This window comes from Sphingopyxis sp. MC1 (genome assembly GCF_000371385.1).
GTDB classification, from domain to species: Bacteria; Pseudomonadota; Alphaproteobacteria; order Sphingomonadales; family Sphingomonadaceae; genus Sphingopyxis; species Sphingopyxis terrae.
Map to the genome: position 1 here is coordinate 112,921 of NZ_AOUN01000004.1, position 192,133 is coordinate 305,053.

The window sequence follows — 192,133 nt, forward strand, 5'->3', positions numbered from 1 at the left end:
CGCCGACCGGCAATGGAAAGCCGAATGTCGCGCCCGTACGACAGGAATTTCTTGTGACCGACACATTGTGGCTGGAAGTGGACGGGCTGACCGTCGATGTGCTGACCGGCATTTATTCCGAAGAAACCCACCTGCCGCAGCCGCTGCGCATTTCGGTGCGTGCGCGCTTGGTGATGGCCGATCATTATGACCCGGCAACCCCGCTCAGCGCCTCCAAAAACTATATGAACCTGAAATTCGCGGCGACCGAGGGACTGCCCAAGGACGTGCATTTCGTGCTGATCGAAAGCGTCGCCGACCATATCATCGACACGCTGTTCCTGCAGGACGACAAGGTCGAAGAGGTCGAGGTGAAGATCGTCAAGCTCGCGATCGCCGAGGATGGCGAAGAGATCGGCATCACGATGCGCCGGGCGCGCAAATGACGGCGGCGCCGATCGCACTCGTCACCGGTGGTCTGCACCGGATCGGCGCGGCGATCGCGGCGCGGCTTGCGCGCGAGGGCTATGCACTCGCAATCCACAAGCGTAGCCCCGGCGCGGCCGATGCCGTGTTGGCGGACGCGCTGGCCGACACGGGCGCCGAATGTCACCGCTTCGCCGCCGACCTCGCCGATCCGGCCGCCGTCGATGCGCTGGTGCCCGCGGTGATCGCAAGGTTCGGCCGTGCGCCAGTGCTGCTCGTCAACAACGCCTCGCTGTTTCCCGAGGGCGAATGGGACACGCTGACCGGCGCCGCGCTGGCCGAAACGATGCAGATCAATCATCACGCGCCGGTGATGCTCGCGCGCGCCATGGTTGCCGCGAACGAAGGCGGCCGGCGCCCCGCGATCGTCAACATCCTGGACCAGCGCATCGCCAACCCGGTGCCCGACCAGCTTGCCTACAGCCTGTCGAAGCAGGCGCTGTGGCAGGCGACGGCGACGCTGGCGGTCGCCTTCGGCGCGCGCGCGCGCGTCAATGCGGTGGCGCCGGGGCTTACCCTCCCCACCGACGATTACAGCGCGGGACAGATGACGCGGCTCGCGGCACGCATGCCGCTCGGCGCGCTGCCGACCCCGGACGATATTGCCGGCGCGGTCGCCTGGCTCGCCCGCGCCGAGGCGGTGACGGGGCAGACGATCTTCGTCGACGGCGGCGCGCATCTGGCGCCGCTCGGTCGCGATTTCGTGGCGCTGGAGCGCGATTGACGACCCGCTTGTCCCCGCGAAAGCGGGGACCCGGAGCCAGATCAGGCGAGCTTCGCTTTAGGACGCTCTGTGCTCCCGCCTGTGCGGGAGCACACGCAAAGCAGTTGGCCGCTCAGTAAATATGCACCGCCTTGGCGACGAGATAACCGTCGAGGCCTTCCGGTCCGCTCTCGCTGCCGAAGCCCGATTCCTTGATCCCGCCGAAAGGCATGTCATTGGCCGAGATGACGAAGCTGTTGATCCCGACCATGCCGCTTTCGATGCCGTCGGCGACGCGGTTGATGCGGCGGCCGTTTTCGGTGAAGGCGAAGGCGGCAAGGCCATAGGGTAGCCGGTTCGCCTGTTCGAGCGCGTCTTCTTCTGTCGCGAACGGCCGGATCAGCGCCATCGGGCCAAAGGGTTCGTTGTTCATCGCATCGGCGTCGAGCGGCACGTCGGCCAGTGCCGTCGGCTGGAAGAAATAGCCTTCGCCCGTCGCGGCTCCGCCCGCGATCACCCGCGCGCCCTTTGCGGTCGCATCGGCAATCATCGCTTCCAGCGCGGGGGCGCGGCGCGCGTTGGCGAGCGGTCCCATCTGGGTGCCGGCATCGAGCCCGCTGCCGATCTTCACGCGCGCGGTGCGTTCGGCAAAGCCCTTCACGAAGGCGTCGTAGATGCCGTCCTGCACATAGAAGCGCGTCGGCGAGACGCAGACCTGGCCGGCGTTGCGAAACTTCTGCGTCACGACGCGGTCGAGCGTCGTTTCAAGGTCGCAATCGTCGAACACCAGCACCGGGGCGTGTCCGCCGAGCTCCATCGTGATGCGCTGCACCCGGTCGGCGGCGAGCTTCATCAGATGCTTGCCGACCGCGGTCGACCCGGTGAAGCTGACCTTCCGGATCACCTCGCTGCCGAGCAGGTGGCGGCTGATCATGTCGGGATTGCCATAGACGAGCTGCACCACGTCGCCGGGGATGCCCGCATCGGCAAGGCAGCGCATGATCGCGCTGGTGCAGCCCGGCGTTTCCTCGGGCGCCTTGGCGATCACGACACAGCCCGCGGCGAGCGCCGGCGCGACCTTCTTGATCATCAGATTGACGGGGAAATTCCACGGGCTGAACGCCGCGACCGGGCCGACGGGCTGTTTCAGCACCATCGCGCGCTGACCCGCCGGGCGCTGCACGACGCGGCCCTCGATCCGCTTGCCCTGTTCGGCAAAATATTCGAGCAACGACGAGGCCGAAAGCACTTCGCCGCGCGCCTCGGCGATCGGCTTGCCCTGCTCGAGCGTGAGCAATGTCGCGATATGGTCGGCGCGTTCGCGGATCAGTCCGGCGGCCTTGCGCATCAGCGCGGCGCGCTCGTCAGGGGTCTTGGCGCGCCAGACCGGCCAGCCGCGCGCCGCGGCGGCAAGCGCTTCGTCGAGGTCGGCCGCGGTTGCGACGGGAAGCTCGGCGATCGTCGCCGCGGTTGCGGGGTTATAGACCGGCCGCGCCTCGCGCCCCTCGCCGCTCCGCCAGGCACCGTTGATGAAGAGCTGAAGGTCGGCGTCGTAGGTCGCGGTCATCGGGCAATTTCCTGTCTGATCCGTTCGCATCGAACGGGAAATGGAGGGTCATCAGATGGCGACCATATAGGACCGATCAGCGATAGTTAAAGCTGATGCTGATCCGTTCGTCCTTGCCGGCGTTCGGCATCACTTCGTGCCGCAGCCAGCTTTCCCACAGAAAAATGCGCCCCGCCGCGGGCTCGGCATAGATGAAGGGCTGCAGGCTCTCGGGCGCATCCTCGCTCCGCCCCGGCGCCGCCATCAGCATCGCGAGCCGCGGATCTTCGAGCTTCAGCGCGCCCGATCCGGAGGGCACGGCGACATAGAAGGTGCCCGATACGATGCTGTGCGGGTGGATATGCCCGCTGTGCGTACCGCCGGGTTTGAGGACATTGACCCACAGGCTGTCGAGCTTGAGCGGCTTGGCGAGATCGAAGTGACACGCCTTGGCAAAGGCCTTCACATGCTTGTCGAGCAGGCGCTTGAGGTCGTGAAAGGCGGGGTCGCGGTCGGGCAGGTCGTCAAGGCTGGCATAGCTGGTATAGCCGCGATAACCGTGCGCGCGGCTCCACGCCTTGCCCGCGCCATCCTCGCGCGCGAACAGCCGGCAGCTTTCCTCCAGCTCTTGCAGCAGGTCGGGCGCGGCAATGTCGGCCTCGTAAAAATTTGTGGCGAAGAGCGTGCGAACGGGCATGATGCGCGCAAAGCATAGGATAAGCGCAAGAGCAAGCGGGAGAGCGACGCGCGCGCACCGCCATCTCTTCGTCACCCCGGACTTGATCCGGGGTCCATTATCCGCTGCGTTGGAAGGAATGGATGCCGGATCAGGTCCGGCATGACGAATAGCAAAAGCAAGGGAGACGAGAATGGCCGAGTTTGAACTGATCGCTGACGGATTGCGCTTTCCCGAGGCGCCGGTGGTGATGGACGACGGCAGCGTCATCGTGACCGAGATCGAGGCCGGCCGCATCACGCGCTGCTGGCCCGGCGGCCGCAAGGCGGTGGTCGCGACCCCCGGCGGCGGTCCCAACGGCCTGGCGATCGGTCCCGACGGCAAGCTTTACTGCTGCAACAACGGCGGCTTCGAATATACCGAATCGAACGGCTATCTGGCACCGCACGGCATCGCGAAGGATTATTCGGGCGGCCGCATCGAACGCATCGATATCGAAACGGGCGCGGTCGAAATCCTCTATAAATCGGGCGACAACGGCGTCGTGCTGCGCGGCCCCAACGACATCATGTTCGACAGCCACGGGGGCTTCTGGTTCACCGATCATGGCAAGGTCGATTATGAAAAGCGCTGCCACGACATCGTCGGCATCTTCTATGCCAAGGCCGACGGCAGCTTTATCGAGGAAGTGATCTTTCCGTCGAACAATCCGAACGGCGTCGGCCTCTCACCCGACGGCAAGGCGCTCTACGCCGCCGAAACCTACACCTGCCGCCTGATGAAGTTCAACATCACGGCGCCCGGCAAGGTCGCCCCCGACGCCGGTCCCGGCGGCCCCGGCATCCCGCTCTATCGCCCCGCCGGCTATAAATTCTTCGACAGCCTGGCGATGGAGGCGAACGGCAATATCTGCGTCGCGACCATCGGCGAATGCGGGATCAGCGTCGTGTCGCCGTCGGGAGAGTTGGTGGAGTTCGTCGCGACCGACGATATTTTCACCACCAACATCGCCTTTGGCGGCGCCGACATGCAGGATGCCTATATCACCTTGTCGGGCACCGGGCGGCTGGTAAAGACGCGCTGGAACCGGCCGGGACTGACGCTGCAATATTGATCGGTCGCCGGTCGGAAAAGGGGAAGATATGCGCCGCGATACTCACCGCGAAACTCACTCTGTCGCGCGGATCGGATGGCTGCGCGCCGCGATTCTGGGCGCCAACGACGGCATCGTCTCGACCGCGAGCCTGATCGCGGGGGTCGCGGCGGCGGGCGCGGCGCAACCCGCCATCCTCCTTACCGGCATCGCGGGTCTGGTCGCCGGTGCGATGTCGATGGCGGCGGGCGAATATGTCTCGGTCAGTTCGCAAGGCGACGCCGAAAAGGCCGACATTGCAAAGGAACGGCACGAACTCGCCACCGACCCCGAATTCGAGCTGGAGGAGCTGACCCAAATCTATCAGGAACGCGGGCTCGACCGTCCGCTTGCCGAACAGGTCGCCGCGCAGCTTACCGCGCACAATGCGCTCGACAGCCATTTGCGCGACGAACTGGGGCTGACCCACCATATGAAGGCGCGTCCGGTGCAGGCCGCCGTCGCATCGGCCGCCAGCTTTACTGCGGGCGCGGCGCTGCCGCTGCTGGTGGTTTTCCTCGATACGGGATCGTCGCTGCCGTGGACGGTGTCGGGCGCGTCGATCGCTTTCCTTGCGATCCTCGGCGCGCTCGGTGCGTGGGCGGGCAATGCGCCGATGCTGCGCCCCGTGCTGCGCGTCACCTTCTGGGGCGCCTTCGCCATGGCGCTGACCATCGCGATCGGATCGCTGTTCGAAGCACCGCTGGGCTGACGGGAGAGAGAAGCATGAACGATATGGCCTGGACCATCGACATCGATCGGGACACGATTTCGAAGGCGGCGCTCGCACGGGCGGATCATGCGCCGCTGCGCGCCGGCGAGGTTCGTGTGCGCGTCGACAGCTATGCGATGACGGCGAACAACATCACCTACGCCGTCTTCGGCAAGCCTGCGGGGCTGTTTGGCAACGATCAGGGCTATTGGGACTTTTTCGCCGAGCGTGACGCGCCCGCCCGCCTGCCTGTCTGGGGGTTCGCCACCGTGATCGAGAGCGCCGCCGAGGGCATCGCGCCCGGCGATCGCTTTTACGGCTATTATCCGATGGCAAGCCATGCGGTGCTCAGCGCGGGCAAGGTCGGCGCCGGCGGCTTCACCGACATCACGCCGCGGCGCACTTCCCTGCCTCCTATCTACAACCAATATCAACGGATCGAGGCCCTGCCTGACTATCGCGCCGATCATCATGATTATTGGCCGATCTTCCGTCCGCTCTTCCTCACCGGCTGGCTGATCGCCGACCAGTTCGAGGATAAAGGCGATTATGGCGCCGACCAGATCCTGATCGCCAGCGCGTCGAGCAAGACGGCGATCGGCCTCGGCTTCGCGCTCGCCCAGCGTGCGGGGGCCCGCCCCGTCAGCATCGGACTGACGAGCAAGGCCAATGTCGCGGCGCTGGCCGCGCAGGGCATCTACGACCGTGTGATCGCCTATGACGACATCGCCTCGCTCGACGCTGCGGTGCCGTCGGCCTTTGTCGACATGGCGGGCAATGGCGCGGTCACCCGCGCGGTGCACGGCCATTTCGGCGATGCGCTGAAAGTATCGATCATCGTCGGCAAATCGCACTGGGACGCCGAGGCCGACGCCGCGGCGCTGGCCGGCCCCGAACGGCAGGGCTTCTTTGCCCCCGGCCGCAGCCAGAAACGCGTCGGCGACTGGGGCGCCGCGGGCTTCGGGCAGCGGATCGCCGAGGCATGGTTGGGCTTCATGGCGGTTGCGCCGCGCATCGCGCGCATCGACCGGCGCGAAGGTAGCGCCGCGGCGCTCGATGCCTATCGCGAAATGCTGTCGGGACGCGCCGATCCCGCGGCGGGGATATTGGTCATCCCCTGACGCAGCGCCCGCGCGGTCAGAGCTTGACCGCGGCGTTGCCGCCTTCGGCCCATAGCGCCGATCCCGAAACGAAGCTCGCCATGTCGCTCGCCAGAAACAGCGCCGCCTGCGCGATCTCGTCGGGGTCGGCGATACGCTTCATCGCGTGCAGGCTGGCGGCCCATGCCTTCGATTCGGCATCGCCCGCCATCGCCGTATCGGTCCCGCCCGGGATCAGCGCGTTGGCGCGAATACCCGCCGCGCCATAATCGGCGGTGATCCCGCGCACGAGTCCGAGCAGCCCCGCCTTGGCGGCGCCGTAGCAGGCCATGCCCGGCAGCCCGACGCTGTTGCCGACAAAGCTGGAGGTAAAGATCAGGGCGCCCTTGCCGCGCGCCAGCATCGACGGAATCTGCGCGCGGGCGCCCAGAAAGGCGGCGGTCAGATTCGCCGCGATCACCGCGTCCCAATTGCCCGGCACCTGATCGGCGAGCGGGGCGAGCGCGCCGACCGTACCGGCGTTGTTGAAAGCGATGTCGAGCCCGCCCCACGGTGCGCAGGCGGCAACCAGTGCCTCGTGCGTCGCTGCATCGACAACATCGCCCGCGACCGCACGCGCCGTTCCGTTATCGGCGACAATTTCGGCGACCACGGCATCGAGCCGCGCCCGGTCGCGTCCGCCGAGCACGAGCCGCGCGCCATGGCGCGCAAACAGCCGCGCGGCGGCGCGCCCGATTCCCGAACTCGCGCCGGTGATGATGACGGTCTTTCCTTCGAGCAGCATAAATCCTCCGGTGAATGAACAGCGCCGCGCCTTGCCGTAGCGGCAGGGGTGTGGCGTCCCGAAAGATGCGGTCAAATTCGCTTGATCTTGGACGATAGCGCGCGGCATGGCCGTCGGCATGGCTCAATACACGCATGTGATCTTCGACTTCGGCGGCGTCATCACCGCCTCGCCCTTCGAGGCGTTCAACCGGCTGGAAGCCGAACGCGGGCTACCCCGCGATTTCGTGCGCGGGGTGAATGCGCGCAACCCCGACACCAATGCCTGGGCGCTGTTCGAGCGCGCCGAGATCGACGCCGCGACCTTCGACACATTGTTTGCCGAAGAAGCGCGCGCGCTGGGCCACGACCTTGAAGGTGAAGCGGTTCTGGCGGTCCTCGCCGGCGCGGTGCGCCCCCAAATGGTCACGGCGCTCGACACGCTGAAAGCCGGCGGCTTCACGATCGGCTGCATCACCAACAATGTGCCGTCGGGCAAGGGCGCCGGCATGGCGCGCAGCGAGGCGATGGCGGCCGAGGTCGCGGCGATCATGGCGCGCTTTGACCATGTCATCGAATCGTCGAAGGTCGGCGTACGCAAACCCGACCCGCGCATCTATCAGATGATGTGCGCGGCGCTGGGCGTCGAACCCTCCGCGTGCATCTATCTCGACGACCTTGGCATCAACTGCAAACCCGCCGCGGGGCTCGGCATGCACGCGATCAAGGTGACGAGCGGCGAACAGGCGCTGGCGGACCTGTCCGCCGCGCTGGGCATGCCGCTGCCCTGAGTGGCCAGAGCGGTGCATTGCCCCGCGCGAAGTTTTGGGGTGGTTGGCGGACGCTACTGATAACCGCTTTGCGTTCCCCGGCGAAGGCCGGGGTCCAGAGTGTCGAACGCCACCGTTGGTGCTGTAAAGCCCTGGACCCCGGCCTTCGCCGGGGAACGCAATATCGACGCGGGGCTTTCATCCCTTCGTCATCCCGGACTTGATCCGGGATCCATTATTCCGGCGCTGCGTGAATGGATCCCGGATCAAGTCCGGGATGACGAGGGTGGATGTGGCAGGCTTCGATCGTTCGCCGACTTCCAAGCCAGTCTTTCGGGCCTAGTGCGCGAGCAGCAGCGGATAGCGGCCGCCCGTCACGAGATATTGCGTCGCGCCGCCGAAGATCGTCTCGCGCAGCCGGCTGCGACCGAAGGCGCCCATCACGATCAGGCCGGCGCCCAGCGCGTCGGCTTCCTTTTCGATCCGTTCCTCGGGGGTTTCGACGCCGCGCTCGATCGCGCGCAGTTCGGCGTGGATGCCGTGCCGTGACAGATAGCGCGCCGCATCTTCGGCCGCGAAATCGCCCTCGTCGCCGCCGATCGTGACGATCACGACCGGGCGGCCCTTCAGAAAGGGAACCGCGGCGCGCACCGCATGGGCCGCCTCAGGGCTGCCGTTCCACGCGATCAGCGCCGGCTTGTCGAAATCGAGCGCCTTGCTGTCCTGCGGCAGCGCCAGAACCGGGACCGACGCAGTCAGCGCCAGATCGCCCGCGAGCATCGGCGGGCCGCTGCGGAAATCGCCCTTCGCCTTGGGCAGGCTGACGATCGCCAGATCGGCGAGCGTCGCGGCGCCCGACAAGGCGCTCACGATTTCGCCATCGGCCATTTCGATGTCCCACGGCACATCTTCCTTCGCCAGCCGGTCGGCAAGCCGGCTTTCGAGCGCCAGATCGTCGGCCTGCGCCTTCGCCAGCGCCTCGGCGGCGAAATAGGTGCCGCCGAACGGATCGAAGCTGACGAATTCGCGCAGCGGCGTCGCGATGAGCAGGCTGACATGGCCTTCGAAACGGCGGGCGCAATCGAGCGCGACCTGCAAGCGTCCTTCGGACGCGGCGTCGCTGTCGGCATGAACCAGAATTGAGCGCATTGGGGGCCTCCTTTATCCAGTGAACATCAGAATAATGCGCCGCGCGATCCTATCGTTCATTGACCGGGGTCAAAAGGGACGAATCTTCGCGCGCCGCGCTATCCCGCGGTCAGGCTGAGGCCCGCGGCCTGATCGAAGATGCGCGTCAGCACGGGTTCGGTGTCCGACACGCGCATCGCGACGCGGAATTCGACCGGCGCGAGCGCGGGCAGCCCCGCCAGTTCGACGAGCGCGCCCGCGGCAACCTCGGCGCGCACCATCGGTTCGGGAAAGATGCCGACACCGCCGCCGGCGCGTGCGATGTCGATCATCATCCGGGCATTGTTGCACAGGTTCAGCGATTTCTGCGCGATCCGCGACGCCGCGATCGCCTCGCGCATCCGGCCGTGGATCGGCGAGGGGCTGGCGAGCGACCAGACGGGCACCTGCTGTTCGCCCGTTCCGCGCTCGAACAGCGCGGCGACCGCCGGGTTGGCGAGCCAGAGCAGTGCAACCTCGCCGATCGGGCTGGTCCGAAGCGCCGGGTGCGCGATCGGTCCCGCCGCAAACGCCAGATCGGTGCGGCCGGTCAGCAGTTGCTGGATCAGATTCGCGGTCAGGTCGATCTCGATCTCGAGCGCGACATTGGGCATTTCGGCTTTCAGCGCCGCAACGAAGGGCGGCAGGCAGCTCGCGGCGGCGATCTCGCCCGCGCCGATCCGCACCACGCCGCTCGCCTCATTGAAGCCGCCGCTGCCGAGCAGCGCGAGTTGCATGTCGCGCAGCAGCGGGGTGCAATCATTGACCAGTTTGCGCCCCGCCGGGGTCAGCGACATGGTGCGCCCGTCGCGGCGAAACAGCGTCGACCCCAATCGCTGCTCCAGTTCGCGCATCCGCGCCGACACCGCGGGCTGCGTCGTGTTGAGCCGTTCGGCAGCGGCCGAGAATGTGCCGAGCCGATCGATCCACAGCAAGGTTTCGAGATGATAGATGGAGATGCGATTGATCGACATCGGTTATGGATAATCGAAAAATAGAACAATTAGAATTGATGATTTATTTGCGCCAAGGTCGCCGCCGATCAGTGGGCCGATCCGCGAGCCGATCAGAGGAAGGGAGTCCCGTCATGGCGAACAAGCAATACCCCGATGCAGCATCCGCGCTCGAAGGGCTGCTCTTCGACGGCATGCATATCTGCGCGGGCGGCTTCGGCCTGTGCGGTATTCCCGAACGGCTGATCGACGCGATCCGCGACGCCGGGACGAAGGACCTCACCATAGCCAGCAACAATGCCGGCATCGACGGCGAAGGGCTCGGCAAGCTGCTGCGTACGCGGCAGGTCAGGAAGATGATCTCCTCTTATGTCGGCGAGAACAAGGAGTTCGAGCGGCAGTATCTGGCCGGCGAGCTCGAGGTCGAATTCTGTCCGCAGGGCACGCTCGCCGAACGCTGCCGCGCGGGCGGCGCGGGCATCCCCGGCTTCTATACCAAGACCGGCGTCGGCACCGCGGTGGCCGAGGGCAAGGAGGTCAAGAATTTCGATGGACAGGATTATATCCTCGAACGCGGCATCTTTGCCGACCTCGCGATCGTCAAGGGGTGGAAGGCTGACGAAAGCGGCAATCTGATCTTCCGCAAGACCGCGCGCAACTTCAACCAGCCGATGGCGACCGCGGCCAAGATCTGCGTTGCCGAGGTCGAGGAGATCGTCCCCGTCGGCAGCCTCGATCCCGACTGCATCCATTTGCCCGGCATCTATGTGAAGCGGCTGATCGTCGGTGCGCCCTATGACAAGAAGATCGAGTTCCGCACCGTGCGCCAGCGGGAAGCCGCATGATGCGCGCGCTTGCCCTGTCGGCCGGCCTGCTGCTCGCCGGCTGCGCCCAGACCGCCGCGACGACGGCGCCCGCGGCGCCCAGCGCCGAAGTGATCGCCTCGCAGGTCGGTGAAAAGCCGACGCCGACCTCGCCGCCGACAGGGCAGCAGTGGCTCTATGGTTCGGCGGAGGGCGCGATCGCCTCGGCACAGGTCTATCGCACCATGGCCGATTATGTCCGCATGGCCGCGATTTCGGCGGCGCCGCGCCGCCAAGTCGTGCTCGCCGAAGGATCGACGCCCGCCGCGCCGAAGTTCGACGATTGCGGGGACAAACCGCTCGCGGCGGTGTTCGACGCCGACGAAACGCTGATCTGGAATCTCGGCGCGATGCGCTACTTTGCCGAGCAGGGGAAGGATTTCGATCCCGCAGTCTGGGACCAGTGGGAAAAGACCGGTGCCGGCAAGGCGGTCGCGATGCCCGGCGTCATCGATGCGCTGGCGATCATGCGCGGTGCAGGGGTGACGATCATCGTCAACACCAACCGCAGCGCCGCCAATCCCAAGGGCAGCGAGGATACGCTGCGCGCCGCCGGCCTTGGGGATTTCAAGCATGGCGAGACACTGTTCCTGATGGGCGACACGCCCGACGGAGCGAGCAAGGACGGCCGCCGGGCGCTGATCGCTTCGCGCTGGTGCGTGATCGCGATGGGCGGCGACCAGCTCGGCGATTTCGCGCAGGCGTTCAACGCACGCGGGCTGTCGGTCGCCGACCGCAAGGCGATGGCCACGAGCGGACCGGTTGCGGGCCTGTGGGGCCATGGCTGGTTCCTGCTTTCCAACCCCGTCTATGGCCCGTCGATCCGCGGCGGCTTTGCCGACATCTTCCCCTCCGACAAGCAATGGGAGCCGAACTGACATGGCCTGGACGCGTGATGATATGGCGGCGCGCGCCGCGAAGGAATTGCAGGACGGCTTCTACGTCAATCTGGGCATCGGCATCCCGACGCTGGTCGCCAACCACATCCCCGACGGGATGGACGTGACGCTGCAGTCGGAAAACGGCATGCTCGGCATCGGCCCCTTCCCGATCGAGGGCGAGGAGGACGCCGACCTCATCAATGCGGGCAAGCAGACGATCAGCGAACTGCCGCAGTCGGTCTATTTCAGCTCGGCGGAAAGCTTCGCGATGATCCGCGGCGGGCATATCGACCTTACCGTGCTGGGCGCGATGGAAGTCGCCGAAAATGGCGACATCGCCAACTGGATGATCCCCGGCAAGATGATCAAGGGCATGGGCGGCGCGATGGATCTGGTCGCCGGCGTCAAGAAGATCATCGTCGTCATGGAACATAATGCCAAGGACGGCAGCCCCAAATTCATCCCCGCCTGCACCCTGCCGCTGACCGGCAAGAATGTCGTCGACATGATCATCACCGACCTCGCGGTGTTCAAACGCGACGATCATGACAGCCCGTTCCGGCTGATCGAGCTCGCACCGGGGGTGACGGCGGACGAAGTCGCAGCTAAGACGACGGCCAAATATGAGGTCGCCGTCTGATCGAGAGTCCATGCTGCGTGCTTTGATGATATTGGTTGCGGCCGGCGCGCTCGTTTTCGCCGGCTGGTTCGGAGTTCAGGCGCTGGGCGGCAGCCAGCCGCTGGCAAGCGTTCCGATTCCCTTCGCCGCTCCCGAAGATCTGCCCGACACGCCCGACAAATGGCACGGGCGGATCGATTATCGCGCGCTCGACCGGCAATTGACCGATCTCGCCGCCCGCCCCGAAATGGCGGGGCTGGCGGTGGCGGTCGTCGAGGATGGCAAGCTGAGCTTCGTGCGCACCTACGGCGTTGCCGACGCCGATAGCGGCGCGCCGGTCACGCCGCATACGCTGTTCCGCTGGGCGTCGGTGTCCAAGACCGCAACCGGCGCGCTGGCCGCGGCGCTGAGCAAGGATGGCGCGGTGAACCTCGACCGGCCGGTCGCAAGCTGGCACAGCTCGCTGCGCCTTCCCGGCGGCGCCGAATCGCATGTGACGCTGGCCGAACTGCTCGCCCAGCGCACCGGCCTCACCAAAAATGCCTATGACGAAAAGCTGGAGGAAGGTCAGAGCCCGGCGCTCCTGCGCACCAGCCTCGCCGGTGCGCCGCTGCAATGCGAGCCCGGCACCTGCCACACCTATCAAAATGTCGCCTTCGACACCGCGAGCGAGATTCTGGGCGCCGCGGCGCACAAATCTTTTGCCGATGCCGTCGAGGACCGCTTTTTCCTGCCGCTCGGCATGGTCAGCGCCGGCTATGGCGCCGAGCGGCTGACGGGCGCGAAGGATTGGGCACGGCCGCATCGCGGGCGCCACGTCCAGCCGGTCAAGGAAGCCTATTGGCGCGTCCCCGCCGCCGCCGGCGTCGAAAGCGATATCGTCGATTTCGCGACCTGGATGCAGGCGATGATGGGCAATCGTCCCGACGTGCTGCCGAAGGATGTGCTGCAAATCGCTCATCAGCCGCGCGTCGGCACCGCGCGACTCTATGGCGGCGCGTTGCGGCAGGCGATCGGCGATGCCTCCTACGGCCTCGGCTGGCGTAACTTCACCTATGCCGGGCTCCGCCTTCAAGGTCATTCGGGCGCCGTGTCGGGCTATCGCGCGACGATGATCTTCGAACCCGCAACGCGCACCGGCGTCGTCGCGCTGTGGAACAGCGACTGGGGCTTCCCCTTCCGCATCCCCTTTGCCGCGCTCGACAGCTATCACAAGCGCGCCGACGCGGCCTGGCTCGACCTCAGCGAACTGCCGCCGCAGAAGGGCGGGGCGACCGCGCCACAATCGACTGCCGAGGCGCCGGAAGGGTAAAGCCCTTGTTCCCCTGTCGGCGGCCTGTGTATCAGGCGCGCATTCAGACCGAGAGGAGAGTCACCGATGCGCGTACTGCTGACCGGATCGTCGGGATGGCTCGGGCGTTATCTGGCCCCGTTGCTCGCCAAAAGCGGCCATGACGTTACCGGGCTCGATGTCGTTCCCGGCGCGCATACTGCCGTGATCGGTACCGTCGCCGACCGCGCGTTGGTTGACCGCACGATGAGCGAGCAAGGCATCGAGGCCGTCATTCACAGCGGCGCGCTGCACAAGCCCGATATCATCCGTTATCCGCGGCAAGCCTTCATCGACGTCAATGTGACCGGCACGCTGAACCTGATCGAGGCTGCCGTGGCGGCGGGGAACGACCGCTTCCTCTTCACCTCGACCACTTCGCTGATGGTCCGCGCCGATGTGCGCGCAGGCGCGGGCGAACAGGGTGCCTGGTGGATGGACGAGGATTTTTCACCCGTCGAGCCGCGCAACATCTATGGCATCACCAAGCTGGCCGCCGAGCAGGCGTGCCGGTTGGTCCACCGCGCGCACGGCATCAACGTCGCGATCCTACGTACCGGGCGCTTCTTTCCCGAGGATGACGATACGCATGATGCGCCGAGCGGCGAAAATCTGAAGGCCAACGAGCTGCTCAACCGCCGCCTGACGGTCGAGGATGCCGCCGCGGCGCATCTCGCCGCGCTGGAAGCGGCGCCGCAGATCGGCTGCGACACGTTCATCCTGTCGGCGCCGCCGCCTTTCGTACGCGAAGAGGCCGGAGAACTTGCCCGAGATGCTCGCGCCGTGATCGCACGCCATCACCCCGACGCCGCTGATCTTTACGCCGCCGAAGGCTGGGTGCTACCCGAGACCATCGACCGCGTTTATGACCCGTCGCGCGCCGAGCGCCGATTTGGCTGGCGGGCCGCAACCGACTTCGGCAGCGTGCTGGCGGCGCTGAGAAACCACACGCCGCTGCCCTTCACGCACGACCCCGATTACACCTCCCCCATCGTCCGACAGGAGCGCGAAGCATGTATGTGCTGATCACCGCCAACCGCAATTATTCGAGCTGGTCGCTAAGGCCCTGGATGCTGATGAAGGGGCTCGACATCGACTTCGAGGATCGCGTCGAGCCTTTCGCAAAGCCCGTCAATTACGACGCCTTCCGCAGCTTTTCGCCGACCGGTCAGGTTCCGGCACTGCTCCACGAGGGGCGCACCATCTACGACTCGCTTGGCATCACGCTCTATCTCGCCGACCGGCACGATGGCGTCTGGCCGGCCGATCCCGACGCCCGCGCCTGGGCGCAGTGCACCGTGGCGGAAATGCACAGCGGCTTTGCGGCACTCCGCAACGATTGCACAATGAACGTCGGCGTCCGCGTGACGCCCAAGCCGATGTCGGACGCCCTCGCCGCCAATGTCGCGCGCATCCGCGAACTGTTCGAGGAAGGCTTGGCGCAATTCGGCGGCCCCTGGCTCGCCGGCGCCGACATCTCGGCCGCCGACGCCTTTTTCGCGCCGGTCGCCTTTCGCATCCGCACTTACGGCCTCGACGTCGGCGCCGGGCAGGCGTGGGTCGACCACATGCTGGCGCACCCCGCCATGCGCGAATGGGAGCGGCAGGCGCTCGCCGAAGAGTGGCGCGAAGAAAGCCACGAAGCCGAGCTGGCAGCAGCCGGGGTAATTACGGCGGACTACCGGACGGCCTGAGCCCTCCTTCGTCATTGCGACACCGGCGAAAGCCGGGGGAAGCAATCCGGCGCGGTTTACGCAGACTCTGGATTGCCGCGTCGCCTTCGGCTCATCGCAATGAGGGGAATTAGTCCGCCAGCGCCTCGCGCACCACGGCGATGCCCGCTTCGCGCTGCGCCTTCAATTCGGCCTTCAGCCTAGCCGGGTCGCGCGCGAAGACGAAGCCGAAGCTGACCCCGCCTTCCTTGCCGATCGTCGCATGGTGCAGCTTGTGCGCCTGCACCAGCCGCTTGGCATAGCCGCGCCGCGGTACCCAGCGGAAATAGCGCTGATGGACCAGCCCGTCATGCACCAGCGTATAGATGATGCCATAGCAAAGGATACCGAGGCCGATCCACGTTCCTGGTTCCCACGCCGCCGCACCGAAGATCATCGGACTGCCGATCGCGAACATCGAAATGCTCATCGCGGCACCGACGATGGCGAACAGGTCGTTCTTCTCCAGCCGACGCCCGTGCGGTTCGTGATGGTCGCGGTGCCAACCCCAGCCGAAGCCGTGCATGATATATTTGTGGCTCGCCCAGGCGACACCTTCCATCGCGATGACGGTGGCAAGGACAAGGGCGATGATGGCGAGGGTCGACATGGGGGAGAGTATAGGCCGGTTAAGGCAACCGCGCCATCATCTCCTCGTTCCCGGCTATAGGTATCGGCGACCGAAAATTGCGTTTTTGATCGCCACTCGCTTGCAAAGTTGTGTGGGCAGCGTAAGTGAACCCGCATGACTCGGCCCCGCACGCTTTATGAGAAAATCTGGGACGCGCATGTCGTCGAACAGCGCCCCGACGGTACCTGCCTGATCTTCATCGACCGCCACCTCGTCCATGAAGTCACCAGTCCGCAAGCCTTCGCCGGGCTTCGCGCGAGCGGCCGCACGGTGCGCCGTCCCGACCTGACGCTGGCGGTTCCTGATCATAATCTGCCGACGACGGCGCGGCGCGATGCGGCGGGCAACCGGCTGCCGATCGCCGACCCCGAAAGCGCAGCACAGCTCGCTGCGCTCGAAAAGAATGCGCCCGAATATGGCATCCGCTACATCGACGCGGTGGCGCCCGAACAGGGCATCGTCCATGTCGTCGGCCCCGAACAGGGCTTCTCGCTGCCCGGCACGACGATCGTCTGCGGCGACAGCCACACCGCCTGCCACGGCGGCATCGGCGCGCTCGCCTTCGGCATCGGGACGAGCGAGGTCGAACATGTGCTGGCGACGCAGACGCTGTTGCTCCAGCCTGCAAAGACGATGGAAGTGCGCGTCGAGGGTGATGTCGGGCCCGGCGTCAGCGCGAAGGACATCATCCTTCACATCACCGGTGTGATCGGCGCTGCCGGCGGTACCGGCCATGTCATCGAATATACGGGCAGCGCAATTCGCGGCCTGAGCATCGAGGGCCGTCTGACGGTCAGTAACATGGCAATCGAGGGCGGCGCCCGCGCCGGGCTGATCGCCCCCGACGATGTTACCTTCGCTTATCTGAAGGGCCGCCCCTACGCGCCGAAGGGGGCCGACTGGGAGGCTGCGGTCGCCTATTGGCGCAGCCTCGCGACCGATCCGGGCGCCACCTACGACAAGACCGTCGTCATCGACGCCGCCGACATCGCACCAAGCGTCACCTGGGGAACCAGCCCCGAGGATGTGGTGCCGATCACCGGCATCGTTCCCGATCCTGCGAGCTTTGCCGACCCGTCGAAACAGGCCGCCGCCGCCAAATCGCTCGCCTATATGGGCCTCGAACCCGGCACGCGGATGCAGGACGTCGCGATCGAGAACATCTTCATCGGCAGTTGCACCAACAGCCGGATCGAGGACATGCGCGCTGCCGCCGCGGTCATCAAGGGCCGGAAGAAGGCCGACAATGTCCGCTGGGCAATCGTCGTTCCGGGATCGGGCCTCGTAAAAGCGCAGGCCGAAGCCGAAGGGCTCGACCGCATCTTCATCGACGCAGGGCTCGAATGGCGCGAGCCGGGCTGTTCGGCGTGCCTTGCGATGAATCCCGACAAGGTGCCCGCAGGCGAACGCTGCGCATCGACGAGTAACCGCAATTTCGTCGGCCGTCAGGGTCCGGGCAGCCGCACGCATCTTGTCAGCCCCGCCATGGCCGCGGCGGCAGCGGTGACCGGCAAGCTCACCGACGTGCGGGAGTTAATGGCATGACCCCGCTGGAAAAGGTCGAAGGCCGCGCGATTCCGCTCGGGCTCAAGAATGTCGATACCGACGTCATCATTCCCGCGCACTGGCTCAAGACCACGAGCCGCGAAGGCATGGGGCGCGGCGCGTTCGAAAGCCTGCGCGCCGATCCCGACAATCTGTTCGACCGGCCCGAGAACAAGGGCGCACCCATCCTGATCGCGGGTGACAATTTCGGCTGCGGGTCGAGCCGCGAACATGCCGCCTGGGCGCTCGGCGACCTTGGTATCCGCGTCGTCATCGCGCCCAGCTATTCCGACATCTTCTCGGGCAATGCCGTCAAGAACGGCATCTTGCCCGTCGTGCTGCCGCAGGCGGCGGTCGACCGGCTGATCGAGGTCGCGGCAACCGATCCGATTCACGTCGACCTCGACACGCAGACGGTGACGACGCCCTTTCAGGATCGCTTCACCTTCGAAATCGACCCGTTCCGCAAGATGTGCCTGCTCGGCGGTCTCGACGAGATCTCGCTCACCGAAAAAAGCGGCGGGGCGATCGACGCTTATGAGGCAAAACTGGCGGCCGAGCGTCCCTGGTTACAGCCCGCGCTTACCGAATAACCGACGAAAAAAGGAAAAGGAGACGATGATGAAGGCTCTTCTGTCGACCGCGACCGGCGGCCCCGAAACGCTCGAACTGGGCGAGGTCGCGCGCCCCACCCCCGGCAAGGGGCAGATGGTCGTCGATGTGAAGGCCTGCGCGGTCAACTTCCCTGACGTGCTCATCATCGAGGATAAATATCAGTTCAAGCCGCAGCGCCCCTTCGCCCCCGGGGGCGAGGTCGCGGGCATCGTGGCCGAGGTCGGCGAAGGTGTGACCGATTTCAAGACCGGCGACCGGGTGATCGCGGCGTGCGGCAATGGCGGCATGGCCGAGGCGGCGCTGGTCAATGTCGCCAACGCCTATCCGCTGCCCGAAGGGCGCGACTTTGCCGAAGGCGCGGCGCTGTTGATGACCTATGGCACCAGCATCCACGCACTGGTCGATCGCGGCCATATCGAGGAAGGCGACACGCTGCTCGTCCTCGGCGCTTCGGGCGGAGTCGGCATCGCCGCGGTCGAACTGGGCAAGGCGTTCGGCGCGCGTGTCGTTGCAGGCGTATCGAGCGAGGCAAAAGCCGACATCGCACGTCAGGCCGGTGCCGACGAGGTCGTCGTCTATGGCTATCAGCCGTTCGACAAGGAAGCCTCGAAGGCGCTTGCCAACACGTTCAAGGCGGCGGTCGGCGGCGACGGCGCCAATGTGATCTACGATGCGGTCGGGGGCGATTATTGCGAACCGGCGCTGCGCTCGATCGCGTGGGAAGGACGCTACCTCGTTGTCGGCTTCCCCGCGGGCATCCCGCGCCTGCCGCTCAACCTGACCCTGCTCAAGAGCTGCGACGTCGCCGGTGTCTTCTGGGGGGCTTTCGCCGCCCGCGAGCCGCAGCGCAACCGCGCCAATATCGCGCGCCTGTTCCAGCTTTGGGAACAGGGCAAGATCAGTCCGCGCGTCACCGAACGCTTCGCGCTGGCCGATGGCGGCAAGGCGATCGCCAAGCTGGGCGACCGCAGCGCGGTCGGCAAGCTGGTCGTGACGATCTGAAATATCGCCCCGACCCCGCGCTGACCGAGGCGCTCGTCGCACTGGCGCGGCCGACCGGCCGGATCGAGGTGCGCGTGACGCCCGGCGCGGGGCGCGACGAGGTGCGGATCGATGCTGGCGCCGTTTTGCTGCGCGTCACCGCCCCGCCCGCCGACGGCGCCGCCAACGAGGCAGTGCTGCGCCTGCTTGCGGCCGCGCTCGGCCGGCCACGCCGCGATCTGACGCTGCTGCGCGGCGCCACGGCGCGCATAAAGCTGGTCGCGGTCGCGCTCGACTGATCGCAAAGCGACGCCCCGCTTAACCATTTATCAGGGGCTCCCCCCTATCGTTCAATGCAGGACTATTGGGATTCAGGGATCGACGATGGCGGACCCCCGTTCGGCCAGTGATGGGCAGGCGATGAGCCTTGCGAATATCTCGCGGACTCGCCGTGCGCAGTTGATTGCCGAGTTCGAGGGCGAACTCGGCATCGATCACAAGGCGCGCGCGCGCGCCGCCTATGAAGAAAAGCGCTGGCGCATCATCAAGACGATCATTGTGTGGACGATCGCGCTGATGTTCTTCGCGGTTGCCTGCTACAAATTGTGGCTGATGGGCCAGCAGGTCGACAGGCCCTTTTCCGACCTCAATCCGATCGACAATATCCTGGGCAAATAGGCCGAGCGGCCGATCCGGGCACCCGAAGGCGCCCGGTCGCAAACGCATCCTCAGTAAACGCGCGCCTTCGGCTTGATATATTCGGCATCGTCGGTCAGCGTATATTCGTGGACCGGGCGGTAATCGAGCGTCACCTTGCCGTCCTTGCCGCCCCAGCCGTCGAACCAGCTGATCGTGTGCTTCATCCAGTTCGCATCGTCGCGGTTCGGGAAATCCTCGTGCGCGTGCGCGCCGCGGCTTTCCTTGCGGTTGAACGCCGAATGCATCGTCACCGTCGCCTGCGCGATCAGATTGTCGAGCTCGAGCGTTTCGACGAGATCGGTGTTCCAGATCAGGCTGCGGTCGGCGACATGGACGTCGTTCATGCGCTCATAGGTCTTGGCAAGCTTGTCCTTGCCCTCGGCCATCAACTCGTCGGTGCGGAAAACCGCCGCGTGCTGCGACATCGCGCGCTGCATCTCGGTGCGGATTTCGGCGGTCGGCGAACCGCCGCTCGCGTTGCGGAAATGGTCGAGGCGGCCGAGCGCGAGGTCGGCGCTGTCCTTCGGCAGCGCGGGCTGCGCGGCGCCGGGCGCGACGATTTCCTTGAGCCGGTGACCCGTCGCGCGTCCGAAGACGACCAGGTCGATCAGGCTGTTCGAGCCGAGGCGGTTCGCGCCGTGGACCGAAACGCACGCCGCCTCGCCGACCGCGAACAGGCCGGGGACGACCGCATCGGGGTTGCCGTCCTTCAGCGTCACGACTTCGCCGTGATAGTTACAGGGGATGCCGCCCATATTGTAATGGACCGTCGGGACGACCGGCAGCGGCTGGCGCGTCAGGTCGACGCCCGCGAAAATCTTGCCGCTTTCGGTGATGCCGGGCAGACGCTCCGCCAGCACCGCGGGATCGATATGATCGAGGTGCAGGAAGATATGGTCCTTGTGCGGACCGACGCCGCGGCCTTCGCGGATTTCGAGCGCCATCGAACGCGACGCAACGTCGCGCGACGCCAGATCCTTCGCCGACGGGGCATAGCGTTCCATGAAGCGCTCGCCTTCGGAATTGGTCAGATACCCGCCCTCGCCGCGCGCGCCCTCGGTGATGAGGACGCCCGCACCGTAGATGCCGGTCGGGTGGAACTGGACGAACTCCATGTCCTGGAGCGGCAGGCCCGCGCGCAGCACCATCCCGCCGCCGTCGCCGGTGCAAGTATGTGCCGAGGTCGCGGTGAAATAGCAGCGGCCATAGCCGCCGGTCGCGAGCACGACCGCTTGGCTGCGGAAGCGGTGGATGCTGCCATCCTCCATGCACAGCGCGATCACGCCGCGGCACACGCCGTCTTCCATGATCAGGTCGAGCGCGAAATATTCGATGAAGAAGTCCGCGTCATACTTCAGGCTCTGCTGATAGAGCGCGTGGAGCATCGCGTGGCCGGTGCGGTCGGCGGCGGCGCAGGTGCGCTGCACCGGCGGGCCTTCGCCCATATTCTGCATATGGCCGCCGAACGGGCGCTGATAGATGGTGCCATTGGCGTTGCGCGAAAAAGGCACGCCGGCATGTTCGAGTTCGTAGACCGCGGCGGGCGCCTCGCGCACCATATATTCGATCGCGTCCTGATCGCCCAGCCAGTCGGAGCCCTTGACGGTGTCGTACATATGCCACTGCCAATGGTCGGGGCTGTTGTTGCCGAGGCTGGCGGCGATGCCGCCCTGCGCCGCGACGGTGTGGCTGCGCGTCGGGAACACCTTGGTAATGCAGGCGGTACGCAGGCCGGCTTCGGCGCTGCCCATCGTGGCGCGCAGGCCCGAACCGCCGGCGCCGACGACGACGGTGTCATAGGTGTGGTCGATGATCTTGTAGGCTTCGGTCATATCACATGCCCCCCGGGCCGAGCGCGGCGGGCGCCAGCGCGATGCGCACGATCGCGAAAATCCCGTAGGCCGCGCCGCCGAACGCATAGAAATTCAACAGGACGATCGACAGCAGACGCGTCGCTTCGCCATGGACATAATCCTCGATCAGCACCTGCAGACCGAGGCGCAGGTGCCAGAAGACACTGACCACGAGCAGGATCAGCGCAAAGGCGACCATCGGCTTCGACGCCCACTGCATCAGCGCGGCATGGTCGCCGAGCGGCAAGCGGAGCAGCGAGACGACGAACCAGGTGACGAGCAGCACATTGCCGAGCGCGGTCAGCCGTTGCTGCAGCCAGTGGCCAGTGCCGTGGTGCGAGGCGCCAAGTCCGCGGACCCGGCCGAGAGGCGTTCCGTTACCCATTGAGCGCCTCCTTGGCGATATAGAGCCAGGTCGCGGCGGTCGCGAGGATCGCGCCCACGATCACGACGGTCGACCAGAGCTTGTTGGCCTTGAGCTCGTAACCCGCGCCGGTATCGAGGACGAAGTGGCGCAGGCCCGAAAACAGATGCTGGAAGAAGGCCCAGGTCAGACCGACGAGCACGATCTTGCCCAGAATATTGGTGACCTGATGCACGCTGCCGCCCGCCGGGTCGTGCCAGACGCAGGCGACGAAGGCCGCATAGGCCTCGGGGCCCGCCGCGATCGCGCCGAGCCAGCCGAGGAACATCAGCGCACCGACGATGGCCAACCCGTCGCCGCTGACGCGGTGGAAGATCGAGACCGCCATGTGCGGCCCCCATTTATACACCTGGAGGTGCGGCGAGAGCGGACGTCCGCTCGGTTCTTTGCCAGCCATATCAGCCCCATTCCGTGACTCTAGTCGGTCGATGGGCGCCGGTTTAGCGCCGCGCGCACGATATGCAATTGCTTAGGGGGCGATGGAGGCAAGAAATCGCAGGCACCCGGCCCCGGGATCGAAGGATCGTCCGGGACCGGGGCGCCTTATTTGATCTTGTCGCGGTTCGCGTAGAGCAGCGCCGCAAGCACCGCGGCCGAACCGACACCGATCCCCGCCGCCGTCTTCCAGCCGATCTTCCGGCCGCCTTTCGCCGCCTCGCGGTCGGCCGCCTCGGTTGCCTCGGCGGCTTCCTTCTGGGCCTGCTGCTCGCGCGCGGCGCGCAGCACTTCATTTTCGTCTTCGTCTTGCGGGGGAGGCGGCACTTGGTCGGTCATCGTCTCTCTTGATCCTATGGTCTGGCGTCAGGCGAGTGCCTGCTCGACAGGCACATAGTCCGCTCCCACCGCTTCGGCTACGGCTTCGAACGTCACCTTACCATTCCATACGTTCAGGCCCTGCGAAAGATGCATATCGCGGCGCAGCGCTGCCTTCCAGCCAAGGTCGGCGATGCGCAGCGCGTGCGGCAGGGTGACATTGTTGAGCGCATAGGTGCTCGTCCGCGCGACGGCCCCGGGCATGTTGGCGACCGCATAATGGACGATGCCGTCGACGACATAGGTCGGGTCGGCATGCGTCGTCGCATGGCTCGTCTCGAAACAGCCGCCCTGATCGATTGCGACGTCGACCAGCACCGATCCGGGGCGCATCGTTTTCAGCATGTCGCGGGTGACGAGCTTCGGCGCTTCGGCACCGGGGATCAGCACCGCGCCGATGACCAGATCGGCCTCGGCGACGCATTCGGCAAGGTTGGCGCGGTTCGAAAAGCGGGTCTTGGCGCGCGCTTCGAAAAAGGTGCCGACGCGTTCGAGCACTTCGGGATCGCGATCGAGGATCGTGACGTCGGCGCCCAGCCCCGCCGCCATCTGCGCCGCGTTGAAGCCGACGACGCCGCCGCCGATCACGCAGATTTTGCCCGGCGCCACGCCCGGCACGCCGCCGAGCAGCACGCCGCGGCCGCCATGCGCCTTTTCGAGCGCGGTCGCGCCGGCCTGGATCGACATGCGCCCCGCGACCTGGCTCATCGGCTTGAGGAGCGGCAGGCCGCCGTGCGGGGAGGTCACGGTTTCATAGGCGATGCACACCGCGCCCGATTTCATCAGATCGCGCGTTTGCTCGGGATCGGGCGCGAGGTGGAGATAGGTATAGAGAATCTGGCCGGGGCGCAGCATCGCGCGCTCGACCGCCTGCGGCTCCTTGACCTTCACGACCATTTCGCAGGTCGCGAAAATTTCTTCGGCGCTGTCGACGATCTCGGCGCCCGCCTCGACATAGAAGCGGTCGTGAGCGCCGATGCCTTCGCCCGCGCCGGTCTGGACCAGCACGCGGTGACCGTGCGCCACCAGTTCGCGGGCGCTCTCGGGCGTCAGGCCGACGCGATATTCGTGATTCTTGATTTCCTTGGGGGTGCCGATGATCATCCTGTCTCTCCGATTTGCGGGGCCGGACGCGCATTATTTCGCCTATCCGAAGCCTTCGGGCAAACATAACAGCGGATCGCCGGGATTTGCTTGCAAACTATCGTTCGCATGACGATAAATACGCAATATTTTTGCGTCATTCTGGATGAACACGCGACATGATCGATCGAATCGATGCAAAGCTGCTCAACCTGTTGCAGCGCGAGGGGCCAAAACCCGTCGCCGAACTCGGCGAACGGGTCGGACTTTCGGCCTCCGCCTGCCATCGCCGCATCCGCGCGATGGAGGCGGCAGGGATCATCACCGGCTATGCCGCGCGCATCGCCCCCGACACCATCGGCCTGGGGCTCGACGTGTTCGTCGACATCAGCCTGACCTCGCAGAGCGAAGAGGCGCTCACCGCCTTCGAAAGCGCGGTCAAAAGTTTCGACGAAATCCTCGAATGCCAATTGCTGTCAGGCGCGTCCGACTATCGGCTGCGTGTCGCCGCGCGCAATGTCGCCGATTTCGACCGGCTGCACCGCCACTGCCTGTCGCGCCTTCCCGGTGTCGCCGCGATGCACAGCGCCTTTGCCTTGCGCACGATCAAGGGCTTCGAAGGCTATCCCGTCCAACCCACCGAGCGGCGCTGACCCCGCGAAACCGGCCGCGCTGGTTAACGGTGAATTTACCAATTTCCTTCCATATCCGGCAGACGCAGTTTGGGATGATGGCGGGCGGCAGACCTGCGCGTCCTGGGGTCGGCAAGGGAACAGGATCATGGTGAAGGAAAATCCGATTCATAAGCAGCAAATCGAGCCCGTTTTGATGGCCGATCGCTTCCCGACCTATGACCTCGACGGCCGGCTCGCTGCCGACGGCGCCGAGGTGCACATGATCCTGTCGGGGCTGGAGACGCAGCTTGCGAACGCCTATTGGGATGCCTTCAACGCGCTCCCCATCGTCACCCGCAAGATCGAGGGCGATCTGCTCGAATCCTATATTCGCGGCAGCGCGCGGCACATGCAGACCAAATATGCCGACGCCGGGGGGCAGGAGGCCGCAACCATCGCGTGCCAGAACACCCATATGGCGCTGCGCGTCGGCCTGCCGATCGCGACCGTGCTGTCGTGCATCGGCGAAAGCCACAAGCTCGCCATCCATTATGTGATCGAGGCGTGCGCCGGCGACACGGCGCGCCAGACGCGCCTGACCGCGGCGATCAACCGTCTCGCGCTGCTCGAAATGGACATCATGCTCGCCTATGCCGAAAAGCTCGACCGGGCGGCGATCTCGCAGGAGCGACAGGCGCTGGCGAGCGATTTCGACCGCTCGATCGCCTCGCTGGTCCAGGACAGCGACGGGGTGCGCCAGCAGCTCGCCAAACAGGCCACATCGGCCGATCACGCCGCGCGCGGCATGATCGCCAAGACGAGCGAAGTCGCCGCGGCGTCCGAACAATCGGCGATGGCGATGCGCGAAGCCGCCTCGACCGCCGCCGGACTGATCCGTGCGATCGAGGATGCGCGCACCGAAGTCGAAGCATCGGCCAGCGTCGCGACGCGTGCCTCCGAACAGGCGGGCGAAGCGGTGGCCATGTCCGACGCGCTGTCGCGTCACGCCGAATCGATCGAATCCATTCTGGGCCTGATCCGCGAAATTGCGGGCCAGACCAACCTCCTCGCGCTCAACGCGACGATCGAGGCGGCGCGCGCCGGCGAATCGGGCCGCGGCTTCGCGGTCGTGGCGCAGGAAGTGAAGAGCCTCGCCAACGAAACCGCGCGCGCGACCGACGATATTGCGGGCAAGATCACCGCGATCCAGCAGGCAACGCGCGGTTCGGTCGCCGCCAACCAGTCGATCCAGCAGACGATCATCGAGGTGCAGCAGTCGGCGCAGCGGATTCGCGATGCGATGGACGCGCAGGCGCAGACGGTCACCTCGATCACCGCCGCCGTCGATGAAACCGCGCTCGCCGCCGACAGCATGTCGTCGACCATCGCCAGCATCCGCAACGATTCGGGCACCGTCGCCAGCGAAATCAGCGTGCTCAGCCAGGAATTTTCCAAGATGGGCGAGCGGCTGCAGGCGCTGGAAACCGCCGCGAGCGAATTCAGCCGCCGCGTCGCCTGATCCGTCGCGCCCTGCTTGGCAAGCGGCCCGCCGCTCGCCTAAGGCGGGGGGATGAAAACCCACATTCTGATTACCGGGGCCAGCCGCGGCATCGGTGCGGCCATCGCCGACGCGCTTGCGACCGACGCGGCGAAGGTCGTCGCGCTGTCGAGCGCCGACGGCGACCTTGGCGACCCTGCGATTCCGGACCAATTATGGGCCAAAAGCCTCGACCGGCTCGACGGCCGGATCGACGTGCTCGTCAATAATGCCGGCGTTTTCGAAGCGAATCCGGTCGGTGCCAGCGATGCCGACTGGCTCGAAAGCTGGAACCGGACCCTTCAGATCAACCTGACCGCCGCCGCGCTACTGTGCCGCCGTGCGGTGCAGCACTGGCAGGCGCGCCGGGCCGCAGGCGACACGGTCGATGGCCGGATCGTCAATATCGCCAGCCGCGCCGCCTATCGCGGCGACAGTCCCGCGCATTGGCATTATGCGGCATCGAAGGCGGGCATGGTCGCGATGACCAAGACGATTGCGCGCGGCTATGCCCATGACGGCATCCTCGCCTTCGCCATTTGCCCGGGCTTCACGATGACCGGCATGGCCGAGGACTATCTCGCCAGCCGGGGCGGCGACACATTGCTCGCCGACATCCCGCTGGGCCGCGTGGCGAGCCCGGAGGAAATCGCCGAAATGGCGCGCTGGTGCGCGCTCGAAGCGCCGCCGTCGATGACCGGCGCGATCCTCGATGCCAATGGAGCCAGCTATGTCCGCTAAAAGTCTTGCCCTTGCCGCCCTGATGCTTGCTGCCCCGATGCTTGCCGGATGCGCGCCGCAGACGAGCGCTCCGGCCGCGGCGCCGGCCGCGCCGACGGGCAAGGGGCTCGCCGCCGCCTGCGCCGATCGCGACGGCTGGAGCGATCCCGCGCCGCCGGCGAAGCTGTTCGGCAACACCTATTATGTCGGCACCTGCGGCATCACCGCGCTGCTCATCGACGCGCCGGCCGGACCGATCCTGATCGATGCCGCAACCGCCGAAGCGGCGCCCGCGATCCTTGCCAATATCCGCGCGCTGGGCTTCGATCCCAAGCGCATCCGCGCGATCCTGACCAGCCATGAACATTTCGATCATGTCGGCGGCCTCGCGGCGCTGCATGCCGCGACCGGCGCGCCGGTGATTGCGCTTGCCGACGCCGCGCCGCAGCTCGAAAGCGGAACGCCCGACCCGCGCGATCCGCAACGCGGCGCCGTCGACAGCTTCACCGGCGTGCCGGTCGCACAGCGCCTGCGCGACGGACAGCCGCTCGCCTTTGCCGACATCCGGATCACCGCCTACGCAACCCCCGGCCACACGCCGGGCAGCACGAGCTGGACGTGGCAATCGTGCGAAGGGTCCGCCTGCCGTACCATCGCCTATGTCGACAGCCTGACCGCCATTTCGGCCGACGGCTACCGCTTCAGCGACCATCCCGACTATGTCGCGATGCTGCGCGCGACCTTTGCCAAGGTGCCCACGCTGCCGTGCGATATTCTGGTCACCCCGCATCCGGGCGCGAGCAATTTGTTCGCGCGGTTGGCGGGCGAGGCACCGCTTGCCGCCGCCGATGGCTGCGCCGCTTATGCCGCGGCGGCAGGCAAGCGACTCGACGATCGGCTGGCGAAAGAAGCGGCAACGCGATGAGCTGGATCGTCTCGCTGCCCTGCACGCGTGCGGAGGCCGAAGCACTGTCGGGTGAAATCCCCGCGCTGGATGCGGCCCCCGAAGCGCCGGTCGTCGTAACGCGCGAGATCGACGAAGATGCCGGAACGTGGCAGCTCGACGCCTATATGGACGACGCGCCAGGCGATGACCTGCTGCGACTGATCCAATCGCTCGCCCCGAGCGCGAAGGGCATCGCGCCGACCGTCGCCGAATTGCCCGAAGAAGATTGGGTCACGCTGTCGCAGCAGGGTCTCGAACCGGTGCGCGCCGGACGCTTTTTCGTCCATACCAGCAGCTATGCCGACCGCGTCCCGCCGGGCGCGACATCTTTTCTGATCGATGCGAGCCAGGCCTTCGGCACTGGCGGGCACGACACCACCGCGGGCTGCCTCGCGATGCTCGACCGCCTCGCCCGCGCGGGCGCCGCGCCGCGCAACATCGCCGACATCGGGACGGGCACCGGCCTGCTCGCCTTCGCCGCCATGGCACTTTGGCCGCGCGCGCGTGTCATTGCGTCGGACATCGACCCGGCGAGCATATTCGTCACGCGTGACAATGCCGCGATCAACGATGTGCCACTGGGCCGCGGCGGCGGCCGGCTCGCTCTGGCGGTCGCGCCGGGGACCGACCATCCGGCCATAAGGCACCGGGCGCCCTATGACCTCGTCATCGCCAATATTCTCGCCGGGCCGCTCATCACTCTTGCTCCCGACATTGCCGCTGCGACCGCACCCGGCGGCCGCGCCATTCTTGCCGGCCTGATCGCGCGCCAGATGGATCCCGTACTCGCCGCCTATCGCGCGCACGGCTTTCGCCTGTCCGCGCGCGGCGGCAGCGCGGAATGGCCCTGTCTGCTGCTCACCAAGCGGCGGCGCTACGGCTACCGCCGCAAGGAACGCGCCCTGCACCGCGCCAGCCCCTCCGACGCGAGCTTCGGGAGCTGGTGAAATTCAGGCTTTCGCCGCCGCATAGTCCTGCGTGCCGCGGGTGATGACGGAATCGTCTGGCAGGATGTCGGCGATCGGGATCGGCGGCAGCGCGGCGTTCGCGGCATAGAGCGGTGCGAAGTCGGTGTTGACCGTCGTGTCCAGAAGCTGGTCCAGACTATCGATCACGAAATAATTCTGCTGGAAATCGTCGATCCGGTAATCGGTGCGCATCACGCGCGCGAGGTCGAAACCGATGCGATTGGGACTGTCCGAATCGAGCGCAAAGACGCTCTCGGCGTAGGACGAGACGATCCCCGCGCCATAGATGCGCAGGCCGCCGCTCTCGCGGATCAGCCCGAATTCGACCGTGTACCAATAGAGCCGCGCGAGCTGCTTCAGCGCGTCGAACTGCAGGCTCCGAAGCCCGCCTTCGCCATAAGCGACCATATAATCGGCGAATATCGGGTCGGCGAGCATCGGGACATGGCCGAACACGTCGTGAAAGACGTCGGGTTCCTGCAGATAGTCGAGCTGCTGCGGCGTGCGGATGAAATTGCCCGCCGGGAAGCGCCGGTTCGCCAGATGGTCGAAAAACACGTCGTCGGGGACAAGCCCCGGCACCGCCACGACCTGCCACCCCGTCGCCGCCATCAGCCGCGCATTGAGCTCGCGATAATCGGGGATTCCCGGCTTTTCGAGCTTGAGCACGTCGATCCCGCGCAGAAAGGCGTCGGCGGCGCGTCCCGGCAGCATCTCGGACTGGCGCGCGAACAGCCGATCCCACATCGCATGCTCGTCGGCGGTAAAAGCGTCCCAATCCTGCGATATCGTCCAATCCGCCGCAGCGCCCGGCGGCGGCGTGTCGTGGACGTGCGTAAACTGGCTTTCCATGCGTGCAATCTACCATCAATATGGTTTCAAGTGAAACTTTATTTGCCGAGCTCGACGATTTGCGTTGCCAGCCGGTCGACCTCGGCCCGATCGTGACTGACATAGAGGATCGGCACTTTCAGCTCGTCGCGTATCCGTTCGATCACCGTCATGATGTCACCGCGCCGCGCCGCGTCGAGCGACGACAGCGGTTCGTCCATCAACAGGATTTGCGGCGCCGCGAGCAAGGCCCGGCCGATCGCGACCCGCTGCGCCTCGCCGCCCGACAGGCTTTGCGGCCAGCGACCGAGCAAATGGCCGATGCCCAGGAAATCGGCGGCCTCGTCCAGCGTCATCCAGCGATTAGCCGGATCGGCGAGACGCCAGCCATAGAGGAGATTGGCCTTCACGCGCCGATGCGGAAAGAGGCGCCCGTCCTGAAAGACATAGCCGACGCGCCGCGCCTCGGGCGGCAGGTCGGTGGCGCCGTCGAACAATGTCCGTCCGCCGATACGGATATGCCCGCGATCGGGGCGCAGCAGCCCGGCGACCATGTTGAGCAGGCTGGTCTTGCCGACCCCCGACGGCCCGAACAGCGCGGTCAGTCCGGCTTCGGCCGTGAACTGCGCCCCGATGACGCTCGCGCCGAAGCGCCTTTCGACGTCGATATCAATCGCCATGCCGCGCCCTTTCGGCATGGGTGCGCCGCACCAGCCATTCGGACAGGATCAGCGCACCGAGCGACAGCGCGACCGACAGCAGCGCGAGCCGGGTTACCATCGCCTCCGCCCCCGGCACCTGCAGCGCCGAATAGATGGCGAGCGGCAGCGTCTGCGTTTCGCCGGGAATGTTGGAAACGAAGGTGATCGTTGCGCCGAACTCGCCGATCGAGCGGGCGAAGCCGAGCACGAGCGCGGCCAGCACGCCGGGCAGCGCGAGCGGCAGGCTGACCGTCCGGAAGGCGTGCCAGCGCCCGGCCCCCAGCGTCCGCGCCGCGCCTTCCAGCCGCCGGTCGATCCCCTCGATCGACAGGCGCATCGCGCGTACCATCAGCGGCAGCGCCATGATCGCCGCGGCCAGCGCGGCGCCGGTCCAACGGAACATCAGCGTGACGCCCAGCCAGTCCTGCAACCGGCTGCCGATCGGGCCGAGCGGCCCGAAGGCGACAAGCAGCAGCCAGCCGGTGACGACGGGCGGCAGGACGAGCGGGAGATGGACCAGCGCATCGAGCAGCAGCCGCCCCGGAAAACGATAGCGCGCGAGTACCCAGGCGAGCGCGAAGGCAAGCGGCAGCGTCGCAAGCACCGCGACCCCGCCGACCTTGAGCGACAGCGCGACAATCCCCCACTCCTCGGCCGACAGCATCAGGGCGCCGTAAAGCCGTGGCGCGCGAAGATCGCACGCGCCTGCCGCGCCAACAGGAACGCGCGGAACGCCGCCGCGTCGCGGCTGCGCGACGTCTTGAGCAGCGCCAGTGGATAACGGATCGGCGGATGGCTGGCGGCGGGAAAGGTGCCGACGACGCGCGCCGCCTGCGACGCCTGCGCATCGGTGGCATAGACGATGCCGAGCGGCGCGGCGCCGCGTTCGACGAGCGCCAGCGCGGCGCGGACATTCTCGGCCGGGGCGAGCTTGTTCGCCACATCGCCCCACACGCCGAGCGCGGTCAGCGCCGCCTTGGCATATTTGCCCGCGGGCACCGCGTTCGGATCGGCCACCGCGAGCCGCCCGCCGCCGAGCGCGCGCGCCAACGCAAAGCCGCGCGCCGGGGCAAGCCGCAATCTGCTCGCCCGGGGGGCGATCAGCACGAGCCGGTTGCCGACCAGATTGGCGCGCGTGCCGGGACGCAGCAGCCCTGCCTTGGCGACGGCATCCATCCAGGGCTCGTCGGCGGAGATGAACAGGTCGGCCGGCGCCCCCGCCATGATCTGCCGCGCGAGCGCCGACGATCCCGCAAAGGACAGGACGGGGCGCGCATGCCCCTGCGCCGCCCACGCATCGGCCGCGTCGGTCAGCGACTCCTGAAGGCTGGCCGCCGCAAGAATCAACGGCCCGCGCTCGGCCGCTACGGCCATGGGCGCCCAGATGGTCAGGACAAGGAGCAGCAGCAGGCGCCGGAGGATCGTCATGGCGGCGACCATAGCCATGCTAGGCGGGGCGCGAAAGCGGCGGCAGGACGCGAACATGGCGATAGCCGCGCTCGATCGTCCCGCGCACCGCCAGATCGCGCAGCGCGGCGCCGAGGGTGACGCGCGACACGCCGAGCAGGTCGGCGAGTTGTTGCTGCGTCGCGCGCACCGTCATCCCGTCGGCGGCGTCGGCGGCCATCGCCGCGAGCAGCCGCGCCAGCCGTTCGGCGACGGGCAGCCGCCGTTCGGCATCGATGATGTCGAGCGACACGGCAAGCTGGCGGCCGAGACTGCGCAGCAGCAGCTCGGCCCAGCCGATGTCGGCGGTCATCAGCGCGCGAAGCACCGGGCGGTCGATAGCGACGAGCCGCGCCGGACCGCTGGCAATCGCATCGACCTGGCGTTCCAGCCCGGTGAAGAAGGCCAGCTCGCCGAAGATATCGCCCGGCCCCAGCACGGCAAAGGCGGTGAATGCGCCATCCTCCGCATAGCGTCCGACGAGTACATGCCCCTCGATCACCGCCCAGAAGGCATCGCCCGGATCACCTTGATGCTGGACGAACTGACCGTCCGCAACGGATCGTGGCGACGTCATCGCGAGCAGCCGGTCGCGTTCGACGCCCGACAGGCGCGTTCGCTCGGCAAGGGCCAATTGATAACTTCTTTGCATTGTCGAGTCGGTTTCTGTGCCACCACGCCGCGAAAGACAAGTGGCACAAGGCCATAGCGGGAGAATCGGGATGCAGCTTACCTCGGCCCAATCGAGCCTGATCGTCGTTGCGATCTATGTCGGCTTCGGCCTGCTCGAGCTGATCCGCACGCGCCTGTTCGCCAAATCCGAACAGTCGCGCCACGACGGCATCATCGAAATCGTCAGCACCTTCACGCTGCTGATCGCGACCCAGCCTGCAATCCTGCTGATCGTCGGCGCGCTCGGCCACGCCTGGTTTCCGCAATATGAAGGCGCGCTGGCGCACGCCCCCTGGTACGCCGCGCTCGCGCTGTTCCTCGTCTTCGAAGACATGATGCAATATTGGTGGCACCGCGCGTCGCACAGCACCGCGTGGCTCTACAACCTGCACCGCGCGCACCATAATGCCCGCTATATGAGCGTCCGGCTCGTCTACCGGAACAACATCATCTATTATGCGATGATGCCGAGCATCTGGTTCGCCGGGGTGCTCGTCTACCTCGGGCTCGGCTGGTTCTACGCCTTCTACCTCATCGTGAAGATGGCGGTGATCATCGGCGCACACAGCGATGTCGCCTGGGATGCGCCGCTCTATCGCATCCGGGCGCTCGCCCCGGTGATGTGGGTCGTCGAACGTACGATCAGCACCCCCGCGACGCATCATGCGCATCACGGCCGCCACGCCGACGACCCGGCGGTCAACTACAAGGGCAATTTCGGCAATCTACTCTTCTTCTGGGATGTGCTGTTCGGCACCGCAAAGATCACGCGCGCCTATCCGCAAAGCTATGGCGTCGAAAATCTGCCGCCGGCCACGCTGGGCCAGCAGCTTTTGTGGCCGATCTTTCCCGAGAACAAGGACATGCATGCGGTCATCCCCGGCGCCGTGCCGGGGGACAAGGAACCGCGTGCGATCGCGGCGGGCTGAACGGGTCGCAGCACGCCCCGCCAGCGCGCGGCCCGGCACCTGTGGGGGGATGCCGGGCCGTTTGCCGGCCGGCGGATCAGCGCACCGCGGGAACCATCCCCAGCCAGCGTGCGACCCGTGGCAGACGCGGCAGGATCAGCCGGTCGACGAGCCACAACAGGATCAGCGACGCCGCAAGCAACGGCAGCAGCGCCGCGAGGAACAGCACGATCGCCGCCACCCCCTTCAGCCGCGCTGGATCGCGCGGCATCGGCGGCGCGCCGATCGCATCATCGGGCTTGCGGCGGCGCCACATCAGGAAACCCGACACCGCAAGCGTGACCATCGCAAGCGCCGTTGCGACGCCGATGAGTTGATTGACGATGCCGAATAGCTGCCCTTCGTGCCAGGCGATGCCGTAGCCGACGGCGCGGTCGATCACATGCTTGTCGGCAAAACCGCTGCGCGCCACCTCGATCCCGGTCACCGGGTCATAGCTGACCTTGCGCACGAGCGGGCGGTTCTGCGTCTGCGTCGTCAGCGTCCAGACATTGCCGTTGGGCGGCCCGAACATATTGGGCGCCCCCGGCGGCTGGATGATCGCCGGCGCGGGCATATGTTCGGCCTGCGCGCGCAGCACGATCCGGTCGAGCTTGACCCGCGGCGCATCGCCCGCGTTCGCCATCCGATGCGCCGGCGTCGCCCCGTTCATTGCCTTGGCCATCGCGCCATGGTCGTGCGCGGCGTGCGGATCGAGCCCGCCCTTCCAGTCCTGCACCCCCGACACCCAGCCCATCTCGGCGCGCACGGCGCGAAAGCCCGTCGCCCAGATGTCGGTCCACGGCAGCGCGGTGGTGAGGAGGACGAGCGCGAGGCCCGATACCCAGAATCCCGTGACGGCGTGCAGATCGCGCAGCACCGCGCGGCCGCCAAGGCTCAGTCGCGGCCAGACGACCCCGGCCAGTCCCCGGCCGCGCGGCCACCAGAGATAGAGGCCGGTCAGGATCATCACGATTGCCCAGCTCGCGGCAAGTTCGACCAGAATGCCGCCACCCAGCCCCAGCAGCAGCTTGCCGTGCAACCGCGCGAGCCATGCCGTCCAGCGCTGGTCGGGATCGGCCGACCCGATAACGCGTCCCTGCGGAGACACCGCCACATCGCGCATTGCGCCGCCGGACAGACCGAGATGGATCACCGCGGCGTCGCCCGGTGCTTCCGGGATGCGATAAGAATGAAAGGCCGCGCCGGGAAAGGCGGCGAGCGCCGCCGCGACCTGCGCGTCGGCATCGACGCGCTGCGCGGCGGCCAGCCCGCGCCAGTCGCGTTCCTCCCACCGGTCGATCTGCGGCTTGAACAGATAGGCCGCGCCGGTCAGCGACAGGATCAGGATGAAGGGGATGACGAACAGCCCGGCATAGAAATGCCAGCGCCATATCGTGCGATAGAGCGGCATGCGGCTGATGTCGGCCATCCCCCTCCTCCCCGTCAGAACCGCGCGCGAAGGCCGGCCGAAATGGCACGGCGTTCGACGGGGTAATAGATTGCCGGATTGGCGGTCGGCGTCACCGACGCGTTGATCGTCGCGCTGATGTCGCCGATGGCCTTTTTGCCGGTGATGTTGCGCACGTCGACGAACGCGTCGATGCCGTCGGTTATCCGCGCACCGCCGGTGATACCGATCAGCGCATAGCCCGGCGTCCGCACCAGATTGCGATAATCGGCATAGGGACCCTCGGGCACCCATTCGACATTCGGCGCAACGTGCAGCGCCTCGCTCCCCAGCCGCAATTCGGCGCGATAGACATGCTTCGGCACCACCGGCAGGCGGTTGTTGCCGAACTGGCTGTCGCCGCGGAAGCGGAAGTCGCTGTAGGTATAGATCTGGCGCAGCCGCACCCATGGCGCAAAATTCAGCTCGAGCGCCGCCTCGATCCCCTGATGCAGCGTCCGGTCGGCGTTGAAGGTCGCGGCCGGAATGCTGCTGTTCGTCGAGAATTGCAGCATCTCGCCGGTCAGCGTCGAACGGTAGAGCGCCAGATCCCAATGCGCGGTGCCCGCGCTGCCGCGCGTACCGATCTCGGCCGTCCACGCGCGCTGCGGGCGGATGGCGGAGACGACGGCGCTGGTCGGCGGGGTGCCGATCGTCTGGAACACCTCGCCGAAACCGGGGAATTCGGCCGACCGGCTATAGTTGGCGAAAATCTGCATGCGGCTCGACGGTTCGAACAGCAATCCGAATTTCGGCGAAAAGGCGTCGAGATCGACACGCCCGTCGGTCGCCGGACTGGTGGAAAAATTGACGTGGCGCTTGCGCCAGCCATCGGCATAGACGCCGCCCGCAATCAGCGAAAGCTGCGGCACCGGGCGCACGCGGACCTCGCCATAGAGGCTCGCCGTCTGCGCCTTCTGGTCGGCATCGAAGGTCAGCGCGCCGCGCGACCCGCTGATGTTGACGAACTGCTTCGCCTTGGTGCTGCCGTGGCGAAGCTCGCCACCCAGCGTCAGTTCGACCGGCCCCGCCGCATAGTCGAGGCGCGCGAAGCTGCCGACATCGGTCGATTTCTGGTCGATCACCTGAAAGATCGGGTGGAACAGCGATTTGGCGTTGACGAAGCCGCCAACCTCCAGCGTCGCCGATCCGAAATCGAAGGTCGTGCGGTTCTGCAGGCGCAGCGAATCGATGTCGCGCTGCTGATCGCCCGCCGCGCTGCCGGGGTTCGCCATCTTTGGCGTCGTCAGCGCCTGGTCATAGGTCAGGGCGCCGGGAAGCTGCTGGTTGATATTGTTGAAGCTGGCGTAGAAGCGCGTCGAGACGGCATCGCTGAGCCGCAAGCCAACATTGGAATGAAAGCGAAAGCTCCGCCGCCCCGCATGATCCCGATCCCCGTCGGACGTGTCGGCGCTGACCGCGCCCCACGCATCGACCGCATCGCTCGCCACCCCGGCTGAGACGAGTCCACGCAGCATCGAAAAGCTGCCCGCGTCGGCGCGCAGATAGACGCCCTCGGCGGTGCGGCCGGTCGGCGTCACGCCATTGATCGCGCCGCCCAGCGTGCCCGACCCGAAGCGCAGCGCATTGGCGCCGCGATAGACTTCGAGATGGTCGAAGAAGATCGGTTCGAGTTCCTGGAAATCGCCATTGTCGTCGGCGAGGTTGATCGGCACCCCGTCCTGGAGCAGCGTGATGCCGCGCATGTGGAAACCGCGCGACAGGCCCGAACCGCGGATCGACAGGCGCACTTCCTGCCCATAGCGCGGCTGGAGATAGACTCCGGGCGAAAAGGCCAGCGTGTCGCGCAGGCTGACGATCGATTTGTCGGCATAATCTTCATAGGAAACGACATCGGTGCCGCCGGGCGTTTTGGCGGCGCGCGCTTCGGCCGCATCGGTAAGCTGCGGCGCGGTGACGATGATCGTCGACTGGTCTTCGGCGTCCGCGGCATGGGCAGCGGACGACAGGGAAATGGCGAGCGCCAGCAATGGCGCCGCACGGGTCACGTGACTCTTCATGGAAAATCCTTCGCTTGAACACAGGCAGAACCGCGCCGCGCGAGGTGCGCGGACGGTCATCAAACCGGGTCAGGCGAAGGCGGGTGGTCCGGTGCTCGGCGGCAGCGGCGACGCGATCCCGGGCGCATAGCCAAGCGCGGGAATCGCGACCGGCTCGGGATCGGCCGCGGCTAGCGCGACGGGGAGCACGGGCGTATCGGGAACGATCGGGGCCACCGCGAGGGCGCCCCACGGGCAATGCTGCTGCCCCTTGCCGCCGTCGTGGTCGCCCGCCCTTTCAAGCGGGATGGTCAATGTCGCGCCGGGATTGGCGGGGTCCGAACAGACGCGCACGGTGATCGCGCCCTTCGCGTCGCTTTCGATCATCCAGCCGGGCGCGACGAAGACGCGCGCCGCCAGCGCCAGCAGCACGGGCAGCAGCAACAGGATGCCGGGACGGCGCAAGACGGCAAGAACCCCCACGCGCCGCGCCTTATGCCCGTCCACGCGCGCTGGCAAGCGGGCATGAGCCCTATTCGGCCGGCGCCTCGTCGATCTTCTTGCCCGTCCGCGTCCACGGATAGAGGAACTGGCCGCCATAGCTGCGCGGTACATCTTCGGGGATGCCGTAATTTTCGGGCCAGCGATCCTTCGGCAGATGAAAGGTGCCAAACAGCTTGTCGAGGAAAGGAAGGTGGATCGCGAAATTGACGTCGAACGCCTCGCGCTCCAGCCCGTGGTGCCAATGGTGAAAGCGCGGCGTCGCGACCCAATGCCCCAGCCGGTTGAAATCGCCGCCGACATTGGCGTGGAGAAGCGACGACCAGACATAGACGAAGCCGATATAGGCCTGCATCACCGACGGGCTGAACCCGAGCGTGAACAGTGGCAGCGAGGTGATCGAACGGAGGAGGATGATCTCGACGAAATGCATCCGCGATCCCGCGAGCCAGTCCATCGATTTCGCGCTGTGATGGATCGCGTGGAATCCCCACAGAAAGGGAATTTTGTGGAACAGCCGGTGATACCAATATTGCGCGAGGTCGGAGACGAAGAGGACGATGACGAACTGCGCGATCCACGGCAGCGCCGCGACCCCGGCGCGGAATGCCGCCCAGCTGCTCGTATGGTCATTGACGAACGCTTGCGGGGCGAGCGCAAGAAAGCCCAATATCTGCACGAACATCGTGCTGACGAGATAATAGAACAGATCCTCGCGCCATTCGGTGCGGAACAATCGCTGCGCGCGACGGTGCGGAAAGGCGCGCTCAAGCGGCGCGAACATGAAGCCGGTGACGAGCAGGTTGACGACGAAAAAGTCGAGCCCGAAGAAAATGCCCCAGTCGCGCGTCTCGGCGGGCTGGACATTGGCGCCGCCCATCAACGCCGCCGCCAGCCCGATCATCAGCGCGGTCAGCCCCAGCGCCTTGCGCGGCCGCAGCAGCAGGCTGAGCAGCGACAGGCCATAGCTCGCGAGCAAAGTCAGGTGGACGATCCCGCGAAATCCGGTCCAGCCCTTGACGATCTCGAGCTCGGGCGTCGCGAACCAGTCGGGAAAGCGCAGCGCGACAACCATGAAAAAGCCGCTGATCGCAAACAGCAATCCGAAGAAGCCCGAAAGCCACCCGCTCCCGAACCGCCGCACCTCGGTATGCGATTCCAGATCGCGCATGAGGCTCTTCAGATAGTCGCTCTTAGCCATTTTGCCCCCTCGCCCCCTCCGCATGACCAACCATATGTCCCGCGGTGCTATCCCGCCGCCGCCACAATTTCCGCCCACTGCGCCTCGTCGATCACCCTGATGCCGAGTGCGGCCGCCTGCTTGAGCTTCGACCCCGCGCCCGGCCCGGCGACCACCAGGTCGGTCTTGGCACTCACCGACCCCGCCGCCTTGGCGCCGAGCGCCTCGGCCTGCGCCTTCGCTTCGTCGCGGCTCATCGTCTCGAGTTTGCCGGTAAATACGACCGTCTTGCCCGACACCTCGCTCTCGCGGGTTTCGACGACGTAGAGCGGCGGCGACACTTCGCTGAACAGATCGTCCCAGAGCGCGCGGTTGTGCGGCTCATGGAAGAAATCGCTCAGCGCCTCGGCGACCGCGGGGCCGATGCCGTCGGCGCGCACTTCGAGGATGGCCTTGATTGCGTCGAGTTTGCGGCTTGCATATTTGCCGTCGGATTCGTCCGGATCTTGCGGGTTCGCCTCGGTCCAGGCCCGCAATTGCTCGGCCTTTTCGGGCAATCGCCGGATGTCGCCGATCCCCTTGAGCAGATCGCGCGCGGTCACCGCGCCGATATGCCGGATGCCGAGCCCGAACAGCAGCCGCGCGGCGTCGGGCTGCCGCTTTGCCTCGATTGCGGCAATCATCTTGTCGACCGATGTTTCCTTCCACCCTTCCCGTCCGAGCAGTTCGTCCCGGTGCGCCTTCAAGCGGAAGATGTCGGCCGGTCCCTTGTCGAGCCAGCAGAGATCCATGAATTCCTGAATACTCTTCTCGCCCAGCCCCTCGATGTCGAGCGCACCGCGGCTGACGAAGTGGCGCAGCCGCTCGAACTTCTGCGCCGCGCAGATCAGCCCGCCGGTGCAGCGGACATCGACCTCGCCCTCCTCGGCAACCGCTTCGCTGCCGCAGACGGGGCAATGGTCGGGGAAGATATAGGGGTCGCGCGGCGTGTCGCGGGTGAGATTGTCGACCACTTGCGGAATCACGTCGCCCGCGCGCTGGACGACGATGCGGTCCCCCGGCCGGACACCGAGCCGTGCGATCTCGTCGCGATTGTGCAATGTCACGTTCGAGACGACGACGCCGCCGACGGTAACGGGGGTGAGGCGCCCGACGGGGGTGAGCTTACCCGTCCGGCCGACCTGGATGTCGATCGCCTCGAGCGTCGTCTGCGCGCGCTCGGCGGGGAATTTATGCGCGATGGCCCAGCGCGGCGCCTTGGCGACGAAGCCGAGCCGTGCCTGCCAGTCGAGCCGGTCGACCTTGTAGACGACGCCGTCGATATCATAGGGCATGTCGGCGCGCCGCCGCTCGATCTCGGCATAATGGGCGAGCAGATCGGCGACGCTGTCGCAGCGCGCGAGCAGCGGCGACACCGGAACGCCCCAGCCCGCGAGCGCATGCATGACGCCGAACTGGGTATCGGCGGTAAGCGCGCTTACCTCGCCCCAGCCATGCGCAAGGAAACGCAGCGGGCGCGCCGCAGTGACGCTCGCGTCCTTCTGGCGCAGCGATCCCGCCGCGGCGTTGCGCGGGTTGGCGAACTGGCGGACGGTGGCGGGATCGAATATCTGTTCGCGCTGTTCGGCGAGCGCCCGCCCCTCCTCCATCAACCGTTCGTTGAGCGCCGAAAAATCCGATTTCGACATATAGACTTCGCCGCGAATCTCGAAAACGTCGGGGGCGTCCCCCGGCAACTCCTGCGGAATATCCGCGATATGCCGCACATTGGCGGTGACATCCTCGCCCACCGTCCCGTCGCCGCGCGTTGCGGCCTGCACCAGCCTGCCCTTTTCGTAGCGCAGCGAGCAGGACAGGCCGTCGATCTTGTCCTCGGCGGTCATCGCCACCACGGCATCGCCCGGAAGGTTCAGGAAACGCCGCACGCGCGCGGCGAATTCCTCGACATCCTCGGCCGCGAAAGCATTGTCGAGGCTCATCATCCGCACCGCATGGGCGACCTTGGCGAGCGGCGATGCCTCGACCGCCGCACCGATCAGTCGGTTCGGGCTGTCGGCACGGATCAGGTGCGGAAAGGCGGCTTCAAGCTCGTTATTGCGACGGACGAGCGCGTCGTATTCGGCGTCCGAAATCTCCGGCGCATCCTCGGCATGGTAACGATTGTTGTGATGGGCGATCGTCCTGGCGAGACGCATCAGTTCGTTGGCGGCGTCGGCTTCAGTGGTCACGGCGATTTCAAAGCTTCCAACAGGGCGGGGTCGGCGAAGACCTGCCGCACGAGCAAGGGATAGAGCGCATTATACTGCCGGAACGCCTCGGGGATAGCGATGGCGCCGATAAAATCACCCTTCCAGCGCGTCTCGACTCGATAGTCCTTCGAAAAGCCCGGCCCTTCGCCGCGTAGCACCGTGATGCGCACACCCAGCGACGCATGAGACTCGCCGGCCCGGCTTTCGATCAGCCGCCCCGCGATCGCGACCGGCGCGCTTGCATCGAAGCGCCCCGCCGCTCGCAGTTCCTTTTCGAAGCTCATGCCCAGAAATTCGGCGAAGCTGGCCCCCTTCGGCGGGCTGAGCGTCGAGCCGCGAATGATAACGGCGCGCGCAATGGGTGCCTGCCCGCCCGCATCGACGAAAGGACCGAGCGCGATCGGCGGAACCTTTGCCGCACGCAGCGACTTCAGCGTCTCGATCGACGGCGCCGTGTCGTCGATCTGCGCATGGACGCAGCCCGCCAGCGCAAGAAGGGCTGTCGTCGCGGCGAAAAAGGCGAGCCGCCGCCAGGCCATCTATTGCGGGAAAGCGGGATCGGAGACGAGATTGTTGACGCCGCGATCCGTCGCCTGACGCACCACCGTCTTCACCGCCTCGGTCACATTCTTGACCTGCGTCCCCGGAATTTCGACGTCCTTCTTGCCATATTTCATGTGCAATGCGTGCTGAACCAGCGTCTTGATCGACGCGGCGCCCTCGCCCGGCAGATATTCGAAGGTCACGTCATAGCGGTCGGTCGCGACGACGCCACCGAACAGCCCGAAGCCGAGCCCGGCGCGAAAGCCGTCTTTCTTCGCCTTGTCGACATCTTCCTTCTTGACGATATTGTTGAAAGTGACGCTGAGCACGGCGCCGCCGGCGACGGGAGTCTCGAGCACCTCGCTGAACGCGCCGCTCTTTTGCAGCGCTTCGATGATCCAGGGTTTGACTTCCTTGGTCGCGCGCGGGTTGGGCGCGCCATCGCGCTGAAACTCAAAGATCAGTTGGACCGGCCGCGGCGTCGCGGGCGCCTTCTTTTCCTCGGGCTTCACTTCGCCCAGTGTGTTGTCGACATACCATTTTGCCGCCTGTGCCGCCGTCGGCACGGCAAACAGCAGCAGGGCCGCGAGCGCCATCAAGCCCTTGGTGCGCGCGGATAAAATCGATTTCAGCATGATAGCCCCCTCCCCAATGGAAATTGGATATCACCGCGAGCGAAATCGGCAAGCCGCTTTGCATCGCCCCGCTCGCCATCGCTCAGCGCAGAGGGGATGCAATCGGCCTGAACTCGGCGCGAGCGCCAAATCCCGCAATCAGCGGTCGCCCTTTCGCGATCGCCGCCTGCACCGACGGCAATTGCAGCGACGCGGCATGGGCATCCTTGTCAGCCCAAAGCTCGACGATCCACAGCGCGTCCGGATTGGCGCTGTCTTCGCCGACCAGATAGGTGAAATTGCCGGGCATCGCGTCTGTATCCTCGGTCAGGATCGCGGCAAGCGCAGCGCGCTGGCCGGGCTGCGCGATCATCTGGCCGATCAGGCCATAATGGGGCTGTTCTTCGTCCATGATCGTCTCCAAGGCCAGCAGGTCGCGCGGTGCCAGAACTGCTGCTGCGAAAGTCGCGAGCGCGGCAAGATGGGTGCGTCTGTCCATCACCGTGCAATCACCAGCACGTGCACCTGTCGCCGCTCCCGAAAGCCAAGCGATTCATACAGTGCGATCGCGCCTTCATTGTCGGCATAGCTGTGCAGAAAGGGCGTCTCGCCGCGCTGCGCCATCGCGCGCATGACATGGCCGATCAACGCACGCGCCAGTCCGCGTCCGCGGCAATCGGCCCAGGTCGCGACGCCGCTGACCTCCGCCATGCCGGGAACAAGCATCCGTTGCCCCGCCATCGCAAGCAGGCGCCCCTCTTCGCGTACGCCGAAGAAGGGGCCATATAGATGCGTCTTCGGCCCCCACGGCCCCGGCTTCGCATGCTCGGCAAGCGTGGTCATTTCAGCCGCATCGGCCTCGCCCAGCGGCACGATGAGGGGATCGTCCGCGCGCGGTTCGGGCGGCGGTCCTTCCGCAACCATCTGCGTCAGAATGGCGCGCTTTACCTCGCGAGTTCCCGGCGGCAGAGGCCAAGCCTCGCCTTCGACCAGCCACAGTTCGCCACCCTCAGGAACAAGCGCCGCGAGTGCGGCTTGCGCCGCCGCGCCGGTGTCGGAAGCGGCACCGAACGGGCCGTAATCCCGATCGATCCGCACCGCCCGCGCATCGCCCTGTGCCAGATGCGCCTGTCGGCCGGTCAGGATGCTTCGGATCGGCCGGTCGAGGGGGTGCGCGCTCACCCCGCGACCTCCAGCAGCCGGTCTGCCTGCGCCCGCGCCTCCGCGGTCACTTCGGCCCCCGACAGCATCCGGGCGATTTCTTCGCGGCGCCCCGCTTCGTCGAGCGCGCGGACGCCGGTGCGCGTCACCGTTCCTTCGCTCGACTTGGCGATCATGAAATGCGTCGCGCCCTTGGCGGCGACCTGCGGGCTGTGCGTCACCGCGAGCAATTGCTTGCCCGCGCCCTGTCCGCTTCCGCTGGCAAGCCGTGCCAGCCGCTCGCCGATCGCGCTCGCCACCGCGCCCCCGACGCCGCGGTCGATCTCGTCAAAGATGATCGTGTCGGCCCCGCCCTCTTCGGCAAGTGCAACCTTCAGCGCGAGGATGAAGCGCGACAATTCGCCGCCCGAGGCAATTTTGGCGAGCGGAGCAAAGGGTGCGCCGGGATTGGTCGCGATCAGAAATTCGACGCGGTCGATACCGTCCGCACCCCAACGCTCGGCAGGCAGGCGTTCGACGAGCGTCCGGAAGCGCGCGGCATCGAGCTTGAGCGGCGCCAGTTCGCCGGCCACCGCCGCATCGAGCCGCGCCGCGGCCTTCGTCCGCTGATCCGACAGCGCGGTCGCGGCATGGGTGTAGGCGGCGGCACTTTCGGCGACCGCCGCTTCGAGCCGGGCAAGCCCCGCGCTGCCGCCTTCGATCGCGTCGAGCCGCGCGGCGAGATCGTCCGTCAGCGCGGCCAGTTCGTCGGGCTGGACGCCATGCTTGCGCGCCATTGCGCGCAGTTCGAACAGCCGCGTCTCGGTCGCTTCGAGCCGGTCGGGATCATATTCAAGGGCGCGTGCCGCCTCATGCAGCTTGGCTTCGGCATCGTCGGCATCGATGATCGCGCGATCGAGACTGGCGAGCGCTTCGGCAAGCAGCGGATGGTCGCCCGCCAGCCTATCGAGCCGCCGCGCGGCACCGCGCAGCAGGGCGGGACCGCCGGCGCTGCCGTCGAATGCCTCCATGATCGTGGAAAGGTCGCCCGCAATCCGCTCGCCCTTCTGCATCGCGGCGCGCGCCTCGGCGAGTTCGGCCTCTTCGCCCGGCTGCGGCGCCAGCGTTCGCAACTCGGCAACACAATGCTCCAGCCATTCGCGGTCGCGTTCGGCCTCGGCAATCGCGGCGCGCGCGGCTGCCAGCCGCTCCTCGGCGCTGCGCCAGCTGGCATGCGCCGCCGCCACCGCGCCTGCATCGGCGCGCGCATAGGCATCGAGCAGTGCGCGATGCCCCGCGGGCGCGAGCAGGCCGCGATCGTCATGCTGCCCGTGAATTTCGACCAGATAGCTGCCGACTTCGCGCAGCAGCGCCGCCGAACAGGGCTGATCGTTCAGAAAGGCGCGGCTGCCGCCGTCGGCCTTGACGGTGCGGCGGATGAGCAGCGGTTCGCCATCTTCCAGTACGACATCATTGTCGGCGAGCAGCGCGGCGAGCGGCGTGCCTGCTGCCGGCGGCGCAAAGCTGGCGGTGATCTGCGCCCGGTCGCTGCCCTGCCGCACCAACGCCGTGTCGGCGCGCGCGCCCAGCGCAAGCCCCAGCGCGTCAAGCAGGATCGACTTGCCGGCGCCGGTTTCGCCCGTGAGCACGCCCAGCCCGCCCTCGAAATCGAGGTCGAGCCGTTCGATCAGAACGATATTCGATATGGACAGCGCGGTCAGCATCCGGCCCCGCCTTACAATAGAACAAAGCGCGAATCTATCGCGCGATGCATCAGGCGCTGGGCGCGTGCTTTTCCATCAGCTTGTACGCGCGCTCGTACCATTTGCTGCCGGGATAATTGGCGCCGAGGACGGCCGCCGACTTCTTCGCCTCTTCGGGAACGCCGAGCGCGAGATAGCATTCGGTCAGTCGGAACAGCGCCTCGGGCGCGTGGCTGGTCGTCTGATATTTGTCGACGACTTCGCGGAAGCGGATCGAGGCCGCGAGCCAGTTCGAGCTGCGCTCGTAAAAGCGGCCGATTTCCATCTCCTTGCCGGCCAGATGGTCGCGAACAAGATCGAGCTTCAGCCGCGCATCGGCGGCGTAGCGGCTATCGGGATAGCGACGCACAATCTCGCCCAGCGCGGCCTGCGCCTGCTGCGTGATCTTCTGGTCGCGGGTCACGTCGCTGATCTGCTCATAATAGCTGAGCGCGATCAGATAATAGGCGTAAGGCGCATCCTTGTTGCCGGGGTGGATCGACAGGAAACGCTGCGCCGATTCGATCGACGGAGTATATTCGCGGTCCATATAATAGGAAAAGGCGCTCATCAGCTGCGCCCGGCGCGCCCAAGGCGAATAGGGGTGCTGGCGCTCGACCTCGTCGAACAGCGCCGCGGCAATCTTGTACTGGCCGCGGTCGAGACGATCCTGCGCGGCGCGATAGAGCGTATTCACGTCACGCGCGACGTAGCGCGTGTCCTTCTTGACCCCACCCCCGCCGGCGCAGGCCGCGAGCAGCGGCGAAATCACGAGGGCGGCGGCGATCAGGCGCACGGCGGCGCGAGAGGAAGGGCGCTGAGTCATGGGCGCGGTATAGCCACAGCGCAGATGAACGCAAAATAAATGATCATGTCTTTCGTCGGCTTCGCGAACCAAATCGTCCGGCGGCACTCTGGGGCGTCACGGCGCCGGAACCGCGGGCGCCTTCACCACGCAGCCCTTCGGCGCATCGGCAGGCGCCGGAACGCGGCGCGCCGACAGGATGGTCACGGCGGGATCGAGGATCTGGCCGCGCATCACCCCCTCGCCCGCGGTCTCGGAAACCGGCATCGCGAAGATTTTTTCCGCCACGTCGCGCCCCGAAGCAATCTCGCCGAATACCGCGAAACCCGCTCCATCGCCGCCGGGCGCGTCGGCGTCGAAGCCCTTGATGTCGGACAACAGCAAAAAGAAATCGGTCGTCGCATCGCCCGGGCGCAAATGCGCCATCACCAGCGCGCCGTCGCAATTGGTAAGGCCGGTTTTCGTCGTCGGCTCATGCGCGATCGGCGGAAAGTTGGTTCGCGGGTCGCCGCGGTTGCCCGCCTGGATCAGCTTGTTTCCTTCACCCCAGCTGCGCGTCGTGCGATAGAATTTGAACCCGTCCATCCGCTTGCTGTCGACATAGCGGAGGAAATTGGCGCTGGTGATCGGCGCCCGCTTGTCCTCCAGCCGAACGACGATCGTGCCTGCGTCGGTCTTGAGCGCGACATAAGGCCGCGTGTCGGGCGCCGCGACCTCGACCGGGGGCGTCACGGCCGCCGGAACGGGCGGCGGCGGCGGGGGCAGTTGCGTGGTCTGTGCCGGAACGGACTGCACCGCAAGGACGAGCGACAGGATCAGGGGAGCGAACATGGACCTTTCTGCGGACCTCTCTCTGGTTGGCGGGCGGTCAGGCTAGACGCCCCGGCAGCGAACGCCAAGCCCTTGCGCCGACGCCTATTCGACGAAGGCCGCCGCTACGGTCACGCCCTCAGCGTTCCAGGCAGGAACCGCCTGCGCGGTCATCGGCACCATGAAGCGCTTCGGCCTTTGCCCCGCTTCGGCCGGACGTTCGATTTCCAATATGTCGCCGGCGCCGAAATTCTCGACCGCCACGACATGACCGACGGCCTCGCCGTCGGTCGAAACGCAGGGCAGGCCGATCAGGTCGTGATGATAATATTCCCCCGGCGCGAGCGACGGCAGCGCCGAGCGCGGGACGGTCAGCACCGCACCGCGCAGCGCTTCGGCGGCGCTGCGATCGGCGATTTCGGCAAAGCTTGCCACCGCCCCCTGATTGGCGGGGCGTACCGATTTCAGCGTCAGCTTGCGGGCGCCGGCGTCGAAAACGGAAAAGGCGCGGAGAGCCTCCGCGCCTTCACCGAACAATTTGAGCCGCACCTCACCCCGGACCCCGTGCGCGCCGGCAATGGCGGCCAGGGTGACGGGACGATCGGCGGCGGCCAAGGGTTTAGCCTTCGGCCTTTTCTTCGCCGGCTTCGGCGACGGGGCCGCCTTCGGCAACTTCTTCGGCGATCGCAGCCGCGTCATCGGCGCTCGCGTCGGCCGGAACTTCCTCGGCAACCGCGTCGGCGACCGCTTCGGCGGTTTCTTCGCTCTTCACCGAGCCGGTCGCATCCGATTCAGCGGCTTCGGGAGCAGCTTCTTCGGCCGGAGCCGGAGCCGCAGCGGCGGCCGCCGCAGCTTCTTCGGCCTCGGCCAGCTTCGCGGCCTTTTCTTCGGCGCGTTCCTTGGCCTTCTCGCCCGGGACAGCCTTGTTCGGGTTGTTGCGGGCCGAACGTTCCTTCACGCCTGCGGCGTCGAGGAAGCGGGCGACGCGGTCGGTCGGCTGCGCGCCAACCGAAACCCAATGCTTCGCGCGTTCGGCGTCGAGCTTGACGCGGTCCGGATTATCCTTGCCGAGCAGCGGGTTGTAGCTGCCGATGCGTTCGATGAAACGGCCGTCGCGCGGGCTGCGCGAATCGGCAACGACGATCTTGTAATAGGGGCGCTTTTTCGAACCGCCGCGCGAAAGGCGAATGGTGGTAGCCATGATATTTTCCTTCTGACTTTCTAACTTTGACTTTGATTTTCCGGGTTATTTCTTCTTGTTCAGCAGATTGGCGAGATCGGGCGGAAGTCCGGCACCGCCAAGGCCGGGCAGTCCGCCGGCACCGCCGCCGCCGCCCATTCCGGGGATACCGCCGCCGCGGCCGAGGAGGGCGCCAAGGCCCTTGAGGCCGCCCATCTTGCGAATCTTCTTCATCGCGGTGGACATTTCCTGATGCATTTTCAGCACCTTGTTCACCTGTTGCACCGTGGTACCCGACCCGTTGGCAATGCGGATCTTGCGCTTCGCATTGATAATTTCGGGCTTCGCGCGTTCCTTTGGCGTCATCGAGCCCATGATCGCGTCGAAATGGACCAGCACCTTGTCGTCGGTGCCGCTCTGCGCCATCGCCGCCTGTGCTTTTTTCAGGCCGGGGATCATGCCCGCCAGCGCACCCAGTCCGCCCATGCGGCGCATCTGGTTCAATTGCGTGCGAAGATCGTCGAGGTCGAACTGACCCTTCGCCATCTTCTTCGCCATCGCCTCGGCCTCTTCGGCCTGAATCGTCTCGGCGGCGCGTTCGACGAGGCTGACGACGTCGCCCATGCCGAGGATGCGGCCCGCGATGCGCGAGGGCTGGAAGACTTCAAGACCGTCAAGCTTTTCGCCGGTGCCGGCGAATTTGATCGGCTTGCCGGTGACGGCGCGCATCGACAGCGCGGCGCCGCCGCGCGCATCGCCGTCCATACGGGTGAGCACGACGCCGGTCAGCGGCACCTGTTCGGTGAAGCGCTGCGCGACCTGCACCGCGTCCTGACCGGTCAGGCTGTCGACGACGAGCAGCGTTTCGGCCGGATTCGCCGTGCGCGACACCGCCTGCATCTCGTCCATCAATTGCTGATCGACGTGGAGGCGGCCCGCGGTATCGAGCATCAACACGTCGAAGCCCTGAAGCTTCGCCGCCTGCATGGCGCGCTGCGCAATCTCGACCGGCTGCTGCCCGGCGATGATCGGCAAGGTCGCGACGTCGATCTGGCTACCGAGGACGGCGAGCTGTTCCTGCGCGGCGGGACGATTGACGTCGAGCGACGCCATCAGCACCTTCTTGCGCTCCTTGTCCTTCAGCCGCTTCGCGATCTTCGCGGTCGTCGTCGTTTTGCCCGACCCCTGAAGGCCGACCATCATCACAACGGCGGGCGGCGTGACGGCAAGGTCGAGTTCGGCAGCTTCGGAGCCGAGCATTTCGGTCAGCGCGTCGCTGACGATCTTGACGACCTGCTGCCCCGGCGTGACCGAGCGCAGGACATTCTGACCGACCGCAAGTTCGGTGACCTGGTCGACGAAGCTGCGCACCACGGGCAGCGCGACGTCGGCTTCGAGCAGTGCGATGCGCACTTCGCGCATCGCCGCGCGCACGTCAGCCTCGGTCAGCGCACCGCGGCCGCGGAGCTTCCCGAAAACATCGCCAAGCCGATTGCTCAGACTGTCGAACATGCGCTTCCAAACCCTTCTCTCGATCCGCAACGCAAAACACGCCGGTGAGCGAAACCTCGCCAACCAGCGGCTATCCGTGGACAGAAATTCCGTCGCGGATGTCGATATGCCCACCCGAATCCAATGGGCGAACGGCGGCTCCTTAGGCGAGATCGCCCACAAAGGCAAGTCGGACCGCCCGCTGGCTTCGCGATCGCAACCAAGCGCCACTTAACGCAAATTTCACCGCTTTGCCGGCATATGCGGCGAATGGTGGGGACTATAGCATGAATTCGACGATGAAGCCGCGAAACCGTAGCGAGGACGCCCGACGCGACATGATCGCAGGGGGAATCGTCGTCGCCGCGATCGTGATGTTCGTCGGCACCGGCGGCAATGTGATGCAGGCGGTGGTGCAGACGCTGATCGGCATCGGCGGCGGGCCGGACAAGGTCTTGTCGGCGGCGCTGATCCTGAATGTTGCGCTGATCCTGTTCGGCTGGCGCCGTTACGAAGACCTCAACCGCGAGATTCGCGAGCGCACCGAGGCCGAACAGCGCGCGCGCTATCTGGCCGACACCGATCCGCTGACGGGCTTTCTGAACCGCCGCGCGCTGATCGTTGCGGGGCAGCAGCTCATCGCCAGCGCCGTGGCCGAAAAGCGCAACGTTGCCCTGTTCCTGCTCGACCTCGACCATTTCAAGACGGTCAACGACATCCACGGCCACGCCGCGGGCGACCGCGTGTTGCAGGTCGCGGCCGAGCGAATCACCGCCATCCTGCCGCCCAATGCGACCAAGGCGCGGCTCGGTGGCGACGAATTCGTAGCGATGATCCCGTTCGAGCCCGCCGCGCGCGCCAACATCGACGCGCTCGCCGCGGCACTGGTTTCGTCGCTCGAGGATTCGGTCGCCCACGATGCGCAGCATATCCGCATCGGCGCCTCGCTCGGCATCGCGCTTGCCAGCGACGCGAGCATGACGATGGAAACCATGATCCGCCAGGCCGACATCGCGATGTATCACTGCAAGGACGAGGGTCGGAACCGCTATTGCTGGTTCGAGCAGGGCATGGAAATGGCCGTCCAGGTCCGCAACCAGATCGAAAACGGCATCCGCGAAGGCATGCCGCGCGGCGAGTTCATTCCCTTTTTCGAACCGCAGGTCGACATCGCGACCGGCCGCCTTGTCGGCTTCGAAATGCTGATGCGCTGGGATTCGCCCGAATATGGTATGATCCCGCCCGAACGCTTCATCCCGATCGCCGAGGAAAGCGGGCTGATCGGCGAATTGTCCCTGCTGGTCATCCGCCGCGCGATGGAAATCGCCAAAGGCTGGGATCCGTCGATCATTCTCGCGGTCAATATTTCTCCGCAACAGCTCAAGGACCCCTGGTTCAGCCAGAAGCTCACCAAGCTGCTGGTCGAAACGGGCTACCCCGCCAGCCAGCTCGAGGTCGAGATTACCGAAAGCTCGCTGTTCGAAAATCTGCCGCTCGTCCGCTCGATCGTCACCAGCCTCAAGAATCAGGGCGTGTCGCTCAGCCTCGACGATTTCGGCACCGGCTATAGTTCCTTGTCGCACCTGCGTGCGCTGCCCTTCGACCGCATCAAGATCGACCGCAGCTTCGTCGCCGCGATGCGCGGCAGCCCCGATGCGCAGGCGATTGTGGTGGCAATTGTGCGCCTCGGCGAAAGCCTCGCCATGCCGATCACTGCCGAAGGCGTCGAAGACGAAGTAACCGCCATCGAACTGACGCGGCTCGGCTGCGCGAAGGGCCAAGGCTGGTTCTTCGGTCGCGCCGCGTCCGCCGACGACACGGCGCGCCTGCTTGCCGACCGCGGCCTGCTCCGCGCGCCCGCGCTGCCGCAAACGCCGCCGCCCGCCGGCGACGAGGAAGTGCTGCGCAAGACGGCCTGACGCCGCCACATCGCTAGACTTCGCCCGTCGGCGCCCTTACATGCGCGGACTATGGCGGACCGCTTCACCAAGATGCATGGCCTCGGCAACGACTTCGTCGTGATCGATGCGCGCGCGAACAGCGTCGAGATGACGCCGGCGCGGGCGCATGCGATTGCCGATCGCCGCCACGGCATCGGCTGCGACCAGCTTATCCTGCTCGAACCGTCGTCGAAGGCCGACGTCAAAATGCGTATCTTCAACGCCGATGGCAGCGAGGTCGAGGCGTGCGGCAATGCGACGCGCTGCGTCGCCACGCTGATCGGCAAGCCCGCAGTCATCGAAACGCTGGGCGGAATGCTGCGCGTGACCCCCGCCGACGGCGGCGCCGAAGTCGTGCTGGGTGAACCCGTCTTCGACTGGGAGCATATTCCGCTCGCCATGCCGATGGACACCCGCGACATGCCCGTCGCTTGGGACGAACTGGAACATGGCGCGGCGGTCAATGTCGGCAATCCGCACATCATTTTCTTCGTCCCCGAAGCCGATGCGGTCGCACTGGGCGACCTGGGCCCGCGGATCGAGACCGACCCCCTGTTTCCCGAGCGGGTCAACGTCAATGTCGCCAGCCTCGACGGCGAAAATCAGCTTCAGCTTCGCGTCTGGGAACGCGGCGTCGGGCTGACGCAGGCGTGCGGCACGGGCGCGTGCGCGACCGCGGTCGCCGCCATCCGCGCCGGCATCGTCAAATCGCCCGTCACCGTGTCGCTGCCCGGCGGCGATCTGGTGATCCGCTGGTCCCCCGGCGAGCCGATCGTGATGAGCGGCGCGGCGACCCGCGTGTTCGAGGGCGAGACCGACTGGGCGCAATTCGGATGAGCGTTGCCGAAGCCGACCGGGTCGAGGTCGTCAATTTCGGGTGCCGGCTGAACCTGGCCGAAGGCGAAGCGATCCGCGCCGCCGCGACGCGCGCCACAGCGCGCGACACGATCGTGTTCAACAGCTGCGCGGTGACCGACGAAGCGGTGCGCCAGACCCGCCAGGCCGTGCGGCGCGCGCTACGCGAGCGCCCCGACACTGCGGTGGTCGTTACCGGCTGCGCCGCCGAACTGGAGGCCGAGCGCTTTGCCGCAATGGGTGCGCGGGTGGTCGCCAACGATGCGAAGGGACTAACGGCAAGCTACCAAGTCGAAAACGGTGCTTCGACAAGCTCGGCACGAGCGGAGATGGATGACGGAGCTCCTCCGTCACCGTTCGCCCTGAGCCTGTCGAAGGGCCGTTCTTCCGTTCCCTACACCCCCGCCCTCTCCGGCGCCGACCACGCCCGCGCCTTTCTGGGCGTCCAGACCGGTTGTTCGCATAGCTGCACTTTCTGCGCGACGGTGCTGGCACGCGGAGCCGCCCGCTCGGCAACGGTCGAATCGATCCTGACAGCGGCCCGGACGGCGATAGACCGCGGCCAGCGCGAGATCGTGCTGACCGGGGTCGATCTTGCCAGCTATGGCGACGACAGCGGCACCAGCCTTGCTGCGCTGGTCGAAGCCTTGCTGCGCCTGCCCCTCGAACGGCTCCGCCTGTCGTCGCTCGATCCGCACCGCATCGACGCGGCGTTGTTCGCGCTGCTGACGCAGGAGGCGCGGATCATGCCGCACGTTCATCTCTCGCTGCAGGCGGGCGATGACATGGTGCTGACGCGGATGAAACGCCGCCACCGCCGCGCCGATGCCGTGCGGCTGGTCGAACGGCTGAAGACCGCGCGCCCGGCCATCGCGATCGGCGCCGACCTGATCGCGGGCTTTCCGACCGAGGACGCCGCCATGTTCGCGAACAGTCTGGCGCTGATCGACGATTGCGACATCGTTTTCGGTCACATCTTTCCCTACAGCGCGCGCAGCGGGACGCCCGCGGCTCGAATGCCGCAAGTCGGACGCGGCATGGCGCGCGAGCGGGCGGCGCGGCTGCGCGAGGCCAATGCGCGGCGGCGTCATGCCTGGCTGGACAGGCTGACGGGGTCGGCAACGACCATGTTGGTCGAGCGCGACGGCCGAACCGGCCATGCCGAAAACTTCGCCGCGCTGACATTGACCGCGCCCGCCGAACCGGGCGCCATCGTGCCGGTCCGGGCGGGCGCACGCGACGGCGACAGAATGATTGCGGAAAGGATATCGGGATGAGCGGACCGAGCTGGAGCGAGCGGCTGCTCGGCGGCTTTCGGCGCACGTCGGAACGGCTTGGCGAAAATCTCGCGGGACTGACGGGCAAGTCGCGCCTCGACGAAGACGACCTCGACCGGATCGAGGAAGCGCTGATTACCGCCGACCTTGGCCCCGGCATGGCGGCGCGTATCCGCGATCGCCTGTCCGAACGCCGCGACGTCGCAGCGAACGGCACCGACGAATTGCGCCGGGTCGTGGCCGAGGAGATTGCGGCGGTGCTGCGTCCGGTCGCCGAGCCGCTTGAAATCGATGCCTTCCCCCGCCCCCAGGTCATTTTGGTGATCGGGGTCAACGGATCGGGCAAGACCACGACCATCGCGAAGCTCGCGCATTTGTTCCAGGAACAGGATTATGGCGTGATGCTGGTCGCCGGCGATACCTTCCGTGCCGCCGCGATCGGCCAGCTCAAGGTCTGGGCCGAACGGCTGGGCGTGCCGATCGTCACCGGACCCGAGGGCGGCGACGCGGCGGGCATCGTGTTCGATGCGGTCAAGCAGGCGACCGCGACAGGCATCGACGTGCTGATCGTCGACACCGCCGGGCGGCTTCAGAACAAGCGCGAGCTGATGGACGAGCTTGCCAAGATCAAGCGCGTGCTCGGCCGCCTCAACCCCGCAGCACCGCACGACGTCGTGCTCGTTCTCGACGCAACCACCGGACAGAATGCGCTGTCGCAGATCGACGTGTTCCGTGACGTGGCGGGCGTGACCGGGCTCGTGATGACCAAGCTCGACGGCACCGCGCGCGGCGGCGTCCTCGTCGCTGCGGCCGAACGCCACGGCCTTCCCATCCACGCGATCGGCATCGGCGAAACGATCGACGATCTGCGCCCCTTCGACCCCGACGAGATCGCGGGCATCATTGCAGGAAATATCCGATGAGCGAACCGCTCGACCAGCTTCCCGGCGGCCCCGAACCCGTCCCCGCCGCGCCGCCCGCCAAGCATGGCTGGCTGAACTTCGCGATCGACTTCGGTCCGCTGCTCGTCTTTTTCCTGACCTACAAGTTCACCGCCGGCGGCCAGGGTGCCTTCGCCGCGACTACGGGCGCGATCAAGGGCACGATCGCCTTCATGGTCGCGATCCTCGTTGCGATGGGCATCTCGAAATGGAAGCTCGGGCGGATTTCGCCGATGCTGTGGATGTCGGGTATCCTCGTCATCGGGTTCGGCGCGCTGACGGTCTATCTTCACGATCCCAAATTCATCGTGATGAAGCCGACGATCATCTATGCGGTCTTTGCGCTGATGCTGCTCGGCGGCTGGTGGTTCAAGAAGCCGATGCTCAAATATCTGCTCCAGTCGGCGCTCGACGGGATGACCGAACGCGGCTGGCTGCTTCTGTCGCGCAACTGGGGCCTGTTCTTCGCCGCGCTCGGCATCGCGAACCATGTGATGTACGTGCTGATCGAAGCCGGGCGGATGAGTTTCGATACTTGGCTGACGATCAAGGTCTGGGGCGTGACCGCGCTGTCCTTCCTCTTCACGCTGACGCAGGTGCCGGTGATGCTGAAGAACGGGCTGGCGGTTCCGGACGGCGAAGCGAAATAGGCGTCGGCTTTGAGGCCAGAGGCGGTAATCAGCCGTCGATCGCCGCCTTGTGCATCCGTCCGTTGAGGACATAGTGGGCAACGCCCATCTGCATTCCCGCCGCCTGCGCGTCGCCGATCTCGCGCACCCGGCGCGCCGGCGACCCGGCCCATAGTTCGCGGTCGGGAATCTCCTTGTTCTCGGTCAGCAGCGCGCCTGCGGCGAGCATCGCGTCGCTGCCGATGCGGCAACCGTTCATCACCGTCGCCTTCAGTCCGACGAAGGCGCGGTCGGCGAGTGTGCAACCATGCACCATCGCCATATGGCCGATCAGCACATCGTCGCCGATGATCGTCGGATACCCTTCGGGACGGCCCGGCATCGGGCCGTCGCAATGCACGACGCTGCCGTCCTGGATGTTCGACCGCGCGCCAACGACGATGCGGCTGACGTCGGCACGCAGCACGCAATTATACCAGATGCTGACGTCGGGGCCGATCGTCACGTCGCCGATGATCCGGCAACCCGGCGCAATGAAGGCGCTCGGATCGATTTGCGGCGACTTGCCGTTGACGCTGATGATGCTGACGTCGGTGTAGGTCATTCATGTTTCCCGATCAGATTGCCCCAGAGAAGTATCGGCAGCGTGGACGCATAATCATCAGTCCAGCGCTGAAACCTCGCCTCGCCACGCAGCGCGACCCAGGCGTCGTTCGCGGCGGCATTCTGACGGGGGCGGAGGCCATGCGTCAACTGGGCCAGGCGGGCAGGCGTCGCCGTCAGCGCCACCCAGTTCGATCCGGTGAGATCACCGAACTCGCTGTCCTCCGGTCCCGGGTCGAGCCGGATCGCCGCGCTCCACCCGCGCCCTCGCGCCTCGGCGGCAAGCACGGGTTCCAGATCGAAGAAACGGTTCGAGATATGGACGAGCAGGATACCGCCGGGGCGCAGCGCGCGCGTATAGGCGTCGAACGCTTCACGCGTCAGCAGATGCAGCGGGATCGCGTCCGACGAAAAGGCATCGATGACCAGCACATCGAAGCGCGCCGGCGGCAGCTTCGCGATCTGCAAGCGCGCGTCGCCGATCACGATCGGCGTATCGGCGGCGCAGCGCGACAGGAAGGTGAATTTGGTGGGGTCGCGCGCGATATCGGCCATGACCGGGTCGATTTCGAAGATCGTCCAGTGCTGCCCGGCTTTGCGATAGCAGGACAAGGTGCCCGTCCCCAGGCCGACAATGCCGACGGCGGCATCCGGCCCGGCGAGTTCGGGCAGCCTGTCGAGCGTCAGGCCGACCCCCGACTGATGGCCATAATAGGTAGTCGGATCGAGTTCGTGGCCGGGCGTCGTGCGCTGGAGCCCGTGCAGCGTCGTGCCATGCGCAAGCCGCCGCTGCTGATGATAGCGATCGTCGGTGACGGTATAGATACCGAAATAGCTGCGCACCCGCATCCCGTCGCGCCCCTTTTCGAGCGTCTGGACGCCCCCGAATCCGAGCATCAAGAGGAAGAGCACGGCAACATAGGCCCAGCGCCAGCGAATGACGAGCAGACCGACCGCCACGATGATCGCCGCCCAGACGACATGCGCGCCGTGCAGCGTCCCGTCCCAGGTCGCCACAAGCTTCCACGATGCGAAGGCCGCAATCGCGACCAGTGCGGCGACGACGGGTAGCGGGCGGCGCAGTCCCAGCCATTTTTCCCACGGCAGCAGCGCAGGCAACGGCAAAAGCATCGCCGCGGCAAGCACCAGCACCGGATGCTCATAGACCCAGTTGAAGACGAGCGGCGCCACCAGCGCCGCGAAGGCGCCGCCAAGGACGCCCCCCGCCGACATGATGAGATAGAACAGGGTCAGATACCGCGGTCCCGGCCGCAGGAAATAGAGATAGCCGTGGAGCGCGGTCGCGACGACGAACAGCATGACGAGGCTCGCCAGCGCGACGAGCATCGTTCCGCCGCCCGTCCCGAGCAGCGCTTGCCCGCCGACGAGCAGCAGCAGCGCCGGGGCGATTGTCACGATGACGTTGGTCAGCGACGTCCAGCTGGAAAAGGCGAGCACGAAGCTGAGCAGATAGAGCCCGAGCGGCAACACCCAGAGCAAAGGCATCGCGACGATATCGGTCGTAAGATGCGTGGTCGTCGACAGCATCAGGCCCGACGGAACGGCGGCGATCAACAGCCAATGGAGCTGTCGCCGCCAGTCCGGCCTGGCTTCGTCGCCGACCGTGTCCGGCGATTGGGCGTTTTCCGGGCCGCGCCCCCAGCGCGCCGCGGCGGCGGCCGCAACCAGCATGAACAGCAGAACATAGCCCAGCGTCCAGCCGATGCTCTGTTTCGCGAGCGGCAACAGCGGTTCGACGAGCGCGGGATAGCTGATCAGCCCGGCGAAGCTGCCCAGATTCGAGGCCGCATAGAGGAAATAGGGATCGCCGGCGCGCGGATCGGCGGCGAACCAGCGCTGCATCAACGGCGCCTGCGCCGAAACCGCGAAGAAGACCGGTCCGATCGAGGCAAAGAGCAGGAGCGGTACCCACAACGCCTCCTGCCCCGGTGCCGGCGGTGCGATCCGCGCAAGACCGACCGGCAGCCACAGCGCCGCAACCAGCAGCAGACCGAGATGGATCATCGCCTGCCGCCGCACCGCGAAACGCCCGAGCCAATGCGCATAGGCATAGCCGCCAAGGAGCAGCGCCTGATAGACGAGCATCGCGCTGTTCCACACCGCCGGCGCCCCGCCGAGCCGCGGCAACACCATGCGTGCGACCATCGGCTGAACGAGGAAGAGCAGGAAACTGCCGACCAATATGGTCAGAACGAACAGGGGCCGACGCGGCGAAGCGGAAGCGATCATGCAGTGAGCAGCCTCGCCGCGTGCAGCGCGTGATAGCTCAGAACCCCCGACGCGCCGGCGCGGCGGAAGGCAAGCAGGGTTTCAAGGACGAGCGCGTCGCGGTCGCCCGCACCTGCCGCGGCGGCCGCCTCGATCATCGCATATTCGCCCGACACCTGATAGGCATAGACCGGCACCGCGAAAGCGTCCTTCACCGCGCGCACCACGTCGAGATAGGGCAGGCCCGGCTTGACCATCACGCTGTCGGCACCCTCAGCCAGATCCTGTTCGACCTCGCGCAGCGCCTCTTCGACGTTGGCGGGGTCCATCTGATAGGTTTTCTTGTCGCCCTTCAGCAACCCGCGCGAGCCGACCGCATCGCGGAAGGGCCCATAGAAGGCCGACGCATATTTGGCGGCATAGCTCATGATCTGGACATGGCCGAAGCCCTCGATCTCCAGCGCTTCGCGGATCGCACCGATGCGTCCGTCCATCATGTCGCTGGGCGCGATGATGTCCGCGCCCGCGCGCGCCTGGTTGAGCGCCTGGCCGACCAGCACCTCGACCGTTTCCTCGTTGAGGACATAGCCTGCCGCGTCGATCAGCCCGTCCTGCCCGTGGCTGGTGTAGGGATCGAGCGCGACGTCGGTCAGCACGCCGATCGCATCGCCGAGCGCGTCCTTGATCGCCGCGGTCGCGCGGCACATCAGATTATCGGGATTGAGCGCTTCGGCGCCGTCCTCGCTGCGCCGGTCGGGCTGCGTATAGGGAAAGAGGGCAAGACAGGGGATACCCGCGTCGACCGCATCGCGCGCGCGCGCGACGAGCAGGTCGACCGACCATCGCGACACGCCGGGCAGGCTGGCGATCGGTTCTTCGACGCCGTCGCCCGGACAGACGAATAGCGGCCAGATCAGATTGGCGGGGGTCAGCTGCGTCTCGCGCACCATCGCGCGGCTCCAGGCGGTTCGGCGGGTGCGGCGCAGGCGCAGGTCGGGGAAAGCGGCGTGAGTCATGCCCGTGTGCATAGCGGCGCTTGGCCGCCGGGCAAATGGATATTGGCCGCCGTCAGATTCCTTCGCCGGCCCGCTTCGATGCGGTGTCGGCGAGCGAACCGAGCTTGGGCCCTTCGGCGGGCCGGGTGGCGACCGGCGTCAGCGCGGCGCCGACCGAGACCGAGGTGAGTTGGCGGATGCGGGCACGGAAGTCGGCGAGCGCCTTGCCTTCAAGTTGAGCGCGCGTCACGAAGCTGACCGACAGCGGGTTCACGGCGACGCCGTTGCGATAGACTTCATAGTGAAGATGCGGGCCGGTCGACAGGCCGCTCGACCCGATATAGCCGATCACCTGGCCGCGATTGACATGTTGACCGGGGCGCACCGCGATGCGGCTCATATGGCCGTAACCGGTGCCGAGACCGGCGCCATGGTTCAGTTTCACATAATTGCCGAAACCGCCGGTCCGCCCCGCGATCGTCACCACGCCGTCGCTGACCGCATAGATGGGCGCGCCGTAGCCGCCGCCGAAATCGACGCCGCTGTGCATGCGCGTATAGCCGAGGATCGGGTGGCGGCGCATGCCGAAGGTCGATGTGATGCGGCCGTTCGTTGGACGGACCATGCCGCCGCGCTGCTGCCCGATGCCCGACGCTTCATACCATTGGGTGCGGCCGTCGACCGTCCATTCGATCATCGACAGTTTCGGCTTTCCGCCGCGCACCAGCCCGGCATAGAGCAGCTTGCCCGTCTCGCTCTCGCCCGTTTCGGCGCGGCGATGGTCGAGGATGATGTCGAATTCGTCCGACGCGCGAATATCGCTGCCGACCGAAATCTGGCGGCTGATCACGCGCAGATAGGATTGGATCGCCTCGGGCGGTGCGCCGGCGGCGCGCGCCGAGCGATAGAGGCTGTCGCCGACCCGGCCGCGGATGCGCAGCGGCGTATTGTCGACCGCGATCGGGATGCGGCGCATCACCAGTCGGCCGTCGATGCGTTCCATCTCGATCCGCAGGTCGAAGCGCGCCCGCATCGCGAGTGCATCGACCGGGCGCGGCATCGTGCGCGCGGCGCGGCGGCCGAGGATCAGGTCGATCCGCGTTCCCGCGGCAATATCGGACAGCGGCACGGCGCCCGCGACCTGGCTGGCGATCGCCTGCGCATCGGGGCTGCCGACGCCCGAGCGTTCGAGCACGCGGGCGAAGCTGTCGCCCTGCCCCAGCGTCGCGGTGAGTTCGATCTGCGGCCGTTCGGGCGTCTGGGCCAGCGGGCGTACCGCGTCGGTCGCCGCCATATGGCGCCCGGTGTCGCCGCCATAGGCGATCGGCACGATCATCTGCGCGCGCGCTTCGTTGAAGTCCGATGCGTCGAGCGCCGGAGCGCCGCCGATCTCGAGCGGTTTCAGCCCCGGAAAGGTCGATATGGCCGTGCCGCACAGCAAGGTGAGCGTGGCCAGCCCGCGCCACCATTCCGCCGATCCGATATTGTCGCCAAGGTCGGGGACAAGATCGATATGCGCGAAACGGTCGCGCAGCGCGTCGATCCAGGACAGCGCGCGGGGTGATTCGTCGGCGGCACGGCGCAGCGAAATCGCCTGCGACATCGACAGGGTCGCGGCATTGCCCGACATACCCGCGATGGGTTCGTGACGCTGAAACAAATCGCAACCCCCGCTCGACGGGCCCCCAAAGCCCGGCCGTCGATGATGTTTTCGACCCGAGGTCTGTAAACAAAGGCCGTTAAAGTCAATTTAACGGCCACGCGAACGCGCGGGCTTGCGGCCAGTCGTGGCACGTGCGGGTTATGATGTGCCGCGATCGGGAAATCGCCCGGATCGCTCCGCCTTCGTCGATCCGCTGTTGCGCCGCCGCGCCGCCCGTGCCAGCGTTGCATCCAAGAAAATGCCGTCCCACTCCTCCCACCCGGTCAAGGCTGTCCTTGGCCCCACCAACACCGGCAAAACCCATTTGGCGGTCGAGCGCCTGACGGCGCATGCCAGCGGGATGATCGGCTTTCCGCTGCGCCTGCTGGCGCGCGAGGTCTATGACCGGGTCGTCGCCATCAAAGGGCCCGCGCAGGTCGCCCTCGTCACCGGCGAGGAACGCATCTGGCCTGCCGAAGCGCGCTATGTGCTGGGAACGATGGAGGCGCTGCCGGTCGACCGCGACGTCGCCTTCGTCGGCATCGACGAGGCGCAGCTCGGCGCCGACCCCGAGCGCGGCCATGTCTTTACCGACCGCGTGCTGCGCGCGCGCGGCCGCGAAGAGACGATGATCCTTGGTTCGGCGAGCATCAAGGGGCTGGTGCGCGATCTGGTTCCCGAAATCGACGTCATCAGCCGGCCGCGCTTTTCGACGCTGAGCTATGCCGGCGCAGCAAAGCTGTCGCGCCTGCCGAAACGATCGGCGATCGTCGCCTTCTCGGCCGAGGAGGTTTATGCGATCGCCGAGATGTTGCGCCGCTTTTCAGGCGGCGCGGCGGTGGTCATGGGGGCGCTCAGCCCCAAGACGCGCAACGCGCAGGTCGCAATGTTCGAAGCGGGCGAGGTCGATTATCTCGTCGCTACCGACGCGATCGGCATGGGGCTGAACCTCGACGTCCAGCATGTCGCTTTCGCGAGCCTGCAGAAATTCGACGGCCGCCGGGTCCGCCGCCTGACCATATCGGAAATGGCGCAGATCGCCGGACGCGCAGGGCGGCACCAGCAGGACGGCAGTTTCGGTACCGTCGGCCAGCCGCAGGGCGGCTTCACGCCAGAGGAAATCGCCGCGATCGAAGGCCATCATTTCCCGCCGCTGACCAGCCTGTTCTGGCGCAATCCGGCGCCGCGTTTCGATACGCTCGACACGCTGATCGCCGACCTTGCGCGGCCGCCCGAGCACAAGGCGCTGCGCCCGGCCCCCGAAGCCGTCGATATTGCGGTGCTCAAGCATCTGGCGGGCGACATGGAGGTGCGCGCACGCGCCGACGAAGCCGCCGCGGTGCAGCGCCTGTGGGACGTGTGCGGCCTCCCCGATTTCGAACAGCTCGGCCCCGAACATCATAGCCGCACCGTCCTCAAGCTGTGGCAATGGCGCACAAGCGGCAACGGGATGATCGACCCCGACTGGTTCGCGCGCCGCCTCGCCCGGCTCGACCAGGTCGACGGCGATATCGACCAGCTCGCAAGCCGCATCGCCGCGGTCCGCACATTATGCTTTATCGCCCAGCGCGGCGACTGGATCGAAGGCGGCGCCGGATGGACCGAGCGCACGCAGGACCTCGAATCGCGATTGTCCGACGCGCTGCATGCGGCGCTCGCACAGCGTTTCGTCGATCGCCGCCTGGCGCTGCTGATCCGCGATGCGGGGCAGCGCCACGCCGCGCTGCCGGTCGCGGTCGGCCCCGACGGCACCGTCGCCGTCGACGGCGAAGCGATCGGGACGCTCAAAGGCTTTCAGTTCAAGGTCGATCCCGGCGCGCGCGCCAGCGATCACCGCCTGTTACTCGCCGCCGCCGAGAAGCATCTGCGCGCCGAACTCGCCCGCCGCGCCGCGCTGCTTGCGAGCGGCGAAGACAAGGCGATCGAACTGGTCAGCGAAGCCGGCGCGCCGCCGCGGCTCGCCTGGCACGGCCAGACGATCGCGACACTCGCGCGCGGCCCGACGCTTGTACAGCCGGCAATCCAGACCGACCCGTCGCTTCGGCGGCTCGAACCGCAGCAGGTGCAAGCGATCGCCGAGCGGTTGCAGATTTTCGTCGCCGAACAGCTCGCGCGCCATGCCGCGCCGCTGGCCGCGATGGGCGAAGCGGCGGGCGACCTGTTCACCCCGCCGCACGTCCGCGCGCTGCTCGCCGCGCTCGTCGATGGCGGCGGCATGGCGCCGCGCGCGCAGGTCGAGGCGCAATTGGGCGCGATGAGCGCCGACGAACGCCCCTATCTGCGCAAGCTCGGCCTGACTGTCGGGTCGCTCGACCTTTTTCACCACCAGCTTCTCAAGCCCGAAGCCGTGCGCTGGCGCGCCGCGCTGCTTGCGGCGCAACAAGGAAGCGCGCCGATCCCGGCGCTGCCGCCGCAGGGCGCGGTGCTGCAAAAGAGCGGCCATCACGGCGGGCTGCGCATCGCAGGTTTCCGCCGCTGCGCCTCGGGATGGCTGCGCATCGACATGGCCGAAAAACTGGCGCGCCAGGCCCATGCCGCGCGCCTGAAGGCCGCACATCCGCCGACCGAGCCCGTCGCGGGTGCGGCCGAACATCATGCCGACCATCCTGACGGCGCCGACGAGGGTCAGGGGGTTTCGGCCGCGCCGCCGCCCGGCTTCATCATCGATCCGGCGCTCGCCACCTCGCTCGGGCTTGACGAGGAAACGCGCCGCGCGCTGCTGCAGGCGTTCGGTTTTCGCAGCGTCGGCGACCCCGCGCTCCAGCGCTGGCGCTGGTCGGGGCTGAAGGCCGCCGACAAGCGCAAACGCCGCAAGCACAAGGCGGGCGACAAACGGCCTGAAACAAAGGCCACAACCTCGACCGATGGACACCCGGCACGGCACCGAGCCAAGCCGGGCAAGACCGGCAAGCCGAACACGGCAAAGGGTCAGCGGCCGCAGGGGCAGCAGCAGAGCAAAGGCGAGGCGCGGCCACCGCGAACCGACCGTCCCGACCGCCCGGTCCGGCGCGGCCCGTCGCCGAACAGCCCCTTCGCCGGGTTGGCCGCGTTGATGGCAGAGGCGCGCAAGGACTGATGGCAAGCCCCGGCGCAGCAGGCAGCATCCGGCTCGACAAGCTGCTCTGGTATCTGCGCTTTGCGCGTTCGCGCAGCATCGCGCAGGCGATGGTCGCGGCGGGGCATATCCGCCTCGACGGCCGCCGCGTCAGCCGCGCGTCGGTCGCGGTCCATCCCGGCGCGACGATCGTGCTGCCGGTCGGCGAACGCATCGAAGTGATCCGCCTCCTGACCCTGCCGCCACGCCGCGGTCCCGCGCCCGAAGCGCAGGCCTGTTACGAACGACTGACCTCTGCGCCGGCCTCTCCGGGAAATGAGAGTGATTCGCAACTGGCGGCGGACCATTGACGCATCGCCGCCACGCGGCATAGGAGGCGGGGAATCGCAACAAGGGGCGGCAGCAATCCGCCACGAAGGGAGCCCTTACCCATGACCTATGTCGTCACCGACGCCTGCATCCGCTGCAAATATATGGATTGCGTCGAGGTTTGCCCCGTGGACTGCTTCTATGAGGGCGAGAATATGCTCGTCATCAACCCCAATGAATGCATCGATTGCGGCGTGTGCGAACCCGAATGCCCCGCCGAGGCGATTCTGCCCGATACCGAGAGCGGCCTTGAAAAATGGCTGGAAGTGAACAGCAAGTTCAGCGCCGAATGGCCGAACATCACGACCAAGAAGGACAGCCCCGCCGACGCCGACGAATATAAGGGCGTCGACGACAAATATGAAAAATTCTTCTCGCCCGAACCGGGCGAAGGCGACTGAGACCAGGGACAGGGCGGGATTTTCCCGCCCTTTTCTTTTGCAGTTGCCGCCGCTGAAACGCGGAGCGCTGCAAGGCACCGCGCCACGCCTGCCGGTGCGGCGCCGGGCGCGGCGATACCGAACGGGCTTTGCGCGATGGCGATGCGCGCCTATATTATGCGCATGACAAGCCCCACCGATCCCCGCCGCTTCCTCTACCGCGCCGATGCGCTCGACCCCGATCTGGCGCAGAAACTCGCGCGCGAGGCACTGGCGAAGGCCGACGATGGCGAGCTTTATCTGCAATATCGCGCGACCGAGAGCTTCGGCTTCGACGACGGGCGTCTGAAGACCGCCGATTATTCGACCGACGCCGGCTTCGGGCTGCGCGCCGTGGCGGGCGAGATGACGGGCTTTGCGCATGCCAGCGACGTCAGCGCCGGCGCGATCCGTCGCGCCGCCGAAACGCTGGCGTTGCTCGATCCCGCGAAACAGGCACCCGCCGGCCCGCCGCCGCGCACCAACCGCCACCTCTATGACGAGGCGAACCCCCTCGACCTCGTCCCCTTCGCGAAGAAGGTCGAGCTCTGCCAGAAGATCGACGCCGCTGCGCGCGCGCGCGATCCGCGCATCGTGCAGGTGTCGGTCGCGCTCGCAGGTAGCTGGTCGGTGGTCGAAATCGTCCGCGCCGACGGCTTCCTCGCAACCGACATCCGCCCGCTCGTCCGCCTCAACGTCTCGATCGTCGTCGAAGAAAATGGACGGCGCGAGAGCGGCTATTTCGGCCTCGGCGGCCGTTATATGTACGATCACCTCTTCGAAGAGGCGCAGTGGAACCGCGCGATCGACGAGGCGCTGAATCAGGCGCTCGTCAATCTGCGCGCGGTCGATGCCCCCGCCGGCGAATTTACCGTGCTGCTCGGCCCCGGCTGGCCGGGCGTGCTGCTCCATGAAGCGGTCGGGCATGGGCTCGAGGGCGATTTCAACCGCAAGGGCACCAGCGCCTTTTCGGGCCGGATCGGGGAACGCGTCGCGGCGGCGGGCGTCACCGTGGTCGACGACGGCGCGATGGAAAGCCCGGTCGGCGGCGGTCGCCGCGGTTCGCTCAGCATCGACGACGAGGGTACGCCTACGGGCGAGACCGTGCTAATCGAGGACGGCATCCTCAAGGGCTATATGCAGGACCGCCTCAATGCGCGGCTGATGGGGGTCGAACCGACCGGTAATGGTCGCCGCGAAAGCTTTGCGCACGCGCCGATGCCGCGGATGACCAACACCTTCATGCGGGGTGGTAACGACGATCCCGCCGAGTTGCTGAGCCGCGTCAAGAACGGCATCTTCGCCAAGAGCTTCGGCGGCGGACAGGTGGACATCGTGTCGGGCAAGTTCGTGTTCAGCTGCACCGAAGCCTACAAGATCGAGAACGGCAAGATCGGGGACTCGATCAAGGGCGCGACCCTGATCGGCGACGGGCCGAGCGTGCTGACCAAAGTCAGCGGCATCGGCAACGACATGGCGATCGACGAAGGCATCGGCATCTGCGGCAAGGGGGGGCAGAGCGTCCCCGCGGGCGTCGGCCAGCCGACGCTGCTGGTGAACGGTCTGACGGTCGGCGGGACAGCCTGACAATCGCGTCATCGCGAAGGGCGAAGTGACGAAGCAATCTCAAGCGCCCGGCCTTGCGCTACGGCGATGACTCGAGATTGCTTTGCTTCGCTCGCAATGACGAAGACTGTGACAGCCCTCACTTGGCGTTCGCCCGATCCGCGCATATAGAGGACCAAACAAGAATAGATTTCGGTCGCATCATCCGTGGGGCACCCCACAACAGGGAGGTTTGCATGCGTTCGAGTCTGCGTTTCGTGTCCGTCGCCGCCGTTGCCGCGATGCTCGCCGCCGTTCCGGGATCGGCGCAAAAGACCACCGGCCCCAAGGAACGCTATGAAATGGACGTCGCGACGATGTCGGGTTTCGCCGCGATGGCGGGGGGCGGTCGCGGCGGCCTGGGCGGCGCGATGAGCATGATGTTCGGCGGCGACCCGTCGAGCCGCGTCGCCTACACGCTCAACCTCCGTCTCGGCTCCGACCAGTCGCCGACCGCGCCGCCGCCCAAGGGCGATCATTATTTCGAACCGCAGGCCAAGCTCGGCAAATCGGTGCCGCTGATCGCGCCGCCGCGCGCCGAAGGCAGCTACACCCCCGAATTCGAACGGCCCAAGGGGCGCCTGCTGCTCTATTGGGGCTGCGGCGCCAAGGCCGGTCCCGGCCAGCCCGTCATCATCGATTTCGCCAAGGTCGCGGCCGGACAGGTTCCGCCCGGCCTCTTCTCGAGCGCGGTGCCGATCATTCGCGAGGTCAGCCAGGCGAACAGCAAATCCTATGTCGACTGGCCGAACAGCAAGGGCGGCAAACAGCCGCAAGCGGGGTCGTCGCTGATCGGGGCGCACCGGATCAACAGCAATGTCGGGTCGGACATCAATTTCAATCTCGCGCAGGATTATATGCCGGGTCTCCAGGCCTCGACCGCGCAACAGGCCGACGGATCGGTGATGATCCGCTGGGGCGCGCTCCAGCCCGCGACCGGCTATGTCGCATGGACGATCGGCGGCATGGACCGCGGCGGCGGCAATGGCGACATGGTCTGGTGGACGAGCAGCGCATCGAAGGAATTCGGCGGCGGCCTGTGGGATTGGCTCCCCCCGTCGGTCGTCGCCAACCTGATCACGAAAAAGATCGTGATGCCGCCATCGCAGACAAGCTGCCAGATCCCGGCCGAGGTCAAGAAAGCGTCTGGCGAAATGATGATCGGCAATCTTAACGCCTTCGGTCCCGAAGCCAATTTCTCCTATCCGCCCAAGCCCGCGGGCAATGCGGTGTGGAATATCGACTGGACCGCCAAGGTGCGCTTCCGGTCGCACACCATGCTGCTCGTCGGCGCCGATATGGGCGGCATGGGCGCGATGGGCGGCAGCAGCGGCAGCGCCAGCACCCCCGCCGAACCGCCCAAGAAAAAGAAGTGCAAGGGACCGCTCGGCATCCCGCTGCCCGACGGCGCCTGCTGATTTCCGCCGGCGCTTTCAGGCTCGGTTCACGCGTCTCCGTCTATGGAGTGGGGAGGGGTAGGACATTTCGAACCGCAGGAGCCCTGTCATGCGTCCGCTGATTACCGCCATCATCGCCGCCGCCGCTGTCGCGGCGGTTCCCGCTGCCGCCACCGCGCGCGAAAAGCTCGCACCCGAGGCGCAGCTTGCCAAGCTGCTCGAAGGCCGCGTCGCCGGCAAGGCGCGCGACTGCATCTCGCTCTCGGCCGTCACGAGCAGCCAGGTCATCGACAAGACCGCTATCGTCTATCGCATCGGGGACACCCTGTGGGTCAACCGGCCGAAAAATGCCGACAGCCTCGACGGCGACGATGTGCTTGTTACCAAGACCACCACGTCGCAGCTCTGTTCGATCGACACGGTCGAACTGCACGACCGTAGCAGCCACATGTATAACGGCTTCGTCTCGCTCGGCGAATTTACCCCCTATCGGCGCGCGGGATCGAACTGATAGATAAGGGGAATGTTCGACGACGACCTCCCCTCTCCCCCGCCGCCGCCCGCCGATTGGCCGCACAGGCTGCTCACCTTCTGGTTCGACAGCCACGGAATGGACGACTGGTATGGCGGCGGGGCTGATTTCGATGTCGCGGTGCGCGATCTGGCAGCCGACTGGCTGGCGGCGCTGCGTAGCCAGCCTGCCGAGACCTTTCTGACCGACCCCGACACCGCGCTCGCCGCGACCATCCTGTTCGACCAGGTGCCGCGCAACATCTTTCGCGGCAGCGCAGAGGCCTTTGCAACCGACGATCTGGCGCGCCAGATCGCGCGCGGCATCGTCGCGCAGGGCTGGGACCAGCACTGGCCCGACGCACGGCGCCAGTTCGCCTATCTGCCCTTCGAACATAGCGAGGATATCGCCGATCAGCGCGAATCGCTGCGCCTGATGTCCGAACTCGCCGATCCGGTCTTCCACGACTATGCGAAGAAGCATTTCGACATCATCGACCGTTTCGGACGTTTCCCGCACCGCAATGCCGCCCTCGGCCGCGCAACGCGTACCGATGAGCAGGCGGCGATAGAAGAGGGCAAGAATTGGTGATAGACCGGCCGCTGAACGGAGCTTTGCCATGGCCGAATTTTTCGACGCGCTGACCGAAAAGCACGTCGCTTTCATCGAAAAGCAACCCATCTTTTTCGTTGCGACCGCGGCCGCCGACGGGCGCGTGAATCTGTCGCCAAAGGGCTATGCCGACAGCTTCCGCATCCTGTCGGGCAGTCGGGTCGCCTATCTCGACCTCGGCGGATCGGGGAATGAAACCCATGCGCATCTTGCGGCCGAACAAGCCGACCGCGGGCGCATCACGATCATGTTCTGCGCCTTCGACCGCAGCGCGCTGATCCTGCGTCTCTACGGCCGCGGCCGTGCGGTGCTGCCGCAGGACGATGAATGGAATGCGCTCGCGGCGCAGTTCAGTCTGCTCCCCGGCACCCGCCAGATCTTCGTCATCGATATTGACAGCGTGCAGACGAGTTGCGGCTGGGGCGTGCCGATGATGGAATTGCAGCACGAACGTGACACGCTGCAGAAATATCATCGTCAGGCCGATCCGGTCGAATGGACCGAAAAGTTCAAGGGCCGCACGCGCAGCATCGACGGACTGCCGACCCGGCCGACCGACCGCTATATCGCGGGCGACGCCTGAATGGCGCTGGTCGAACTGGTGCGGATGCCGAACGGCGCCGAGGCCGAATTGCTGCGCGGTCGCCTCGAAAGCGCCGGAGTTCCTGCGGTCTGCTTCGACGCCGGGATGAATATCGCCGAAAGCGTCGGGCTCGCGATTCCCGTCCGCGTCATGGTGCTCGACGAGGATCTCGCCGACGCGCGCGCCTTGATGGCGGAGTTCGGGATCGCCTAGGATGCGGATGACGGCTGCAACCCGGACCCGCCGCCGTTCGTCTTTACCGCAATGAAAGCAGCCCGCCCTCTCCCATGATCCCGCCCGCCCCCATGATCAAGGTCGCCAGCTACAATATGCGCAAGGGCATCGGCCTCGACCGTCGTCGCGATCCGGGCCGGGTGCTGTCGGTGCTCGGCGAACTCGATGCCGACATCGTCGCCTTGCAGGAGGCCGACCGCCGCTTCGGCACGCGCGCGAGTGCGATCCCGCCGCACATGTTCGAAGATCATAGCGACTATGTTCCCGTCGACCTGCTGGACGGCCGCCCCTATGCGATCGGCTGGCACGGCAATGCGCTGCTCGTGCGCAAGGGCATCGTGGTCGAGGAGAGTCACGCGCTCCATCTGCCAACACTCGAACCGCGCGGCGCGGTCGCCGCGACGGTGCGCGTCGGCGATACGCGGCTCCGCGTCGTGGGCATGCATCTCGACATTTCGGGGCTGCGCCGGCGCCAGCAGGCGCGCGCCATCCTCTCGCATGTCGCCGAAGGCGAAAAGCTGCCGACGGTGCTGATGGGCGACTGCAACGAATGGCGCAATCGCGGCGGCTGCCTCCACGATTTCGGCGAGCATCACCGCCTCGTCGACACCGGCCACAGCTTCCACAGCCGCAAGCCCGTCGCGCGCCTCGATCGCATCTTCGCCTCGCCCGAGCTCGAAGCCGTGGACGCCGGCGTCCACCAGAGCGCGCTCGCCGCTCGCGCGTCCGACCATCTGCCGATCTGGGCGCGGTTCAAGCCCGCCGACTGATCGGCCGCGCCCTCCCCCGGTCGGCGGACAGGCACAAGCGCGAGCAACGTATCACTGCTCAAAATTTAGGCAAATGCCTGCCTCGCCTGCCCAGGTTGCGACCGATTGCACCTGCCTGGCGGTTAAAAATCGTCACAAAATGTTAACTTTCCCGCCCTCGCCGCAATTTGGCACGGCTGTTGCACTGCAACATGGTGCCATAAGCAAAAGGGGGCATCATGAAGCTGATCCTTGCTATCATTAAACCGTTCAAGCTCGACGAGGTGCGCGAAGCACTGACCGGGCTGGGCATCGCAGGAATGACCGTCACCGAGGTCAAGGGTTTCGGCCGGCAGAAGGGCCAGACCGAAATCTATCGCGGCGCCGAATATGCAACCAACATGGTGCCCAAGGTGAAAATCGAGCTCGTCTGCGACGATGCGCTCGCACCGCGGGTCGTCGAAACGCTTCAGCAAAGCGCCGGAACCGGGTCGATCGGCGACGGCAAGATTTTCGTCCTCGACGTCGGGCAAGCCGTGCGCATCCGCACCGGTGAGACCGGCGAGGCGGCGCTGTGATGACGAAGGGGGAAAATATGACGTTCGCAAAGAAAATGGGGGTCGGTAAGATCGCGGCGAGCGCCGCGGCTGGCGGCCTCGCGCTGTTCGCGGCGCTGCCCGCTTGGGCGCAGGAAGCGGCTGCCGCCGCACCCGTCGTCGACAAGGGCGATACCGCCTGGATGATGACCTCGACCGTGCTCGTCCTGGCGATGATCCTGCCCGGCCTTGCGCTTTTCTACGGCGGCCTGACCCGCAGCAAGAATATGCTTTCGACGATGACGCAGATCGGCGCGGTCGCCTGTCTCGCGATGATCGTCTGGGTTTGCTACGGCTATGGCCTCGCTTTCGGCCCCGAAGGCAATGCCTTCATCTCGTGGGGCAAATTCTTTCTCGCCGGCGTCACGCCCGACAGCCTTGCCGATACCTTCTCGGACGGCTTCAAACTGCCCGAATATGTGTTCATCTGTTTCCAGATGACCTTCGCCGCGATCACGCTGGCGCTGGTCCTGGGCGCGACGGTCGAACGCATGAAATTTTCGGCGGCGCTCGTCTTCGGGGTCATCTGGCTGACGATCGTCTATTTCCCGATCGCCCACATGGTGTGGGCAGCCGGCGGCCTCTTCTTCGAAATGGGCGCGCTCGACTTTGCCGGCGGCACCGTCGTCCACATCAACGCAGGTGTCTCGGCGCTCGTTGCGGCGATGATCCTCGGCAAGCGCATCGGCTATCAGAAGGAAATCATGGCGCCGCACTCGCTGACGCTGACGATGGTTGGCACCGGCCTGCTGTGGGTGGGCTGGTTCGGCTTCAACGCCGGCTCGGCGCTCGAAGCCAATGGCTCAGCGGCGCTCGCGATGATCAATACCTTTGTGGCCACCGCCTCGGCCGGCCTCGCCTGGATGCTCGCCGAAAAGCTGGGCGGTCACAAGCCGTCGGCCCTCGGCTTCTGCTCGGGCATCATCACCGGCCTCGTCGCTGTCACTCCGGCGGCGGGCAATTCGGGTCCGTTCGGCGCGATCGTCCTCGGCGCGGTTGCTGCGTTCATCTGCTTCTATGTCGTCACCGTCCTCAAGCCCAAGCTCGGCTATGACGACGCGCTCGATGCCTTCGGCATCCACGGCGTTGGCGGCATCGTCGGCGCCATCGGCACCGGCATCGTCTACGCGCCCAGCCTCGGCGGTCCCGGCGGTGCAGATTTCGCGATCGGGCCGCAGCTTGTGACGCAGGTCTCGGCGGTCGCCGCGACGATCGTCTGGGCCGCCATCGGCACCGTCATCGCGGTCTATGTCGCCAAGGCGCTCACCGGGCTCCGCGTCACCGAAGAAGTCGAACGCGAAGGCCTCGACCTCGGCGAACATGGGGAACGCGCCTACAATATGTAATCAAGAGACAGGATACCCGCCGCCGCTCTCTCCTCTTTCAAACGGGCGGCGGGGTCCTAACCAGGTTCCTCCTGCGAACCACTCATGGCCGGGATGCGAAAGCGCCCCGGCCATTTTTTTGTGCAGATTGCACTGCACAATAAAAGGGCAGCGCTGCCGCGAAATTAGGCCTTCCCATCATGACATTAATATGGCATTCAGCCTGTCAACAGTTTCAGGAGGGGAGAGCCTGAAAGGCTGGGCCAGGACGCAAGTCCTGGCCCTCTTTTTTTGCCCATTTCGCAGGCACCCCTGAAAAGCCGCGCTTTTTCAGGCCTCTCGTATAGCGAGGCATCGCCGAGGGCTGCACGCCCCGGTCCGCCGAATCGGTCGAGCCGAACGCCTTCGCCGCGAAAGACTCCGGCCGCCGCGATGCTTTTGCGCGCCGCGGCAAAGGCCGCTTATTGCAGCGCGGATTTGACGAAATCGGCGGCGCGTTCGCCGATCATGATGCTCGGCGCATTGGTGTTGCCGCTGACGAGGCGGGGCATGATGCTCGCATCGGCAACCCACAGGCCATCGACGCCATTCAGCTTCAGCGCCGGGTCGACGACCGCGTCGGCGTCGCTGCCCATGCGGCAGGTGCCGACCGGGTGATAGACGGTGTCGGCGCGGCTGCGGATCAGCGCGTCGAGCGCGGCGTCATCGTCGATATTCACCGGGTGGCGATCGACGCCGGCATAGTCGGACAGCGGCGGCGCGGCGACGATGCGGTGCATCATCCGCACCCCGGCGCGCAGCGTCGCCATGTCGCGGTCGTCGGTCAGGAAGCCGGGATCGATCAGCGGAGCCGCCGCCGCATCGGGCGAAGCAAGCGTCACGCTGCCGCGGCTTTCGGGGCGCAGGACGCAGGCGTGGCACGAAAAGCCATGCCCCTTCACCTTGGTGCGGCCGTGATCCTCCAGCATCGCGGGAACGAAGTGGAACTGGATATCGGGCGCAGCAACGTCGGGCCGCGATTTCCAGAAGCCGCCCGCTTCGGCGAAGGGCGTGGTCATGATGCCGGTGCGCCCGGTGCGATGTTCGAAAATCGCCTTCAGCATCCGCCAGCTGCCCGCGAGACTGTCGCCGAAGGGGTCGCCCGAGCGCGTTTCCCAGCTCGACACATAGTCGATGTGATCCTGCAGATCGGCCCCCACCGCCGCACGGTCGGCGACCGGATCGATCCCCATCGCCTTCAGATGGGCGGCGGGTCCGATGCCCGACAGCATCAGCAGCTGCGGCGACCCGAAAGCACCGGCCGACAGGATCACCCCGCCCGCAGCGCGCAGCGTCTCGCGCGCGTTGCCGCGGCGGATCGCCACGCCCGTCGCGCGGCCGTTTTCGACGAGGATCTTCTCGACCAGCGCGCCGGTGCGAATGGCGAAATTGGCGCGCCCGCGCAGCGGTTCGACATAGGCGCGCGCCGCCGACCAGCGCTCGCCGCCCTTCTGCGTCACCTGATACAGGCCAAAGCCTTCCTGCTGCGCGCCGTTGAAATCGGGGGTGCGCGGCAATTGCAGCGCCGCCGCGCTCTCGACGAAACGGCGGCTCGTCACATTGGGCCAGCGCTGGTCCATCACGTTGAGCGGACCGTTGTCACCGTGCCATTCGTCGGCGCCGCGTTCATTGCCCTCGCTGCGCTTGAAATAGGGCAGCACGTCGGCATAGCTCCAGCCGCTCGCGCCAAGCGCCGCCCATTGGTCGTAATCGAAAGCGTGCCCGCGAATATAGATCATCGCGTTGATCGCGCTCGATCCACCCAGCCCGCGCCCGCGCGGCTGGTAGCCGGTGCGGCCGTTCAGTCCCTTTTGCGGAACCGTATCATATTGATAATTCGACTTCTTGGGAATGAAGGGCATGAAACCGGGCGTCTTCACCCACATATTGTCGTTCGACCCGCCGGCTTCGATCAGGCAGACACGCCGCGTGCCGTCCTCGGCAAGCCGTCCCGCCGCCGCGCTTCCGGCGCTGCCGCCGCCGATGACGATAATGTCGAACTGATCCATAAAGCCGCTCCCCTCGCCAGCCGATCGGTGGTCAATTGCGACTTACATGAATGTCATTAGCCCGCGAGGCAAGCGCGTTGTCGCGGCGGGCGAAGACTATTCCGCAGCCGGCTCCTCGGGGGGGCGGCCGGCCGCCCATCGCTCCTTGATCATCGCACTGGTCATCCGGCTGCCGTCGTGGCTCCAGCCGGGTTCGCGCCAGATATAGGACAGCTTGTGCCGCCACGGCGCGCTCCACACGTCCTTGGCGATCCCGACCCATTCGTGGACCGCGGCCCACAAAAGGTTGAAGCTGCCGAGTTGCTTGACGATGCCATAGCGAACCGGATCGTCGTCGCGTTCGGGAACGAAGCTGCCGAACATCCGGTCCCACACGATGAAGACCCCGGCATAGTTGGCGTCGAGGTAGCGCGGGTTGACGCCGTGGTGAACGCGGTGGTGCGATGGCGTGTTCATCACCGCCTCGAACCAGCGCGGCATCCGCCCGATCGCCTCGGTATGAATCCAGAACTGGTAGATCAGGTTGAGCCCGCCGCAGAAGAATACCATCGCGGGTGGAAAGCCGATCAGGAACAGCGGCAGACGGAACAGGAAGGCCAGGCTGAAAAAGCCGGTCCAGGTCTGCCGCAGCGCGGTCGACAGATTATAATGCTGGCTCGAATGATGGATGACATGGCTCGCCCAGAACCAGCGGACGCGGTGCGCGCTGCGATGAAAGGCATAATAGGCCAGATCGTCGAGGACGAAGCAGAGTATCCACGCCCACCACCATTGTTTGAGCGCGATGCCGATGTCGAACAGGTGGAATTGATAGACCCACACCGCCATGCCGACGACCGCCGCGCCGACCGCCGCACCGGCCACTTGACTACCGGTACCAAGCAGAAGCGAGGTCAGCGTGTCGCGCGTTTCGTACCGGCTCTTGTCGCGGCGCAGCGACACGATCATCTCGGCGATCAGCAACAGGATAAAGGCGGGCACCGCATAGGTTACCGGGTTGGGAAGATCATCCATGCGCCACATCCCGCATCCGCGCCGCCCATACCCCCGCGTCTTTCCCGAGTTGCAGCGTCACCGACCCGAAGGTTCGCTCGGGCATCGTCAATGTCAGGAAATCCTTGTCGAGCCGTCCAACCACGGCGGCATCAACCGGCCGCGCCGCGAAATGATTGCCGTGCGCCCGCACTAGCATCATCCGCCCGGCGGCGTTGCGGACGATCGCGGCAAAGCCCGCGCGGTCGCGCGCGACCTCTATCCCCCCGAACCCCGTCTCGGCCTCGTCGGCAAGGCGGATAGCATGGGCGGCGTCGGCAATCCGCGGATCGGCGCCCAAGCCCATGCGCTTGACCAGCCAGGCGACGAACAAGACCGCCACCAGCGATCCCGCGAGCTGGATAAGGTCGCTCACCGTCATGGCTAACCTGCGAGCGCGTCCATCATCGGCCGCAGCGCCGACAGATCATAGCCGCCGTTCGCGGCCGCATCGCACAGCATGTCGATATCGTCGCCGGCCCGCGCGCGCGTCAGCGCCCACAAATGCGTCGAGCGCGTACCCGACCGGCAATAGGCGAGCACCGGCCCGGTCGCATCGCCCAGCAACGTATCGAGCGCGTCGAGCTGCGGATGGCTGAACCCCGAATGGCCGATCGGGATGGCGGCATAGGCCATTCCCTCGGCGGCGCAGGCATGCGCGATGGCGTCGCCCTGCGGCGCGCCCGGGTCCTCTCCGTCGGGGCGGTTGTTGACGATCATCGCAAAGCCTGCCGCCTTCGCCGCGGCGACATCCTCGATGCTGATTTGCGGCGCGACCGAATAGGTCGGGGTCAAGGCTCGAAAGTCGCTCATGCCGCGATCTATAAACCTGCGCTGATTGCTGACAAGCGTGAAGGTGGCAACAAGGTTGCGCGATAGCGATCTTTCCTAGAACTGCCGGATCACCTCCAGAAAGGCATCGCCCCATGCCTCCAGCTTCTTGGCGCCGACGCCGGGAATCGACGCAAGGTCGGCGCGCGAGGCGGGACGCTCGCTCGCCATCGCGCGCAGCACCGCGTCGTGAAAGATCACATAGGGCGGCACGCCCGCCTCGCTCGCGAGATCGCGCCGCGTCGCGCGCAGCGCATCGAACAGGGGGTCGCCGACCGGGTTTGCCGCCGCACCATCGCCGCGCCCGGCGCGCGACAGGCGGCGGGCAGGCGGCTCGGCCATCAGCACGGGCACCTCGCCCTTCATCACCGCGCGCCCGGCGGGGCCGAACATCAGCCCGCCATGTTCGGTCGCGGCCAGCGCCTCGCGCGCCATCAGGCTGCGCACCAGCGGCTTGATCAGCCGCGCATCCTCCCCCTCGACGATGCCGAACACCGACAATTTGTCGTGACCGCGCGCGGCGATCCGTTCGTCGCGCCGCCCGGTCAGCACCGCCTCGACATGCCCCGCGCCATAGCTTTGCCCGGTGCGATAGACCGCCGACAGCAGCTTTTGCGCCAACACCGTCGCATCGACCTGCTTCGGCGGGTCGAGGCAATTGTCGCAATTGCCGCAGCGCGTCGGCGGGTCTTCGCCGAAGTGGCGCAGCAGCAGCGCGCGGCGGCACTCGACCGTCTCGACCAACGCCGCGAGCGCATTCAACCGGGCGCGCTCGCCTGCCAGCCGGTCCTCGGGCAGATCGCCCAGCCGCATCCGCGCCCGCGCGAAATCTTCTGCGCCCCACAGCATCAACGCCTCGGCGGGATCGCCGTCGCGCCCCGCGCGCCCGGTCTCCTGATAATAGCTCTCGATCGATTTCGGCAGCCCGGCATGCGCGACGAAACGTACGTCGGGCTTGTCGATCCCCATGCCGAAGGCGACCGTCGCGGTGACGATGCCATCTTCGGAGGCGACGAAATCATGCTGCACCCGCGCGCGCCGTTCGGGGTCGAGCCCGGCATGATAGGCCGCCACGCTGCGCCCGGTGGCGGCGGCGAGCTTCGCAGCCATCCGTTCGGTCCCGTCGCGCGTCGGACAATAGACGATCCCGGGGCCGGGATTGGCGGCGATGAATTCGGTAAGCTGTTTTGCCGGCGCCCCGCGCGGCGCGATGCGATAGCGGATGTTCGGCCGATCGAACCCCGCGAGGATCAACCCTTCGGCGGGGATGCCGAGCTGGACCAATATATCCTCGCGCGTGTGCTTGTCGGCCGTCGCGGTCAGCGCGAGCCGCGGTACCGCCGGAAAGGCGTCGAGCAGCGGGCGGAGCAGGCGATAGTCGGGGCGGAAATCATGCCCCCATTCCGAAACGCAATGCGCTTCGTCGATCGCGAACAGCGCGGGCGCGCGCGCCGCCATCAGCGACCGGAACCCCTCGCCCGTCGCCCGTTCGGGCGCGATGTAGAGGAGGTCGAGCTGTCCGTCACGATAGGCTTGGCGCGTGTCGGCGAAATCGGCATCGACGCTGGTCAGACTGGCGGCGCGAATCCCCGCCGCACGCGCACCGCGCAGCTGATCATGCATCAGCGCGATCAGCGGCGATACGACGACGACACAGCCGTCGAGCGCCACGGCGGGAAGCTGGTAGGTCAACGACTTGCCCGCCCCCGTCGGCATCACCGCCAGCGTATGCGCGCCCGCCATCACCCGCCCGACGACATCGGCCTGCCGCCCGCGAAAGGCGTCGAAACCGAAAGTGGATTTGAGAAGAGGGAGAAGAGCGTCGGCGGACATCGCTCGGGGCGATAGGGGAGTCGAGCCCGCGACGGAACCCCCTCCACGCGAATGCGGTCTAAACCGTGCCCTCTTCCTTTTCGGCCTGCTGACGCGCCCACATGTCGGCGTAGAGGCCGCGCATCGCGAGCAGTTGGTCGTGTGTGCCCGTTTCGGCGACGCGGCCGCGGTCGAGGACGATGATGCGGTCGGCGCTCGTGACGGTCGACAGGCGGTGCGCGATCACCAGCGTCGTGCGCCGTTCGGCGATCCGTTCCAGCGTGTCCTGAATCGCCGCCTCGGTCCGGCTGTCGAGTGCGCTCGTCGCTTCGTCGAGGATCAGGACCGGCGGATTCTTGAGCAGGGTGCGCGCGATCGCGACGCGCTGTTTCTCGCCGCCCGACAGTTTGAGCCCGCGCTCGCCGACTTCGGTCTCATATCCCTGCGGCAGCATCGCAATGAAGCCGTCGATCGCCGCGCCTTTCGCCGCCTCGGCAATCTCTTCGACGCGCGCATCGGCGCGGCCATAGGCGATATTATATCCGATGCTGTCGTTGAACAGCACCGTATCCTGCGGGACGATCCCGATTGCGGCGCGCAGGCTCTGCTGCGTCACCGCGCGGATGTCCTGCCCGTCGATCAGGATGCGGCCGCCCTGCGGATCGTAGAAGCGGAAGAGCAGCCGCGCGATCGTCGATTTGCCCGCGCCCGACGGACCGACAATGGCCAGCGTCTCGCCCGCGCCCACCGCAAAGCTGACGCCGTTCAAAATGGTCCGGTCTGCCTCATAGCCGAAGACGACATCCTCGAACGCCACGGCACCGCCCGCGACGTGCAGCGTGGGGGCGCCGGGCGCGTCGGTGATCTCGCTTGGCGTGTCGATCAGGCGGAACATCGCCTCCATGTCGATCAGCCCCTGCCGGATCGTGCGATAGACCATGCCGAGCATGTCGAGCGGGCGGAAAAGCTGCGCGAGCAACGTGTTGACGAGCACCACGTCGCCGACCGCGAAGATGCCGCGCGACCAGCCCCACACCGTATAGCCCATCGCGCCGGCCATCGCTGCATTGGTGATGAAGCTCTGCCCGATGTTGAGCCAGGCGAGGCTGTTCTCGCTCTTGACCGCGGCGCTCGCATATTGACCCGCAACCTCGCGGTAGCGCGCTGTCTCGCGCTCCTCGGCGCCGAAATATTTGACCGTCTCGTAATTGAGCAGGCTGTCGACGCTGCGCCCGACGGTCAGCGTGTCGAGGTCGTTCATCCGCATCCTGAGCGCGGTGCGCCAGTCGGTCACCTTGCGCGTAAAGGCGATGTAGACGACGACCATCAGCGCGGTCGCCGCGGCCAGACCGAGGCTGAATTTGGTCCAGAAGATGACGATGACCGCGGTCAGTTCGATGATCGTCGGCGCGATATTGAACAACAGGAAATAGAGCATGGTGTCGATGCTCTTGGTTCCGCGCTCGATCACCTTGGTCACCTCGCCCGTCCGCCGCGCGAGGTGAAAACGCAGCGATAAGGCATGCAGGTGGGTGAAGGTGGCGATCGCGAGTTCGCGCGTCGCATCCTGCCCGACGCGTTCGAAAACGACATTGCGCAGATTGTCGAACAGCACCCCGGCAAAGCGCGCACCGGCATAGGCGACGACCAACCCGATGGTCAGCGCGACGCCTTCCTGCATCCCCGGCGCCATGCGGTTGATCGCCGCGCCATAGACGAAGCCCATCGACAGCTGCACCGCCTTCGACGCCAGCACCAGCAGCCCGGCCCCGATAATGCGCAACTTGTGCTCGCGATGCCCCGCCGGCCACAGATAGGGCAGGAAGCGCCGCAGCGTCGCCAGAATCGGCGGCTCGCTGCGCGGGCTGGCGGAAGAAGCGGTGTCAGGCGGCATGAGCGCTCCATGTAGGGCGCCGGTCCCGCTTCGCCAAGCTTGGGCGAAGACAATGCTCCCTTTTCCGTGAAAAGCGCGTGATCCCGGTCCGCCGCCGCCCGATCATCAGAATCGGGCGACAGGGCCCCCTGTCAGCCGCCGTTGGCGCGGATCCATTTTGCGACGACCGGCGCAATCTCTTCGCGCCACTTGCGCCCGTTGAAAATGCCGTAGTGGCCGACGCCCTTCGCCATCAGATATTTCTTCTTGGCGGTCGGCAGTTCGGTGGCGAGGGTCAGCGCCGCCTTGGTCTGGCCGATCCCCGAAATATCGTCGCGCTCGCCTTCGATCGCGAGCAGCGCGATGTCGTCAATCTTGCCAAGGTCGACGATCTTCCCCCGATGCTCGAATTCGCGCTTGGGCAACAGGTGGCGCTGGAAAACCGCATCGACCGTCTGGAGATAGAATTCGGCGGTCATGTCGCAGACGGCGCGATATTCGTCATAGAATTCCTTGGTCTTGTCCGCACTCTCGCCATCACCATCGACCAGATGCTTGAACATTTCCCAATGGCTCATCATGTGATTGCCGAGGTTCATCGACATGAAACCGGCGAGCTGCAGGAAGCCGGGATAGACGCGGCGCCCGGCGCCCGGATACCAAGCCGGAACCGTTGCGATCACATTTTCCTGGAACCATGCATAAGGCCGCGTCGTCGCGTGCTGGTTGACAGCGGTGGGCGCCTTGCGCGTGTCGATCGGTCCGCCCATCATCGTCAGCGTGCGGGGGCGGCACTTGTGCTTGTCGGCCGCCATGACGGCTGCGGCGGCGAGGCTCGGAACCGAAGGCTGGCACACCGCGAGCATATGCGCGCCCGGCCCGATATGCTCGAGCCAGCCGATCAGATAGTCGATATAATCATCGAGATCGAATTTGCCCGCTTCGAGCGGGACATTGCGGGCATCGCGCCAGTCGGTGATCCACACATCATGGTCGGGGATCATCCGCTCGACCGTGCCGCGCAGCAGCGTCGCATAATGACCCGACATCGGCGCGACGATCAGCAGCTTGGGATTGCCGGCGCTTGCCGCGTGGCGGAAATGCTTGAGCTGGCCGAAGGGCTTGCGCGCCTCGATCGCTTCATCGACGCGCAGCGTCTCGCCATCGACGACCGTCTCGTACAGTTCGAACCCCGGTTTGCCGCGCGGCGCCGAGGCGTGCGCAAAGACCTCGAGCGCCGAGGCGAACATCGGGCTCGCGCTGAAATAGCCAAGCGGATTGGCGGGATGCTGGATGACCTGCGCGCCCGCGGTCGCCAATGCGCTCGCGCCCGCGAGCCAGCTCCGCTGCATGTCAAAAGCGTGGTACAGCATAATCTGAATTCCTTGCGTCCGGTCGGGCGCTCTTCCGGCATCCCTGTTGGAGCACAGTCTAGGGCAACATCGCCATTGTGCAATGCATCAAAATCATTGCGCGGCGCTTGATGGATAATATTCCGGGACAGCGGCGGCCTCGGCCTGTTCCAGCGCCTTCGCCCCTGCGGCTTCATCGCTTCGCGCGGCGGCAGCCCTATCGCATCACGCGCGCAGGCCTGCGTGCGGTGCGGGCGCAGCTCGACAACCGCTGAGCCGAAGGGAGCGCGGGCGATCCGGTCCCGCGCTCCCTTTACGCAGCCTGGCTTCATGGTCCTTGAAGCAGATCGCCATTCTGCATCGTTGAGCGGCACCGGCGCGGCTGCTAGGGCGATGACCAATGGCGACCAAATCCGATAAACCGAACCCGCCCCGCAAGCTGTCGAGCCTGCGCATGGTCTGGCATCATGCCAGCCGCTATCCGCTCCAGCTGCTGATTGCGGCGATCGCGCTCGGCATCGCGGCGATCGCGACGCTCGCAATCCCCTATCAGTTCAAGGAAATGATCGATTCGGGCTTCGTCGCCGGCGGCGGCGATGTCAGCCCGCATTTCCGGTTCTTCTACGTGATCGTCCTCATCCTCGCGATTGCGACGGCGCTCCGCTTCTATTTCGTGAGCTGGCTCGGCGAACGCACCGTCGCCGATATCCGCGAGGCGGTGCAGCGTAACCTTCTGCGCCTGGCCCCCGGCTTTTTCGAAGAAAACCGCCCCTCCGAAATCGCCTCGCGCATGACGGCGGATACGGCGATCATCGAACAGACCGTCGGCACCACGGTTTCGGTTGCGCTTCGCAACACCGTCATGGGCATCGGCGGGATCGCCTATCTCTTTTCGCTCTCGCCGAAACTTACGGGCGGAATTCTGCTCGGTATCCCGGTCATCATCATGCCGATCGTGCTGCTCGGGCGCCGCCTGCAAAATGTCTCGCGCTCGAGCCAGGATCGCGTCGCCGACATCGGTGCGACCACGGCGGAACAGCTCGGCGCCATGAAGATCGTCCAGGCCTTCGGGCAGGAAACGCGCGAGGCGGAGCGCTTCACTAGCGCCGTCGAAGCCAATTTCGCCACCGCCAAGCGCCGCATCCGGCTCCGCGCTACGATGACCGCGATCGTCATCGGGCTGCTGTTCGGCGCCATCACCACCTTGCTCTGGTACGGGGCCGAAGGCGTGGCCGCGGGCACGATCACGGGCGGCACCATTGCCGCCTTCGTCCTGACCGGCGGCCTTGTCGCGGGTGCGTTCGGCGCGCTGACCGAAGTCTATGGCGATCTGCTTCGCGCGGCCGGCGCCGCCGAACGCCTCAACGAACTGCTGATCGCCGAGCCGAGCATCGCCCCGCCGCCGGCCCCTCGCGCTCTGCCGGAAACCGCGACCGGCACGCTCGAATTCGATCATGTCGAATTCCGCTACCCGACGCGCCCCGACGCACCCGCGCTGCACGATTTCAGCCTGTCCATCCGCGCGCGCGAAACGGTTGCGATCGTCGGCCCGTCGGGTGCCGGCAAATCGACGCTCTTCCAACTCGCCGAACGCTTCTACGATCCGCAAGGCGGTGAAATCCGCCTCGACGGCGTCGCGCTGCCCGAACTCGATCCCGCCGACCTGCGCGCCCGGATCGCGATGGTTCCGCAGGAAACGGTGATATTCGCGGCCTCGGCGCGCGACAATCTGCGCTATGGCAACTGGCTGGCCACCGATGACGAGCTATGGGCCGCCGCGCGCGCCGCCAATGCGGAAGAATTTCTGCGCAAGCTTCCCGATGGTCTCGACACTTTCATGGGCGAAGGGGGCGCCCGCCTGTCGGGCGGCCAGCGTCAGCGTGTTGCAATCGCCCGCGCGCTGCTCCGCCGCGCGCCGCTGCTGCTGCTCGACGAGGCGACTTCGGCGCTCGACGCCGAGTCCGAAAAACTCGTTCAAGATGCGCTCGAGGCGCTGATGCACGACCGCACCACCGTCGTCATCGCGCACCGCCTCGCGACCGTCCGCTCCGCCGACCGCATCATCGTGATGGACGAAGGCCGTATCGTCGAGGAAGGACGCCACGACGATCTCGTCGCCGCCGACGGTCTCTATGCGCGGCTCGCGCGCCTGCAGTTCCAGGATAACCTTGCCGCCGATCAGGCAGCCGTGATGGAGAAATAGCGATGTCGCTCTACGATCTCACCGTTCCCGCCTACGTCAATGCGCTCGGCGCGCTCTCGGCGCAGCTTGCAAAGGCGCAAGCGTGGGGTGCCGACAATGCCATCGGCGAGCTGCAATTTGCCGCCGGCCGGCTGGCGCCCGACATGTTCCCCTTGCCGACGCAGATCCGTTTCGCCTGCGGCCAGGCGATCAGCGGGCTCGCCCGGCTTGGCGCCTCGGGCGGCCCCGAATTCCCCGACGACGCCGCCGACTTTGCGGGAATGCAGGATCAGATCGCCCGCACGCTGACTTTTCTGGATACGATCGACCCCGTGTCGCTCGGCGTGGACGATGATCGACCGGTCAGCTTCGATCTGCCCAACGGCATGGTTTTCGACCTGACCGCCGCGACCTATGTTCGCGACTGGGCGCTGCCGCAATTCTACTTCCACATCGTCGCGGCCTATGCCGTCATGCGTCATCTTGGGGTGCCGCTCGGCAAGGCCGACTACGCCGGCTATATGATGCAACATCTGCGCCCCGGGACGGCGCCAACCGCCTGACCGGCACTTCCGAGACGGGGCATCGGTACGAAGTCGGCGGTCAGACCAAGCCGCCGTACCGCTGGATACCCGGAAACGCGATCTTGCTGCCCCCGTTGCGACGGATCGCGCCGATGGCCTGATCGACACGCAGATAGCGCGCCTGCGCGTCGGGTTCGAACAGCAGCGTGGCCGGAACCGCGCGCTCGGACGCTGCCTTCACCAGTTGGCCCAGTTCGGCCAGGTCGACGGCGTTGCCGTTCCAGCGAATGATGTCGCTGGTGTCGATGCTGACGCGATTTTCGTCGCGAACTTCGAAAGGCGCCGGGCCGGCGGGCAGCGTGACATCGACCTTATGCGTCGGCGGCGGAATGGTGATGACGAACATCACCAGCATCACGAGCATGACGTCGATCAGCGGCGTGGTGTTGATGTCGGGGCTGCCGTTCGGATCGGCGCGAAAGATGCTGCGGCGTCGACGCATTCTGTCTCTCCCTGTCATCGGGAGCGCCGACACCTCACCCTCGCGTGCCAGCGCGCCCGCCTTGTCCGAGGCCCACCCGTTCATCGAGGCGCCTCACAGATATGATATATCATTTATGTTGAGGAGCAAGACTCAAATTCCGCGTCGTCGCCCCGGCAAGCCCTGCCATCAGCCGGAGATGTCATCGAAAAGCATACATAAAGAAAGGGCGGCACCTTGCGGTACCGCCCTTCTTTTTCGTCCATTCCCCGTCGGGAATGAAAACCGGTCTTACATGCCCGAGTTCGGACCGTAAGTGATTTCCACGCGACGGTTCTGGTCGTTGCGGACGCCATCGGCAGTTGCAACGGCCGGGCGGGTTTCGCCGAACGCCTGCGTCGTGATCGAACCATCGGCAACGCCACGAGCCGTCATGTACGACTTCACGGCATCGGCGCGACGCTGCGACAGACCGACGTTGTACTTGGCCGAACCCGAACGGTCGGCGTGACCGGCGAGCATGACCTGCTGGCCGCTGCAGCCACGGTTGTAAGCGCTGATCGCGTTGTCCAGCGTTGCAGCCGCTTCCGGCGTGATCGCCGACTGATCCCAGTCGAAGTACACGATATACGGTCCGGGTTCGCAAACCGGCGGCGGCGGCGGCGGCGGCGGCGGAGCCGGCGGCGGCGGCGGCGGCGCTTCCGCACCACCGAAGTTGTAGGTCAGCGTTCCGAGCAACGAGTGCGAACGGAAACGGCCCGAAACGTCACGACCAAGCTGGTCGACCAGCTTCAGATCGCTGACATTGAAGAAGCGATACTTCAGACCGGCATCCCAATGCTTGGTCAGCGGCGCACGAACACCGGCGATTGCCTGCCACGCGAAGCGCGTATCGGAATCGTCCAGGAAGTTGGTTGCGAAGACCGGCTGAATCGAAACGCGTGCAACACCTGCACCGCCGCCGACAAAGCCCTGCAGGCCATCGTCGTCACCGAAGTCGAGCATACCATTGGCCATGAAGCTCAACGCGTTCGAGTCGCCATTCAGCGGCGTATTGCCGGTGAAGAGCCCGCCCGTCGAGTTCGCCGGAATCCCGGGAGTTGAAAAACGGCCACCGGTGATGTCGGCTTCACGATAGCCGACTTCGACTTCAGCGCGGAAACCGCCGAAGTCATAACCGACAGTGCCTTCGAAATCATAACCGGTACGATGATCGAGCGTTCCCGCATTAGCGACGGTGCCGATATCGAGGTCGATGTCCTCGACGATCATGACACCACCACCGACACCAACATACCACGAGTTGTCGCGCGCCATAGCAGGCGACGCAAGGGCAGTGGAGGCCAACGCCACAGCGACGGCAAGCTTCCTCATAATGGATTCCCCTTTCAATTGAGATTACGTCTCGACAGACGTCCTACTCGTGCCTTTGGTTCCACGCAAGTAAACAAATCGACAATCTGTTGCCAAAAAGTCGCACTTCCTGCGCGAACAGAAACAAAATCAGCCAGCGATCATAATACCATGCGCTACCATAAGCGCAAGCAGCGCGTCTATTGCCGCACGCGCTTCCAGGTCGATCGTTGCCCCTCCTTCGGGATTCGCAATAGCGATGGGTACAGTCCATCCGGAGCCGTTGAACAGCAGCGTGGCACCGTCGCTGATCCGTCTGACACGCATCCCGGGCGAAGGCGCAACGAACCGCCATCCGCCCGCTGTCCAGAGCGCCAGGCGGCCTGCCTCGCCGGACCATTCGCCGATGGCGGCTTCATCCACGATCCAGCAATCGCCCTCGGCAGGATCTTCAGGCGGCGTCGCCAGCGACCCATCGACGACGGCGGCGTGAAGCAGCGCGTCGATCAGGACGAGCGCCTCGTTATGCGTCATTTCCTTTTGCGCCTGCGCCACCGACAGCATCGGCAGGGCAAAGCGCGGGGTCTGCAGATTGTCCGACATGTTGGAATCCTTTCAGAAAGCAGAAGATCAGGCGAGCGGGAGAAGAAGCGGCGGCGAAAGGCCGAAATCGCCGACCTGCCGGATGGAAAGTGCGCTTCCCGCTGGGATCGCTGCGAGCGACGCGGCATCCAGAAGCAGTCGGGATTCGGTGCAATCCCACGGGCCGAGCCCCGGCACCGCGGGCACCAGCATGACCTGCCACAGCTCGCGGCCCTCGCCGACCGGCAGATCGACCTGGTCGCGCCAGCCGTGATCGGCGCGGCTGCGCCGGACCCAGCGCGCTTCGATCGCGCCATCGGCAGCCGCGCGCACATATCCGTGCACCGGCGAGAGGGGGCGCAGCGCCCGCGCCGCCGACGGCACCGGCACATCGACCAGTTCAACGCCGCCCCGCCGCGCCCATTCGACGCTTGCCTCGCCGCTTTCGGCCTGGCGCGCCATGTCGTCGGGAAGCAGCCACAGCGCCGCGTCGTCGAGCAAGGCGAACGGCTCGCCCGCGCCATGCGCCATCGCATCCTCGGTCCCGGCAAGACCGCGCAGGAGCCCGGTCAGCCGCCACACTCCGCCCCCCAGCGACTCCGCAGTACCGAACTGCAGCAATTCGCCGCCGACCATCGCTCTGTTGCCGCCGGCCAAGAGCGCCGCGTCGCCAATCGATTCGAGCGCCATCATGGAATTGGCCAGCTCGACGACCAAACTATTCGCCCGGTCGAACAGGCCTGTCGGCCCCGGCTCCAGCGGCGCGGCCAGCGCCCCCAACGCCAGTGCCGGCCGCGCCGTCCCGATCGCGATCGGCTCTATATCGGTGCCGCCGCGAAACCATAGATCGGCGCCGCGCCAGCCGTCATTCCCGCCTGCCGCCGCAACCAGCACCCGCGGCGCCGTGGCGGCCGCGCCCATGCTGGGCAGATCGAACAGCCGCACCACACCCTCGCTATCGGGCCAGTCGGGGGCAACGACGGGCGCGCCGGGGTCCGCGGCAAGCTCGGCCATGCTCGACGGCCGATAGCGCCGCAGCTCGATGCGAACCGACGCCGCTTTCACGCTGCGCGATCCGATGCGCCAGACGCCCCCCTCCGGGAGCATAATCAACCCGCCGACGGGCAAGGCCAGCGCCGCCAGATCCGCTTCCCAGACGATTGTTTCGCGGCCATCGGTCGCCGAGGCCGCGAGCCGCTGCGCCAGCGCGCGGGCCGAACCGGCGGCAAGCACGGCGGGCAAATCCATCCGGTCCTCGCGCGCACCTCCGCCGGCGACGATCGCCATCTGCTGACCGAGTTGATAGTCGCGCTCGGGCTCGTAATGGCGCAGCCGGATCGAAGCAGGCAGCGCGCCCAACGGCATGCGCCGATGCTCGACGATGTCGGACGCGCTCCAATCGCGTCGGCTTTCGGAATAGGCATCCGGTGCAAGGATGGGCTGCTCGGCCTCTGCCGGCAGAAGCCGCCAGTCCGCCGACGCGCTGCGCAGCCGGACGGCATCGACGTCGAATAGCGGCGTCAGCGCGTCGCGAGCGCGATCGCCCGACGCGGCATAGCCGCCAAAGGGCCAAACCCCCGCCGCACGGCCTGGATTGCCCAGCAACGCATTGGCCACGCTTCCGGCATCGACGGTCCCCGCATCGGCTTCGACCTCGAAGGTCAGCGATGGAATCCGGTTGCCGAAGGCCGCCAGTTCCAGCTCCTCGAACACGACATAGGCCAATCCGCGAAACGCCGAAGCAGCAGCCGGGCCCAGCGCCGCGGCAATCAGGGGATCGACGGCCTGATCCTCGCCCCCGTCATGGCTCCGAAAGACGCAGCGTTCGCGAAAGCTGCCGCTCGACCCGCGCAGCAGATTGCCATCGGCCCAGATGCGCCGCACCGCCCGGATCGGCCGCGAGGACAGCGCGACCGCCAGCGATACCGCGTAGCTATATTCGGTCACCGAAGGCCGCCCCTTGCCGCCGCCGCTCTTCGTGCGCCGCTCGATCAGGTCGGTTGCCCAAATGACGCTGCCCGCGACGCGCATCGTGCCGAACAGCTTGGGAATCTGCTGGCCATAGGTCGATGCCTGCACCTTCAGGTCGGCCAGCCGCGGCCCCTCGCGCCCCTTGGGCTTGAAGATCGCCGCGTCGACCTGCTGGCCGACGGCGGCACCGATCGCCGCGCCGACCGGCCCGCCGACGATGCCGCCGACGACCGTCAGCACCAGAGTCGCCATATCATTTCTCCAAATCAGAAAGCCGCCAGCGGCGCGCACGCAGCACCGCCGGATCGAACGGCGCTTCGACCACGCGGCGCAGCCCGGCATGGGCATGAACGATCCCCGCCGGCCCGATCAGCGCCAGGTGAAACTGCCGCGCGGGCAGCGCGATCAACGTGACATCGCCGACCCGCGCCGTGTCGGCCGTTTCGCCAAAACCCGCCGCCGTCAGTCCCGCCGCGACCCGCCCGCCGCTCCATCCGCGCAGCGGATAGGCAGCGGGCGCGACCAGCATCCGTCCGGCCGCGGCATAAGCCGCCCAGACCAGCCCGACGCAATCGACGCCCGTGCGCGGATCGCGCCCCTGCGGGACGAAACGCGCCCCGACCATCGCGCGCGCCGCGGCAAAGGCGCGCGCGCCAAGCTCATCCACCGGGATAGCGCGTCAGCAGATCATTGCCCGGCAGATGCGCCTCGCCACGAAAATTGACCGCATTGGAAAAGCGGCTGCAACAGGTCGCCAACTGCTTGTCGCACCCCTCGATCAATCGCACCCGCGCGGGCAGGGGCGGAAGCAGCGGCGGCATCTCGGCGAGCGTCAGCACCGCGCCCGCCGCCGCAATCACCGGAGTGCGCAGCCCGCACGCTGCCCCTTCCAGCCAGCACAGCTCGCCGAACGCCATCGTGCCGGGCGGCGGCGCGGCATCGATCGTTACCTCGCGCCCGTCGATCGCCACGATGCGGCGCGCATGGGTCAGCGGCGCCAGATTGATCCGGCACGCGGGGTCGCCCAGCGCCGCGCGGCACGATGGCGATGTCGCCGGACAGACCGGCCGGTCGAGCATCTGCATAATGCCCTGCAATTCGGCCGCAAAAGCGCTCCCGCGCCGTTCGATCGCGCCCAGCGTCCCGCGCGCCACCGTCACCGGCGCCACCTCGGGCGCCGTCCAGTCGGTCACGAACAGCGTCAGTGCCGCGCCGTCCCAGCGCCCCGCATCCAGGTCGCGCGCCGCAATCGCATCGCTGCTGATCGCGCCTTCAAGGTCCATCGTCGACGCATCCAGACTGTCGCTCGTTTCGATCGCCGAGGGCTTCATCCCCGGCGCCGCGCGATAGGGAACGCCATCGATCAACAGGTCGCGGTCGTGCGACGTCAGGCCCAGCACCACCCCGTCGCGCCGGGACAGGCGCCAGCACCACGCCAGCGTCACCACTTCGGCGCGCAGCCATGCCGGCGCGGCTTCGGCCTCGCTCACCATGGCGCCCGCACCTCGATCAGCGGAACGCTCGCAATCTCGCCCGCCAGAAAGGTCGCACGGCTCACCTCCAGCCGGTCGTCGGCAAAGCGCACAGGCACGTCGAACAGAAAGCCCGCCGTAACAGCGGCCCCAACCGCGGGGGCATCATCCAGCAGCACCGCGCCCTCGCCCGTTACGACAAAAGCCGCCGTCTCGACGCCGCCCACCGCGACGCGCACGCTTCCTGCGACGGGCAGGCGGATCGCCCGTTCCTGTTCGGCATCGCCCACGCCATAATGTTTGACGAGCGCGAACAGCCGCGTTTCGCCGTCGCCCTCTCCCAGCAACTGGTCACCCGGTCCGGGTGCGCCGCCATCGCCCGCCGAAGCATGATCGAACGGATCACGAAAGCGAAAGGCGCGCGCCGCCCCGCGCCGCGCCCGAAAGAATTCGGCCAGCGTCCGCACATCGGCTTCGGAGCGTATGCCCGGCCCCGCGTCATAGCGCATCCGGGCTTCCGCCCATTCGCTCGCGCGCTGTTCGTGGCCCGAAGGCGAGCTGACGATCTGCGTCGAAAATTCGGTCGCCACCATCGCCTCGCGCCCGATCGCCAGCGGAAAATCCACCGCATCGAAAGCCTGCACCGCATCCTCCCCGTCAAAACAAGTGAAGCCGTCGCGCGCGACCTGCGGCAACGCCCAGATAAAGGCGCGCGCGACACCCGCCGCCTCTGCCGCGTCGGCGGCCGCCGCGATCGCCGCCCACTGGGCGCGGTCGTCGGCATCGAGAACGAAGCCCGCGAAATACTGCTGCGCGGACACCGGATACCCCAGCCGCACCGCCATCGCGGCGCGCGCGCCCGCGCTTGCGGCGCCGCGTCCCGTCGTCACCCAGTCATAATCCTCGAGCTGCAGCACATCGAACGCCGGTGCCGCCCAGCCGAGCGGCACATTGGCGCGGCGCAGTTCGGGCGCCGCGGGATCGAGCACGCTCGGCAGATAGATGAGCAGATGGCTCCGGAAATCGCTCGTCCCCGCCGCGTCGCGCGCCGCCGCCACCAGCGCCGCAGTCGATGTCGCCAGCAGCACCCCCAAGGCGTCGAGCATCGCGCATTGCCCGGCATCGAGCGCGCCGCGGACATCGGGAATCGCGACGCTCGCGCTCCCCAATGCCGCCGTCGTCGCCGCGTCATAGACGCAGAGCCGCCCTGCGCCGGCGACCCACCACCAGGGCTCGCCGACCTGGAACCGCACCGGCAAACCGGCCTCGACCGCCAGCGCGACAAAGGCGCGCGCCACCAGTTGCAACCACCCCATCGCCTCGGCGTGGGCGGGCGACAACAGGGTCGATGGCGGTTCCCAGCCCGTCAGCGCAGGGTTACCCTCGCTGTCGCGCTGCTTCCAGTCGGCGGGGCAATAGGCATCGAATAATTCGTAGGAGAGCGACCAGATCAGCCCCAACCCGGCGGCGGCACATCCGGCTGCAAAGGCGCGGTGCCATGCTGCGCACGGCGCGTTGAGCACGCCGCCCGCGACATCGACCTCGAACCCGCCGCCCGCCGCCGCCAGCCGCATGAAATGGCTCATCCCGACATAATGGACGACCTCGCCGCGATAGCCGAGCTGGACGATCTGCCGCACCACCCGCGCCGGGGTCAGATGATAGAGATCGTCATAGCCGGTCGCGATGCCGCGGCGCAGTTCGGGCAAGATCGTATCGCCGATTGCCAGCACCGACCCCGACCCGTCGCACGCAATGCTGCTGAGCTCGGCCCAACCTTCGACCGGCTCCGCCAGCACGCCCTCGCTGCCGTCATAAGCGGGCGGCACCAACGAAACGAACATCCGGTCGATGTCGCCCGCCCACACCGGATCGGCTTCATCTGGCAGCGAAAAGCCGCCGGCCAGCGCATCGAAGTCGAGCGTGACGAACGCGTCCTCGCCGCTCCCGTCGGCATAATTCCACAGCCGCACATACCAGGCGCGCGGCGCGCCCGCCGCATCGCGCCCCTCGATCGTCAAGGTCGGGCCGTGCAGCGCATCGAGCGACTTCATACCGCCCGACCGCCAACGAAAGCGCAGCCGGCTATGCCGGAAATCGCGCCGCGTCTCGTAACCGAGCAGCGCATGGTCCCAGCGATCCGCCGCCTCCCAGATCAGTCCCGCCAGATCGTGCCTGTTGTGGAAAACCGCCTCGATACGCAGCGCGTCGGGCGCCGTCGTCACCGCGCTCGCCATCATCGGGCGTGCGAAGTCGATGGTCCAGAAACGCGGGTCGAAGCGCTTGACCCAGCCCTTGCGATGATGCGGCTCGGCCGCCACCAGCGCCCAGCCCATCAGGCGTCTCCCGCCGCAACCGCGCGCCGCACCGCCTGCGCCAATTGCCGCCCCGTCTGCGCGAGCCTTTTTGGTTCTTCTGTCCCGCCACCACGAACATTTACGGTGATCGCGATATTGCGCACCGCACCGCCCGTCTCGACCCGCCCGCTCGCGGTCGGGACGAACCATTCGGGGCCGCGCTCGCCGACGCGATAGGCGCGCCCGGCGCTCACCGGCCCGCCCGTCGCGCGTCCCGGCGCGCCGAACAGCGCCATCGCGATCGAACTGCCGAGCGACAGCAACCCGCCCCCACCGCCGCTACCGCCGCCCGTCACGGCCCCGATCCCGTTCGCGATCGCCGCGCGCGCGATGTCGGCCATCACCGACAGCGCGATCCGCTTCAGATCCTCGAACCCCAGCTTGCCGGTCAGCACCGCGCGGTTCAGTGCGCGCTCGATCCCGCGCCCGGCGGCATCGGCGGCATCGACCAGCGGTCCGGTCAAATCGTCGCGCAGCGCCGCGATATCGCGGCGAAACGCGCCGGTGTCGGCGCGCACCGCGACGACCATTTCGTCGATTTCGTCACCCATCGGGATATTGCTCCATCATCGCGGCCAGCGCCGCGCCATCGATGCCGCCGCCGCCATCATCGTCGCCGCGCCAGCCGGCCAGCACTGCCGCCACCTCGGCAGGCGTCGCGGCCCAGAATTCGCCGGGGCGCCAGCCGCAGACGCGCGCCATCACCCCCGCCAGCGCCAGCGCGCCGGGGGCCAGCCGATCGTCGGCCACCTCATCGCCCCTGCAATATCTGCCCGAGCAGCAGGCGCAGCGCCGGCGTCGCACCCGCCAGCCCCGCGGCAACCACCGCCTCACCCACCGCCTCGCGGGTCAGCGCGGCGGGCCGCTCGGCGATACAGTGCCAGAACAGCGTCGCCATCTCGCCCAGCGCCAGCCGCCCGTCCGCCGCCCGCTCGACCAGCGCGAACAGCGGGCCAAGCTCCGCCTCGGCCGCGACCAGCGCGCCGAAACTCGGACGCAGCACATGGGTCGCTCCGCCGATCCGCAACTCTCCCTCGCCGCGCAAGGCGTTCGCCGCCGCGCTCACAGGCTCGCCACCGCGCCGCTCGATTCGAGGTTCAGCGTGTAATTGCGCTCACCATTATAATCGCCCGCATAGTCGAGCCGCGTGACCAGGAACCGGCCGCGCAGCCGCTCGCCGCTTTCGAAGCTCAGCTCATAATCGTCGATTGCCCCCGACAGCGCATGGCCGCGCATCCGAATTTCGGCGTCGGAGCCGGTAAAGATTCCCGCCGCGCTGACCGACACCGATCGCACCCCGGCGCCCGACAGCAGCTCGCGCCACCCGCCCGAATCCTTGGTCGTCACATTCACCGCCTCGCCGTTCACCGACATTTGCGTCGTCCGCAAACCCGCAACGGTGCGATAGGCGGGCGGCGTTTCGCCGTCGCCGATCTTCAGCAGAAAGGCGCTCCCATTTTCGATAGCCATCGTCTACATCTCCTCGCACATAATCATCCGCAAACTGGGGAGTCGCAGGATGCTTGTTTTTTCCATTCTTCTCGCTGCCATGGCGCCGTCGCCCGCTGCCGCCGTCGACAATTCGCGCGCGATCTTCACCAAATGCCTGCGCGACCATATGAAGAAGTCGCTCGAGGCAAAGATGGGCGAAGCCGAATATGAACTCGCGCTCAAGGAAGCGTGCGGCACCGAACGCGATGCGTTCCGCAACGCGGTGATCGCGCTCGATCGCGCCGACGGCGACACTGCCGCCGAAGCGGCCGAGGACGCCGATTCGCAGGTCGAGGATTACCACTCGACCTTCATCGACAAGTTCAAGGACTACACCGAAACCAAGACGATGCCCGCCGACTAGGACGGGGGATGAAGCGGGCGGACCATCGCATCGGAAACGACACGACCGGTTTCGGCCGTTTGCGGCCATACCTCTCCCCTCCCGCAGGCGGGAGGGGTCGGGGGTGGGCATGCGACGTTGAATATACCCACCCCGCTGCGGCTAGCGAGCAAGCTCGCAACCTTCACTGCCCCTCCCGCTGGCGGGAGGGGAGAACAGCGCACGCTTCAAGCGGCAGCTTCCCTCCCCATCCCGGCCGCATTTGATTATCCCCCCACCCTAACCATCCCCAACCAGGCAGCGGCATCGCAGCACCATCTCATGCCGCCAGCCGCCGTCGCGCCCGAAACGCGTTCGCGTCCGTTCGACCCGCGCGCCCACCACCGCCCAGCCGTCGGCGCCGCCGCGCAGCGTCCCGGCGATCGCCTCGATCCGCGCTGGCGCCGCACCATCGACCGCGCCCGCGCCGTGGACCGCCAGCGTCAGGCGCACCTCGCGTCCCGCGCGGTCCTTGGTTCCCCAGTCGCGCGCCTCGACCGCGTCGAGCGCGACGAATGGCGCGGTCGCCCGCGCCGGCACGCCGTCGAATATCCCGTGGACCAGCCCCGCCAGCTCCGCGTCGGCCTGCAACAGCGCCAATGTCCGCGCACGCACCGCTGCCTCCGCGCCGCTCATGCCGCACCGCCCAGCGTCATCCGCCGCCAGGGTTGCCACAGCGCCGCGATGGCCGCCGGCGGCGTCGCCGGGGCGCCGTCGCGCGCATCGTGCAGATGCTGCGTCATGCGCACGATGCCTTGGCGGATCGCCTCGGGAATCCCGTTCGCCTCGGCGGCGATGCCGGCGCGGTAGGACAGACGCGCGCGCACCGCGCCGCTCGTCTGGTGAAGCGTCACCTGCGCGGTGCCGTCGCGGCCGATCACCGCATCCCATGCGTCGGCCGCCAGCACCGCCTCCCCCCCGTCAATCCCGATCAGCGCGACCGCATCGACCGCCACGACGGGCCGCACCCGTGGCACCAGCGGCGCACCGTTTATCGGCAGCACTTCCTCCGCCGCGCGCTCGATCAACCACTGGCCGACAAAGGCTTCGCAGATATTGGTCGCCGCGCGCACCAGTCCGGCGACCACGGCATCGTCGATCGTCGGGCCCAGCCGCAGCCAGCCGCGCGCCTCGTTCAGGCTGACCGGGCTCTCGCCCGGCGTCACGCTCTGCATCGTCATCGCTCCTCCACCCGCACCGTCATCGATCGCTCGTCGATCTGACCGTCGCTCAGCGTGACGCGGTTCGTCACCTGATAGACATGGCCGGCGATCCCGCCCGCCAGAGTTACCGCCGCCTGCTCCAGCTCGTGCGTCTGGGCGGCGATTGTAACCCCGCCAGGCTCGTCGGGCGTTGCCAGCCATTCGCTCGCGACCAGCGCCTGCCCCTCGGGATAGGCGGCGCCCCATTCGAATGCGAAGTCGACCCGCGTTCCGGGGTCTTTGACAATCATTGTCACCGCAAAATCCTTTCGGTCAGGGCTTGCGCACGATGACGCGCCGGGGCCGGTCGCGCGCGATGGTCATTTCGGTCTGCCGCGCGGCAGGCGCGGGTCCGCCCCATGCCGCGGCAAGGTCTCGGCGCGCCGCATCGGCAATCGCGCGCGAAGCGAGGGCGCTCCCGATCATGCCGTCTCCATCGCGGCGATCCGCGCCTCCTGCGCGGCGATCAGGAACAGCGAAAGCTGGTCGGGGCGAATACCGAACCTGTCCCCGGCGGGCGCCGCGCCATCTGCGTCGCCATCCGCGCCGCCATCCCAGCGGTCATAACAAAGAAAGGCATAAGGGCTGTCGGGCGTGGCCTCCGGGACCAGCGGATCGATCAGGCCCTCGTCGGCCATGATCGCCCACACCGCCTGCGCCCGCACGCCGAAATGCAGCCGCGCCCCCGCGGCGCCCTTTTCGGCGATCGCCGCGTTCCACTGATAGAAGCCGAGTTCCAGGGCGATCCGGCGCGCCGCCGCCATTTCCGGCGCCGTCAGCACGCCGCGCCACGTCTTTTCGCGTTCGTCGGACGTGTTGATCGATCCGGTCGCGGCATACAGCGTGCTCGCGCGGTTCGCCGCCCCGCCCAGCGGCAGGGCATTGTCGGTCGAAGGAAAGAAGGATCCGGTCGATGCAGACACATTCCACTGCCCGCCCGCACCGGCCTGAAGACTGAGCGCGACGCCCGAGGGCGTCACCATCTTCGACGCCCATAATTCGGACCATCGGTTGGTCGCGGATCCAAAGGATTGGGTGTTGTTTCCGGCGGGGCGCAGCGCGCCGCCGGTCTCCAGAACCACCCGCTCGACATTGTTGCACCTGAGCGCCAGCACATGCGCTGTCGAGGTGCCGACGGTCATGCCGCTCGCGGTCGTATAGAGAAACCCCCGCACCGTGTCCGATGCGCCGTACAGGGTGATCTGCGAACCGGTCGGGCCGGTCATGTGCAGATTGCGATAGCCGCCGAAATTCTCGGGCGTCGTCGTGCCGATCCCGACATTGCCGGCGCTGCTGATCGCGACGCTGTCGACGCCATTGTTCAGAAACTGGTGCGACGACGCCGCGCCGGTATCATATTGCATCGTCCCCGAACTGCTGATCCGCACCGATGCCGACCCGGCGCTGGCAACGCCGAACCGCCCGGCGCTCGTCTGGACGTCCAGCTTGTTGACCGGATCGACGCCGATGCCGACATTGCCCCCGGCCGTGACACGGATGCGCTCCGTTCCGCCCGTCGCAAGCGCGACGATATTTGCGGCGGGACGATAAAGGCCCGTGTCGGGATCGCTCGCGAACGACACCGATGGCTCGGCGGCACTCCCGTCGATACCGGCGAGGGCCGCGCCCGCAAGCACTCGTCCACCGGCATCACGATACGCAAGCGTCGCGATCGGGATGTTCACCCAATCCGCGCCCCGCCGCACCGTGATCATGTCGCCGGCTTCACCGACGGGCACGGCCTCGTGCGTCGTCGACAGCGGCTGTTTGCCGTCCAGCGCGTCACCGAGCGCCGTCACCGCGTCGCCGACGCTCGCCATTTCGGCCGCGACCATCGCCTGGGCTTCGAACCAGTCGGCGGCAACGGTCAGCGCGATCGTCTTCAGGCCGGGGGCGAAATCGACGCGGGCACCGCCGTCCGACGACGCCGCGACCGCTGCACGCACCAGACGTCCGGCAGAATCGAGATGGCCGGTGCCCACCTCCCACTGGTCGGGCTGCGCCACGCCGGCAATCGTATAATGGAAATCTCTATCGACGGGCACGGTGCCCGCAAAGCGGCGATGACCGGGCACTGCGCCGCTCGGCGTCAGCGGGCCGGTCCCGCCCTCGTGGCACAGCTCGCGCACCAGGTCGGCGAAAAAGGGGGTCGGCATGGCAGGGCCATCCTTTCTAATGTCGCTATAATGTCGGGGTGTCGTGCCGGCGGGTAGGCGCCCGGCCCGTCCCGAAAGGGAAGGGAGCCGGGACCGGGCGCCCTCGCGCACCAACCGCTTTAGCTGGCGGCGAACTTCAACAGCTTGATGGCGTTCGAATCGATGATCGCACCGCCCACCCTTTTGGTTGCATAGAAATGCACGAAAGGCTTGTTGCTGAACGGATCGCGCAGGATCCGTGTCTCGCCGCGGTCGGCGATCAGATAGCCGGCGCGAAAATTGCCGAAGGCGACCGACAGGCTGTTCGCGGCCACATCGGGCATATCCTCGGCCTCGACCACCGGATAGCCGAGCAGCGTCGCCGCCTGCCCTTCGACCATCCCCGGCTGCCAGACGAACGCACCGTCGCTCGTCTTGAACTTGCGGATGCGCGCCAACGTGTCGCTGTTCATCACCCAGCATGCCCCCTGCCGGTACGGCGCCTTCAGCGCATGGACCAGCTCGACCAGCTTGTCCTGCGGGTTCGACGCGGCAAAGGCGCCCGCCGCACCCGATGCCAGATATTGCAGCGTCCCGAAGGCGCGCGCGCTGTCGGTCTCGTTCGTCGCGGCATAGGACAGGAATCCCTTGGGACGGTTCGTGCCGTTGCCGGTCACGAAGGCCGCACCTTCGGCCACCGCGAACTCGCGGCCCAGCTCCCCCGCCAGCCAGTCCTCGACAGCGAACATCGCATCGTCGAGCATCGCCTGGCTTGCCGCCGGATTGGCGTAAAGCTCGCCCGATGGCGGCGCGATTTCGGCAAAGCTGCGCGTCGCCGTCTCGGGCCGCGCCGCGGTCTCGCCGACCCAGCCCGTCGCCGTCGCTCCGGTCGCGACCAGCTTGCGGTATCCGCTCGTCCCCGTCTGTACGACGGTGGCAATCGACCGGATCGGCGATAGCGCCTTCAGCGTCGCCGCGATGCTGCCGTCGATTTCGCGCGGCACCGCATAGCCGCCCTCGCCGCCGCTCGCCCCCGACAGGCTCTTCATCTCGACGCCCGCATCGATCCCGCGCCGCAGATAGCGTTCGACAAAGGCGTCGCGCGCCGGATCGGCCGACGCCTTCGCGCCGTCGAGCGGCAGCCGCGAGGCCGCCACCGCCTGCGCGTCGACCTGCGCCTTCAGCGCCGCTACCGACGCCTTCAATTCATCGACTGCCTCGGCCGCCAATACCGCATCGAACGCGCCGTCGAGCGCGTCGGCTTTCACTTCCATATCGTCCATGCTTGTCACTCCTTCACCAAATCCACCGCATCTCACTTTCCTCGTCATCCCGGCGAAGGCCGGGATCTCGCCCTCTCGTTCGCCTCAGCCGTCGAGATTCCGGCCTTCGCCGGAATGACAATAGAAGGAGACACCGCAATCACCCGCGCCAGCGGCTGCATCGGCTGGGCGACCAGGCTCACTTCGGCGAGGTCGAGCGCCAGCAGCTCGCGCGGCCGCGCCCCGCGCGCCGCGCGCACCCGATAGCCAAAGCTCAATCCGGTCAGCGCGCCGCGCTCGACCAGCCGCGCCGCCGTGGGATGCGTCACCCGCCCCACGACGCGCAGCCCGCGCGCATCCTCCGCCAGCGCCTCGATCGTCCCGACGACCGCGCCGGGCCGATGCTGCCACAGCAAAGGCACCGCGCGCGCCGAACGCAAACTCGCCGCGAAAGCCCCGCTGCGCACGACATCGCCCCCGCGGTCGACCCGGTCGAACACCGAGGCATAGCCGGCGAAGCGTATCTCCCCCTCCCGCTCGCGGGAGGGGGTCGGGGGGAGGGCATGTTCGAAGACCGCGCTCACTTCAGCAACCCCGGCAGCCCCATCTTCATCGCCAGCCCGACGACGAGCAGCGCCAACATCCCGCGCACCGCCCAGTCGACCGCCGCCTTCCACGCGCTCGTCTTCGCGTCACGCCACGCGCCGAGCAGTTGGCGCAGGTCGCTCACATCGTCGCGCGCCGCCGCATCGGCGAGCCCCAGCCGCGCCAGCGCCCGCCGCGCCCCCAGCTCGCTCGCTTCCTCGACCAGCGCCCGCAGCGCCGCCGCGTCGGCGCTTCCGGCCGCACTCGTCCCAGCCCCCGTCCCAGCCAGCGCGATCAACCGCGCCAGCGCTTCATCCTCGTCCATATCGAATACTCCCGTCGCCCCCGCGAGGGCGGGGGCCGCAATCGGCCTAACTCGGCGTCACTGGGCCCAACCACAGCGCCCCCCGCATCCGCGAGGGCGCCGATGTCACGCCATGCCCAAAAGCGCCTTCTTCTCGTCGGCGGTCAGCCAGTCCGCCGCCGACACCTCGCGCCACAGCGCCATGCGGTCGTCGGCGAGCGCCGGCACCCGGTCGAGATCGACGCGCAGCGCGGCGTCGGCAAACCAGTCGACCAGCCCTTGCGCCAGCGCGCCCAATATCTTCGCGCACAAGGGCAGCACGGTCAGCCGCCACAGCGCGCGATTGGCCTCGCGATAATTGGCATAGGTCGCATCGCCTGGCAGGCCGAGCAGCATCGGCGGCACCCCGAAGGCCATCGCGATCTCGCGCGCGGCGCTATGCTTCAGTTCCAGAAAATCCATGTCGGCGGGCGACAGCGACAGCGCCTGCCACTTCAGCCCGCCTTCCAGCAACAGCGGCCGCCCCGCATTGGCCCCGCCCGCAAAACTCTCGGCCAGTTCCTCGCGCAGCCGGTCGACCTGCTCGGCCGACAATGGCATCCCCTTGTCGCCCGGATCGTGGACCAGCGCCCCCGACGGCCGCGCCGCATTGTCGAGCAGCGCCGCATTCCATTTCGCCGCCGCATTATGCGCCGCGATTGCGCCCGCCGCCGCGCCCAGGCACCCCGCACCATAATGGTCGTCGAGCGGGTGCAGCGACTTGATGTGGATAATCGCGGTGCGCCCTCCGCCATCCTCGGCCGCGAGCGCCACCGCCTCGCCGCCTGCCTTGTAGCGATAGGCGACTGGCCAGCCGCGCGCGTCGGCCTCGACCGTCACCCGCTCGGGCCGCAGCGCATAAAGCTCCGCAGGTCGCCCCGCGGCGTCGCGCAAAATCTGCACATAGCCATTGCCGTGCAGCAGCAATTGCGCCACCAGCGTCTCGACCAGCCCCTGCCCGCCCGACGTCGCCGCGACGAGCGCGCCAAGCGCCGGATCGCTCGCCACGACCGGCGCACTGCCGGCAGCCTCGGCCACCAGCCGCACCGCCCGCTGCACGATCGCATTGCCCAGATAACCGGCCCGCACCTGCGCCTCCCACGACAGCGGCGCCGGCGCCGACCACGCCCCATACACCCGCGACAAAGCAGGCCGCGCAGCCCCCTGCGCGGCCTTCCGGCCAAACCAGTTCATGATGTTCTCCTGCCTTGGTCGCCTGAAGCGACCGGCTATTCCTCGCAGATCGTCACCCCGGGCTTGACCCGGGGTCCCGCTTTTTATGAACCCACCGGAATCGATGCACGATCACATCCGCCGCACCCCCGGCCTCCGCCCTTTCCGCACCCCATCGAGCAGCGCCGCCAGCGCCCACACGCACGCATCCGCCCGATCGGGCGAGCGCCCCGGCCCCGCATAGCCGCCGCCCACCTGCAGGCCGCAAAGTTGATCCTCCAGCGCAGCAAACGCCCCCGCATGCACCACCTGCCCACGCTCGTAAGCGAGCGCGACGGGTTCCGCGCGCCGCGCCTTGCCGACGCTCGCATGCACCGCCACCACGGGCAGCGTCACATCGGCCTGGCGCAGCGTCGCCGTCACCATCTCGCCGCCCATATTGCTTTCGGCGACGATCCGGTCGGCGCCCCAGCGCGCCGCCGCAGCGGCGACCGCCAGCGCCCACAGCGCGGGCGGCGGCGTTTCGACGCTCGCATCCTCGACCACCGCCAGCCGCCCGTCGCGCAGCAGCGCCGCGACCACGATGCCGCAGGCATCGCCGTTCGCGCTCGCCGGCGGATCGACGCCGATGATCACCCGCGCCGGCTTGCCGATCGCATCGGTTTCGACCCGGCACCTCTCGATCAGCGCGCGGGTCCACAGCGCGCCCTCGACATCCTCCAGCATCTCGCCATCCAGCTCCTGCCGCCCGAGGCGCGTGCCGCCATAGATCGACCCCATTGTCGCCAGCCATCGCGGTGACAGATTGTCGCTGTTGGCCTGGGTGCGCCCGGCGGTCGTCGCGACACCCTTTTCGCGGATCAATCGCCGCACCAGCGGCACGCCGCGCGGGGTGGTCGTCGCAACGACGCGCGGGTTTTCGCCGATCCGCATCGTCAGCATCAGATTGTCCCACGCCGCCTCGCCCAGCGGCCATTTGGCGATCTCGTCGCACCAGGCGGCCGAATGTTCGGGGCCGCGGAGGCTGTCGGGCTCCGCTGCCGAGTAGAGCGTTGCGATCGCGCCGTTCGCCCAGCTTACCCGGCGAAGGCTGCTCTCATATTCGGGCTGCACCTCGTCAGGCGCGATCGCCAGCAGGCCGCTCTCGCCCTCCACCATCACCTGCCGCGCTTCGTGCAGCGACGCGGCGACCAGCGCGATCCGCGCGCCCGGATGCGCTTCGGCATAGCTGCGCACCCATTCGGCGCCCGTCCGCGTCTTGCCGAATCCCCGCCCGGCGAGCAGCAGCCAGACGTGCCAGTCTCCTTCCGGGGGGCATTGATCGCCGCGCCGCCACCATGTCCAGTCGAACAGCAGGCTGGCTGCCGCATCCCGTCTTAATCTGCGCGACCAGGCGGCATATTCGGCCGCGGGCATGTCCCGAACTTCGGCAAGGCGTTTCAATCCCCCACCTCCTCGCTAAAGGCTGCGTCGATGCCGTCGCCCTCGGCCTCGCGCATCGCTTGCGCGCGGACCGCATCGAGCTTGGCGAGCAACCGGGCCTTGGCGCCGCCCTTCGCCGCGCCGACCCCCGCCGGCAACTTCGCCCCGCGCACCGCCGCGCGGTGCGCGGCGAGCAGCGACAGGCCGAGCCGATATTTCTGCGCCCGCGACTTGAGCGTCGCATCCTTCACATTGCCCGTCGGCGCGATCAAAGCCTCGGACAGCAACTCGGCCTCGAGCCTGACAAAACCTTCGCAGAGCGCCTCGTGCCAGCGCGCCGCGAAACCGGCGTTGCGCCGCCGTTCGCGATACATCGCGGTCGCCGAGACTCCCGCCACCCGCGCCGACGCCGCGACATTCGACGATTCTGCCAGCGATTCCAGAAAAATGTCCATCTGCCTGCGATCGGGACGCGCCTTGCCGGCACCGTCCACCGCCTTGCCGGCCTGCCCCATCACCCGTCTCCCAAAACAAAGGGCCGGAACGCCCTCCCGCATCGGAAGGGCGCCGGCCCGAATCGCAATTCTTCATGATGTGATACTTGTGCCATATGAGCGTGACGATGTCAATATAAAATAACCTATATGGTTATTTTGTCGCCCACACCAGAAAACGGCGCCAAGGTCGCGCGCTGGTCCCCCCTCCCGCCTGCGGGAGGGGGAGCGAGACTAGCGAGCCTGCTCGCTAGCCGCAGCGGGGTAGGCGGATCGCACCGTCGCATCCCACCCCCAACCCCTCCCGCAAGCGAGAGGGGAGAAGATGATCGCAACCCACCGCCGCTACCCCATCCCCACCCGTTCGATTGACGCCCCGCGCCAGATGGTTACACCCTCAACCATCCACCGGAAAAAGGGCACCCATATGATGCGCAAACTCGCCTTGCTCGGCGCGAGCCTTCTCACCCTCGCGGCGCAGCCGCTTTACGCGCAGCAAAGCACCGCCCCCGAGCCCGCAAGCGCCCCCGCCGCAACAACCGCCGCACAGGATGACGCGACCGGCAGCGCGCAGACCGGGCCGCAGCGCCGCTTCACCGGCGAGGATCTTTTCGGCCTCGCCGCCGCATCGGACCCGCAGATCAGCCCCGACGGGCGCCACATCGCCTATGTCCGCCGCGCGAACGACATCATGTCCGACCGCGCGGTCAGCACGATCTGGCTGATCGACACGCAGACCGGCGCCGAAGTCCCCGTCGCGGGACGCGGCGGCGATGCCTTTTCGCCGCGCTGGTCGCCCGACGGCAAGCGGCTCGCCTATGCCTCGGCCGAGGGCGGCAGCGTCCAGCTCTGGGTGCGCTGGATGGACGGGGGCGAGGCGGTGAAGCTCACCGGCCTGCCGACCAGCCCGTCGAGCATCGCCTGGTCGCCCGACGGCCGCTCGATCGCCTATACGATGCTCGTCAAGGACGATGCGCCGCGGTTCGGCAAGGCGCCCGCGAACAAGCCCGAAGGCGCCAAATGGGCCGAACCGCTGGAGGTCCACGACCTGCTCACCTACCGCGCCGACGGCCAGGGCTATATCGAGCCGGGGTTCGAAAAGATCTTTCTCGTCTCGGCGACCGGTGGTGCGCCGCGCCAGCTCACCTTCGGCCCCTATCATGACGGCGGTCCGCTCAGCTGGTCGCGCGACGGCGCAATGCTCTATTTCAGCGCCGACCGCCGCCCCGACTGGGAAAGCGATCCGCTCGAAAGCAACATCTATGCGCTCGACGTCGCGAGCGGCTCGATCACCCAGCTTACGACGCGCAAGGGGCCCGATGCCAATCCGCTGGTGTCGCCCGACGGCCGGATGATCGCCTATCTCGGGTTCGACGACCGGCTGCGCGCTTATGAAAACACCAGCCTCTACGTGATGAACCGCGACGGATCGAACAGCCGCCGCATCGCTCCCGACTGGGATTTCAGCGTCGACGGACTCGCGTGGGACGCCGACGGGCGCGGCCTTTATGCCCAATATGACGAGCATGGCGAAACCAAGGTTGCGCGCATCGGTCTCGACGGATCGGTCCGCACCGTCGCCAGCGGGCTGACGAGCAGCGGGCTCGACCGACCCTATTCGGGGGGCAGCTTTTCGGTCGCCGACAATGACGCGATCGCCTTCACCGGTGGCGGCCCGGCGCGGCCGGCCGAGGTCGAACTCGCGGCCGCCGGCAAGACGCGCATCCTGACCGATCTCAACCGCACGCTGCGCGAGGTGAAAGCGCTGGGCGAGGTGCGCAAGATCACCGCCGCGTCGAGCGTCGACGGCCTGTCGATCGACGGCTGGCTCACCTTGCCGCCGGGCTATCGCGAGGGGCAGCGCGTGCCGCTGATCCTCGAAATCCACGGCGGGCCGTTCGCCGCTTATGGGCCGCATTTTTCGACCGATAACCAGCTTTATGCCGCGGCGGGCTATGCCGTCCTCTCGTCCAACCCGCGCGGGTCGACCAGCTATGGCGCGTCCTTCGCCAATGCGATCGACAAAAATTATCCCGGCAACGATTATTTCGACCTGATGAGCATCGTCGACCGCGCGATCGACCTCGGCATTGCCGATCCCGACGCGCTCTTCGTCACCGGCGGGTCGGGCGGCGGCGTGCTGACGAGCTGGATTGTCGGCAAGACCGACCGCTTCAAGGCCGCGGTCGCCCAAAAGCCCGTCATCAACTGGACGACGCAGGCGCTCACCGCCGACGGTCCCGCCTTCTTCGGCCGTTACTGGATCGGCGCGATGCCGTGGGAGGACCAGACGCCGTTCTGGAGCCATTCGCCGCTGTCGCTGGTCGGCAATGTGAAGACCCCGACCATGGTCGTCGTCGGCAGCGAGGATTATCGCACCCCGGTCAGCGAGTCGGAGCAATATTATACCGCGCTGCGTCTGCGCGGCGTCCCGACGGTGCTGGTCAAGGTGCCGGGCGCCAGCCACGGCGGCATCGCCGCCCGCCCGTCGCAGGCCGCGGCAAAGGCGTCGGCGATCCTCGCCTGGTTCGAAAAATACAAGAAAGGGTGGACGCCGGCCGCCAAGGATTGATCGCCGGCCGGCGCCCGCGCGCCGATCATTTGGTCGTATAGCCGCCATTCACCAGGATCGTCTGCCCGGTCATCCACCAGCCGTCGGACACCAGCATGCGGATCCACGGAACGATGTCGGCGATGTCGGTCAGGCCCGTCTTGGTAAAGGCCGACAGCGCCGCCGCGGACTTGTGATACGCCTGCGCATCGGCGGCTTCGGCGGGATAGAAGAAGGGCGTGTCCATCGGCCCCGGACCGATGGCGGTCACCGAAATGCCGCGCGCCCCGAACTCCTTCGATGCGGCGCGGGTGAAATGCTCGACCGGCGCCTTCGTCCCGGCATAGGCGGCATAGAAGGGCGTGTAGGCGCCGAGCAGCGAGGTGACGAGCGTGCAGATCTTGCCATTGTCGTTGAGGTGCTTGCCCGCTTCCTTCAGAAAGAAAAAGGCGGTCTTGCTGTTGACCGCGGTCATCGCGTCATATTCTTCCTCGCTGATCTCGACGAACGGCTTCTTCAGCACCTTGCCGACCGTGTTGATCGCGATGTCGGGCCGGCCGATCGCCGCGATGGTATCGGCGAACAGCTTTTCCATGGCGCCGGCGGGGGTCAGGTCGGCCTGAAAGGCCACCGCTTCCGCACCGGCGGCGCGGATCGCCGCGACCGTCGCCTCGGTTTCGGCCGCCGCACCCGCGCTGTTATAGTGAACCGCAATCGCCTTGGCGCCCTGCTCGGCCAGATCGCGCGCGACCAGCGCGCCCAGATTCTTGCCGCCGCCGGCGATCAGCACGGTCTTTCCCTTGATGCTGTGGTCGACCATAATCTTGTCCTTTCAGTCTGTTGGGCGGAGCTCCGCCCCGGAGGTGAGACGATCAGCTAGGCATGTTCGACCTTGCCCGCTTCCCGAATCCGGCGCAGTTTTCAAATCGGGCACATCGAGTCGTGGGGACTCGCAAGGAGCTTGATTGACCAACCAGCACCCTGGTCCATGGGACGGCAGCCGGCCGCTTTCACCGCGGCATGTCGTGCGGCGTGCGCACGCGATGCTTGGCCGAATGGACGTCGTCGCCGCCACCGAACAACTGGCTCTGCCGACCGATTGGACCATCGAACAGGATCGTCACACGATCATCGTTCACCTCGACGGCCGGCTCGACCGCATGGAATGCGTCTTTTCCAACGGACCGTCGGGGCGCGCCTTGCCCGCTCCCGGTGACATCTGGATGGTGCCGGCCGCCTCGCGCTACGCCGCCCTCGCGCAGGGCGGATTCGCACGGTTCGTCGAAATCGGCCTGCCGCCGCCGCTCCTTGCCGGCGGCGAATTTCCCGCCCGCGTCCGGCACCGCGATCCCTTTCTTGCTGCCGCCGCCGCGCGGCTTGCCGAATTGATCGCCGACCCGGCCGACGATGTCGGCGCCATGGCCGCGCACGCGATCGCGAACGGAATCGAACTGCATCTCCGCCACCAATATGGGCGCCCGGCGGCCCCGCCCCCGCGCCGGCCCGCATTCGATACGCAAGACCGCCGCCTTCTGGTCGATGCCATCTATGCGACGCTCGACGATCCGCACGATCTGGCAAGCCTCGCGGCGCTCGTCGGGATGGACGTGCGGCGCTTCACCGCCGCCTTCCGCACCGCCTTCGGCTGCTCGCCCTGGCAGTATATCCTCGATGCCCGCCTCGCAGAGGGCGCGCGGCTATTGCGCGAAGGCGACCGGACGATCACCGACATCGCACTATCGACCGGCTTTGCCACACCAAGTCATTTCACGACGCGCTTCACGCGCCATTTCGGCGTTCCGCCTTCGCGCTATCGCAAGCTGGCGAGCGGATAGGCGGGCGCCTCTCGCCCTCGCTGCTCCACGGCGGTTCCAATTGCCGCGCATCCTGCTAGGGTCGGCGCTTCCCCAACCAACGGAGCCCGCTCCCCTGATGTTTCTGCGCCCTCTCGCCGCCCTGCTCGCTGCCGCCCTTGCCGTCCCCGCACTTGCGCAGGATATCAGCACCGCCAATCTGACCGAGACGGTCCGCACCCTCGCCTCGGACCAGTTTCAGGGTCGCGCCCCCGGAACGGTCGGCGAAGAGCGTACCGTCGGCTATCTGATCGGCCGGCTTCAGGCGCTCGGGCTCGAACCCGCCGGCCCGAACGGCGAATGGACGCAGCCCGTGCCGCTGCTCCATACGCGCCTCGGCACCCCGACCGCACTCGCCTTCGACCGGCAGGGCAGCGCCACCCCGCTCACCCTCGGCACCGACATCTATGTGTCGAGCCAGCAGGACAAGGATGTGGCGGCGATCGCCGATGCGCCGATGGTCTTCGTCGGCTACGGCGTCCACGCGCCCGAACGCGGCTGGGACGACTTCAAGGGCGTCGATCTCAAGGGCAAGGTCGCGGTCTTTCTGGTCAACGACCCCGATTTCGTCGCGACGAAGGGCGAAGACAGCTTCGGCAAATTCGGCGGCCGCACGATGACCTACTATGGCCGCTGGACCTACAAGTTCGAAGAAGCGGCCCGCCGCGGCGCCATCGCGGCGCTGATCGTCCACGACACCGACGGCGCAGGCTATGGCTGGAACGTCGTGAAAAGCCCCGGCGGCGAAAACTACAGCCTCGTCGTACCACCCGAAAAGGCGACCAGCCTTGCGCTTCAGGGCTGGATTTCGGGCGAAGCCTCGACCCGGCTGTTTGCATCCGCCGGTCAGGATCTCGCAAAGCTGCGCATTGCCGCCCGGCGCAAGGATTTTCGTCCCGTCGACCTCGGCACCGGCTTTCGGGCGTCGATTCCGGTCACGCATGAAGTCGTGCGCAGTCAGAATGTCCTCGCCAAAATCTCGGGCACCGACCGTGCCGACGAGGTCGTGATGTATGGCGCGCATTGGGATGCCTATGGCGAGGGCAAGCCCGACGAAAAGGGCCGCGTCTACCGCGCCGGTGCGAACGACGACGCGCTGGGCGTTGCGGCGCTGATCGAAATCGCGCGCGGTTTCAAGGCCGCACCGCCCACCGATCGCACGCTGCTTTTCGCCTTCTGGACCGCCGAAGAGCGCGGCCTTCTCGGGTCGGAGGCCTATGCGCAGGCGCCCGTCTATCCGGTTGAAAAGACGGTGGCGAACCTTGGCATCGACATTCTTCAGACGGCAGGCAAGTCAAAGGACGTCATTCTCGTCGGCAAGGGCCAGGGCACGCTCGAGGATGATCTTGCCCGCGTCGCCGCGATGCAGGGCCGCACCGTGTCGCCCGAAAGCCTCCCCGAACGCGGCCTCTTCTTCCGCGCCGACCATTTCAGCATGGCCAAGCGCGGCGTCCCCGTGCTGCTGCTCATGGGCATCGCCGGCGTGTCCGACCTTGTCGACGGCGGCAAGGAAGCAGGGCAGAAATGGGTCGATGACTATACCGGCCGCTGTTACCATCAGGCTTGCGACGCGTGGGACGAAAGCTGGAATCTGGCGGGCGCCGCCCAGGATATCGCGCTCTTCTACACGATCGGCGACGAACTCGCGCGCTCGGGCAAATGGCCCGGCTGGAAGAGCGGCAGCGAGTTCAAGGCGCTGCGCGACCAGACCGCCGCTGTCCGCAAATAGCATCTTGGCTGCGAGGCGGCCCGGGCGGCCGGGGGGAGAGGACGCCCCGTCGCCGCGCCTTGCCCGGCGCTTCGCCTGCGTATAACTCCGGCCCATGACCACCGACAAGATCTACATCAGCGCCAACGACCTTCTTGCCGACTCGTTGCGGCTCGGGATGCAGGTGATCGACAGCGGCTTTGCGCCGACCCATCTCGTCGGCATCTGGCGCGGCGGGGCGCCCGTCGGCATCGCAGTGCAGGAATTGCTGGAATATCACGGCGTCCACAGCGACCATATCGCGATCCGCACCTCCTCCTATCACGGCATCGACCGCCAGGACACGCAGGTGAAGGTTTTCGCGCTCGGCTATCTGATCGATACGCTCGATCCCGACGACCGGCTGCTCATCATCGATGATGTTTTCGACAGCGGCCGCAGCATCCGGGCCTTTCTTGCCGAACTCAGGGCGCGATGCCGCCACAACATGCCGCGCGATATCCGGATCGCGACCGTCTATTACAAACCGCGCCGCAACGTCACCGATCTCAAGCCCGATTTCTTCGTCCATGAAACCGACCAATGGCTGATCTTCCCGCACGAAATCGACGGGCTGACGGTCGACGAAATACGCCGCCACAAGCCCGAGGCGGCGATCATCCTGCGCGAAGGAACGGAGACGCCGCATGGCTGACGCTTTTGCTACCCCGGCGGACCGGGCGGCCTTTATCGCTGCGCTCCCGAAGGCGGAGTTGCACCTTCATATCGAAGGGTCGCTCGAACCCGAACTGATGTTCGAACTCGCGCGGCGCAACGGCATCGCCATCCCCTTCGCGACCGTAGAGGACGTCCGCGCGGCCTATGCCTTTTCGAACCTGCAGGATTTTCTCGACATCTATTATCAGGGGATGGGCGTTCTGCAGACCGAACAGGATTTCTACGACCTGACGGCCGCCTATCTCGCGCGCGCGCATGCCGATGGCGTTCGCCACAGCGAAATCTTCTTCGATCCGCAGGGCCACACGGCGCGCGGCATCCCCTTCGCGACCGTCGTCGGCGGTATCACCCGCGCGCTCGACGATGCGCAGGCCCGGTATGACATGAGCTCGCGGCTCATCATGTGCTTTCTGCGCCATCTCAGCGAGGAGGAGGCAGAGGCGACGCTCGACGAAGCGTGCCCCTGGCTCGACCGGATCGACGGTGTCGGCCTCGATTCGTCCGAAGTCGGCCACCCGCCCGCCAAGTTCCAGCGCGTCTTCGCCCGCGCCCGCAACCTCGGCCTGCGCCTCGTCGCCCATGCCGGTGAGGAGGGGCCGCCGGCATATGTGCACGAAGCGCTCAATCTTCTGGGCGTCGATCGCATCGATCACGGCAATCGCAGCCTCGAGGACGAAGCCCTCGTCGCGCGGCTCGCCGATGACGCGATGTGCCTGACCGTCTGCCCGCTTTCCAATCTCAAGCTTTGCGTCGTCGACGACATGACCGCGCATCCGCTCAAGACGATGCTGGACGCCGGACTTCTTGCCACCGTGAACAGCGACGACCCCAGCTATTTCGGCGGCTATGTGAACGCCAATTACACCGCCGTCGCCGATGCGCTCGACCTGTCGCGGGACGAGCTTGTCACGCTCGCCCGCAACAGCTTTCTCGGCGCCTTCCTCGATGACGACGCCAAGGCGCGTCATCTTGCCGCGATCGACGCCTACGCGGCGTAGAGCATTTTCCAGTCAGGTGGAATCACCTGACGATTCAGAAAATGCGGAAAAACAAGAATCTAGAGCGGGCGATCCGATGCAATCGGATCGCCCGCTCTAGAATTTCCCGCGGACCGAGAAAGCGAAGATCGGCCCGATCAACCGGTCGCGCTTTTCGACGAAGGCAATCGGGCTTTCGCCGCGCAATCCCGTCCACACCGTACGGTCGCGCTTCGACCTTGCATTGAGGATGTTCGCCACCGTCGCACGGACCGTCAGGCCGAACACATCCTTGTTTTCGACAAAGATGTTGGCGAACACCGGCCCCTCCCACGTGGTGTCGATCTGGTTGCGGCGATACACCGGCTGGTAATGCGAATGGTTGGCGCTCGTGCCCCAGGCCCAGTCGCTGCCGGGAATATCGTGGCGCAGGCTAAGCTCGACGACCCGGTCGGTAAAGCCGTTCCACTGGCGCGTCTCGCCGGTGAAGGGATCGCGCAGCGAACTTTTCTGAAGCAGCAGCCGCGCTTCGATCTTCATGCCCTTGATGCCGGCGGGATCGAGATTGACCGTCGAGGTCCAGTCGATCGCGCCGGCGCGCGCCTTGGCAATGTTGCCGACGCCTTCACCATCGCCGATCGGGATTACATCGACCCGGTCTTCGACATCGCGGTACACGAAGAACAGCTTCGTCGATCCCCACGCCCCGAACCGCTTGTTGACCTCCAGTTCATAGCTCCAATCCTGCTGCGGCCGCAGATCGGTGTTGCTTCCATTCTGGTTGTCGTCGTTCAGAAAGGCGCGCGCAAGGAAGTCGTAGAAGCTCAACTGCAGCACACGGCGCCGGATCTTGAGCGACATATCGAAATCGGGCACCGGCGCCCACGCGATCGACAGCGATCCCTTCGGACGGAAAAAACTGCGCGTCAGTCCGTTCGCGCCGCTTTGCGTGATCGTCGACCGTTCGGCGCCGGCCACGATCTGCACGTTCAGCTTGTCGGTGATCTTACGGCCAAAGCTCAACAGGCTTTCGTAGCGATCCTCCTTCACGCCGCCGGTGCCGCCCGGGAACGGAAGCTCGACGAAAGCCCCCGTCGGATCGAGCGTATAAAGCGCCGCGACATTGTCGAGCGTGTTGAAGGCCGCCTCCCCCGACAACTCCCAATCGCCGCCCAGCATCTTCCACTGATATTCGCCGCGCGCGATCGTCTCGCCGATATCGCCCGTCTGGGTAAAGCGATCGCCCACCGCGGGCGATCCGTCCGCAAAGCTGGTGATCACTTCCTGCGAATAGGGTTCATGGCTGAAGCGCCGCAGCCCGATCAGCTTCAGCTTTCCGGGGCCGACCCCGAACTGGTAATCGCCGTTGATTTCGTAATTCCAGCTGTTCGGATTTTCGCGAACGGTGCGATATTCGTCGGGCGCGCCATCGCGCGTCCGATGTCCGAATTCGACATAGGGATTGTAGATGCGCTGATAATGGGCGCCCAGATGGCCCACCGTATCGGCGGGGCCGTCCCAGGTCAGCCGCCCTGAAAGCTTCGGCGTGTCGTAGGGACTGCGCCAGACATCGTGGCGGCGCTCGATGATGTTGCCGTCGCCGTCGGTGATGATCGTCGGCCCGCCCGCGGAACTGCGCGCCGAATCATTGTTATTGAGACCCAGTTCATATTCGATCGCTCCCTTGCGGCCGCGGACCGAGATGTCGCCACGCGTGTAGAGCGGATGGGCATAATGAGCGCGGAACTCGGGCTTCCACGCAAATTGACCCGAAAAATCGTCGGCGCGATAAACGATATTCGCAACCTGCCCCGACAAGCCGGGAATATCGAGCGAGGCGCCATCGACGATTTCGATGCGCTCGACATTTCCGGCGGGAATGCGCGACAGCAATGTCACCATATCGTCCGACTTCGTCGAGGGACGCTCGCCGTTGAACAGGACATTGCCCGTCGCCTGCCCCAGCCCGCGGAGCTGTTCATTGTCGCGGATCGAAAAGCCCGGAACCTGATTGAGCATGTCATAGGCGTTCTTGGGCGCGTAGCGGACGAAGTCGGCGGGGGTGAAGACCTGCCGCGCGCTGCCGCCACTCGCCGGAGCGGCGGCCGGAGCCGGGACCGGCGGCGGGGCTGCACTGTCGACCGCCGCATCCTGCGCGCACGCCGTCGTCGCCGACATCGATGCGGCAAGGGCGGCCGCCAGCGCCATTGCGCTCGTCATCCGCATCACTGCGTGCCTCCGGCTGCCGCATTCATCGAGCGCGCATAGTCGGGGGTAATCCCCAACGCCTTCATGCTGATCACCTGGTCGGAGCTCAGCTTTGCGTAACCGGCCTCTGCCAGCCCGCGCACATAGTCGCGGTCGACGCCCAGCGCCTTGCAAGCGATCGCATCGTTGATCGAGGTGAGCCGAAGCGCGCCCGATTGGAGGTCGCGGACATAGGCGGGCGTCACCTTCAACGCGGCCGCCGCGACAAGTTCGCCGGTGTGCGGACGAAGCCCCGCGTCGATCAGGCCGTCGGCCAGTTCGACCGTCGCATCGACCATCAACATGGCGAGTTGTTCCTTGCGCGTCGGCGCGCCGACACCGCGGCTCTCCAGCGCGGTCGCGAAGCCGGCATCGGGTGCAAAGCGGCATTGTCCCTCGCCCTCATAGGCTGCGTGCAGGCTGCCCGTGCAATCGAGGCGGCCCGCCGCGTGCACCACGCTGAAGCTGACCGGGCCGCGCCCGCCGCCCAGCGTGTCCCGCGCCGCGGAAAATTCCGCGCGGGCACCGTCGAGAGCGATGCTGCTGGTCGATTGCTTGGCGCGAAGCTGCAGGCGCGGATCGCCGTCGCCGTCGTCGGGTTGCGAAACATCCCAGCGGATCGCGCTGGCTTCCTGGGCCGAGGCTGCGGTCGGCTGCGCAGGGGCGGCGCAGGCGATCAGGGTCAACAGCACGCTGCCGGCGGCGACAAATAATGTCTTCGATTGCGGTTTCATTGGGGGCACTCCTCCTCCGTGCGCCGGGCGAGCGTCATCGCTCGCCGCCGCAGCGGCGTTTCAAAATCAGGCTTCGATGAGCGGCGGCTTGGCTTCGGCCAGTGGCCGAAGGGTCAGTCCTGCGGCGCCGCGGGATTTTCGGGCGGCGCGGGCGGGCGCGGCGGACTTATCCGCGCGACCTTGCCGTCGGCGCTGCGCGCCTCGAGCGTTCCGTCCGGTCCGATGCGCGCGGTCGCGCCCGAGCTGGACCGGACTTCGCTATAGGCCCCGCCCCAATTGCCCAGCGCGCGCGCCTCGATCGCATCGTCGGGGTCGCGCATCGCGCGGCCCGCGGCACGCATCTGGCGGACATAGTCGCCGGTGACGCCCATGGCCCGCATCGCGGTCAGATCGTCGAGATTCACATCGGGGAAATAGCGGCGCATGTCGCGGGCATAGGCCGGGTCGATACCTACCGCCTTCGCACCGACCAGATCGCCGACGTCGGCGTTCGGAAAGACACGGCGCATCGCATTGATATAGGCCGGGTCGACGCCGGTAGCCTTGGCCGCGACAATGTCGTCGGCATCGGCATGGCCGCTTTCGCGCATCTTGCGGACATCGTCGGGCGTCACGCCGACCGCGCGCATGCCGACAAGATCGTCGGGCGACAGCGGCTTGCCGGCAGCAGCAGAGGCCGGCTTGTTGGTCCGCTCGGCCGCCGAACCCACGGCCGCGGCGGACTGCAATGCCGCGGCCGGGGCGGTTGCGACGGGGGTGTGGACAGGCCCCGACGCGGACGGTGTGGCGGTCGCGGAAAAGGCGGCGAGCGGCGCCGATACGCCGGCGAGCAGCACCAGGCTCATCAGAACCCAGCTCGCACTGGCGGGTCCGCGCTTCAGGCTGCCGTCGAGCACGCGGGTGATCCGGCGCTTCAGGCTGTTCTGCGCCGGCGCGACGCCGTGGGCGGCAAGCAGCGCGCCCTGATTGTCGTGACGCGCCGCACCGACGAGCAGCGAGGCATAGTCGGGACCGTCGATGTCGGCGAGCAGCACGGCATCATCGGCCGCTTCCTCGCGCAATTGATGGCTTTCGCGCGCCAGCATCCAGACGAGCGGATTGAACCAGAACAGCGCGCAGGCAAGGCGCGCCGCGAGCAGCTTCGCCCAGTCGAGCCGCGCGACATGCGCCAGTTCGTGCGCGATGATCGCCTCGGCCTCGGCCACGGCATCGACGGCGGCCGGGTTGAGCACGATCGTCGGGCGGACCACGCCCCAACTGATCGGCGAGCGCAGTTCGTTGCTGACCAGCAGCGCGGTCCCATGCTTGAAGCCCATCCGCCGCTGCGCTTCGGCGAGCGCCGACAGCCACGAAGGCTGAACCAGCACATCGGCTCGGCCGCGCATCGCGAACAGCCGCACCACGGCAACCGTCATCAAAAGGGCAAGCAGGAACAGGGGAAAGCTGTACACCCATATGGCGAGGTCGGCCATCGCGGGCAGCGTCCAACCGGCATCGGCTTTGCTATCCGCAGCCATGGCCGACGCCGCAGCGCCGGGCCGAGCCGCCGCCGCGGGAGGCGCCTCGACAACCGCCGGTGGCGCCGACATTGCAGGCGCAGACGCTTCCACCCAGCCGGCGGGCAGCGGGGCCCATTCGGGAAGCGCCAGCGTCGCCACGGGCAGCAGCAGCAGCGCCGCCAGCCCGGCGTGCGCGATAAGCGAACGCTCGCCTGCCGAACGCGACCGCGCGAGGCGCAGCAACACCAGCGTCAGCCCGGCGATGATCGCCGATTTCCAGGCAAGACCCAGCAGGGTCGCGGCGGTGATCATCATTTCGTCCTCCCTTCGCGCGCTTCGGCGATCAGCTTTTCCAGCTCATCGAGATCGCCCGCACTCATCTTGTCCTGCATGCCGAGCAGCGCCGCGGCGGCGCTGGTCGCCGATCCGTTGAAAAAGACGCGCACCACCTGGGTCAGCGCCGATTTGCTCGCCGTCTTCTCTTCGACGCTCGGCGCATAGAGAAAGCCGCGATCCGATGCCTCGCGAACGACGAAGCCCTTGGCCTCGAGCCGCTTGAGCATCGCGCGGATCGCCGATCCGGACAGTTCGGCGGGCAAAGCCTCGCCGATTTCGGTCACGGTCGACGCACCACGTTCGTAAAGAATATCGACAATTTCGCGTTCCCGCGGGGGCAAGCTCGACAACATGCGAATCACCTTTTGCGCTACATTTGTAGCGTGCTACATTTGTAGCGCATGCTTGGCAAGGGGTTTTATTCGACCAATACACATGCTTGCGGCAAAGCCCCCGAAACCATAGGGTCCGCGGCATGACAGGAGGACAAATATGATCGATTTCGCGCTGGATCGCCGGACGCTGCTAGCGGGCATGGGCATGGCGTCGGCGGGGCTTGCGATGCCGGCATGGGGTGCGGACAGCGCCGACGCGCGCCTCGATGCACTGCTCACCCGCCAGTTCGATCAGGCGCTGATCGACGACCCGACCCGCGCCGCGAGCCTGGGCCTCGATATCGGTGCGCGCGCCGGGCTGCGAGCGCGATTTCCCGACTGGTCGGCCGCCGCGCGGACCGCACGCGACCGCCGGATCGACACCGACCTTGCCGCACTGCACGCGATCGATCGCGGTGCGCTCGGCGATAATGCGCGAGTGGCCTATGACAGCGCCGAGTTCGATCTTGTGGCCCACCAGCGACTGGCCCGCTTCCCCTATCACACCGGCGGCTTTGCGCACCGCGCCGGTCCCTATGCAGTCACGCAGCTCGGCGGCTTCTATACCGGCGTCAGCACCTTTCTCGACAGCCAGCATCCGGTGAAGACCAAGGCCGACGCCGATGCCTATATCGCGCGAATGGAGGCAACGCCGGCGCTCCTCGACGATGATAGCGCGATCGTGCGCGCCAATGCCGCGATGGGCGTCGTCGCGCCGCGCTTCATCATCGAACAGGCCCTGCAACAGCTCGGCCGTTTACGCGACGGCGATGCGGCATCGAAGACGATCGTCGCCTCGCTCGCGCGCCGCGCCAAAGCCACCGGCCTCACCGGCTATGATGCACGTGCGCAGGCAATATTCGAAGGGCCGATCCGCGCCGCGCTGACGCGTCAGATCGACCTGCTGACGGCGCTGCTGCCCAAGGCTGGTGACGACGCAGGCGTATCGCGCCTTCCGGACGGTCCCGCTTATTATGCGGCGACGCTGGCGCAGCACACGACCACCGACATGACCGCCGAGCAGATCCATCAATTGGGGCTCGACCAGCTTGCCGATCTGCACGCGCGCATGGACAAGCTGCTGACGGCGCAGGGCTTTAAAGAGGGCAGCTTGCGCCAGCGGCTCGACGCGCTGACCGCGACCGACGGCCAGTTGTTCGCTAATGACGATGCCGGGCGCGCGGCGCTGCTCGCCTATCTCAACGATCGGCTCACCACGATTCGCGCGCGACTGCCGCAAGTTTTCAGCCGGATGCCGCGCGCGCCCTACGAAATCCGCCGCGTGCCGCCCGAGATCGAGATCGGCGCCCCCGGCGGTTCGGCGCAGGCGGGTACGCCCGACGGGTCGCGCCCGGGCATTTTCTTCATCAATCTGCGCGATACGCACGAATGGCCGCGCTACACGCTGCCGACGCTCGCCTTTCACGAGGGGGCACCGGGGCATTTGTTCGAAAATGCCCTGAAGTTCGAGGATGCGGCCTTGCCGCTTTACCGCCAATCCTCTTACGTCACGGCCTATGGCGAAGGCTGGGGGCTGTATGCCGAGCAGGTTGCGGCCGAGCTCGGGATGTACGACGACGATCCGCTCGGCGAGATCGGCTATCTGGCGTCCTATGCGTTTCGCGCGTCGCGCCTCGTCGTCGATACCGGGCTGCACGCCAAGGGCTGGAATCGCCAGCAGGCGATCGACTTCATGGTCGAAAACTCGTCCGAAACGCCAAGTTCGGCGCGAACCGAGATCGACCGCTACATCGTCTATCCGGGGCAAGCCTGTTCGTACAAGGTCGGTCAGACCGCGATCAGCCGGCTGCGTGACGAGGTTTCGTCGCACCGCGATTACGACATCAAGCGTTTCCACGACGTCGTGCTCGGTGCCGGACGCATCCCGCTTGCGGTGCTCGAACGCCGCGTACGCGACGCCTTTCCGGCTTGAGTTATTTCCCTCGGCCGTCCGGGCCGCTATCTGCAGCGGGCAGTCGAGGGAGTTTGACGATGCCGATCAAGGCCGCCCGCCTCTATAATGATGGCAAGCTCGTGCGCGAGCTGGGCCCGAACGAGGCCATTCCCGACCATTGCGATCCCGGCGACTTCTTCTGGCTTGGCCTGTTCGAGCCGACCCCCGGCGAGCTTGAGGGGATCGCCAGGCGCTTCGGCCTGCATCCGCTGGCGGTCGAAGATGCGCTGAAGGCCAACCAGCTCCCAAAGGTCGAAGCCTATGGCGAGCAATTGTTCGTCGTCGCCAGCACCGGCAATCGCGATGGCGATACGATCCAGTCGGGCGAAACCGCCTTCTTCCTTGGCCGTCACTTCATCGTGAGTGTCCGTCACGGGTCGGCGCGGACGCACAGCGAGGTGCGCGCACGGCTCGAATCCTTGCCGGCGAAACTGGCGCACGGCCCCGATTATGTTCTCTATGCGGTGCTCGATTTCATCGTCGACGGCTATTTCCCCGTGATCGACGCGATCGAGGACCGGCTGCTCACGGTCGAGGAAAGCGTCATGGACACGCCGCTCGACGCTGACGACATCCGGCATCTTTACGGCCAGCGGCACGAGATCATCCGTTTTCAACGCCTGGTCGGATTGATGAAGGATGTTGCATCGCGCCTGACCAGCGATGCCGACCTGCCGTGCATCGACGATGCCGTGCGCCCCTTTTTCCGCGACATCTGGGACCATGTGCAGCGCGCCGAATTCCGCCTCGTCGGATTGCGCGATGTCGCGGCGTCGGTCGTCGACACCAACAATCTGCTCGAACAGCAGCGGCAGGGCGCGATCACGCGCCAGCTTGCGGCCTGGGCCGCAATTCTGGCCGTGCCCACCGCGATCGCGGGCATCTACGGCATGAATTTCGAGCATATGCCCGAACTCGGCTGGACTTTCGGCTATCCCTTCGCGCTCGGGCTGATGGGCAGCGTATGTGCGCTCCTCTATTGGCGCTTCAAGCGGATCGGCTGGCTCTAATATCGGCCCCGCTCTTGCCCCGTCGCCACCGGGGCGCTATCTGTCATCCGTCATCTTTTAGAGGAGTCAGAGGATCATGGACCGCAACTGAACGCATCGCCCCTAGCCTTGCCTTCAGGAAAGCCTTGTCCATGTCTACGATAACCCTCTCTCGCCTCGGCTGGTCGACCCCCGACGGTCGCCGCATATTTTCCGATCTCGACCTTCAGTTTCGCCCCGAACGCACGGGTATCGTCGGGCGCAACGGCGTCGGCAAATCGACCCTGTTGCGCCTGATCGCGGGTGAGGCAACGCCGACGAACGGCGCGATCAGCCGCGGCGCGCACATCGCCATGCTGCACCAGACGGTGCAGGTTGCCGCCGATGCGACGATTGCCGATCTGTTCGGCGCGCGCACGGCGCTGGCCCTGCTCGCGCGCGCCGAAGCGGGGACGGCGTCGCTCGACGATATCGCAGAGGCCGACTGGACGCTGGCGTCGCGGATCAACGAGGCGCTGGCCGGTGTCGACCTGCCACTCGATGCCGCAACCCCGCTTGTGCATCTTTCGGGTGGGCAACGCACGCGCGCCGCGCTCGCCGGCGCAATATTCGCGCGGCCCGATTTTCTGCTGCTCGACGAACCGACCAACAATCTCGATCGTCAAGGCCGTGAAACGGTGCGCGCAATCCTGCACGACTGGCAGGGCGGCGCGATCGTCGTCAGTCACGACCGCGAACTGCTCGAGGAAATGGATGCGATCGTCGAACTGACCGCGACGGGCGCCGCCCGCTATGGCGGCGGCTGGAGCGCCTATCGCGCGCGCAAGGCGGTCGAACAGGCGGCCGTCGAGGCCGACCTTGCCACCGCAGAGAAGCGCGTCGATCAGGCCCATCGCCAGGCGCAGGCCGCCGCCGAGCGGCAGGATCGCCGCGATTCGCGGGGCCGGAAGAATGCGGCACGCGGCGACATGCCGCGCATCGTGATGGGGGCAATGCAGCGCCGCGCCGAAGAATCACGCGCTGCCGCCGGGCGGCTGGCCGAACGCCAGCAGGGACAGGCCGAGCAGGCGCTCGCCGCGGCGCGCAGCCGGATCGAGATCGGAGATCCGCTGGCGATCGCGCTGCCGTCGACGGGCCTCCCGGCTTCGCGGACAGTCGTAGCGTTGGAGCATGTCCGCGCGGGCTATGACGGCGGCGCACCCGTCATCGATGATTTGTCGCTCACGATCACGGGACCCGAGCGATTGGCAATCACCGGCCCAAACGGATCGGGCAAATCGACGCTGCTCGCGCTGATCGCCGGAACACTGACGCCCTGGTCGGGGAGCGTGCGCGTCGGTGTGCCGTTCGCGCTGTTCGATCAGCGCGTCGCGCTGCTCGATCCGCTACTTTCGATCGCCGACAATTTCCTGCGGCGCAACCCCGGGGTCGGCAACAATGCCTGCCGCGCCGCGCTCGCACGCTTCCGCTTTCGCGCCGACGCCGCCGACCGCATCGTCGGCACGCTCAGCGGCGGGCAGATGCTCCGCGCCGGGCTTGCCTGCGTGCTCGGCGCGCCGCAGCCGCCGCAAATGCTGATCCTCGACGAACCCGGCAATCACCTCGATCTCGATTCGCTCGCCGCAATCGAAACCGGGCTCGCGGCCTATGACGGCGCGCTGATCGTCGTCAGCCACGATCCCGCCTTTCTGGACGCGATCGGGGTGAGCCGCGAACTGGCGCTGGGCGACGACCGCGATCACCCCCCACCCGGCTGATGCGGCGGCGACTTGCCAGCGGCGTCTGGCTGTGGCAGGGGCGCCGCTCCCACGGCGTGGGGCGCTTAGCTCAGTTGGTAGAGCATCTCGTTTACACGGCGATGGCGCAGATTATCCAGCGAACTGAAATCCCTACGCTTTCTTGGCCGTGCTTTGCTCCGGTTCGGGAATATTGCGGGACTCGCTGGCATCGAGGCCGGCGCGCACGTCGTCGTCGAGGACGTGGGCATATTTCAGCGTGGTGGCGATGTTGCGGTGGGCGAGCGCTCGCTTGGTCAGCGCCAGATCGCCTGTGTTGCGCAGGATCCGCGTCGCGCGGGTGTGCCGGAGGTCATGCATGCGCAGATCCGGCAGCTCGATCGCCTTGCGAGCATCGTCATGGACTTCCCTCATGACGCTGGCGCTGATCGGATAGCGCTCGCCCTGCCGGCGCTGGGCGCGATCGCGGCGACCGCTGGCGGTGGCGCGCTGGCAGACATAGGTGAACACCTTCGGGCCGACCTTCGGCTGGTTGGCGATGATCAGAAGCATCGCCTGCGTTAGCGGCCGCTCAACCATCGCCCCGCCCTTCACGCGCGTCCACGCGGTGCGGTTCGGCAGATCGAGGTCATTCCATCCGAGACCGATCACCTCGCTGCGCCGCCAGCCGGAGAGAAGCAAAAACTCGAACGCGGGGCGAACGTCGGCCCGGACAGCGGCGAGATAAGCATCCTGTTGATCGCCGGCGCTGAGCAAGCGCCAACGCGTTCCCGCCGCCTTGAGCCGCAAGGCGTTCCAGTCGGGCATGTCGCCGATGTCATATTTCGCCTTATCGGCCCGGTGCCAGACGGCGCTCGCAACCTCGATCTCGCGGTTCACGCTGCTATTGGCGCGCATCTCGCCATTGTCGCGGATCCGGCGCGCCGCGAAGTGGTCGATCAGCATGCGCTGGGTGATTTCGGAGAGCAGGCGTCCACGGCCAAGACCCGACACCAAAGCCGCGAGAATATATTCGGTGGTTTTCCAGCTCGGCAGGGCCGAAGCATAGTCTTGGTAGAACCCCGCGGCATCGTCGAGCGTGATCGGCGGGCGGGTCCGCGTGGGAAGGAGCGCCTCGTGCAACCGCTGATCGATGATCTGCTGCGCTAAGCGCTTGTTGTCCGTTCCCGTCGAGCCATGAAACCGACGACCGCCCCTGACGAAGTCGTAGTGCCAGTGCGGCGATCCTTTCTTCGGGATGGGGCGGGGCATTGCGGCGAATCCTGATGGCGGGCAGCGACGTGCTGGCGGGCGATATAATCGGCGATGTCATCCGGCGTGTGCCGAATCTTGCGGCCGTCGAGCCTGACGTAACCGATTTTCCCCGCCGCGCGCAAACGGCGCAGCGTGGGGACCGATATCTGAAGCTCGGTCGCGGTTTCCTCGATCGTCAGGAGCCGGGTCACTTAGGCCGACCTCTCCGGATTCAGATCTTCGCTGCGACCAGGCGCGCGCGGCGGGATCCAGAAGGTAGGCGCGTGGGGCAGCGGTTCGGCCCGCAGATCCCACACGACCCACATGAAATCGACTTTGCCGCCGTCGTGGGCGCGCTTGCCGAGCTGCTCGATGACGTCGCCCGGCGGCATCGACGGGCGTTCGCACAGGATGTAGATCCCGCTCGGCCGATGATCGCGCTCGAAGAGTTTATAGCGGCCCTTGCTGGCGAGCCACTTCACCGGGAGCAGCGCAGCCACCTTGTGCGTGGCGACCTCGATCGCGCGGCGTATGCACTTCTCTGCGAGACCGCGCACCAGCGCGCCGTTCTGGCGGCTGTAGGGTGGATTGAAGAAAATCGACAGCGCGTCGCTCGCTTCGAGCAAATGTCGCTGGTCGCCCATCCAATCGTGGACGCCGAGGAATCGCGCGCCGGCGTAGCGTTCGAAAAGATCGGTTCCGAATGCCTGATGGCCCCGCTCGGCGAGCGCTTCCACAATGTTGCCGGATCCGCAGCATGGATCGAGATAGGTCACGCCTTCGTCGAGCGGCAGGAAGTCGGCGAGCCGGTGCGTCACCCAGCGCTCTTCGACGTACCAATCCCATGGGTGGCGACTGTTTGCAGAGGAAAGCTCGCCGCTCATGTCCCCACCAAATCGCGAAAGAGGAGAGGCTCGACGCTTCCATCTTGATTGACCCTATCCAGCCAAACCGCGGCGCTCGGCTCGTTGCCGCTCCACCCGTCGGGCCACGTCTCGGCCGCGATCAGTTCGCGGATCCGCGCCTCCTCTTCGGCATTGATGATGTCGAGCCGGGGTCGGCCGCGTCGGTCCGCCTCCTCGTTCACGCGGCGCTGAATATCGAGCACCGTGTCCATCGCGTGGAGGCGCGCCGCGAAGGTCAGCGGCCCCATGCGCTGGGGGTTCTTCGCGATCTTGCCACTCTTTAGCGTTTCGGCGCCGGCCTTGCGGATGCGCTGCGCAGGCTCCCGCATCCAGCGATGAAGCGCGCGGATCTCGCGCACCGGTGCCAGATACGACCATTGCGGCATGGCGATGATGTTCTGGACCGCTGTGTCATCCTCGGCGAGCGGGCATTCTAGGCAGCCGGTGCGCGCATTCTTCTCGACTGCATCGTCGCCGCCATAGGCATCGGCCAGAATCGCGGTTGGCCAGCCGCCGAACTCGGGCTGCGGCGCATAGACCTTCAGCCAATCCCAGATGATGCAGACGCGCCAATGCAGCAGCGGGGCAAGCGTCGCTAACCGACCACGGATGCCCTTCGCCTCGGGCAGCACCTTCTGGTACCAGCCCTGCCCGCACTCAGCGCCGTCCTTACCGCACGACATCGCGATTCGGCCGTCGCGCACCGCGCTTTCGCCCTGCCGCACGCCCGTGATCATCAACGCCGAGCCGTCGATCCCGTCAAGCGCGCTCGCCAGCGCAGCCGTCATCGGGTCGACCTTGATCTGCCGCGTGCACCAGCGCAGCGTGTTGTTGTTCGGCGGGGGGACGCCGCGGCCGAGAATGTAGACCCAGAATCGCTTGTCGAGCGGTGCGGTCACTTCCTGAAATTCAATCCAATCGCGTTCGCGCAGCTTTTCAATGATGAGCTGGGCCGACACCTCGATTGGCAGCAACTCCTGCCGGGTCTGGGCATAGAAGACATATAGTGCCTTGGGCCGCGGCAATTCGCCCGCTTCGATCAGGTGAACGATCAGCGTTAGCGCGGCCGTGCTGTCCTTCCCGCCAGACCACGCAAGAGCGACATGCTCATGTTCTCCCCAATAGGCGCGCAGCGACGCGAGGGTCATCTCGATCGCTTCCTCGCTGACCATGCGGGCACCTTGTGCGAAAAGGTTATCGACAACGCGCGTCATGGTTGCACCTTTCCTTCGCGGGCGATTTCGCGGTCGATGGCGTCAATGAAGGCGATGGCGATGATGACGCCCTGCACGGCCTTTTTCCGGGCGGCGGGCAGGATGCGGCGTTCGTCGGGGCCTTCGGCGCGCTCGGTGGCGATCTGGAGGAAGGACGTGGCCTTTTGGCCGATGCTGTTCAGCGGCATGGCGTCGTCGGCCGCAGCATCGTGGCCGAAGACCATGACCGAGCGGGCGCGTTCGCGCATCAGCTCGTGCATGATCTCGATCAGCGCCGGGCTAAGCACCTGGTCGACGGGGAAGTCGGGCAGCGGCGCGCTCATGCGTCCCTCCGCAGGTAGCGGCGGATTCGGCGACGGATGCGGTGGATCCAATAGAGCTGCAGGATCTGTGTCCCGAGCAGCACGATCATGATCGTCGCGATGATGAAGACCTGATTGTCGGTCATGCGGCCATTCCTTCGGTTAGAGCCGACAGGCGCGCCTGATTGCGCTCGATCGAGCGACGACGTGCCTTGATGCGGCAGGTTTCGATGTGGATGAGGCGCCAGAGGCGGTCGGCCTCGGCATCGGTGAGAGCGCGGGTACGGTTAATCGCCTGATAGGCGGCGATCTTGGCCTGCAGCTCGGCGTCGGACAGGCGGCTCATCGGCGCTCTCCGGTCGAACGAGGAGCAGACGCGGCGGCGATCTGATATCCGCGGTGCAACGCCATAGCGGCGATGACGAACGTGATATTCTCCAACTCGGCTTCCTTGCCGACGATCTTGGCGAAGGCGATGTTGACGATCGCGACGATCGCAATGGTGCCGAGTGTTTCCGCCCAAGGTTTCAGCCAGCTCTTCATGCCGGTATCTCCCGAATGATAGAAAGGGGCGCGCGTTCGCAGTCGAGCCAGAGGGCGCGGCGGCGCAGTTCGCGATTGCGATCGGCGGCGGCTTCGCGCGAGCGGTTGCGGCTGGCGGCGATCGCGGGGGGCTGGGGCAGCACCGGAGCGTGTCCGCCGCGACCGCGACAGACGAAGGTCGGGGTGCCGACGATGCTGGTGCGGTGACCGTGCGGCTTCACAGGGCGCCTCCCGCGATCAAGAGGGCGAGAAGCGCCGCTGGCAGGCCAATGACGAGGAAGGCTGCGTAGGCGACAGCCGCAAGGAAATCGGGCCAGCGGAAGAGCGAGGCGATTTCCTCGGCCGCGCGATCGGCCTCGGCCGCGCTGATCGGAAACATGGTCAGGAGGCGGCGCATTCGGCACCCCCCGCCGCCGGATAGGCGGTCATCAGCTTGCGGCGGACCAACACGCTGTAGTCGGCGACGGTGCGGCATTCGGCGGCTTCGTCGTCGGTGATCTCGATGCCGAAGCAATCCTCGACCTTCATCACGATTTCGACGTGGTCGATGCTGTCGCAGCACAGATCATCGACCAGGCGGTGCGTCAGATCGACGTGCGACACGCGCAGGCCGAGGCAATGCTTGACTGTCGCGCAGAGCCGCTGCTCGACGAAGGTGGCGTGGTTGAATTCGGGTTTGGACATGCGGGATCCTCCCTTGCTGTTGGGATCAGGTGAGACCGATGGCGGAGCGGTAGACGTCGAGGATCGCGTCACGTTCGGCGCGATCGTGCGGGCTCATGCGGCGGAGCTTGACGACTTCGCGCATGATCTTCGGGTCGTAACCCTGCGACTTGGCTTCGAGATAGACATCGCGCTTGTCGTCCTTGATGCCCTTTTCCTCCTCTTCGAGCCGCTCGACGCGCTCGATGAAGAGGCGGAGCTGGTCATCGGTCGCGCCGGCGTCGCCCGAGCGGATCGTCTGGCCGCGCGAACCCTCGACACAGCCACCGCAGACGGTGAGCGGGGCCTTGGTCATGCCGCTGGTGTGACGTTCCCAGCCCGCCGGAAGCAGGTCGCCGTCCATGAGGCCGGGGGCGTCGCATTTGGCGCAGAAGATGCGCTGCCCGCTCACCGGCGCGCCTCCCGGCGGGGCAAGTCGCTGGCGCGCATCAAGGCGCCGGTGAAGCCGGCGGCGAGGATGCCGATCGCCATGCCGGCGCTCGGGCGGTCGAGCGGCCGCGGCGCGCGCGGGTCGACATGGCGCTGTGCTATCTGATCGGCGCAGTTGCCGCAGCGCACCGCATCATGGCCGTTCGGGGCGGCGCAGCGGATCCAGCCGACCGGAAGGCGTTGCCGATCGCCATAATGTTCGACGTGGCAATCGGCGCAAATGTAGATGCCGGGTTGGAAGGGCTTCATTTTCAATCCTCCATGACTTCGTCGCGGGCCTCCGGCTGGGCGAAGACCCAGCAGTGGATGACCTTGCTTTCGAGGCGGGTTTTCACGTTCTTCGCCGCGATGAAGCGGCGGGATTTCGAGGAGCGGAGGAGCTGCTTGAGATCGTCCATCGGCGGCGCCTGAATGCCGCGATGGCGGCACCGCTCCTCGAACATCGGAAGGCTGACGGCGATCAGCTTGTCGGCCTTGGTGTGCAGATTTATCGGTGTGCTGCCGCCGGGTTCGTTGGCTTCGAACCAGTCGAACAATTCCCAGAATTTCGCGACATGGGGGTGGTCGGCGCTGATCGCCTGATGCCGCTCGCGGATCATGCCGCGGATGAATTCATGTCCTCGCTCGCGCACGTCGTCGGGAATCGAAATCACGGTCGCGAGGGCGTCGAGGCCGGCGGCGAGCTGGGCGTGGTTCTTGACCAGGCGCTGGTGTCCGACGCCGCTGGCGGCGGGCAACGCCTTTTCGTGCTTTTTAAATGCGGCGAAGAAGGCCGCGAGCCACGCTTCTTCCTGCCGGATGACATGGACGATGAAGCCCGACAGGGTGTCGGTCGGCCAGCTTTCGATAGCCTCGGCCGCGACCTTGGTTTCCGGGCTCCAGCCTTCCTTGTTGATGGTCAGGCTCATGAGGCGTTCGAGCAGCGCCGCCGATGCCTTTACCGCGAAATTCTGCGCGATCACGACGCCGCCGCGGAAGGGCGGGTCATAGGTTTCCATTCCGCCCGAGCGGACGCCGCGTGAACGAACCGCGCGCCCGTTATAGGCGGTTTTCAGTTCGTCCCATTCGAAGCGCTTGCTGTGCGGGGTGCTTTCGTCGCGATCGCCCTCGATCAGCACCACCGGCAGGTTGCCGACCTTGCCGAGGTTGCGCGCGATCGCCGCCGAAGTTGCCTTGGTCGGGTCGAAGCCTTCGTAGGAATCGCGGCCGTAGAGCCGCCAGAGGAATTCCAGCAGGGTCGATTTACCCGATCCGGGTTCGCCGATGATCTGGAGGAAGGCGAGGCTCTTGTGCGCTTCGCGGATCTGTTCGGCGAAAAGGGTGATCTGCCAGAAGGTGAGCGCAATCAGGCCCTTTGCGCCATAGGCGGTCCACAGCTTGGGGAGCCAGTCGGTCCTGAAATTGTCGCGGTCGTAATCGATATCGAGCAGGCGCTCGGGCGAACGCAGCTTCACCGCCACCTTGCCGAAATCGAAATAATCCTCGGCGTTCAGATCATAGACCCGACCGGCGCGCACGGCAATGTCGCCGAGGATCCACGCGCCATGGGCCTTGCTGTAACCGGTGAAGTCGATCGGCTCGACCGTCTTGAGGTCGCGCGTCTGGATCTGCATCAGGCGGTCGAGCTGGCCGGTCGTGCCGGTGAACATGCCGCCGAAGGCGAACAGGCGCTTCTTGAACTCGGGCGCTGCGGTGAGCTGAGCCGCCGAGAAGCGCCCCTTTGCGGTCGGCGTCTTGCCGCGGAAATCGACGCGCAGATAATAAGCGGTGTCGTCGATGACGTCGTCGCGCTCGCGGTAGAGCGTCCGAAAGGCACAGTTGGCGATCTCGTCAACCTCGGCGCAGGCGCGGATCGCGGCTTTCTCGGTCAATCCCTCCTTGAGCCGCACTTCGGCGATGCGGGCCTGATTGAAGCTCGCCCACCACATGCGATTGTCGAACGAGAAGCTGAACCCGTTCCAATGCTTGCGCTCATGAATGAGGCAGGCCTTTTCGAGCGCGCTGGTCGCGATGGTGACGCGGCCATTCCAGAAATATTCGTCGAAGTCGGCGGGGGTGAGCCGCCCCAGCTCGAGAAGATCGTTCCAATCCTTTGCATCGCCCTCGACCAGGCTGGCCTGACAGGCGGTCGCGGACCAGCCCTCTTCCTCGGCGCGCTTGACGAAATCGCGCGACCATTTGACGCCGGCGGCGCCGACGTCGAACGCGAAGACCAGTTCGGGCCGATGGTTGGGGGTCGGGCCGTTGGCGATCGCGAGGCGCAGTTCCTGCAGCCAGTGTTCGGGCCAATTGTTGACCGTCATCGCCGACACGGCGGCATGCCCGGCCATCGTCAGCGCCCATGCGTTGAAGATGCCCTCTGCGATCAGGATCCGTTCGGCCGCGGCCTGCTTATCGATCGTCAGGGCGGGCGGCGCCCAGCAATAGCCCTTGTAGGATTTCCCGCCGGCGGCGCGCTTGGGCTGAAAGCGGGCCTTCATTTCGAAGCGGCCCGGCTGGTCGATCAGCCGTTCCCACCATGTCCCGCCGGGCAGCGGGAAGCGCACGGTGGCGGTGCCGATGTTGCGCTCGGGATCCTTGTAATATTCTTGGCTGTAGCAGCCGCGCATGCCGGTCAGATCGAGCTTTCGGCCATGCTGGAGGAAGGCGTCGGCGGCGGCGTTCGGATCGGCCTCGGTCGCCTTGAACCGCTTCGACCAATCGTCGAAGATTTCGGGGAAATAGGACTTTACCGACTTTTCATAGCCGCAGCGATTGAGCCGACCGCATTTAAGGACGAACGGCTTTTCGGCGTGAACATACAGCTCCTTCTTGTGGCACTCGGGGCATTTGCCCTTGCGGTACCACTCGCCCTCGCGCCGGAAGGCGAATTCCCGCTGCAGGGCGCGGTCCAATTCTTGGGCGAGGGCGTTGCTCATGAAGGAAGGGCGGCTTTCGCAGGCAAAGGGGTAGCGCCGCCGAAAGCGAGGTTCGGCGCGCGGTCTGTTGGTTCATGCGGATTTGGTCAGGTCAGGCGGGGACTGGCGCCGGCGGTGGCTCTCCATCGCGGCGCGCCCGGCGGTAGCGCTTGGGCGTCACAGGATATTTGATCTCAACGCCGACCGGGGTCGAAACGCTGTGAACGAAGCTCATTTGCGCTTTCCAACGGTGGCCGCAGCCATTGTTGGTGCAGTCGAAGTAGATATCGCGATGGAGGATCGAGACTTCCTCGCTATCGCGCGCGCGGCCCGGCGATTTGCAATAGGGACAGCGGGCCGAAACGCGGCGGCTCATTGACGATACTCCCGTTGAATCATGCGCGCTTCGGCGCGGATGGCGAGCGCGGTGGCGATCACCTGGTCGGCCGCGGCCTCGATCTGTTCGGCTTCGGCGCAATCGACATGATCGTCTTCGTGCGCCTCAAGGATCGCCTCGGCCAGTTCGCTGTTGCCCTTTGACTGCCGGGCGAAGAGCATCAGAAGGTCGCGGCCCGTCGCGGCGATGTTCGGCGTCGGCACCAGCTCACGCAGCCGCTGGCGCGCCAATACGGTCGTGACGTGCGGGTGGCCCGGATAGCCGACCGTTTCAGCCTCCAGCGTCGCGATTTCGTCGGCGCGTGGAAAGGCGTCGGTCGTCGTGCTGCAGCAATCGCTGATCCGCTGTTGCCGGGTGCCGAGCCGCTTGGCGACCGCATCCTGTCCGCCATAGGCTTTCACGAGGGCGCGGAACGCTTCCTTGATTTCCTGTTGCTCGGGCGGGAGCGTGATGTTCCGTTCGACGCTCATGCTCGGATCTCCCGCGGGGCGGTAAGGAACTGATTTTTACCGCCTATCGCGCCGCCACAGATGCGGGCAGCTAGGGCCGCGCAGCAGCGACGAGCAGGGGTGCGGTCGCAGTTGGCGCAGGGGATGGACGGTGCGGAGTGCGAGGGCGAACAGGCTGCGACGTGCAGAGAGGGGAGAGCTGCCGCAGCCTGTTCGCCGAGCGGCGACGCGACCAGATCGCCGCCGATTGGTAAACGAAAATGGTGAATCCCCCCGAGACGCCTCACAGTCCGCGACCTCGATAGCTTGCGGCGCTGCTGCTCATGTCGGCCATATCCATCGGCGATGGATTGAAGCCGGGAGCGATTCGAGTGAACGCGATGCTGGATATGTGACGGTTGATGCGCAAATCGACGACGTGCGCTACCTGCGGAAAATAGGCGCAGATGCACCGCACCCATCCGTCCTGATCGCGAAAGGCGATCGCCTGCGTTGCTTCGCCGAAATTCTCGGGCAACCGGAACGAGCGGAGGATAGCCATTGCTCCGTTCTCTCCTTCGACAGGCCAAATCTCGCGGATATGGCGCTTCAGCAAATGGCGTGGATGGAAGATGGAAGGATCAAAGGCGTTCATGCGACCCTCCGATCAGCGCCTTTGTCGATGCCAATCCATCGTTCGGTCTGATCAGGTGCCGGCGGATAATCGCGCGGATAGATGTCGGGACGGAGGGCGTGCCGCGATACTCCGAACTCGCGCTCAGCGAGCAAAACATATTCCGCCGGAAGGCGCTTCGATGATTGCAGCCATTTCCAGAACGTCGGTTGCGGGACAGCGAGCCGGCGCGCAGCCTCGCTTTGCGAGCCAGCGATTTCGACGATGCGATTCAGTGCTTCGAAGGGCGAGTTCGGCGTGTCCATGCGCCCAACTATTCTGAAAGTGATAGATACGTCAATGGGAAAAGTGTCAGTGCTTGCTATTCCAAATGGAATTATGCCGAGAAGCATGAAGCATGCCGTCGATACCGACCGTTTTCGTAAGCGTTTGCAGGAACGTGGAATGACGCAGTCGGGCTTGGCCCGGCAGCTTGAAATTTCGCAAGGCACGATTGCTAAGCTCGCGCTAGGCGAGAGCGCTGGGTCGAAGCACCTTCACCGAATCGCGCGGGCTCTCGGAACGACAGCCGAGTATCTGACTGGTGAGATTGACGACCCCGCGGAAGGCGCCACGCCTCCGCCATCGGCTGAAGAATTGGCCGATGAGCTTGGCCTGGTCGCGATCAAGGAAATCGACCTCACGCTAGGACTGGGCGGGGCATATATCGGCGAGGGCGTGGTCAGCGAGATTGAGCGCTATTTGCCGCTGGCATGGCTGCGCGAGTTCACGCGCGCGGATCCGCAATATTTGCGCGTTGCGCGAACCCGCGGCGATTCGATGAAGCCGACGCTGTCGGATGGCGATCTGGCGATCATCGACATCAAGCAAAATTCGATCCGCGAGCAAGATGCGGTGTGGGCTATCGCCGTCGCCGATATCGGCATGATCAAGCGCATCTGGGCGAACCCGGATGGCAGTTACAAGATCAAGAGCGACAATCCGAATGTGGATCCAGAGACGGCAGTCGATGGCGAAATGTTCGTTCTGGGTCAGGTCGTCGGTAAATTGGGGAAGCTTTGATGAAGTTCTATCGCAGGTGCGCGATCGTCGTGCTGATTTTGGCAAGCGGCTGCAGCAAGCAGGATGAAGCCTCACAAGCCGTAGCGACTGCGAACGCGATCGAAGTTTCGACTGCCCAGCAAGTTATGGACGGTTTCGTCAAATCCGGCTTGCCGGTCGGCAAGGTCAGGAATGTATCCGCCTCCGACGATGCAAATCAGCTACTTGGCCGACCTCACCAATACACCAGCAAAATCGATTTCATCGACACACGGTTTCCCGAGGGGAAACTCGACGAAGCGACCAACAATATCGAGGTTTTCCTGAATGACGAGGACGCCCGTGCGCGGCGGGACTACATCGAGCGCGTGATGCGCGACATGCCGATGGCTGCGCAATATCTCTTCCTGCGGAAGAACGTGCTGGTTCGCGTCAACGGCGCGCTCACACCTGAGACCGCCAAAGAATATGAGGAAGCCGCCGCAAAAATAGTCGCGCCCTGAATCACCGATTCCAGCCGAGGCCTGCGATCCCGCGCAAGATATTGACCAAACAGGCCCATGATGACCGCCAGCGCCAGCCAGAATGCGAATTGCCGCGCCTTGCTGGGCGGTGGCAGGGGGTCGCGCGGATCTTCCCATGGGTTCGGCATGGCGCGACGATAGCGCCGCCGGCGGCGTCAGTCGATGGCGCCGAGATCCAGCTTCAGTTCGGAGATGAAGCCGCCGCCGGCGCTGACGCGGTGCGTCACCTCCGCGATCTGCCACTTTGCGGCGTCGATCTCTGCCTTGAACCCCTGCAGCGTCACCGGGCGGTCGGGCATCAGGGTTGCGTCGCCATAGGCGAGCGTCAGGGTGAATTCGGCCGCGGTGCGGGCATCGCGCCGCCGCGCGCCCTCTGCCGCCGCCTTCGCGTCGCTCGCGCTCGCATAGGTGCGCTTCAGGCGGCGCGCGTTGCCGCTGTCGCCCACGGTCACGACGTGACGCTTGGCGCTGCCCTGATCGTGCCATTCGGCCTCGACCCCGTCATGTTCGTCGCGCTTTTGCCGCGTCCAGCTATAGCTGGAGCATTGTTCGCGCGCGATCGTCAGGCCGGGGATGGTCGAACCTCCCGCGGTGGTCCCGGCACCGATGGGCGCGAGGATGAGCGTCCCGGCCTTGATCGTCGCCATGGCCTCATATCGGCGGCCCAGCTCATTGATGAAGGCGATATCGCTTTTCGCCTTTTGCCGCGTCGCCGGAATTACCGCCCCGGACAGCAGCGGGTGAACGCGCGGCGTCAGCCCGTGGCGCTTGGCGATCTTCGCGACGATCGAGGCCAAGGTCTGTTCGACCCAGCTTTCGTCGCGCCGTTTGCGCAGATCGGCGGTCAGGTCGGCGGCGCGCCCGGTGATCGACAGGCCATCGGGCGGACCCGACCAGGTGAGTTCATCGACGCGGAAATTGCCCTTATCGATAAGGCCCGCGGTCACGCCGCTGCCCTTCGCCCAGCCGATGGCGACCGCGAGCGTCGCGGTCGGCGGCGGGAGGGCGAGCGCGCCGCCTTCGTCGCCCAGCGTGATGTCCAGACTGTCGGCCTCTTCGCCGCGCTTTTCGGTCAGACTCAGCTCGCGCAGAATCGGCCGCATCGCCTCGGTCAGATCCTGCCCGTCGAGCGTCACCTGCCATGCCGCCATCGGCATGATCCATTCGTCGCGGCTCGCGGGCTGCAGCGCGGTCGATGCGGGGGGCTGGCTTGCCATCAATCGCCTGCGCGGGTCAGGTCGATGGCGAATTCGACGCGGCGTGCGCCGCCGCCGGGCAGGAAGGTGCTGCGCCGTTCGTCGACCGCCTGAATGATGTAATTGCCGATGATCGTGCCGTCCGATTGCACCATGGGATAGGCGTCGCCGGTTTCGGCCATCGCGCGGATCTGCGCCAGCGACGTGTTCGGCCCAGTCATTTCGGGCATCAGGACGCCCGGCAGCGTGATGGTCTCTGCGCCGGGGCCGAGGAACTGGAAGGCCGCGCGGGCGCCGAGGCGTTCGTTGGCGGCATGGCGCCAATCGCTGCGCCGGATGAATTCCTGATAGGCGATCGTGTCGATGCCGAAGAGAAACAGGCCGAGCGACAGCATCGACAGGCGTTCGCCGGTCACACCGCCAGCGGCGTCGATCTTTGCCAGCCCCTGCAGCTTGGCAGCGATGGTCGCCGCGGTCGCGATCGCGGGCATGTCGGGCAAGCCGATCAGGCGGCGCACGGTCGAAAGCTGCGACGTCGCGGACGACAGGTTCAAATTGCCGCCGATATCACCGATCTTCATAGCTGCCCCTTGCGCGCTTTGCCGACAGGCGTTCGAGTTCGCGCATGATGCGCTGGCCCATTTGCTCGCCATTCTCGCCCGGCTGTTGCTGGATCTGGATCGTGATGGGGCCAGTGATCGTCAAGCCGCCTGCCTTAGCCGGGCCACTGCCTGACGCCGCCAGCGCCGCCGCAGAGGGCGATCCGGCGGCGAAGGGGGAGCGCGGCAGGCTGAACCCTCCCGCAACGCCCTGTGCCAGCCTGCGGGCGCTATCGACGGGGCGGCGCTGCCCGCGATCGATGCCGATGGCGAGGCCGTCGCTGACAAAGCCGCCCATCTGCATGAACAGGCGCGACGGCGAGTTGATGCCGAGATAGGCCTTGGCGCCCTTCCATGCACCGGCAACCACCGATTTCAGCGCGGCCCATATCTTGCCCGGCGCCGCGCGGATCCCCGCGGCGATGCCATCGACGATCGAGCGGCCGACATTGACGAAGTTGGCGACGTAGCCGCGCGCCAGAGCGACGGCACGGCCGATCGCGGCGACGCCATTCCAGAAGGCGCCCTTGATCCGGTCCCAATTGCGATAGATCAGGTAGGCGGCACCGCCGATTGCCACCACGAGCAACGTGATCGCCAAGATCATCGGGTTGGCGAGCATCATGGCCCCGGCGCGGAGCAGCCCGCGCGCGAGGAAGAGCGATGCGGTGCGGATGACACCGAAGGCGCTGGCGACCATCGGCCCGGCGCGCGCGGCGACGCGGCCCAAGAATGTTAGGCGCCGTCCGGCCTCGTCCACGGCGCGGAACTGTTTGAACAGACGATAGGCGGTCGAGAGCGGGCCGAGGATGGCGCCGACGCCGAATTGCACGATGCCAAAGCCGATCTTCAGCCCGACCAGGCCTGCCGCGATCTTCACGATCCCGGCGGCGAGCTGGGGATTGGCCTGCGTCCATGCGAGGACGTGGGTCATTGCGCCCTTTACGGTTAGGCCGAGCTGGTTCAGGCTCGGCAGAACAGCCTTGCCGACGAGCAGTGTCACTTCGGACATCGTCCCAAGAAAATCTCCCCACATGACTGTGGCGTCCTTTGCGACACGGAGATTGAAAGCCCTGTCGATCGTGCCGCTGCTCTTCATCGCGTCGTCGCGAACCTTGCGGTAATCCTTGAGGTTCATGATCATCGCGCGGATGCCGGCCTGTGCTTCGCGATCTTCGAACGCATAGCCTAACTTCGACAGGTCGCCTCCGATGGCTTTGTCGGTGATCATCGCGATGGCTTCGAACGTGTCATACCCCTGATTGCGGAGCTTCTTCATCGCCGCTGGCAAATCCACGCCGAAATTCTTCTGAAACGCCCGTACTGTGCCGGGCGCATTGATCTTGCCGAGCAAGTTGGTCACCGCTGTGGCGGCTTCGTCCGACGTGCCTGTGCTTCGGCGAGCCATCTGGAGCGCCGCCGACAGGTTGCCGACTGCTGAGAGACCGGATTCTCCGAGCGCATTGAGTTGCGCCGTAAGGCTGGGGAAGTATCGCGCCATGTCGCGAACCTCGAAGGCACCGGCGTTACCCGCTGCAGCCATGATATCTAGCGCACGCCCGGTGTCACTGACGCCAACTTTCAGGTTTTGAAGATTGGCGAACGCTGCATTAGCGCCATCAGCGATATCGACCTTTAAGGCGGTACCCATCTTGCTGATGGGCGCGATCATGATGGCCGCAGTGCGTGGGTCTAAGCCGAAGCCAGCCAGAACGTCCACACCGGCGCGGATTTCCTCCGGCATCCTCTTTGCCGCCCGAGCAGCTCGAAGGATGGTATGTTCGAGCTGTTCTGTTTGTCGGTTGGTCAGTTCCGCCTTTTGCTGCAGATCGACCATCCCGGACGAGAAATTGCCCGCCTCGCGCGCGGCAAGGATGAAGGGCGCGGCCATTGCCGCCCCTTCGATCACATTATCACGCCCCCTCGATCGCAGTTCGCGACCGCGCGCGGCGATGCGGTCGGCGCGCGCGGCGATGGCGAGCAGGCGCTTCTGCCGGTCGATCTGGCGATTGGTGTCCTCGATCTGATTGGCGAGCGCGCGCTGGCGGTCGATCAGATGGGTGACATTGCCCGACGCACCGCGCAGTTCCTTGCCGGTAGCGGCCAGCTCGCGCTTGAGCCGACCGCTATCCTGTTGCAGCGCGCGCAGGGCGCTCGCCCCCGATTTGCTGAGGCCGACGATATTCTTGAGTCCGCCGTTCAGCTTGTCGAGGCCAGCGGAGCTGAACTGGACGATCAGGGCGAGCTTGTTGCCGCTCATCGTGCCGCCGCCATGATGTCCGCCTTCATCTTGAGCATCGCCTTCATTCGGTCATTCGCGCGGCCGTGCCATGCGATCAGTTCGTCGAGGTCGAGGGCCTCCAGTTCGGACAGCGGCCAGTGAAAGATGAAGGCGACGTCCGCGATCAGTTCGTCGACGTCAGCTTCTCGATCATCGCCCGCTGCGCCGAGTTGAAGAAAAAACCGGTGATGACGCCCCCCGCCTCGGCGATATCGTCGGCCTCAAGGCTTTCGGCGTCGGCGACGGTCATGATCGGGTCGGAGATGCGCGGCAGCACGGTGATGATCGCGTTGACGTCCGCCGCCATCAGATCCTGCAGGTTAAGGCCGCGCAGTTCGCCGCCCTTCGGCTTGCGCAGGCGAATGTCGGTGATGACCTTGTCGCCGCGCACGAAGCCATGTTCGAACTTGCATTCTTTCCAGACCGGCTGCTTGGTCGCGCTGGGCGCGGGTGCGTCAGACATGCGGATTTCCTTGCTCTGTCATGCGGGAATGCGGTTTCTCCGCCCCGACGCGCCCGCATGTACGCGCCGGGGCGAAGCTGGTGGGCCTAGAGGCCGATGGCAGCGCGGATGGCGGCGAGGCGATCATCGCCGTTCACCTTGAAGACCATGCCGGGGATGTCGATTTCGACGACTTCGCGTCCGTTGACGATCAGCTTGTAATAGCTGCAGCTCGCCTTGAACTTGTGTTCGGTATCGGATCCGGGCTTGGCATTGCCCATGTCGATTTCCGAATAACGCCCGCGCACGACAGCTTCGACGGGGATCACGCCGCCGGTATCGTCGGCCTGATAGGCGCCGGCAAAGCGCAGCAGCTTGCCGTCATGAGTGATGGCGCCAAAGCCCGCGATCGCGCCCGCGACGATGCCGCCGAGCGTGAATTCCAGCTCCAGCTTTTCCTGCCCCATGTCGATATCCAGCTCGCCGTCCATGCCGGCGGCGCGAAAGCCCTCCATCTTGCGCGAGAGCTTGGGCAGCGTGACCTCGGTCGCGATGCCGAGATAGCTCGCGCCGTCGTCGAAGAGGTTCATATTCTTGAGCTTGGAGGCGAGGCCCATGGCCGGATCCTTTCAGTGCGTGAAACGGGGGAGCGGGATCAGGCGGCGTTCGCCAGATCGCCATAATAGCGGTCGGTGATGCGCTGGTTCAGCGTCAGCTCCTCCGCCGGGGCGCAGGGCGTATAGTCGTAATCGACCGTGATCTTACCGGCGGCGAGCTGCGCCGCGGGGTTCAGTTCGGGGTCGATCCACGCGCGACCGCCGATCAGGCTCCCCTGCGCGACAAGCTGGCGCAGGCGGGCGTTGATCGTTTCCTCGATATCGCGGAACAGCGACTTGGTGATCGGCTTGTCGATCGCCCACAGCAGCCCGGCGGCAATCTCGTCCTGAATAACCTGCGCGGTGCGGACGGTGCTTTCGAAAGCGAAGATCGGTTCGTCGGAACAGGTGCGGTTGCCCCAGAAGCGGAAGCCATTGACGCGGATCACCGTCGTGATGTCGGCGGCGTTGAGCAGCCCGGCATCATTGTCGGCGCCGTGCAGATCGAAGAAGACCGGGACCGACAGTCCGGTGACGCCGTTCATCGCGACGTTCGAGAGCGTCTTGTGCCAGCCGAATTCATTATCGATCAGGCAGCGCATGCCCATGGCGCGCGCCACCAGGTCACCGGTGAACGCCGCCGAGGTGTTCGGCCAGAGCAGCATCAGCTCGCGCGCGCTGAAATTGGCGCGATACAGCACCGCCTCGGCCACGTCGTCGCCGATCGCGGCGGCATAGGCGAAACCGCGCAGCTTGGCGGCGATCTCTTCCAGCTTCGTCGCCACGACCTGCGTATCGAGGCCGGGCGCCCCAAGGATGCGCGGGCGCACCCCGAGCTGGACTTCGGCGCCGAGCAGCTGATCGAGCGCGGCAGTGACCGCATCGTCGAGGTCTTCGGGTGCGGCGGGTTCGGCGATGCGGATCACGACGGCGACCGGATTGGTCTGATCGGCGATCGCGGCCAGCGCGGGAGCGAGCGTCCCGGTGCTGCCCGCCTTGGCGACGGCGGCGCGCACGTCGGTGACCAGCACCAGCTCGCCCTCGGGGAAAGCGGCGTCGAGCGCGTCTTCGGCAGGGCCGGCGACGGCGCCGGCGGTGGCGACAAGGCCGATGATGGCAAGGCTGGACGCGACGATGGCGCGGGTGCCGGTGACGGGTTCGTTGAGCTTGATTCCATGCATGGCGCGATTCCTATGCAGTCAGGGGGATGGCGAGGCGGGTGAAGCTGTTAGCGCCGGCGGGGCGGTCGGTTCGATATCCCTCGATATCGAGCGCGACCCGGCCATCGGCGCCGGTGGTCGAAAAGTTGACGCGGGTCAGGCGGATGCGCGGTTCCCAGCGCGCAATGGCATCGGCCGAGGCGGCGAGCATGAGCAGGCGGGTCGCGGCGTTGATCGGGCGGTCGATCAGTTCGAACAGCATCGACCCATAGTCGCGCAGCATGACGCGGGTGCCGACCGGCGTGGTCAGGATATCGCCGATCGACTGAGCCAGATGCGCGTCGCCGTCGAGCGGGGCGCCGGTGGAGCGATCCATGCCGAGCATGGCGGCGACACTGGCGCCGTCCGCGCGCGGCGCGCCAGTGGTTGCTCCTGTATATCGCGCTTATACAGGAGCGGTGCGTTGCAAAGGATCCTAGACGGGCGGTCCCGACTGCCCGCCGCCCGGCTGAACGGCGCTGTGCTTGTGGCTCTTGAGCGATTTGCCGCCGCCGATCACGTCGTCTTCGGCGGTCAGCTTGCCGGTCACGGTCACGTCGCCGTCGATAGCGACGTTGCCGGTGATGGTCACCTGGTCGGCGGTGATGTCAGCGGTCGATCCGCCGGGGAGCTGCGCGGTCAGGCGATGCGCCTCGGGGTCATAGGCGATGCGCGCGCCATCGGCGAATTCGATCAGCTCTTCGGCGCTGTTGCCCGCCGGCGCGAACGCATCGCTCGGGATCCCGCGCAGGACGAGGCCCCCGCCCAGCTCGCCGTCCATGCAGATCAGCAGCACCTGTTCGCCCGCGCTGGGCGGCGACCAGATGCGCGTCGCGCCCATACGCCCTTCGATCCAGCGCAGCGGCGGGGTTTCGATATCGCCGGTTTCGACGATGCAGCGCGCGGCGGCGAGATCCACCGACTTGACGGTGCCGATCTGGATCAGGCCAGAGGGGTCGAAATCATCCTCGTCGGTGCGCGCGCGCATCATTCGGCGGTGCCTTCCTCTTCAACCGGCGGCGCAATGATCACGCCAAGGTCGATCTTGGCCGCGACGCCGCGCGCAACCTCTGCCACGCGCTCGGCCGTTTTTTTGCGGTCGCATTTGCCCGCCGCAGTCACCACCGCGCGCACGTCGCGGCGGTGAACGATATCGCCCGCGGTGAAGGTGACGGGAACGGTGCCGGTCTTGGCGTTGAAGCGGCCGATGGAGCTGGTGAGTTCGGTCATCGTGCGGATCCTTTATGCGACGGGGGGAACGGGCCAGTCGGCGGGTGCGCCGTCTGTGATCGAGAGGGGCAGATCGCGCAGCGTCTGCCGATATTCGGCCCATCGCGCGCGCAGTTCCGCGTCCATGTCGACGTCGGGCAATTGCGTATAGTCGCTGTCGCGCAAGAGCTGGTCGCGGCGCGCGCGCACGAGCGCGAGCGCGATTTCAGGTTCGGGCGCAACCGGGGCGACCATGGGCTTGCCGTCCGGCCCGGCAACGATCGCCAAACCCGGCTCCAGCGCGTCGAGCGCGGCGGTGCGCTCGGCCTCGCTGACCTCGATCGCGTCGGCGGGGACGCTGCTGTGAACACGGCGATCGTAGAAGCCGCAGGTGGAAGGGGAGAATAGGAGCATGGTCGTTACTTCCCGATGACGTGGTAAGGGAGCGATCCGCTGATGTCGCCGGCTTGATAGATGGAGAAGCCGGAGATGGTGGAGCTGGCGAGCAGCGTGTTCTGCTGCGACGCGGTGCCGATCTGGTCGATCGTCGGAAAGACGGGCGTCGGCACGGTATCGAAGCTGATCGGATAGGTGACGTTGCTGTAGCTATCCATGCTGACGCTCACCCGGCCCCAGATGATCTTGAGGCCATTCGAAAAGGCGATGTACCCATTCTGCAGCACGCTCGCCGCGGCGATCTGAAGAAAATCGCTCGCCTGCAGCCCGTCGAGAAGATCGGCATTGAGGCCGCTGCCCGGGCCGTCGACCGTGAGCAGGCGCGACAGGATTTCAGCGGCGGAAAAGGTCGCGGCGGGCAGGAAATAACTTGCGTGGAAGCCGTCGAGCAGGTCCGCGTCGAGGCCGCTGCCCGAACCGTCGTTGCCGGCATGCCATGCGGCGTTGCCGCCGATCGAGACGGACGTCGAGAAGTAGCCGGACCGAATCCGCGCGCCTGACGAACCGATGTCGTAGGTGTCAGAGGCAAGCGGCTTAAAGTGGCCGGACTGGTCGATAGTCCAGCGAAATGCGCCGTTGGTGCCGAAGCCCAACTCCCCGGCGACCTCGTTCATGATATGGAGATTGTCAGCTGAGGCGCCGTAGCCAAAGAACGCCTTACGGCCTGTCGCGTCAGCAAGGCCCAGATAGCTGTTCCCGGTTCCGCGCGCGTTCGTCGATTCCAGCGTCATAATCTGGCCAGAGCCTGATTTGACATGAAGGCGCACACCCGGCGATGTCGTGCCAATGCCTACGCCGCCGCCGACCGTGATTGTCACGGCAGTCGCGTCGTTAGCACCCAACTGCAAACCCATGCCTCCGCGACCGGAAAGAATGAGATTAGTAGCGGCTGTAGCCAAATAGCCGGCGCCGCTGGCGCCGACCACCGAAACCGTCGCGTTCTGGCTACCGTCTCCGATCTGCAACGTACGGCCAAAGATCGCCGTGATGTTACTCGTTCCGATACCGACGTCGCCGCCCGTATGACAATATAACGTCGGAGATCCGCCGTTCAGACGGAGCGCAAAAGCGTTGCTGCCCGCCGTGCCATCCTGCCCGAGCGACCAGTCGCCGACACCGTTACGCTTGAATACCATCCTCGGGATTTGGCTGCCCGCGATCTGGAGTGTCCCATCGGCAGAGAAGCGTGCGACATCCAAACCGTCGCTCACGCCGTTGCGACCCCAGTAAATGGAGAACGCATCAACGCCCGGCGCCTGACCGATGCACCAATTGCTTATCGTGTTCTGCGTGAACGAGAGCATCGCACCGTTGAGGCCGGCGGCGGCGGTGTTTGCGATATCGGCAAGGATGCCGCGTGGCGGATTCGAACTACCGACGTTCAAGAGATAATTGGCCGTAGCGCCGTTCAAAGTGACCTTGCCGTCTGCCCCGATGCGCATGCGCTCGGTGCCGGCGGTCGAAATGCCCAGTGCGTTCGCGGCGGCGCGAAAAAGGCCGACATCGGTGTCGGCGTTCCAGAACAGGCCCGGTGCGGCAGCATTGCCATCGACAACGCCGACCGAGACGTTGACCACGGTGCCCCCGGTGATCGCCACCGCATTGGCATTCTGGTTCGCCATGGTGCCGTGCGAATGGCCAGCGAGCGCGAAGGCGCTGGCGTGAAGCCCGTCGAGCAGATCGGCGTCGAGGCCGCTGCCCGCGCCATCCTGCGACAGCAGCCAGCCCAGCATCGATTGCTTGCCCACATAGGGGGTGAGGACGCGGCTGTTGTCGCTGCCCGCCTGCCCCTCGGCCGTTGTTGCCAGCTCGACCAGGCCGAGGATCTCGGTCGTCGCGGGCGGTAGGACGAAATTGGTGTCGCCGAATTCGATCATCGTCGCGTCGATGTCGGCAAAGGCAATGTCGGCCGCGAGCAGCATCATCGATTCGGCGGTCTTGTTCAGAATCGCGCCCGCCTGCCCATAGAGGGCGAACAGGGTGCCATCGGCCAGATAGAGCGCAAAGCCGCGCATCGTATAGGCGTCGGTCGTCACGTCGCTGGCGGTGACGTGGATCGCGTCGTCGGCGACGACGACCCCGGCGACCGAGGCGATGCGCTTGATTTCGCCGGGCAAGGCGACCTGCGCAGGATCCGCGGCAAAGGCGGTCGCGGTGATGCCGAGCTGGGTGATGGTAACGGCGTTGGTCCCGGTGTTGGCGGCGTTGACCAGCGCGGCGCGCCCGGCGTTGGTGACGATGATGGTGATGGCCATGGCGAACCCTTCAGACGGCGGTGGCGGTAAGGCGGGTGAGCAGGGCGGGCCGCGCGACGGCGGCAAGGCGGACGCCGGCGGTTGCGCTGAGGCCCTGCGTGAAAGTGAAATGCGAGCGCACCGGCTTGGTGCGCGTCACTTCGGCGATGATGTCGTCGATATAGCTGGCGGGCAGCGGCCCCAGCCCGCCGCCGACCGTGAGCGTGATGGTGAAGGTATGCGGATCCGCGGGCGGATCATATTGCCACCATTCCTTGAGGACGAGCGACCCGCCGAAACTGTCGACCACGTCGAAGACGCTCTTCGCCGTCCCCTTGCGGCGCTGGATCGCGATCGCGGAGGCGACGCGCTGGCGGCGCACCGGCTCCGGCCAGCGATTGTCCCAGCTGTCCATCGACAGGCCCCATGCGAGCCATGGCAGCATGTCGGCGGGGCAAGTCGCAGGGTTCCACAGACGGGTCGGCAGATCGACGTCGATATCGCCGACGCGCGCCGTCGCCTGTTCGATTGCGCGTTCGAGCGCCGTCGAGGTCGGCGGCAGGATCGATGGCCGGTCGGTCATTCACCCGTCCCGGCATGGGTCAACGTGATCGCGGTGCAATTTGACGCCTGCGTCCGCGACAGCTCGACATCGGCGGCGGGGCTGATCAGCGTCACCTTGCTCACGCCCTCGGCATGGAGCGCGGCGAAGATCGCCGATCGCACGATATCGCGGCCGAGGCGTTTCGACTGTTCCCGATAATCGGCGACGCGCGCCTCCGCCTCGGCGATGACAATCGTGCTGTCGGGACCGGCGAAGGTCTCGATTTCGGCCTCGATCGCAAAGTCGATGATCTCGGCACCCTGCACGGTGACATGATCGGTCAGCGGGCGCACGTCGTCGGCGCTGACCGCCGCTTCGACGGTGGCGAGCAGCTCGGGCGGCGCGGTGCCGTCGCCGGTGCGCGACAGGACGGTGACGACGACCTCGCCCGGCGTCGGCGAGGTGGCCGATGCGTCAAGGACATCGGGATCCGCCGACAGGGCGTGAAAGATATAAGCCCCCTCGGGACCGGCGACCGAATAGCCCTCGGGCGCGAGGATGATGCGCCGGCGAAAGTCGGCGTCCGATTCCATCACCGCCGGGGTGCCGGTCAGCGGATCGGCGGGCGTTATTTCGAGGCGATAGGCGCCGAGCAGCGCGCCGAGATTGTCGAGATCGGCGCCGACCGCAAAGGCGACCAGGCATCCCCTCGCCCGCTCATTGAATGTCGCGCGCAGCAGCAGCTCGCGATAGGCGCAAACCTCCAGCAGCTTTTGCACCGGGTCCGATTCGACCGCAGCCGAAAAATCGGGGAAGCGATCGAGCATGTCAGCGCGCAGCGCGGCGAGGATCGCCGCATAGTCGAGCTGCTCGACGATCTGCGGCGCCGGAAGCCGGGAAAGGTCGATTGCGGTGGCGGAGGTTGCGGACATGCCGCCATGGATCGCCCGCAGCGATCAAGGCGCAACGGGCTGCTCCTGTATAAGCGGGTTATACAGGAGTGGGCTTGAAACCCAGCGCATCGCCAACATATCTGCAGCGGAGGAGATCCATAATGCCAAAGCGCGGTTCGAAGGAAGATCTAGCAAAGGTTCGCAGCATTCTCCTGCGCGAAGTCGCAGCAGGGGCCTCATACGAGGAGGCTTTCAGAACCGCCTATGCGGAAGACCCTGATTCCTATCGACGTGCCGCTGGGATGAAGGCGCGCGCAAAATCGCGATAGCGCTCAGGCGTCCACGCCGTCCAGCACAGCTGCCAGCACGGCGTCTTCATCGACTGCGCTAAAGCCGAGCAGCTCGCGCGCCGGGTAGCGGACTTGCGGGGCGCCGCGGAAACGGGCGACGCGGTCGCGCAGGCCGAAATGGTGAACCTCGGCGGTGCGGGCGACCTTGGGCGCGAAGCGCAGCTCCACCTGGTCGGCCGTCGCATCGACGGTCATGTTGCGCGCCAGCTTGATCTTGGGGAACATGCGACCCTTGTTGCGGACGCGATCCTTTTTCCGGTCGCGCAGCGGGCGCTTCTTGCGCGGCTCCATCGCCGAGCCGTCCGGCTGGACATTCGCGGCGATGCGCGCGGCGTTGACGCGGCGGAGGGCGATGCCGATCTTGCGCGCGATCTTGCGCATATTGCCGTCGCCGAAGCGTTCGGCGATCGCCGCGACCCAAGGCGCGAGCTGGTCGAAATTGTCGCTCATGGCGCATCAAGCGGCACGAGCCGTTCATCCTTCCACCAGATTTCCTTAAGCGGCACCGGCGGCTGCGGGGCGAATTCGTCGGGGAAGCATTCGGGTTCCTCGACAATCTGCATGTCCCAGCCGGTACCATCCTCCCTGTCGACGCGGCGCACCGCCTCGGTCAGATCGAGGTCGATCGACAGGTCGATCGCGTCGTTGGTCATGATGTCGGCTTCGAAGCTATAGCCGGGCGCCGCCTGACTGGCGACCAGATCAGGCTGATATCGGCGCAGCCATTCGTTGAGCAGCGCGAAGATGATCAGCGGCGCATGCGTCCAGTCGATGACGACGATGTTGAGCCGATAGGCGATTTCGAACGAAAAGCTGTCGGTCTGGCGGGTGCGGACGCCACCCTTGTCGATCCACATGCGCAGCCGCTCGGGATCGCGGGCCAGCTCGGGCAGGCTGGCGGCGAGCATGGCGCGAATGGCGGCGGGCTTGAGCATCAGGGCGCCACGGCTTCCGCCGCCGATGCAGGCGCCGGGCTAGTCGGCACGGCGGCGGCGGCGGTCACGAAGCCGATCAGCGCCTCTAGCTGGGCGAAGGCATCGGCAGTGCGGGTAAGGTCGGCGACAGGAACGATGGCCGTTCCGGCATCGTACACAGATCCGGCGGGCATGGCGGCAGGGCAGGACAGACCGGTTTCGCCGGAGCGACCCGGATCGGCTCGATCGGCTTCAGGCCGCAGCCACTGAGCAAGCAGAGCGCGATTGCGCTCGCGAAGGATTTCATTCGCATGTTGGGCCTCCTGATATTGGTCGCGCCACTTCGTTTCGACGTCGACCTTGTTGGCGTTCGCTAGATCCTGCGCGCCGAGCGCCGCGGCGGCGACGCGTTCCTTGGTCTTGGTGTGGGCATCGCGCTCGGCCTGCAGCGACGTGCGCAGCGTGTCGCGCGCGCCATCGATCGACCAGGCGGACCACCAGCCGCCGATCGCCGCGATGGCGAGGACCGCGACAAGCAGGCGCACAGGGCGTTCGGTGAGCCAGTCAACGAGATTGACGAGCCAGAGCAGCGGGCGCCCCTTGAGCGCGACCGACAGGCCGATGAAGGCGACGGCGCCGCCAAGCGACGCGAGGGTGCCGAACGAAAACATCAGCCGAGCGCCCCGATGCGGCCATCGACCCAGCCGGGCATGAAATCCTCGAACTTCGTCCCGCCCTTCGCCAGCCCGTAATAGTGCATGAACTGCAGGCCGTTGAGCGCCCTCAGCATCAGGCGGCGCGCGCCGGAATCGCCGCGCTTGCGGCGAAGCGCCTGAAAGGCAGCGATCGAGCCGCGGCCGATGATGCCGTCTTCGGCGATGTCGGCATAGTCGACGCCGCGGCGGTTGAGGACGTTGAGCGCCTGCTGAAACCACAAGGCGGCGCGCTTCTGACCGGCGTTGACGCCGCTGTCGATCACTTCCTCGGCAACCGCCGGGTCGATTTCGGCGATTCCGAGGAAACCCGGCTTCACGATATATTCGCGGTAGTAGATATCGCGCGCCTGATCGCGCGTCAGGTTCCGCATGTCGCCGACGAAGCCATTGGCGCGCGCGACGTTCAGCGTGATGCCGAAATTGGTGGCGCCGCCGGGATCGGAGGGATGGTTCACATAGCCGCCCTCGCGCGCGAGGATGCCGTCTATCATGGTCGCAATCTGCGGGTTCATGGCCTGTCTCCCTTTTGGTGGCTGCGGAGCTGCGAATAGAGGCCGAGCGGGCGTTCGCCGCCGCGGCGAAGCTGGCAATTGTGCCAGACGGCCTTCACGCCCGCGCCGACCGAGAAGATCGACGCGAGCAGGACAAGGATGAGGATAGGGGTCGGAAGATCAGCCATAGCCATTGCCTCCATTGGAGTTGTCGCCCCCCGAAAGCGTGCCGCCGGGCGCATCGGGCAGGCCGAGCCGCTGGCGGAAAAGCCACTGCACCCCGTCGAGCAGCATCGTGAAGCCGACCGCGCCCAGCGCCATGCTGATCAGCACCGACAGGATCGGTTCGGCCTGCCGATGAACGGTGATGGCGATCGCGATCGTCGCGAAGGCGGGCAGCGCGGACAGTTCGGCATAGGCGAGCCAGCGGCGCCGGCGGCGCCAGTGGGCGGCAAGCACCGGATCGCTCGGCGGGTCGGGCGCCATCTTCCACAACAGGACGCCCAGCTTGCCGCCCACGACCGTCGCCCCCGCGAGCAGCGAGCAGAACCACCAGAAAAGAAAATCACGCCAGTCGGTCACTTGCTTCAGCTCCACAGTTGGACAGTTTCGAGCATGCGGGGCGAAGGCGAGCGCGCGGGCAGGATGACCGCTGCGCCCTCCGGCAGCACGACGCTGGTCAGTCGTGGATTCAGGGCAAGCACATGCTCGATCGCATCGGCTGAGCCGAGGGTGCGCCAGCAAAGGTGATCGAGGGTTTCGCCGCCGATGGCAGGTTCGATGGTGGTGAGGTCTGCCATCAGATCAGCTCCACCGCGACGCGCGTGGTGCCGAGCATGTCGCGCACGGCATGCAGGCCGATGCGCTTCATTTCGGCGGCGACCTGCGGCTCTTCCTCGATCCGATCGGCTTCGTCGTTGGTGGCCGAGCTGTCGCGCGCCATGTCGGCCAGTTCGGCAGCGGCATAGAATCGCACGGCGCGGACGAAGAGCAGCGAGAGGCGGTGCTGTTCGTCGATCTGTTCGTCGGGTCGAACGTCGGCGAGCGCGGCGGCGCCGCCCGCCACCCACGTTGCCTTCCACGCCGCAAGCTGCATCGTGACGGTCAGGATCGCGCCGCGCAGCGCTTCGACCAGGCGCGGGTGCGGCACTTCGCCGCGCAGGCGCATCGCGTCGCGAACCATGTTGACGTCGATGTCGGGAAACCAGCCATCGGCCTTGACCGTCGCCGCGGGGGGCGATTGCGGGGCGGGCGGGTTCGCCACAAAGCCGGTCATGACAGGCGGTCTCCAAATCAAAGTGCGGGGGTGAGGAGCGCATAACCGGAGGCGGGTAATCCGACCGGTTCACGCACCGCCCCCGCGGCGCCGTGGGGCGTCAGGTAGGGGGCGCGAGCTTCTTCAGTTCGCGCTCCAGCTTTTCGATGTCCTTTTTCACGCCCACCTTGTCGTCGAGCGTGACCGCGCGGCGCAGCGCCGTAAGCGCGGCTTCCATGATCGCGGGCTTGCCGCCGGCGGGCGCGTTGTCCGATTCGGAGTCGAAGGCCTCGGCTTCGGCCGCGAGCTTGCAGCCGATCGCGCGCTGCAGCTTGGCGCGCACTTCGTCGGGCATGTCCTGTTCGGCGGTCAGGATATCGGTCGCGACCAAGGTGCCATGATCAACCGCATCGATATCCTTGATGCTGGCGTCGGCGACTTCCTCGGCGATCACCGTTCCCGCGGTGCGCTTCACGAAGCGTTCGAGCGAAACGCCATGGGCAAGGACATGCGCGCCAATCTGCAGCGCATAGGTCCAATCCTGAATGTCGAGGCTCCAGATCAGCATCGCGGCGACGATGTCATCCTGCGCCGCCTTGCCATCGGCGCCGGCGCGCAGCGCGCCGTCGACCCAATCCTTGTATCGCTCGATCATCCCGCGCTTGGCGTCGATCTTGCGCTCGATCGACTGGATATTGTGGAGCGTGTGCAGATCCGCGCCCAGCACTTCGAGCAGCGCGGCATAGTCGGGATCGAGCGATTCGGGCGTCGCGGCGGGCGCGGCCTTGGCAGCTGCGGCGGCAACGCGGCCTGCGGCGTGGCGGGCGAGATGGCGGGAAACGAGGCTCATGCGGTGGCTCCATGAAAGTGGGGAAGGTTCGGGCGACCCTCCCCCGTTTTTCGTGGCTCCCCCATGGGCCGGCTCGCCCGCCAGCCCATGGGATCAACACCGTCCGGGGGTGTTATTCCGGGCGTCAGGGCTTCTTGCCGATGACGATGTTTTCGACGAAGGCGGTGATGTCGTAGTCTTCGACGACATAGGCTTCGTTGACGCTCTCGTAGTTGGCGATCCGGTTCTTTTCCGGTTCATCCTTCAGGAAGCGGCGGCGGGTGCCCTCCTGATAATAGATCGACAGATTCTTGAGCGTCGTGATCAGGATGGCATTGGCCGGGAAGAAGGGAACGCGGACAGCCGGCAGACCGCCGAGCTGCTTTTCGGAACGCAGGATGCGATCCGCCGCCTCGATCTCGGTCGCCTTGTCGCCGGTGGCATTGACGATGTTGAAATATTTTTCGTCGACCAGGTCATGCCCGACGACGACGACCAGATCGGTGTCACCGCGGCGCCATTCGGGGATCATCTTCTTGGCGTCGAGGACAAGCGCGTCGAGGTTCTGGTAATCGACTTCGACGCCGACTTCGCCGGGCGCAACATAGATCGCCTTGGCGGGCGCAACCGAAAGATCGCCATCGTCGAGGACATGCGCCGCCGCGTAGGTGCGGATCTTGTGCAGCCAGCCTTCGTTGACGTCTTCGAGATTGGGATTGGCAACCCGATCGGTGTCGTCGGCCGCTTCGATTCCGTGCCAGCCGATCATGATGCGATCGCGGCCCTGCTGCTTCGCGATGGCGTCGCGCAAGAGCGTCTGGAAGTCGGGCTTGTGGCGCCAAGCGTCGAGCTTCGAATATTTCAGCGAATAGTCGTAGTCGGTCTGGTAGCAGATATAGCGCCCCTTATCGCCGGTATCGGTCGGATCGCCCGGATCGCGACGCCCGGCGCCGCTGGTGTCGGTGCGACCCGCCATGGTGCGCGTGACGCCGACGCCGACCTTGTCGCCCATCTGCTGGATGACCGGCTCAATATTGATCTGCTGCAGGAACTCGCTGCCGTGCTTGATCACTTCTTCGAGCTTCTGTTCGACCGCCGGATCGACGGTGAACTGGGTAAGGGCGGATTCGACGTGGTTGAGTTCGGCGACGCGGGTCAGAAAGGTGGTGAAGAGCAGGCGGGTGCGATTCTGCATGACTTTGTTCCTTGGCGGCAGAGACGGTGCGGGTTGGTCTGGGTCAGCAGTCGGTCTGGACCATCTGCTCGGTGACGCCGGTCGAAATCGGGCGGCTGAGATGGCCGTTCTGCGGCGTGGCGTTGATCTGGTCGCGCAGCGTCTCGACCTCGCCGCGGATGCTGGTCAGCGACTGGGTGGTGCTGGTCGCGAGCTTGTCGATCGCGCCGGCCATCTGGCCGACCGCGAGCGCGATGGCGGCGACTTCGCCGCCGGCGGCGGGCTGCTGCGCCTCCTGTTGCCCGGCGGGCGGGGTGGTGAGCTGCTGCTGCGGCTGCTGCGAGGGCGGATTGAAGCGTTCGAGCAGGCCCTTGATGGCGCCGAAGACGCCGGTGGGATCGGCGTTCGGTGCGTCGTCGAGCAGCTCGATCGTGGTTTCGGTCGCGACCGAGAAATGATTTCCGGGCTGCTGCTTGAAGCGGGCGAGCGGGCTATTGGCGCCGAGCTTGGCCGAAAATTCCAGCATTTCGGTACCGAGCGATGCGGGCGTGTCGGTGACCGCGAGGCCCATCAGATAGGCCTTGCCGGTGTCGGCGAAGCTCGGGTTGACCTCGATCGAGGTGTAGAGCTTTTGCCCCTTGCGCACGAGTTCGACCAGCGGATCGAGCGCCTCGATCTCCGCGAACAGCGCGAGGCGCTTTTCGGTCTTGCCGCCGAGCGCGATGTCCACCGTCTCGGTCTTGACCGACAGGATGTCGCCATAGGCGCCGAAGGGCGAGTTGTTGTTGCCGAGCGGCGCGATGCCGCGGATATGTTCGAGGTTCACGCGCGCCGCATAGGTGGTGCGGTTATAGGTCGCGGCCATTTCCTCCAGCCATTTCCGGTCGATCGTGCGACCGTCGACGGTGGCGCCTTCGACGGCGACGCGGAAGAATTTCGACTTGGTCATGACAGGCTCCGGGCTGGCGTGGTGCGGTTGATCCCGTGTTCACCACTGCCGCGCGCGAAGCCGCAACGACTTGCTCCTGTATAAGCGCGTTATACAGGAGCAGGAGGGAGGATGGATTGCCCGCCGCGCATAGTTTGCGCGGGCCATGGCCCCTCCGCCGCCCATCTTCATCCCGCCAGAGACGGCAACCGCGATCCGACCGCCGGAGGTGTCACCGACGCCGCCGCGGCGTCGTGCGCGTTCGCTCTATTGGCAAGGCTGGACGATCACGCAGATCGCCGAAGAGCTGGACATTCCGGGCAGCACGATCGCGAGCTGGAAGGGCCGCGACAAATGGGACGAGGCGAGCAGCGTCCAGAAGTGCGAAGATCATGTCGAATGCCGCCTTGGCCAGCTGCTCGCCAAGGAAAAGAAGACCGGCCATGATTTCAAGGAAATCGACCTTCTGTGGCGCGGGCTGGAAAAGGCGGCGCGGATCCGCAAGTTCGAGCGCGGCGGCAATGAAGTCGATCTGAACCCGAAGGTCGCGAACCGCAATTCGCCCGAGGTCCGCGAAAAGAAGAGCAAGGCCAAGAACCTGATCGACCGCGACGGGCTGGCCCAGCTCGAGGCGGCGTTCCACCGCGACAACTTCCTGTATCAGGAGACGTGGTGGGCGAACGTCAGCCGGCGGACGCGCTTCATCCTGAAGAGCCGCCAGATCGGCGCGACATGGTATTTCGCGCGCGAGGCGCTGCTGTGGGGCCTGAAGACCGGCAACAACCAGATATTCCTGTCGGCGAGCCGCAACCAGGCGAATATATTCCGCCAGTATATCGTGCAGTGGGTGCAGGAAGTCCTCGGCCTGTCGCTGAAGGGCAATCCGCTGGTGATCCAGCGCGGCGAGGACGAGAATGGCGAGCCGTTGCCGCCGTTCGAGATGCACTTCCTCGGCACGAATTTCCGCACCGCGCAGGGCTATCACGGCGATATCTATGTCGACGAAGCTTTCTGGATCTTCGGCTTCGAGCAGCTCAACAAGGTCGCGCAGGCGATGGCGACGCACAAGCGTTACCGCCGCACCTATTTCTCGACGCCCAGCGTCCTCGCGCACGAAGCTTATCCGCTGTGGTCGGGCGAGCGGTTCAACCGGCGCCGGGCGAAGGCCGACAAGGTCAAGATCGATATCGGCCACGACGCGCTGAGGCATGGCGCCGAAGGCCCCGACCGCATCTGGCGCAACATCGTCACGATCGACGACGCGATCGCGGGTGGGCTGGGCGAGCTGGTCGATCGCGACGAGCTGGAGTTCGAACATTCGCTCGACGAATTTGACCTCCTCTTCCTGTGCCACTTCCTCGACGATACGCAGTCGGTCTTCCCCTTCCAGATGATGCGCCGCTGCGGCGTCGATGTCTTCGACGCGTGGAAGGATTTCAACGAGTTCGGCCAGCGCCCGTTCGGCGACGGCGAATGCTGGATCGGTTACGATCCCAACGGCGAGAGCGGCAACGGCGACGAAGCCGGGCTCGCCGTCCTCGCCCCGCCTGCCAAGCCCGGCGGCAAGTTCCGCATCCTTGAGCGCAAGCGGTTTCGCGGGAAGGATTATCAGGAGCAGGCGGCGGCGATCCGCGCCATGTGCGCCCGCTATCACGTCACGCATATCGCGATCGACACCACCGGCGTCGGCAGCGCGGTCTATAGCCTGGTCAGCGCGTGGTTCCCGAACACGCGCGCGATCCGGTACACGCCCGAGACCAAGGCCATGATGGTGTTCAAGGCCAAGAAGGTCATCGCCGACGGCCGACTGCAGTTCGCTGCGCATTGGACCGACATCGTCAACAGCTTCATGGCGATCCGCCCCAAAGTTACGCGCGGCGGCAAGACCATCACCTTCGTCGCCAGCCGTTCCGGCGACACCGGCCACGCCGACCTTGCGTGGGCCGTCATGCATGCCCTGTTCAACGAAGCGCTCGACCCTGAAGCGGTCGCGGCGCGCAGCACCGTGGAGATTTGCTGATGACCGAAGACCAGACCAAGGCCGCTCCCGGCGGCGTCGAAGCGTTCACCTTCGGCGAACCGGAAAGCGTCCTCGATCGCAGCGAATTCCTGCTGATGCTGGAGGCGGCGGACGCGGGCCGATGGTATTCGCCGCCGATTTCGATGATCGGGCTGGTCAAGGCGCACCGCATGTCGGCGCATCATTCGAGCGCGATCACGCTGAAGCGCAACCTGCTCAGCATGTCGCTCAAGCCCACGCCGCTGCTAGCGCATGCCGAGTTCGAAAAACTGGTCACCAACTATCTGGCGACGGGCAACGCCTATCTGGAGCGGATCGACAATATCGCCGGGCGCGCGCTGCGCCTGAAGAACAGCCCGGCGATCCACACGCGCGTCGGCAAGGAGCCGGGGCAGTTCTTCTTCAACCAGCCCGGCAAGCCCGACCATGAATTCAAGCGCGGATCCATCTGCCACCTGCTCGAACCCGATCTGGCGCAGGAAATCTATGGCGTCCCCGAATGGTATGCCGCGCTTCAGAGCGGCCTGCTCAACGAAGCCGCAACGCTGTTTCGCCGCCGCTATTACAAGAACGGCAGCCATGCCGGATATATCTTCTATGTCAGCGAGGAAGGGCTGAGCGATCCCGACAGCGAGGCGATCCGCGAGGCGATGCGCCAGTCGAAGGGTCCGGGCAATTTCCGCAACCTCTATCTCCACATCCCGAAGGGGAAGGAAAAGGGCGTCCAGATCCTGCCGATCAGCGAGGTCGCGGCGAAAGACGAATTCGTCGGCATCAAGAATGCGACGCGCGACGATATCCTTGCCGCGCACCGCGTCCCGCCCCAGCTTATCGGCGTGGTGCCGACCAATGCCGCGGGCTTCGGCAGCATATCCGACGCGGCGCGGGTCTATTTCGATCACGAGATCGTGCCGCTGCAGCGCCGCTTCCTGCAGATCAACGAGTTCCTTGGATATGAGGCGATCGCGTTCAACGGCTACGCGCCGAGCAGCGCCGCCGCCTGACCGGATTTCCCGTCGCTGGCGCCGCCGGCGACGGGGGACGGGCTGAGGGAGTCAGCCCGAACCGGCGGTCCTATTATCCGCCATGGCCCCAACAGGATCCGAATCAGGGTCCACCCCGCCGTTGCCGGCGAGGGAACATATAGAGAACATAGAGCCATGGAGTCCAGAGTGCAGCTTTCCCCCGAATACTCGATGTCGCCCGCCCCCAAGGCCAAGCCGGTCGCCCCCTATATCGGCGGCAAGAAGAACCTCGCCGGGCGCCTGGTCGAACGGATCGAGGCCGTTCCGCATCATGTCTATGCCGAGGTGTTCGTTGGCATGGGCGGCGTCTTTCTGCGCCGCAAGCAGCGCCCGAAGGCCGAGGTCATCAACGACTGGTCGCTGGACGTGACCACCTTCTTTCGGATCCTGCAGCATCATTACGTCGCCTTCCTCGACATGCTGCGCTTCCAGATCACGACGCGGGCCGAGTTCGAACGGCTGTCGCGGGTTGACCCGGCGACGCTGACCGACCTGCAGCGCGCGGCGCGCTTTCTGTATCTGCAGCGGGTGGCGTTCGGCGGGAAGGTGCGCGGGCGCAATTTTGGGGTCGATACGGGCCGCTCGGCGCGGTTCGACGTGACGAAGCTGGCACCGATGCTGGAGGATCTGCACGTCCGGCTCGCGCCGGTGACGATCGAGCGCAAGCCGTGGGCCGACTTCATCATGACCTATGACCGCCCCGGCACCCTCTTCTATCTCGACCCGCCCTATTTCGGGTGTGAGCGCGACTATGGCGACGGCATGTTCGCGCGCGAGGAATTCGAGCAGATGGCGACCGTGCTGCGCGGCCTGAAAGGCCGGTTCCTCCTGTCGATCAATGACAAGCCCGAGGTCCGCGCGCTGTTCGACGGCTTTGCCATGGAGGAGGTAAGCTGCCGCTACACGATCGGCGGCACTGCCAAGGCCGGGACGTTCGGCGAGCTGATCATCTCGAACTGATCAGCGCGGGCGCCAGTCCTTATGGCGCAGCTTTTGCAGTAGCTCCTCATAGGCGGCGGGAAGAGGTTTCTCTTTCCGCCGCGCCCTGTTCGAGTGGAAGAACGCGGCCACCTGATTCGCCCATGACAATTCGCGCGGCTGCGCTTCCGGGGGCGGAGGGGGTGCCGCCCTCGCCGGCAGGATCAGCACGTCGTCGCTCGATCGACAGCCGCGGCACCGGAAATGCTCGCGCGCCGATGCAAGGTCGAGTGGCCACCCCTTGGCGGCGAACCGGGCCAGCACTTCGCCCGCGTCCAGCTCCGACGCCCGCGCGCACGTGTAGCACCAGAGGCGCAGGCGCAGGCCGCGCCACGCTATGTCCTCGATCGTCTCGAATCGCCGCGCCATCGCCAAGTATGGAACATATCATGAACACATGCGCAAGCGTGGACCGCCGGGCAAGGCCCACCGCCGCGAGACCTCTCAACCCGACCCAGCGCGCCGCGCTCGCCCCCACGCCTCGCCTGCTCGCTTTTTTGATGGTTTTGACGCAGCCGAGCGCCGAGCGATCCACCTAGCGGCCCGCGCCATAGAGTGAGACGTGCGACCCTGCCGAGCCGACGCAATTGATCGCAGATCAATGCAAACCCCTGCTTTTCGCGGGAAAATTCTCGACGGCCGATCGAAGAGAGCGACCGATATCGGCGCGACCTAATTCTCCGAACTGACAGCCGTGGACAAGTCTAACTGACTGTATTTAAATGATATAAATATTAGAAACGCCATCTTACCAGTGCCTAACTTTTCAGGCGCATCCTCATTAAATCTCACTAATTCAATAGGTTAGATAATTTGAAAAGTTAGACTGGTATATCCTAATCTGGTTAGGCGAAAATGCGGTCAAAATTAGGAGGTAAGACGTTGATATTACAAGCATGTTAGAAAGGTTAGGTCATCCCCACGCACTCCCGAATAATGAATTGTGCTGCTCCGTGAATTCGTAATCACGCGCCGATCGCGGATAATGTCATCGCGATCGGAGGTTTAATGTCAGATCGAGCGGTAGACAGACCGGGAACATATTTCGGGAATTCTGCGGGGCGCTCATGTCCCACCGTTTTCGTTGGGTTCCTCTCGACGACGCCGGAAAGACCTTGACGGGCAAAGAAAATGCCCGCATTTGCGCCGCTCCCACGCGATGGGGCGCTTAGCTCAGTTGGTAGAGCATCTCGTTTACACCGAGAGGGTCGGCGGTTCGAGCCCGTCAGCGCCCACCATCCCGCCGCCCGGCCCGAAACGGGCGGGGGCCGCGTCTCTTGATCCAGCGCAATGACCGCGCGCCGCGCGCGCGTCAAAACTTCCGTGTCGCACCTGCAATCGGGAGTCTGGATATGTTTGCACGCAATGTTGGCACCATCGACCGCCTGCTGCGGATCGTCGTTGGCGTAATGCTGATCGTTCTCGCCGCGTACGGGCGTATCGGCCCGTGGGGCTATATCGGGGTGGTGCCGCTGCTCACCGGCCTGTCGAGCCGTTGCCCCGCCTATTCGCTGCTTGGGGTCAGCACCTGTCCGCGCGGCTGAGACGGCGCACGTTCCACAGGGTAAAAAGGCCGATCGCGGCCCAGATGATGTTGAGGCCGGCGGACGGCAAGGCGCCGTTATAGCCCGAATTGATGACGAAGCCGGTGGCACCGACGACGTTCATCCATTGATAGGCCGCGCCGCGCGGTTCGAGCTTGCCGAGCGAGAGCAGCACATAGCTTGCCAGAATGATCGCGGCCGCGGTCCAGCCGATCACCTCGATCATGATCTGAAGCAGGTTCATCGCCCTATCCCCAAAGAAAACGCCCGCCCCGGTAAGGGGGCGGGCGCATATTGCCGATTGTCCCGCGACAATCAGGCCGCGAGTTTGCGCAGCACATAGTGCAGGATGCCGCCGTTCATATAATATTCGACCTCGTTCGCGGTATCGATCCGGCACAGCGTATCGAAGCTGAAGGTCGAACCGTCGGGGCGCGTGACCTCGACCGTCACCGTCTGGCGCGGCTTGATGTCGGCGATGCCCGTGATGGTGAAGCTGTCGTCGCCAGTCAGGCCCAGCGTCTCGCGGGTCTGCCCCTCGATGAACTGGAGCGGCAGCACGCCCATGCCGACGAGGTTCGAGCGGTGGATGCGTTCGAAGCTTTCGACGATGACGGCGCGGACGCCGAGCAGGTTGGTGCCCTTCGCCGCCCAGTCGCGCGACGAGCCGGTGCCATATTCCTTGCCGGCGATCACGACGAGCGGGGTGCCGTCGGCCTTGTGGCGCATCGCGGCGTCATAGATCGGCATGACTTCTTGGCCATAGCGCGACATGCCGCCTTCGATGCCGGGGACCATTTCATTCTTGATGCGGATGTTGGCGAAGGTGCCGCGCATCATCACTTCGTGGTGGCCGCGGCGGGCGCCGTAGCTGTTGAAGTCGGCCTTGCTGACCTGATGTTCCATCAGCCATTTTCCGGCCGGCGAATCCGCCTTGATGCTGCCCGCCGGAGAAATATGGTCGGTGGTGATGCTGTCGCCGAGGATCGCGAGCGGCTTTGCCCCGACGATGTCGCTGACCGGCGCCGGGGTCATCGACATGCCCTCGAAATAGGGCGGGTTGGCGACATAGGTCGAGCCTGCGCGCCACTGATAGGTGTCGCTGCCCTCGACCTCGATCTTCTGCCAGTGCGCGTCGCCCTTGTAGACGTGCGCGTAGCGCGCCTCGAACATGTCGCGGTCAACCGCGCCGGCGACCATGTCGGCGACTTCCTGATTGGTCGGCCAGATGTCCTTGAGGAACACGTCCTGCCCGTCCTTGCCGGTGCCGATCGGGGTGGTGGTAAAATCCTCGATCACCGTGCCCTTGAGCGCATAGGCGACAACGAGCGGCGGAGAGGCGAGGAAGTTCGCGCGCACATCAGGCGACACGCGGCCTTCGAAGTTGCGGTTGCCCGAGATGACCGCCGCGGCGACGAGGCCATTCTCGTTGATCGCCTTCGAAATCGGCTCGGCGAGCGGACCCGAGTTGCCGATACAGGTGGTGCAGCCATAGCCGACGAGGTTGAAGCCGATATTGTCGAGATGCTTCTGCAGCCCGGCCTTTTCGAGATAGTCGGTGACGACCTGCGATCCCGGCGCGAGGCTGGTCTTGACCCACGGCTTGGGCTTCAGGCCCAGCTCGTCGGCCTTTTTGGCGACGAGCCCCGCGGCAACGAGCACGCCGGGGTTCGAGGTGTTGGTGCAGCTGGTGATCGCGGCGATGGTCACGTCGCCGTCGCCGATGTCGAAATCCTTGCCCTCGACCGGCACGCGCGTCTGCGCCTTGTTATAGACCTTTGCCATGTCGGCGTTGAACACATCGTCGACATCGGGAAGCGAGACGCGGTCCTGCGGCCGCTTCGGCCCGGCGAGCGACGGGACGACGGTCGACAGGTCGAGTTCGAGCGTGTCGGTGAACACGGGGTCCGCCGCGCCGTCGACGATCCACAGCCCCTGCGCCTTCGCATAGGCTTCGACCAGCGCGATATTTTCTTCGCTGCGGCCGGTCAGGCGCATGTAATCGATCGTCTTGTCGTCGATGCCGAAGAAGCCGCAGGTCGCGCCATATTCGGGCGCCATATTGGCGAGCGTCGCGCGGTCGGCGAGGCTCAGCGAGGCGAGGCCGGGGCCGAAATATTCGACGAAGCGGCCGACGACGCCCTTGGCGCGCAGCATCTGCGTCGCGGTGAGCACCAGGTCGGTCGCGGTGACGCCTTCCTTCAGCTTGCCGGTGAATTTGAAGCCGACGACTTCGGGGATCAGCATCGACACGGGCTGGCCGAGCATGGCCGCTTCCGCTTCAATCCCGCCGACACCCCAGCCGAGGACGCCGAGGCCGTTGATCATCGTCGTGTGGCTGTCGGTGCCGACGCAGGTGTCGGGATAGGCGACGGTGGTGCCGTCGGCATCTTCGCTCGACCACACCGCCTGCGCGATATGTTCGAGGTTGACCTGGTGGCAGATGCCGGTGCCCGGAGGCACCGCCTTGAAGTTCGAAAGCGACTTCGACCCCCATTTCAGGAAGTCGTAGCGTTCGCCGTTGCGATAATATTCGATCTCGACATTCTGCTCGAACGCCTTCGGCGTGCCGAATTCGTCGACCATGACCGAGTGGTCGATGACGAGGTGGACGGGGACGAGCGGGTTGATCTTGGTCGTGTCGCCGCCGAGCTTGGCAATCGCATCGCGCATTGCGGCAAGGTCAACGACGCAGGGAACGCCGGTGAAATCCTGCAGCAGCACGCGCGCCGGGCGATACTGGATTTCGCGGTTCGAATGGGGATCCTTCTGCCAGTCGACGAGCGCCTGGACGTCATCAGTCGAGACGGTGAAGCCGCCGTCCTCGAAGCGCAGCAGATTTTCGAGCAGCACCTTCATGCTGAATGGCAGGCGCGAAACGTCGCCCAGCTTTGCTGCCGCCTTTTCGAGCGAATAATAAGCGTAGCTCTTGCCGCCGACGCTCAGCGTCGAGCGGGTTCCCAGCGTATCGTGGCCGGTGGTGGTCATAGGTCAGCAGTCCCCATGTTGGCGCGGCGGGGAATGACGGCCGGCCGCCCAAGCCAGGAGAGCGGGGCAAGCGGAGTCGCACGCGCGGGTTTATGTCCGCGCCGCCTTACGCCGGGGGCAGGGAAATGCAAGGGGGTGGGGGTGGATGATGCACGCGAACCCAGCCATTCGTCCACGGGCGGCGCCCGAATTTTTCCCGCACAAGGACACAAGGTGTCGCGGCCCCGAAGCGTTATTGCTCGCGAGGACGAGCCCGCCCGAGCAGCCGCGCTCAGGCGGTACCGCGCACCGCGAGGCGGACGGGTATGCGGGTGCCGTCGCGGGCGTGGGCATCATCCTCCAGCGCCATGGCGACGAGCGCCTCGCCCGCGGCGTCGAGATCGGGCTCGATCGTGGTGAGCGCAGGGTCGGCGAGCGTACCGGCGCGGATGCCGTCGAAGCCGATCAGCGCGACGTCGCCGGGCACGCTGCGCCCCATATCCTTGATCCCCTGAAGCACCCCCAGCGCGAGCATGTCGCTGGCGGCGAAAATACCCTCGATGTCGGGATGCGCGGCGAGCAGCGCGCGTGCCGCGGCGATACCCTGGGCATGGCGATCTTCCGCCGGCGGCGGCTCGGCGAGGACGGGGGCGAGGCCGTGCGCAGCGAGCGCGGCGGTGAAGCCGTCGCGGCGCTCGTCGAACTGGCGCTGCGGCGAGCGCTGCGGTCCGACGAAGGCGAGGCGGCGGCGGCCGGTGGCGACGAGATGATCGGCGGCGAGGCGCCCGCCCACCTCATTATCGCTGCGCATCCAGTGGAAGTCGCCGCCGGGGCTGCCCCAGCAGGTGAAATCATGCCCCGATGCCTGCGCCGCGGCGAAATAGTCCCACGCGGCGCGGTTGCTGGTCGTGCCGATGACGATCATCGCGTCGGCGAGCCCCGAGCGAACGAAATCGGCGCGGAAATTGGCTTCGCTCTCCTGAAAGGAAACGAGCAAATTGAAACCGCGTGCCGAGGTGGCGGCGGCGATGCTGCCGAGAAGCGCGAAATAAAAGGGGTTGATCGCGCTGCGGTCCTCGCCAGGGCGGCAGATGGTGACGAGCGCGATCGTCTCGCTGCTCTTGAGGCGCAGCGACGAGGCGTGGCGATCGACGACATAGCCAAGCTCGGCCGCCGCCTGCGCGACGCGGGCACGCGTTTCGGCGTTGACGCCGGGGCTGCTGCGCAGCGCGCGCGAGACGGTCGACTGCGACACGCCCGCGCGCTCGGCGACGTCGAACGATGTCGGGCGCAGGGTTTTCATGTGCAGTCCGTCTCCCCTCTTACGCCGTCTCTTGCGTCCACGCGGGGGCTTGTCAATCGGCGAGGCCGTCCAATGCCAGGAGCGCGAAGCTCGCGAGCCAATGTTCGCCCATATAGTCGCCGGTGACGTGCGGGAGCGCGGCGGCGAGGTGCTGCTCGGCGGCGGCTTCGGCGACGGGGGTAACGGGGTGCGCGGCGCCGAGCTTGGCGGCGATCGCACGCCAGCACCAAGCGCGGCTGAGATTGAGGCCGTCGAGATGCGCGATCTTACCGTCGCTGCGGTCCGACACGGTCGCGGGGGCGAAGAGCGTTGCGGGTTGATGCGCAGCTGCGCGGGGCAGAAAGGCGTCGAACCACGCGGGGAAGGCATCGCCGAGCACGACCGCCATCAGATGCGCCTCGGTCAGCGCCGAGGAGAGAAATTCGTCGCCGCCGGGCTCCCATGCCTGACAATCGCGGTCGCCAGCAAACCAGTCGCGCGCGCGGGCATCGACCAGGGCGACGAGCGCGGGGTCGTGCCCTCCTGCCCAATGGCGCGCGAGGAGCAGCGCGAAGGCGATGTTGAAATGGGTGCCGACGCGCAAAGGATAGGTGAGCTTGGGCAGAAAGGCGTGGAAGCGCGCCGCGAAGGCGAGCGCGAGCGGTTCGAGCGCGGCCGCCCAAGGCGCGTTGTGCTGTTCGGCCTCGACATGCAGCGCGAGGAGCCACGCCCAGCCATAGGGACGCTCGAAGCCCGCCGCCATCGGCCGGCCCAGAAAGGCAAGCTCGCCCGCGACCTTATCCGGCACGAGCATCGCATCGGCGCGCGCGCGGATCTCGGCCGCGACGGGCAGATCGGGACAGAGGCGCGCAAGGCGAAGGATCTGCCACCAACCATGGACGCAGCTATGCCAGTCGAAACTGCCGTGAAAGATCGGGTGATGCTCGCGCGGGGGCCGTGCGTCCTCGGGGCCGTTCAGCACCAGGTCCATCTTGTAGGGATATTCGCGGCCGAGATGCGACAGGGTCGCGGTGGCAAAGCGGACGGCGTGGTCGGGGGTGAGGTCGGTCATTACCGGAATTTCTCTATCCGGTTGTGCTGAGCTTGTCGAAGCGCCGTTCTTCTCTTTCGACGCTGCAGAAGCAAGAACGGCCCTTCGACAAGCTCAGGGCGAACGGAAATTTGAAGGCGGCGCTAAAACGCAAAGAGCCAGATGAAGAGGATATTGACCGCGAGCAGCGGGATCGCGGTGCCGATCTGCACCTTGATGACCCCATAGGGGTTTTTGAGCTCGAGCAGCGCGGCGGGGACAAGGTTGAAGTTCGCCGCCATCGGGGTCATCAGCGTGCCGCAGAAGCCCGCAAGCATGCCGATCGCGGCGACGACCGCGGGATTGCCATCATATTGCTTGATCAGCAGCGGCATGCCGACCGCAGCGATCATCACCGGAAAGGCGGCGAAGGCGTTGCCCATCACCATGGTAAAGAGCGCCATGCCGAGCCCGAAGGCGACGACGGCGCCGAACAGGCTGCCTTGCGGGATCGCGGCGCCGATAAGGTCGCCGACGACTTCGCCGACCCCGGCGAGCGCGAACACCGCGCCGAGGCTGGCGAGCATCTGCGGCAGGATCGCCGCCCAGCCGACCGCGTCGAGCAACCGCCGCCCCTGCTGCGCCGGGAGCAGGAGCGCGGGCCGCAGCCGCGCCATGCCGACGGCGAGCGCGATCAGCACGCCGATGCCGAGCGAGATCAGCGTCGCCTGCTTCGGATCGGCAAGCCCCGGCACCCATTTGAAGAGGAAGGTGCCGGCGAGCGCGACCGCCGGGATGATGAGCGCGACGACAACCAGGAAATTGCCGTATTTCGCCGCGCGTTCGGCCTGCACGCCTGCCGCCACCTCGCCGCCCGGCGCGCGGCCGATCTGGCCCGTCCCGGCGATCGCGACGAGTGCGAGCACGAGCAGCCCGTTGCCGAAATCGCCGAGCCGGTCGCCCGCGAGCATCGACAGTGCGAGCAGCCCCCAGAAGGCGGCGTTGCCGAAGCGTTTGGGATTGCTGCGATCGCCAAGGCCGAGCGCGGCGAAGATCGCGAAGGTCAGTCCGGCGAGGACATAGACGAAACCGAGCGTGATCATGCGCCGGTCCCTTGCCCCGGCGCGCGCAGCATCCGCTTTTCGAGCAGCCGCAGCCGGACACCGTGGATCAGGAAGGCCGCGATCGCGGTCGGGATCGCCCAGACCGAGAAATGCAGCGGTTCGATGACATAACCATAGCCTTCGAGCAGCCCCTTCATCAGCAGGATCGACCCGATGGCGAGGAAGATATCTTCGCCGAAAAACAGCCCGACATTGTCGGTCGCGGCCGCATAGGCCCGGATTTCGTCGCGCTGCGCATCGCTCAACGCGACGCCCTGCGCCTCCGCGGCGGCTTCCGCCATCGGCGCGACGAGCGGACGCACCGTCTGCGGATGCCCCGCAACTGACGTCAGCCCGACCGCCGACATCGCCTGGCGCAGCAGCAGATAGGAGGCGAGCAGCCGGGCGAGCGTCGCGCCCTTGATCCGCCCGATCAGCGAACGCGCATGCTGCTGAAGCCCATAGGCTTCGAGCAGGCCGATGACGGGGAGCACGATCCAGACGATGCTGACATAGCGTGTGTCGTTAAAGGCCTTGCCGAAGGCGGCGATGATCGCGGTGACGTCAAGTCCGGCGGCCAGACCCGTCGCGAGCGCCGACGCCATGATGACGAGCAGCGGATTGAAGCGGAGCAGGAAGCCCGCGATGATGATCGCAATGCCGATCAGGACAAGCATCTAATCCCCCTCCGCTTCGCCATAACCGCCACCGCCGGGGGTTTCGATGACGAAGGTGTCGCCCGCGCCCAAGTCCGCGCTGGCGGTCGCGCCCAGTTCTTCGGTCGTCCCGTCGGCGCGCTCGATCCAGTTGCGGCCCGGTGCGCCGTCGGCGCCGCCCGCAAGGCCGCTGGGCGCGATCCGGCGACGATTAGCGAGAATGTTCGCAGCCATCGGTTCGCGGAACCGGATGCGGCGCGTCGCGCCGTCGCCGCCGCGCCAGCGGCCGACGCCGCCCGATCCTTTGCGGATCGAGAATTCCTCGACGATCACGGGGAAGCGCGCCTCCATCACTTCGGGATCGGTCATCCGGCTGTTGGTCATGTGCGTCTGGATCACCGCAGTGCCGTCGAAGCCGGGGCCCGCGCCCGATCCGCCGGCGATCGTTTCATAATATTGGTAGGCATCGTTGCCGAAGGTGAAATTGTTCATCGTCCCCTGCGCGCCCGCCATAGCACCGAAGGCGGCAAACAGCGCGTCGGTGATGACCTGGCTTGTTTCGACATTGCCCGCGACCACCGCCGCCGGATAGCGCGGCGAGAGCATCGAATCGTCGGGAACGATCAGCGTCACCGGCGCCAGGCAGCCCTCGTTCATCGGGATCGGGTCGTCGAGCATCGTGCGCAGCACATAGAGCACCGCAGCGCGCACGACCGGCAGCGGCGCGTTGAAATTATCGGGGAGCGTCGCCGACGAGCCGGTAAAGTCGATGGTGACGTGGCGTGCCGCGCGATCGACCGTCACGGCCACGACGACTTCGGCGCCATTGTCCATCGCATAGCGGAAATGACCATCGCCCAGCCGCGCGACGAGCTGACGCACCGCTGCCTCCGCCTGACGCTGACCATGTGCCATATAGGCGGCGACGGTCGCGCCGCCGTGCGCGGCGGCGAGGTCGGCAAGGCCGCTGGCGCCGCGCTGGCAAGCAGCGACCTGCGCCTTCAGATCGGCGATGTTGAGCGCCGGATTGCGCGCCGGCAGGTCGCCTGCAGTCAGATGCTCCCGCACGGCGGCGTCGCGGAAATGGCCGTCATCGACGATCAGCATATTGTCGAAGATGATGCCTTCTTCCTCGATATTGCGGCTGCCCGGCGGCATCGATCCGGGCGCGACCCCGCCGAGATCGGCGTGATGGCCCCGCGCCGCGACGAAAAAGGCGGGGGCATCGGCTTCGCTATCGACGAACACCGGCATGATTACGGTGATGTCGGGCAGATGGGTGCCGCCGTCATAGGGAGCGTTGAGCGCATAGGCGTCGCCGCGCCGGATGCCGCGCCCGTCGCGCGGACGCCCCTCCGGGCCGGGTCCGCGCTGGCGCAGGATGGTCCGCACGCTTTCGCCCATCGACCCCAGATGCACCGGCATGTGCGGCGCATTGGCGACGAGCCGCCCTTCGCCATCGAAAAGCGCGCAGGAGAAATCGAGCCGCTCGCGAATATTGATCGACGAAGCGCTGTGCTGAAGCGCGCCGCCCATTTCCTCGGCAATCGCCATGAACAGGCTGTTGAAGATTTCGAGGCGGACGGGATCGGGTGCGGCCGGATCGTCACTATCGCCTTGCGATGGCGAGGCGACGGGACGGATCGCCGATGGATTTGCGAGCCTCAGCGTCCCCTCGGGCTCGACCGTTGCGGTCCAGCCGGGTTCGACGACGGTCGTCGACAGCGGATCGACGATGATCGCGGGACCGGCGATGCGGCGGCCGGGGGCAAGCGCGCTGCGCTGATGGAGCGGGACGGCGCAGGGTCCACCCGCGAGCCAGGCGGTGACGGTTTCTGCCTCCACCTCGGCCTCTGGCGCGGGTGCCGGCAGGGCCGCGGGCGCGTCGCCCGCTTCGGTCAGTTCGACACGGATGCGATCGACGACCAGATCGTCGTGCGGCGCATAGCCGAAGCGCGCGCGGAAGGCATCGACAAAGGCGGCACGCACCGCTGCGGGGTTTCCGGTCGGCAGCTCGATCGCATTGTCGCTGTCGGCAAGACGCACGAACAGCAGGGTTTCGTGCGTGACCGGTACGTCGGGTGCCAGATCGCCGCGCGCCTGGGCGCAAAGTTCGGCCTCCGCGCGGTGCAGCGGTTCGACGCAGCCCGCGCCGAGCGGCAGCGCGAGCGTACGCTCACGGATCGCCGACGGCCGCGCGAGGCCCATGCCATAGGCCGACAGCACCCCGGCAAGCGGATGGAGCAGGATCCGGTCGATCCCCAATGCGTCGGCCACGAGGCACACATGCTGCCCCGCGGCGCCCCCGAAGCCGACGAGATGATAGCCCTGCGTCACATCATGCCCGCGCGCGATGGTGATGCGTTTGATCGCATTCGCCATCTGCTGAACCGCGATTGCGAGCAACCCCTCGGCAAGCGCCTCGGGCGTGATGTCGCCGACTTCGGCCGCCATGGCGGCAAATTTTTCGGCGACGATGGCGCGGTCGAGCGACTGGTCGCCCGCCGGACCGAAGAGCCTGGGGAAATGTTCGGGCTGAATCTTGCCGAGCAGCACGTTGCAGTCGGTGACGGTCAGCGGCCCGCCGCGGCCATAGGCGGCGGGGCCGGGATTGGCGCCCGCGCTTTCGGGTCCGACGAGCAGGCGCGCACCGTCCCAGCGGCAGATCGAACCGCCCCCGGCGGCGACGGTGTGGATACGCAGCATCGGCGCCCGGATGCGCGTGCCCGCGACGATGCTTTCGTTATCGCGTTCGAGCCGCCCGGCATAATGGCTGACGTCGGTCGAGGTGCCGCCCATGTCGAAGCCGATGAGGCGATCCTTGCCCAGCGGCGCGGCGCTGCCGACCATGCCGACGATGCCGCCCGCGGGGCCCGAAAGAATCGCATCGCGGCCGTGGAACGCCGCGGCCGACGCGAGCCCGCCCGAGCTTTTCATGAACTGCGGACGGCTATCGTCGCCAAGTTGGGCGCAGAACTGGCCGACATAGTGGCGCAGCACCGGCGACAGATAGGCGTCGGCAAGCGTCGTGTCGCCGCGCCCGACCAGCTTGATCAGCGCGCTGACTTCATGGCTGACCGAAATCTGCGCGAAGCCGAGTTCGGCGGCGATCTCTGCCAGGCGCCGTTCGTGCGCGGGGTAGCGATAGCCATGCATCAATATGATCGCGATGCTGTCGATGCCGTCCGCGCGCGCCTTTTGCAGCGCGGCGCGCGCGGCGTCTTCGTCGAGCGGGATCAGCAACTCGCCGTCGGGACCGACGCGCTCGGCAATTTCGGCAACTTGGGCGTGCGGCGGCGGCGTGCGGTCGAGCCGGCGCGCGAACAGGTCGGGACGATCCTGATAGCCGATGGTCAGCGCATCGCCGAAGCCGCGCGTGATCGCGAGCAGGGTCGGCGCGCCCTTGCGTTCGAGCAGCGCGTTGGTCGCAACGGTCGACCCCATGCGCACCGCGAGCGGCGGCAGCGCGCCTGTCCCGGCGCCGGTCAGGTCGCGGATCGCACCCACCGCCGCGTCGCCGGGACGCGCCGGGTCTTCGGAAAGATATTTGGCAGTGACGACCGCCCCCGCCGGCGAGCGCGCGACGACGTCGGTGAAGGTGCCGCCGCGATCGATCCAGATATGCCAGCGCGGATCAGGCGGCGGCGACACGATCGGGCCAGCGGATGACGATCGACAGGCCGTGATCGGCGGCAGCGCGGGTCCATTGCCCCTTGAGCTGGCGTTCGATCAGCGAGCGGATGAACTGGGTTCCGAAGCTTTCGCTTTCGATGTGCGGGGTTTCGGGGAGGCCGCTTTCGATCCACGACAGCTCGACATTGCCGCCATCGCGGCGCCAGCCGACCGCAAGATCGCCCTTCCCGCCGAGCGCGCCATATTTGACGCTGTTGGTCACCAGTTCGTGCACGGCAAGGGCAATAGCCTGCGCGCCCTCTTCGTCAAGCCGCACGTCCGGGCCTTCGACCGCGGCAAGCCGCTGTGCGTCCCAGCCCGCAATGTCGAGTTCGCGGCGGACGATGCGGCCTAGATCGACCGTATCGACCGCGCCGGTGACGAGCATCTGCTTCGAATCGGACAGCGCGCGCAGCCGCCCGTCGAACTTCGCCTCGAACGCCTCCAGACTGTCGACCTCGCGCAGCGTGATCCGCGCGAGCGCGCCGATGCGGGCGAAGGCGTTTTTCATGCGGTGCGCCATTTCGCCGATCATCAGCTCGCGATCCTCGGCATGACGCTCCTTCTCCTCCGCCAGTGCCTGCGCCACGCCGAGGCGGCGATGCTGCAGGCGGTGCAACTGCACCGCGAGCCAGGCGAGCGCGGCGCCGAACAACAGGATCGCGAGCGGACGGCCCAGCCGGTCGATGAAGCGGCCGTAGGACAGCCGCATCGTCCAGCGGCGATCGGCGACGCGCAGCGTCTCCTGATGCGCGTCCCAGCCGACCTTGCCATGACGGAAGACGAGCGGCGCCGACGGGCCTTCGCCGGCATAGACTTCGATCCCGTCGACCGTGTCGAGCTGGTTTCCCAGCACCGCGCGCATCAGATTCTCGATGCGGAACGGCGCGTAGACAAAGGCCTCGATCGGTTGCGCTGGCGAGGGCGGCGGCACCGCCGACGGCGCGGCGTCTGCAGCCACCGGCGGGTTGGCGTAGACAGGCACATAGATCAGGAAGCCCGGCTGCTTATGCTGCGCATTACGCTCCTGGATCAGTTCGACGATCCCGCTCGCTGCCGGCTGGCCGGTCTGCCAGGCGCGGCGCATCGCCTCGCGCCGGATCGGTTCGCTGTACATGTCGTAGCCGAGCGCCCCGCGGTTGCGATCATTGTCGGGTTCGACAAGGACGATGGGAAAGCCGATCGGCTCACTTGTCCGCGGCCAGACCTTGATCTCTCTGCCGTAATTTTCGCGCAGCTGCGCCTCGGCCGCGGCGGGGGTGTCCTGCTGGATCGCGACGGCGATGCCGACCCCCTGCATCCCCGGCGCGCGCACCTGCGGCCGCAGCGCCGCGAGGAAGGCGCGGACCCCCGGCCCGCTCGCCGCCGTGTCGGACTGATAGAGCGCGCGTACCCCTTCGAGCACCGCGAGCTGATCGCGCAGCCGGACGTTGACCTGCATCGCGACGCGGGTAGCCTGCTCATCCTCCTGCGCCTTGTTGTAAAAGAAACTGGCGACCGCCGCCGCGAGGGCCGCTGCCAGGATGCCGAGCCCGACGAAGCGGACCGAAAGGGCCATCAGCCGATCTGCCCAGAGCGAAGGGCGCATTACACATATCCTGATGATTGCTGCCGTAGCAGCGCCCCCCTCTGTCACAAATAGGAGCATGCCAAGCGACCGATAGCAAGCAGCATTTGTTGCGCATCGCTGTAATCATCGAACAGGTTGCAGCGAGCAACCGACCGCCTATGTTCGGACGGGAATCAGGAGGATGTCATGATGATAGTCTATGGGTCGATCGTATCGCCGTTCGTGCGCAAATTGCTCGCTTTTCTGGGTGAAAAGGGTCTTGATTTCGAGCTCAAGGGCGTGGGCATCGGCGATCCCGATCCCGGCTTTCGTGCCGCATCGCCGCTCGGCAAGATGCCGGCGATCGACGACAACGGCTTCCTGCTCGCCGATTCGAGTGCGATTATCCACTATCTCGAAGCGAAATATCCCGAACCGGCGCTGATCCCCGCCGACCCCGAAGCGCGCGGCCGCACCGTGTGGTGGGACGAGTTCGGCGACACCGTGTTCGCCGCCTGCGGCGGCAAGATGTTCTTCAACCGCATCGTCGCCCCCAAATTCCTGGGCCGTGAAGGCGATCTCGCCGCCGCCGCCGAAGCCGAAGCCGAGGAGCTGCCAAAATTGCTCGCCTATCTGGAAAGCGCGATCCCGGCGTCGGGTTATCTGGTCGGCGACCGGCTGACCCTCGCCGATCTGGCGGCAGTGTCACCGCTGGTCAATGTCCGTCACTGCGGCGTGACGATCGATGCCGCGACCTATCCCAAAATCGCCGCGTGGAGCGAGGCGATCCTGTCGCGCCCGAGCATGGCGCCATGGATCGCCAAGGAAGAGCGGATGATGGCCAAGGTGCTGGCGGGTTGACCCGGACCGGCGCGACGATCGCGGGCGCGCTGGCGCTGGCATCCGCGGCGGCCGCGCAACCGTCGATGCCGGTGGCGCGTGCCACCGACGCCGACCGGTTGCTCGTCGGCCTCGCGGACGAAGCGGCGGGCGAAGCGATCGTAACGCTGCGCCATGACGAAGCGAGCAACGCGCCGACGTGCAAGGCGGGAAGTGTGCGGGGCGGGCAGGCGATTGCCGATGCGTCCTGCACGCTCGCGCTCAAAAAGCTGGGCTGGGCAACGGCGGGCGTCGACCGCAACGGTAAACGGCAAGCGTTGCCGCGCCTACGCATAGCCTGGACCAAGCCCGACAAGGCGGGCGCGGACTCCGACGTCACCGACGAAGATGGTCTGACGCCAATCAGCCCCGAACGCTGGATCCTGCCTGCCGATTATCCCGGTACACGGGCGCAAGGCGCCAGCGAGTTCATACTGGATGTCGCACCTTCGGGCCGCCCGACCGCTTGCCACATCACAGAATCGGCCGGCAGCGACATCCTTGATCGCAAGACATGCGAGGTCCTGATGCGAAGCGGGCTGTTCCTGCCCGCCCTCGACGCGCAAGGAAAGCCGCGCCCCGCGCAGTTCCGATCGCGGCTGAGCTGGGCCATCGAATAGCGGCGGGTCGGCCAGCGAGACGCGGCGTGCGCCGCTTTCGTCATCCTATGCGCCATCCAGGAAGGCGAAGCGGCAAAGGAATTGCGCTCGGCCAAATTCTGCCCTGAAACCCCTTGCATTTGCGAATCAGTCGCACTAGCGGCCTGTTCAACAGGAGTTGAGAATGATTCGCAAAATTGTCGCCGCGGCACTTGCCTGCACCGCGCTTTCCTCCCCCGTGCTCGCGCAGACCGCAGCGCTCGACACGAACGCCGAGGACAATATCGTCGTCACCGCAGCGCGCACGATCCTGCCGCCCAACGCCCTACCACTGACGGTCGACGTCATCGGCAAGGACGCGCTCGACCGGCAATTGCAGATTTCGGGGTCGGTCACCGACGCGGTCGCGACGCTGACCCCCAGCTTTTCGCCGACGCGGCAGAAATTGTCGGGCGCGGGCGAGACGCTGCGCGGGCGATCGCCGCTCTATGCGATCAACGGTATTCCGCAATCGACCCCGCTACGCGACGGCAGCCGCGACGGCTTCACCATCGACGGCTTCTTCATCGACCGGGTCGAGGTCATTTACGGTTCGAACGCGCTGCAGGGGATCGGCGGCACCGGCGGTATCGTCAATCAGGTGACGGTCGGTGCGCCGAAGACCGAAGGCGTCAGCGGCCGACTGCTGCTGCAGGGCACCGCCGACGACGAATTTTCCAAAGCCGGCATGGGCGGCAAGGCGGCGGGGCTGGTCCAGTATCGGGCCGGACGCTTCGACGCGTCGGTTGGCGCCGCCTATGAAGTGCGCGGCATCTTTCGCGACGGCGAAGGCCGCCCGGTCGGGATCAATCTGACGCAGGGCGAGACGCAGGATTCCAAGACGCTCTCGCTGTTCGGGCGCTTTGGCTACGAGATCACCGATACGATGCGGCTCGACCTGATCGCCAGCCGTTACGAACTGAAAGGCGATGGTGATTATGTCGCGGTGGCGGGCAATCGCGCGACCGGTCTACCGACTAGCGCCGCGCGCGGCACCCCGCCCGGCGATCCCGCCGCGAGCCGCACCGAAAGCCTGGCGTTGTCCTTGACCGACAGCAATCTTGGCGGCGGGAATTTCGTCGGCCAGATTTTCTGGAACCGCACTCGCGACACCTTCGGCGGCGAACCCAATCCGATCGCGACCTTCCAGGACGTCCAGATCGCGCCGGTCGGGACGCTGTTCGATCAATCGCAGAACCGCAGCCGCAAATATGGCGCCAAGCTCAGCTATGAGCGTGCAGTGCCCGGTTTCGAGGCACTGACGCTGATCGCCGGTTTCGACGCGCTGTGGGATTCGACCGAACAGCGGCTGATCGCCACCGACCGCGTCTGGGTGCCGCCGACCGATTTCCGCAGCTTAGCGCCGTTCGGACAGGCCAATCTCAAATTGTTCGACGGCATCGTCCGCCTCGCCGGCGGCGCGCGCTACGAAAATGTGAAGATCAGCATCGACGATTATACGACGCTCGCGAGCGCCGGCCGCACCTTCGTCAAAGGCGGCAGCCCGAGTTTCGACGACGTGCTGCTGAACGGCGGGGTGATCGTCGAGCCCGTACCTGGCATCCGCGCCTATGCGAGCTATGCCGAAGGCTATACCGCCCCCGACGTCGGCCGCATTACCCGCGCGGTGAGCACGCCGGGGGTCGAGATCGACAATTTCCTCAACATCCGTCCGATCGTATCGAACAATCGCGAGATCGGCGTCGAGGTGAAGCGCGGTCCGCTCGATGCGAGTGCGACCTATTTCTGGTCGTCGAGCAAGGAGGGGCAATTGCTCGTCGCCCGGCCCGACGGCATTTTCGACGTGCTGCGCCAGCGCGTCGCGATCGAGGGGCTGGAGATCAATCTGGCGGTCAAGCTGCCGATTGACGGCCTGACCGTCTCGGCAGGCTACGCCCATCTCGACGGCAAATATGATGCCGACGGCGACGACATCGTCGAAACCGACCTCGACGGTGCGAATATCTCGCCCGACCGGCTGAACCTAGCCGCCAGCTACGTCAAGGGGCCGCTGTCGGCGCGCGTCCAGACGCAAATCTATCTTGCGCGCAGTTTCACCGGCCCGATGCGCGACCCGCGCAACGATTTCGAGGGCTATAATCTGACCGACGCCTTCCTGCGCTACCAGACGCGGATCGGCGGCATCAGCCTGGCGGTGCAGAATCTGTTCGACCGGCAATATATCGCCTATGCGAGCGACACCCAGCGGCCGACCGATAATTTCTTCAACTTCGCCGGCCGCGGTCGCACCTTCACCCTCGGTTGGGATTATCGCTTCTGATGCAGTTGCTCGACACGCTGCACCGCTGGACCGGCGGGCTGATCGGGCTGGTGCTCGGCCTTCTGGGCCTCACCGGCGCGATCCTCGTCCACAAGGATGCGTGGATCGGGCTGCCGCATAGCGGCGATCCGCTGCGCAGCGACCTTGGCAGCGTGACGCGGGCGACCGAGGCGATCATGGCGCAGCCGGGCGCGCAGGGCATCATCTATGCCCGCGACGGCTTTGGCCTCCACCAGACCCGCTTCGGCGAAGGCGCCGGTGCCTATGCCGACCAGACGGGGCAGATCGTCACCCGCTGGGCCAGCCAGTGGGAGCGGCCCGAGCTGTGGATCTTCGATTTCCATCACCATCTCTTCGCGGGCGACAGCGGCGAGTGGGTGATCGGCATCGCGGGCCTGTGCGGGCTGTTCTTCATCGTGTCGGGCGTCATCCTGTGGTGGCGGACGCGCCGGACCTTCCGCCTGCGCCTGTGGCCCAAGCGAATGAGCCGGCCGGCGATCGTCACGCATCACCGCGACCTGGGAATCGTGATGGCACCGCTGTTGCTGCTCTCGGTCGTCACCGGGACGATGATGATCTTTCGCCCCTTCGCAATGGCGGTCGTCGCGCCCTTCGGTTCGATTGCCGCGGCGGAGAAGTCGATGGCACCGCCCAAATATAAGGGCGGCCCGCTGGCTGCGAAGCCCGACTATGCGGCGATGCTCGCCGAAGCGCGCCGCCGCTTTCCCGACGGCGAGTTCCGTATCCTCAGCCTGCCGCGCAAGGCGGGCGACCCGATTTCGCTGCGGATGCGCCGGCAGGCCGAATGGCTTCCTAACGGCCGGTCGACGCTGTGGTTCGATGCGCAGACGGGCCGGCTGCTGGGTGCGCGCGACGCGCTCGCCATGGCGCCCGCCGCACAGGCGTTCAACAAGGCCTATCCGCTGCACGCCGCCAAGGTCGGCGGGCTCGGCTATCGCATCGTCATGACCCTGTCGGGGCTGACGATGGCGATGCTCGGCAGCTTTGCGGTGTGGACCTTCTGGTTCCGGCGGCCGAAGCCCGCCCGCGCCCGTCCGCGCCGCATCGCCGCCGCCTGATCTCCCTATCCGCCAGCGAAATCGCACCGCGCGGTGCCTGTCTCAATAGTTAGTCATTGACCTAAGTATTGGGCCGAGCTAAGAGGGCGGGCGAAAGGAATGCGCCATGTCGACCATCCGGCCCGACGCCCCGATTGCGCCCGAACCGGCGATGATCGACGGTATCTTCCGCGCCCTCGCCGACCCGACACGGCGGCAGGTTCTCGAACGGCTGGGCGAACGACCGGCGTCGGTCAGCGAACTTGCGGCGCACCACCCGATGGCGCTCCCCTCCTTTCTCGCGCACCTCAAGGTGCTCGAAGGCTGCGGCCTCGTCCATTCGCGCAAGCATGGCCGGGTCCGCACCTACAGCCTTGCCCCCGACCGGCTGCGGCTGGCCGAGGACTGGCTAGCGACCCAGCGCCGCCTGTGGGAAGGCCGACTCGACCGCATGGATGCCTATCTGCTCTCGCTCAAAAACAAGAAGGAGACCCCCGAATGACCTTTCCGCTCAGCCCGGTCGATCCCGACCTCGACCTTGTCCTCGAACGCGTGATCGACGTGCCCGCCGACCTTGTGTGGAAGGTCTGGACCACGCCCGAGCATCTGGTGCACTGGTTCGTCCCCAAGCCCTGGACGGTCACCGCCTGCGAGATGGACCTGCGCCCCGGCGGCGTCTTCAGCACGACGATGCGCTCGCCCGAGGGTGAGGAGTTTCCGAACAGCGGCTGCTATCTGGAGGTCGTGCCGGGCGAACGGCTGATCTTCACCGACACGCTGCTCCCCGGCTTCCGCCCCGCGCCCGCGCCCTTCTTCACCGCCGGCCTGTTCCTGACGCCGCAGGGCAACAGCACGCTCTATCGCGCGGTCGCGGTCCACGGCGACAGTGCCGCGCGCCAGAAGCATGAGGAAATGGGCTTCCACGACGGCTGGGGAACCGTGGTCGGCCAGATGGTCGACTATATCAAGGCGATGTGATCCGCCGACGCAGGTCGGCAACGGACATTGGGCATCGGCTCGGCGAGGCATAGCGCGCTTTCCTATTTTCGCCGCGCTCCTATATCGTCATCGCTTCCATGACCCGTGCCCGCGTCCTCCTTCTGACCGCCGCCCTCGGCCCGCTCGACTATCGCGTCCCGCACGGCAGCGACGCGCCGCTCGGCAGCGTCGTCGTCGCGCCGCTCGGCCCGCGGCGGCTGGGCGGCGTGGTGTGGGAGGATGAAAGCTTCGGCGCCCCCGAACCCGTCGGCGACAACCGCCTGCGCAATTTGTTCGAAGTCGTGCCGGTGCCGCCGATCCGCGCCCCGCTGCGCCGCCTCGTCGAATGGACCAGCGACTATTATCTCGCACCCCCGGGATCGGTGCTGCGCATGGTTCTGCCCGGCGCCGCCTTTGCCGACGCGCGGCGCCCCATCGTCGAATATCGTGCGACGGGCGAACGACCGGCGCGGATGACGCCGCAACGCACCGTTGCGCTCGAAAAGATCGGCGCGCGGCAGGGCATTGTGCGTGAACTCGCGGCGCTGGGCGAAGTCAGCGAGGCGGTGATCCGTGGCCTCGTCCAGACGGGCGCACTCGAGGCGGTGAGCGTGTCGGCCGATCAGCCCTACCCGGAGCCCGACTCTGCCTTCGCGCCGCCCGACCTCTCGTCCGAGCAGGCGGCGGCCGCCGGGCAATTGCGCGACGCCGTCGCCGCCCGCGGGTTCGAGACGCTGCTGCTCGACGGCGTAACCGGATCGGGCAAGACCGAAGTCTATATGGAGGCGATTGCCGCCGCCATCGACGCGGGCAGGCAGGCGTTGGTCCTGCTCCCGGAAATCGCACTCACCGAACCGATGCTGACGCGTTTCGCGGCGCGTTTCGGCTGCGAGCCGGTGGCGTGGCACAGCGGGCTGCGGTCGGTCGAGCGGCGGCGCGCCTGGCACGCGATCGCAAGCGGCGAGGCGAAGATCGTCGTCGGCGCACGGTCGGCACTGTTCCTGCCCTATGCCAATCTGGGCGTCATCGTCGTCGACGAGGCGCATGAAACCAGCTTCAAGCAAGAGGATGGCGTCCATTATCACGCGCGCGACGTTGCAGTGATGCGCGGCCATTTCGAGGCGCTGCCGGTGATTCTTGCGAGCGCGACTCCGGCGCTCGAAAGCCTCGCGCAGGTCGAGGCCGGGCGCTATCGCCATATCGTGCTCCCCGCGCGCTTTGGCGGCGCGACGCTGCCTGATCTTGCCGCGATCGACATGCGGCAGGATCCGCCCGATCGCGGCCGCTGGCTCGCCCCGCCGCTCGTCGAGGCGCTCGCAGACCGGTTGCAAAAGGGCGAGCAGAGCCTGCTGTTCCTCAACCGCCGCGGCTTTGCGCCGCTGACGCTGTGCCGTACCTGCGGCCACCGCATCCAGTGCCCGAACTGCACCGCGTGGATGGTCGAACACCGGCTCGTCCACCGCCTCGCCTGCCACCATTGCGGTCATGTGATGCCGCCGCCGCGCCTCTGCCCCGAATGCGAAGACGAGGACAGCCTCGTCGCATGCGGCCCCGGCGTCGAGCGCGTCGCCGACGAGGTGAGCTTACGCTTTCCCGAGGCGCGCACCGCGATCGTCACCAGCGACACCCTATGGTCGCCCGCGAAGGCGGCCGAGTTCGTCGAGGCGGTCGAGGATGGACTCGTCGACATCATCATCGGCACCCAGCTCGTCACCAAGGGCTATCATTTCCCCAATCTCACGCTCGTCGGGGTGGTCGACGCCGACCTCGGCCTCGACGGCGGCGATCTGCGCGCCGCGGAGCGGACCTTCCAGCAGATCGCACAGGTCGCGGGACGCGCGGGGCGCGGCGTGAAGCCCGGCGAGGTGCTGATCCAGACGCGCGTACCCGACGCCCCCGTCATGGCGGCGCTCGTCGCCAACGACCGCGAAGGCTTTTATGCCGCCGAAGCGGCGGCGCGCAAATTCGCCGGGGCGCCACCCTATGGCCGCTTCGCCGCGCTCGTCATTTCGTCGGAAGATATCGAGGTCGCGCGCGGCGTCGCGCAGCGGCTGGGCGAAAAGGCGCCCGTCGCCGACGGCCTCGCCATCTATGGCCCCGCGCCCGCGCCGCTCGCGATGCTGCGCGGCCGCCACCGCTTCCGCCTCCTCCTCCACGCGCCGCGCAGCTTCGACCTGCAGGGCGCGATCCGCGACTGGATCGGCCGCATCGACTGGCCGACCAAGGTGCGGCTGGCGATCGACGTCGACCCCTATAGTTTCGTCTGAGGCGAATCGGCATTTACGGGGCCGACATTGGGGCTAAACCTCGGTCATGTCCCGCTCGACCCTGCGCCTTGCGCTCGTCCTCGCCACCGGCCTCGTTGCCGTCGGTGCCACGCCGCTTCTTGCCGAGCCGATCGCGGTTCCGGTCATCACGCCCAAAGATCTCGGCGATGATGACAGCGGGCGCCTGATCGTCTTTGCTCAAAAGGTCGAGCCCGGCACAAAACCCCAGGACGCGGTCGACACGTCGCCGTTCGAGCCGACCGGCACGGCGATCGCGGCGGTCGAGGTGAGCAGCCTCAAGCCGGGCCGGACCGCAATCGTCGGCACCGACGTCGATGCCTTTCCGGCCGCCTGGTCGACGCTGGCGCCGGGCAACTATCGCATCCAGGCGGTGTTCGACCGCAACCATGATTATAATTATGGCGGGCGCGGCGCGGGCGATCTGGTCTCACCCGTCGTCGAAGCCCGCCTGCCGGGGCCGGTGCCGACCTTGTCGCTCGACCGCGAGATCGCAGGGCAGGATTTCGCAGGCTGGCTTGCCGCACTATCGCCCGAGGCGCGGGCGGGTATCGAACCCGGGCTGACGTCGGTCGAGCCGCTTTCGGTGCACAGCACCGCCCTCTCGCGTTTCTGGGGACGCAATACCGCGATCGAGGGATGGGTCGCCTTGCCGCCGGGCTATGCCAGGGGCGGCGACACCTATCCCACCGTCTATTCGGACGGCGGTTTCGGCAGCACGAACGACAGCGCGCGGGCAAGCGCCGCGCGCACCGCCGCGATGATGGCGAAGGGCGACCTGCCCTCGATGATCTGGGTTTTCCTCGACCATCATATCGCGACCGGAACGCACGAATTTGCCGATTCGGCCAACAACGGCCCGTGGGGTACGGCGCTGACGACCGAGGCAATCCCCGCGCTGGAGGCGAAATATCGCATGGACGCCCTTCCGTCGGGCCGTTTCCTGACCGGACACAGTTCGGGCGGCTGGTCGACGCTCTGGTTGCAGGTCGCCTATCCCAAGCTGTTCGGCGGAAGCTGGCCGACCGCGCCCGACCCGAGCGACTTTCACGATTTCACGAATATCGACCTCTATGCGCCTGCCGCCAATGCCTATGCGGGCAGCGACGGCAAAGACCGGCCGCTCGTTCGCGACGACGGCAAGGTCGTCGCGACCTTTCGCCAGTTCGCCCAGCTCGAGGCGGTACTCGGTCCTTATGGCGGCCAGCTTGCAAGCTTCGACTGGGTCTTTTCGCCCAAATGCCCCGATGGACGTCCCTGCGCGATGTTCGATCGCGCGACCGGCAAGATCGACCCCGCCGTCGTCACCTATTGGCGCGATCATTATGACATCGCGCATATCATCGCGCGCGACTGGGCACGGCTCAAACCCGACCTCGACGGCAAGATTCATCTGACCGTCGGCACTGCGGACACTTTTTATCTCAACCAGTCAGCCGAGCGGCTGAAGGCCGTCCTCGACGGCCTGGGCGCCAAGGCGAGCTTCCGCTTCGTTCCCGGCCGCACCCACTTCGATCTCTACAAGGAAGGCGACGATCGCTGGGCGCTCACCAAGACGATGGCAAAGGAAATGTACGCCGTCGCGCGGCCCGCAACGGCCGCTCAATAATCGGGTTCGCCGCCGCCCAGCACCTGCTGCGCCTGACCGGTCAGCCACGCCATCGCCGCCGCCCACGGCTGATGCCCGTGGCTGATCCGCGCGACGCCGAGCGCCGCCAGTTCGGCATGGGTCGGCCCCGCCTTGGCGCGCAGGATATTGACCGGTAGCGGCGACGCCTCGCAGATCGCGCCGATGCAGCGCGGATCGCCAAGGAAGGGGACGAACAGCGACCCCGCACCGGCATCGGCATAGGCGCGGGCGCGCTCGAGCACGGCGGCGACGAGCCGGTCGCCGTCCTTCGCCGCATCGGCGCCGCGAAAGACATCGCAGCGGGCATTGACGAAAATGCCGGTATCGGCCGCGGCACGGTAGCGCGCCTGCGCCTCCGCGATCGGCAGCAGATCGTTCCGGCCGGGCATCCGGTCCTCCATATTGATCCCCGCCGCTCCCGCCGCCCTTGCCCGCGCGACCGAGACGCCGACGCTGGCAGGATCGGCGCCATAGCCCGATTCCATGTCGATCGTGACCGGCAGGTCGGTGACCGACAGGATGCGCGCGAGACTCTCGAAAACATCGACGAGCGGAAAATCCTCGCCATCGGCGCGCCCCTGCGCACCCGCCACGCCGTAACTTCCGGTTGCGATCGCTTTGGCACCTGCCGCGGCTACCGCCTTCGCGCTGCCGGCATCCCAGATATTGACCAGAATCAGCGGGTCGCCGGGAATGTGAAGAGCGCGGAAACGGGCAATGCTTTCGTCGGCAACGGTCATTGTGTCATCCTTTCGACAGGCTGTTGAAGCGGAACGGCGCATTGTTATAGTGACGCATCGAAAACCGGGGGAATACAAGGTGATTACATTATTCAACAGGGCTCTGCGCGCCGGAGCCTTTCTCGTCACGCTGGTATCGGCAAGCATCGCGCACGCCGAATGGTGGGAAGCGGAGACCAGTCACTTCATCATCGTGTCCGAAAGCAGCAAAGAGGACACCCAACGATTCGCGACCGAGCTTGAACGCTTCGACAATGCGTTGCGCTATATGCAGGGGCTTGCCGTGCCGGGTCCGGAGGTCGGCGAATCGAACAAGGTGCGGGTTTATCGCTTCGGCAGCACCGACGATATCGGCCGACTGGCGGGCAGTTCGCAGGTCGCAGGCTTCTATATTCCGCGTGCCGGGAATGCAGTATCTTTCGTGCCGGCCAAGGATGACGACAGCGACCGCTTCGACCGCAACCTTGATCGGCGGGCGCTGCGCGAAAAGACCGAGCTGACGCCGGCGCGCATCTTGTTCCACGAATATGTTCATCATTTCATGCTGCAGAATTTCAGCACCAGCTATCCGCACTGGTACCGTGAGGGCTTCGCCGAACTTTACGGCACGCTCGAACTGTTCGACGATGGCACCTTCCGGATCGGCAACGTCCCGCAACATCGCGGCGAAGCTCTTTTCGCGCTGTCCGACGTCCGCCTGACCCGTCTGTTCGATCATAACAAACGGCTCGACGGGCAGGATCTCTACCAATCCTACTCGTTCGGATGGTTGCTCGCCCACTATCTGAATTTCAACCCCGAACGTCGGGGGCAACTGGCCGCCTATCTGAAGGCGCTGAATGCCGGTGAGGACAGCCTTACCGCCGCGAAGCGCATCTTCGGCGACCTCGACAAGCTGCAGGGCGAACTTCGCAAATATAAGGGCGGACCGTTCCCCACGATGGACGTGAAGCCCGCCCATTATGTCGCTCCCAAGGTCGTGATGCGTCAGCTGACGGCAGGTGAAGAAGCCGTGATGCGCGCCCATATTCGCAGCGAGCGGGGCGTATCCAAGCGTGAAGCTCAACAGGTCGTAGACGAGATCGATGGAAAGGATCGCCAGTATAGCGACAATCTGGCGGTGCAGCTGATCACGGCCGAAGCCTATACCGACGCAGGCGAATTCGCGAAGGCGGAAGCAGCGCTGAAACGCGCGCTTGTGATCGCCCCCGAATCGCAGGAAGCCAATGTGCTGATGGGCAACATGTTCATGGCACGCGCCAAAAAGGAGAAGGACAATGCCGTGTACGCGCAGGCGCGGCCCTGGTTCTCCGAGGCGTATCGGCTGGACCCCAAGGACCCCCGGGCAGCTATTGGCTATTACATGACCTACTACCAGGCACGGGAAGCGATCCCCGAACCTGCGCTCATCGCGCTGGAAAGCGTGTTCGACTATTCGTCCTATGACGATGGGTACCGTCTCGTCCTGGCGCGCCAGTTGCTCGATGAAAACAAGGGCAAGCTTGCACGTTCGGTGCTGGCCCCGCTCGCCTTCTCCAGCCACAAGCAGGCGGAAGCGAACAAGGTTGCAGAGGTAGTCGACGCAATCGACGCCGGCCAGATTCAGGACGCGCGCACGACCATGGCCGCGATCTTCGCCAAACAAGACGAAGACGAAGGGAAATAGGACGGAAAGTCCACACGTCGGCCGCGTCTTCGAGGCGCGGCCGATGCTTCTCATCTCACATCTCTTCGCGCTTCAGAAGTTCGCGTTTGATTGGCAGGCCATAGGCATAGCCGCCGAGCGAGCCGTCGCTGCGCACGACGCGGTGGCACGGGATGAGGACCGCGACATTGTTGGCGCCGTTGGCGCTGCCCGCGGCGCGCACCGCCTTGGGCTTGCCGACCGCGGCCGCGATGTCGGCGTAGCTGCGCGTCTCGCCCGCCGGTATCTTGCGCAGTTCGCGCCAGACCGCTTCCTGAAAGGCGGTGCCCTTCACGTCGATCGGAATATGGTCGAAACCGGCCGCCGGCGCCTCGACCGCATCGACCACCTGTTGCAGCAGCGCCGTGAAATCGGCGCCGCCTTCGACCAGTTCGGCCGCCGGGAAGCGCGCCTCGAGCGCATCGCGTCCTTCGGCGAAGCTCAGGCGGCACACGCCCTTGGCGGTCGCCGCGACGAGCATGTCGCCAAGGCTCGTCGATACCACCGCCCAGTGAATCGTCGCGCCCTTGCCGCCGTTCACCCATGCCGAAGCGGTCATTCCCATGCGTCCCTCCATCGTGTCGTAAAAGCGCGACGGCCCCGAAAAGCCCGCGTCATAGATGGCGTCGGTCACGCGCCCCGCCTCGCTCAACGCCGCGCGGGCGCGCTCTTCGCGCAGCGCCCTTGCATAGGCGGCTGGCGACAGCCCGGTGTGGCGGGTGAAGACGCGCTGAAAATGGGTCGGCGAATAGCCGGTACGCGCCGCAAGATCGGCGAGCGCGAGCGGCTCTTCGCTGCCCTTGATCGCGGCGATTGCGGCGATCACGGCGCCTTCGTCGCGCGCGACATCGTCGGGCAGGCAGCGCTTGCACGGGCGTAGCCCTGCGGCGCGTGCCGCGGTGCCGTCGGCGAAGAAGCGGACATTCGCACGCGCCGGATGCCGCGCCGCGCAGCTCGGCCGGCAATAGATGCCCGTCGTCAGCACACCGGTAACGAAGCGCCCGTCGAGCGCGCGGTCGCGGCGCTGCACCGCCGCCCAGCGATCGGCATCGGTCATGCTGTCGGCGATCATGGCTCGGCTCCCTCGCTCGCATCCCGCTCGATCCGCGCGGCGAAGCATCCGTACGCGGCGTTATGGGCGTCGATATAGGCGATGCCGGCGTCGGCGAACAGGTCGCGTATTGCGGCGTCGGCTTCGCCCGGCCCTGCGAGCCGCGCGGTTTGCAGCATACCGTCGGCACCAAAGGCGCGCATTGCGAGCGGGCGCCCCTCGAACACCGGCGGCGTCCGATCGCGCCATATAGTGCGCGCCGCGCCGCGCCGGACATAGATGGCATAGGCGCTGCGATAGGGCGTGGCGACATCGTGGCTGAGGTGATGCAGCAGTACTAGTTCCTCGCCCGCCCTTGCGTCCTCCAGGCTGACCCGGCACGGAAAGCCGCGGTCAGCGGTGGCAATGACGCGGCGGGCGTTCCGCGCGCTCAGCGCCTCATCGTCGAGCGCGAAAAGCGGGGCGAAAGGCGCGGGGTCCAGCCCCTGAATTCGATAGCTCATTCGATAGGTCATATGCGGCTCCTTTGTCTGCTCGCCGATATGTCATGCCAGGCGCGGCGATGCGTCCCGATGCTTGCGCTCAAAGCCGGACGATGCGCGCGCCACTGAATTTTTCAATCAAACCAACAGTTTAGATGCCCCGGCATCGACGGATCACAGTGGAGACTCTCGAATGGCAACCATCGACCTATCGCAGACCGGCGGAAAGCGGGCGGCGCCGCGCGACTGGCTCCGGCTTTCCGCAACCTTCTGCTTCCTGTCGATCGCGGCGGGCCAGCTGCTCTTCACCGCCTTCATCCTGCTCTTCTACTACCCGCCGTCCTTGTCGGGCGACTTCGCCGCCTGGAATGCCAAGCCGCTGATCAAGGGCTTCGTGCCCGGCGATCCGGGCGGCAATCTCTTCTTTGCGGCGCATGTGCTGATGGCGGCGGTCATCACCTTCGGCGGGCTGGTGCAGTTGGTTCCGGCAATACGGGGGCGCTGGCCCGCGGTTCACCGCTGGAACGGCCGGCTCTATCTGTTCAGCGCGTTGGTGCTCGCGCTCGGCGGGCTCTGGCTGACCTGGGTCCGCGGAACGTGGCTGCACTGGGCGGGCGCGGTGGGGATCAGCCTCGATGCGCTGCTCATTCTTCTCTTCGGCGCGCTGGCGTGGCGGAACGCAAGGGCGCGCCGGTTTGCGGCCCACCGGCGCTGGACGCTGCGCCTGTTCGCGGTGGCGAGCGCGGTGTGGTTCATGCGCGTCGGCTATATGGCATGGGGCATCGCGGCCGGCGGCGCGGGAATCGGCACGGCGATGGACGGCCCGTTCGACATCTTTCTGGCTTTCGCCAACTCGCTGCTGCCGCTCGGCGTGACCGAACTCTATCTGCGCACCGGCGCGCGGAGCAGGCCCGCGGCGCGATCCGCCGTGACCGCACTGCTGGCGACGAGCGCGCTCGTCATTCTGGTCGGCAGCGCCGGGGCGTGGCTGATGATGTGGCGCCCCTACCTCTAACTTGCCTTCGCGCGCGCAGTGATTAGGTTCGCGGCCATGACCCGTCTTCTCGCACGCTTCCTCGCCCCCCTGCTTGTCCTCGTCGCCTTCGCGGTTCCGGCTCGCGCTGCCGACGATATCAGCGCGGTTTCGCGCAGCGTCGTGCGCGTCGTCACCGTCGCGATGGTCGATGGCGAGGTCGTCGGCTTCGGGCATGGCAGCGGCATCGCCATTTCGCCGACGCGTATCCTCACCAACGCCCATGTCGTCGAATCGGCGGCCAAATATCCGAACAATGTCGCGCTCGGCGTCGTCCCCTCCGAAGGGCAGAAGAGCTACGCCGGCAAGCTGATCGCGATCGATACCAAGCGCGACCTGGCGCTCATCGAAATGACCGAGGGGCGCGTGCCCGCCGCGGTCATCTATTCGGGGCCGTTCGAGGCGGGGGCAGAGGTAGTCGCGCTCGGCTATCCGGGCAATGTCGACCTTGCGACCGCGCAGAGCGCGACCGACTATATCACCCCGCGCAGTCCGGTGCGGAGCGAGGGCAATCTGTCGAACACCCAGGCGATCGAGGGCATCGCCACCTATGTCCACACGGCGAAGATCGCGCGCGGCAATTCGGGCGGGCCACTCGTCGACAGTTGCGGGCGCATCGTCGGCATCAACACCTTCATCACCCGCGCCGACGACGGCGATTCGCCTTTCGCCTTCGCGATCGCGGGGCGCGAGGTGACGCGCTTTCTGGGCGATGCCGGACAGAGTTTCGCGAGCGTGGGGACGCCGTGCCTGACGATGGCCGAGGCCGACGCCCGCGACCGCGCCGCGCTGGAGGCCGATGCCCGCGCACTGGCGCAGGCCAATGCCGCGCGCGACGAGGCGGCGAAGCTCGACCATGACCTCAAGGCCGCGCGTGCCGAGGAAGCGGCGATGACCGCGCGTGAGAACCGCATGGCGCTCGCCGGGGTGCTGTTCGTGATCGGCGCGCTCGGCGCCGGGGCGGCGCTGCTCTTCTACAATCAGAAGAATATGCGCGGCGCAAAGATCGCGGGGAGCGCCGGGGCCGCGCTCATGCTGTTCGCGGCGCTGCTCTTTGCGACGCGGCCCGATGCGCATGCGGCGCTCGACGCGGTCGAAGGTGACACGGCCGATACGGCGAAGCCCGACGGCGCCAAGCTCGCCGAAGGCAATTATCTCTGCACGATCCGCCCCGACCGCAGCCGCATCACCGTCTCGTCGACCACCGACGTGCCGGTCGCGATTGCCGCAAACGGCTGCGTCAACGACCGCACCCAATATGCGATGGGTGCCGACGGCCGCTGGCAGCGTATCCTGGTGCCCAATGAGGAGGCGACCGTGACCGTCGCGTCGATCGATCCGGCGGCGAAGGATTATCGCGTCGATCGCTATCTGCTCGATGCCGACACGATGAAGCTGGCGCGCGAGGCGCGGGCGGGGATCACGCTGAAGGCCTGCACCACCGATGCCGACGCGCTTGCGGGGCTCGCCACGCAGCAGGAGGCAATTCGCGCCGTACTGCCCGCCAGCCCGAACGAGCGGCTCGTCTATCAATGCCAGAAGGCGGCGGCAGGGGTGGGAGCAAAGCCAGCGCCCTGATGCGACGCGGGGCGGTGGCAGCGTCTGCTATCCCCCGCACGCCTTGAACAGCATCAGCGTGCGGTCCCGCGCGAGGTCGGCGCTCGGTTCGTGATAATCCTTGCGGCGGTCGCTGTTGAAGCCGTGGCCCGCCTCATAGACGAAGATTTGCGCGGTCGCATGATCGCGCGCGATCAGCGCCTCGACCCCCTCCATCGGAATGCCGCCGTCGAAGCGGCCGAAATGGGCAATGGCGGCGCACCTCGGCGCCTCGTCCTTGAACATCGTCGGGACGAGGCTGCCGTAATAGGAGGAAGCGGCGGCCAGATCGGGGCTGATCTGCGCCATCCGCCACGCGACCGACCCGCCATAGCAATAGCCGGTGATGAAGACCGGCCCCCCAGATATTTTGGCGCCTTTCAGGGCGTCGATGCACGTCTGCGCATCCTTCAGGCTCTGCTCGAACGGATGGAGTTCGCGCGCCAGCTGCACCGCGCGCTCGAACTGCGGCCCCGAATAGTCGCTTTCGAACCCCGGATGCTCGCGATCGAACAGCGCGGGCGACAGCACCTCATAGCCGTCGGCCGCATATTCGTCGCACAGCTCGCGAATATGATCGGTGACCCCGAAGATTTCCTGGACGAGCACCAGACCGCCGCGGCGTTCGCCCTCTGCCGGCGCATGATAGACAGCGATTTCCGCGCCATCGTCCATCGTCATGCGGATCATTTCGCCCATCGGCCTTGCCCTCTTCCGTGCGTGCCGCGCCTGTCGTAGCGCGATCCGTCTTTCGTACCCGTTTGGAGAAAGTCGGCCGCTTCGACAAGCACGACGCAAAGGGGGGCGGAAGGTGAAGCGGATTCCTCCCACCCCCACCTTGCATTGCAACAGAATCGTTGCTAGGCGCGCCGCGACTTCGCGCGGGGGTGGTTCGTCGAATTTCCCCGAAAACCGCGCGACCAAATCCCCCACGGGATCGTAGAGAAGGACTTTCGCGCGTGGAGAATTCCGGCGGCATTCAGGGCAACATCACGGCGGGCCTCGCGGGCCGCTATGCCAGTGCGCTGTTCGATCTGGCGAGCGAATCGAAGGCGATCGACGGCGTTCAGGCGAGCCTGGCGACGCTGCAGACCGCACTCACCGATTCGGCCGATCTGGCGACCCTGATTTCGAGCCCCGTCGTCACCCGCGGCGATGCCGAAAAGGCAATCGAGGCAGTGGCCAAGGCGCTGAAGCTCGATTCGCTAACCGCCAAATTCCTGGGCGTGCTCGCCGAAAATCGTCGCCTTGCCGATCTGCCCGCGATGATCGACGCCTATCATGCGATCGTCGCGGCGCACCGCGGCGAAGTGACCGCCAAGGTCACCAGCGCCCACCCGCTGAGCGCCGAGCAGTTGAAAGCGCTCTCCGCCAACCTCAAGACCCGTGTCGGCCGCGACGTGAAGATCGCGACCACCATCGACCCCGCCATTCTCGGCGGCCTCGTCGTCCAGCTGGGCAGCCAGCTGATCGACGGCAGCATCCGTACCCGTCTCAACAGTTTCGCCCAGGCGATGAAGGGCTGAACAGCCCGACGCCAAATTGCCCGATGAAAGGCTGAATAATGGAAATCCGCGCCGCTGAAATCAGCAAGGTCATCAAGGACCAGATCGCCAATTTCGGGACCGACGCCACGGTCAGCGAAATCGGTTCGGTGCTCTCCGTCGGTGACGGCATCGCCCGCGTCTATGGCCTCGACAATGTCCAGGCCGGCGAGATGGTCGAATTCGCCAATGGCGTGAAGGGCATGGCGCTCAACCTCGAAGCCGACAATGTCGGCATCGTGATCTTCGGCTCGGACAGCGAGATCAAGGAAGGCGACACCGTCAAGCGCACCGGCACGATCGTCGACGTCCCCGTCGGCAAGGGTCTGCTCGGCCGCGTCGTCGATGGCCTCGGTAACCCGATCGACGGCAAGGGCCCGATCAAGGCCGACAAGCGGATGCGCGTCGAAGTCAAGGCGCCGGGCATCATCCCGCGCACCTCGGTTCACGAACCCGTCCAGACCGGCCTCAAGGCGCTCGACGCGCTCGTCCCCGTCGGCCGCGGCCAGCGCGAACTGATCATCGGTGACCGTCAGACCGGCAAGACCGCCGTCGCGATCGACACCTTCATCAACCAGAAGGACGTCAACAAGGGCGACGACGAATCGAAGAAGCTGTACTGCATCTACGTCGCCGTCGGTCAGAAGCGTTCGACCGTCGCGCAGATCGTCCGCCAGCTCGAAGAAAATGGCGCGATGGAATATTCGATCGTCGTCGCTGCGACTGCGTCGGAACCTGCGCCGCTCCAGTATCTCGCCCCCTATGCCGGCGTGACGATGGGCGAGTTCTTCCGCGACAACGGCATGCACGCCGTGATCGTCTATGACGATCTGTCGAAGCAGGCCGTCGCCTACCGCCAGATGTCGCTGCTGCTCCGCCGCCCGCCGGGCCGCGAAGCCTATCCGGGCGACGTTTTCTATCTGCACAGCCGCCTGCTCGAGCGCGCTGCGAAGATGAACAGCGACAATGGTTCGGGCTCGCTCACCGCGCTGCCGATCATCGAAACGCAGGCGGGTGACGTTTCGGCGTACATCCCGACCAACGTGATTTCGATCACCGACGGCCAGATCTTCCTCGAAACCAACCTGTTCAACGCGGGTATCCGTCCGGCGATCAACGTCGGCCTGTCGGTGAGCCGCGTCGGCTCGGCCGCGCAGACCAAGGCGATGAAGAAGGTGTCGGGCTCGATCAAGCTCGAGCTCGCACAGTATCGCGAAATGGAAGCCTTCGCGCAGTTCGGTTCGGACCTCGACGCGTCGACGCAAAAGCTGCTCAACCGCGGCGCGCGCCTGACGCAGCTCTTGAAGCAGCCGCAGTTCCAGCCGATGCCGTTCGAAGAGCAGACCGCGTCGATCTTTGCCGGCACCAACGGCTATCTCGACGCTGTCGCGACGACCGACGTGTCGCGCTACGAAGCGGCGATGCTCGCCTATCTGCGCAGCGACCATGCCGATGTGCTGAAGGCGATCCGCGACACCAAGGATCTTGGCGACGACACCAAGAAGAGCCTGGTCGCGGCGCTCGACGCCTTCGCCAAGATTTTCGCGTAAGCCAAGTTACCGTGAGCCCGGCCTCGTGCGCCGGGCTGACGAACAAGAGGGGCCGTAATGGCATCGCTTAAGGAACTCAAAGGGCGGATCGTCTCGGTCAAATCGACCCAGAAGATCACCAAGGCCAAGAAGATGGTCGCCGCCGCGAAGCTGCGCAAGGCGCAGGCCGCGGCCGAAGCCGCGCGGCCCTATGCCGAGCGGCTCGAAGGCGTCGTCGCCAGCCTCGCCTCCAAGGTCGGCGCGTCGGATTCCGCGCCCAAGCTGCTGTCGGGCACCGGCAAGAGCGACACGCACCTTCTCGTCGTGCTCAACAGCGACCGCGGCCTTGCCGGCGCGTTCAACTCGAACATCGTCAAGGCGGCACGCGACAAGGCTTTGGCGCTGCAGGCCGAAGGCAAGACGGTTCGCTTCTTCCTCGTCGGCCGCAAGGGCCGGCCGGTGATCGCCCGCCTCTTCCCCGGTCAGATCATCGAGCAGTATGAAACGACCGGCATCCGCGATATCGGCTTCGATCAGGCGAACGAGATTTCGGCGAAGGTGATGGAGCTTTACGAAGCCGGCGCCTTCGACGTCGCGCACCTCTTCTATTCGAAGTTCCGCTCGGCGCTGCTCCAGATCGCGACCGGCCAGCAGATGATCCCGGTTCCGCCGCCGGCCGACGTTCCGGCGTCGAGCGGCGCCGCGGTCGAATATGAACCGGGCGAGGAAGAGATCCTTGCCGACCTCTTGCCGCGCAACGTCACCATCCAGATCTTCAAGGGCCTCCTTGAAAACGCCGCGTCCGAACAGGGCGCGTCGATGACCGCGATGGACAATGCGACGCGCAACGCGGGCGAGCTGATCAACAAGCTGACCATCGTTTACAACCGCACGCGTCAGGCGGCGATCACCACCGAACTTATCGAGATTATCGCGGGCGCCGAAGCGCTCTAATCGATCAACCCAAGGAAGAAGACCATGGCTACCGCTCCCGCTGAAAAGAAGGCTCCCGCCAAGAAGGCCGCCGCGCCCAAGGCTGCTGCGCCGAAGAAGGCCGCTGCGCCGAAGGCCGCTGCCACCGGCACCGCGACCGGCCGCGTCGCACAGGTCATCGGCGCCGTCGTCGACGTCCAGTTCACCGGCACCCTGCCCGCCATTCTGAACGCGCTGGAAACCGACAACAATGGCAACCGCCTCGTTCTCGAAGTCGCGCAGCACCTCGGTGAAAACACCGTCCGCACCATCGCGATGGACGCGACCGACGGCCTGACCCGCGGCCAGCCGGTTCGCGACACCGGCGCGCAGATTTCGGTTCCCGTCGGCCCGCAGACGCTCGGCCGCATCCTCAACGTCATCGGCGACCCGATCGACGAGCGCGGCCCGGTGAACAGCGACATGACCGCGCCGATCCACGCCAAGGCTCCCGAATTCGTCGATCAGTCGACCGAAGCGGCGATCCTGGTCACCGGCATCAAGGTCATCGACCTGATCGCGCCCTACGCCAAGGGCGGCAAGATCGGCCTGTTCGGCGGCGCCGGGGTCGGCAAGACCGTTCTTATTCAGGAACTGATCAACAACATCGCCAAGGGCCACGGCGGCGTGTCGGTGTTCGCGGGCGTCGGTGAACGCACCCGCGAAGGCAACGACCTGTACCACGAATTCCTCGACGCCGGCGTTATCGCCAAGGACGCCGACGGCAACCCGACCCCCGACGGCTCGAAAGTGGCGCTGGTGTTCGGCCAGATGAACGAGCCCCCGGGCGCCCGCGCCCGCGTGGCGCTGTCGGGTCTGACCATGGCCGAATATTTCCGCGACCAGGAAGGCCAGGACGTTCTGTTCTTCGTCGACAACATCTTCCGCTTTACCCAGGCGGGTTCGGAAGTGTCGGCGCTGCTCGGCCGTATTCCCTCGGCCGTGGGTTACCAGCCGACGCTGTCGACCGACATGGGCGCGCTGCAGGAACGCATCACCTCGACCACCAAGGGCTCGATCACCTCGGTGCAGGCCATCTACGTTCCCGCGGACGACTTGACCGACCCGGCTCCCGCCACCTCGTTCGCTCACTTGGACGCGACCACGACGCTGAGCCGCGCGATTTCGGAACTTGGCATCTATCCGGCGGTCGACCCGCTCGATTCGACCAGCCGCGTTCTGACCGCCGCGACGGTCGGCCAGGAGCATTACGAAACCGCCCGCCGCGTTCAGGAAACGCTGCAGAAGTACAAGTCGCTGCAGGACATCATCGCGATCCTGGGCATGGACGAGCTTTCGGAAGAAGATAAGCTGGTCGTCGCCCGCGCACGCAAGATCCAGCGCTTCCTGTCGCAGCCGTTCCACGTCGCCGAAGTCTTCACCGGCATCCCCGGCAAGTTCGTGCCGATCGAGGAAACGGTGAAGTCGTTCAAGGCCGTCGTCGACGGCGAATATGACCACCTGCCCGAAGCGGCCTTCTACATGGTCGGCGGTATCGACGAAGCGGTCGCCAAGGCCGCGAAGCTCGCCGAAGACGCGGCCTGAGGATAACGATCCCTCCCTTTCGGGGGAGGGGTTGTAGGAATAGAGATATGGCTCTGAAGTTCGAACTCGTTACCCCCGCCCGCCTCGAGCGGTCGAGCGACGTCTATATGGTCACCGTGCCGGGCAGCGAGGGCGATTTCTCGGTGCTCGAAGGCCATGCGCCCTTCATGGCGACGCTGCGCAACGGCCCGCTGACCATCTATGCGACGAACGGCGCCCAGCCCGAAACGATCGAGGTCGAAGGCGGCTTTGCCGAGGTGAACGAAGCCGGCCTCACCGTCCTCGCCGAACATATCGCCGGCTGACGCCGCGCGCCGCTTGCCGGATCGAAAAGGGGCCTTGCGGCCCCTTTTTTATTGGCGGTGCGGAGGGTGGGCCGCCTAATCGGGCCGCGCCGCGAGGCGATCGAGCGCCGCGGGGTCGCGGATGGTGATGCGGTTGTAATCGATGGCGATCAGCCCCGCCTCCTCGAAGCCGCGCAGCAGCTTGTTCACGCTCTGGCGCGTGACGCCGAGCATCGCGCCCAATTGCTCCTGCGGCAATCGCAAGCCCACGTCGGTCCCCTGTTCGCCCGCGATTCCGTGGATGCGCGCGAGGTCGGCGAGCGTCCACGCCATGCGCTGGTCGAGCGATCCGAGCTGCTGGTCGTTGAGCAGCCGCAGGCTGTCACCCTGCCGCGCGCACATCAGCAGCGCGATGTCGCGCCACAGGATCGGATCGGCGTCGAGGATCGCGCGCAGCCCGGCGACCGGCAGATGCACCAGCGTCGTATCCATATGCGCGCGGTAGGCGAAACGGATCGGCGGATTGTCGAGCAGACGAACGAGCGCGAGCACTTCGAACGGTCCCGACAGGCTGAGCACGAACTTGCGTCCGGCGGCGCTGCCCCGGCTGACCTCGACCCCGCCCGCCGTGATCACGAAAATGTCGCGTTGTTCGGGATCGCGCGCGAAGATTTCGGCGCCGCGCGGATAGTCGGCGGTGCGCGCGATGCGGGCAAGGTCGGCAAGCCGCGCCTCCGGCCAGGCAGCGAAGAGCGGGCAGCGGCGCAGCACGGCCAGCCGGTCGCCGTGCGCCGGCGCTGTGCCTTCCCCCTCCCTTTCCCGCGACTGCGACGCCATCGCCTGTCCTCCCGGCGCGCATAGTAGGATGCGGCGGCAATTTTCCCAACGAGATTGTCGGCCCGATGACAGACTGCACCCGCCCGCCCCGCTACGGCATCCACGCAAAGTGGAAAGAGGAGTGAGGTGCGATGAAATATCTGTTGGCGCTGCTGGCGATGCTCGCGAGCACGCTGTCGGGCACGGCCGTGCAGGCGGCTCCGGCGAGCGAGGAGGAGGCCTATGAGATCGGCCTCGACGCCTATACCTATGGCTATCCGATGGTGCTGATGGACACGACCCGACGCGTCTCGACCAATGCCGGTGCGCCCGGACGGCTGCGCGCGCCGATGAACGATTTCTCGCACATGCAGACCTATCCCGACGCGACCTTCAAGGATGTCGTGCGCCCCAATGCCGACACGCTCTATTCCTCGCTATGGTATGACGTGGGCAAGGAACCGCTCGTCCTGACGCTGCCGAAGACCGCCGGCCGCTATCATGTTGTGCCGATCATGGACATGTGGACCGAAGTGTTCGCAACGCTGGGTACGCGCACGACCGGCAACGACGGCGGTACCGTCGCGCTGGTCGGTCCGCATTGGCAGGGCAAGCTGCCCCAGGGGATGCGGATGGTGCGCAGCCCGACCGACATGGGGTGGATCATCGGGCGCATCCAAACCAACGGCCCCGCCGATTACGACCATGTCCACGGCCTGCAGGCAGGCTATGATGCTGCGCCGCTGTCGCAATGGGGCAAACCGCGCGCCGCCACGATGCCGACGGTCGACAGCAGCGTCGACATGAAGACGCCGCCGGTGGTCCAGGTCGCACAGATGACGCCCGGCGCCTTTTTCGCGCGCTTCGCCGAGGTGATGAAGCGCAATCCGCCGCACGCGACCGATTACGCGATCCTGCTGCGCATGGAGCGCGTGGGGCTGGTTCCGGGGCAGGATTTCGACCTCGCAAAGGCCGATCCGGCGGTCCAGCGCGGCCTGACGCGCGCCGCGGCCGACGCCTATCAGCGGATGCTCGATCGCCGTAAACGGCTGGCGCTGACGCGCAACAATTGGGTCGCGCTGGGCAATGCGCTGGGCGTTTATGGCAATGACTATCTGCAACGCGCCTTCGTTGCCTATGCCGGGCTGGGTGCGCTGCCGCCCGAGGAAGCCATCTACCCGATGGCGCCGCTCGACAGCGAGGGCAAGCCGCTGACCGGTGCCGCACGCTATGTGCTGCATTTCGACAAGGACCAGCTTCCGCCCGCCGACGCCTTCTGGTCGCTGACCATGTATGGCGAAGATCAGTTCTTCGTCGACAATCCGATCGGCCGCTATGCGATCGGCGATCGCGACAAGCTGGCGTTCAATGCCGACGGATCGCTCGACCTCTATATCCAGAAGGATGACCCCGGCGCCGACAAACAGGCCAACTGGCTGCCCGCCCCCGCCGGGGCCTTTTCGATGAACCTGCGCCTCTACCTGCCCGAGCGCGCGGCGCGCGACGGCCGCTGGACGCCGCCCGCGATCAAGCGGCTGCCCTGAAGCGAGGTGACGTGACGCGAAGCGGGCCTGCTGCGCCGCCGGCTATTTGTCGACGACGAGGCAGGCCTGTCCGCTCTTCTGGAGCGTGGCGCAAAAGCCTTGGGCGTCGGCGCGGGTCGTAAAGCCGGTGGCGTGAAGGCGCGTGACCGACCCCGCCTTGACATAGACGGGGGTCTGGGCCGCAACGGCGGGATATTTGCGCGCCAGCGCCGCCCACAATTTCTTCGCGTTGCCATCAACCGCAAAGGCGCCGAGCTGTGCGCGCCAGGGGCCGGCAGTTGCGGCGCGCACCGGCGCGGGCTTGGGCGCGGCATCGGGCGTCGCCGCCGGTTCGACGCGGATACGCTTGGGCGCCGGAGCCGCGGCCGGGGTTGCCGGCAGCGGGCCCGCCAGCGGCGGCGCAGCATAGCTGGTCCCCGGCTTGGCGGCGGCCGTCGCGG

Annotated in this window: 201 protein-coding genes and 1 tRNA gene; 75 read left to right on the top strand and 127 right to left on the bottom strand. The window is 66.3% G+C overall.

Features of this window, described 5'->3' with window-relative positions; translation table 11 throughout:
• The first annotated feature begins 53 nt into the window (after positions 1-53).
• Together EBMC1_RS07315 and EBMC1_RS07320 are read left to right on the top strand one after the other, a co-directional pair.
• Positions 54-425: a dihydroneopterin aldolase gene (locus EBMC1_RS07315; RefSeq protein ID WP_003042886.1), complete on the top strand. Its 372-nt coding sequence runs from the start codon at positions 54-56 to the stop codon at positions 423-425.
• Positions 422-1,189: an SDR family oxidoreductase gene (locus EBMC1_RS07320; RefSeq protein ID WP_003042889.1), complete on the top strand. Its 768-nt coding sequence runs from the start codon at positions 422-424 to the stop codon at positions 1,187-1,189. The genes EBMC1_RS07315 and EBMC1_RS07320 overlap by 4 nt, the downstream gene beginning before the upstream one ends.
• Before the next feature lie 112 nt (positions 1,190-1,301).
• On the opposite strand, the gene EBMC1_RS07325 is transcribed toward EBMC1_RS07320, so the two are convergent.
• Together EBMC1_RS07325 and EBMC1_RS07330 are read right to left on the bottom strand one after the other, a co-directional pair.
• Positions 1,302-2,735: an NAD-dependent succinate-semialdehyde dehydrogenase gene (locus tag EBMC1_RS07325; protein WP_003042891.1), complete on the bottom strand. Its 1,434-nt coding sequence runs from the start codon at positions 2,733-2,735 to the stop codon at positions 1,302-1,304.
• Positions 2,736-2,811: 76 nt separating this feature from the next.
• Positions 2,812-3,411 (bottom strand): TIGR02466 family protein, encoded by a 600-nt coding sequence (locus EBMC1_RS07330; protein WP_040589787.1) that lies wholly within the window; start codon positions 3,409-3,411, stop codon positions 2,812-2,814.
• Between the two features lie 172 nt (positions 3,412-3,583).
• Between EBMC1_RS07330 and EBMC1_RS07335 the strand changes: the two genes are divergently transcribed.
• The 3 genes from EBMC1_RS07335 to EBMC1_RS07345 are packed head-to-tail and all read left to right on the top strand — an operon-like array spanning position 3,584 to position 6,355.
• Complete coding sequence (locus EBMC1_RS07335; protein WP_003042896.1) at positions 3,584-4,504, top strand: SMP-30/gluconolactonase/LRE family protein; 921 nt, start codon at positions 3,584-3,586, stop codon at positions 4,502-4,504.
• A gap of 28 nt (positions 4,505-4,532) precedes the next feature.
• A complete protein-coding gene (locus EBMC1_RS07340; RefSeq protein ID WP_003042899.1) occupies positions 4,533-5,234 on the top strand; it encodes a VIT1/CCC1 transporter family protein in 702 nt (233 codons plus the stop codon).
• A gap of 14 nt (positions 5,235-5,248) precedes the next feature.
• On the top strand, positions 5,249-6,355 hold the full coding sequence (locus EBMC1_RS07345; protein ID WP_003042901.1) for a DUF2855 family protein: 1,107 nt from the start codon (positions 5,249-5,251) through the stop codon (positions 6,353-6,355).
• Between the two features lie 16 nt (positions 6,356-6,371).
• Here the strand turns inward: EBMC1_RS07345 and EBMC1_RS07350 are convergent, their stop codons facing one another.
• A complete protein-coding gene (locus tag EBMC1_RS07350; protein WP_003042904.1) occupies positions 6,372-7,118 on the bottom strand; it encodes an SDR family oxidoreductase in 747 nt (248 codons plus the stop codon).
• A 118-nt stretch (positions 7,119-7,236) separates the two neighbouring features.
• On the opposite strand from EBMC1_RS07350, the gene EBMC1_RS07355 reads away from it, so the two are divergent.
• On the top strand, positions 7,237-7,887 hold the full coding sequence (locus EBMC1_RS07355) for an HAD-IA family hydrolase (protein WP_156001053.1): 651 nt from the start codon (positions 7,237-7,239) through the stop codon (positions 7,885-7,887).
• 318 nt (positions 7,888-8,205) lie between these two features.
• Here EBMC1_RS07355 and EBMC1_RS07360 read toward each other — a convergent pair whose 3' ends face one another.
• Together EBMC1_RS07360 and EBMC1_RS07365 are read right to left on the bottom strand one after the other, a co-directional pair.
• Positions 8,206-9,015, bottom strand: coding sequence for a universal stress protein (locus EBMC1_RS07360; protein WP_003042910.1), 810 nt, complete (start codon positions 9,013-9,015; stop codon positions 8,206-8,208).
• A 98-nt stretch (positions 9,016-9,113) separates the two neighbouring features.
• Positions 9,114-10,007 carry a LysR family transcriptional regulator gene (locus EBMC1_RS07365; RefSeq protein ID WP_003042913.1) on the bottom strand — a complete coding sequence of 298 codons (894 nt, stop codon included), beginning with the start codon at positions 10,005-10,007 and terminating at the stop codon, positions 9,114-9,116.
• A gap of 113 nt (positions 10,008-10,120) precedes the next feature.
• On the opposite strand from EBMC1_RS07365, the gene EBMC1_RS07370 reads away from it, so the two are divergent.
• From EBMC1_RS07370 to EBMC1_RS07395, 6 genes are all read left to right on the top strand, one after another.
• On the top strand, positions 10,121-10,831 hold the full coding sequence (locus EBMC1_RS07370; protein WP_003042915.1) for a CoA transferase subunit A: 711 nt from the start codon (positions 10,121-10,123) through the stop codon (positions 10,829-10,831).
• The gene (locus EBMC1_RS07375) at positions 10,828-11,727 is read left to right on the top strand and encodes an HAD family acid phosphatase (RefSeq protein ID WP_003042918.1); all 900 of its coding nucleotides are present in this window, start codon (positions 10,828-10,830) and stop codon (positions 11,725-11,727) included. The genes EBMC1_RS07370 and EBMC1_RS07375 overlap by 4 nt, the downstream gene beginning before the upstream one ends.
• Before the next feature lies 1 nt (position 11,728).
• Positions 11,729-12,370: a CoA transferase subunit B gene (locus EBMC1_RS07380; protein ID WP_003042921.1), complete on the top strand. Its 642-nt coding sequence runs from the start codon at positions 11,729-11,731 to the stop codon at positions 12,368-12,370.
• 10 nt (positions 12,371-12,380) lie between these two features.
• On the top strand, positions 12,381-13,661 hold the full coding sequence (locus EBMC1_RS07385) for a serine hydrolase domain-containing protein (RefSeq protein ID WP_003042924.1): 1,281 nt from the start codon (positions 12,381-12,383) through the stop codon (positions 13,659-13,661).
• Positions 13,662-13,727: 66 nt separating this feature from the next.
• On the top strand, positions 13,728-14,705 hold the full coding sequence (locus EBMC1_RS07390; RefSeq protein WP_003042927.1) for an NAD-dependent epimerase/dehydratase family protein: 978 nt from the start codon (positions 13,728-13,730) through the stop codon (positions 14,703-14,705).
• On the top strand, positions 14,693-15,373 hold the full coding sequence (locus EBMC1_RS07395; RefSeq protein WP_003042929.1) for a glutathione S-transferase family protein: 681 nt from the start codon (positions 14,693-14,695) through the stop codon (positions 15,371-15,373). The genes EBMC1_RS07390 and EBMC1_RS07395 overlap by 13 nt, the downstream gene beginning before the upstream one ends.
• Positions 15,374-15,482: 109 nt before the next feature.
• On the opposite strand, the gene EBMC1_RS07400 is transcribed toward EBMC1_RS07395, so the two are convergent.
• Positions 15,483-16,001, bottom strand: coding sequence for a sterol desaturase family protein (locus EBMC1_RS07400; protein ID WP_003042932.1), 519 nt, complete (start codon positions 15,999-16,001; stop codon positions 15,483-15,485).
• Positions 16,002-16,136: 135 nt separating this feature from the next.
• On the opposite strand from EBMC1_RS07400, the gene leuC reads away from it, so the two are divergent.
• The 5 genes from leuC (at position 16,137) to EBMC1_RS07425 (ending at position 19,841) form a co-directional block, all read left to right on the top strand.
• Complete coding sequence (gene leuC, locus EBMC1_RS07405) at positions 16,137-17,567, top strand: 3-isopropylmalate dehydratase large subunit (protein ID WP_003042935.1); 1,431 nt, start codon at positions 16,137-16,139, stop codon at positions 17,565-17,567.
• Positions 17,564-18,160 (top strand): 3-isopropylmalate dehydratase small subunit, encoded by a 597-nt coding sequence (gene leuD / locus EBMC1_RS07410; RefSeq protein ID WP_003042939.1) that lies wholly within the window; start codon positions 17,564-17,566, stop codon positions 18,158-18,160. Before leuC ends, leuD begins: the two co-directional genes overlap by 4 nt.
• A gap of 28 nt (positions 18,161-18,188) precedes the next feature.
• Positions 18,189-19,184: an NADPH:quinone oxidoreductase family protein gene (locus EBMC1_RS07415; protein ID WP_040589888.1), complete on the top strand. Its 996-nt coding sequence runs from the start codon at positions 18,189-18,191 to the stop codon at positions 19,182-19,184.
• 68 nt (positions 19,185-19,252) lie between these two features.
• Positions 19,253-19,462: a DUF167 domain-containing protein gene (locus tag EBMC1_RS07420; protein ID WP_320248640.1), complete on the top strand. Its 210-nt coding sequence runs from the start codon at positions 19,253-19,255 to the stop codon at positions 19,460-19,462.
• 85 nt (positions 19,463-19,547) lie between these two features.
• Positions 19,548-19,841, top strand: a complete 294-nt coding sequence (locus tag EBMC1_RS07425; protein WP_040589790.1) for a hypothetical protein — start codon at positions 19,548-19,550, stop codon at positions 19,839-19,841.
• 50 nt (positions 19,842-19,891) lie between these two features.
• Here the strand turns inward: EBMC1_RS07425 and sdhA are convergent, their stop codons facing one another.
• The 5 genes from sdhA to ald form a co-directional block, all read right to left on the bottom strand.
• Positions 19,892-21,694 carry a succinate dehydrogenase flavoprotein subunit gene (gene sdhA / locus EBMC1_RS07430; protein WP_003042949.1) on the bottom strand — a complete coding sequence of 601 codons (1,803 nt, stop codon included), beginning with the start codon at positions 21,692-21,694 and terminating at the stop codon, positions 19,892-19,894.
• Position 21,695: 1 nt separating this feature from the next.
• On the bottom strand, positions 21,696-22,100 hold the full coding sequence (gene sdhD, locus EBMC1_RS07435) for a succinate dehydrogenase, hydrophobic membrane anchor protein (RefSeq protein ID WP_003042951.1): 405 nt from the start codon (positions 22,098-22,100) through the stop codon (positions 21,696-21,698).
• Entirely contained in the window at positions 22,093-22,536 is a 444-nt protein-coding gene (sdhC, locus tag EBMC1_RS07440) for a succinate dehydrogenase, cytochrome b556 subunit (protein WP_040589793.1), read from the bottom strand. Before sdhC ends, sdhD begins: the two co-directional genes overlap by 8 nt.
• Before the next feature lie 146 nt (positions 22,537-22,682).
• The gene (locus tag EBMC1_RS07445; RefSeq protein ID WP_003042959.1) at positions 22,683-22,913 is read right to left on the bottom strand and encodes a hypothetical protein; all 231 of its coding nucleotides are present in this window, start codon (positions 22,911-22,913) and stop codon (positions 22,683-22,685) included.
• 27 nt (positions 22,914-22,940) lie between these two features.
• Positions 22,941-24,056, bottom strand: a complete 1,116-nt coding sequence (ald, locus tag EBMC1_RS07450) for an alanine dehydrogenase (RefSeq protein WP_003042962.1) — start codon at positions 24,054-24,056, stop codon at positions 22,941-22,943.
• A gap of 158 nt (positions 24,057-24,214) precedes the next feature.
• Here ald and EBMC1_RS07455 point away from each other — a divergent pair, with 158 nt between their 5' ends.
• The 5 genes from EBMC1_RS07455 (at position 24,215) to EBMC1_RS07475 (ending at position 28,799) form a co-directional block, all read left to right on the top strand.
• Positions 24,215-24,688, top strand: coding sequence for an Lrp/AsnC family transcriptional regulator (locus EBMC1_RS07455; protein ID WP_003042965.1), 474 nt, complete (start codon positions 24,215-24,217; stop codon positions 24,686-24,688).
• 127 nt (positions 24,689-24,815) lie between these two features.
• Positions 24,816-26,168: a methyl-accepting chemotaxis protein gene (locus tag EBMC1_RS07460; RefSeq protein WP_003042967.1), complete on the top strand. Its 1,353-nt coding sequence runs from the start codon at positions 24,816-24,818 to the stop codon at positions 26,166-26,168.
• Between the two features lie 51 nt (positions 26,169-26,219).
• On the top strand, positions 26,220-26,927 hold the full coding sequence (locus tag EBMC1_RS07465; protein ID WP_003042970.1) for an SDR family NAD(P)-dependent oxidoreductase: 708 nt from the start codon (positions 26,220-26,222) through the stop codon (positions 26,925-26,927).
• A complete protein-coding gene (gene bla, locus EBMC1_RS07470; RefSeq protein ID WP_040589795.1) occupies positions 26,917-27,831 on the top strand; it encodes a subclass B3 metallo-beta-lactamase in 915 nt (304 codons plus the stop codon). Before EBMC1_RS07465 ends, bla begins: the two co-directional genes overlap by 11 nt.
• Positions 27,828-28,799 (top strand): 50S ribosomal protein L11 methyltransferase, encoded by a 972-nt coding sequence (locus tag EBMC1_RS07475; RefSeq protein ID WP_003042975.1) that lies wholly within the window; start codon positions 27,828-27,830, stop codon positions 28,797-28,799. Before bla ends, EBMC1_RS07475 begins: the two co-directional genes overlap by 4 nt.
• A gap of 3 nt (positions 28,800-28,802) precedes the next feature.
• Here the strand turns inward: EBMC1_RS07475 and phhA are convergent, their stop codons facing one another.
• From phhA to EBMC1_RS07500, 5 genes are read right to left on the bottom strand one after another with little or no spacing between them, the layout of a single operon-like run.
• Positions 28,803-29,672 (bottom strand): phenylalanine 4-monooxygenase, encoded by an 870-nt coding sequence (phhA, locus tag EBMC1_RS07480; RefSeq protein ID WP_003042977.1) that lies wholly within the window; start codon positions 29,670-29,672, stop codon positions 28,803-28,805.
• A 38-nt stretch (positions 29,673-29,710) separates the two neighbouring features.
• Complete coding sequence (locus EBMC1_RS07485; RefSeq protein WP_003042979.1) at positions 29,711-30,331, bottom strand: molybdenum ABC transporter ATP-binding protein; 621 nt, start codon at positions 30,329-30,331, stop codon at positions 29,711-29,713.
• Positions 30,321-31,016, bottom strand: a complete 696-nt coding sequence (modB, locus tag EBMC1_RS07490; protein WP_003042982.1) for a molybdate ABC transporter permease subunit — start codon at positions 31,014-31,016, stop codon at positions 30,321-30,323. The genes EBMC1_RS07485 and modB overlap by 11 nt, the downstream gene beginning before the upstream one ends.
• The gene (gene modA, locus EBMC1_RS07495) at positions 31,016-31,780 is read right to left on the bottom strand and encodes a molybdate ABC transporter substrate-binding protein (RefSeq protein ID WP_231292880.1); all 765 of its coding nucleotides are present in this window, start codon (positions 31,778-31,780) and stop codon (positions 31,016-31,018) included. The genes modB and modA overlap by 1 nt, the downstream gene beginning before the upstream one ends.
• Before the next feature lie 19 nt (positions 31,781-31,799).
• On the bottom strand, positions 31,800-32,450 hold the full coding sequence (locus EBMC1_RS07500) for a Crp/Fnr family transcriptional regulator (protein ID WP_081611157.1): 651 nt from the start codon (positions 32,448-32,450) through the stop codon (positions 31,800-31,802).
• Between the two features lie 70 nt (positions 32,451-32,520).
• On the opposite strand from EBMC1_RS07500, the gene EBMC1_RS07505 reads away from it, so the two are divergent.
• Complete coding sequence (locus tag EBMC1_RS07505; protein ID WP_003042990.1) at positions 32,521-33,399, top strand: sterol desaturase family protein; 879 nt, start codon at positions 32,521-32,523, stop codon at positions 33,397-33,399.
• 76 nt (positions 33,400-33,475) lie between these two features.
• On the opposite strand, the gene EBMC1_RS07510 is transcribed toward EBMC1_RS07505, so the two are convergent.
• The 15 genes from EBMC1_RS07510 to ffh form a co-directional block, all read right to left on the bottom strand.
• A complete protein-coding gene (locus EBMC1_RS07510) occupies positions 33,476-34,849 on the bottom strand; it encodes a PepSY-associated TM helix domain-containing protein (protein ID WP_003042993.1) in 1,374 nt (457 codons plus the stop codon).
• Positions 34,850-34,863: 14 nt separating this feature from the next.
• Positions 34,864-36,888 (bottom strand): TonB-dependent receptor family protein, encoded by a 2,025-nt coding sequence (locus EBMC1_RS07515; RefSeq protein ID WP_003042996.1) that lies wholly within the window; start codon positions 36,886-36,888, stop codon positions 34,864-34,866.
• Positions 36,889-36,957: 69 nt separating this feature from the next.
• On the bottom strand, positions 36,958-37,350 hold the full coding sequence (locus EBMC1_RS07520) for a DUF2946 family protein (RefSeq protein ID WP_003042999.1): 393 nt from the start codon (positions 37,348-37,350) through the stop codon (positions 36,958-36,960).
• A gap of 49 nt (positions 37,351-37,399) precedes the next feature.
• Positions 37,400-38,569 carry a sterol desaturase family protein gene (locus tag EBMC1_RS07525; RefSeq protein WP_003043003.1) on the bottom strand — a complete coding sequence of 390 codons (1,170 nt, stop codon included), beginning with the start codon at positions 38,567-38,569 and terminating at the stop codon, positions 37,400-37,402.
• A gap of 47 nt (positions 38,570-38,616) precedes the next feature.
• The gene (gene ligA, locus EBMC1_RS07530; protein WP_051066380.1) at positions 38,617-40,743 is read right to left on the bottom strand and encodes an NAD-dependent DNA ligase LigA; all 2,127 of its coding nucleotides are present in this window, start codon (positions 40,741-40,743) and stop codon (positions 38,617-38,619) included.
• A 29-nt stretch (positions 40,744-40,772) separates the two neighbouring features.
• Entirely contained in the window at positions 40,773-41,336 is a 564-nt protein-coding gene (locus EBMC1_RS07535) for a hypothetical protein (protein ID WP_003043009.1), read from the bottom strand.
• Positions 41,337-41,975: a hypothetical protein gene (locus EBMC1_RS07540; RefSeq protein ID WP_003043011.1), complete on the bottom strand. Its 639-nt coding sequence runs from the start codon at positions 41,973-41,975 to the stop codon at positions 41,337-41,339. It lies immediately after the preceding gene.
• Between the two features lie 82 nt (positions 41,976-42,057).
• A complete protein-coding gene (locus EBMC1_RS07545; RefSeq protein ID WP_003043012.1) occupies positions 42,058-42,453 on the bottom strand; it encodes a putative quinol monooxygenase in 396 nt (131 codons plus the stop codon).
• Positions 42,453-43,136 (bottom strand): GNAT family N-acetyltransferase, encoded by a 684-nt coding sequence (locus tag EBMC1_RS07550; protein WP_003043014.1) that lies wholly within the window; start codon positions 43,134-43,136, stop codon positions 42,453-42,455. Before EBMC1_RS07550 ends, EBMC1_RS07545 begins: the two co-directional genes overlap by 1 nt.
• On the bottom strand, positions 43,133-44,818 hold the full coding sequence (gene recN / locus EBMC1_RS07555; RefSeq protein ID WP_003043019.1) for a DNA repair protein RecN: 1,686 nt from the start codon (positions 44,816-44,818) through the stop codon (positions 43,133-43,135). Before recN ends, EBMC1_RS07550 begins: the two co-directional genes overlap by 4 nt.
• A gap of 49 nt (positions 44,819-44,867) precedes the next feature.
• Positions 44,868-45,662 (bottom strand): outer membrane protein assembly factor BamD, encoded by a 795-nt coding sequence (locus tag EBMC1_RS07560; protein WP_040589805.1) that lies wholly within the window; start codon positions 45,660-45,662, stop codon positions 44,868-44,870.
• Between the two features lie 96 nt (positions 45,663-45,758).
• Positions 45,759-46,472, bottom strand: coding sequence for a peptidylprolyl isomerase (locus EBMC1_RS07565; protein ID WP_003043024.1), 714 nt, complete (start codon positions 46,470-46,472; stop codon positions 45,759-45,761).
• An 84-nt stretch (positions 46,473-46,556) separates the two neighbouring features.
• Positions 46,557-47,066 carry a ribosome maturation factor RimM gene (gene rimM / locus EBMC1_RS07570; protein ID WP_003043027.1) on the bottom strand — a complete coding sequence of 170 codons (510 nt, stop codon included), beginning with the start codon at positions 47,064-47,066 and terminating at the stop codon, positions 46,557-46,559.
• Between the two features lie 4 nt (positions 47,067-47,070).
• Positions 47,071-47,652, bottom strand: a complete 582-nt coding sequence (gene rpsP / locus EBMC1_RS07575; RefSeq protein WP_003043030.1) for a 30S ribosomal protein S16 — start codon at positions 47,650-47,652, stop codon at positions 47,071-47,073.
• Between the two features lie 45 nt (positions 47,653-47,697).
• Positions 47,698-49,143, bottom strand: coding sequence for a signal recognition particle protein (ffh, locus tag EBMC1_RS07580; RefSeq protein ID WP_003043033.1), 1,446 nt, complete (start codon positions 49,141-49,143; stop codon positions 47,698-47,700).
• A gap of 266 nt (positions 49,144-49,409) precedes the next feature.
• Here ffh and EBMC1_RS07590 point away from each other — a divergent pair, with 266 nt between their 5' ends.
• The 5 genes from EBMC1_RS07590 to EBMC1_RS07610 are packed head-to-tail and all read left to right on the top strand — an operon-like array spanning position 49,410 to position 54,785.
• The gene (locus tag EBMC1_RS07590; protein WP_003043036.1) at positions 49,410-51,041 is read left to right on the top strand and encodes a putative bifunctional diguanylate cyclase/phosphodiesterase; all 1,632 of its coding nucleotides are present in this window, start codon (positions 49,410-49,412) and stop codon (positions 51,039-51,041) included.
• A 51-nt stretch (positions 51,042-51,092) separates the two neighbouring features.
• Positions 51,093-51,899 (top strand): diaminopimelate epimerase, encoded by an 807-nt coding sequence (gene dapF / locus EBMC1_RS07595; RefSeq protein ID WP_003043039.1) that lies wholly within the window; start codon positions 51,093-51,095, stop codon positions 51,897-51,899.
• Positions 51,896-53,194: a MiaB/RimO family radical SAM methylthiotransferase gene (locus EBMC1_RS07600; RefSeq protein ID WP_003043041.1), complete on the top strand. Its 1,299-nt coding sequence runs from the start codon at positions 51,896-51,898 to the stop codon at positions 53,192-53,194. Before dapF ends, EBMC1_RS07600 begins: the two co-directional genes overlap by 4 nt.
• Positions 53,191-54,117, top strand: coding sequence for a signal recognition particle-docking protein FtsY (gene ftsY, locus EBMC1_RS07605; RefSeq protein WP_003043042.1), 927 nt, complete (start codon positions 53,191-53,193; stop codon positions 54,115-54,117). Before EBMC1_RS07600 ends, ftsY begins: the two co-directional genes overlap by 4 nt.
• Positions 54,114-54,785: an inner membrane-spanning protein YciB gene (locus tag EBMC1_RS07610; protein ID WP_003043044.1), complete on the top strand. Its 672-nt coding sequence runs from the start codon at positions 54,114-54,116 to the stop codon at positions 54,783-54,785. Before ftsY ends, EBMC1_RS07610 begins: the two co-directional genes overlap by 4 nt.
• A 28-nt stretch (positions 54,786-54,813) precedes the next feature.
• Here the strand turns inward: EBMC1_RS07610 and EBMC1_RS07615 are convergent, their stop codons facing one another.
• Genes EBMC1_RS07615 through EBMC1_RS18925 form a run of 4 tightly spaced genes read right to left on the bottom strand, consistent with a single transcriptional unit; the run spans position 54,814 to position 60,221 of the window.
• Positions 54,814-55,368, bottom strand: a complete 555-nt coding sequence (locus EBMC1_RS07615; protein WP_003043046.1) for a gamma carbonic anhydrase family protein — start codon at positions 55,366-55,368, stop codon at positions 54,814-54,816.
• On the bottom strand, positions 55,365-57,617 hold the full coding sequence (locus EBMC1_RS07620) for a fused MFS/spermidine synthase (protein ID WP_003043048.1): 2,253 nt from the start codon (positions 57,615-57,617) through the stop codon (positions 55,365-55,367). The genes EBMC1_RS07615 and EBMC1_RS07620 overlap by 4 nt, the downstream gene beginning before the upstream one ends.
• On the bottom strand, positions 57,614-58,612 hold the full coding sequence (hemB, locus tag EBMC1_RS07625) for a porphobilinogen synthase (protein ID WP_040589810.1): 999 nt from the start codon (positions 58,610-58,612) through the stop codon (positions 57,614-57,616). Before hemB ends, EBMC1_RS07620 begins: the two co-directional genes overlap by 4 nt.
• A gap of 52 nt (positions 58,613-58,664) precedes the next feature.
• The gene (locus EBMC1_RS18925; protein WP_003043054.1) at positions 58,665-60,221 is read right to left on the bottom strand and encodes a M23 family metallopeptidase; all 1,557 of its coding nucleotides are present in this window, start codon (positions 60,219-60,221) and stop codon (positions 58,665-58,667) included.
• Positions 60,222-60,492: 271 nt separating this feature from the next.
• Here EBMC1_RS18925 and EBMC1_RS07635 point away from each other — a divergent pair, with 271 nt between their 5' ends.
• From EBMC1_RS07635 to EBMC1_RS07690, 12 genes are all read left to right on the top strand, one after another.
• Complete coding sequence (locus EBMC1_RS07635) at positions 60,493-63,309, top strand: helicase-related protein (protein WP_040589898.1); 2,817 nt, start codon at positions 60,493-60,495, stop codon at positions 63,307-63,309.
• Positions 63,309-63,638, top strand: a complete 330-nt coding sequence (locus tag EBMC1_RS07640) for an RNA-binding S4 domain-containing protein (RefSeq protein WP_003043057.1) — start codon at positions 63,309-63,311, stop codon at positions 63,636-63,638. Before EBMC1_RS07635 ends, EBMC1_RS07640 begins: the two co-directional genes overlap by 1 nt.
• Positions 63,639-63,719: 81 nt before the next feature.
• Complete coding sequence (gene fdxA, locus EBMC1_RS07645; RefSeq protein ID WP_003043060.1) at positions 63,720-64,058, top strand: ferredoxin FdxA; 339 nt, start codon at positions 63,720-63,722, stop codon at positions 64,056-64,058.
• 162 nt (positions 64,059-64,220) lie between these two features.
• A complete protein-coding gene (gene tldD / locus EBMC1_RS07650; protein ID WP_040589899.1) occupies positions 64,221-65,663 on the top strand; it encodes a metalloprotease TldD in 1,443 nt (480 codons plus the stop codon).
• A 215-nt stretch (positions 65,664-65,878) separates the two neighbouring features.
• Positions 65,879-67,099, top strand: coding sequence for a hypothetical protein (locus tag EBMC1_RS07655; protein WP_003043065.1), 1,221 nt, complete (start codon positions 65,879-65,881; stop codon positions 67,097-67,099).
• Positions 67,100-67,187: 88 nt separating this feature from the next.
• A complete protein-coding gene (locus tag EBMC1_RS07660; protein WP_003043068.1) occupies positions 67,188-67,589 on the top strand; it encodes a hypothetical protein in 402 nt (133 codons plus the stop codon).
• A gap of 12 nt (positions 67,590-67,601) precedes the next feature.
• Positions 67,602-68,180 (top strand): DUF924 family protein, encoded by a 579-nt coding sequence (locus EBMC1_RS07665; RefSeq protein ID WP_003043070.1) that lies wholly within the window; start codon positions 67,602-67,604, stop codon positions 68,178-68,180.
• A gap of 28 nt (positions 68,181-68,208) precedes the next feature.
• Complete coding sequence (locus EBMC1_RS07670; RefSeq protein WP_003043072.1) at positions 68,209-68,784, top strand: pyridoxamine 5'-phosphate oxidase family protein; 576 nt, start codon at positions 68,209-68,211, stop codon at positions 68,782-68,784.
• A complete protein-coding gene (locus tag EBMC1_RS07675) occupies positions 68,785-68,997 on the top strand; it encodes a putative signal transducing protein (protein ID WP_003043073.1) in 213 nt (70 codons plus the stop codon).
• A gap of 74 nt (positions 68,998-69,071) precedes the next feature.
• On the top strand, positions 69,072-69,788 hold the full coding sequence (locus EBMC1_RS07680; protein ID WP_003043075.1) for an endonuclease/exonuclease/phosphatase family protein: 717 nt from the start codon (positions 69,072-69,074) through the stop codon (positions 69,786-69,788).
• A gap of 218 nt (positions 69,789-70,006) precedes the next feature.
• On the top strand, positions 70,007-70,345 hold the full coding sequence (locus EBMC1_RS07685; RefSeq protein ID WP_003043080.1) for a P-II family nitrogen regulator: 339 nt from the start codon (positions 70,007-70,009) through the stop codon (positions 70,343-70,345).
• A 17-nt stretch (positions 70,346-70,362) separates the two neighbouring features.
• On the top strand, positions 70,363-71,709 hold the full coding sequence (locus tag EBMC1_RS07690) for an ammonium transporter (protein ID WP_040589901.1): 1,347 nt from the start codon (positions 70,363-70,365) through the stop codon (positions 71,707-71,709).
• A 440-nt stretch (positions 71,710-72,149) separates the two neighbouring features.
• On the opposite strand, the gene EBMC1_RS07695 is transcribed toward EBMC1_RS07690, so the two are convergent.
• The 7 genes from EBMC1_RS07695 to EBMC1_RS07725 all read right to left on the bottom strand — a co-directional run bounded on the left by EBMC1_RS07695 (position 72,150) and on the right by EBMC1_RS07725 (position 80,657).
• Entirely contained in the window at positions 72,150-73,736 is a 1,587-nt protein-coding gene (locus EBMC1_RS07695) for a GMC family oxidoreductase (protein ID WP_003043084.1), read from the bottom strand.
• A gap of 96 nt (positions 73,737-73,832) precedes the next feature.
• On the bottom strand, positions 73,833-74,750 hold the full coding sequence (locus EBMC1_RS07700) for a sterol desaturase family protein (protein WP_003043085.1): 918 nt from the start codon (positions 74,748-74,750) through the stop codon (positions 73,833-73,835).
• Entirely contained in the window at positions 74,743-75,150 is a 408-nt protein-coding gene (locus EBMC1_RS07705; RefSeq protein WP_003043087.1) for a hypothetical protein, read from the bottom strand. The genes EBMC1_RS07700 and EBMC1_RS07705 overlap by 8 nt, the downstream gene beginning before the upstream one ends.
• Positions 75,151-75,152: 2 nt before the next feature.
• Positions 75,153-75,581 (bottom strand): TIGR01244 family sulfur transferase, encoded by a 429-nt coding sequence (locus EBMC1_RS07710; protein WP_003043089.1) that lies wholly within the window; start codon positions 75,579-75,581, stop codon positions 75,153-75,155.
• Positions 75,582-75,656: 75 nt separating this feature from the next.
• On the bottom strand, positions 75,657-77,432 hold the full coding sequence (recQ, locus tag EBMC1_RS07715) for a DNA helicase RecQ (RefSeq protein WP_003043091.1): 1,776 nt from the start codon (positions 77,430-77,432) through the stop codon (positions 75,657-75,659).
• 58 nt (positions 77,433-77,490) lie between these two features.
• Positions 77,491-79,305: an ABCB family ABC transporter ATP-binding protein/permease gene (locus tag EBMC1_RS07720; RefSeq protein WP_003043092.1), complete on the bottom strand. Its 1,815-nt coding sequence runs from the start codon at positions 79,303-79,305 to the stop codon at positions 77,491-77,493.
• 131 nt (positions 79,306-79,436) lie between these two features.
• A complete protein-coding gene (locus EBMC1_RS07725; protein ID WP_003043094.1) occupies positions 79,437-80,657 on the bottom strand; it encodes a polyhydroxyalkanoate depolymerase in 1,221 nt (406 codons plus the stop codon).
• Positions 80,658-81,036: 379 nt separating this feature from the next.
• Between EBMC1_RS07725 and EBMC1_RS07730 the strand changes: the two genes are divergently transcribed.
• Positions 81,037-82,839: an ABC transporter transmembrane domain-containing protein gene (locus tag EBMC1_RS07730; protein WP_003043096.1), complete on the top strand. Its 1,803-nt coding sequence runs from the start codon at positions 81,037-81,039 to the stop codon at positions 82,837-82,839.
• 2 nt (positions 82,840-82,841) lie between these two features.
• Complete coding sequence (locus EBMC1_RS07735) at positions 82,842-83,381, top strand: DUF1993 domain-containing protein (RefSeq protein ID WP_003043097.1); 540 nt, start codon at positions 82,842-82,844, stop codon at positions 83,379-83,381.
• Between the two features lie 40 nt (positions 83,382-83,421).
• Here the strand turns inward: EBMC1_RS07735 and EBMC1_RS07740 are convergent, their stop codons facing one another.
• The 11 genes from EBMC1_RS07740 to EBMC1_RS07790 form a co-directional block, all read right to left on the bottom strand.
• Positions 83,422-83,844 carry an ExbD/TolR family protein gene (locus tag EBMC1_RS07740; protein WP_003043099.1) on the bottom strand — a complete coding sequence of 141 codons (423 nt, stop codon included), beginning with the start codon at positions 83,842-83,844 and terminating at the stop codon, positions 83,422-83,424.
• Positions 83,845-84,114: 270 nt separating this feature from the next.
• Positions 84,115-85,197 carry an OmpA family protein gene (locus tag EBMC1_RS07745; protein WP_040589816.1) on the bottom strand — a complete coding sequence of 361 codons (1,083 nt, stop codon included), beginning with the start codon at positions 85,195-85,197 and terminating at the stop codon, positions 84,115-84,117.
• Positions 85,198-85,326: 129 nt separating this feature from the next.
• Entirely contained in the window at positions 85,327-85,779 is a 453-nt protein-coding gene (locus EBMC1_RS07750; RefSeq protein ID WP_003043102.1) for a DUF2793 domain-containing protein, read from the bottom strand.
• Between the two features lie 27 nt (positions 85,780-85,806).
• Positions 85,807-87,981 (bottom strand): phage tail protein, encoded by a 2,175-nt coding sequence (locus EBMC1_RS07755; protein ID WP_003043104.1) that lies wholly within the window; start codon positions 87,979-87,981, stop codon positions 85,807-85,809.
• Position 87,982: 1 nt separating this feature from the next.
• Complete coding sequence (locus EBMC1_RS07760) at positions 87,983-88,396, bottom strand: hypothetical protein (RefSeq protein ID WP_003043107.1); 414 nt, start codon at positions 88,394-88,396, stop codon at positions 87,983-87,985.
• Positions 88,389-89,222: a DUF2163 domain-containing protein gene (locus tag EBMC1_RS07765; protein ID WP_003043109.1), complete on the bottom strand. Its 834-nt coding sequence runs from the start codon at positions 89,220-89,222 to the stop codon at positions 88,389-88,391. Before EBMC1_RS07765 ends, EBMC1_RS07760 begins: the two co-directional genes overlap by 8 nt.
• Positions 89,216-91,537 carry a DUF2460 domain-containing protein gene (locus EBMC1_RS07770; RefSeq protein WP_003043111.1) on the bottom strand — a complete coding sequence of 774 codons (2,322 nt, stop codon included), beginning with the start codon at positions 91,535-91,537 and terminating at the stop codon, positions 89,216-89,218. Before EBMC1_RS07770 ends, EBMC1_RS07765 begins: the two co-directional genes overlap by 7 nt.
• The gene (locus EBMC1_RS07775) at positions 91,537-92,109 is read right to left on the bottom strand and encodes a hypothetical protein (RefSeq protein ID WP_003043113.1); all 573 of its coding nucleotides are present in this window, start codon (positions 92,107-92,109) and stop codon (positions 91,537-91,539) included. Before EBMC1_RS07775 ends, EBMC1_RS07770 begins: the two co-directional genes overlap by 1 nt.
• Positions 92,102-92,308 carry a phage tail assembly chaperone gene (locus EBMC1_RS07780; RefSeq protein ID WP_003043115.1) on the bottom strand — a complete coding sequence of 69 codons (207 nt, stop codon included), beginning with the start codon at positions 92,306-92,308 and terminating at the stop codon, positions 92,102-92,104. The genes EBMC1_RS07775 and EBMC1_RS07780 overlap by 8 nt, the downstream gene beginning before the upstream one ends.
• Position 92,309: 1 nt before the next feature.
• Positions 92,310-92,624: a gene transfer agent family protein gene (locus EBMC1_RS07785; protein WP_003043116.1), complete on the bottom strand. Its 315-nt coding sequence runs from the start codon at positions 92,622-92,624 to the stop codon at positions 92,310-92,312.
• Positions 92,621-93,028: a phage major tail protein, TP901-1 family gene (locus tag EBMC1_RS07790; RefSeq protein WP_003043120.1), complete on the bottom strand. Its 408-nt coding sequence runs from the start codon at positions 93,026-93,028 to the stop codon at positions 92,621-92,623. The genes EBMC1_RS07785 and EBMC1_RS07790 overlap by 4 nt, the downstream gene beginning before the upstream one ends.
• A gap of 49 nt (positions 93,029-93,077) precedes the next feature.
• Here EBMC1_RS07790 and EBMC1_RS07795 point away from each other — a divergent pair, with 49 nt between their 5' ends.
• Positions 93,078-93,413 carry a hypothetical protein gene (locus tag EBMC1_RS07795; protein ID WP_003043123.1) on the top strand — a complete coding sequence of 112 codons (336 nt, stop codon included), beginning with the start codon at positions 93,078-93,080 and terminating at the stop codon, positions 93,411-93,413.
• A gap of 258 nt (positions 93,414-93,671) precedes the next feature.
• Here the strand turns inward: EBMC1_RS07795 and EBMC1_RS07800 are convergent, their stop codons facing one another.
• From EBMC1_RS07800 to EBMC1_RS07845, 11 genes are all read right to left on the bottom strand, one after another.
• Entirely contained in the window at positions 93,672-94,067 is a 396-nt protein-coding gene (locus tag EBMC1_RS07800) for a DUF3168 domain-containing protein (RefSeq protein ID WP_003043126.1), read from the bottom strand.
• On the bottom strand, positions 94,064-94,612 hold the full coding sequence (locus EBMC1_RS07805) for a head-tail connector protein (protein WP_003043128.1): 549 nt from the start codon (positions 94,610-94,612) through the stop codon (positions 94,064-94,066). The genes EBMC1_RS07800 and EBMC1_RS07805 overlap by 4 nt, the downstream gene beginning before the upstream one ends.
• Positions 94,609-94,884 (bottom strand): phage fiber-tail adaptor protein, encoded by a 276-nt coding sequence (locus tag EBMC1_RS07810; protein ID WP_003043135.1) that lies wholly within the window; start codon positions 94,882-94,884, stop codon positions 94,609-94,611. The genes EBMC1_RS07805 and EBMC1_RS07810 overlap by 4 nt, the downstream gene beginning before the upstream one ends.
• 22 nt (positions 94,885-94,906) lie before the next feature.
• Positions 94,907-95,059: a hypothetical protein gene (locus EBMC1_RS18355; protein ID WP_156001055.1), complete on the bottom strand. Its 153-nt coding sequence runs from the start codon at positions 95,057-95,059 to the stop codon at positions 94,907-94,909.
• Positions 95,056-96,789, bottom strand: a complete 1,734-nt coding sequence (locus EBMC1_RS07815; RefSeq protein WP_003043138.1) for a tail fiber domain-containing protein — start codon at positions 96,787-96,789, stop codon at positions 95,056-95,058. Before EBMC1_RS07815 ends, EBMC1_RS18355 begins: the two co-directional genes overlap by 4 nt.
• 119 nt (positions 96,790-96,908) lie before the next feature.
• Complete coding sequence (locus EBMC1_RS07820) at positions 96,909-98,051, bottom strand: phage major capsid protein (RefSeq protein ID WP_003043141.1); 1,143 nt, start codon at positions 98,049-98,051, stop codon at positions 96,909-96,911.
• Positions 98,052-98,095: 44 nt separating this feature from the next.
• The gene (locus tag EBMC1_RS07825) at positions 98,096-98,614 is read right to left on the bottom strand and encodes an HK97 family phage prohead protease (RefSeq protein WP_003043144.1); all 519 of its coding nucleotides are present in this window, start codon (positions 98,612-98,614) and stop codon (positions 98,096-98,098) included.
• The gene (locus EBMC1_RS07830) at positions 98,611-98,940 is read right to left on the bottom strand and encodes a DUF6127 family protein (RefSeq protein ID WP_003043149.1); all 330 of its coding nucleotides are present in this window, start codon (positions 98,938-98,940) and stop codon (positions 98,611-98,613) included. Before EBMC1_RS07830 ends, EBMC1_RS07825 begins: the two co-directional genes overlap by 4 nt.
• Positions 98,941-99,045: 105 nt before the next feature.
• A complete protein-coding gene (locus EBMC1_RS07835; protein ID WP_003043152.1) occupies positions 99,046-100,152 on the bottom strand; it encodes a phage portal protein in 1,107 nt (368 codons plus the stop codon).
• Between the two features lie 111 nt (positions 100,153-100,263).
• Positions 100,264-101,547: a DNA-packaging protein gene (locus tag EBMC1_RS07840; RefSeq protein WP_051066372.1), complete on the bottom strand. Its 1,284-nt coding sequence runs from the start codon at positions 101,545-101,547 to the stop codon at positions 100,264-100,266.
• A gap of 23 nt (positions 101,548-101,570) precedes the next feature.
• Complete coding sequence (locus EBMC1_RS07845) at positions 101,571-102,068, bottom strand: hypothetical protein (RefSeq protein ID WP_003043159.1); 498 nt, start codon at positions 102,066-102,068, stop codon at positions 101,571-101,573.
• 406 nt (positions 102,069-102,474) lie between these two features.
• Between EBMC1_RS07845 and EBMC1_RS07850 the strand changes: the two genes are divergently transcribed.
• Positions 102,475-104,619: a S9 family peptidase gene (locus tag EBMC1_RS07850; RefSeq protein WP_003043161.1), complete on the top strand. Its 2,145-nt coding sequence runs from the start codon at positions 102,475-102,477 to the stop codon at positions 104,617-104,619.
• Positions 104,620-104,644: 25 nt separating this feature from the next.
• Here EBMC1_RS07850 and EBMC1_RS07855 read toward each other — a convergent pair whose 3' ends face one another.
• A complete protein-coding gene (locus tag EBMC1_RS07855) occupies positions 104,645-105,418 on the bottom strand; it encodes an SDR family oxidoreductase (RefSeq protein ID WP_003043164.1) in 774 nt (257 codons plus the stop codon).
• A 223-nt stretch (positions 105,419-105,641) separates the two neighbouring features.
• On the opposite strand from EBMC1_RS07855, the gene EBMC1_RS07860 reads away from it, so the two are divergent.
• The 4 genes from EBMC1_RS07860 (at position 105,642) to EBMC1_RS07875 (ending at position 109,874) form a co-directional block, all read left to right on the top strand.
• Positions 105,642-106,433: a helix-turn-helix transcriptional regulator gene (locus tag EBMC1_RS07860; protein ID WP_058811114.1), complete on the top strand. Its 792-nt coding sequence runs from the start codon at positions 105,642-105,644 to the stop codon at positions 106,431-106,433.
• A 97-nt stretch (positions 106,434-106,530) separates the two neighbouring features.
• Positions 106,531-108,180, top strand: a complete 1,650-nt coding sequence (locus EBMC1_RS07865; RefSeq protein ID WP_003043170.1) for a M28 family metallopeptidase — start codon at positions 106,531-106,533, stop codon at positions 108,178-108,180.
• A gap of 94 nt (positions 108,181-108,274) precedes the next feature.
• Positions 108,275-108,853 carry a phosphoribosyltransferase gene (locus EBMC1_RS07870; RefSeq protein ID WP_003043171.1) on the top strand — a complete coding sequence of 193 codons (579 nt, stop codon included), beginning with the start codon at positions 108,275-108,277 and terminating at the stop codon, positions 108,851-108,853.
• Positions 108,846-109,874, top strand: coding sequence for an adenosine deaminase (locus EBMC1_RS07875; protein WP_003043174.1), 1,029 nt, complete (start codon positions 108,846-108,848; stop codon positions 109,872-109,874). Before EBMC1_RS07870 ends, EBMC1_RS07875 begins: the two co-directional genes overlap by 8 nt.
• A 96-nt stretch (positions 109,875-109,970) precedes the next feature.
• Here the strand turns inward: EBMC1_RS07875 and EBMC1_RS07880 are convergent, their stop codons facing one another.
• The 4 genes from EBMC1_RS07880 to EBMC1_RS07900 all read right to left on the bottom strand — a co-directional run bounded on the left by EBMC1_RS07880 (position 109,971) and on the right by EBMC1_RS07900 (position 115,022).
• Positions 109,971-112,079: a TonB-dependent receptor plug domain-containing protein gene (locus EBMC1_RS07880; RefSeq protein ID WP_003043177.1), complete on the bottom strand. Its 2,109-nt coding sequence runs from the start codon at positions 112,077-112,079 to the stop codon at positions 109,971-109,973.
• Positions 112,079-112,834 (bottom strand): hypothetical protein, encoded by a 756-nt coding sequence (locus tag EBMC1_RS17795; RefSeq protein ID WP_003043181.1) that lies wholly within the window; start codon positions 112,832-112,834, stop codon positions 112,079-112,081. Before EBMC1_RS17795 ends, EBMC1_RS07880 begins: the two co-directional genes overlap by 1 nt.
• Before the next feature lie 113 nt (positions 112,835-112,947).
• Complete coding sequence (locus EBMC1_RS07895) at positions 112,948-114,648, bottom strand: M56 family metallopeptidase (protein ID WP_003043183.1); 1,701 nt, start codon at positions 114,646-114,648, stop codon at positions 112,948-112,950.
• The gene (locus tag EBMC1_RS07900) at positions 114,645-115,022 is read right to left on the bottom strand and encodes a BlaI/MecI/CopY family transcriptional regulator (protein ID WP_003043189.1); all 378 of its coding nucleotides are present in this window, start codon (positions 115,020-115,022) and stop codon (positions 114,645-114,647) included. The genes EBMC1_RS07895 and EBMC1_RS07900 overlap by 4 nt, the downstream gene beginning before the upstream one ends.
• Before the next feature lie 139 nt (positions 115,023-115,161).
• On the opposite strand from EBMC1_RS07900, the gene EBMC1_RS07905 reads away from it, so the two are divergent.
• From EBMC1_RS07905 to EBMC1_RS07915, 3 genes are all read left to right on the top strand, one after another.
• Positions 115,162-116,976, top strand: coding sequence for a DUF885 domain-containing protein (locus EBMC1_RS07905; protein WP_003043191.1), 1,815 nt, complete (start codon positions 115,162-115,164; stop codon positions 116,974-116,976).
• 59 nt (positions 116,977-117,035) lie between these two features.
• A complete protein-coding gene (locus EBMC1_RS07910; RefSeq protein WP_003043194.1) occupies positions 117,036-118,007 on the top strand; it encodes a magnesium and cobalt transport protein CorA in 972 nt (323 codons plus the stop codon).
• A 131-nt stretch (positions 118,008-118,138) separates the two neighbouring features.
• Positions 118,139-119,743: an ABC-F family ATP-binding cassette domain-containing protein gene (locus tag EBMC1_RS07915; RefSeq protein ID WP_003043197.1), complete on the top strand. Its 1,605-nt coding sequence runs from the start codon at positions 118,139-118,141 to the stop codon at positions 119,741-119,743.
• Between the two features lie 132 nt (positions 119,744-119,875).
• Here EBMC1_RS07915 and EBMC1_RS07920 read toward each other — a convergent pair whose 3' ends face one another.
• The 18 genes from EBMC1_RS07920 to EBMC1_RS07995 all read right to left on the bottom strand — a co-directional run bounded on the left by EBMC1_RS07920 (position 119,876) and on the right by EBMC1_RS07995 (position 129,732).
• On the bottom strand, positions 119,876-120,973 hold the full coding sequence (locus EBMC1_RS07920) for a tyrosine-type recombinase/integrase (protein ID WP_003043202.1): 1,098 nt from the start codon (positions 120,971-120,973) through the stop codon (positions 119,876-119,878).
• Positions 120,868-121,167 carry a helix-turn-helix domain-containing protein gene (locus EBMC1_RS18965; protein ID WP_081611159.1) on the bottom strand — a complete coding sequence of 100 codons (300 nt, stop codon included), beginning with the start codon at positions 121,165-121,167 and terminating at the stop codon, positions 120,868-120,870. The genes EBMC1_RS07920 and EBMC1_RS18965 overlap by 106 nt, the downstream gene beginning before the upstream one ends.
• Positions 121,168-121,731, bottom strand: a complete 564-nt coding sequence (locus EBMC1_RS17800) for a hypothetical protein (RefSeq protein WP_196795401.1) — start codon at positions 121,729-121,731, stop codon at positions 121,168-121,170. It lies immediately after the preceding gene.
• A 104-nt stretch (positions 121,732-121,835) separates the two neighbouring features.
• On the bottom strand, positions 121,836-123,074 hold the full coding sequence (locus EBMC1_RS07930; protein ID WP_003043207.1) for a phosphoadenosine phosphosulfate reductase domain-containing protein: 1,239 nt from the start codon (positions 123,072-123,074) through the stop codon (positions 121,836-121,838).
• Complete coding sequence (locus EBMC1_RS07935; RefSeq protein ID WP_003043210.1) at positions 123,071-123,397, bottom strand: hypothetical protein; 327 nt, start codon at positions 123,395-123,397, stop codon at positions 123,071-123,073. The genes EBMC1_RS07930 and EBMC1_RS07935 overlap by 4 nt, the downstream gene beginning before the upstream one ends.
• On the bottom strand, positions 123,394-123,522 hold the full coding sequence (locus EBMC1_RS18930; protein WP_267960589.1) for a hypothetical protein: 129 nt from the start codon (positions 123,520-123,522) through the stop codon (positions 123,394-123,396). The genes EBMC1_RS07935 and EBMC1_RS18930 overlap by 4 nt, the downstream gene beginning before the upstream one ends.
• Entirely contained in the window at positions 123,519-123,722 is a 204-nt protein-coding gene (locus EBMC1_RS07940; RefSeq protein WP_003043213.1) for a hypothetical protein, read from the bottom strand. Before EBMC1_RS07940 ends, EBMC1_RS18930 begins: the two co-directional genes overlap by 4 nt.
• On the bottom strand, positions 123,719-123,919 hold the full coding sequence (locus EBMC1_RS07945) for a hypothetical protein (protein ID WP_003043216.1): 201 nt from the start codon (positions 123,917-123,919) through the stop codon (positions 123,719-123,721). The genes EBMC1_RS07940 and EBMC1_RS07945 overlap by 4 nt, the downstream gene beginning before the upstream one ends.
• Entirely contained in the window at positions 123,916-124,140 is a 225-nt protein-coding gene (locus EBMC1_RS07950) for a hypothetical protein (RefSeq protein ID WP_003043220.1), read from the bottom strand. The genes EBMC1_RS07945 and EBMC1_RS07950 overlap by 4 nt, the downstream gene beginning before the upstream one ends.
• Positions 124,137-124,316 carry a hypothetical protein gene (locus tag EBMC1_RS07955; RefSeq protein WP_040589825.1) on the bottom strand — a complete coding sequence of 60 codons (180 nt, stop codon included), beginning with the start codon at positions 124,314-124,316 and terminating at the stop codon, positions 124,137-124,139. The genes EBMC1_RS07950 and EBMC1_RS07955 overlap by 4 nt, the downstream gene beginning before the upstream one ends.
• Positions 124,301-124,603: an acyl carrier protein gene (locus tag EBMC1_RS07960; protein ID WP_003043223.1), complete on the bottom strand. Its 303-nt coding sequence runs from the start codon at positions 124,601-124,603 to the stop codon at positions 124,301-124,303. The genes EBMC1_RS07955 and EBMC1_RS07960 overlap by 16 nt, the downstream gene beginning before the upstream one ends.
• A gap of 25 nt (positions 124,604-124,628) precedes the next feature.
• Complete coding sequence (locus tag EBMC1_RS07965; protein WP_040589916.1) at positions 124,629-124,877, bottom strand: DUF2312 domain-containing protein; 249 nt, start codon at positions 124,875-124,877, stop codon at positions 124,629-124,631.
• A 152-nt stretch (positions 124,878-125,029) separates the two neighbouring features.
• Positions 125,030-125,320, bottom strand: coding sequence for a hypothetical protein (locus EBMC1_RS07970; protein WP_003043227.1), 291 nt, complete (start codon positions 125,318-125,320; stop codon positions 125,030-125,032).
• 2 nt (positions 125,321-125,322) lie between these two features.
• On the bottom strand, positions 125,323-127,989 hold the full coding sequence (locus EBMC1_RS07975; RefSeq protein ID WP_003043229.1) for a bifunctional DNA primase/helicase: 2,667 nt from the start codon (positions 127,987-127,989) through the stop codon (positions 125,323-125,325).
• A 91-nt stretch (positions 127,990-128,080) separates the two neighbouring features.
• Positions 128,081-128,344, bottom strand: coding sequence for an ogr/Delta-like zinc finger family protein (locus tag EBMC1_RS07980; RefSeq protein ID WP_003043231.1), 264 nt, complete (start codon positions 128,342-128,344; stop codon positions 128,081-128,083).
• Positions 128,341-128,835, bottom strand: a complete 495-nt coding sequence (locus EBMC1_RS07985) for a phage regulatory CII family protein (protein ID WP_003043233.1) — start codon at positions 128,833-128,835, stop codon at positions 128,341-128,343. Before EBMC1_RS07985 ends, EBMC1_RS07980 begins: the two co-directional genes overlap by 4 nt.
• A gap of 262 nt (positions 128,836-129,097) precedes the next feature.
• Positions 129,098-129,448 (bottom strand): hypothetical protein, encoded by a 351-nt coding sequence (locus EBMC1_RS07990; RefSeq protein ID WP_156001059.1) that lies wholly within the window; start codon positions 129,446-129,448, stop codon positions 129,098-129,100.
• A complete protein-coding gene (locus tag EBMC1_RS07995) occupies positions 129,445-129,732 on the bottom strand; it encodes a transcriptional regulator (RefSeq protein ID WP_003043237.1) in 288 nt (95 codons plus the stop codon). Before EBMC1_RS07995 ends, EBMC1_RS07990 begins: the two co-directional genes overlap by 4 nt.
• 85 nt (positions 129,733-129,817) lie before the next feature.
• Between EBMC1_RS07995 and EBMC1_RS18070 the strand changes: the two genes are divergently transcribed.
• Complete coding sequence (locus EBMC1_RS18070; RefSeq protein WP_003043239.1) at positions 129,818-130,489, top strand: XRE family transcriptional regulator; 672 nt, start codon at positions 129,818-129,820, stop codon at positions 130,487-130,489.
• Entirely contained in the window at positions 130,489-130,971 is a 483-nt protein-coding gene (locus EBMC1_RS17805) for a hypothetical protein (protein WP_003043241.1), read from the top strand. Before EBMC1_RS18070 ends, EBMC1_RS17805 begins: the two co-directional genes overlap by 1 nt.
• A 176-nt stretch (positions 130,972-131,147) precedes the next feature.
• Here EBMC1_RS17805 and EBMC1_RS08010 read toward each other — a convergent pair whose 3' ends face one another.
• The 25 genes from EBMC1_RS08010 to EBMC1_RS08125 all read right to left on the bottom strand — a co-directional run bounded on the left by EBMC1_RS08010 (position 131,148) and on the right by EBMC1_RS08125 (position 149,319).
• Positions 131,148-132,209: a contractile injection system protein, VgrG/Pvc8 family gene (locus EBMC1_RS08010; protein ID WP_003043243.1), complete on the bottom strand. Its 1,062-nt coding sequence runs from the start codon at positions 132,207-132,209 to the stop codon at positions 131,148-131,150.
• Entirely contained in the window at positions 132,209-132,769 is a 561-nt protein-coding gene (locus EBMC1_RS18360) for a phage tail protein (RefSeq protein ID WP_003043246.1), read from the bottom strand. Before EBMC1_RS18360 ends, EBMC1_RS08010 begins: the two co-directional genes overlap by 1 nt.
• Entirely contained in the window at positions 132,756-135,047 is a 2,292-nt protein-coding gene (locus EBMC1_RS08020) for a phage tail tape measure protein (protein ID WP_003043249.1), read from the bottom strand. The genes EBMC1_RS18360 and EBMC1_RS08020 overlap by 14 nt, the downstream gene beginning before the upstream one ends.
• Positions 135,044-135,196: a GpE family phage tail protein gene (locus EBMC1_RS18075; RefSeq protein WP_267960609.1), complete on the bottom strand. Its 153-nt coding sequence runs from the start codon at positions 135,194-135,196 to the stop codon at positions 135,044-135,046. The genes EBMC1_RS08020 and EBMC1_RS18075 overlap by 4 nt, the downstream gene beginning before the upstream one ends.
• Positions 135,193-135,531, bottom strand: a complete 339-nt coding sequence (locus EBMC1_RS08025) for a phage tail assembly protein (protein WP_003043250.1) — start codon at positions 135,529-135,531, stop codon at positions 135,193-135,195. Before EBMC1_RS08025 ends, EBMC1_RS18075 begins: the two co-directional genes overlap by 4 nt.
• Positions 135,532-135,617: 86 nt before the next feature.
• Positions 135,618-136,127: a phage major tail tube protein gene (locus EBMC1_RS08030; protein WP_003043253.1), complete on the bottom strand. Its 510-nt coding sequence runs from the start codon at positions 136,125-136,127 to the stop codon at positions 135,618-135,620.
• Positions 136,128-136,165: 38 nt separating this feature from the next.
• Positions 136,166-137,287 (bottom strand): phage tail sheath C-terminal domain-containing protein, encoded by a 1,122-nt coding sequence (locus EBMC1_RS08035; RefSeq protein WP_003043256.1) that lies wholly within the window; start codon positions 137,285-137,287, stop codon positions 136,166-136,168.
• Positions 137,288-137,297: 10 nt separating this feature from the next.
• Positions 137,298-137,642, bottom strand: a complete 345-nt coding sequence (locus tag EBMC1_RS08040) for a GPW/gp25 family protein (protein ID WP_231292883.1) — start codon at positions 137,640-137,642, stop codon at positions 137,298-137,300.
• Positions 137,643-137,741: 99 nt separating this feature from the next.
• Entirely contained in the window at positions 137,742-138,296 is a 555-nt protein-coding gene (locus tag EBMC1_RS08045; protein ID WP_003043261.1) for a phage baseplate assembly protein V, read from the bottom strand.
• Positions 138,293-138,535, bottom strand: coding sequence for a hypothetical protein (locus EBMC1_RS08050; RefSeq protein ID WP_003043264.1), 243 nt, complete (start codon positions 138,533-138,535; stop codon positions 138,293-138,295). Before EBMC1_RS08050 ends, EBMC1_RS08045 begins: the two co-directional genes overlap by 4 nt.
• A 12-nt stretch (positions 138,536-138,547) precedes the next feature.
• Positions 138,548-138,928, bottom strand: coding sequence for a phage tail assembly chaperone (locus EBMC1_RS17810; protein WP_003043266.1), 381 nt, complete (start codon positions 138,926-138,928; stop codon positions 138,548-138,550).
• Between the two features lie 5 nt (positions 138,929-138,933).
• The gene (locus EBMC1_RS17815) at positions 138,934-141,225 is read right to left on the bottom strand and encodes a hypothetical protein (protein WP_003043270.1); all 2,292 of its coding nucleotides are present in this window, start codon (positions 141,223-141,225) and stop codon (positions 138,934-138,936) included.
• Positions 141,226-141,235: 10 nt separating this feature from the next.
• Positions 141,236-141,787, bottom strand: coding sequence for a phage tail protein I (locus EBMC1_RS08070; protein WP_003043273.1), 552 nt, complete (start codon positions 141,785-141,787; stop codon positions 141,236-141,238).
• Entirely contained in the window at positions 141,784-142,680 is an 897-nt protein-coding gene (locus EBMC1_RS08075) for a baseplate assembly protein (RefSeq protein WP_003043276.1), read from the bottom strand. The genes EBMC1_RS08070 and EBMC1_RS08075 overlap by 4 nt, the downstream gene beginning before the upstream one ends.
• A 293-nt stretch (positions 142,681-142,973) precedes the next feature.
• The gene (locus EBMC1_RS08080; protein ID WP_003043279.1) at positions 142,974-143,441 is read right to left on the bottom strand and encodes a phage virion morphogenesis protein; all 468 of its coding nucleotides are present in this window, start codon (positions 143,439-143,441) and stop codon (positions 142,974-142,976) included.
• Positions 143,438-143,926: a phage tail protein gene (locus tag EBMC1_RS08085; protein WP_003043282.1), complete on the bottom strand. Its 489-nt coding sequence runs from the start codon at positions 143,924-143,926 to the stop codon at positions 143,438-143,440. The genes EBMC1_RS08080 and EBMC1_RS08085 overlap by 4 nt, the downstream gene beginning before the upstream one ends.
• A complete protein-coding gene (locus tag EBMC1_RS08090; RefSeq protein WP_003043284.1) occupies positions 143,926-144,576 on the bottom strand; it encodes a hypothetical protein in 651 nt (216 codons plus the stop codon). The genes EBMC1_RS08085 and EBMC1_RS08090 overlap by 1 nt, the downstream gene beginning before the upstream one ends.
• Complete coding sequence (locus tag EBMC1_RS08095; protein WP_003043287.1) at positions 144,576-145,133, bottom strand: glycoside hydrolase family 108 protein; 558 nt, start codon at positions 145,131-145,133, stop codon at positions 144,576-144,578. Before EBMC1_RS08095 ends, EBMC1_RS08090 begins: the two co-directional genes overlap by 1 nt.
• Entirely contained in the window at positions 145,130-145,300 is a 171-nt protein-coding gene (locus EBMC1_RS18365) for a hypothetical protein (RefSeq protein WP_156001063.1), read from the bottom strand. Before EBMC1_RS18365 ends, EBMC1_RS08095 begins: the two co-directional genes overlap by 4 nt.
• The gene (locus tag EBMC1_RS08100) at positions 145,293-145,694 is read right to left on the bottom strand and encodes a hypothetical protein (protein ID WP_003043290.1); all 402 of its coding nucleotides are present in this window, start codon (positions 145,692-145,694) and stop codon (positions 145,293-145,295) included. Before EBMC1_RS08100 ends, EBMC1_RS18365 begins: the two co-directional genes overlap by 8 nt.
• Before the next feature lie 5 nt (positions 145,695-145,699).
• Positions 145,700-145,912, bottom strand: coding sequence for a tail protein X (locus EBMC1_RS08105; RefSeq protein WP_003043292.1), 213 nt, complete (start codon positions 145,910-145,912; stop codon positions 145,700-145,702).
• The gene (locus tag EBMC1_RS08110) at positions 145,912-146,388 is read right to left on the bottom strand and encodes a head completion/stabilization protein (protein ID WP_003043294.1); all 477 of its coding nucleotides are present in this window, start codon (positions 146,386-146,388) and stop codon (positions 145,912-145,914) included. Before EBMC1_RS08110 ends, EBMC1_RS08105 begins: the two co-directional genes overlap by 1 nt.
• A 100-nt stretch (positions 146,389-146,488) precedes the next feature.
• Positions 146,489-147,217, bottom strand: a complete 729-nt coding sequence (gene gpM / locus EBMC1_RS08115; RefSeq protein WP_003043297.1) for a phage terminase small subunit — start codon at positions 147,215-147,217, stop codon at positions 146,489-146,491.
• Positions 147,218-147,341: 124 nt separating this feature from the next.
• The gene (locus tag EBMC1_RS08120) at positions 147,342-148,391 is read right to left on the bottom strand and encodes a phage major capsid protein, P2 family (protein WP_003043300.1); all 1,050 of its coding nucleotides are present in this window, start codon (positions 148,389-148,391) and stop codon (positions 147,342-147,344) included.
• A 43-nt stretch (positions 148,392-148,434) separates the two neighbouring features.
• The gene (locus tag EBMC1_RS08125; protein WP_003043304.1) at positions 148,435-149,319 is read right to left on the bottom strand and encodes a GPO family capsid scaffolding protein; all 885 of its coding nucleotides are present in this window, start codon (positions 149,317-149,319) and stop codon (positions 148,435-148,437) included.
• Positions 149,320-149,464: 145 nt separating this feature from the next.
• Here EBMC1_RS08125 and EBMC1_RS08130 point away from each other — a divergent pair, with 145 nt between their 5' ends.
• The 3 genes from EBMC1_RS08130 to EBMC1_RS08140 all read left to right on the top strand — a co-directional run bounded on the left by EBMC1_RS08130 (position 149,465) and on the right by EBMC1_RS08140 (position 153,303).
• Positions 149,465-151,318: a terminase large subunit domain-containing protein gene (locus EBMC1_RS08130; RefSeq protein WP_156001065.1), complete on the top strand. Its 1,854-nt coding sequence runs from the start codon at positions 149,465-149,467 to the stop codon at positions 151,316-151,318.
• On the top strand, positions 151,318-152,322 hold the full coding sequence (locus EBMC1_RS08135) for a phage portal protein (RefSeq protein WP_003043311.1): 1,005 nt from the start codon (positions 151,318-151,320) through the stop codon (positions 152,320-152,322). Before EBMC1_RS08130 ends, EBMC1_RS08135 begins: the two co-directional genes overlap by 1 nt.
• Before the next feature lie 156 nt (positions 152,323-152,478).
• Complete coding sequence (locus tag EBMC1_RS08140; RefSeq protein ID WP_051066373.1) at positions 152,479-153,303, top strand: DNA adenine methylase; 825 nt, start codon at positions 152,479-152,481, stop codon at positions 153,301-153,303.
• Here EBMC1_RS08140 and EBMC1_RS08145 read toward each other — a convergent pair whose 3' ends face one another.
• Positions 153,304-153,690 carry a hypothetical protein gene (locus EBMC1_RS08145; protein WP_003043320.1) on the bottom strand — a complete coding sequence of 129 codons (387 nt, stop codon included), beginning with the start codon at positions 153,688-153,690 and terminating at the stop codon, positions 153,304-153,306.
• A gap of 793 nt (positions 153,691-154,483) precedes the next feature.
• On the opposite strand from EBMC1_RS08145, the gene EBMC1_RS08150 reads away from it, so the two are divergent.
• Both EBMC1_RS08150 and EBMC1_RS08155 read left to right on the top strand, forming a co-directional pair.
• Positions 154,484-154,559, top strand: a tRNA-Val gene (locus EBMC1_RS08150).
• A gap of 114 nt (positions 154,560-154,673) precedes the next feature.
• Positions 154,674-154,865, top strand: a complete 192-nt coding sequence (locus EBMC1_RS08155; RefSeq protein WP_040589835.1) for a YgaP family membrane protein — start codon at positions 154,674-154,676, stop codon at positions 154,863-154,865.
• Here EBMC1_RS08155 and EBMC1_RS08160 read toward each other — a convergent pair.
• From EBMC1_RS08160 to EBMC1_RS08195, 8 genes are all read right to left on the bottom strand, one after another.
• Positions 154,843-155,109, bottom strand: coding sequence for a CBU_0592 family membrane protein (locus tag EBMC1_RS08160; RefSeq protein ID WP_003043326.1), 267 nt, complete (start codon positions 155,107-155,109; stop codon positions 154,843-154,845). The two genes, EBMC1_RS08155 and EBMC1_RS08160, sit on opposite strands and share 23 nt — an antisense overlap.
• 71 nt (positions 155,110-155,180) lie before the next feature.
• Entirely contained in the window at positions 155,181-157,853 is a 2,673-nt protein-coding gene (gene acnA, locus EBMC1_RS08165) for an aconitate hydratase AcnA (protein ID WP_003043329.1), read from the bottom strand.
• A 271-nt stretch (positions 157,854-158,124) separates the two neighbouring features.
• The gene (locus tag EBMC1_RS08170) at positions 158,125-159,135 is read right to left on the bottom strand and encodes a LacI family DNA-binding transcriptional regulator (protein WP_003043331.1); all 1,011 of its coding nucleotides are present in this window, start codon (positions 159,133-159,135) and stop codon (positions 158,125-158,127) included.
• 52 nt (positions 159,136-159,187) lie between these two features.
• Positions 159,188-160,186 (bottom strand): DUF2891 domain-containing protein, encoded by a 999-nt coding sequence (locus tag EBMC1_RS08175; protein ID WP_003043333.1) that lies wholly within the window; start codon positions 160,184-160,186, stop codon positions 159,188-159,190.
• 122 nt (positions 160,187-160,308) lie between these two features.
• Positions 160,309-161,247, bottom strand: a complete 939-nt coding sequence (locus EBMC1_RS08180) for a DUF979 domain-containing protein (protein WP_003043337.1) — start codon at positions 161,245-161,247, stop codon at positions 160,309-160,311.
• Positions 161,244-161,924: a DUF969 domain-containing protein gene (locus tag EBMC1_RS08185; protein WP_003043340.1), complete on the bottom strand. Its 681-nt coding sequence runs from the start codon at positions 161,922-161,924 to the stop codon at positions 161,244-161,246. Before EBMC1_RS08185 ends, EBMC1_RS08180 begins: the two co-directional genes overlap by 4 nt.
• Positions 161,925-165,554, bottom strand: a complete 3,630-nt coding sequence (locus EBMC1_RS08190) for a hydantoinase B/oxoprolinase family protein (protein ID WP_003043343.1) — start codon at positions 165,552-165,554, stop codon at positions 161,925-161,927.
• Complete coding sequence (locus EBMC1_RS08195; RefSeq protein WP_003043348.1) at positions 165,538-167,163, bottom strand: CHASE domain-containing protein; 1,626 nt, start codon at positions 167,161-167,163, stop codon at positions 165,538-165,540. Before EBMC1_RS08195 ends, EBMC1_RS08190 begins: the two co-directional genes overlap by 17 nt.
• Before the next feature lie 168 nt (positions 167,164-167,331).
• Between EBMC1_RS08195 and EBMC1_RS08200 the strand changes: the two genes are divergently transcribed.
• From EBMC1_RS08200 to EBMC1_RS08235, 8 genes are all read left to right on the top strand, one after another.
• Positions 167,332-167,985: a glutathione S-transferase family protein gene (locus EBMC1_RS08200; protein ID WP_003043351.1), complete on the top strand. Its 654-nt coding sequence runs from the start codon at positions 167,332-167,334 to the stop codon at positions 167,983-167,985.
• Complete coding sequence (locus tag EBMC1_RS17820; protein WP_003043353.1) at positions 167,982-168,623, top strand: energy transducer TonB; 642 nt, start codon at positions 167,982-167,984, stop codon at positions 168,621-168,623. Before EBMC1_RS08200 ends, EBMC1_RS17820 begins: the two co-directional genes overlap by 4 nt.
• 163 nt (positions 168,624-168,786) lie before the next feature.
• Positions 168,787-170,922 (top strand): TonB-dependent receptor, encoded by a 2,136-nt coding sequence (locus EBMC1_RS08210; protein WP_003043355.1) that lies wholly within the window; start codon positions 168,787-168,789, stop codon positions 170,920-170,922.
• Complete coding sequence (locus EBMC1_RS08215) at positions 170,922-172,001, top strand: PepSY-associated TM helix domain-containing protein (RefSeq protein ID WP_003043357.1); 1,080 nt, start codon at positions 170,922-170,924, stop codon at positions 171,999-172,001. Before EBMC1_RS08210 ends, EBMC1_RS08215 begins: the two co-directional genes overlap by 1 nt.
• A 106-nt stretch (positions 172,002-172,107) precedes the next feature.
• Positions 172,108-172,482: an ArsR/SmtB family transcription factor gene (locus EBMC1_RS08220; protein ID WP_003043361.1), complete on the top strand. Its 375-nt coding sequence runs from the start codon at positions 172,108-172,110 to the stop codon at positions 172,480-172,482.
• Complete coding sequence (locus tag EBMC1_RS08225; RefSeq protein WP_003043364.1) at positions 172,479-172,958, top strand: SRPBCC family protein; 480 nt, start codon at positions 172,479-172,481, stop codon at positions 172,956-172,958. Before EBMC1_RS08220 ends, EBMC1_RS08225 begins: the two co-directional genes overlap by 4 nt.
• Before the next feature lie 98 nt (positions 172,959-173,056).
• Complete coding sequence (locus EBMC1_RS08230; RefSeq protein WP_003043368.1) at positions 173,057-175,225, top strand: primosomal protein N'; 2,169 nt, start codon at positions 173,057-173,059, stop codon at positions 175,223-175,225.
• 46 nt (positions 175,226-175,271) lie between these two features.
• Positions 175,272-176,852 (top strand): alpha/beta hydrolase, encoded by a 1,581-nt coding sequence (locus EBMC1_RS08235; protein WP_003043371.1) that lies wholly within the window; start codon positions 175,272-175,274, stop codon positions 176,850-176,852.
• Here EBMC1_RS08235 and EBMC1_RS08240 read toward each other — a convergent pair.
• A complete protein-coding gene (locus EBMC1_RS08240; RefSeq protein WP_003043373.1) occupies positions 176,846-177,613 on the bottom strand; it encodes an isocitrate lyase/PEP mutase family protein in 768 nt (255 codons plus the stop codon). The genes EBMC1_RS08235 and EBMC1_RS08240 overlap by 7 nt on opposite strands.
• Positions 177,614-177,662: 49 nt before the next feature.
• Here EBMC1_RS08240 and EBMC1_RS08245 point away from each other — a divergent pair, with 49 nt between their 5' ends.
• Positions 177,663-179,279, top strand: coding sequence for a tetratricopeptide repeat protein (locus tag EBMC1_RS08245; RefSeq protein WP_003043375.1), 1,617 nt, complete (start codon positions 177,663-177,665; stop codon positions 179,277-179,279).
• 55 nt (positions 179,280-179,334) lie between these two features.
• Here the strand turns inward: EBMC1_RS08245 and EBMC1_RS08250 are convergent, their stop codons facing one another.
• Together EBMC1_RS08250 and EBMC1_RS08255 are read right to left on the bottom strand one after the other, a co-directional pair.
• Positions 179,335-180,369 carry a bifunctional transcriptional activator/DNA repair enzyme AdaA gene (locus EBMC1_RS08250; protein ID WP_003043377.1) on the bottom strand — a complete coding sequence of 345 codons (1,035 nt, stop codon included), beginning with the start codon at positions 180,367-180,369 and terminating at the stop codon, positions 179,335-179,337.
• Complete coding sequence (locus EBMC1_RS08255) at positions 180,366-180,863, bottom strand: DUF1203 domain-containing protein (protein ID WP_003043379.1); 498 nt, start codon at positions 180,861-180,863, stop codon at positions 180,366-180,368. Before EBMC1_RS08255 ends, EBMC1_RS08250 begins: the two co-directional genes overlap by 4 nt.
• A 160-nt stretch (positions 180,864-181,023) precedes the next feature.
• Here EBMC1_RS08255 and EBMC1_RS08260 point away from each other — a divergent pair, with 160 nt between their 5' ends.
• Complete coding sequence (locus EBMC1_RS08260; protein WP_003043381.1) at positions 181,024-181,845, top strand: DUF2306 domain-containing protein; 822 nt, start codon at positions 181,024-181,026, stop codon at positions 181,843-181,845.
• A gap of 36 nt (positions 181,846-181,881) precedes the next feature.
• Positions 181,882-183,441, top strand: coding sequence for a S1C family serine protease (locus tag EBMC1_RS08265; RefSeq protein WP_003043383.1), 1,560 nt, complete (start codon positions 181,882-181,884; stop codon positions 183,439-183,441).
• Positions 183,442-183,468: 27 nt separating this feature from the next.
• Here the strand turns inward: EBMC1_RS08265 and EBMC1_RS08270 are convergent, their stop codons facing one another.
• Positions 183,469-184,158: a dienelactone hydrolase family protein gene (locus EBMC1_RS08270; RefSeq protein WP_003043385.1), complete on the bottom strand. Its 690-nt coding sequence runs from the start codon at positions 184,156-184,158 to the stop codon at positions 183,469-183,471.
• A gap of 260 nt (positions 184,159-184,418) precedes the next feature.
• Between EBMC1_RS08270 and EBMC1_RS08275 the strand changes: the two genes are divergently transcribed.
• The 5 genes from EBMC1_RS08275 to EBMC1_RS08295 are packed head-to-tail and all read left to right on the top strand — an operon-like array spanning position 184,419 to position 189,354.
• Positions 184,419-184,985: a F0F1 ATP synthase subunit delta gene (locus EBMC1_RS08275; RefSeq protein WP_003043387.1), complete on the top strand. Its 567-nt coding sequence runs from the start codon at positions 184,419-184,421 to the stop codon at positions 184,983-184,985.
• A 38-nt stretch (positions 184,986-185,023) separates the two neighbouring features.
• A complete protein-coding gene (gene atpA / locus EBMC1_RS08280; RefSeq protein WP_003043389.1) occupies positions 185,024-186,553 on the top strand; it encodes a F0F1 ATP synthase subunit alpha in 1,530 nt (509 codons plus the stop codon).
• A gap of 57 nt (positions 186,554-186,610) precedes the next feature.
• Positions 186,611-187,486 carry a F0F1 ATP synthase subunit gamma gene (locus EBMC1_RS08285; protein ID WP_003043390.1) on the top strand — a complete coding sequence of 292 codons (876 nt, stop codon included), beginning with the start codon at positions 186,611-186,613 and terminating at the stop codon, positions 187,484-187,486.
• A 24-nt stretch (positions 187,487-187,510) separates the two neighbouring features.
• A complete protein-coding gene (atpD, locus tag EBMC1_RS08290; RefSeq protein ID WP_003043392.1) occupies positions 187,511-189,049 on the top strand; it encodes a F0F1 ATP synthase subunit beta in 1,539 nt (512 codons plus the stop codon).
• Between the two features lie 47 nt (positions 189,050-189,096).
• Entirely contained in the window at positions 189,097-189,354 is a 258-nt protein-coding gene (locus tag EBMC1_RS08295; protein ID WP_003043394.1) for an ATP synthase F1 subunit epsilon, read from the top strand.
• A gap of 75 nt (positions 189,355-189,429) precedes the next feature.
• Here EBMC1_RS08295 and EBMC1_RS08300 read toward each other — a convergent pair whose 3' ends face one another.
• Entirely contained in the window at positions 189,430-190,170 is a 741-nt protein-coding gene (locus tag EBMC1_RS08300; protein ID WP_003043395.1) for a Crp/Fnr family transcriptional regulator, read from the bottom strand.
• A gap of 131 nt (positions 190,171-190,301) precedes the next feature.
• Between EBMC1_RS08300 and EBMC1_RS08305 the strand changes: the two genes are divergently transcribed.
• Complete coding sequence (locus EBMC1_RS08305) at positions 190,302-191,693, top strand: DUF1254 domain-containing protein (protein ID WP_003043397.1); 1,392 nt, start codon at positions 190,302-190,304, stop codon at positions 191,691-191,693.
• 42 nt (positions 191,694-191,735) lie between these two features.
• Here the strand turns inward: EBMC1_RS08305 and EBMC1_RS08310 are convergent.
• Positions 191,736-192,133, bottom strand: a 398-nt coding sequence (locus EBMC1_RS08310) for an SPOR domain-containing protein (RefSeq protein ID WP_003043399.1), incomplete at its 5' end; no start/stop codon positions are given.

Bases quoted from the DNA above. Each gene is read 5' to 3' on its own strand.
- EBMC1_RS18925 (WP_003043054.1), bottom strand. From the start codon at position 60,221: ATGTCGGGCAATGCCGCGACCCTGTCGATGTCGCAGGCGATTTCGCTG.
- EBMC1_RS07465 (WP_003042970.1), top strand. From the start codon at position 26,220: ATGAAAACCCACATTCTGATTACCGGGGCCAGCCGCGGCATCGGTGCG.
- EBMC1_RS07795 (WP_003043123.1), top strand. From the start codon at position 93,078: ATGCTTGTTTTTTCCATTCTTCTCGCTGCCATGGCGCCGTCGCCCGCT.
- EBMC1_RS07860 (WP_058811114.1), top strand. From the start codon at position 105,642: ATGCTTGGCCGAATGGACGTCGTCGCCGCCACCGAACAACTGGCTCTG.
- EBMC1_RS08215 (WP_003043357.1), top strand. From the start codon at position 170,922: ATGCAGTTGCTCGACACGCTGCACCGCTGGACCGGCGGGCTGATCGGG.
- sdhD (WP_003042951.1), bottom strand. From the start codon at position 22,100: ATGGGTAACGGAACGCCTCTCGGCCGGGTCCGCGGACTTGGCGCCTCG.
- ftsY (WP_003043042.1), top strand. From the start codon at position 53,191: ATGAGCGGACCGAGCTGGAGCGAGCGGCTGCTCGGCGGCTTTCGGCGC.
- EBMC1_RS07355 (WP_156001053.1), top strand. From the start codon at position 7,237: ATGGCTCAATACACGCATGTGATCTTCGACTTCGGCGGCGTCATCACC.
- EBMC1_RS07730 (WP_003043096.1), top strand. From the start codon at position 81,037: ATGGCGACCAAATCCGATAAACCGAACCCGCCCCGCAAGCTGTCGAGC.
- EBMC1_RS08110 (WP_003043294.1), bottom strand. From the start codon at position 146,388: ATGACCGGCTTTGTGGCGAACCCGCCCGCCCCGCAATCGCCCCCCGCG.
- EBMC1_RS07845 (WP_003043159.1), bottom strand. From the start codon at position 102,068: ATGGGGCAGGCCGGCAAGGCGGTGGACGGTGCCGGCAAGGCGCGTCCC.
- EBMC1_RS07475 (WP_003042975.1), top strand. From the start codon at position 27,828: ATGAGCTGGATCGTCTCGCTGCCCTGCACGCGTGCGGAGGCCGAAGCA.
- EBMC1_RS07700 (WP_003043085.1), bottom strand. From the start codon at position 74,750: ATGGATGATCTTCCCAACCCGGTAACCTATGCGGTGCCCGCCTTTATC.
- EBMC1_RS07915 (WP_003043197.1), top strand. From the start codon at position 118,139: ATGTCTACGATAACCCTCTCTCGCCTCGGCTGGTCGACCCCCGACGGT.
- EBMC1_RS08160 (WP_003043326.1), bottom strand. From the start codon at position 155,109: ATGAACCTGCTTCAGATCATGATCGAGGTGATCGGCTGGACCGCGGCC.
- EBMC1_RS07990 (WP_156001059.1), bottom strand. From the start codon at position 129,448: ATGAACGCCTTTGATCCTTCCATCTTCCATCCACGCCATTTGCTGAAG.
- EBMC1_RS08080 (WP_003043279.1), bottom strand. From the start codon at position 143,441: ATGAGCGACAATTTCGACCAGCTCGCGCCTTGGGTCGCGGCGATCGCC.
- EBMC1_RS07865 (WP_003043170.1), top strand. From the start codon at position 106,531: ATGTTTCTGCGCCCTCTCGCCGCCCTGCTCGCTGCCGCCCTTGCCGTC.
- EBMC1_RS07770 (WP_003043111.1), bottom strand. From the start codon at position 91,537: ATGGGCTGGGCGCTGGTGGCGGCCGAGCCGCATCATCGCAAGGGCTGG.
- EBMC1_RS07515 (WP_003042996.1), bottom strand. From the start codon at position 36,888: ATGAAGAGTCACGTGACCCGTGCGGCGCCATTGCTGGCGCTCGCCATT.
- EBMC1_RS07415 (WP_040589888.1), top strand. From the start codon at position 18,189: ATGAAGGCTCTTCTGTCGACCGCGACCGGCGGCCCCGAAACGCTCGAA.
- EBMC1_RS07670 (WP_003043072.1), top strand. From the start codon at position 68,209: ATGGCCGAATTTTTCGACGCGCTGACCGAAAAGCACGTCGCTTTCATC.
- EBMC1_RS07365 (WP_003042913.1), bottom strand. From the start codon at position 10,007: ATGTCGATCAATCGCATCTCCATCTATCATCTCGAAACCTTGCTGTGG.
- EBMC1_RS07485 (WP_003042979.1), bottom strand. From the start codon at position 30,331: ATGGCGATTGATATCGACGTCGAAAGGCGCTTCGGCGCGAGCGTCATC.
- EBMC1_RS07505 (WP_003042990.1), top strand. From the start codon at position 32,521: ATGCAGCTTACCTCGGCCCAATCGAGCCTGATCGTCGTTGCGATCTAT.
- modA (WP_231292880.1), bottom strand. From the start codon at position 31,780: ATGACGATCCTCCGGCGCCTGCTGCTGCTCCTTGTCCTGACCATCTGG.
- EBMC1_RS08125 (WP_003043304.1), bottom strand. From the start codon at position 149,319: ATGACCAAGTCGAAATTCTTCCGCGTCGCCGTCGAAGGCGCCACCGTC.
- atpA (WP_003043389.1), top strand. From the start codon at position 185,024: ATGGAAATCCGCGCCGCTGAAATCAGCAAGGTCATCAAGGACCAGATC.
- EBMC1_RS07545 (WP_003043012.1), bottom strand. From the start codon at position 42,453: ATGGACAGACGCACCCATCTTGCCGCGCTCGCGACTTTCGCAGCAGCA.
- EBMC1_RS08145 (WP_003043320.1), bottom strand. From the start codon at position 153,690: ATGGCGCGGCGATTCGAGACGATCGAGGACATAGCGTGGCGCGGCCTG.
- EBMC1_RS07855 (WP_003043164.1), bottom strand. From the start codon at position 105,418: ATGGTCGACCACAGCATCAAGGGAAAGACCGTGCTGATCGCCGGCGGC.
- EBMC1_RS07540 (WP_003043011.1), bottom strand. From the start codon at position 41,975: ATGCTGAAATCGATTTTATCCGCGCGCACCAAGGGCTTGATGGCGCTC.
- EBMC1_RS07955 (WP_040589825.1), bottom strand. From the start codon at position 124,316: ATGCGCCGCCTCCTGACCATGTTTCCGATCAGCGCGGCCGAGGCCGAT.
- hemB (WP_040589810.1), bottom strand. From the start codon at position 58,612: ATGACTCACGCCGCTTTCCCCGACCTGCGCCTGCGCCGCACCCGCCGA.
- atpD (WP_003043392.1), top strand. From the start codon at position 187,511: ATGGCTACCGCTCCCGCTGAAAAGAAGGCTCCCGCCAAGAAGGCCGCC.
- EBMC1_RS07800 (WP_003043126.1), bottom strand. From the start codon at position 94,067: ATGAGCGGCGCGGAGGCAGCGGTGCGTGCGCGGACATTGGCGCTGTTG.
- EBMC1_RS07690 (WP_040589901.1), top strand. From the start codon at position 70,363: ATGACGTTCGCAAAGAAAATGGGGGTCGGTAAGATCGCGGCGAGCGCC.
- EBMC1_RS08085 (WP_003043282.1), bottom strand. From the start codon at position 143,926: ATGCTCAAGCCCGCCGCCATTCGCGCCATGCTCGCCGCCAGCCTGCCC.
- EBMC1_RS08130 (WP_156001065.1), top strand. From the start codon at position 149,465: ATGGCCCCTCCGCCGCCCATCTTCATCCCGCCAGAGACGGCAACCGCG.
- EBMC1_RS08120 (WP_003043300.1), bottom strand. From the start codon at position 148,391: ATGCAGAATCGCACCCGCCTGCTCTTCACCACCTTTCTGACCCGCGTC.
- EBMC1_RS08300 (WP_003043395.1), bottom strand. From the start codon at position 190,170: ATGGCGTCGCAGTCGCGGGAAAGGGAGGGGGAAGGCACAGCGCCGGCG.
- EBMC1_RS07525 (WP_003043003.1), bottom strand. From the start codon at position 38,569: ATGGCTAAGAGCGACTATCTGAAGAGCCTCATGCGCGATCTGGAATCG.
- EBMC1_RS07610 (WP_003043044.1), top strand. From the start codon at position 54,114: ATGAGCGAACCGCTCGACCAGCTTCCCGGCGGCCCCGAACCCGTCCCC.
- EBMC1_RS07705 (WP_003043087.1), bottom strand. From the start codon at position 75,150: ATGACGGTGAGCGACCTTATCCAGCTCGCGGGATCGCTGGTGGCGGTC.
- EBMC1_RS08035 (WP_003043256.1), bottom strand. From the start codon at position 137,287: ATGCATGGAATCAAGCTCAACGAACCCGTCACCGGCACCCGCGCCATC.
- EBMC1_RS07905 (WP_003043191.1), top strand. From the start codon at position 115,162: ATGATCGATTTCGCGCTGGATCGCCGGACGCTGCTAGCGGGCATGGGC.
- EBMC1_RS18365 (WP_156001063.1), bottom strand. From the start codon at position 145,300: ATGGCTGATCTTCCGACCCCTATCCTCATCCTTGTCCTGCTCGCGTCG.
- EBMC1_RS08260 (WP_003043381.1), top strand. From the start codon at position 181,024: ATGGCAACCATCGACCTATCGCAGACCGGCGGAAAGCGGGCGGCGCCG.
- EBMC1_RS07945 (WP_003043216.1), bottom strand. From the start codon at position 123,919: ATGAAGAGCTGGCTGAAACCTTGGGCGGAAACACTCGGCACCATTGCG.
- EBMC1_RS08250 (WP_003043377.1), bottom strand. From the start codon at position 180,369: ATGATCGCCGACAGCATGACCGATGCCGATCGCTGGGCGGCGGTGCAG.
- EBMC1_RS17795 (WP_003043181.1), bottom strand. From the start codon at position 112,834: ATGAAACCGCAATCGAAGACATTATTTGTCGCCGCCGGCAGCGTGCTG.
- sdhC (WP_040589793.1), bottom strand. From the start codon at position 22,536: ATGGCTGGCAAAGAACCGAGCGGACGTCCGCTCTCGCCGCACCTCCAG.
- EBMC1_RS07940 (WP_003043213.1), bottom strand. From the start codon at position 123,722: ATGAGCCGCCTGTCCGACGCCGAGCTGCAGGCCAAGATCGCCGCCTAT.
- bla (WP_040589795.1), top strand. From the start codon at position 26,917: ATGTCCGCTAAAAGTCTTGCCCTTGCCGCCCTGATGCTTGCTGCCCCG.
- EBMC1_RS07745 (WP_040589816.1), bottom strand. From the start codon at position 85,197: ATGAGGAAGCTTGCCGTCGCTGTGGCGTTGGCCTCCACTGCCCTTGCG.
- EBMC1_RS07755 (WP_003043104.1), bottom strand. From the start codon at position 87,981: ATGGCGACTCTGGTGCTGACGGTCGTCGGCGGCATCGTCGGCGGGCCG.
- EBMC1_RS08235 (WP_003043371.1), top strand. From the start codon at position 175,272: ATGTCCCGCTCGACCCTGCGCCTTGCGCTCGTCCTCGCCACCGGCCTC.
- EBMC1_RS07385 (WP_003042924.1), top strand. From the start codon at position 12,381: ATGCTGCGTGCTTTGATGATATTGGTTGCGGCCGGCGCGCTCGTTTTC.
- EBMC1_RS07895 (WP_003043183.1), bottom strand. From the start codon at position 114,648: ATGATGATCACCGCCGCGACCCTGCTGGGTCTTGCCTGGAAATCGGCG.
- fdxA (WP_003043060.1), top strand. From the start codon at position 63,720: ATGACCTATGTCGTCACCGACGCCTGCATCCGCTGCAAATATATGGAT.
- EBMC1_RS08030 (WP_003043253.1), bottom strand. From the start codon at position 136,127: ATGGGCCTCGCCTCCAAGCTCAAGAATATGAACCTCTTCGACGACGGC.
- EBMC1_RS18360 (WP_003043246.1), bottom strand. From the start codon at position 132,769: ATGAAGATCGGTGATATCGGCGGCAATTTGAACCTGTCGTCCGCGACG.
- EBMC1_RS07635 (WP_040589898.1), top strand. From the start codon at position 60,493: ATGCCGTCCCACTCCTCCCACCCGGTCAAGGCTGTCCTTGGCCCCACC.
- EBMC1_RS07615 (WP_003043046.1), bottom strand. From the start codon at position 55,368: ATGACCTACACCGACGTCAGCATCATCAGCGTCAACGGCAAGTCGCCG.
- EBMC1_RS07740 (WP_003043099.1), bottom strand. From the start codon at position 83,844: ATGCGTCGACGCCGCAGCATCTTTCGCGCCGATCCGAACGGCAGCCCC.
- EBMC1_RS07880 (WP_003043177.1), bottom strand. From the start codon at position 112,079: ATGCGGATGACGAGCGCAATGGCGCTGGCGGCCGCCCTTGCCGCATCG.
- EBMC1_RS07970 (WP_003043227.1), bottom strand. From the start codon at position 125,320: ATGAAGCCCTTCCAACCCGGCATCTACATTTGCGCCGATTGCCACGTC.
- EBMC1_RS07750 (WP_003043102.1), bottom strand. From the start codon at position 85,779: ATGTCGGACAATCTGCAGACCCCGCGCTTTGCCCTGCCGATGCTGTCG.
- EBMC1_RS07590 (WP_003043036.1), top strand. From the start codon at position 49,410: ATGAATTCGACGATGAAGCCGCGAAACCGTAGCGAGGACGCCCGACGC.
- EBMC1_RS07680 (WP_003043075.1), top strand. From the start codon at position 69,072: ATGATCCCGCCCGCCCCCATGATCAAGGTCGCCAGCTACAATATGCGC.
- EBMC1_RS08135 (WP_003043311.1), top strand. From the start codon at position 151,318: ATGACCGAAGACCAGACCAAGGCCGCTCCCGGCGGCGTCGAAGCGTTC.
- EBMC1_RS07840 (WP_051066372.1), bottom strand. From the start codon at position 101,547: ATGCCCGCGGCCGAATATGCCGCCTGGTCGCGCAGATTAAGACGGGAT.
- EBMC1_RS07725 (WP_003043094.1), bottom strand. From the start codon at position 80,657: ATGCTGTACCACGCTTTTGACATGCAGCGGAGCTGGCTCGCGGGCGCG.
- EBMC1_RS17805 (WP_003043241.1), top strand. From the start codon at position 130,489: ATGAAGTTCTATCGCAGGTGCGCGATCGTCGTGCTGATTTTGGCAAGC.
- EBMC1_RS07660 (WP_003043068.1), top strand. From the start codon at position 67,188: ATGCGTCCGCTGATTACCGCCATCATCGCCGCCGCCGCTGTCGCGGCG.
- EBMC1_RS08040 (WP_231292883.1), bottom strand. From the start codon at position 137,642: ATGGATCGCTCCACCGGCGCCCCGCTCGACGGCGACGCGCATCTGGCT.
- EBMC1_RS08195 (WP_003043348.1), bottom strand. From the start codon at position 167,163: ATGCGCCCTTCGCTCTGGGCAGATCGGCTGATGGCCCTTTCGGTCCGC.
- modB (WP_003042982.1), bottom strand. From the start codon at position 31,016: ATGCTGTCGGCCGAGGAGTGGGGGATTGTCGCGCTGTCGCTCAAGGTC.
- EBMC1_RS07850 (WP_003043161.1), top strand. From the start codon at position 102,475: ATGATGCGCAAACTCGCCTTGCTCGGCGCGAGCCTTCTCACCCTCGCG.
- EBMC1_RS08230 (WP_003043368.1), top strand. From the start codon at position 173,057: ATGACCCGTGCCCGCGTCCTCCTTCTGACCGCCGCCCTCGGCCCGCTC.
- EBMC1_RS07535 (WP_003043009.1), bottom strand. From the start codon at position 41,336: ATGGCCTGGCGGCGGCTCGCCTTTTTCGCCGCGACGACAGCCCTTCTT.
- EBMC1_RS18355 (WP_156001055.1), bottom strand. From the start codon at position 95,059: ATGATCGGGAGCGCCCTCGCTTCGCGCGCGATTGCCGATGCGGCGCGC.
- EBMC1_RS07460 (WP_003042967.1), top strand. From the start codon at position 24,816: ATGGTGAAGGAAAATCCGATTCATAAGCAGCAAATCGAGCCCGTTTTG.
- EBMC1_RS08175 (WP_003043333.1), bottom strand. From the start codon at position 160,186: ATGACCGACCTCACCCCCGACCACGCCGTCCGCTTTGCCACCGCGACC.
- EBMC1_RS07830 (WP_003043149.1), bottom strand. From the start codon at position 98,940: ATGGACGAGGATGAAGCGCTGGCGCGGTTGATCGCGCTGGCTGGGACG.
- EBMC1_RS08305 (WP_003043397.1), top strand. From the start codon at position 190,302: ATGAAATATCTGTTGGCGCTGCTGGCGATGCTCGCGAGCACGCTGTCG.
- EBMC1_RS07920 (WP_003043202.1), bottom strand. From the start codon at position 120,973: ATGCCCCGCCCCATCCCGAAGAAAGGATCGCCGCACTGGCACTACGAC.
- EBMC1_RS07805 (WP_003043128.1), bottom strand. From the start codon at position 94,612: ATGACGATGCAGAGCGTGACGCCGGGCGAGAGCCCGGTCAGCCTGAAC.
- EBMC1_RS07875 (WP_003043174.1), top strand. From the start codon at position 108,846: ATGGCTGACGCTTTTGCTACCCCGGCGGACCGGGCGGCCTTTATCGCT.
- EBMC1_RS08170 (WP_003043331.1), bottom strand. From the start codon at position 159,135: ATGAAAACCCTGCGCCCGACATCGTTCGACGTCGCCGAGCGCGCGGGC.
- EBMC1_RS08225 (WP_003043364.1), top strand. From the start codon at position 172,479: ATGACCTTTCCGCTCAGCCCGGTCGATCCCGACCTCGACCTTGTCCTC.
- EBMC1_RS07510 (WP_003042993.1), bottom strand. From the start codon at position 34,849: ATGGCCGACATCAGCCGCATGCCGCTCTATCGCACGATATGGCGCTGG.
- EBMC1_RS07870 (WP_003043171.1), top strand. From the start codon at position 108,275: ATGACCACCGACAAGATCTACATCAGCGCCAACGACCTTCTTGCCGAC.
- EBMC1_RS08010 (WP_003043243.1), bottom strand. From the start codon at position 132,209: ATGGCAAGCCAGCCCCCCGCATCGACCGCGCTGCAGCCCGCGAGCCGC.
- dapF (WP_003043039.1), top strand. From the start codon at position 51,093: ATGGCGGACCGCTTCACCAAGATGCATGGCCTCGGCAACGACTTCGTC.
- EBMC1_RS07695 (WP_003043084.1), bottom strand. From the start codon at position 73,736: ATGGATCAGTTCGACATTATCGTCATCGGCGGCGGCAGCGCCGGAAGC.
- sdhA (WP_003042949.1), bottom strand. From the start codon at position 21,694: ATGACCGAAGCCTACAAGATCATCGACCACACCTATGACACCGTCGTC.
- EBMC1_RS17815 (WP_003043270.1), bottom strand. From the start codon at position 141,225: ATGGCCATCACCATCATCGTCACCAACGCCGGGCGCGCCGCGCTGGTC.
- EBMC1_RS08070 (WP_003043273.1), bottom strand. From the start codon at position 141,787: ATGACCGACCGGCCATCGATCCTGCCGCCGACCTCGACGGCGCTCGAA.
- EBMC1_RS07325 (WP_003042891.1), bottom strand. From the start codon at position 2,735: ATGACCGCGACCTACGACGCCGACCTTCAGCTCTTCATCAACGGTGCC.
- EBMC1_RS08140 (WP_051066373.1), top strand. From the start codon at position 152,479: ATGGAGTCCAGAGTGCAGCTTTCCCCCGAATACTCGATGTCGCCCGCC.
- EBMC1_RS07445 (WP_003042959.1), bottom strand. From the start codon at position 22,913: ATGACCGACCAAGTGCCGCCTCCCCCGCAAGACGAAGACGAAAATGAA.
- acnA (WP_003043329.1), bottom strand. From the start codon at position 157,853: ATGACCACCACCGGCCACGATACGCTGGGAACCCGCTCGACGCTGAGC.
- EBMC1_RS08025 (WP_003043250.1), bottom strand. From the start codon at position 135,531: ATGTCTGACGCACCCGCGCCCAGCGCGACCAAGCAGCCGGTCTGGAAA.
- EBMC1_RS07320 (WP_003042889.1), top strand. From the start codon at position 422: ATGACGGCGGCGCCGATCGCACTCGTCACCGGTGGTCTGCACCGGATC.
- recQ (WP_003043091.1), bottom strand. From the start codon at position 77,432: ATGTCCGCCGACGCTCTTCTCCCTCTTCTCAAATCCACTTTCGGTTTC.
- EBMC1_RS07985 (WP_003043233.1), bottom strand. From the start codon at position 128,835: ATGAGCGTCGAACGGAACATCACGCTCCCGCCCGAGCAACAGGAAATC.
- EBMC1_RS07345 (WP_003042901.1), top strand. From the start codon at position 5,249: ATGAACGATATGGCCTGGACCATCGACATCGATCGGGACACGATTTCG.
- EBMC1_RS07675 (WP_003043073.1), top strand. From the start codon at position 68,785: ATGGCGCTGGTCGAACTGGTGCGGATGCCGAACGGCGCCGAGGCCGAA.
- EBMC1_RS08210 (WP_003043355.1), top strand. From the start codon at position 168,787: ATGATTCGCAAAATTGTCGCCGCGGCACTTGCCTGCACCGCGCTTTCC.
- EBMC1_RS07765 (WP_003043109.1), bottom strand. From the start codon at position 89,222: ATGGTGAGCGAGGCCGAAGCCGCGCCGGCATGGCTGCGCGCCGAAGTG.
- EBMC1_RS07665 (WP_003043070.1), top strand. From the start codon at position 67,602: ATGTTCGACGACGACCTCCCCTCTCCCCCGCCGCCGCCCGCCGATTGG.
- EBMC1_RS07500 (WP_081611157.1), bottom strand. From the start codon at position 32,450: ATGCAAAGAAGTTATCAATTGGCCCTTGCCGAGCGAACGCGCCTGTCG.
- EBMC1_RS07835 (WP_003043152.1), bottom strand. From the start codon at position 100,152: ATGAACTGGTTTGGCCGGAAGGCCGCGCAGGGGGCTGCGCGGCCTGCT.
- EBMC1_RS07735 (WP_003043097.1), top strand. From the start codon at position 82,842: ATGTCGCTCTACGATCTCACCGTTCCCGCCTACGTCAATGCGCTCGGC.
- EBMC1_RS08105 (WP_003043292.1), bottom strand. From the start codon at position 145,912: ATGGCAGACCTCACCACCATCGAACCTGCCATCGGCGGCGAAACCCTC.
- EBMC1_RS07370 (WP_003042915.1), top strand. From the start codon at position 10,121: ATGGCGAACAAGCAATACCCCGATGCAGCATCCGCGCTCGAAGGGCTG.
- rpsP (WP_003043030.1), bottom strand. From the start codon at position 47,652: ATGGCTACCACCATTCGCCTTTCGCGCGGCGGTTCGAAAAAGCGCCCC.
- EBMC1_RS08180 (WP_003043337.1), bottom strand. From the start codon at position 161,247: ATGATCACGCTCGGTTTCGTCTATGTCCTCGCCGGACTGACCTTCGCG.
- EBMC1_RS08240 (WP_003043373.1), bottom strand. From the start codon at position 177,613: ATGACCGTTGCCGACGAAAGCATTGCCCGTTTCCGCGCTCTTCACATT.
- EBMC1_RS08095 (WP_003043287.1), bottom strand. From the start codon at position 145,133: ATGAACCCGCAGATTGCGACCATGATAGACGGCATCCTCGCGCGCGAG.
- EBMC1_RS07975 (WP_003043229.1), bottom strand. From the start codon at position 127,989: ATGAGCAACGCCCTCGCCCAAGAATTGGACCGCGCCCTGCAGCGGGAA.
- ffh (WP_003043033.1), bottom strand. From the start codon at position 49,143: ATGTTCGACAGTCTGAGCAATCGGCTTGGCGATGTTTTCGGGAAGCTC.
- EBMC1_RS08185 (WP_003043340.1), bottom strand. From the start codon at position 161,924: ATGCTTGTCCTGATCGGCATTGCGATCATCATCGCGGGCTTCCTGCTC.
- EBMC1_RS08200 (WP_003043351.1), top strand. From the start codon at position 167,332: ATGATGATAGTCTATGGGTCGATCGTATCGCCGTTCGTGCGCAAATTG.
- EBMC1_RS07820 (WP_003043141.1), bottom strand. From the start codon at position 98,051: ATGGACGATATGGAAGTGAAAGCCGACGCGCTCGACGGCGCGTTCGAT.
- EBMC1_RS07340 (WP_003042899.1), top strand. From the start codon at position 4,533: ATGCGCCGCGATACTCACCGCGAAACTCACTCTGTCGCGCGGATCGGA.
- leuD (WP_003042939.1), top strand. From the start codon at position 17,564: ATGACCCCGCTGGAAAAGGTCGAAGGCCGCGCGATTCCGCTCGGGCTC.
- EBMC1_RS07910 (WP_003043194.1), top strand. From the start codon at position 117,036: ATGCCGATCAAGGCCGCCCGCCTCTATAATGATGGCAAGCTCGTGCGC.
- EBMC1_RS07335 (WP_003042896.1), top strand. From the start codon at position 3,584: ATGGCCGAGTTTGAACTGATCGCTGACGGATTGCGCTTTCCCGAGGCG.
- EBMC1_RS08285 (WP_003043390.1), top strand. From the start codon at position 186,611: ATGGCATCGCTTAAGGAACTCAAAGGGCGGATCGTCTCGGTCAAATCG.
- EBMC1_RS08090 (WP_003043284.1), bottom strand. From the start codon at position 144,576: ATGTTTTCGTTCGGCACCCTCGCGTCGCTTGGCGGCGCCGTCGCCTTC.
- EBMC1_RS07375 (WP_003042918.1), top strand. From the start codon at position 10,828: ATGATGCGCGCGCTTGCCCTGTCGGCCGGCCTGCTGCTCGCCGGCTGC.
- EBMC1_RS07565 (WP_003043024.1), bottom strand. From the start codon at position 46,472: ATGTTCGCTCCCCTGATCCTGTCGCTCGTCCTTGCGGTGCAGTCCGTT.
- EBMC1_RS07455 (WP_003042965.1), top strand. From the start codon at position 24,215: ATGATCGATCGAATCGATGCAAAGCTGCTCAACCTGTTGCAGCGCGAG.
- EBMC1_RS07790 (WP_003043120.1), bottom strand. From the start codon at position 93,028: ATGGCTATCGAAAATGGGAGCGCCTTTCTGCTGAAGATCGGCGACGGC.
- EBMC1_RS08075 (WP_003043276.1), bottom strand. From the start codon at position 142,680: ATGTCCGCAACCTCCGCCACCGCAATCGACCTTTCCCGGCTTCCGGCG.
- EBMC1_RS07400 (WP_003042932.1), bottom strand. From the start codon at position 16,001: ATGTCGACCCTCGCCATCATCGCCCTTGTCCTTGCCACCGTCATCGCG.
- EBMC1_RS17810 (WP_003043266.1), bottom strand. From the start codon at position 138,928: ATGCTCCTATTCTCCCCTTCCACCTGCGGCTTCTACGATCGCCGTGTT.
- EBMC1_RS07350 (WP_003042904.1), bottom strand. From the start codon at position 7,118: ATGCTGCTCGAAGGAAAGACCGTCATCATCACCGGCGCGAGTTCGGGA.
- EBMC1_RS08295 (WP_003043394.1), top strand. From the start codon at position 189,097: ATGGCTCTGAAGTTCGAACTCGTTACCCCCGCCCGCCTCGAGCGGTCG.
- ligA (WP_051066380.1), bottom strand. From the start codon at position 40,743: ATGCGTCTCGCCAGGACGATCGCCCATCACAACAATCGTTACCATGCC.
- EBMC1_RS08270 (WP_003043385.1), bottom strand. From the start codon at position 184,158: ATGGGCGAAATGATCCGCATGACGATGGACGATGGCGCGGAAATCGCT.
- EBMC1_RS08050 (WP_003043264.1), bottom strand. From the start codon at position 138,535: ATGACCGAACTCACCAGCTCCATCGGCCGCTTCAACGCCAAGACCGGC.
- EBMC1_RS07360 (WP_003042910.1), bottom strand. From the start codon at position 9,015: ATGCGCTCAATTCTGGTTCATGCCGACAGCGACGCCGCGTCCGAAGGA.
- EBMC1_RS07980 (WP_003043231.1), bottom strand. From the start codon at position 128,344: ATGAGCCGCCGCGTTTCGGCCCGCTGTCCCTATTGCAAATCGCCGGGC.
- EBMC1_RS08155 (WP_040589835.1), top strand. From the start codon at position 154,674: ATGTTTGCACGCAATGTTGGCACCATCGACCGCCTGCTGCGGATCGTC.
- EBMC1_RS07815 (WP_003043138.1), bottom strand. From the start codon at position 96,789: ATGCCGACCCCCTTTTTCGCCGACCTGGTGCGCGAGCTGTGCCACGAG.
- EBMC1_RS07995 (WP_003043237.1), bottom strand. From the start codon at position 129,732: ATGGACACGCCGAACTCGCCCTTCGAAGCACTGAATCGCATCGTCGAA.
- EBMC1_RS07390 (WP_003042927.1), top strand. From the start codon at position 13,728: ATGCGCGTACTGCTGACCGGATCGTCGGGATGGCTCGGGCGTTATCTG.
- EBMC1_RS08265 (WP_003043383.1), top strand. From the start codon at position 181,882: ATGACCCGTCTTCTCGCACGCTTCCTCGCCCCCCTGCTTGTCCTCGTC.
- EBMC1_RS07395 (WP_003042929.1), top strand. From the start codon at position 14,693: ATGTATGTGCTGATCACCGCCAACCGCAATTATTCGAGCTGGTCGCTA.
- EBMC1_RS07960 (WP_003043223.1), bottom strand. From the start codon at position 124,603: ATGTCCAAACCCGAATTCAACCACGCCACCTTCGTCGAGCAGCGGCTC.
- EBMC1_RS08255 (WP_003043379.1), bottom strand. From the start codon at position 180,863: ATGACCTATCGAATGAGCTATCGAATTCAGGGGCTGGACCCCGCGCCT.
- EBMC1_RS07775 (WP_003043113.1), bottom strand. From the start codon at position 92,109: ATGGGTGACGAAATCGACGAAATGGTCGTCGCGGTGCGCGCCGACACC.
- EBMC1_RS07600 (WP_003043041.1), top strand. From the start codon at position 51,896: ATGAGCGTTGCCGAAGCCGACCGGGTCGAGGTCGTCAATTTCGGGTGC.
- EBMC1_RS07900 (WP_003043189.1), bottom strand. From the start codon at position 115,022: ATGTTGTCGAGCTTGCCCCCGCGGGAACGCGAAATTGTCGATATTCTT.
- phhA (WP_003042977.1), bottom strand. From the start codon at position 29,672: ATGGAAAGCCAGTTTACGCACGTCCACGACACGCCGCCGCCGGGCGCT.
- EBMC1_RS18930 (WP_267960589.1), bottom strand. From the start codon at position 123,522: ATGACCGACAATCAGGTCTTCATCATCGCGACGATCATGATCGTGCTG.
- EBMC1_RS07425 (WP_040589790.1), top strand. From the start codon at position 19,548: ATGGCGGACCCCCGTTCGGCCAGTGATGGGCAGGCGATGAGCCTTGCG.
- leuC (WP_003042935.1), top strand. From the start codon at position 16,137: ATGACTCGGCCCCGCACGCTTTATGAGAAAATCTGGGACGCGCATGTC.
- EBMC1_RS08020 (WP_003043249.1), bottom strand. From the start codon at position 135,047: ATGAGCGGCAACAAGCTCGCCCTGATCGTCCAGTTCAGCTCCGCTGGC.
- EBMC1_RS08220 (WP_003043361.1), top strand. From the start codon at position 172,108: ATGTCGACCATCCGGCCCGACGCCCCGATTGCGCCCGAACCGGCGATG.
- ald (WP_003042962.1), bottom strand. From the start codon at position 24,056: ATGATCATCGGCACCCCCAAGGAAATCAAGAATCACGAATATCGCGTC.
- EBMC1_RS07720 (WP_003043092.1), bottom strand. From the start codon at position 79,305: ATGCCGCCTGACACCGCTTCTTCCGCCAGCCCGCGCAGCGAGCCGCCG.
- EBMC1_RS07560 (WP_040589805.1), bottom strand. From the start codon at position 45,662: ATGACTCAGCGCCCTTCCTCTCGCGCCGCCGTGCGCCTGATCGCCGCC.
- EBMC1_RS07620 (WP_003043048.1), bottom strand. From the start codon at position 57,617: ATGATCGCTTCCGCTTCGCCGCGTCGGCCCCTGTTCGTTCTGACCATA.
- recN (WP_003043019.1), bottom strand. From the start codon at position 44,818: ATGCTGACCGCGCTGTCCATATCGAATATCGTTCTGATCGAACGGCTC.
- tldD (WP_040589899.1), top strand. From the start codon at position 64,221: ATGACAAGCCCCACCGATCCCCGCCGCTTCCTCTACCGCGCCGATGCG.
- EBMC1_RS07710 (WP_003043089.1), bottom strand. From the start codon at position 75,581: ATGAGCGACTTTCGAGCCTTGACCCCGACCTATTCGGTCGCGCCGCAA.
- EBMC1_RS07330 (WP_040589787.1), bottom strand. From the start codon at position 3,411: ATGCCCGTTCGCACGCTCTTCGCCACAAATTTTTACGAGGCCGACATT.
- EBMC1_RS07685 (WP_003043080.1), top strand. From the start codon at position 70,007: ATGAAGCTGATCCTTGCTATCATTAAACCGTTCAAGCTCGACGAGGTG.
- EBMC1_RS07655 (WP_003043065.1), top strand. From the start codon at position 65,879: ATGCGTTCGAGTCTGCGTTTCGTGTCCGTCGCCGCCGTTGCCGCGATG.
- EBMC1_RS07380 (WP_003042921.1), top strand. From the start codon at position 11,729: ATGGCCTGGACGCGTGATGATATGGCGGCGCGCGCCGCGAAGGAATTG.
- EBMC1_RS07640 (WP_003043057.1), top strand. From the start codon at position 63,309: ATGGCAAGCCCCGGCGCAGCAGGCAGCATCCGGCTCGACAAGCTGCTC.
- EBMC1_RS07935 (WP_003043210.1), bottom strand. From the start codon at position 123,397: ATGAGCGCGCCGCTGCCCGACTTCCCCGTCGACCAGGTGCTTAGCCCG.
- EBMC1_RS07930 (WP_003043207.1), bottom strand. From the start codon at position 123,074: ATGACGCGCGTTGTCGATAACCTTTTCGCACAAGGTGCCCGCATGGTC.
- EBMC1_RS07810 (WP_003043135.1), bottom strand. From the start codon at position 94,884: ATGATTGTCAAAGACCCCGGAACGCGGGTCGACTTCGCATTCGAATGG.
- EBMC1_RS18070 (WP_003043239.1), top strand. From the start codon at position 129,818: ATGAAGCATGCCGTCGATACCGACCGTTTTCGTAAGCGTTTGCAGGAA.
- gpM (WP_003043297.1), bottom strand. From the start codon at position 147,217: ATGAGCCTCGTTTCCCGCCATCTCGCCCGCCACGCCGCAGGCCGCGTT.
- EBMC1_RS08045 (WP_003043261.1), bottom strand. From the start codon at position 138,296: ATGATGCGCGCGCGCACCGACGAGGATGATTTCGACCCCTCTGGCCTG.